At 57.6% G+C, this 211214-nt stretch carries 198 protein-coding genes, 11 tRNA genes, 2 pseudogenes and 1 riboswitch; of the genes and pseudogenes, 102 read left to right on the plus strand and 109 right to left on the minus strand.

Annotation, left to right across the window (positions count from 1 at the left end):
• The first annotated feature begins 326 nt into the window (after positions 1–326).
• On the plus strand, positions 327–2432 hold the full coding sequence (cstA, locus tag EV102420_RS11815; RefSeq protein WP_042391977.1) for a pyruvate/proton symporter CstA: 2106 nt from the start codon (positions 327–329) through the stop codon (positions 2430–2432).
• Between the two features lie 48 nt (positions 2433–2480).
• The gene (locus tag EV102420_RS11820; protein WP_042391979.1) at positions 2481–2678 is read left to right on the plus strand and encodes a YbdD/YjiX family protein; all 198 of its coding nucleotides are present in this window, start codon (positions 2481–2483) and stop codon (positions 2676–2678) included.
• Between the two features lies 1 nt (position 2679).
• On the opposite strand, the gene EV102420_RS11825 is transcribed toward EV102420_RS11820, so the two are convergent.
• Entirely contained in the window at positions 2680–3768 is a 1089-nt protein-coding gene (locus tag EV102420_RS11825) for an oxidoreductase (protein ID WP_042391981.1), read from the minus strand.
• A gap of 161 nt (positions 3769–3929) precedes the next feature.
• On the opposite strand from EV102420_RS11825, the gene EV102420_RS11830 reads away from it, so the two are divergent.
• Genes EV102420_RS11830 through EV102420_RS11845 form a run of 4 tightly spaced genes read left to right on the plus strand, consistent with a single transcriptional unit; the run spans position 3930 to position 8753 of the window.
• The gene (locus tag EV102420_RS11830) at positions 3930–5432 is read left to right on the plus strand and encodes a sugar ABC transporter ATP-binding protein (RefSeq protein ID WP_042391983.1); all 1503 of its coding nucleotides are present in this window, start codon (positions 3930–3932) and stop codon (positions 5430–5432) included.
• Positions 5429–6424, plus strand: coding sequence for an ABC transporter permease (locus EV102420_RS11835; RefSeq protein WP_042391985.1), 996 nt, complete (start codon positions 5429–5431; stop codon positions 6422–6424). The genes EV102420_RS11830 and EV102420_RS11835 overlap by 4 nt, the downstream gene beginning before the upstream one ends.
• Before the next feature lie 26 nt (positions 6425–6450).
• Positions 6451–7515 (plus strand): sugar ABC transporter substrate-binding protein, encoded by a 1065-nt coding sequence (locus EV102420_RS11840; RefSeq protein ID WP_042391988.1) that lies wholly within the window; start codon positions 6451–6453, stop codon positions 7513–7515.
• Positions 7512–8753, plus strand: a complete 1242-nt coding sequence (locus EV102420_RS11845) for an LVIVD repeat-containing protein (RefSeq protein ID WP_042391990.1) — start codon at positions 7512–7514, stop codon at positions 8751–8753. Before EV102420_RS11840 ends, EV102420_RS11845 begins: the two co-directional genes overlap by 4 nt.
• 84 nt (positions 8754–8837) lie before the next feature.
• Here EV102420_RS11845 and mtnK read toward each other — a convergent pair whose 3' ends face one another.
• Complete coding sequence (gene mtnK, locus EV102420_RS11850; protein ID WP_042391991.1) at positions 8838–10037, minus strand: S-methyl-5-thioribose kinase; 1200 nt, start codon at positions 10035–10037, stop codon at positions 8838–8840.
• A 105-nt stretch (positions 10038–10142) separates the two neighbouring features.
• Between mtnK and mtnA the strand changes: the two genes are divergently transcribed.
• Positions 10143–11162 (plus strand): S-methyl-5-thioribose-1-phosphate isomerase, encoded by a 1020-nt coding sequence (mtnA, locus tag EV102420_RS11855; protein WP_042391994.1) that lies wholly within the window; start codon positions 10143–10145, stop codon positions 11160–11162.
• Positions 11163–11206: 44 nt separating this feature from the next.
• Here the strand turns inward: mtnA and EV102420_RS11860 are convergent, their stop codons facing one another.
• From EV102420_RS11860 to EV102420_RS11870, 3 genes are read right to left on the minus strand one after another with little or no spacing between them, the layout of a single operon-like run.
• On the minus strand, positions 11207–11749 hold the full coding sequence (locus EV102420_RS11860; protein WP_042391996.1) for a 1,2-dihydroxy-3-keto-5-methylthiopentene dioxygenase: 543 nt from the start codon (positions 11747–11749) through the stop codon (positions 11207–11209).
• Positions 11746–12435, minus strand: a complete 690-nt coding sequence (gene mtnC, locus EV102420_RS11865; RefSeq protein WP_042391998.1) for an acireductone synthase — start codon at positions 12433–12435, stop codon at positions 11746–11748. Before mtnC ends, EV102420_RS11860 begins: the two co-directional genes overlap by 4 nt.
• The gene (locus tag EV102420_RS11870; RefSeq protein ID WP_042392001.1) at positions 12432–13046 is read right to left on the minus strand and encodes a methylthioribulose 1-phosphate dehydratase; all 615 of its coding nucleotides are present in this window, start codon (positions 13044–13046) and stop codon (positions 12432–12434) included. The genes mtnC and EV102420_RS11870 overlap by 4 nt, the downstream gene beginning before the upstream one ends.
• A gap of 126 nt (positions 13047–13172) precedes the next feature.
• Here EV102420_RS11870 and EV102420_RS11875 point away from each other — a divergent pair, with 126 nt between their 5' ends.
• Positions 13173–14333, plus strand: a complete 1161-nt coding sequence (locus EV102420_RS11875; protein WP_042392002.1) for a pyridoxal phosphate-dependent aminotransferase — start codon at positions 13173–13175, stop codon at positions 14331–14333.
• Between the two features lie 13 nt (positions 14334–14346).
• Here EV102420_RS11875 and citR read toward each other — a convergent pair whose 3' ends face one another.
• A complete protein-coding gene (gene citR, locus EV102420_RS11880) occupies positions 14347–15252 on the minus strand; it encodes a DNA-binding transcriptional repressor CitR (protein ID WP_042392004.1) in 906 nt (301 codons plus the stop codon).
• A gap of 303 nt (positions 15253–15555) precedes the next feature.
• Here citR and ahpC point away from each other — a divergent pair, with 303 nt between their 5' ends.
• The 3 genes from ahpC to EV102420_RS11895 all read left to right on the plus strand — a co-directional run bounded on the left by ahpC (position 15556) and on the right by EV102420_RS11895 (position 19284).
• On the plus strand, positions 15556–16119 hold the full coding sequence (gene ahpC / locus EV102420_RS11885) for an alkyl hydroperoxide reductase subunit C (protein WP_042392008.1): 564 nt from the start codon (positions 15556–15558) through the stop codon (positions 16117–16119).
• Positions 16120–16274: 155 nt separating this feature from the next.
• Entirely contained in the window at positions 16275–17837 is a 1563-nt protein-coding gene (gene ahpF, locus EV102420_RS11890) for an alkyl hydroperoxide reductase subunit F (protein WP_042392009.1), read from the plus strand.
• Between the two features lie 205 nt (positions 17838–18042).
• A complete protein-coding gene (locus EV102420_RS11895) occupies positions 18043–19284 on the plus strand; it encodes a zinc-dependent alcohol dehydrogenase (protein ID WP_042392011.1) in 1242 nt (413 codons plus the stop codon).
• 49 nt (positions 19285–19333) lie between these two features.
• On the opposite strand, the gene rna is transcribed toward EV102420_RS11895, so the two are convergent.
• Together rna and dcuC are read right to left on the minus strand one after the other, a co-directional pair.
• Complete coding sequence (rna, locus tag EV102420_RS11900; RefSeq protein ID WP_042392012.1) at positions 19334–20143, minus strand: ribonuclease I; 810 nt, start codon at positions 20141–20143, stop codon at positions 19334–19336.
• Between the two features lie 88 nt (positions 20144–20231).
• The gene (gene dcuC / locus EV102420_RS11905) at positions 20232–21605 is read right to left on the minus strand and encodes an anaerobic C4-dicarboxylate transporter DcuC (protein WP_042392013.1); all 1374 of its coding nucleotides are present in this window, start codon (positions 21603–21605) and stop codon (positions 20232–20234) included.
• Positions 21606–21921: 316 nt separating this feature from the next.
• Here dcuC and cspE point away from each other — a divergent pair, with 316 nt between their 5' ends.
• On the plus strand, positions 21922–22131 hold the full coding sequence (gene cspE, locus EV102420_RS11910; RefSeq protein WP_004100146.1) for a transcription antiterminator/RNA stability regulator CspE: 210 nt from the start codon (positions 21922–21924) through the stop codon (positions 22129–22131).
• 119 nt (positions 22132–22250) lie between these two features.
• On the opposite strand, the gene crcB is transcribed toward cspE, so the two are convergent.
• A complete protein-coding gene (crcB, locus tag EV102420_RS11915; RefSeq protein ID WP_042392014.1) occupies positions 22251–22634 on the minus strand; it encodes a fluoride efflux transporter CrcB in 384 nt (127 codons plus the stop codon).
• Positions 22635–22700: 66 nt separating this feature from the next.
• On the opposite strand from crcB, the gene EV102420_RS11920 reads away from it, so the two are divergent.
• Together EV102420_RS11920 and tatE are read left to right on the plus strand one after the other, a co-directional pair.
• Positions 22701–23489 carry a deaminated glutathione amidase gene (locus tag EV102420_RS11920; RefSeq protein ID WP_042392015.1) on the plus strand — a complete coding sequence of 263 codons (789 nt, stop codon included), beginning with the start codon at positions 22701–22703 and terminating at the stop codon, positions 23487–23489.
• Between the two features lie 128 nt (positions 23490–23617).
• On the plus strand, positions 23618–23821 hold the full coding sequence (gene tatE, locus EV102420_RS11925; RefSeq protein ID WP_042392018.1) for a twin-arginine translocase subunit TatE: 204 nt from the start codon (positions 23618–23620) through the stop codon (positions 23819–23821).
• An 85-nt stretch (positions 23822–23906) separates the two neighbouring features.
• Here tatE and lipA read toward each other — a convergent pair whose 3' ends face one another.
• From lipA to leuS, 14 genes are all read right to left on the minus strand, one after another.
• The gene (lipA, locus tag EV102420_RS11930) at positions 23907–24872 is read right to left on the minus strand and encodes a lipoyl synthase (protein WP_042392020.1); all 966 of its coding nucleotides are present in this window, start codon (positions 24870–24872) and stop codon (positions 23907–23909) included.
• Positions 24873–25073: 201 nt separating this feature from the next.
• Positions 25074–26036 carry a YbeF family transcriptional regulator gene (locus tag EV102420_RS11935; RefSeq protein WP_042392022.1) on the minus strand — a complete coding sequence of 321 codons (963 nt, stop codon included), beginning with the start codon at positions 26034–26036 and terminating at the stop codon, positions 25074–25076.
• 296 nt (positions 26037–26332) lie between these two features.
• Entirely contained in the window at positions 26333–26974 is a 642-nt protein-coding gene (gene lipB, locus EV102420_RS11940) for a lipoyl(octanoyl) transferase LipB (RefSeq protein WP_042392024.1), read from the minus strand.
• 103 nt (positions 26975–27077) lie between these two features.
• On the minus strand, positions 27078–27341 hold the full coding sequence (gene ybeD / locus EV102420_RS11945) for a DUF493 family protein YbeD (RefSeq protein ID WP_042392026.1): 264 nt from the start codon (positions 27339–27341) through the stop codon (positions 27078–27080).
• Positions 27342–27458: 117 nt separating this feature from the next.
• A complete protein-coding gene (dacA, locus tag EV102420_RS11950) occupies positions 27459–28670 on the minus strand; it encodes a D-alanyl-D-alanine carboxypeptidase DacA (protein WP_042392028.1) in 1212 nt (403 codons plus the stop codon).
• Positions 28671–28812: 142 nt separating this feature from the next.
• Positions 28813–29979, minus strand: coding sequence for an endolytic peptidoglycan transglycosylase RlpA (gene rlpA / locus EV102420_RS11955; protein WP_042392030.1), 1167 nt, complete (start codon positions 29977–29979; stop codon positions 28813–28815).
• Between the two features lie 10 nt (positions 29980–29989).
• Positions 29990–31102, minus strand: a complete 1113-nt coding sequence (mrdB, locus tag EV102420_RS11960) for a peptidoglycan glycosyltransferase MrdB (protein ID WP_042392031.1) — start codon at positions 31100–31102, stop codon at positions 29990–29992.
• A 2-nt stretch (positions 31103–31104) separates the two neighbouring features.
• Entirely contained in the window at positions 31105–33006 is a 1902-nt protein-coding gene (mrdA, locus tag EV102420_RS11965; RefSeq protein WP_042392033.1) for a peptidoglycan DD-transpeptidase MrdA, read from the minus strand.
• A gap of 29 nt (positions 33007–33035) precedes the next feature.
• Positions 33036–33503 (minus strand): 23S rRNA (pseudouridine(1915)-N(3))-methyltransferase RlmH, encoded by a 468-nt coding sequence (gene rlmH / locus EV102420_RS11970; RefSeq protein ID WP_042392035.1) that lies wholly within the window; start codon positions 33501–33503, stop codon positions 33036–33038.
• Positions 33504–33506: 3 nt separating this feature from the next.
• A complete protein-coding gene (gene rsfS, locus EV102420_RS11975; protein ID WP_042392036.1) occupies positions 33507–33824 on the minus strand; it encodes a ribosome silencing factor in 318 nt (105 codons plus the stop codon).
• Between the two features lie 252 nt (positions 33825–34076).
• Positions 34077–34727 (minus strand): nicotinate-nucleotide adenylyltransferase, encoded by a 651-nt coding sequence (nadD, locus tag EV102420_RS11980; protein WP_042392038.1) that lies wholly within the window; start codon positions 34725–34727, stop codon positions 34077–34079.
• Complete coding sequence (gene holA, locus EV102420_RS11985) at positions 34720–35751, minus strand: DNA polymerase III subunit delta (RefSeq protein WP_042392040.1); 1032 nt, start codon at positions 35749–35751, stop codon at positions 34720–34722. The genes nadD and holA overlap by 8 nt, the downstream gene beginning before the upstream one ends.
• A complete protein-coding gene (lptE, locus tag EV102420_RS11990; RefSeq protein WP_042392042.1) occupies positions 35751–36332 on the minus strand; it encodes an LPS assembly lipoprotein LptE in 582 nt (193 codons plus the stop codon). The genes holA and lptE overlap by 1 nt, the downstream gene beginning before the upstream one ends.
• Positions 36333–36346: 14 nt before the next feature.
• The gene (gene leuS, locus EV102420_RS11995) at positions 36347–38929 is read right to left on the minus strand and encodes a leucine--tRNA ligase (protein ID WP_147282686.1); all 2583 of its coding nucleotides are present in this window, start codon (positions 38927–38929) and stop codon (positions 36347–36349) included.
• Positions 38930–39165: 236 nt separating this feature from the next.
• On the opposite strand from leuS, the gene EV102420_RS12000 reads away from it, so the two are divergent.
• Complete coding sequence (locus EV102420_RS12000; RefSeq protein ID WP_042392046.1) at positions 39166–39648, plus strand: zinc ribbon-containing protein; 483 nt, start codon at positions 39166–39168, stop codon at positions 39646–39648.
• Positions 39649–39699: 51 nt separating this feature from the next.
• Here EV102420_RS12000 and EV102420_RS12005 read toward each other — a convergent pair whose 3' ends face one another.
• From EV102420_RS12005 to miaB, 9 genes are all read right to left on the minus strand, one after another.
• A complete protein-coding gene (locus tag EV102420_RS12005; protein ID WP_042392048.1) occupies positions 39700–40425 on the minus strand; it encodes an amino acid ABC transporter ATP-binding protein in 726 nt (241 codons plus the stop codon).
• Positions 40425–41099, minus strand: coding sequence for a glutamate/aspartate ABC transporter permease GltK (gene gltK, locus EV102420_RS12010; RefSeq protein WP_042392050.1), 675 nt, complete (start codon positions 41097–41099; stop codon positions 40425–40427). The genes EV102420_RS12005 and gltK overlap by 1 nt, the downstream gene beginning before the upstream one ends.
• A 2-nt stretch (positions 41100–41101) precedes the next feature.
• The gene (gltJ, locus tag EV102420_RS12015; protein ID WP_042392053.1) at positions 41102–41842 is read right to left on the minus strand and encodes a glutamate/aspartate ABC transporter permease GltJ; all 741 of its coding nucleotides are present in this window, start codon (positions 41840–41842) and stop codon (positions 41102–41104) included.
• A 175-nt stretch (positions 41843–42017) separates the two neighbouring features.
• Complete coding sequence (locus tag EV102420_RS12020; RefSeq protein ID WP_042392054.1) at positions 42018–42929, minus strand: amino acid ABC transporter substrate-binding protein; 912 nt, start codon at positions 42927–42929, stop codon at positions 42018–42020.
• Positions 42930–43300: 371 nt separating this feature from the next.
• Complete coding sequence (lnt, locus tag EV102420_RS12025) at positions 43301–44842, minus strand: apolipoprotein N-acyltransferase (protein ID WP_042392056.1); 1542 nt, start codon at positions 44840–44842, stop codon at positions 43301–43303.
• Between the two features lie 22 nt (positions 44843–44864).
• Complete coding sequence (gene corC / locus EV102420_RS12030) at positions 44865–45746, minus strand: CNNM family magnesium/cobalt transport protein CorC (RefSeq protein WP_042392057.1); 882 nt, start codon at positions 45744–45746, stop codon at positions 44865–44867.
• 80 nt (positions 45747–45826) lie between these two features.
• Positions 45827–46294: an rRNA maturation RNase YbeY gene (gene ybeY, locus EV102420_RS12035; protein WP_042392058.1), complete on the minus strand. Its 468-nt coding sequence runs from the start codon at positions 46292–46294 to the stop codon at positions 45827–45829.
• Entirely contained in the window at positions 46291–47343 is a 1053-nt protein-coding gene (locus EV102420_RS12040) for a PhoH family protein (protein ID WP_042392059.1), read from the minus strand. The genes ybeY and EV102420_RS12040 overlap by 4 nt, the downstream gene beginning before the upstream one ends.
• Before the next feature lie 95 nt (positions 47344–47438).
• Positions 47439–48863, minus strand: coding sequence for a tRNA (N6-isopentenyl adenosine(37)-C2)-methylthiotransferase MiaB (gene miaB / locus EV102420_RS12045; protein WP_042392060.1), 1425 nt, complete (start codon positions 48861–48863; stop codon positions 47439–47441).
• 140 nt (positions 48864–49003) lie between these two features.
• Between miaB and ubiF the strand changes: the two genes are divergently transcribed.
• Complete coding sequence (gene ubiF / locus EV102420_RS12050) at positions 49004–50179, plus strand: 3-demethoxyubiquinol 3-hydroxylase (RefSeq protein WP_042392061.1); 1176 nt, start codon at positions 49004–49006, stop codon at positions 50177–50179.
• An 86-nt stretch (positions 50180–50265) separates the two neighbouring features.
• Here ubiF and EV102420_RS12055 read toward each other — a convergent pair.
• The 10 genes from EV102420_RS12055 to nagB all read right to left on the minus strand — a co-directional run bounded on the left by EV102420_RS12055 (position 50266) and on the right by nagB (position 56319).
• Positions 50266–50340 (minus strand) — tRNA-Gln (locus EV102420_RS12055).
• Positions 50341–50377: 37 nt separating this feature from the next.
• Positions 50378–50452 (minus strand) — tRNA-Gln (locus tag EV102420_RS12060).
• 51 nt (positions 50453–50503) lie between these two features.
• A tRNA-Met gene (locus EV102420_RS12065) sits at positions 50504–50577 on the minus strand.
• Between the two features lie 55 nt (positions 50578–50632).
• Positions 50633–50707: transfer RNA gene (locus EV102420_RS12070), tRNA-Gln, on the minus strand.
• Between the two features lie 22 nt (positions 50708–50729).
• Positions 50730–50814, minus strand: a tRNA-Leu gene (locus EV102420_RS12075).
• Positions 50815–50823: 9 nt separating this feature from the next.
• Positions 50824–50900: transfer RNA gene (locus tag EV102420_RS12080), tRNA-Met, on the minus strand.
• A 241-nt stretch (positions 50901–51141) separates the two neighbouring features.
• Positions 51142–52803 (minus strand): asparagine synthase B, encoded by a 1662-nt coding sequence (gene asnB, locus EV102420_RS12085; protein WP_042392063.1) that lies wholly within the window; start codon positions 52801–52803, stop codon positions 51142–51144.
• Positions 52804–53119: 316 nt separating this feature from the next.
• Positions 53120–54340, minus strand: coding sequence for a DNA-binding transcriptional regulator NagC (gene nagC, locus EV102420_RS12090; protein ID WP_042392065.1), 1221 nt, complete (start codon positions 54338–54340; stop codon positions 53120–53122).
• An 8-nt stretch (positions 54341–54348) separates the two neighbouring features.
• On the minus strand, positions 54349–55497 hold the full coding sequence (gene nagA, locus EV102420_RS12095; protein WP_042392067.1) for an N-acetylglucosamine-6-phosphate deacetylase: 1149 nt from the start codon (positions 55495–55497) through the stop codon (positions 54349–54351).
• Positions 55498–55518: 21 nt separating this feature from the next.
• Complete coding sequence (gene nagB, locus EV102420_RS12100) at positions 55519–56319, minus strand: glucosamine-6-phosphate deaminase (protein ID WP_042392070.1); 801 nt, start codon at positions 56317–56319, stop codon at positions 55519–55521.
• 327 nt (positions 56320–56646) lie between these two features.
• Here nagB and nagE point away from each other — a divergent pair, with 327 nt between their 5' ends.
• Together nagE and glnS are read left to right on the plus strand one after the other, a co-directional pair.
• Entirely contained in the window at positions 56647–58599 is a 1953-nt protein-coding gene (gene nagE / locus EV102420_RS12105; protein ID WP_042392072.1) for a PTS N-acetyl glucosamine transporter subunit IIABC, read from the plus strand.
• A 170-nt stretch (positions 58600–58769) separates the two neighbouring features.
• Positions 58770–60437, plus strand: coding sequence for a glutamine--tRNA ligase (gene glnS / locus EV102420_RS12110; protein WP_042392073.1), 1668 nt, complete (start codon positions 58770–58772; stop codon positions 60435–60437).
• Between the two features lie 65 nt (positions 60438–60502).
• On the opposite strand, the gene EV102420_RS12115 is transcribed toward glnS, so the two are convergent.
• The 6 genes from EV102420_RS12115 to EV102420_RS12140 form a co-directional block, all read right to left on the minus strand.
• A complete protein-coding gene (locus tag EV102420_RS12115; protein ID WP_042392075.1) occupies positions 60503–61552 on the minus strand; it encodes an ABC transporter permease in 1050 nt (349 codons plus the stop codon).
• An 18-nt stretch (positions 61553–61570) separates the two neighbouring features.
• The gene (locus EV102420_RS12120) at positions 61571–63100 is read right to left on the minus strand and encodes a sugar ABC transporter ATP-binding protein (protein WP_042392078.1); all 1530 of its coding nucleotides are present in this window, start codon (positions 63098–63100) and stop codon (positions 61571–61573) included.
• Between the two features lie 10 nt (positions 63101–63110).
• Positions 63111–63722, minus strand: a complete 612-nt coding sequence (locus EV102420_RS12125) for a DUF2291 family protein (RefSeq protein WP_042392080.1) — start codon at positions 63720–63722, stop codon at positions 63111–63113.
• Between the two features lie 45 nt (positions 63723–63767).
• Positions 63768–64703 carry a D-ribose ABC transporter substrate-binding protein gene (locus EV102420_RS12130; protein ID WP_042392082.1) on the minus strand — a complete coding sequence of 312 codons (936 nt, stop codon included), beginning with the start codon at positions 64701–64703 and terminating at the stop codon, positions 63768–63770.
• A gap of 77 nt (positions 64704–64780) precedes the next feature.
• On the minus strand, positions 64781–65722 hold the full coding sequence (locus EV102420_RS12135) for a transketolase family protein (RefSeq protein WP_042392084.1): 942 nt from the start codon (positions 65720–65722) through the stop codon (positions 64781–64783).
• Positions 65715–66569: a transketolase gene (locus tag EV102420_RS12140; protein WP_042392086.1), complete on the minus strand. Its 855-nt coding sequence runs from the start codon at positions 66567–66569 to the stop codon at positions 65715–65717. Before EV102420_RS12140 ends, EV102420_RS12135 begins: the two co-directional genes overlap by 8 nt.
• Before the next feature lie 327 nt (positions 66570–66896).
• On the opposite strand from EV102420_RS12140, the gene EV102420_RS12145 reads away from it, so the two are divergent.
• The 3 genes from EV102420_RS12145 to EV102420_RS12155 are packed head-to-tail and all read left to right on the plus strand — an operon-like array spanning position 66897 to position 70022.
• Positions 66897–68402, plus strand: a complete 1506-nt coding sequence (locus EV102420_RS12145; protein ID WP_042392088.1) for an FGGY family carbohydrate kinase — start codon at positions 66897–66899, stop codon at positions 68400–68402.
• Between the two features lie 21 nt (positions 68403–68423).
• Complete coding sequence (locus EV102420_RS12150; RefSeq protein WP_042392090.1) at positions 68424–69221, plus strand: SDR family oxidoreductase; 798 nt, start codon at positions 68424–68426, stop codon at positions 69219–69221.
• 18 nt (positions 69222–69239) lie between these two features.
• On the plus strand, positions 69240–70022 hold the full coding sequence (locus tag EV102420_RS12155) for an SDR family oxidoreductase (RefSeq protein ID WP_042392092.1): 783 nt from the start codon (positions 69240–69242) through the stop codon (positions 70020–70022).
• Between the two features lie 186 nt (positions 70023–70208).
• On the opposite strand, the gene fur is transcribed toward EV102420_RS12155, so the two are convergent.
• From fur to ybfF, 4 genes are all read right to left on the minus strand, one after another.
• Positions 70209–70667 (minus strand): ferric iron uptake transcriptional regulator, encoded by a 459-nt coding sequence (fur, locus tag EV102420_RS12160; protein ID WP_042392094.1) that lies wholly within the window; start codon positions 70665–70667, stop codon positions 70209–70211.
• A gap of 290 nt (positions 70668–70957) precedes the next feature.
• Positions 70958–71488 (minus strand): flavodoxin FldA, encoded by a 531-nt coding sequence (gene fldA, locus EV102420_RS12165; protein ID WP_042392096.1) that lies wholly within the window; start codon positions 71486–71488, stop codon positions 70958–70960.
• A 149-nt stretch (positions 71489–71637) separates the two neighbouring features.
• Positions 71638–71931, minus strand: a complete 294-nt coding sequence (gene ybfE / locus EV102420_RS12170) for a LexA regulated protein (protein ID WP_042392097.1) — start codon at positions 71929–71931, stop codon at positions 71638–71640.
• A gap of 130 nt (positions 71932–72061) precedes the next feature.
• Positions 72062–72835 carry an esterase gene (gene ybfF / locus EV102420_RS12175; protein ID WP_042392100.1) on the minus strand — a complete coding sequence of 258 codons (774 nt, stop codon included), beginning with the start codon at positions 72833–72835 and terminating at the stop codon, positions 72062–72064.
• A 170-nt stretch (positions 72836–73005) separates the two neighbouring features.
• Between ybfF and seqA the strand changes: the two genes are divergently transcribed.
• The gene (gene seqA, locus EV102420_RS12180; protein ID WP_042392101.1) at positions 73006–73551 is read left to right on the plus strand and encodes a replication initiation negative regulator SeqA; all 546 of its coding nucleotides are present in this window, start codon (positions 73006–73008) and stop codon (positions 73549–73551) included.
• A 24-nt stretch (positions 73552–73575) separates the two neighbouring features.
• On the plus strand, positions 73576–75216 hold the full coding sequence (pgm, locus tag EV102420_RS12185) for a phosphoglucomutase (alpha-D-glucose-1,6-bisphosphate-dependent) (RefSeq protein ID WP_042392104.1): 1641 nt from the start codon (positions 73576–73578) through the stop codon (positions 75214–75216).
• A gap of 57 nt (positions 75217–75273) precedes the next feature.
• Here the strand turns inward: pgm and speF are convergent, their stop codons facing one another.
• The 7 genes from speF to kdpF form a co-directional block, all read right to left on the minus strand.
• Positions 75274–77433, minus strand: a complete 2160-nt coding sequence (gene speF, locus EV102420_RS12190; protein ID WP_042392106.1) for an ornithine decarboxylase SpeF — start codon at positions 77431–77433, stop codon at positions 75274–75276.
• 255 nt (positions 77434–77688) lie between these two features.
• Positions 77689–78366, minus strand: coding sequence for a two-component system response regulator KdpE (gene kdpE / locus EV102420_RS12195; RefSeq protein ID WP_042392108.1), 678 nt, complete (start codon positions 78364–78366; stop codon positions 77689–77691).
• Positions 78363–81050: a two-component system sensor histidine kinase KdpD gene (kdpD, locus tag EV102420_RS12200; protein ID WP_042392110.1), complete on the minus strand. Its 2688-nt coding sequence runs from the start codon at positions 81048–81050 to the stop codon at positions 78363–78365. Before kdpD ends, kdpE begins: the two co-directional genes overlap by 4 nt.
• The gene (gene kdpC, locus EV102420_RS12205; RefSeq protein ID WP_042392111.1) at positions 81047–81628 is read right to left on the minus strand and encodes a potassium-transporting ATPase subunit KdpC; all 582 of its coding nucleotides are present in this window, start codon (positions 81626–81628) and stop codon (positions 81047–81049) included. Before kdpC ends, kdpD begins: the two co-directional genes overlap by 4 nt.
• 12 nt (positions 81629–81640) lie before the next feature.
• Entirely contained in the window at positions 81641–83689 is a 2049-nt protein-coding gene (gene kdpB, locus EV102420_RS12210; RefSeq protein ID WP_042392112.1) for a potassium-transporting ATPase subunit KdpB, read from the minus strand.
• Positions 83690–83706: 17 nt separating this feature from the next.
• On the minus strand, positions 83707–85386 hold the full coding sequence (gene kdpA / locus EV102420_RS12215) for a potassium-transporting ATPase subunit KdpA (RefSeq protein ID WP_042392114.1): 1680 nt from the start codon (positions 85384–85386) through the stop codon (positions 83707–83709).
• Positions 85386–85475 carry a K(+)-transporting ATPase subunit F gene (gene kdpF, locus EV102420_RS12220; protein WP_042392117.1) on the minus strand — a complete coding sequence of 30 codons (90 nt, stop codon included), beginning with the start codon at positions 85473–85475 and terminating at the stop codon, positions 85386–85388. Before kdpF ends, kdpA begins: the two co-directional genes overlap by 1 nt.
• Positions 85476–85809: 334 nt before the next feature.
• Here kdpF and EV102420_RS12225 point away from each other — a divergent pair, with 334 nt between their 5' ends.
• The 9 genes from EV102420_RS12225 to nei all read left to right on the plus strand — a co-directional run bounded on the left by EV102420_RS12225 (position 85810) and on the right by nei (position 93434).
• Positions 85810–86016 (plus strand): DUF2517 family protein, encoded by a 207-nt coding sequence (locus tag EV102420_RS12225; RefSeq protein ID WP_042392118.1) that lies wholly within the window; start codon positions 85810–85812, stop codon positions 86014–86016.
• A gap of 269 nt (positions 86017–86285) precedes the next feature.
• Positions 86286–87101 (plus strand): CAAX protease, encoded by an 816-nt coding sequence (locus EV102420_RS12230; RefSeq protein WP_255211680.1) that lies wholly within the window; start codon positions 86286–86288, stop codon positions 87099–87101.
• A gap of 58 nt (positions 87102–87159) precedes the next feature.
• Positions 87160–88116 carry a YbgA family protein gene (locus tag EV102420_RS12235; RefSeq protein WP_042392121.1) on the plus strand — a complete coding sequence of 319 codons (957 nt, stop codon included), beginning with the start codon at positions 87160–87162 and terminating at the stop codon, positions 88114–88116.
• A 12-nt stretch (positions 88117–88128) separates the two neighbouring features.
• Positions 88129–89547 carry a deoxyribodipyrimidine photo-lyase gene (gene phrB / locus EV102420_RS12240; RefSeq protein ID WP_042392124.1) on the plus strand — a complete coding sequence of 473 codons (1419 nt, stop codon included), beginning with the start codon at positions 88129–88131 and terminating at the stop codon, positions 89545–89547.
• A 9-nt stretch (positions 89548–89556) separates the two neighbouring features.
• A complete protein-coding gene (locus EV102420_RS12245) occupies positions 89557–90300 on the plus strand; it encodes a type 2 GTP cyclohydrolase I (RefSeq protein ID WP_042392324.1) in 744 nt (247 codons plus the stop codon).
• Between the two features lie 15 nt (positions 90301–90315).
• Positions 90316–90972 (plus strand): 5-oxoprolinase subunit PxpB, encoded by a 657-nt coding sequence (gene pxpB / locus EV102420_RS12250; protein ID WP_042392126.1) that lies wholly within the window; start codon positions 90316–90318, stop codon positions 90970–90972.
• Positions 90966–91898, plus strand: coding sequence for a 5-oxoprolinase subunit PxpC (pxpC, locus tag EV102420_RS12255; protein ID WP_042392127.1), 933 nt, complete (start codon positions 90966–90968; stop codon positions 91896–91898). Before pxpB ends, pxpC begins: the two co-directional genes overlap by 7 nt.
• Positions 91888–92625 (plus strand): 5-oxoprolinase subunit PxpA, encoded by a 738-nt coding sequence (gene pxpA / locus EV102420_RS12260; RefSeq protein ID WP_042392326.1) that lies wholly within the window; start codon positions 91888–91890, stop codon positions 92623–92625. Before pxpC ends, pxpA begins: the two co-directional genes overlap by 11 nt.
• Before the next feature lie 17 nt (positions 92626–92642).
• On the plus strand, positions 92643–93434 hold the full coding sequence (gene nei / locus EV102420_RS12265; RefSeq protein WP_042392129.1) for an endonuclease VIII: 792 nt from the start codon (positions 92643–92645) through the stop codon (positions 93432–93434).
• Between the two features lie 45 nt (positions 93435–93479).
• Here nei and EV102420_RS12270 read toward each other — a convergent pair whose 3' ends face one another.
• Positions 93480–94766, minus strand: coding sequence for a citrate synthase (locus EV102420_RS12270; RefSeq protein ID WP_042392130.1), 1287 nt, complete (start codon positions 94764–94766; stop codon positions 93480–93482).
• A gap of 638 nt (positions 94767–95404) precedes the next feature.
• Here EV102420_RS12270 and sdhC point away from each other — a divergent pair.
• The 9 genes from sdhC (at position 95405) to EV102420_RS12315 (ending at position 106193) form a co-directional block, all read left to right on the plus strand.
• Complete coding sequence (sdhC, locus tag EV102420_RS12275) at positions 95405–95809, plus strand: succinate dehydrogenase cytochrome b556 subunit (protein ID WP_042392132.1); 405 nt, start codon at positions 95405–95407, stop codon at positions 95807–95809.
• A complete protein-coding gene (sdhD, locus tag EV102420_RS12280) occupies positions 95803–96150 on the plus strand; it encodes a succinate dehydrogenase membrane anchor subunit (protein WP_042392134.1) in 348 nt (115 codons plus the stop codon). The genes sdhC and sdhD overlap by 7 nt, the downstream gene beginning before the upstream one ends.
• Entirely contained in the window at positions 96150–97916 is a 1767-nt protein-coding gene (sdhA, locus tag EV102420_RS12285; RefSeq protein ID WP_042392136.1) for a succinate dehydrogenase flavoprotein subunit, read from the plus strand. The genes sdhD and sdhA overlap by 1 nt, the downstream gene beginning before the upstream one ends.
• Before the next feature lie 14 nt (positions 97917–97930).
• On the plus strand, positions 97931–98647 hold the full coding sequence (gene sdhB, locus EV102420_RS12290; RefSeq protein WP_042392139.1) for a succinate dehydrogenase iron-sulfur subunit SdhB: 717 nt from the start codon (positions 97931–97933) through the stop codon (positions 98645–98647).
• 243 nt (positions 98648–98890) lie between these two features.
• The gene (gene sucA / locus EV102420_RS12295) at positions 98891–101698 is read left to right on the plus strand and encodes a 2-oxoglutarate dehydrogenase E1 component (protein WP_042392141.1); all 2808 of its coding nucleotides are present in this window, start codon (positions 98891–98893) and stop codon (positions 101696–101698) included.
• Between the two features lie 14 nt (positions 101699–101712).
• The gene (gene odhB, locus EV102420_RS12300; protein ID WP_042392142.1) at positions 101713–102948 is read left to right on the plus strand and encodes a 2-oxoglutarate dehydrogenase complex dihydrolipoyllysine-residue succinyltransferase; all 1236 of its coding nucleotides are present in this window, start codon (positions 101713–101715) and stop codon (positions 102946–102948) included.
• Positions 102949–103033: 85 nt separating this feature from the next.
• Complete coding sequence (gene sucC / locus EV102420_RS12305; protein WP_042392144.1) at positions 103034–104200, plus strand: ADP-forming succinate--CoA ligase subunit beta; 1167 nt, start codon at positions 103034–103036, stop codon at positions 104198–104200.
• Positions 104200–105069, plus strand: a complete 870-nt coding sequence (gene sucD, locus EV102420_RS12310) for a succinate--CoA ligase subunit alpha (protein WP_042392146.1) — start codon at positions 104200–104202, stop codon at positions 105067–105069. Before sucC ends, sucD begins: the two co-directional genes overlap by 1 nt.
• A gap of 203 nt (positions 105070–105272) precedes the next feature.
• Positions 105273–106193, plus strand: coding sequence for a LysR substrate-binding domain-containing protein (locus EV102420_RS12315; RefSeq protein WP_042392149.1), 921 nt, complete (start codon positions 105273–105275; stop codon positions 106191–106193).
• Here the strand turns inward: EV102420_RS12315 and EV102420_RS12320 are convergent.
• The 8 genes from EV102420_RS12320 to glmS form a co-directional block, all read right to left on the minus strand.
• Complete coding sequence (locus tag EV102420_RS12320) at positions 106176–107834, minus strand: FumA C-terminus/TtdB family hydratase beta subunit (protein WP_042392152.1); 1659 nt, start codon at positions 107832–107834, stop codon at positions 106176–106178. The genes EV102420_RS12315 and EV102420_RS12320 overlap by 18 nt on opposite strands.
• Positions 107835–107858: 24 nt before the next feature.
• On the minus strand, positions 107859–109124 hold the full coding sequence (locus EV102420_RS12325) for a dicarboxylate/amino acid:cation symporter (RefSeq protein WP_042392153.1): 1266 nt from the start codon (positions 109122–109124) through the stop codon (positions 107859–107861).
• 127 nt (positions 109125–109251) lie between these two features.
• On the minus strand, positions 109252–109569 hold the full coding sequence (locus EV102420_RS12330) for a DUF4387 domain-containing protein (protein WP_042392154.1): 318 nt from the start codon (positions 109567–109569) through the stop codon (positions 109252–109254).
• Complete coding sequence (locus EV102420_RS12335) at positions 109566–110936, minus strand: acyclic terpene utilization AtuA family protein (protein WP_042392156.1); 1371 nt, start codon at positions 110934–110936, stop codon at positions 109566–109568. Before EV102420_RS12335 ends, EV102420_RS12330 begins: the two co-directional genes overlap by 4 nt.
• A gap of 3 nt (positions 110937–110939) precedes the next feature.
• Positions 110940–112181, minus strand: a complete 1242-nt coding sequence (locus tag EV102420_RS12340) for a methylaspartate ammonia-lyase (RefSeq protein WP_042392159.1) — start codon at positions 112179–112181, stop codon at positions 110940–110942.
• Positions 112178–113626 carry a methylaspartate mutase subunit E gene (locus EV102420_RS12345; RefSeq protein WP_042392161.1) on the minus strand — a complete coding sequence of 483 codons (1449 nt, stop codon included), beginning with the start codon at positions 113624–113626 and terminating at the stop codon, positions 112178–112180. Before EV102420_RS12345 ends, EV102420_RS12340 begins: the two co-directional genes overlap by 4 nt.
• A gap of 6 nt (positions 113627–113632) precedes the next feature.
• Positions 113633–115033, minus strand: coding sequence for a methylaspartate mutase accessory protein GlmL (gene glmL, locus EV102420_RS12350; RefSeq protein ID WP_042392162.1), 1401 nt, complete (start codon positions 115031–115033; stop codon positions 113633–113635).
• Positions 115033–115482, minus strand: a complete 450-nt coding sequence (gene glmS / locus EV102420_RS12355; RefSeq protein ID WP_042392164.1) for a methylaspartate mutase subunit S — start codon at positions 115480–115482, stop codon at positions 115033–115035. Before glmS ends, glmL begins: the two co-directional genes overlap by 1 nt.
• A gap of 848 nt (positions 115483–116330) precedes the next feature.
• On the opposite strand from glmS, the gene cydA reads away from it, so the two are divergent.
• From cydA to pnuC, 18 genes are all read left to right on the plus strand, one after another.
• Positions 116331–117932, plus strand: a complete 1602-nt coding sequence (gene cydA / locus EV102420_RS12360; RefSeq protein ID WP_042392166.1) for a cytochrome ubiquinol oxidase subunit I — start codon at positions 116331–116333, stop codon at positions 117930–117932.
• A 15-nt stretch (positions 117933–117947) separates the two neighbouring features.
• A complete protein-coding gene (gene cydB / locus EV102420_RS12365) occupies positions 117948–119087 on the plus strand; it encodes a cytochrome d ubiquinol oxidase subunit II (RefSeq protein ID WP_042392168.1) in 1140 nt (379 codons plus the stop codon).
• 14 nt (positions 119088–119101) lie between these two features.
• On the plus strand, positions 119102–119215 hold the full coding sequence (gene cydX, locus EV102420_RS21405; protein ID WP_072015250.1) for a cytochrome bd-I oxidase subunit CydX: 114 nt from the start codon (positions 119102–119104) through the stop codon (positions 119213–119215).
• Complete coding sequence (ybgE, locus tag EV102420_RS12370) at positions 119215–119508, plus strand: cyd operon protein YbgE (protein ID WP_042392169.1); 294 nt, start codon at positions 119215–119217, stop codon at positions 119506–119508. The genes cydX and ybgE overlap by 1 nt, the downstream gene beginning before the upstream one ends.
• A gap of 147 nt (positions 119509–119655) precedes the next feature.
• On the plus strand, positions 119656–120060 hold the full coding sequence (gene ybgC / locus EV102420_RS12375; RefSeq protein ID WP_042392171.1) for a tol-pal system-associated acyl-CoA thioesterase: 405 nt from the start codon (positions 119656–119658) through the stop codon (positions 120058–120060).
• Positions 120057–120749: a Tol-Pal system protein TolQ gene (gene tolQ, locus EV102420_RS12380; RefSeq protein ID WP_072015251.1), complete on the plus strand. Its 693-nt coding sequence runs from the start codon at positions 120057–120059 to the stop codon at positions 120747–120749. Before ybgC ends, tolQ begins: the two co-directional genes overlap by 4 nt.
• 3 nt (positions 120750–120752) lie before the next feature.
• Entirely contained in the window at positions 120753–121181 is a 429-nt protein-coding gene (gene tolR, locus EV102420_RS12385; RefSeq protein ID WP_042392174.1) for a colicin uptake protein TolR, read from the plus strand.
• A 39-nt stretch (positions 121182–121220) separates the two neighbouring features.
• Positions 121221–122507, plus strand: a complete 1287-nt coding sequence (gene tolA, locus EV102420_RS12390) for a cell envelope integrity protein TolA (RefSeq protein WP_042392176.1) — start codon at positions 121221–121223, stop codon at positions 122505–122507.
• Positions 122508–122637: 130 nt separating this feature from the next.
• The gene (gene tolB, locus EV102420_RS12395; protein WP_042392177.1) at positions 122638–123930 is read left to right on the plus strand and encodes a Tol-Pal system beta propeller repeat protein TolB; all 1293 of its coding nucleotides are present in this window, start codon (positions 122638–122640) and stop codon (positions 123928–123930) included.
• Between the two features lie 34 nt (positions 123931–123964).
• Complete coding sequence (gene pal, locus EV102420_RS12400; RefSeq protein ID WP_042392179.1) at positions 123965–124486, plus strand: peptidoglycan-associated lipoprotein Pal; 522 nt, start codon at positions 123965–123967, stop codon at positions 124484–124486.
• A 9-nt stretch (positions 124487–124495) separates the two neighbouring features.
• Positions 124496–125290 carry a cell division protein CpoB gene (cpoB, locus tag EV102420_RS12405; RefSeq protein WP_042392181.1) on the plus strand — a complete coding sequence of 265 codons (795 nt, stop codon included), beginning with the start codon at positions 124496–124498 and terminating at the stop codon, positions 125288–125290.
• Between the two features lie 175 nt (positions 125291–125465).
• A tRNA-Lys gene (locus tag EV102420_RS12410) sits at positions 125466–125541 on the plus strand.
• A gap of 34 nt (positions 125542–125575) precedes the next feature.
• Positions 125576–125651, plus strand: a tRNA-Val gene (locus tag EV102420_RS12415).
• 3 nt (positions 125652–125654) lie between these two features.
• Positions 125655–125730, plus strand: a tRNA-Lys gene (locus EV102420_RS12420).
• A 48-nt stretch (positions 125731–125778) separates the two neighbouring features.
• A tRNA-Lys gene (locus EV102420_RS12425) sits at positions 125779–125854 on the plus strand.
• Positions 125855–125877: 23 nt separating this feature from the next.
• Positions 125878–125953, plus strand: a tRNA-Lys gene (locus tag EV102420_RS12430).
• Positions 125954–126471: 518 nt separating this feature from the next.
• Entirely contained in the window at positions 126472–127512 is a 1041-nt protein-coding gene (gene nadA, locus EV102420_RS12435; RefSeq protein ID WP_042392182.1) for a quinolinate synthase NadA, read from the plus strand.
• A gap of 66 nt (positions 127513–127578) precedes the next feature.
• Positions 127579–128298 carry a nicotinamide riboside transporter PnuC gene (gene pnuC, locus EV102420_RS12440; RefSeq protein ID WP_042392184.1) on the plus strand — a complete coding sequence of 240 codons (720 nt, stop codon included), beginning with the start codon at positions 127579–127581 and terminating at the stop codon, positions 128296–128298.
• Here the strand turns inward: pnuC and zitB are convergent.
• Entirely contained in the window at positions 128295–129239 is a 945-nt protein-coding gene (gene zitB / locus EV102420_RS12445; RefSeq protein WP_042392186.1) for a CDF family zinc transporter ZitB, read from the minus strand. The genes pnuC and zitB overlap by 4 nt on opposite strands.
• 114 nt (positions 129240–129353) lie before the next feature.
• The gene (locus EV102420_RS12450; protein ID WP_042392188.1) at positions 129354–129791 is read right to left on the minus strand and encodes a protein YbgS; all 438 of its coding nucleotides are present in this window, start codon (positions 129789–129791) and stop codon (positions 129354–129356) included.
• A gap of 320 nt (positions 129792–130111) precedes the next feature.
• On the opposite strand from EV102420_RS12450, the gene aroG reads away from it, so the two are divergent.
• The gene (gene aroG, locus EV102420_RS12455; protein ID WP_042392190.1) at positions 130112–131164 is read left to right on the plus strand and encodes a 3-deoxy-7-phosphoheptulonate synthase AroG; all 1053 of its coding nucleotides are present in this window, start codon (positions 130112–130114) and stop codon (positions 131162–131164) included.
• 41 nt (positions 131165–131205) lie between these two features.
• Here aroG and gpmA read toward each other — a convergent pair whose 3' ends face one another.
• The 7 genes from gpmA to modE all read right to left on the minus strand — a co-directional run bounded on the left by gpmA (position 131206) and on the right by modE (position 138949).
• Entirely contained in the window at positions 131206–131958 is a 753-nt protein-coding gene (gpmA, locus tag EV102420_RS12460) for a 2,3-diphosphoglycerate-dependent phosphoglycerate mutase (protein WP_042392192.1), read from the minus strand.
• A gap of 207 nt (positions 131959–132165) precedes the next feature.
• The gene (gene galM / locus EV102420_RS12465) at positions 132166–133206 is read right to left on the minus strand and encodes a galactose-1-epimerase (RefSeq protein WP_042392193.1); all 1041 of its coding nucleotides are present in this window, start codon (positions 133204–133206) and stop codon (positions 132166–132168) included.
• Complete coding sequence (gene galK / locus EV102420_RS12470) at positions 133200–134348, minus strand: galactokinase (RefSeq protein ID WP_042392196.1); 1149 nt, start codon at positions 134346–134348, stop codon at positions 133200–133202. The genes galM and galK overlap by 7 nt, the downstream gene beginning before the upstream one ends.
• A gap of 2 nt (positions 134349–134350) precedes the next feature.
• Positions 134351–135397, minus strand: coding sequence for a galactose-1-phosphate uridylyltransferase (galT, locus tag EV102420_RS12475; protein ID WP_042392198.1), 1047 nt, complete (start codon positions 135395–135397; stop codon positions 134351–134353).
• A 10-nt stretch (positions 135398–135407) separates the two neighbouring features.
• The gene (gene galE, locus EV102420_RS12480) at positions 135408–136424 is read right to left on the minus strand and encodes a UDP-glucose 4-epimerase GalE (protein WP_042392200.1); all 1017 of its coding nucleotides are present in this window, start codon (positions 136422–136424) and stop codon (positions 135408–135410) included.
• Positions 136425–136615: 191 nt separating this feature from the next.
• Entirely contained in the window at positions 136616–138088 is a 1473-nt protein-coding gene (gene modF, locus EV102420_RS12485; RefSeq protein WP_042392202.1) for a molybdate ABC transporter ATP-binding protein ModF, read from the minus strand.
• Between the two features lie 72 nt (positions 138089–138160).
• Positions 138161–138949 (minus strand): molybdenum-dependent transcriptional regulator, encoded by a 789-nt coding sequence (gene modE / locus EV102420_RS12490; RefSeq protein ID WP_042392205.1) that lies wholly within the window; start codon positions 138947–138949, stop codon positions 138161–138163.
• Positions 138950–139076: 127 nt separating this feature from the next.
• Between modE and EV102420_RS21410 the strand changes: the two genes are divergently transcribed.
• From EV102420_RS21410 to EV102420_RS12515, 6 genes and pseudogenes are all read left to right on the plus strand, one after another.
• Entirely contained in the window at positions 139077–139226 is a 150-nt protein-coding gene (locus EV102420_RS21410) for an AcrZ family multidrug efflux pump-associated protein (protein WP_042392206.1), read from the plus strand.
• Positions 139227–139398: 172 nt separating this feature from the next.
• On the plus strand, positions 139399–140175 hold the full coding sequence (gene modA / locus EV102420_RS12500; RefSeq protein ID WP_042392208.1) for a molybdate ABC transporter substrate-binding protein: 777 nt from the start codon (positions 139399–139401) through the stop codon (positions 140173–140175).
• On the plus strand, positions 140172–140861 hold the full coding sequence (gene modB / locus EV102420_RS12505) for a molybdate ABC transporter permease subunit (RefSeq protein WP_042392210.1): 690 nt from the start codon (positions 140172–140174) through the stop codon (positions 140859–140861). Before modA ends, modB begins: the two co-directional genes overlap by 4 nt.
• A gap of 3 nt (positions 140862–140864) precedes the next feature.
• Positions 140865–141923: a molybdenum ABC transporter ATP-binding protein ModC gene (gene modC, locus EV102420_RS12510; RefSeq protein WP_042392211.1), complete on the plus strand. Its 1059-nt coding sequence runs from the start codon at positions 140865–140867 to the stop codon at positions 141921–141923.
• 171 nt (positions 141924–142094) lie between these two features.
• Positions 142095–142555, plus strand: a pseudogene (locus tag EV102420_RS22900) (STM2901 family protein).
• Positions 142540–142869 carry a DUF1493 family protein gene (locus EV102420_RS12515; RefSeq protein WP_106403929.1) on the plus strand — a complete coding sequence of 110 codons (330 nt, stop codon included), beginning with the start codon at positions 142540–142542 and terminating at the stop codon, positions 142867–142869. Before EV102420_RS22900 ends, EV102420_RS12515 begins: the two are co-directional and overlap by 16 nt.
• Before the next feature lie 322 nt (positions 142870–143191).
• Here EV102420_RS12515 and EV102420_RS12520 read toward each other — a convergent pair whose 3' ends face one another.
• Positions 143192–143869: a hypothetical protein gene (locus EV102420_RS12520; protein ID WP_131406014.1), complete on the minus strand. Its 678-nt coding sequence runs from the start codon at positions 143867–143869 to the stop codon at positions 143192–143194.
• A gap of 67 nt (positions 143870–143936) precedes the next feature.
• The gene (locus EV102420_RS22095) at positions 143937–144323 is read right to left on the minus strand and encodes a colicin E1 family microcin immunity protein (protein WP_106403930.1); all 387 of its coding nucleotides are present in this window, start codon (positions 144321–144323) and stop codon (positions 143937–143939) included.
• Between the two features lie 226 nt (positions 144324–144549).
• Here EV102420_RS22095 and EV102420_RS22905 point away from each other — a divergent pair.
• Positions 144550–144624: pseudogene (locus tag EV102420_RS22905) on the plus strand (hypothetical protein); the annotation flags it as partial.
• Here EV102420_RS22905 and EV102420_RS12525 read toward each other — a convergent pair.
• Complete coding sequence (locus EV102420_RS12525) at positions 144625–145443, minus strand: pyridoxal phosphatase (protein ID WP_042392218.1); 819 nt, start codon at positions 145441–145443, stop codon at positions 144625–144627.
• 152 nt (positions 145444–145595) lie between these two features.
• On the opposite strand from EV102420_RS12525, the gene pgl reads away from it, so the two are divergent.
• From pgl to EV102420_RS12540, 3 genes are all read left to right on the plus strand, one after another.
• A complete protein-coding gene (pgl, locus tag EV102420_RS12530) occupies positions 145596–146591 on the plus strand; it encodes a 6-phosphogluconolactonase (protein WP_042392220.1) in 996 nt (331 codons plus the stop codon).
• A 178-nt stretch (positions 146592–146769) separates the two neighbouring features.
• Positions 146770–147183 (plus strand): hypothetical protein, encoded by a 414-nt coding sequence (locus tag EV102420_RS12535; RefSeq protein ID WP_042392222.1) that lies wholly within the window; start codon positions 146770–146772, stop codon positions 147181–147183.
• Positions 147168–147959 (plus strand): hypothetical protein, encoded by a 792-nt coding sequence (locus tag EV102420_RS12540; RefSeq protein WP_042392224.1) that lies wholly within the window; start codon positions 147168–147170, stop codon positions 147957–147959. Before EV102420_RS12535 ends, EV102420_RS12540 begins: the two co-directional genes overlap by 16 nt.
• Positions 147960–148044: 85 nt before the next feature.
• Here EV102420_RS12540 and EV102420_RS12545 read toward each other — a convergent pair whose 3' ends face one another.
• The 3 genes from EV102420_RS12545 to bioA all read right to left on the minus strand — a co-directional run bounded on the left by EV102420_RS12545 (position 148045) and on the right by bioA (position 151276).
• Entirely contained in the window at positions 148045–149328 is a 1284-nt protein-coding gene (locus EV102420_RS12545) for a putative acyl-CoA thioester hydrolase (RefSeq protein ID WP_042392226.1), read from the minus strand.
• A 111-nt stretch (positions 149329–149439) separates the two neighbouring features.
• A complete protein-coding gene (locus tag EV102420_RS12550) occupies positions 149440–149916 on the minus strand; it encodes a kinase inhibitor (RefSeq protein ID WP_042392228.1) in 477 nt (158 codons plus the stop codon).
• Positions 149917–149968: 52 nt separating this feature from the next.
• Positions 149969–151276: an adenosylmethionine--8-amino-7-oxononanoate transaminase gene (gene bioA, locus EV102420_RS12555; RefSeq protein ID WP_042392328.1), complete on the minus strand. Its 1308-nt coding sequence runs from the start codon at positions 151274–151276 to the stop codon at positions 149969–149971.
• 67 nt (positions 151277–151343) lie between these two features.
• On the opposite strand from bioA, the gene bioB reads away from it, so the two are divergent.
• From bioB to bioD, 4 genes are read left to right on the plus strand one after another with little or no spacing between them, the layout of a single operon-like run.
• Complete coding sequence (gene bioB / locus EV102420_RS12560; protein ID WP_042392229.1) at positions 151344–152384, plus strand: biotin synthase BioB; 1041 nt, start codon at positions 151344–151346, stop codon at positions 152382–152384.
• The gene (bioF, locus tag EV102420_RS12565) at positions 152381–153538 is read left to right on the plus strand and encodes an 8-amino-7-oxononanoate synthase (RefSeq protein ID WP_042392232.1); all 1158 of its coding nucleotides are present in this window, start codon (positions 152381–152383) and stop codon (positions 153536–153538) included. The genes bioB and bioF overlap by 4 nt, the downstream gene beginning before the upstream one ends.
• A complete protein-coding gene (bioC, locus tag EV102420_RS12570) occupies positions 153522–154277 on the plus strand; it encodes a malonyl-ACP O-methyltransferase BioC (protein WP_042392234.1) in 756 nt (251 codons plus the stop codon). The genes bioF and bioC overlap by 17 nt, the downstream gene beginning before the upstream one ends.
• The gene (bioD, locus tag EV102420_RS12575; protein WP_042392330.1) at positions 154270–154992 is read left to right on the plus strand and encodes a dethiobiotin synthase; all 723 of its coding nucleotides are present in this window, start codon (positions 154270–154272) and stop codon (positions 154990–154992) included. Before bioC ends, bioD begins: the two co-directional genes overlap by 8 nt.
• Here bioD and EV102420_RS12580 read toward each other — a convergent pair.
• Entirely contained in the window at positions 154934–155656 is a 723-nt protein-coding gene (locus tag EV102420_RS12580) for an ABC transporter ATP-binding protein (RefSeq protein ID WP_042392236.1), read from the minus strand. The genes bioD and EV102420_RS12580 overlap by 59 nt on opposite strands.
• Before the next feature lie 712 nt (positions 155657–156368).
• Here EV102420_RS12580 and uvrB point away from each other — a divergent pair.
• Positions 156369–158390, plus strand: a complete 2022-nt coding sequence (gene uvrB, locus EV102420_RS12585) for an excinuclease ABC subunit UvrB (RefSeq protein ID WP_042392239.1) — start codon at positions 156369–156371, stop codon at positions 158388–158390.
• Positions 158391–158408: 18 nt separating this feature from the next.
• On the opposite strand, the gene pmrB is transcribed toward uvrB, so the two are convergent.
• The 4 genes from pmrB to yvcK all read right to left on the minus strand — a co-directional run bounded on the left by pmrB (position 158409) and on the right by yvcK (position 162822).
• Positions 158409–159503 (minus strand): two-component system sensor histidine kinase PmrB, encoded by a 1095-nt coding sequence (gene pmrB / locus EV102420_RS12590; protein ID WP_042392240.1) that lies wholly within the window; start codon positions 159501–159503, stop codon positions 158409–158411.
• Between the two features lie 4 nt (positions 159504–159507).
• Positions 159508–160179, minus strand: coding sequence for a two-component system response regulator PmrA (gene pmrA / locus EV102420_RS12595; protein WP_042392242.1), 672 nt, complete (start codon positions 160177–160179; stop codon positions 159508–159510).
• 3 nt (positions 160180–160182) lie between these two features.
• The gene (gene eptA / locus EV102420_RS12600; protein WP_042392244.1) at positions 160183–161820 is read right to left on the minus strand and encodes a phosphoethanolamine transferase EptA; all 1638 of its coding nucleotides are present in this window, start codon (positions 161818–161820) and stop codon (positions 160183–160185) included.
• Positions 161821–161913: 93 nt separating this feature from the next.
• Complete coding sequence (yvcK, locus tag EV102420_RS12605) at positions 161914–162822, minus strand: uridine diphosphate-N-acetylglucosamine-binding protein YvcK (RefSeq protein WP_042392246.1); 909 nt, start codon at positions 162820–162822, stop codon at positions 161914–161916.
• 218 nt (positions 162823–163040) lie between these two features.
• Positions 163041–163173: riboswitch (molybdenum cofactor riboswitch) on the plus strand.
• Between yvcK and moaA the strand changes: the two genes are divergently transcribed.
• From moaA to EV102420_RS12635, 6 genes are all read left to right on the plus strand, one after another.
• Positions 163161–164150: a GTP 3',8-cyclase MoaA gene (gene moaA / locus EV102420_RS12610; RefSeq protein ID WP_072015252.1), complete on the plus strand. Its 990-nt coding sequence runs from the start codon at positions 163161–163163 to the stop codon at positions 164148–164150. Its footprint overlaps the riboswitch before it by 13 nt.
• Positions 164151–164170: 20 nt before the next feature.
• A complete protein-coding gene (gene moaB, locus EV102420_RS12615) occupies positions 164171–164683 on the plus strand; it encodes a molybdenum cofactor biosynthesis protein B (RefSeq protein WP_042392250.1) in 513 nt (170 codons plus the stop codon).
• A gap of 3 nt (positions 164684–164686) precedes the next feature.
• Entirely contained in the window at positions 164687–165172 is a 486-nt protein-coding gene (gene moaC / locus EV102420_RS12620) for a cyclic pyranopterin monophosphate synthase MoaC (protein ID WP_042392252.1), read from the plus strand.
• Positions 165165–165410, plus strand: a complete 246-nt coding sequence (moaD, locus tag EV102420_RS12625) for a molybdopterin synthase sulfur carrier subunit (protein ID WP_042392254.1) — start codon at positions 165165–165167, stop codon at positions 165408–165410. The genes moaC and moaD overlap by 8 nt, the downstream gene beginning before the upstream one ends.
• 1 nt (position 165411) lies before the next feature.
• Positions 165412–165864 carry a molybdopterin synthase catalytic subunit MoaE gene (gene moaE / locus EV102420_RS12630; protein ID WP_042392256.1) on the plus strand — a complete coding sequence of 151 codons (453 nt, stop codon included), beginning with the start codon at positions 165412–165414 and terminating at the stop codon, positions 165862–165864.
• A 58-nt stretch (positions 165865–165922) separates the two neighbouring features.
• Entirely contained in the window at positions 165923–166627 is a 705-nt protein-coding gene (locus EV102420_RS12635; RefSeq protein ID WP_042392258.1) for a Bax inhibitor-1/YccA family protein, read from the plus strand.
• Positions 166628–166689: 62 nt separating this feature from the next.
• Here the strand turns inward: EV102420_RS12635 and EV102420_RS12640 are convergent, their stop codons facing one another.
• The 3 genes from EV102420_RS12640 to EV102420_RS12650 are packed head-to-tail and all read right to left on the minus strand — an operon-like array spanning position 166690 to position 169657.
• Complete coding sequence (locus EV102420_RS12640; protein WP_042392260.1) at positions 166690–167652, minus strand: lysylphosphatidylglycerol synthase domain-containing protein; 963 nt, start codon at positions 167650–167652, stop codon at positions 166690–166692.
• Complete coding sequence (clsB, locus tag EV102420_RS12645) at positions 167652–168899, minus strand: cardiolipin synthase ClsB (RefSeq protein ID WP_042392261.1); 1248 nt, start codon at positions 168897–168899, stop codon at positions 167652–167654. Before clsB ends, EV102420_RS12640 begins: the two co-directional genes overlap by 1 nt.
• Positions 168896–169657 (minus strand): endonuclease/exonuclease/phosphatase family protein, encoded by a 762-nt coding sequence (locus EV102420_RS12650; protein ID WP_042392263.1) that lies wholly within the window; start codon positions 169655–169657, stop codon positions 168896–168898. The genes clsB and EV102420_RS12650 overlap by 4 nt, the downstream gene beginning before the upstream one ends.
• Positions 169658–169790: 133 nt before the next feature.
• Between EV102420_RS12650 and EV102420_RS12655 the strand changes: the two genes are divergently transcribed.
• On the plus strand, positions 169791–170201 hold the full coding sequence (locus EV102420_RS12655) for a YbhQ family protein (protein WP_042392266.1): 411 nt from the start codon (positions 169791–169793) through the stop codon (positions 170199–170201).
• Here the strand turns inward: EV102420_RS12655 and EV102420_RS12660 are convergent.
• The 5 genes from EV102420_RS12660 to cecR all read right to left on the minus strand — a co-directional run bounded on the left by EV102420_RS12660 (position 170163) and on the right by cecR (position 176132).
• Positions 170163–171269: an ABC transporter permease gene (locus EV102420_RS12660; protein ID WP_042392268.1), complete on the minus strand. Its 1107-nt coding sequence runs from the start codon at positions 171267–171269 to the stop codon at positions 170163–170165. The two genes, EV102420_RS12655 and EV102420_RS12660, sit on opposite strands and share 39 nt — an antisense overlap.
• 338 nt (positions 171270–171607) lie before the next feature.
• The gene (locus EV102420_RS12665) at positions 171608–172741 is read right to left on the minus strand and encodes an ABC transporter permease (RefSeq protein WP_042392269.1); all 1134 of its coding nucleotides are present in this window, start codon (positions 172739–172741) and stop codon (positions 171608–171610) included.
• Entirely contained in the window at positions 172731–174470 is a 1740-nt protein-coding gene (locus tag EV102420_RS12670) for an ATP-binding cassette domain-containing protein (RefSeq protein ID WP_042392271.1), read from the minus strand. Before EV102420_RS12670 ends, EV102420_RS12665 begins: the two co-directional genes overlap by 11 nt.
• Complete coding sequence (gene hlyD / locus EV102420_RS12675) at positions 174463–175458, minus strand: secretion protein HlyD (protein WP_042392272.1); 996 nt, start codon at positions 175456–175458, stop codon at positions 174463–174465. The genes EV102420_RS12670 and hlyD overlap by 8 nt, the downstream gene beginning before the upstream one ends.
• Positions 175455–176132 carry a transcriptional regulator CecR gene (cecR, locus tag EV102420_RS12680; RefSeq protein WP_042392273.1) on the minus strand — a complete coding sequence of 226 codons (678 nt, stop codon included), beginning with the start codon at positions 176130–176132 and terminating at the stop codon, positions 175455–175457. Before cecR ends, hlyD begins: the two co-directional genes overlap by 4 nt.
• A gap of 232 nt (positions 176133–176364) precedes the next feature.
• On the opposite strand from cecR, the gene rhlE reads away from it, so the two are divergent.
• From rhlE to ybiB, 3 genes are all read left to right on the plus strand, one after another.
• Positions 176365–177732: an ATP-dependent RNA helicase RhlE gene (gene rhlE, locus EV102420_RS12685; protein ID WP_042392274.1), complete on the plus strand. Its 1368-nt coding sequence runs from the start codon at positions 176365–176367 to the stop codon at positions 177730–177732.
• A gap of 99 nt (positions 177733–177831) precedes the next feature.
• Complete coding sequence (dinG, locus tag EV102420_RS12690; RefSeq protein WP_042392275.1) at positions 177832–179976, plus strand: ATP-dependent DNA helicase DinG; 2145 nt, start codon at positions 177832–177834, stop codon at positions 179974–179976.
• Between the two features lie 28 nt (positions 179977–180004).
• Complete coding sequence (gene ybiB, locus EV102420_RS12695) at positions 180005–180970, plus strand: DNA-binding protein YbiB (RefSeq protein ID WP_042392276.1); 966 nt, start codon at positions 180005–180007, stop codon at positions 180968–180970.
• A gap of 135 nt (positions 180971–181105) precedes the next feature.
• On the opposite strand, the gene ybiJ is transcribed toward ybiB, so the two are convergent.
• From ybiJ to EV102420_RS12710, 3 genes are all read right to left on the minus strand, one after another.
• Positions 181106–181366, minus strand: a complete 261-nt coding sequence (gene ybiJ / locus EV102420_RS12700) for a DUF1471 family protein YbiJ (RefSeq protein WP_042392277.1) — start codon at positions 181364–181366, stop codon at positions 181106–181108.
• A gap of 285 nt (positions 181367–181651) precedes the next feature.
• Positions 181652–181918: a DksA/TraR family C4-type zinc finger protein gene (locus tag EV102420_RS12705; RefSeq protein ID WP_042392278.1), complete on the minus strand. Its 267-nt coding sequence runs from the start codon at positions 181916–181918 to the stop codon at positions 181652–181654.
• A 38-nt stretch (positions 181919–181956) separates the two neighbouring features.
• Positions 181957–182865 (minus strand): LysR substrate-binding domain-containing protein, encoded by a 909-nt coding sequence (locus tag EV102420_RS12710; RefSeq protein ID WP_042392279.1) that lies wholly within the window; start codon positions 182863–182865, stop codon positions 181957–181959.
• Positions 182866–183034: 169 nt separating this feature from the next.
• Between EV102420_RS12710 and EV102420_RS12715 the strand changes: the two genes are divergently transcribed.
• The 7 genes from EV102420_RS12715 to EV102420_RS12745 are packed head-to-tail and all read left to right on the plus strand — an operon-like array spanning position 183035 to position 189495.
• The gene (locus EV102420_RS12715; RefSeq protein ID WP_042392280.1) at positions 183035–183985 is read left to right on the plus strand and encodes a branched-chain amino acid ABC transporter permease; all 951 of its coding nucleotides are present in this window, start codon (positions 183035–183037) and stop codon (positions 183983–183985) included.
• A 7-nt stretch (positions 183986–183992) separates the two neighbouring features.
• A complete protein-coding gene (locus tag EV102420_RS12720; protein WP_042392281.1) occupies positions 183993–185093 on the plus strand; it encodes an ABC transporter permease subunit in 1101 nt (366 codons plus the stop codon).
• Positions 185090–185857 (plus strand): ABC transporter ATP-binding protein, encoded by a 768-nt coding sequence (locus EV102420_RS12725; protein WP_042392282.1) that lies wholly within the window; start codon positions 185090–185092, stop codon positions 185855–185857. Before EV102420_RS12720 ends, EV102420_RS12725 begins: the two co-directional genes overlap by 4 nt.
• Positions 185850–186572: an ABC transporter ATP-binding protein gene (locus EV102420_RS12730; protein WP_042392284.1), complete on the plus strand. Its 723-nt coding sequence runs from the start codon at positions 185850–185852 to the stop codon at positions 186570–186572. Before EV102420_RS12725 ends, EV102420_RS12730 begins: the two co-directional genes overlap by 8 nt.
• A 27-nt stretch (positions 186573–186599) precedes the next feature.
• Positions 186600–187757 (plus strand): branched-chain amino acid ABC transporter substrate-binding protein, encoded by a 1158-nt coding sequence (locus EV102420_RS12735; RefSeq protein ID WP_042392285.1) that lies wholly within the window; start codon positions 186600–186602, stop codon positions 187755–187757.
• A gap of 14 nt (positions 187758–187771) precedes the next feature.
• Positions 187772–188260, plus strand: a complete 489-nt coding sequence (locus EV102420_RS12740; protein ID WP_042392287.1) for an L-2-amino-thiazoline-4-carboxylic acid hydrolase — start codon at positions 187772–187774, stop codon at positions 188258–188260.
• Positions 188260–189495 (plus strand): Zn-dependent hydrolase, encoded by a 1236-nt coding sequence (locus EV102420_RS12745; RefSeq protein ID WP_042392288.1) that lies wholly within the window; start codon positions 188260–188262, stop codon positions 189493–189495. The genes EV102420_RS12740 and EV102420_RS12745 overlap by 1 nt, the downstream gene beginning before the upstream one ends.
• 62 nt (positions 189496–189557) lie before the next feature.
• Here EV102420_RS12745 and mcbA read toward each other — a convergent pair whose 3' ends face one another.
• On the minus strand, positions 189558–189821 hold the full coding sequence (gene mcbA, locus EV102420_RS12750; protein WP_042392290.1) for a DUF1471 family periplasmic protein McbA: 264 nt from the start codon (positions 189819–189821) through the stop codon (positions 189558–189560).
• A 162-nt stretch (positions 189822–189983) separates the two neighbouring features.
• Between mcbA and rlmF the strand changes: the two genes are divergently transcribed.
• Entirely contained in the window at positions 189984–190922 is a 939-nt protein-coding gene (gene rlmF / locus EV102420_RS12755; RefSeq protein ID WP_042392292.1) for a 23S rRNA (adenine(1618)-N(6))-methyltransferase RlmF, read from the plus strand.
• Here rlmF and ybiO read toward each other — a convergent pair.
• From ybiO to rhtA, 6 genes are all read right to left on the minus strand, one after another.
• Positions 190912–193167 carry a mechanosensitive channel protein gene (ybiO, locus tag EV102420_RS12760; RefSeq protein WP_042392294.1) on the minus strand — a complete coding sequence of 752 codons (2256 nt, stop codon included), beginning with the start codon at positions 193165–193167 and terminating at the stop codon, positions 190912–190914. The genes rlmF and ybiO overlap by 11 nt on opposite strands.
• Before the next feature lie 122 nt (positions 193168–193289).
• Positions 193290–194012: a glutamine ABC transporter ATP-binding protein GlnQ gene (glnQ, locus tag EV102420_RS12765; protein ID WP_042392295.1), complete on the minus strand. Its 723-nt coding sequence runs from the start codon at positions 194010–194012 to the stop codon at positions 193290–193292.
• Positions 194009–194668: a glutamine ABC transporter permease GlnP gene (gene glnP / locus EV102420_RS12770; protein ID WP_042392296.1), complete on the minus strand. Its 660-nt coding sequence runs from the start codon at positions 194666–194668 to the stop codon at positions 194009–194011. The genes glnQ and glnP overlap by 4 nt, the downstream gene beginning before the upstream one ends.
• A 92-nt stretch (positions 194669–194760) precedes the next feature.
• The gene (gene glnH, locus EV102420_RS12775) at positions 194761–195501 is read right to left on the minus strand and encodes a glutamine ABC transporter substrate-binding protein GlnH (RefSeq protein WP_042392298.1); all 741 of its coding nucleotides are present in this window, start codon (positions 195499–195501) and stop codon (positions 194761–194763) included.
• 374 nt (positions 195502–195875) lie between these two features.
• Positions 195876–196379, minus strand: coding sequence for a DNA starvation/stationary phase protection protein Dps (gene dps / locus EV102420_RS12780; protein WP_042392299.1), 504 nt, complete (start codon positions 196377–196379; stop codon positions 195876–195878).
• A 273-nt stretch (positions 196380–196652) separates the two neighbouring features.
• Entirely contained in the window at positions 196653–197540 is an 888-nt protein-coding gene (rhtA, locus tag EV102420_RS12785; protein ID WP_042392301.1) for a threonine/homoserine exporter RhtA, read from the minus strand.
• 353 nt (positions 197541–197893) lie between these two features.
• On the opposite strand from rhtA, the gene ompX reads away from it, so the two are divergent.
• Together ompX and EV102420_RS12795 are read left to right on the plus strand one after the other, a co-directional pair.
• Positions 197894–198403 (plus strand): outer membrane protein OmpX, encoded by a 510-nt coding sequence (ompX, locus tag EV102420_RS12790; RefSeq protein WP_042392303.1) that lies wholly within the window; start codon positions 197894–197896, stop codon positions 198401–198403.
• A gap of 255 nt (positions 198404–198658) precedes the next feature.
• Positions 198659–198856 (plus strand): type II toxin -antitoxin system TacA 1-like antitoxin, encoded by a 198-nt coding sequence (locus EV102420_RS12795; protein ID WP_052512364.1) that lies wholly within the window; start codon positions 198659–198661, stop codon positions 198854–198856.
• 73 nt (positions 198857–198929) lie between these two features.
• On the opposite strand, the gene EV102420_RS12800 is transcribed toward EV102420_RS12795, so the two are convergent.
• Positions 198930–200513 (minus strand): phosphoethanolamine transferase, encoded by a 1584-nt coding sequence (locus tag EV102420_RS12800; protein WP_042392335.1) that lies wholly within the window; start codon positions 200511–200513, stop codon positions 198930–198932.
• 278 nt (positions 200514–200791) lie between these two features.
• On the minus strand, positions 200792–200920 hold the full coding sequence (gene mntS, locus EV102420_RS12805; RefSeq protein ID WP_042392305.1) for a manganase accumulation protein MntS: 129 nt from the start codon (positions 200918–200920) through the stop codon (positions 200792–200794).
• 191 nt (positions 200921–201111) lie between these two features.
• Between mntS and mntR the strand changes: the two genes are divergently transcribed.
• The 6 genes from mntR (at position 201112) to EV102420_RS12835 (ending at position 208181) form a co-directional block, all read left to right on the plus strand.
• Complete coding sequence (gene mntR, locus EV102420_RS12810; protein ID WP_042392308.1) at positions 201112–201585, plus strand: manganese-binding transcriptional regulator MntR; 474 nt, start codon at positions 201112–201114, stop codon at positions 201583–201585.
• Positions 201582–202691, plus strand: a complete 1110-nt coding sequence (locus tag EV102420_RS12815) for an SLC13 family permease (protein ID WP_042392309.1) — start codon at positions 201582–201584, stop codon at positions 202689–202691. The genes mntR and EV102420_RS12815 overlap by 4 nt, the downstream gene beginning before the upstream one ends.
• 101 nt (positions 202692–202792) lie before the next feature.
• Complete coding sequence (locus tag EV102420_RS12820; protein ID WP_042392311.1) at positions 202793–203947, plus strand: HlyD family secretion protein; 1155 nt, start codon at positions 202793–202795, stop codon at positions 203945–203947.
• Positions 203944–205515 (plus strand): DHA2 family efflux MFS transporter permease subunit, encoded by a 1572-nt coding sequence (locus EV102420_RS12825; protein WP_042392313.1) that lies wholly within the window; start codon positions 203944–203946, stop codon positions 205513–205515. Before EV102420_RS12820 ends, EV102420_RS12825 begins: the two co-directional genes overlap by 4 nt.
• A gap of 1 nt (position 205516) precedes the next feature.
• Complete coding sequence (locus EV102420_RS12830) at positions 205517–207043, plus strand: efflux transporter outer membrane subunit (RefSeq protein WP_042392315.1); 1527 nt, start codon at positions 205517–205519, stop codon at positions 207041–207043.
• 103 nt (positions 207044–207146) lie between these two features.
• On the plus strand, positions 207147–208181 hold the full coding sequence (locus tag EV102420_RS12835; protein ID WP_042392317.1) for an aldo/keto reductase: 1035 nt from the start codon (positions 207147–207149) through the stop codon (positions 208179–208181).
• A 163-nt stretch (positions 208182–208344) separates the two neighbouring features.
• Here EV102420_RS12835 and ldtB read toward each other — a convergent pair whose 3' ends face one another.
• Entirely contained in the window at positions 208345–209265 is a 921-nt protein-coding gene (ldtB, locus tag EV102420_RS12840) for a L,D-transpeptidase (protein WP_042392319.1), read from the minus strand.
• 216 nt (positions 209266–209481) lie between these two features.
• On the opposite strand from ldtB, the gene EV102420_RS12845 reads away from it, so the two are divergent.
• A complete protein-coding gene (locus EV102420_RS12845; protein ID WP_042392320.1) occupies positions 209482–211074 on the plus strand; it encodes an ABC-F family ATPase in 1593 nt (530 codons plus the stop codon).
• Positions 211075–211214 lie beyond the last annotated feature (140 nt).

Below are 211214 nucleotides of genomic sequence, written 5' to 3' on the forward strand. Positions count from 1 at the left end.
ATGACTGTGCTGATGCTGCATTGCCGGGCGGCACTGCGTTTGCCCGACCTACGTCAGGTACGGTGCAGGTTTGTAGGCCCGGTAAGCGTAGCGCCACCGGGCGTGACTGTGCTGTGTTGCATTGCCGGGCGGCACTGCGTTTGCCCGGCCTACATCGTCCTCGGCGTTTCCCCCACGTTTCACCCCGCATAAGTGATCTCCATTACAGAGTGTTGTAAATAACCGGTTACCCCTCTGCTTTCTGACGTAACAACATTGTTAAAACCCGCCGCCTGATCTAGAAACAAAATGTAACATCTTTCTGCCTCAGCCAACGGAAAACGACTATGCAAAACTCAGGGAAATACCTTATTTGGGCATTGCTCGCGGTAATAGGAGCTTTTGCCCTCGGCTATATCGCACTTAATCGGGGTGAACAGATTAATGCCTTATGGATTGTGGTGGCAGCCGTCTGTATCTATCTGATCGCCTATCGCTTTTATGGGCAGTACATCGCCCGCAACGTGCTGGCGGTGGATCCGACCCGCATGACGCCCGCCGTACGCCATAACGACGGGCTGGACTACGTTCCCACGGATAAGAAGGTGCTGTTTGGTCACCACTTTGCGGCGATTGCCGGGGCGGGGCCGCTGGTGGGACCGGTGCTGGCGGCGCAGATGGGCTATCTGCCGGGGATGATTTGGATCCTCGCCGGGGTGGTGCTCGCTGGGGCAGTGCAGGACTTTATGGTGCTCTTTGTCTCTACCCGCCGCGACGGCCGTTCGCTGGGTGAGCTGGTGAAAGAGGAGATGGGGCCAACGGCAGGGGTGATCGCCCTCGTGGCCTGCTTTATGATCATGGTGATCATCCTGGCGGTGCTGGCGATGATTGTGGTCAAAGCCCTGACCCACAGCCCGTGGGGCACCTATACCGTGGCCTTCACCATTCCGCTGGCGATCTTTATGGGGATCTACATTCGCTACCTGCGTCCGGGCCGCATTGGTGAAGTCTCGGTGATCGGCCTCGTGCTGCTGATTTTCGCTATCATCTCTGGCGGCTGGGTGGCAGAAAGCCCGACCTGGGCTCCAATGTTCGACTTTACCGGCGTGCAGCTGACCTGGATGCTGGTGGGCTACGGCTTTATCGCGGCGGTACTGCCGGTGTGGCTGCTGCTGGCCCCGCGCGACTACCTCTCTACCTTCCTGAAAATCGGCACCATCATTGGTCTGGCGATCGGGATTTTGATCATGCGCCCGACGCTGACCATGCCCGCCCTGACCAAGTTTGTTGACGGCACCGGCCCGGTGTGGACCGGTAACCTCTTCCCGTTCCTGTTTATCACTATTGCCTGCGGGGCGGTGTCGGGCTTCCATGCCCTGATCTCCTCCGGCACCACGCCGAAGATGCTGGCCAACGAGGGGCAGGCCTGTTTGATTGGCTACGGCGGGATGCTGATGGAGTCCTTCGTGGCGATCATGGCTCTGGTCTCGGCCTGCATTATCGATCCGGGCGTCTACTTCGCGATGAACAGCCCGATGGCGGTGCTGGCTCCTGCCGGTACGGCGGACGTGGTCGCCTCGGCGGCACAGGTGGTGAGCGGCTGGGGCTTTAGTATTACGCCGGATACCCTCAACCAGATCGCCAACGAGGTGGGCGAGCAGACCATTATCTCCCGTGCGGGCGGAGCACCCACCCTGGCGGTAGGGATGGCCTATATTCTTCACGGCGCGCTGGGTGGGCTGATGGACGTCTCATTCTGGTACCACTTTGCCATTCTGTTTGAGGCGCTGTTTATCCTCACGGCGGTGGATGCGGGGACCCGTGCGGCGCGCTTTATGCTCCAGGATCTGCTGGGGGTCATCAGCCCAGGGCTGAAGCGTACCGACTCGCTGCCCGCGAACCTGCTGGCGACGGCGCTCTGCGTGCTGGCGTGGGGCTACTTCCTCCATCAGGGGGTAGTGGATCCGCTTGGCGGGATCAATACCCTCTGGCCGCTGTTTGGTATCGCTAACCAGATGCTGGCCGGAATGGCGCTGATGCTCTGCGCGGTGGTCCTGTTCAAGATGAAGCGCCAGCGCTTCGCGTGGGTGGCCCTCGTGCCTACCGCGTGGCTGCTGATCTGTACCCTGACCGCAGGCTGGCAGAAAGCCTTTAGCCCAGACGTAAAAGTCGGTTTCCTGGCGATCGCTAATCGCTTCCAGGGAATGATCGACAGCGGCACTATTCCGGCCCAGTACACCGAATCGCAGCTAAATCAGCTGGTGTTTAACAACCGTCTGGACGCCGGGCTGACCATCTTCTTTATGGTGGTCGTGGTGGTGCTGGCGGTCTACTCGCTGAAGACCGCGCTGGCGGCGCTAAAAGAGTCCCGGCCAACGGCGAAAGAGACCCCGTACGAGCCGATGCCGGCCAACGCTGAGCAGGTAGTGGCCCAGGCAAAACGGGCGCACTGAGTTTAATCATGCCCCTCTCCGAATATGGGGAGGGGCAAGGAGCCTACGATGTTTGATACTCTTGTCAAGGCCGGAAAGTATTTAGGCCAGGCCGCGAAAATGATGGTCGGCGTGCCGGACTACGACAACTACGTTGCCCATATGCAGCTTAACCATCCGGACCAGACCCCCATGACCTACGAAGACTTTTTCCGCGATCGCCAGGATGCGCGCTACGGCGGTAAAGGCGGAGCGCGCTGCTGCTAATTTAGGGGTTAAACGCCTCTACCTTCTCGAACGCCGCGCGCAGCGTCTCCGGCGTTAACGTCACCGGCAGGTAGTGAATCGACTCCACCGGGCGCAGGGTGTGGGCGATGACCCGATCCAGCTCGTCACGGTTGTGAATATCCACCTCCAGCGCCGCCAGGGTGGTCGGCAGGTTGAAGCGCTGGAAGGCGTTGACCAGCTGGGTTAATACTTCGTCCTGGCCGAGCAGGGCGCTCTGCACCAGAATGCCGTAGGCCACCTTCGTGCCGTGCAGGAATTTGTCGGTCTGCGGCAGCACCGTCAGGCCGTTATGCACCGCGTGGGCAGCGGCAACGCGGGTGTAGCGCTCGCCGAGTCCGCCCACCATTCCGCCTCCGGCAATAATTGCATCTACCACGTCACGGAAAGCCTGAGTCAGCTCCCCGCGCTGCTGGTCCGCCAGCGCGGTTTCACTGCTCTCCAGCAGCACGTCACGGATCGCCAGCGCGCCGTTGATCCCCAGCCGCACGGTCAGCGGCAGGCTGGCCGGATCCGGGGCCAGCACCACCGCCTCATACCACTTCGCCAGCGTATCGCCGATGCCCGCCAGCAGATACTCCACCGGCGCGTCGAGAATAATCTGCGGCTCCACCAGCACCAGGAAGTTGGCGTCGTCGAAAATTTCAAAGTGCAGCGCCTGACCGGCGTCGTTATACCAGACCGAGAGCGGCGTCCAGGCCGCGCAGGTGGCGGCAATGGTCGGGATCGCCACCACCGGCAACCCTAAGCGGCGCGCCACGGCCTTCGCGGTATCCAGCAGCGCACCGCCGCCGATGCCAATCACCACGCTGCGGTCGCTGCCCGCGTCATTTACCAGCGCGCTAACGTCATGCTCGCTGCAGTGGCCCTTAAACAGCAGATGCTTCACTCCTGGGGCGTCAACGCTCTCCGGCAGATAAGGGCGGGCGGCAGCGATGGCGCGTTCGCCATAGATCAAGACCGCGCGGGAGAGCTGCTCGGGCGTATAAAAATCGTTCAGGCGCGCCAGGCTGCCGCTGTGGGAGTAGTAGTTGGCCGGGCCGGGTACAACGCGGATATCGGTGTTGCTCATGACTGTGTCCTTATGCGGAATCGCTAACCCGATGTTATGTCTGGACATCCGGATGGCTAATAATATTTCGCTTTATCTTATGCCTTTTCTGCTGTTGCCAGTCAAGCGCGGCTATGAAAAATTCGCTAAATCAATCTATTAATCCCAGGAAAGCCTCACAGATGCGCGTTACCCATCTCGAGATGCGTGCGATAAGCCTCGCCTTTGCCGGTGTTAATGCCCTGACGCAGGTGAATTTCAGCCTGCGCGGCGGATCGGTGCATGCCCTGACGGGGGCCAACGGCGCGGGGAAATCCACGCTGATGGCGGTGCTGTGCGGCACCTGGGCAGGCTATGAAGGCGAGATCGTCATTGATGACCAGCCGGTCACCATTCGCTCTCCGCTGGATGCCAAACGTCTCGGCATCCATCTGGTTCAGCAGGAGGTCGACGTGGCGCTAGTCCCCGGTCTTAGCATTGCGGAAAACATCATGCTCGATAAGCTCGCCGAGCCGGGCTACGCCTGGCGCTGGTCGACCGTTCGTCAGCATGCGCGGGATGCGCTGGCCCAGCTTGATGTCACTCTTGACGTCAGACGCGCCATCGACACCTGCACCCTCGCGGAGAAGCAGCAGATCCTGCTGGCCCGTGCGCTCTCCCATCGCTGCCGCTTTTTGATCCTCGATGAGCCTACCGCGCCGCTGGATCAGCACGAGAGCGAGCGCCTGTTTACCGTGGTAAGACGGCTACAGCAGCAGGGCATTGGCGTGGTCTTTATCTCCCATCGCATTCACGAGCTGAAGGCTATCTGCGACACACTGACGGTGCTGCGCGACGGCAGGCTGGTGGAGTCCGGCCCGATGGCCGCCCTGAGCGGGGAGGCGATTGTGGAGAAGATGCTCGGCCACCAACTGAATGATATCTATCCCCCGCGCCGTCCGCCGCACGGGGAAGAGACCCTGCTGCGCGTGGAGGGGCTCCATGACGAGAAGCTGCTGAAGGATATCTCCCTGCACCTGCGCAGGGGCGAAATCCTCGGCATCGCGGGCCTGGCGGGCGCGGGCAAAACCGAGCTCTGCAAGGCGCTGTTTGGCGCGGAAAAGAGCCGCGTCGCTCACGGGGAGCTGAACGGCCAGCTGTGGCGGCCTCGGGATCCGGCGGATTCCGTTATACGTGGTATGGCCCTGATCCCCGAGGAGCGGCGCAAAGAGGGCATCTTTATTGACGAGCCGATTGCCATGAACCTGGCGGTCAGCGCGGATAACAGCTTCTCCCGCTGGAGCCTGTTCGGCCACCGTAAAGCCTGGCGCTGGGCACAGACGGTGATTGAGCGCGTCGGTGTGCGTACCACCGGCCCGGGGCAGATCCTGCGCCGCCTCTCTGGTGGTAACCAGCAGAAGGTGGCGATAGGCAAATGGCTGCGCGGCAACGCCAGCGTGGTGATCTTCGACGAGCCTACCAAGGGCGTCGACGTGAAAGCCAAAACCGATCTCTTCCGCCTGATTGACGGCCTCGCCCGGGAGGGCAAGGGGATCGTCTACGCCTCCGGCGAGTTTGCCGAGCTGGTGGGGCTCTGCGATCGCATCTGCGTGCTGTGGGATGGCCGCATCGTGGCGGAGATAGCCGGGGCAGAGGCCCGGGAAGAGACACTACTTTACTATTCGACCGGAGGAGCGGCGGCGTGAGCAAAGCCCTTTCAGTAAAAGCAGCGGCGTCGGGCCGTCAGCAGTTTTTCGATTTTCTTTATAAGTGGGGCATGCTGCTGACCGTGGTGCTGCTGGTGGCTATCTTTGGCATCGCCTCGGATAACTTCCTCGACCCCTTTAACATCATCAACATTCTACGTTCGATTGCCATCGTGACGGTGATTGCCGTCGGCGTCTCGATTTCGCTGACCATCGGCGGGTTCGATCTCTCCGTGGGGTCGACGGCGTCGCTGGCCAACGCGCTGGTGATCTCGCTCTTCGTCTGGCACGGCTTCGGCACGACCGAAGCCATTCTGGTGACCCTGGCGCTCTGTACCCTGGTGGGTCTGTTTAACGCCTTCCTGATTGTCGTGTTGCGCATCCCTGACATGCTCGCCACCCTCGGCAGCCTGTTTGTCATTCAGGGCGTGGCGATGACCTACAGCTACGGCGGGTCGATCACCGAAAACATGCTGCTGCCGAGCGGCGAGATGGCGGAGGGGATGATCCCAGCGGGCTTTAGCCTGCTCGGCCAGGTGCCGATCATTGTGATTGTGATGCTGGTGGTCACGGTGGTGGCCCAGCTTGGCCTGTCGCTGACCACCCACGGGCGGCGAATGTACGCCATCGGCGGCAACCCGGAGGCGGCGCGCCTCTCCGGGATCCGCACCACCCGCTATAAGGTGGCGGCCTACGTTATTGCCTCCCTGCTGGCGGGACTCGGCGGCATTCTGCTGGCCTCGCGCATCGGCTCCTCGCAGGTGAACGCCGGAGGCGGCTACCTGATGGATGCGGTGGCGGCGGCATGGATCGGCTTCTCACTGGCCGGATCCGGCAAGCCCAATGCGCTTGGCACGTTGGTGGGGGCGGTGATCCTCGGGGTGCTGTCAAACGGGCTGGTGATGCTCTCCGTGCCCTACTACGCAATGGACATTATTAAGGGACTGGTGCTGGCCGGTGCTCTGGCGTTGACCTATTTCCAGCGTCGTTAATTTACTTTTATCAGGGGAAAACAGAGATGAATAAATTTGCACTTTCACTGCTGGCGCTGGGCCTGCTGAGTTCTGTCCCGGGCTACGCGGCGACGCCTGCACCGGTTCCGGCCGCACTGGCTAACCACAGCGGACCGGTGCGCATTGCGCTGATCCGTAACCTGGGCTCGGACGATAACACCACCCAGTTCGTCTCCGGCGCGCTGACGGAGGGCAAAAAGCTTGGCTTTAAGGTCAGCACCTTCCTCAGCAACGGCGACGATGCCAAATTTCAGGACTTTGTTAACCAGGCCATCAGCCAGAAGTACGATGGCATTATTCTCTCCCAGGGCCGGGATCCTTACTCAACCGAGCTGGTGAAAAAAGCGGTGGATGCGGGCATTGCCGTCTCGGTATTTGATACCGCCATCAACGGTGCCATCCCCGGCGTGACCGTGACCCAACAGGATGACGCCTCGCTGACCAATCTCTCCTTCGGCGAACTGGTGAAGGATTTCAACGGCAAGGCCAATATCATCAAACTGTGGGTGGCCGGCTTCCCGCCGATGGAGCGCCGTCAGGCCGCCTACCAGACGCTGCTGAAGCAGAACCCAGGCATTAAAGAGCTGGAGTCCATCGGGGCGGTCTCTTCCGACGTGCAGGGCGATACGGCGAATAAAGTTGGCGCGGTGCTGGCGAAGTATCCGAAAGGGCAGATCGATGCCATCTGGGGCACCTGGGACGCCTTCAGCCAGGGCGCTTACAAGGCGCTGAAAGAGAACGGCCGCACCGAGATCAAACTCTACAGCATTGACGTCTCCAACCAGGATCTGCAGCTGATGCGCGAGTCCAACAGTCCGTGGAAGGTGAGCGTGGCGGTGGATCCGAAACTGATTGGCGCGACCAACGTGCGTCTGATCGCCAACAAGCTCGCCGGAGAGCAGACGCCAGCCACCTATGACTTCAAGGCCGCTGCAATCCCGCAGGCGCTGCTGGCTGCCCAGCCGGGCGCGGTAAACGTCGCCACCCTGGGTAAAATCATTCCGGGCTGGGGCCAGACCGAAGATTTTATCGCCCCGTGGTTCGCCACTCTGCAAGCGAAAAACAAATGAGTGCGCTGCCTACGCCTGACTACAGCCGCAATATGCGGCTGATTGGTCACTCGGACCAGGGCGGGCGGCCCGACGGTGTGCAGCTGATGGTGCACCGTGGCTTCGCCTATATCGGCCATATGGTTTCCCAGGGCTTCTCGATTGTTGACGTGCGCGATCCGAAAAACCCGCGCCCGGCAGGCTACGTGCCCGCGCCGCCGGGAACCTGGAACGTCCACTTGCAGGCCCATGACGATCTGCTGCTGGTGATCAACGCCCGGGATCTCTTTGCCGATGCCCGTTTCGCTGACGAGAAGGTCTACTACACCCGCTCGGTAGGGGAGACGGTGAGCGACGTCCAGGACAAAGGCTGGAGCGCCGGACTGCGCGTGTTTGATATCTCCACGCCGGACCAGCCGAAAGAGATTGGCTTTCTGGGGCTGGACGGCATCGGCATTCACCGCATCTGGTACGTGGGGGGCCGCTGGGCCTATGTCTCTGCATTAATCGACGGCTTTAGCGACTACATCTTCCTGACCATCGACCTTGCCGATCCGCGCAAGCCTGAGGTGGCGGGGCGCTGGTGGCTGCCGGGGATGAACCAGGCGGCGGGGGAGACCACGACGTGGCCGGAGGGCAAGCGTTACGCTCTGCACCACGCCATTATTGCCGGGGATACCGCCTACGGCAGCTGGCGCGACGGCGGTCTGACGCTGCTGGATGTGAAAGATCGCAGCGCGCCGAAGCTCATCAGCCACCGCAACTGGAGCCCGCCGTTTGGTGGTGGAACCCATACCGCGCTGCCGCTGCCGGACCGGGATCTGCTGGTGGTGCTGGACGAGGCGGTGCTGGATAATCAGGAGGATGGCGAGAAGCTGATCTGGCTGTTTGATATTCGTGAGCCTGCTAATCCGGTGAGCATCTCTACCTTCCCGCAGCCGGATGAGATCGACTATGTGGCGAAAGGGGCGCACTTCGGGCCGCACAACCTGCACGAGAACCGGCCGGGAAGCTTTATCAGCTCGACGCTGATCTTTGCCACCTATCAGAACGCCGGGGTAAGGGCCTACGATATCTCTAATCCGTATCGCCCGGTAGAGACCGGCGCGCTGGTGCCCGCTGCGCCAGCGAAGATGATGGATACCCGCCCTGGCCGTCCGCAGGTGATCCAGTCCTGCGACGTGTTTGTCGACGCGCAGGGGATTATCTATAGCACCGACTATAACGGCGGATTGTCGATTATTGAGTATCTGGGATAAAGGTATTGCCCGGCGGCGCTGTGCTTGCCGGGCCTACGGGTTGAGTAGGCCGGGTCAGGCGAAGCCGCCACCCGGCGAAAGAGGCTAGCTGTACTGCCGAACGCGGGCAATCAGTTCATCAACGTTGTGAATGCGGTCGGCAATGACGATCAGCGCCTTGCCTAAATGGATGGCGTGGCGCAGGCATGCGTGGCGCATCTCTTCGTCGGCGATAGTGTCGATATCCGCCACGTGAGAGAGGCCAACGCTGCGGCGGATCAGCTCTGTGCCGCAGAAGCCTATTGCATCGTGCCACACCTTCTGCAGGAACTGAGCGGCATAGCCCGGCTGGGCCAGCGCCACGTCGCGGGTTTTCTCTGCGGCCAGGGCAAGGAAGGTCTCTGCGAAGGTGTTCCATAGCTCCTGAATATCGTTCAGGCGTTGCTCGCGGGCGGCAGCGGCATCGCGAATGCCCAGATGTCCCGGCAGGCCGCAGTAGTTAAGCAGCAGGTTGCCAATAGCCGTGCCAAGGTCAAAGCCAATCGGCCCCACGTAGCCAAATTCGGCGTCAATCGCCTTCAGGCTGCCTTCGGCAACAAATAGTGAGCCGCTGTGGATATCGCCGTGCAGGAGCGCTTCGGCATGGGAGAGAAAGCGCTGTTTAAGCCCGGCCACCGCCAGCAGCAGGGCGGTATCGTCACGCAGGGCAACCACGTCAGCTTCAATCGCCGCCGGGTAGCTGTTGCGCTCGTGAACGCGGTATGGGTCGTCAAAGAAGAGGTCTTCGGTAATGCCACACATCTCTGGGTTGATAAACTGCGCCACCTGGGCCTTTTTCTGCGCCGGGGTGAGATAGAAATCGCTAGTGTGGAACAGAGTCTGCGCCAGATACGCTGCCAGCTGGCGGGCGGCCTGCGGATAGTATGCGCCCTTGATCAGCTCTCCACGCCAGATGCGGTGGTCGGAGAGATCCTCCATCACCATTACCGACAGGTCAGGATCGAAGTGGTGGATCTTTACCGTATGCGCCGGACAGTGCCGATAGTGCGCCACCAGGGTCTGCGCCTCCAGCCGGGCGCGATCCAGCGTCAGCGGCCAGGATTCGCCCACGCAGCGCACATAGGGCAGGGCCTGCTTAACGACGATCCGGCTTACGCCCTCGGCGTCGAAAATTTTAAACACCAGATTCAGGTTACCGTCACCGACTTCATGCGCGCTAACCAGTTCGGATGCCTGCTCCAGACCAGCAAATTGCCGGGCATAGGCCACCGCATCGGCGGCGTTGAAAGTTCGGTATTGCGACATTGCCGGTATCCTCAATTTTCTGTTTATAAAGCCATTCAGACGTCTATACATCTGTAATTCATCCTGACACAATACGATACATCAACGCAACAGGGATTTAACGCTATGCAGCCACTCCAGACCACCAGTCTGCGCGTCACCGATAATCAGCTTTTTATTCTCGATCAGCAGGCGCTTCCGCAGGAGAAACGCTGGCTGCCCGCCGACAGGGTAGAGACGCTGGTGGGGCATATTCATGCCCTGCGGGTGCGCGGTGCGCCGCTAATTGGCCTCTCCGCCAGCCTGCTGCTGGCGCTGCTGGCCGAGCGGGGCGAGAGCCACTTCTCTCTGGCCCAGGCGCTGGAGACGCTGCGGGCGGCGCGCCCGACGGCGGTGAACCTGATGAACAACCTTGACCGCATGAAGCTGGCCCTGGCGGAGGTGGATTTTGTCCCGGCGCTGGTGGCCGAAGCCGAGCGGCTGGTTGCCGAGGATAAGCAGCTCTGCGCCCGGATCGCGGCAGCGGGCAGCGCGCTGGTGACGCCCGGCAGCCGCTTGCTGACGCACTGCAATACCGGTGGGCTGGCGACCGCGGGCGTAGGTACGGCGCTGGGGGTGATCTCCCAGGCCTTTACCGACGGCAAGGTGGTCAACGTCTGGGTAGGGGAGACGCGCCCGCTGTTACAGGGGGGCCGTTTGACGGCCTGGGAGCTGGCGGAGCTGGGCATTCCCTGCCAGCTGATCACCGATTCGATGGCGGCCAGTCTGATGGCGCAGGGCCAGGTCGATGCGGTGTGGGTCGGCGCGGACCGCATTGCGGCCAACGGCGACGTGGCGAATAAGATCGGCACCTACTCGCTGGCGGTGCTGGCCCGTTATCATGGCATTCCGTTTTACGTTGCTGCTCCGCAGACTACGCTGGATCCGCTCTGCCCGAACGGGGAGGCCATTCCTATTGAGCAGCGTGCGGCCAGCGAAGTCACCGGCGTAGCGGGCAGCTTCGGAGCGGTGCAGTGGGCACCCGAATCGACGCTGGTCTATAACCCGGCGTTTGACGTTACCCCTGCCGCGTTGATTAGCGGCTGGGTGCTGGATACCGGGGTGGTGACGCCTGACGAGGTAGCGGCCGGATGTTTTAAGTTGTAGCCCCGGTAAGCGAAGCGCCACCGGGGAGCGTATCGCGGTAAAATTTATGCCAGGCGCGGATAGCCGTCGGCAATGGCGTCGCCGGTGAACTGGGCGATCCACCCCTCGGGGTTGTCGAAGATACGAATGGCGGTAAAGTTCGGCTCGGATCCCATATCAAACCAGTGCGGTGTGCCAGCCGGAACCGAGATCAGATCGTTTTTCTCGCACAGCACCTGATAGACCTCATCCCCGATGTGCAGGCAGAACAGGCCTGCACCCTCGACAAAAAAGCGCACCTCGTCTTCGCCGTGGGTGTGCTCACTGAGAAACTTTTCCCGCAGCGCCTGCTTGTTGGGGTTATCGGCGCGCAGGCTGATCACATCCCAGCTCTGATAGCCTTTCTCGGCAACCAGCCGATCGATCGCGTGCTGATAGGCGTCGATCACCGCTTCTGGCGTAGGATCGGCACCGAGATCGTGGTCGGCCTGCCAGCGCTCAAAGCGCACGCCTTTGGCGTTCAGCTGCTGCTGGATCTCACCCGCGTCGGTGCTGTGCCACGTCGGCTGGCTGACGTCTTTATCAGAATAAATCGTTAACGCGCTCATGAGGGGATCTGCTCCGGGTTGATGTCGTTAAAACTGTGCACCTGATGATGCTGGCTGGCGGCGTCATCATCGCCACGAATCAGCTGCACGGTGCGCAAACCGGCCTCTGCGGCGGCATCCAGCTCCTGATGAATATCGGACAGGAAAAGGATCGACACCGGCGGCAGCGCCAGCTGCTCGGCAATGTTGCTATAGGCGTGCGCTTCACGCTTGGCACCGATGCGGGTATCAAAGTAGCCGCTGAACAGATGAGTAATATCACCTTCATCGCTGTAGCCAAATAACAGTTTCTGCGCAGCGACCGAGCCCGAGGAATAAACATAGAGATCAATCCCCTGCGCCTTCCATTTTTCCAGCGCGGGCAGCACGTCGGGGTAGAGATGGCCGGTGAAGTCGCCGTTGACGTAGCCGTCGTGCCAGATAATCCCCTGTAACGCCTTCAGCGCCGTCGACTTACGATCTTCATCCATAAAGCGGAACAGCGTCTCAACGAGATCGGCGGTGGTGGCATCCGACTGGGCGATCTCATCCCGCAGATTATCGAGAATGGATTTCACCGGCTCGGCATACTGCTGGGCGGTGACAAACGCCTCCAGCCTCTCGCGGGCGTAGGGAAACAGCACGTTATGCACGAAGCGGATATCGCTGGTCGTGCCCTCTATATCGGTAACGATGGCGCGGATCATGATCTCTCCAGCAGTCGACGCTGCATTTCACACTCAAATAAAAACTCCAGCCCCTCAAGGTGGCGACGGGCTTCCGCCACGCTGCGTCCCCAGCAGGTGAGACCGTGTCCACGCAGCAGGAAGCCGTAACTTAACGGCGTCTGGCGGGCGTATATCTCAATGCGCCGGGCGAGGGCGGGGATATCCTGGTCGTTATCAAACAGGGGAATAGAGACCGTGTCGAGGTGGCTGGTCTGTCCGCTAAGGGATTTCTGCATCTCGTAGCCCGTAAGCTTGAGCGTCGCCAGTTTCTCAACGCGTGACAGCACCGTGGCATTGACCGTATGCACATGCAGCACGGCGTTCGCCTCCGGGTAGAGGCGATAGATCAGCGTATGCAGCCCGGTCTCGGCGGAGGGCTTCCGCCCTGACGGGGCGCGATCGGTGGCGATCTCCACCTGCAAAAAATCATCCACCGTCAGGCTGCCCTTGTCTTTACCGGATTCGCTCAGCCAGCACCAGTCGGCGTTTTCCCGTACCGACATGTTGCCGCCGGTGGCCGGTGCCCAGCCTTTTGCGCCCAGCCAATGGCAGGCTTCAACCAGCACCGGGAGTTGCAGAGGGTATGTCATAACGCTCCTGAATAGTGTGAGCAGAGGAATAACATTATTGTTTAGACGTCTAAGCGTCTTGATTGCCAAATACTAGCATCGTGTTATAGTGGCAGCAACATCAGTATTACACGCAGGCACCCATTGATGAGCAATAACACACTGATTCCTGAGAGTAAACTTCCTAATCTTGGCACCACCATATTTACCCAGATGAGCGCGCTGGCGCAGGCGCACCAGGCGATTAATCTGTCGCAGGGGTTTCCTGACTATGATGGTCCGCGCTATCTGCAGGAGCGTTTGGCGTTTCACGTGGCTCAGGGGGCAAACCAGTATGCGCCGATGACCGGCGTACAGGCGCTGCGGGAGGCCATTGCTGAGAAAACTGCCGCTCTGTATGGCTACCAACCAGATGCTAACAGTGATGTCACCGTGACCGCGGGTGCCACCGAGGCGCTCTATGCCGCGATTACTGCTCTGGTGCGCAGCGGTGACGAGGTGATCTGCTTTGATCCAAGCTACGACAGCTACGCCCCGGCGGTTGAGCTGGCGGGGGGAGTAGTAAAACGCATTGCGCTGCAGCCGCCGCACTTTGGCGTCGACTGGCAGGCCTTTGCCGCGCTGCTGAGTGATAAGACCCGGCTGGTTATTCTTAATACGCCGCATAACCCGTCGGCCACGGTGTGGCAGCGTGCGGATTTTGCCGCGCTGTGGCAGGCGATTGCGGAGCGTGAAATCTACGTGCTGAGCGATGAGGTCTACGAGCACATCTGCTTTGCTCCCGAGGGGCATGCCAGCGTGCTGGCCCATCCCGAGCTGCGTCAGCGGGCGGTGGCCGTCTCATCCTTTGGCAAAACCTATCATATGACCGGCTGGAAGGTAGGCTACTGCGTTGCGCCAGCGGCTATCAGCGCTGAGCTGCGCAAGGTGCACCAGTACCTGACCTTTGCGGTCAATACCCCGGCGCAGCTGGCGCTGGCGGATATGCTGCGGGCAGAGCCAGAGCACTATCGTGAGCTGCCTGCTTTTTACCAGGCCAAACGCGATCTGCTGATTGATGCCCTGAGCCAGAGCCGGCTGAAGATCCTGCCCTGTGAAGGGACCTACTTCCTGTTGGCGGACTATAGCGCCATCTCCGATCTGGATGACGTTAGCTTCTGCCAGTGGCTAACCAAAGAGGTCGGTGTGGCGGCCATTCCGCTGTCGGTATTCTGCGCCGATGCCTTCCCGCACAAGCTTATTCGCCTCTGCTTTGCCAAGCAGGAAGCAACGCTACGGGCCGCCGCAGAGCGTCTCTGCACGCTCTGATCGTCGAGCCTTATCAGCGATCCGCCAGCTTGATCATCTCAATTACGCTGGCGAAGGCGCTGCCGTTTAGCGAGGCCCGGTTGTAAAGCATAAATATATCAAAGGTGGGCAGAGTGATATCGATGTCCACTATTTTTAAATTCATTATCTTTTTATAGTGATTAAAGGTAGACAGCGGCATTATTCCAATAAGCTCAGACTGGCTGATAATATTAATGATGGAAATATATGAGTCGCTGCTGAACACGACATTGCGCTGTGGTAAGACCGTTTCAATCTCTTCCTGTAATGCCAGCGCCCCTTTTTCCGGCGTGCTGTAGAAGGTAAACCCTTCTGCTAACACATCGCTAAGGGCTATTTTTCCGTTAAGGCGCGGATGGTGTTCGCTGCAAACCAGCACCAACGGCTCGCACGATAGCTTTTCGCAGACCACGGCAGGGTTAACAATGGGAAAAAGCGAGAGGATGAGATCGGCTTTGCGGTAGGTCAGCAGCTCTTCGGCCGACTGCGGGGTAATAAAAATATCATGATGCTCAATCGCGTAGCTGGCCTGCTGGCGTAGCGCCTTGACCAGCGCCGTGCTGCCTTCGCTCATCAGCAACTGCGGCGTGTAGAGAACAAACTTTTTACTCAGCTCGTTTCTGTTCATCATATTAATCGTCTGTTCGAGCTGGCTAAGATTCACCTCCAGATGCATATGCAGGTTAATTGCCACGGTTGTGGGCGCAACGCCTTTTCCGCTGCGAATGAAAAGTGGATCGTCAAGATGCGCGCGCAGCCGTTGTAGAGACTGGCTCACCGCAGAAGGGGTAATAAATAAGGCTTTAGCCGCTTTACTGATGCTTTGATGCTGATAAATACACTCAAAAATAAGCAGCAGATTAAGATCGAATTTTTTTAAATCGTATAGGTTAGTCATTTTTTATCTCAATATATTGCTGCACATAATCAGGTGCTTAGGCTTGCAGAAATATATCATAAACTGTCCGGCATTAAACGACGCTGCACACAGATTGCTTAAAACGGTCGAACCTATCGCAGTCATAGGCCACACCTTACAGCGTTACATTGCCCTTTGATTGGGGGAGTGATGTAATCCTCGACGCCATTACGGCTTTTACGTTGTTAGATATCGCTGATTGATTTGATAAAGCAAACGCATTAGCCGTTGCCATCAAAATTCGGTACCTTACATCTCATCGAAACCACGGAGGAAGTATAGATGTCCTTAATCAATACCAAGATCAAACCTTTCAAAAACCAGGCGTTCAAAAACGGTGAATTCATCGAAGTGACCGAGAAAGATACCGAAGGCCGCTGGAGCGTCTTCTTCTTCTATCCGGCTGACTTCACCTTCGTTTGCCCGACCGAGCTGGGCGACGTAGCCGATCACTACGATGAGTTGCAGAAACTGGGCGTGGACGTGTACTCCGTCTCCACCGACACCCATTTCACCCACAAAGCGTGGCATGGCAGCTCTGAAACCATCGCTAAAATCAAATATGCGATGATCGGTGACCCGACTGGCGCGCTGACCCGTAACTTCGAAAACATGCGTGAAGACGAAGGTCTGGCTGACCGTGCAACCTTCGTTGTTGACCCGCAGGGCATCATCCAGGCGATCGAAGTGACTGCAGAAGGCATTGGCCGTGACGCATCTGACCTGCTGCGCAAAATCAAAGCGGCTCAGTACGTTGCTGCCCACCCAGGCGAAGTGTGCCCGGCTAAATGGAAAGAGGGTGAAGCGACCCTGGCTCCATCTCTGGATCTCGTCGGTAAGATCTAAGTCTGACAAGCCCGGCGGCGCTGCGCTTGCACGGGCCTACCTATCACGGGTGCGTTATGCACCCGTTTTACCCTAACAACATGATTCAAGTTGCATCCAGGCAGCCCTAATGAGGCAGCTTGCATGATGATGTTTTTAACTCAGGAGTAACCCTAATGCTTGATACTACAATGAAAACCCAGCTTAAGGCTTATCTTGAGCGTCTGACCAAACCTGTTGAGCTGATTGCCACGCTGGATGACAGCGCTAAATCGGCAGAGATCAAGGAACTGCTGGCTGAAATCGCCGAGCTATCTGACAAAGTCTCCTTTAAAGAAGACAATCAGCTGCCGGTGCGTAAACCGTCATTCCTGATTACTAACCCAGGCTCAAATCAGGGCCCGCGCTTTGCTGGCTCTCCGCTGGGCCACGAATTTACCTCCCTGGTTCTGGCGCTGCTGTGGACCGGTGGACACCCTTCTAAAGAAGCGAAAGAGATGCTTGAGCAGATCGCCGCGCTGGAAGGGGATTTTGAGTTTGAAACCTACTACTCGCTCTCATGCCACAACTGCCCGGACGTGGTCCAGGCGTTGAACCTGATGTCCGTGCTCAACCCACGCATCAAGCATACGGCGATTGACGGCGGCGTGTTCCAGAACGAAATCACCGATCGCAACGTCATGGGCGTACCGGCGGTGTTCCTGAACGGCGTTGAGTTTGGTTCAGGCCGTATGACCCTGACCGAAATTGTCTCTAAAGTGGATACCGGCGCTGAAAAACGTGCGGCGGAAGAGCTGAACAAACGTGACGCTTACGACGTGCTGATCGTTGGTTCCGGCCCTGCCGGTGCGGCAGCGGCGGTCTACTCGGCGCGTAAAGGTATTCGTACCGGCCTGATGGGCGAACGTTTTGGTGGTCAGGTGCTGGACACCGTGGACATCGAAAACTACATCTCCGTGCCGAAAACCGAAGGCCAGAAGCTGGCTGGCGCCCTGAAAGCCCACGTTGATGATTATGATGTCGACGTTATCGACACCCAGAGCGCAACCCGACTGACCCCGGCGGCAGAAGAGGGTGGCCTGCATCAGATTGAAACCGCGTCTGGCGCGGTGCTGAAAGCGCGCAGCGTGATCATTGCCACCGGTGCCAAATGGCGCAACATGGGCGTACCGGGTGAAGAGCAGTACCGTACCCGCGGCGTAACCTACTGCCCGCACTGCGACGGCCCGCTGTTTAAGGGTAAACGCGTAGCGGTCATCGGCGGCGGTAACTCCGGCGTTGAAGCGGCTATCGACCTGGCCGGTATCGTTGAACACGTGACGCTGCTTGAGTTTGCGCCAGAGATGAAAGCCGACAAGGTTCTGCAGGATAAAGTGCGCAGCCTGAAAAACGTCGACATCATTCTCAATGCCCAGACCACCGAAGTGAAAGGCGATGGCACCAAACTGACCGGCCTGGAGTACCGTGCCCGCGTCAGCGGCGATGTGCATCACATTGAGCTGGCCGGTATCTTCGTCCAGATCGGCCTGCTGCCGAACACCAACTGGCTGGAAGGCGCGGTTGAGCGTAATCGTATGGGTGAGATCATCATCGATGCCAAGTGCGAAACCAGCGTGAAAGGCGTGTTTGCGGCGGGCGACTGCACCACCGTACCGTACAAACAGATCATCATCGCCACTGGCGAAGGCGCGAAAGCCTCTCTGAGCGCCTTCGACCACCTGATCCGCACCACCGTATAATAAGCAAGTAAGACACCTGCACTGTGAGCAGCGAGGCTACCTTCGGGTAGCCTCTTTTTTTATCACGTCTTTTTCCCGCTAAGATTACTCTCAAAACCACTGTCGATTCGCCTGGTCGCGCAGATCGGTCTCTGGACTGACTAACCTTGATCCGTGCAAGCCCAATTTTCACTCTCCCGATCTCAGGGGAGTAGCGGAGGTCTGAATGAAAGCATTGACGTATCATGGTCCCCATAACGTTCGCGTCGAGAGCGTGCCGGATCCGATTATTGAACAGCAGGACGATATTATTCTGCGCATCACCGCGACCGCCATCTGCGGCTCCGACCTGCACCTCTACCACGGTAAAATCCCTAAAACAGAGCACGGGGATATTTTCGGCCATGAATTTATGGGCGAAGTGGTTGAAGTCGGGCGCGACGTAAAAAATATCCAGAAAGGCGAGCGGGTGGTGATCCCCTTCGTAATTGCCTGCGGCAGCTGTTTCTTCTGCCAGCAGCATCAGTACTCCGCCTGCGAAACCACCAACGCTGGCAGAGGCGCATCGCTGAATAAAAAACAGATCCCACCGCCGGCCGCGCTGTTTGGCTATAGCCACCTCTACGGTGGCGTACCGGGTGGCCAGGCAGAGTATGTTCGTGTACCTAAGGGTGACGTGAACCCCTTCAAGGTGCCGCAGCTGCTCTCTGACGATAAAGCGCTATTCCTCTCTGATATTCTGCCCACCGCCTGGCAGGCAGCAAAAAATGCCGAGGTGAAGAAAGGGTCGCGCATCGCCATCTACGGGGCGGGTCCGGTCGGTCTGCTGACCGCCGCCTGCGCCCGACTGCTGGGTGCTGAGCAGATCTTTATGGTTGACCACAACGACTATCGTCTGCGCTTCGCTGAAGAGCGTTACGGGGTGATCCCGATTAACTTTGATAAGCATGACGATCCGGCCGAGGTCATCATTGAAAACACCCCGGGCAATCGCGGCGTAGATGCCGTGATTGATGCCGTGGGCTTCGAGGCGAAAGGCAGTACCACCGAAACGGTGCTGACTAACCTTAAGCTAGAGGGCAGCAGCGGTAAGGTGCTGCGCCAGTCCATCGCCGCCGTACGCCGGGGCGGGATTGTCAGCGTGCCGGGGGTCTATGCGGGCTTTATCCACGGCTTCCTGTTCGGCGACGCCTTCGATAAAGGTATCTCGTTCCGTATGGGCCAGACCCACGTTCACGCCTGGCTGCCGGAGCTGCTGCCGCTGATCGAGCAGGGTCTGCTGAAGCCGGAAGAGATTGTTACCCACTATCTGCCGCTTGAAGACGCGGCCCGTGGCTATGAGATGTTTGATAAGCGTCAGGATGACTGCCGCAAAATCATTCTGGTGCCCGGCGCGCAAAGTCCGGAAGCGGCGAGAGCCAGCGTAACGGCACTGAGCAACGGCAATATCAACCTTCCGCCAGCGTAACGCTTTCTCTGTTCAGGCTACCTTCTCATTGAAGGTAGCCTGCTTCTCGTTAATACCCGACTTCATCCAGAACAAACTCTTTACCACAGTTGCCAGGGTGCGGCTGGGCAATAAACGAGGTGGCGGAGAGCGGCTGGTTAATCGCGCTCGCCTTCAGGGTGAGCTGCACTTCCGTGAGATAGGCCGGGTTGCCGTTGCAGGTCAACTTCATGGCTTTAACGCTATCGCTGCCGTATGTCCGGGCAAAGGCGGCGTCAAAATCACTGCGGCTGACGCGCTCTCCGTAGTTGGCCGCAATAAACTTACCGAGGGCGCTCTGCTTGATCTCGCTGGCCATACGCACCATCACGCCAAAGTAGGCATCCGGATCGAAGCCGAAGCAGACCCCGTGCTTGGCATACTCGTAGCGTTCGAGGCAGGAGTTTGCACCCGCGCCCGGCATCACGCTGTTAAGCTTCGCTGCGCTCTCCAGCGACAGGCCGGTCTCGGCGCTGGCGCACTTCTGCCCGACGCGGGCTTCCGGCATGTTGGGGATGGGCCGGGTGGCGCAGCCGTAACGCATCCAGCGGCGATCGTCGACTCCGCGTGCGGCAATTGATTTTGGCAGGCCGGGCCACAGGCCGTGAACGGTCAGAAAATCGTCTTTGTTATCGCTCTCTTTTTGCAGGCGACACTCGTCCGGCTCGCGCTGGCGGCGATCGTGCTGGCTCTGGCAGAACCCGGTCTGCCACGAGAGCGCCAGCACATAGCGATCGAAATCACCGTACTGGGTGGCGCTCAGCGGTGCGGCAGGCGCGGCGGCGGTCCAGAGCATGGCCGCTGCGGCGGCGAGCAGGGGTACGAACTCCTTTCTGAACATTTCAATTCCTGATGAATATATTTAAATAGTTCCAGAAAGTTATTAAAGCATAAAAAAAGCGCCGAACAGGCGCTTTTTCGTGTGGTGCTTAGCGGAGGGCCGTACCGGGAACCAGTATTTCCGTGGCCACAATCACCACGATTAAGCCCACCAGAACCGGCACCGAGGTGCGTTTTACCACTTCGAAGGGAGATATTTTTGCCATCCCGGCCACGGCAACCACCACGCCGGAGACCGGGGATATCGTGCGTCCGAGGTTAGAGGCCTGCAGCATGGGAATCGACAGGTAGGCCGGGTTGATGCCTGCCTCGCTGGCCAGCTTCGGGATCATCTCCACAAAGGCGTAGAACGGCGCATTGCCCGAGCCGGTGGTCATCGCTGCCAGCATGGTCAGCGTCACCAGCACCAGCATCAGGATGATGCTGGCCGAGCCAAAGGAGGTGGCGATGGAGATCAGGCTCTGGATAAAGCCGATGGTGCTCAGCCCTTGGGCAAAGACCCCGGCGGCAACCAGCAGGATCACTACCCCGGCAAAGGCGTCCGCCATCCCGCGATAGGCCACTTCCAGCCCGGAGAAGACCCGCTGGGTATTGAAGCCGCGCAGAAATTCCAGCACCGCCGACAGCAGCATGCAGATCACCAGAATGGTAATAATGTGCAGCTCTGGGCCCCATTTACCGTCAAAGATCAGCACGCCGACGATGGGCGTAAAGGGCAGGATGGCGTAGAACGACGGTGCGCTGGTGGTGATATCACTCACGTCCAGCATCTCCTGGGAGATATTCTCTTTTTTGTCCAGCCAGCGCTGCCAGAAGAAGTGGGCGATCGCCATCGCGATAATCGCGGCGATAGAGATGGGCAGCGTGGTTTTAAAGGCGAAGTCGATCAGCGGCATCTCTGCGGCCTTGGCCGCCAGCACTACGTCCCCAGAGGTAGGGGAGAGAATAATGGCCGCCGGTGAGGCACAGATGGCCGCCGCCGCGCCACGGCTGATGCCAACGTTGACCATGACCGGAAAGAGGGTTGCCATCAGCAGCACGCCCAGCCCGGTTGCCGAGGAGACCGCCAGCGACATCAGGCAGGCCACGAAGTAGGCCGCAATCATCAGGATATAGGGCGAGTTGATATAGCGCAGCGGTTTTGAGGCCAGCTTGACCACCATATCATTTGCGCCGATATGGGTCATATAGGCGGCGAACCCGCACAACATCATGATCATCATGCCAAGATCGCCGCCGCGGCTCATCAGCAGGATCTTGATATATTCAACAATATCGGTAGCGCTGTAGCCGGTGCTGGTGGCGCTCGACGGCAGAATCTTATGCCCCATCAGCGCGCTGGCAATCAGCAGCACCAGGCCGCCGACAAAGAGCACGCCCGTCGCCGAGTAGCCTTTGATGATATAGCGCGCAACGCCAACAATCACTACCACGCCCAGCAGGAGTTCAATAAACGTTAACATGGTTCCCTCGCATCATTAAGGCATGCAATGTGCCCAACAGGAGCGAGCCGGTAGCTGACTAAAATCAATAAATAGCGAAGTAGCGCGGATTATCTGGCGAATTAGTTAACCAGGTAGATATTTTGTCGCCCCGGCGCGCTGTTTCTTAATCCATCGCACTTCCGCGTTGAAAAAACAGCAAATATTGCAGCTGGATAAAAAAAGATAGCGACATTTATCACTTTTTAACGAATATCGACTGGACAAAAGTCATGACAATTGTTGTACTGATACCCGACACAGCATTTGTGTCGTTTTTCATGTAAAGGTAATTTTGATGTCTAAGATTAAAGGTAACGTTAAGTGGTTTAATGAGTCCAAAGGATTCGGTTTCATTACTCCGGAAGATGGCAGCAAAGACGTGTTCGTACACTTCTCTGCAATCCAGAGCAATGGTTTCAAAACTCTGGCTGAAGGTCAGCGCGTAGAGTTTGAAATCACTAACGGTGCCAAAGGCCCTTCTGCTGCTAACGTAATGCCTATCTAAGTTAGCGATAAGACAGAACTCTAAAACCCGCTGAAAAGCGGGTTTTTTTTCGCCTGAATTCACTGGGTCGGATAGTTTCGTAGGTCGGGTAAGCGCAGCGCCACCCGACGTATTTGCCATCACTGCGCGTGCGTGGCTGAGACCAGCCAAAAGGCCAGCGCCGTCATAGCAAACGAGCCCAGCAGGTTCACCGTGACGTTCAGCAACGCCCAGCCCGCACGCCCGTCCTGCAACAGGAACACCACCTCAGCGGAAAAGGTGGAGAAGGTGGTCAGTCCGCCGCAAAAGCCGGTAGTAATGAGCAGCTTCCACAGCGGATCGATATGCGTCATTCGGTTAAACCACGCCAGCCCCATCCCAATAATAAACGCCCCGGCCAGGTTAGCCGTCAGCGTGCCGATAGGGATCGCATGATGTAACGGATTGAGCCTCATGCCGAGAAACCAGCGCAGCACGCTGCCGGTCCCGCCGCCGATAAAAACCGCAAAAAACAGTTGTATCACCGCCAATTCCTGCTATTTGATGTGTCAGGTCGTTAAGTTTAACGCAACGGACAGAGGGGCGAGAAGATGATTGTGGCAGCGGGACAGTTTGTAGTAACGCCGGAGTGGGAGAACAATGCCCGTACCTGTGTCGCGCTGATGGCGCAGGCGGCAAGGCAGGGGGCCGCGCTGCTGGTGCTGCCTGAAGCGCTGCTGGCCCGCAGCGACAGCGATCCGGGCCTCTCGGTAGCGTCGGCCCAGCCGTTGGACGGGGGCTTCTTGACGCAGCTGCGGGCAGAGAGCCGGAAGAACGCCATGACCACGGTGCTGACTATCCATGTGCCGTCTACCGAGGGCAGGGCGGTAAATACCCTGGTCGTGCTGCGGGCAGGACATATTATTGCTCGCTATGCCAAGCTGCATCTCTACGATGCCTTCAGCATCCTTGAGTCGAGCCGGGTGGATGCGGGCAGCGCGATCCCTCCGCTGATTGAGGTAGCAGGCATGAAGGTTGGGCTGATGACCTGTTACGATCTGCGCTTTCCTGAGCTGGCGTTAAGTCTGGCCTTACAGGGTGCCGATCTGCTGGTGCTCCCCGCTGCATGGGTGCGTGGGCCGCTGAAGGAGCATCACTGGACGACGCTGCTGGCGGCGCGGGCGCTGGACACCACCTGCTATCTGGTGGCCGCCGGCGAGTGCGGTAATAAAAACATTGGCCAGAGCCGCATTGTCGATCCCCAGGGCGTCACCGTCGCGGCGGCGGCCCAGGAGGCGCAGCTGATTTTCGCCGAGGTGAGCGCCACACGCGTGCAGGAGACGCGGGAAAAATTGCCCATTCTGCGCCATCGCCGCTTTGCGCCCCCGCAGTTATTGTGATGTTTTTTTAAACAACACTTGATTCACCTTGTTACAGATTGCTATTGTGTGCGCGCGCCGAATGTCCGTTAATAGCGTCAGGTTTCAACGGCGCATTTCGCAGCCTGTTTTCAGTAAAGAAGGTATTTATGGGTGAGATTAGTATTACTAAGCTGCTGGTAGTTGCCGCACTGGTTGTTTTGCTGTTTGGGACGAAGAAATTGCGTACCCTCGGCGGTGACCTTGGCGCAGCCATTAAAGGCTTTAAGAAAGCGATGAATGACGATGACACCAGCGCGAAAAAGAGCGCCGACGGTGACATCGCGGCAGAAAAGCTCTCTCACAAAGAGTAATGGCAATGCCAGATGGCTTGCGATAAAAAAAACCGGCGCACAGGCCGGTTTTTTTATCGCGATAGTGTAAGCAGTTATTGCTGAACTATTTTACTTCGATCCCTTTTGCCTGCAAATCAGCATGGTAAGAGGAGCGAACAAACGGGCCGCAGGCCGCATGGGTGAAGCCCATCGCCAGCGCTTCGGCTTTCATCTCATCAAACTCTTCCGGACTGACGTAGCGCTGTACCGGCAGATGGTGACGGCTTGGCTGCAGATACTGGCCGAGGGTCAGCATGGTCACACCGTGGCGGCGCAGGTCGCGCATCACATCAACGATCTCTTCATTGGTCTCGCCCAGGCCAACCATCAGGCCGGATTTGGTCGGGATATCCGGATGCGCCTCTTTAAAGCGCTCCAGCAGCTTCAGGGACCAGTTGTAGTCCGCGCCTGGACGTACCTTGCGGTAGATACGCGGCACGTTCTCCAGGTTGTGGTTAAAGACGTCCGGCGGCGTGGCGGAGAGGATATCCAGCGCACGATCCATACGGCCTCGGAAGTCAGGAACCAGGGTCTCGATGCGGATGCTCGGGTTTTTCTCGCGAATCGCGCTGATGCAGTCGGCAAAGTGCTGAGCACCGCCGTCGCGCAGATCGTCGCGGTCAACGGAGGTGATCACCACATAGCGCAGCGCCATGTCGGCAATCGTCTGCGCCAGCTTCAGCGGCTCATTGGCATCGGGCGCGACCGGGCGACCGTGGGCAACGTCGCAGAAGGGGCAGCGGCGGGTACAGATGGCACCCAGGATCATGAAGGTCGCCGTACCGTGATTGAAACACTCCGCCAGGTTAGGGCAGGACGCCTCTTCACAGACAGAATGCAGGCCGTTTTTACGCATGGCCGCTTTAATACCCTGGATGCGGGAGGAGTCTGCCGGCAGTTTGATCTTCATCCACTCCGGTTTTCTTAACAGGGCTTCACGCTCTGTTACCACGTTTTTAACCGGGATAAGGGCCATTTTATCGGCATCGCGGTATTTAACACCGCGTTCCATCACAATGGGTTTACTCATAGCGTGCGTGTTCCAGTTGCGAATAACGAAGGGAGTGTTTCAATTCAAGGGAATGTTGTACTTCTCAACTATTTTTGAATCAGCTGGGCGGCAGTATATCATCTCTGGAGGCGATAAAGCAGCCTGCCGGCCCGGCAAATTGTAAAATAGTTGTTGTTTTGTGCTCTATGTCCAGCCATCGTCGGGCATCAGCCCTGGCGGCTATTCTTTCTCGAAGGCATTCCGAATCACGCTAATCACGTTCTCCAGCACCGGATCGCGCAGGCTTAACTTGTTGTAATAGAGGGAAACCTCTACCGTGGCGTTGTGCAATGGCGGGAAATCGATTTCCGTCAGAGGCCAACAGGAGTTAAAGAAGCTGAACAGGCGTGACGGCATCAAACCCAGCATATCGCTGTGGCTAATAAGTGCCGCGATTGTAAACATATTGTAACTGCTAAAGCTCACCGGCTGCTCCGGGAACAGCTCCCGTACCTTCTGCCGCATGGTGCTCATGCTCTGCCCCTCTAGCATAAGCAGCGTATGTTCATACTGGCTCAGCGTCTCTTCCGTCAGCGGCTGCTGGAGGCAGGGGTGGTCTTTGCGACAGATCAGGATCAGCTGGTCGTGATATAAAACGTGGTGGTTAAGCGTCCGGGTGCCCGTGACATGCGTATCGATGATCAGATCCGTCTGGAACTGGCCGAGCTGATTCTCCGCGTCCAGAATGGGGATATTACGGATCAGCAGGTGCGGATGCGCCGCTTTTATCGCCTTGTAAATGGGTGGGATCAGCAGGGTACCCAGCGAGGGCGGCGTCCCGATAGTAATGGTCCGCTGTTTATCATAGCTGCCGGTAAGATCCAGTGCGCCAAGGATCGACTCCAGTCCAAGGCTAACGTATTCATGCAAATGCGTCGCATAGGCCGTAGGCGTGACCCCCTGACCTTTACGGATAAACAGCGGATCGGGAAAGATGGCGCGTAGTTTCTGGATCGACTGGCTAATCGCTGAGGGCGTCAGGTTAAGTACCTTCGCCGCGTTGACGATACCCTTATGAACATATACGGCTTCAAAGATCGTCAATAAATTGAGATCGATATTGCGCAGCGTACGGAAGATTTGGGGTTTATCCTCTTCGCGACGCTCGGCTATTCGTTTATCCGACAGACCGTTATCATCCACGCTCAAACTCCATATTCATTCACATTATGAATGATAGTTGAAATTATATTCTTGTGTCATCTCTGTACCCACATACCGCGTGGATACGCGCATTCCATTGTATTTCAACAATTTAATAATTAGGCAGGTTGTATAGTGAGCTGCCAAAAGGTCACCTAACAAAGCAGCATGTCCGATGTAACCTTAATTACCCTTTAGTAACAGGGGCATCAAATGACAGGATCGGTGTTTTTATTCGGAGGGTCAATGAGATTTTTAGACCGCCGATAAAAAATTATCAGCGGATATAGGATATATTATTCGCTAATATATTGATGTGGGGGATTATTTAGCAGCGTGAGTAAGTTTGCGATAAGTCGCGGGGCAAGCGTGGCGGGGGTTGCCGCGTTAATCCACTCGCTGACCTGGGCCATCTCCATGCCCGCATAGCCGCAGGGGTTGATCCGGCGGAACGGCGCAAGATCCATGGCGATGTTGAGTGCCAGTCCGTGAAACGAACAGCCTTTGCGGATCCGCAGGCCCAGCGAGCAGATCTTCTTCTCACCAACGTACACCCCAGGCGCATCTGCACGCGGATGGGCATCAATATCCAGCTCGGCCAGCGTGTTCACCACGGTCTGCTCAAGCACGGTCACCAGCTCGCGCACGCCCAGCTTGCGGCGTTTAAGATCCAGCAGCACATACATCACCTGCTGGCCGGGGCCGTGATAGGTCACCTGACCACCGCGATCGCTCTGAATAACGGGAATATCACCGGGCATCAGCAGATGTTCCGCTTTACCGGCCTGCCCCTGAGTGAACACCGGCTCGTGCTCGACCAGCCACACTTCATCGGGGGTGTTGGCATCACGGTTATCGGTAAAGGTGTGCATCGCCTCGGAAACAGGCGCGTAAGGTTGCAAGCCCAGATGGCGGATAAGGATCGTATCCTGAAGCAAAACAGCATCTCCGAAGGAGAACAAAAGGTAGGGCGAGTATATCACAGGGAGGGTGTTCCCCGGCCAGCGCCGGGCAACACGTCAGCAGATTGGCGCAGGACGATTACAGCACCATACGAACGATTTCGATATTGCCGAGCTCTTCGTACAGCGTTTCAACCTGCTCAATGTGCGTAGCGGTAATGGTGATAGAGACCGAGTGGTAGTTGCCTTTGCTGCTCGGTTTTACCTGCGGAGAGTAATCACCTGGCGCATGGCGCTGCACCACTTCCACCACCTGATCAACCAGCTCAGGTTTCGCCAGACCCATCACTTTGTAGGTAAAGGGGGTTGGGAATTCAAGCAGTTCGTTAAGTTTGGTTTTCATGTCAGCTCCGGCGTAATAAAAGAACAACTCCCGCCAGAGGGCGGGAGTGTCGACTATGCATATTTAATGAATGCATAGTATATGGGGATAGAAATCACACTTTCAAGTGTCTATTTTTTAACCAAACCAGTGGTGGAACATCAATTTGATGTAATCAATGATTTTGCCGAAGAAATTCCCCTCTGGGATCTCCTGTAGAACGACCAGCGGACGCTGCTCAATGGTTTTCCCATCAAGCTGGAAGTTGATGGTGCCGACAACCTGATTTTTTGCCAGCGGCGCGTGCAGCTCGCTGTTGCTCAGCACGTAGCTGGCCTTCAGATCCTTCATGCGGCCGCGCGGAATGGTCAGGTAGACGTCTTTATCGACACCCAGCGAGGCGCGATCGCTGTCGCCAAACCAGGCTGGCTCAGAGGCAAACTCTTTGCCTGCTTTGATTGGGTTAACGGTTTCAAAGAAACGGAAGCCCCAGGTCAGCAGCTTTTTACTTTCGGCTTCACGGCCTTTAAAGGTGCGGCCACCCATCACGGCGGAGATCAGGCGCATCTGGCCTTCGGTTGCCGACGCCACCAGGTTGTAGCCCGCCTTGTCAGTATGACCGGTTTTGATTCCGTCAACGTTCAGGCTGTTATCCCACAGCAGGCCGTTGCGGTTGGTCTGGCGGATCCCGTTAAAGGTGAACTCTTTCTCTTTGTAGATGGTGTACTCGTTCGGTACATCGCGGATCAGCGCCTGGCCAATCAGCGCCATGTCGCGCGCGGAGCTGAACTGACCATCAGCGTCGAGACCGTGCACCGTCTGGAAGTGGGAGTTTTTCAGTCCCAGCGCGGTCACGTAGCTGTTCATCAGGCCAACGAAGGCGTCCTGGCTACCGGCGACATAGTCAGCCATTGCCACACAGGCGTCGTTGCCGGACTGCAGGTTGATACCACGGATCAGCTGGGAGACCGGCACCTGCATGCCAGGCTTCAGGAACATCAGCGATGAGCCTTTAAAGACCGGGTTGCCGGTGGCCCAGGCATCGTTGCCGATGGTGACCAGGTCCGTCTCTTTGAATTTACCCGCCTTCATCGCCTGACCGATGACGTAGCTGGTCATCATTTTGGTCAGGCTGGCCGGATCGCGGCGCGCGTCGGCGTTCTGTTCCGCCAGCACTTTGCCAGAGTTGTAGTCGATCAGAATATACGACTCTGCGTCAATTTGCGGAACGCCCGGGATCATGGTTTTGATGTTCAGATCATCAGCATGGGCAGCGGAGAGCGTGGCGGCGGCCAGCGCGGTGGTGAGCGCCAGGCGCTTCACGAGACGAACGGAAAAAGTGGTCTTCATGGTCAGAACAACGACATCCGTGATGAAATTAAAAAAAGTGCCTTACTATAGCAAAAGCTATACCGGCAGGCATCTGACTTTCCGCATGACTTTGTGACTGAAACTGACACAAGTTGACAAAGTCAGATGCCCCATGAAGCGCTTATTGGGCGCTGGTAATAAATGATTGCAGCTGCGCTTCACTCTGCAAACGCTGCTGAAGCGCGCTGGCATCGGCTTTGCTGCTGAACGGGCCGAGCTGGATACGCCAGACCGCACCGTTCTGCGTCACGCGTCCCGGCACGTCAAACTGCTGGACCAGACGCTGCTGGTACTGCTCGGCGCGTGCTTTGTCGCTGACGGCACCCACCTGCACAACGTAACCACCGGCGGTGGCCGCAGGTGCTGGGGCAGGGGCCGCTGCGGGTGCGCTACCCTGAACGGAGCCAGGAGCCGTCACCGGTGCCGCTGCCGCAGGTGCAGCAGCAACAGGGGCGGCCGCGGGGGCCGGAGCAGCGACGGACGGCTGCGGCTGTACTGGCGCAGCGGGTTCGTTGCCCTCCAGCACGCCGGACGCCAGCGTGGTCGGTGCGCCGAGGAAGCCGCTGCCGCCAACCGGTGCGCCAGCTGCGCCATCGCTTTGCAGCGTATCGTTACTGATAGGGCGGACATCTGCCGCAGGCTGGGCGGGCTGCGGCGCGGAAGAGGCGCTGCCCATGCCGCCGCTCAGATCGGGACGATCGGGCAGGGCATAGGTCTGCTGGGCGATAGTGGTACACACCGTGCCCGGACCTGAGAACGAACCATCCTGAGAGACGATAATTGGATCGATCCGCACTTTAGTATTGTTGGAGTTGTTCAGCCGGTCGGCAGCGGCGCGGGAGAGGGAGATCACCCGGTCGTTGCCATAGGGGCCGCGATCGTTGATGCGCACCACCACCATCCGGCCGTTAGAGAGGTTGGTAATACGCGCGTAGCTGGGGATCGGCAGCGTCGGATGGGCCGCCGTCAGCTGCATCGGGTCGAAAGCTTCGCCGGAGGCGGTCAGGTTGCTGCCTGGCTCCGCATCGTAGATAGCGGCGAGACCGGCCTGGGTAAAGCGCGAGGTGTCCTGCACAATCTTGTAGGATTTTCCATCGCGCTCGTAGTCCTGATTCGCCGAGGGGTTCAGCGGCTCGTAGCGTGGTTCAGCCCCGCCGATCTCCACCGTCGGGCCGTTACAGACCGCAGGCTGCGGCGCAGCGGCTGTGGGCTGCTGGCTCTCGTCGTTACTTGAACACGCTGTGAGTAATCCTGCTGCTACGCAAACTGCAAGGCAAAGCTTCCGCATTGCGAACCTCTTATACGCTTTTCGACAACATTTTTCTGTGGGTATGGATCGACATTACGATACCAAACCCGGCCATAAGCACTATCAGGGCTGAGCCCCCGTAGCTTACCAACGGTAAGGGCACCCCTACCACCGGTAAAATACCGCTCACCATACCAATATTAACAAACACATAAACGAATAAAATCAGCATTAAGCCCCCGGCCATCACGCGGCCAAAGGTGGTCTGCGCATGGGCGGCGATCCACAGGCCGCGCATAATCAGCAGCAGGTAAAGCGCCAGCAGGATCAGGATCCCCACCAGACCCAGCTCCTCGCCCAGTACGGCGAAGATAAAGTCGGTATGGCGCTCAGGCAGAAACTCAAGCTGCGACTGGGTGCCGTGCAGCCAGCCTTTGCCGCGCAGGCCGCCGGAGCCAATAGCAATTTTAGACTGAATAATATGATAGCCTGCGCCCAGCGGATCGGTTTCTGGATCGAGCAGCATCATAACGCGCTGGCGCTGATAGTCGTGCATCAGGAAGAACCAGAGGATCGGGATAAATGCCGCTAGCAGCAGGGCGGCAATGCCAATCAGCCGCCAGCTCAGGCCCGACAGGAAGAGCACAAACAGGCCCGACAGGGCGATCAGAATCGAGGTCCCGAGGTCCGGCTGCGCGGCAACCAGCAGGGTAGGCATGAAGATCAGCACCAGCGCAATGCCGGTATTTTTCAGCGAGGGCGGGCAGACGTCGCGGTTGATAAAGCGCGCCACCATCAGCGGGACGGCGATTTTTGCAATCTCCGAGGGCTGAAAGCGCACGATGCCTAAATCGAGCCAGCGCTGCGCCCCTTTCGAGATGGCACCAAAGGCGTCAACCGCCACCAGCAGGATCACGCAAAAGATGTAGAGATAGGGGGCCCATCCCTCATAGACGCGGGGCGGGATCTGCGCCATCACCACCATTACCACCAGGCCCATGGCGATCTGGCCCACTTTGCGCTCGGTCATGCCGACATCCTGGCCGCTGGCGCTCCAGATTACGATGGCGCTGTAGAACAGCAGCGCAAGAACGATCAGCAGCAGCGCCGGATCGATGTGGATTTTATCCCAGAACGATTTTTTGTTCGGATTATCCGTCATGGTTATTGGTCCTCAGCCGCCGTGGCCGCTGGATTCTCGGCGGGCAGGTCGGTGTTGTTATCGCCCAGCATAATGTGGTCGAGGATCTGGCGCATGATGGTCCCGACTGCCGGGCCTGCACCGCCGTTTTCCAGAATGATCGCCACCGCGACCTGGGGATGGTCATAGGGGGCAAACGCCGTCATCAACTTATGGTCGCGCAGGCGTTCGGCAATTTTATGGGCGTTATAGGTTTCGTTGGCCTTCAGGCCAAACACCTGTGCCGTACCGGATTTCGCCGCCACTTTATAAGGCGCATTAGCAAAATATTTGTGCGCCGTGCCGTTGGCACGGTTGGCCACGCCGTACATACCGTCTTTGGCAATCTCCCAGTAGCCAGAGTGGATATCGCCCACCGGCGGCTGCTCAGGCTGCTTCCAGGGCACCTGCTGGCCGTTCTGCGCCGTGCTCATCAACAGATGCGGGACTTTGACGATGCCATCGTTAATCAGGATCATCATTGCCTTGCTCATCTGGATCGGCGTCGCCGTCCAGTAGCCCTGGCCGATGCCCACTGGAATGGTGTCGCCCTGGTACCATGGCTTCTTAAAGCGTTTTAGCTTCCACTCGCGGGTCGGCATGTTCCCGGAGCGCTCCTCTGAGAGATCGATGCCGGTATAGTGGCCGTAGCCAAATTTACTCATCCACTCCCCGAGGCGATCGATCCCCATGTCGTAGGCGACCTGGTAGAAGAAGGTATCGGCGGACTCTTCCAGCGATTTGGTGACGTTCAGGTGGCCGTGGCCCCACTTTTTCCAGTCGCGATAGCGCTTCTCAGAGCCGGGGAGCTGCCACCAGCCGGGGTCAAACAGGCTGGTATTGCGGTTAATCACGCCCGCGCTCAGCGCCGACACCGCGACATAAGGCTTAACGGTGGACGCCGGGGGATAGACGCCCTGGGTAGCACGGTTAATCAGCGGCGTGTTGGGATCGTGCAGCAGGCCGTTGTAATCCTTGCTGGAGATCCCGTCAACAAACAGGTTTGGGTTGTAGCTTGGCATGGAAACCAGCGCCAGAATGCCGCCGGTGCGCGGATCGGTGACCACGACCGCCGCACGGCTCCCCTCAAGCAGGGTTTCAATATAGGTTTGCAGCTTGAGATCCAGCGTCAGGTAGATGTCATGCCCGGCCTGGGGCGGCACCTCTTTCAGCTGGCGGATCACGCGGCCACGGTTGTTAACCTCAACCTCTTCATAGCCGGTCTGGCCGTGAAGGACGTTCTCGTAGTAGCGCTCAATGCCCAGCTTGCCGATATCGTGCGTGGCCGCATAGTTGGCGAGGATCCCCTCTTTATCGAGGCGTTCCACGTCTTTATCGTTGATTTTCGATACGTAGCCGATAACGTGGGTCAGGGCAGAGCCGTAGGGATAGAAGCGACGCTTGTAGCCTTTCACTTCTACGCCGGGGAAGCGGTACTGGTTAACTGCAAAGCGCGCCACCTGGACTTCCGTCAGGTTAGACTTCACCGGAATAGAGGTGAAACGGTGCGAGCGGGCGCGCTCTTTTTTGAAATTGGCGATGTCATCATCGTTGAGATCGACTACGTCACGCAGCGCATCCAGCGTCTGCTGCACGTTATCCACCTTCTCAGGCATCATCTCAACCTGGTAGATGGTGCGGTTGAGCGCCAGCGGGGTACCGTTGCGGTCATAGATAATGCCGCGGCTCGGGGCAATCGGCACCAGCTTGATACGGTTTTCGTTGGAGCGCGTCTGGTAGTCGGTGTGACGGACGATCTGCAGATTATAGAGGTTGGCGACGAGTACGCCGCTGAGCAGCAGGATCCCTGTAAAGGCGACAATCGCCCTGCGCACAAACAGCGCGGACTCAGCCGTATAGTCGCGAAAAGAGTTCTGTAATTTCATCCGCTGCTTAATCTACCTAAGGCTCTTCGTTACTCACGGTGATAGGGATGGTTGGTCGTAATGCTCCATGCGCGATAGAGGCTTTCAGCCACCAGAACCCGGACCAGCGGGTGGGGGAGCGTTAACGCAGAGAGTGACCAACTTTGTTCTGCTGCCGCTTTGCAGGCGGGGGATAACCCTTCCGGACCGCCGATCAGCAGGCTGACGTCGCGTCCGTCCTGCTTCCAGCGCTCCAGCTCGATGGCCAGCTGCGGCGTATCCCAGGGCTTGCCTGGAATATCGAGGGTGACGATGCGGTTTTTTCCAGCCGCAGCGAGCATAAGCTCACCCTCTTTATCAAGGATACGTTTGATGTCGGCATTTTTGCCGCGCTTGCCGGCAGGGATCTCTACCAGCTCAAACGGCATATCTTTCGGAAATCGACGCAGATATTCAGTAAAGCCGGTTTGTACCCAGTCGGGCATTTTCGTGCCGACGGCGACCAGTTGCAGCTTCACCCATTAACCCCAGAGCTTTTCCAGCTCATAGAGCTGACGGCTCTCTTCCTGCATAACGTGGACAATGACATCACCCAGATCGACCACGACCCAGTCGGCAACGTTTTCGCCTTCTACGCCAAACGGGATCAGGCCAGCAGCGCGGGATTCCTGAACCACATGGTTAGCGATAGAGACAACGTGACGCGTCGAGGTACCGGTGCAGATGATCATGCAGTCGGTGATGCTTGATTTACCTTTAACGTCTAAGGTGACGATGTCCTGACCTTTCAGGTCATCAATTTTGTCGATAACAAAATCCTGGAGTGCTTTACCCTGCAAGTGTTCCCCCTGGGTGGATGCAAATAACGATATTCAATAGATAGTCAGCCAGTATACCTGAAGCCCGGCCTTTTCGGGACAAGAGTTGCCCATATGTGTCTGAAAGTGGGCTATCATCCCACCCTCCGCACAAGATTGCATCGCCATTTTTGTAAAACAATTTCTATGGAACTGCTGCGGAGGGAAAAGTCTGGCAGCGGAGAATAGCAGTCTTGACGATCGTGTCAATCTTCTAATGAATTAATCCCAGGCTTAGCGATACAGACCCTGCTGCACAATGTAGTCGAGCACGGCGGGTGGGAGCAGATCGTCACAGGGCTGGTTCTGCTGTAGCCGCTGACGGATTTGCGTGGCAGAGATGTCGAACCACGGGGTTTGCGCGAGAAAAATTTTTCCGGCGGGCAGGGTATGCAGCTCGCGGGCATCGGTAGTGAGATGCTGCTCTAGCCAACTCTGGTGCGTTGCATCGTGCATCTCCAGCGCATAGCCGGGACGGCGGCAGACAATCAGATGGCAGTAGCTAAGAATGCTGTCGTAGCGGTACCAGGTCGGGAAGCTGAGCAGCGAATCCTGGCCGATAATAAACGCCAGCGGGCGGGCGGGGCCGCTCTCCTGACGCCATAGCGCCAGCGTTTCCGCCGTGTAAGACGGCGTGTCGCGCTGCAGTTCCCGCTCGTCGAGGGTGAACAGCGGACGATCGTTGATAGCCAGCGCCAGCATGGTCTTACGCTGCTGGCTGGTGGCCTCCGGCTGCGGGCGGTGGGGCGGCACGTTATTGGGCATAATGATAACCCGTTCGAGATTAATCGCCTCTGCCAGCGCCTCTACCGGTAAAAGGTGGCCGTAGTGGACGGGATCGAAGGTCCCGCCAAACAGCGCCTGCAGCTGATTCATATCATCCATCGATAAAAACGTCCGCCAGTGTCTTATGACAGAGTAGCAGAGAGAGCCCTTCCAGCTCGGCCCAAACCGACTGGCCGTAGTCCTGCTTTACGGTGAGTTCGGTGCGGCTCAGGAGATGCACTGCCTGGCGAAGCTGGGTATGGCTCAGGCGGTTTAGCGCCTCGGTGGTGACGGCGCGGTGGTTCTGCCACACCCGGTGTTTGTCAAAGAGGGTGCGCAGCGGAGTCTGCGCCATCTGGCGCTTTAAGGTCACCAGCTGCAGCAGTTCACGCTGCAAGGTACGCAGGAGGATCACCGGCTCGCTGGCCTCAAGCTTCAGCTGCTGCAAAATATGCAGGGCGCGTTTGCTCTTGCCCGCCAGCAGGGCATCCACCCAGTGGAAGGGGGTAAAGTGCGCGGCATCGTTCACCGCCTGCTCAACGCGGGGCAGGGTGAGCTTGCCGTCGGGCCAGAGTAGAGAGAGACGATCCAGCGCCTGCGCCAGCGCCAGCAGATTACCCTCATAGCAGTAGCAGAGCAGCTGGTTGGCGGCGTCATCAAGCTGGAGATGGTTCTGTTTTGCGCGATTGGCGACCCAGCGCGGCAGCTGAGCCTGCTCCGGCGTCTGGCAGGTGACCAGCACGGCGCGGTTAGCCAGGGCGGTAAACCAGGCGGCATTCTCCTGCGCCTTGGTGAGCTTATTGCCCCGCACGATCAGCAGCAGATCGTCATGCAGCAGTCCTGTCAGGGTGGCGAGCTGTTCATTGATGGCCGCATTGGGCCCGTTGTCCGGCAGTTGGAGTAGCAGCGTCTGGCGGCTGGCGAACAGGCTCATAGCCTGGCAGAGGGAGAAAAGCGCGGTCCAGTCGGTGCTGGCATCCAGGGTAACGGTGTGGTGCTCATCAAAGCCCTGGGCGGCGGCAACCTGACGCACCGCATCCTGGCTCTCCTGCAGCAGCAACGGATCGTTGCCAAGCAGCAGATACGCCGCGCGCAGCCCTTCATTGAGCTGCGCGCGGAGCTGTTCAGGGTACAGCTTTAACATCAGTTACCCAGCGTGGTTGAGACGCGGGAAGAGGTGTCGGTCGCTTTGGCTTCTGCTTTGGCTTCCGCAATCTTCTCCTGCTTCTCAGCCGTTTGCACGCTTGGCAGCTGACGGATCAGCTGCTGAGCGGCTTTATCGTACATTTCGTTGACGATCATCTCCTGCTCGGCATCTTTCGCCAGCGCGGTCTGCGGATTATCGAAGAATGAACGATAAACGGTGGTGCTCAACGGATAGATACCCTGACCTGGGATCAGTACCGAAGCCTGGACCCTCATCACCATCTGGTATTCAGCCGTACGGCCGTCACGGAAGATGGAGGCGGTGTCCTGACTCACCGATGACGAACCCAGACGCAGGGAGGGCACATCCTGGCGCACGGAGCTCTTCTCTACCAGCGTCACGCCGTTCAGGCGCAGCTGCGCACGTACCGCGCGGCTGAGCGGGCCGTTAGGATCCCCTGAGTCGAAAATCATCGTTTTCATCTCAGCAGGAATGGCTGAGCTGTTACGCAGGTGCCAACCACATCCGGCGGTGGCCAGCACCGCCAATGACAACAAGAGTGTTGTTAGAAATCGCACGCTTCCTCCCGCGCTTAGCCAACGACCAGATTAAGCAGTTTACCTGGAACGTAAATCACTTTACGTACGGTAACGCCATCAAGATATTTTGCTACCAGCGGCTCCTGACCTGCGCGCTCGCGCACCTGCTCTTCGCTGGCGTCGACCGGCACGGTGATTTTACCGCGTACTTTACCGTTTACCTGTACGACGACCAGGGTGGTGTTCTCGACCATCGCCTGCTCATCCGCTACCGGCCACGGCGCGTTGTCGATATCGCCTTCGCCTTTCAGCTCCTGCCACAGGGTGAAGCTGGCGTGCGGAGTGAACGGGTTCAGCATACGCACTACGGCCAGCAGCGCCTCCTGCATCAGGGCGCGATCCTGCTCGCCTTCCAGCGGCGCTTTCGCCAGCTTGTTCATCAGCTCCATGATCGCCGCAATGGCGGTGTTGAAGGTCTGACGGCGACCGATATCATCGGTCACTTTGGCAATAGTTTTATGCACGTCACGACGCAGCGCCTGCTGATCTTCGCTCAGTGCAGTAACGTCCAGCGCCGGGGCGTCGCCCTGCGAAGTGTGCTCGTAGACCAGTTTCCAGACGCGCTTCAGGAAGCGATTTGCCCCCTCTACGCCGGACTCCTGCCACTCAAGCGTCATATCCGCCGGGGAGGCGAACATCATAAACAGACGCACGGTATCCGCGCCGTAGCGCTCTACCATCTCCTGCGGGTCGATGCCGTTGTTTTTCGACTTGGACATCTTGCTCATGCCGGTATAGACCAGCTCATGACCCGCCGCGTCCTGCGCTTTCACGATGCGGCCTTTCTCATCGCGCTCAACGATCGCCTCTTTCGGGGAGACCCAGTTACGCTCGCCGTTTACGCCTACGTAGTAGAAGGCGTCTGCCAGCACCATGCCCTGGCAGAGCAGCTGCTTCGCTGGCTCATCAGAGTTCACCATGCCTGCATCGCGCATCAGCTTGTGGAAGAAGCGGAAGTAGAGCAGGTGCATAATGGCGTGTTCAATCCCGCCGATGTAGATATCCACCGGCAGCCAGTAGTTGGCGGCGTTCGGATCCAGCATACCCTCGTTGTACTGCGGGCAGGTGTAGCGCGCATAGTACCAGGAGGACTCCATAAAGGTGTCGAAGGTGTCGGTTTCACGCAGCGCTGGCTGGCCGTTGACGGTGGTTTTCGCCCACTCCGGATCGGCTTTGATCGGGCTGGTAATGCCGTCCATCACCACGTCTTCCGGCAGAATAACCGGCAGCTGATCTTCCGGGGTCGGCAGCACGGTGCCATCCTCCAGGGTGACCATCGGGATGGGTGCGCCCCAGTAGCGCTGACGGGAGACGCCCCAGTCGCGCAGACGGAAGTTAACCTTACGCTCGCCGACGCCGTTAGCCGCCAGCTTGTCGGCAATGGCGTTAAACGCGGCTTCAAAGCCCAGACCGTCAAACTCGCCGGAGTTAAACAGCACGCCTTTTTCGGTCAGCGCCTGCGCGCTGAGATCCGGCGGCGTGCCGTCAGCGGCCAGGATAACCGGCTTGATCTCTAAGCCATATTTGGTGGCAAACTCGTAGTCGCGCTGATCGTGGCCCGGAACGGCCATCACTGCGCCGGTGCCGTACTCCATCAGCACGAAGTTCGCTGCCCAGACCGGGATCGCTTCGCCGGTCAGCGGGTGAATAGCGCGCACGCCGGTGTCGACGCCTTTTTTCTCCATGGTCGCCATATCTGCTTCGGCAACCTTGGTGTTGCGGCATTCGGCAATGAAGTCGCCCAGCGCCGGGTTATAGGCCGCCGCCTGGGTGCTCAGCGGGTGGCCCGCGGCAACCGCCAGGTAGGTGACGCCCATAAAGGTGTCTGGACGGGTGGTGTAGACGGTCAGCTTGTCGTCGCTGTTCTCGACGTCAAAGGTGATCTCAACGCCTTCCGAGCGGCCGATCCAGTTGCGCTGCATGGTTTTAACGGTGTCCGGCCACTGGTCCATATGGTCCAGGTCGTTCAGCAGCTCGTCAGCGTAGGCGGTGATTTTGATAAACCACTGCGGGATCTCTTTACGCTCAACCTTGGTGTCGCAGCGCCAGCAGCAGCCGTCGATCACCTGCTCGTTAGCCAGCACGGTCTGGTCGTTCGGGCACCAGTTCACCGCTGAGGTCTTCTTGTAGACCAGGCCTTTTTTATACAACTCGGTGAAGAACTTCTGCTCCCAGCGGTAGTATTCCGGGGTGCAGGTCGCCAGCTCGCGGCTCCAGTCGTAGCCAAAGCCCAGCATCTTGAGCTGGTTTTTCATGTAGTTGATATTGTCGTAGGTCCACGGCGCGGGCGCGGTGTTGTTCTTCACTGCGGCACCTTCCGCTGGCAGGCCGAACGCATCCCAGCCGATGGGCTGCAGAACGTTTTTGCCCAGCATGCGCTGATAGCGGGAGATCACGTCGCCAATGGTGTAGTTACGCACGTGGCCCATGTGTAGCCGGCCAGAAGGATAGGGAAGCATAGAGAGGCAGTAATACTTCTCTTTGCTCTCATCTTCAGTGACTTCAAATGTGCGCTTCTCTTCCCAGTGAAGCTGGACTTTGGATTCTATCTCTTCCGGGCGGTATTGCTCTTGCATGGCAGCCAGTGGTCCTGTTTTCAATACAGCTACAAGCGTAGCATTAAGATGTGTTGTTCAAGATCCGCATAGCATAGCCCAAACGCCAGTTTCAAAACAGCCTTTCGCGCTGACGGCGATGAAAAGGGCTGACGGGCATCCTTGCACGAATTTACACAGGCTGTGGTAAAGGGGGCAAAGCGGCGGAAAAATAAGGTCTATTATTAGAAGACGTTACCCAGCCCGGAGGCGAAAGGATGAACAAGGTTGCTCAGTATTATCGTGAACAGGTTACGACGCTGACCGAGCGTTTGCGCAGTGGCGATCGGGATATCGATGCGCTGGTGGAACAGGCGCGGCTACGCGTCACCCAGACGGGCGAGTTAACGCCAACCGAGGTCGAGGAGCTGACGCGTGCCCTGCGTCGCGATCTCGAAGAGTTTGCCCGCAGCTATAACGAGAGCCAGGGGGAGGTCACCGACAGCGTCTTTATGCGGGTGATTAAAGAGAGCCTGTGGCAGGAGCTGGCGGACATTACCGATAAAACCCAGCTGGAGTGGCGCGAGGTGTTCCAGGATCTGAACCACCATGGGGTCTATCACAGCGGTGAGGTGGTGGGGTTAGGGAATTTAGTGTGTGAGAAGTGCCACTATCACCTGGCAGTCTACATCCCGGATGCGCTGCCGCTCTGTCCGAAGTGTGGCCACGACCAGTTCCAGCGTCGACCGTTTGAGCCGTAATGGAGGATGGGTAGGCCGGGCAAACGCAGTGCCGCCCGGCGATTACCCGAATTAGTGCAGGATTTTGGCGAGGAAATCTTTTGCCCGCTCGGATTTTGGATTAGCGAAGAAATCCTCCTTGGCGGAGTCCTCGACGATTTTCCCCTCGTCCATAAAGATCACCCGGGTCGCAACCTTACGCGCAAAGCCCATCTCGTGGGTAACCACCATCATGGTCATTCCCTCCTGCGCCAGCTCCACCATGACGTCCAGCACCTCGTTGATCATCTCGGGATCGAGCGCAGAGGTCGGTTCGTCAAACAGCATCGCCACCGGATCCATGCACAGAGCACGGGCAATGGCCACGCGCTGCTGCTGGCCGCCTGACAGCTGGGCCGGGAACTTATCGGCGTGGGCAGAGAGACCGACGCGCTCCAGCAGCTTGAGACCTTTCTCGCGTGCCGCCGCCTTGTTGCGCTTCAGGACCTTCACCTGGGCGAGGGTGAGGTTTTCGATAATCGACAGGTGCGGGAACAGCTCAAAGTGCTGGAACACCATCCCAACGTGGGAGCGTAGCTCGGCAAGATTGGTTTTCTTGTCGGTGACCTTGGTGCCGTTGACCAGGATCTCACCCTGCTGTACCGGCTCCAGGCCGTTGACGGTTTTAATCAGCGTTGACTTACCGGAGCCGGACGGCCCGCAAACCACTACCACTTCACCCTTTTTCACTTCCGTGGAGCAGTCGGTTAGCACCTGAAAGTGACCATACCATTTTGAAACGTTTTTCAGGGAAATCATTAAACTGTCCTTTTCTTCAGATAGCTGACCAACAGTGAAGCACTGAGACTAATTGCAAAATAGACCACGCCGGCAAAGAGGATCATCTCTACCTGAGTACCATCACGCTCACCGATGGTGGACGCGGTACGGAAGAAGTCCGCCAGGCTGAGCACGTACACCAGCGAGGTATCCTGGAACAGAACGATCCCCTGGGTGAGCAGCAGCGGCACCATGGCGCGGAAGGCCTGCGGCAGGATGATAAGCTTCATCGACTGCCAGTGGGTCATGCCAAGCGCCAGCGCGGCGCTGGACTGCCCGCGTGAGATACTTTGAATACCGGCGCGGATAATCTCCGAGTAGTAGGCCGCTTCAAACATCGAGAAGGCGACCATCGCCGAGATCAGACGGATATCGGTGGTTGGCGACAGCCCGAGCACGTTTTGCAGCAGCCCCGGTACAATCAGATAGAACCACAGCAGCACCATCACCAGCGGGATAGAGCGGAACACGTTGACGTAGGCGGTAGCAAACCAGGCGAGCGGCTTAAAGCTCGACAGGCGCAGCACCGCCAGAATGGTGCCCCAGACGATGCCGACCAGCACCGCGGTAATGGTAATTTTCAGGGTAATGACCAGCCCGTCCAGCAGGTAGGGCATCGCCGGGAGAATAGAACTCCAGTCAAATTCATACATGGTTATTTGCTCCCCATATTGCCCGGCAGGCGAACTTTACGTTCCACCAGATTCATTACCAGCATAATGAAGGCGTTAATGAGCACGTAGGCGAGGGTGATCGCGGTAAAGGATTCCCAGGCGTGGGCGGAGTAGTCCAGCAGCTTGCCCGCCTGCGCGGCCATATCCACCAGCCCGATGGTCGAGGCGATGGCGGAGTTTTTCACCAGGTTCATCATCTCGGAGGTCATCGGCGGCACAATCACGCGGTAGGCGTTAGGCAGCAGCACATAGCGGTAGGTCTGCGGCAGCGTAAGCCCCATCGCCAGCCCGGCGTTCTTTTGCCCGCGCGGCAGCGACTGAATCGCGGCCCGCACCTGCTCGCAGACGCGCGCGGCGGTGAACAGCCCCAGACAGATCATCGACGAGAGGAAGAACTGAATATTCGGGTCGAGCTCTGACTTGAACCACATGCCGAGATCTTCCGGCAGCAGCTCAGGCACAACAAGGTACCAGGTGAAGAACTGTACGATCAGCGGAACGTTACGGAATAGCTCAACGTAGAGCGTACCGAGCCCGGAGAGGAAACGGTTGGGCACGGTGCGGAGAATACCGAACAGCGAGCCGACAAGAAATGCGATGATCCAGGCGGTAATCGACAGCGCGACCGTGACCTGAAAACCGCTCCACAGCCAGCCTAAATAGGTGGTGTTGCCGAACGGGGCCTGTTGCAGAAAAATACCCCAGTTCCAGTCTATTGACATACATGTACCTCAGAAAAAAAAGGGTAGCAGCGCTACCCTCGAAGATTGGTGAGAAGCTTTACGCACCTTTTTATGCGTAAGCGTCGCGCCGGATGGGGGAACGACCCTCCAGCGTCTAGTCTGTCCGTGCTTCCCGTCAATCGAGAGGGCAGGAAAACCCGCCCTGTGTTTCTAGTTAGTTAAGTGCTTTGTCATTTGGCGTTTTGAACAGGGTCTGCATCTCGTTAGAGAGCTCGAAGTTCATGTTCAGGTTTTTCGGCGGAATCGGGTTCTTGAACCACTTATCAAACCACTTCGCCGCTTCGCCGGAGGTCTGCGCCTGGGCGATGGTGTCATCCATCAGCTTTTTGAACTGCGGATCATCTTTACGCAGCATGCAGCCGTAGGCTTCTTCAGACTGCGGCTTGCCGACGATCTCCCAGTTGTCTGGCTTCTTCGCCTTCGCGCGTTCGCCAGCCAGCAGGGCATCATCCATCATAAAGGCCACCGCGCGGCCACTCTCCAGGGTACGGAAGGAGTCGCCGTGATCTTTCGCGCTGATGATGCGCATATCCATTTTCTGCTCGTCGTTGAGCTTGTGCAGCAGCACTTCAGAGGTGGTACCGGAAGTCACTACTACCGCTTTGCCTTTCAGATCCGGGAAGTCCTTGATGGCACCGCCTTTTTTCGCCAGCAGGCGGGTGCCGACCACGAAAATGGTGTTAGAGAAGGCGGCCTGCTTCTGACGTTCAAGGTTGTTAGTGGTGGAGCCACACTCAAAATCAAAGGTGCCGTTCTGCAGCAGCGGAATACGGTTCTGGGAGGTGATCGGGATCAGCTTGACCTGCAAATCGGGTTTGTTCAGCTGTTTTTTAACCGCTTCAACGATCGCGTTGGAGTAGTCCTGTGAGTAGCCAACCACTTTCTGCTGGTTGTCATAGTAAGAGAACGGGACGGAAGACTCACGGTGGCCGACCACAATCACACCGTTCTTGGCAATTTTATCCAGCGTGCTGCCAGCAGCTGGCGCGGCGGCGTCTTCGGCATGTGCCAGACCGGCGCTCATTCCCACTAACAGCATTGCCGCGGTCAGTTTACGTAATTGCATATCCAACTCCTTCATCATCAGCGCCAGAGACGCATTGATACCCAGTGTGTGTGTTTGTGTTGTTATATCCTGCAGCACAAGCATGCAGTGTTATGCGTGTTTGTTAACATTTAGTGTGGCTTGGTGTAAACATTTTGCTGCTTTATTGTTTCGTTTTGCGAAGCGCACCGCACCATTTCGAGGCAGAAAACATCGATTGCACCTTTTTAGTGCTTCAGGTGTTCACTGCTGGTGCACCGTTACGGCGCATCGGCAACGATCCGCAGCTGCCTGATAATATTAAGCAATTGCTGTGCCAGGTCGAAATATGCAGAAGGGGTTATGAAGGGGTAGGCCCGGCAAGCGAAGTGCCGCCGGGCAATGCGAAAGGATTATTTAACGCGGCGTTGACGCAGGCTCATAATTACCGCGCCAAAGCCGAACAGCGCAGTGAGGATCCACACCGGCCAGTTGCCCATACGGGCATACGGCGTCAGGCCGGTGGTCGGCGTAACCTTAGCGGTCAGCACCTGACGAGTGAACTGCGGCAGCATGGCCTGAATTTCACCCTGCGGGCCAATCACGGCGGTGATGCCGTTGTTGGTGCTGCGCAGCAGCGGACGCGCCAGCTCCAGAGAGCGCATCCGCGCCATCTGGAAATGCTGCCACGGACCGATGGACTTACCGAACCAGGCATCGTTAGAGATGGTCAGCAGGAAGTCGGTATTCGGCCGGAAGTTGTCCCGCACCTGCTCGCCGAGGATGATCTCATAGCAGATGGCCGGGGTCAGCTCGAAGCCATGGGCTGAGAGCTGCGGCTGCACGTAGGGACCGCGGCTGAACGAGGACATCGGCAGATCGAAGAACGGGGCCAGCGGACGCAGAATAGACTCCAGCGGCACAAACTCGCCAAACGGCACCAGATGGTTTTTGTTGTAGCGATTCGTGGAGTTGTAGTTATACGCGCTCTCTTTGCCCAGCGTAATAATGGTGTTATAGGTGTCGTAGCGGTTCTGCTTGTTCAGGCGCGCGTCGACGATGCCGGTAATCAGCGTCGTGTCCTTCGCCCGCAGCAGATCGTCCATCGTGCTTAAGAAGCGCTGCTGGTTGATCTCCAGATCCGGAATGGCCGACTCCGGCCAGATAATCAGCTGCGACTTGCCCATCTCCCGCTCGGTAGCGTCGAGATAGATATTCAGCGTATTCTCCAGCTGACCCTCATCCCACTTTAGGGACTGCGGAATATTGCCCTGCACCAGAGAGACCTGGGTGGTGCGCTCCGTTACCGGGGTAAACCACTGGATATAGCGCAGCGGGAAGGGCAGAGCAAAGAGCACCACCGCCACCGCCAGGGTGCGCCAGCTGCGGTGAGCCGCCGCCAGCACCAGCAGGCCGCTCACGACCATCAGCAGGAAGTTGATCGACTCGACGCCCATCACCGGGGCCAGCCCCTTTAGCGGGCCGTCAATCTGGCTGTAGCCAAACTGCAGCCACGGGAAGCCGGTTAACACCCAGCCGCGCAGGAACTCAGTGAGCTGCCAGACCACCGGCGCAGCGATGGCTACGCGGATGGCGCTGGTACGCGGCCACAGGCGGGAGAGGATCCCGGCGAACAGACCGGTATAGAGCGACAGATAGGCCGCCAGCAGCACCACGAGAAAGACGTTGACCGGCCCCGGCATGCCGCCAAACTGGGCGATGCTGACGTAGACCCAGTTAATTCCGGTGCCAAAGAGACCAAACCCCCACGCATAGCCAATCGCTGCCGCCTGTAGCGGGCGACGATTTAGCGTCAGCCCTTGCAGGCCGATAAGGGAGATAAGCGCGGCGGGCCAGAAGTCATAAGGAGAAAAAGCCAGCGTTCCGCTGGCTCCTAATAACAGCGCCAGCAGCAAACGCATGCGCTGACGCTCAAACAGTGAGGCAAATACCATTTACATTACTCGTCCAGGTGGATTACTCGTCCAGTTTAGGCTGCGCTGCGTCTTCTGGCATTTTTACGTGAACCTGAATAATACGACGGCTGTCGGCCATGGCGACTTTAAACTGGTAACCATCGATGTCGATAGACTCGCCTCGCGCTGGCAGATGGCCAAAGGCCTGCATCACCAGCCCGCCGATGGTGTCCACCTCTTCATCGCTAAAGTGGGTACCAAAGGACTCATTGAAATCTTCAATAGAGGCCAGGGCGCGCACCGTCCAGGTGTGACGGCTCAGCTGACGGAAGTCGATATCTTCCTCTTCGTCGTACTCATCTTCAATTTCGCCGACGATCAGCTCAAGAATATCTTCGATGGTCACGAGGCCCGAGACGCCACCAAACTCATCAATAACGATAGCCATATGATAGCGCTGTGAGCGGAACTCTTTCAGCATCCGGTCAACCCGTTTGCTCTCCGGGACGACAACCGCCGGACGTAGCACTTTCTCCATGCTGAAGGCTTCGGCATCGCTGCGCATAAAGGGCAGCAGATCCTTGGCCATCAAAATCCCTTCGATGTGGTCCTTATCTTCGCTGATCACCGGGAAGCGGGAGTGGGCAGACTCGATAATGACATCGAGGCACTCATCCAGCGTCTGGTTACGTTTCAGGGTGATCATCTGCGAGCGGGGGATCATGATGTCGCGAACGCGCTGGTCGGCAATATCCATTACCCCTTCAAGCATGTCGCGCGTATCTTCGTCGATAAGCTCGTTCTGCCCGGAGTCACGGATCAGCGCCAGAAGTTCGTCACGGTTTTTCGGTTCGCCGTGAAAGAGCTGGCTCAGTAAGAGGGAGAAGAATCCCTTTTTGCTGCTGTTAAGTGGGTCGCTACTGTGTGAATTGTCGTCGCTCATGGCGTCGTATGGGTTCTCATGTTAATAAATGTGTTGTCCGGCGCGCAAACTCAGCGCCAGACGGCTCAGAAGTAGCCAAGCTACTCCTTCTCGGCAATGTACGGATCCTCATAGCCCAGAGCAAGCATTATCTCTGTTTCCAGGCTCTCCATCTCTTCGGCCTCGTCATCTTCAATATGATCGTAGCCCAGCAGGTGCAGACTGCCATGCACCACCATGTGCGCCCAGTGCGCCTCCAGCGGCTTTTCCTGCTCGCGGGCCTCCTGCTCTACCACCTGACGGCAGATGATCAGGTCGCCGAGCAGCGGCAGCTCGATGCCCGGCGGTGCCTCAAACGGGAACGAGAGCACGTTGGTGGGCTTGTCCTTGCCGCGGTAGGTCAGGTTCAGCTCGTGGCTCTCCGCCTCGTCCACGAGGCGGATCGTCACTTCGGACTCCTCCTGAAACTGCGGGATAACCGCGTTCAGCCAGCCCTGAAACTGTGCTTCGTCTGGCAGGCCGCTCGCGTCATCACACGCCAGCTGTAAATCGAGGATTACCGAACTCATTTTTGCTCATGCTCCTGGTGCTGGGCTTCACGCTTACGCTCGGCAGCCAGCTCGGCTTTACGTTTCTGCTCTGTCTCTTCCCACGCCTCATAGGCGGTCACGATGCGGGCAACCACCGGATGGCGCACCACGTCTTCGCTGTGGAAGAAGTTAAAGCTAATCTCATCCACCTCTGCCAGCACTTCAATAGCGTGGCGCAGGCCGGATTTGGTGCTGCGCGGCAGGTCAACCTGGGTGATATCCCCGGTGATCACCGCTTTCGAGTTAAAGCCAATACGCGTCAGGAACATCTTCATCTGTTCGATGGTGGTGTTCTGACTCTCATCGAGGATGATAAACGCATCGTTCAGCGTGCGGCCGCGCATGTAGGCCAGCGGCGCAACTTCAATCACGTTACGCTCCATCAGCTTCTCGACTTTCTCAAAGCCCAGCATCTCAAACAGCGCGTCGTACAGCGGACGCAGATACGGGTCAACCTTCTGGCTCAGATCCCCTGGCAGGAAGCCAAGCTTTTCACCGGCTTCTACCGCCGGACGGGTCAGCAGAATACGGCGAACGTCCTGACGCTCCAGGGCATCTACTGCGGCGGCAACGGCGAGATAGGTTTTCCCTGTCCCTGCCGGCCCCACGCCAAAGGTGATGTCATGGTCGAGGATATTGGCAATATACTGCGCCTGGTTTGGCGTACGCGGTTTGATCACGCCGCGCTTGGTTTTGATATTGACCGCTTTACCATACTCCGGCACGCTCTCGGCGCTCTGCTCAAGCACGCGGGCCTCTTTGATGGCGAGATGGATCTGCTCAGGTTCAATATCCTGAGTTTGGCCGCGCATCGGGGCGGTATCAACGTAGAGGCTGCGCAGGATATCTGCTGCGGCGTTCACGCTAATGGTGCGTCCGGTGAGCTTAAAGTGGTTATCGCGGCGGTTAATTTCGATGCCCAGTCGACGTTCAAGCTGTTTGATATTGTCGTCAAACGGGCCGCATAAACTCAGCAGACGGGCATTGTCAGCTGGTTCGAGATTGATTTCACGGGTTTCAGTATTCAATCGATTCCTCTTTTACCTGACGGGCCGGATGGAGTAAGGATATGGGGGCGATGGGCGGAAAAAACAAGGCCCGCCGGAGGGGCAGGCCGAGGGGATTAGGGCTGGTAGAGACCGACGCCCAGTTCGTTCTCTTTACGGGTGCGGGCAATGACCGATTCCGGCGTTTCGGTTACGCGCAGGCCCATCTCCGCTTCGGTGCGCACAACGTTACCGCGCAATGAATTAGTATAGACATCGGTGATCTCAACGTCCACGAACTTGCCGATCATGTCCGGCGTACCCTCAAAGTTAACCACGCGGTTGTTCTCAGTACGGCCCGACAGCTCCATAATGCTCTTGCGGGAGGTGCCCTCCACCAGGATACGCTGGGTGGTGCCGATCATTTTGCGGCTCCAGGCCATCGCCTGCTGGTTGATACGCTCCTGCAGAATGTAGAGACGCTGCTTCTTATCCGCTTCCGGCACATCATCGACCATATCGGCGGCTGGCGTACCCGGACGGGCAGAGAAGATAAAGCTGAAGCTCACGTCAAAGTTCACCTCGGCAATCAGCTTCATGGTCTGCTCGAAGTCCTGGGTGGTCTCTCCCGGGAAGCCGACGATAAAGTCGGAGCTGATCTGGATATCCGGACGCGCCGCGCGCAGCTTACGGATAATCGCCTTATACTCCAGCGCGGTATGGGTCCGGCCCATTAGGTTAAGGACGCGATCCGCGCCGCTCTGTACCGGCAGGTGCAGGAAGCTCACCAGCTCCGGCGTATCGCGGTAGACCTCAATGATATCGTCGGTGAACTCAATCGGGTGGCTGGTGGTAAAGCGGATGCGGTCGATACCGTCGATAGCGGCCACCAGACGCAGCAGCTCGGCGAAGGTGCCGGTGGTGCCGTCGTAGTTCTCGCCGCGCCAGGCGTTCACGTTCTGGCCCAGCAGGTTAACTTCACGCACACCCTGCGCCGCCAGCTGGGCGATCTCAAACAGGATGTCGTCGCAGGGGCGGCTCACCTCTTCACCGCGGGTGTAGGGCACCACGCAGTAGGTGCAGTATTTATTGCAGCCTTCCATAATAGAGACGAAGGCGGTCGGACCGTCGGCACGCGGCTCCGGCAGGCGGTCAAATTTTTCGATTTCCGGGAAGCTGATATCGACGATCGGGCTGCGGTTGCCGCGCACGGAGTTGATCATCTCCGGCAGGCGGTGCAGGGTCTGTGGCCCAAACACGATGTCGACACAGCGAGCGCGCTGGCGAATAAGGTCGCCCTCCTGAGAGGCCACGCAACCGCCGACGCCAATAATCAGATCCGGATTCTTCTCTTTCAGGAGCTTCCAGCGCCCGAGCAGATGGAACACTTTCTCCTGAGCCTTCTCGCGGATAGAGCAGGTGTTAAGCAGCAGTAAATCCGCCTCTTCCGCCACGTCCGTCAACTGATAGCCGTGAGTAGCATCCAGCAGATCGGCCATCTTCGATGAATCGTACTCGTTCATCTGACAGCCCCAGGTTTTAATATGGAGTTTTTTGGTCATCGACTTGCTCTATTAAACGCGAGGATTTCAGGCCGCGTATTGTAATGCTTTGGTCGGGCGCTGACCATAGTTCATCTCCCGACCCCATAAAATCGAAAATCCTGTAAACTTAAGGGAATTACAAACAAGGACAATTGACCATGGTAAATCAACCAACTGAAGTTGCCGTAGTTGGCGGCGGGATGGTCGGCGGCGCACTGGCCCTTGGCCTGGCGCAGCAGGGTTTTGCGGTCACGGTGATTGAGCAGGCCGCACCGCCCGCGTTTGACGCCAGTATAGCGCCGGACGTGCGCATTTCTGCGATAAGCACCGCATCTGTGGCACTGCTGCGCGGGCTGGGCGTCTGGGATAGCGTACTGGCGATGCGCTGCCATCCCTGGCGTCGGCTGGAGACCTGGGAGTGGGAGAACGCCCACGTGGTCTTTGACGCCAGCGATCTTAAGCTGCCGCACCTCGGCTATATGGTTGAGAACAGTGTGTTACAGCGCGCGCTGTGGGAGGCGCTGGAGGTCCATCCGCAGGTCACGCTGCGGGCTCCTGCGATGCTCAAGGCGATGCACACCCATGGTCATCAGCATGAGCTGGTGTTTGACAATGACGAGACGCTGCTGGCAAGGCTGGTGATTGGCGCAGACGGCGCAAACTCGCAGGTGCGGCAGTGGGCGGGGATTGGCGTTCACGCCTGGCAGTATCAGCAGTCCTGTATGCTGATCACCGTGGAGTGTGAAAACGCGCCCGGCGACAGCACCTGGCAGCAGTTTACCCCGCACGGGCCGCACGCCTTCCTGCCGCTGTTCGACCGCTGGGCGTCGCTGGTGTGGTACGACACGCCAGCGCGCATTCGCCAGCTTCGCACCTTGACCATGCCACAGCTGCAACGGGAGATTGAAACCTTCTTCCCGGCCCGGCTGGGCAAGGTGACGCCGGTCGCGGCGGGTGCCTTCCCGCTGACTCGCCGCCATGCCCTACAGTATGTGAAGCCGGGACTGGCGCTGGTAGGCGATGCCGCCCACACGATCCATCCCCTGGCGGGGCAGGGGGTAAACCTTGGCTATCGCGACGTGGATGCGCTGCTGGAGGTATTGATTAATGCCCGTAGCCAGGGCGAGGAGTGGGCCAGCCAGCGCGTGCTTAAGCGCTACCAGACGCGACGGATGATGGACAACTACATTATGCAGAGCGGTATGGATCTCTTCTACGCTGGATTCAGCAACAATCTTGGTCCGCTGCGGGTGCTGCGCAACATGGGGCTGATGGCCGCCCAGCGTGCTGGGGTGCTAAAAACCCAGGCGCTGAAGTATGCGCTAGGGCTGTAACGCCGGTGCCGGGGCTGCCCGGCACGCTAAGTTGATAGAAGTACAAAAACAAAAAAGCCCGCCGAAGCGAGCTTTTTTGTTTTATGTGGCTGGGGTACGAGGATTCGAACCTCGGAATGCTGGAATCAGAATCCAGTGCCTTACCGCTTGGCGATACCCCAACAGGGTGCGTTCGCGTGAGCAAACGTCTTTTTAAATTGGCTGGGGTACGAGGATTCGAACCTCGGAATGCTGGAATCAGAATCCAGTGCCTTACCGCTTGGCGATACCCCAACAATTTTTTACGTCATAAGCATCTTATGCAAGATACTCATCAGAATATAGTGGCTACTACGGGAATCGAACCTGTGACCCCATCATTATGAGTGATGTGCTCTAACCAGCTGAGCTAAGTAGCCAAATTGTACTGCTAGTTACTCAAGACAAACGTGATAACACGAGAGTCGAAAAAAATGGCTGGGGTACCTGGATTCGAACCAGGGAATGCCGGTATCAAAAACCGGTGCCTTACCGCTTGGCGATACCCCATCCGTGCAACGCTTACTGGGAATGGTGCGGGAGGCGAGACTTGAACTCGCACACCTTGCGGCGCCAGAACCTAAATCTGGTGCGTCTACCAATTTCGCCACTCCCGCAAAAAAAGATGGTGGCTACGACGGGATTTGAACCTGTGACCCCATCATTATGAGTGATGTGCTCTAACCAGCTGAGCTACGTAGCCATCTTTTTTTCGCGATACCTTATCGGCGTTGCGGGGCGCATTATGCGTATTGGGCCTTTCAGCGTCAACACCTTTTTCATCGAAAATTGCCGGAATGTGACTGTTTGGTTAGGTTGCGAACAGCCTGACGTATTATTCGGCAATTATTGGTTATATCTTGATTTTAATTGAGAGATAACAAGAGCAAAACCAACAGAAACGGGCCCCGCAGGACCCGTTATCATCATACAGATTTTATCTGTTAATAGGCGGACTGGTGAACGCCTACCGCACGGCCTGATGGATCGTTCATGGTTTTGAACGCTTCATCCCACTCAATGGCTTTTGCGGAGGAGCAGGCGACGGACGGACCGCCCGGCACGCACTCGGCTGCGCTGGCAACCGGGAACAGCTCCTCAAACACTTCACGGTACAGGTACGCCTCTTTAGAGGTCGGCGTGTTGTACGGGAAGCGGTAGCTGGCAGTCTCCAACTGCTGGTCGCTTACCTGCTGCGCCGCCACCTCTTTCAGGGTGTCGATCCAGCTGTAGCCTACGCCATCAGAGAACTGCTCTTTCTGACGCCATGCTACGCTTGCCGGCAGGTAGGACTCGAAGCACTCACGCAGCACGTGTTTTTCCATTTTGCCGTTGCCGCACATCTTGTCCTGCGGGTTGATACGCATCGCCACGTCGAGGAAGTTTTTATCCAGGAAGGGCACACGTGCCTCCACACCCCAGGCTGACATCGCTTTGTTGGCACGGGCGCAGTCAAACATATGCAGCGCCTGCAGCTTACGTACGGTCTCTTCATGCAGCTCTTTGGCATCCGGCGCTTTGTGGAAGTAGAGGTAGCCGCCAAACACTTCGTCAGAGCCTTCGCCCGAAAGCACCATCTTGATGCCCATCGCTTTGATCTTACGTGACATCAGGTACATCGGCGTTGAGGCGCGGATGGTGGTCACGTCATAGGTCTCAATGTGGTAGATCACATCGCGGATAGCATCCAGACCTTCCTGCACGGTGAAGTGGATCTCGTGGTGCACGGTACCCAGATGCTCAGCAACGGCCTGGGCGGCTTTCAGATCCGGTGCCCCTTCCAGGCCCACGGCAAAGGAGTGCAGCTGTGGCCACCAGGCCTCTGATTGCTCCTGATCTTCCACACGGCGTGCAGCAAACTTTTTAGTGATAGCGGAAATGATGGAGGAATCCAGGCCGCCGGAGAGCAGCACGCCGTACGGCACGTCTGACATCAGGTGGCTCTTCACTGCATCTTCCAGCGCCTGACGCAGCTTGGCTTTGTCAGTCACGTTATCTTTTACCGCGTCGTACTCAAACCAGTCGCGCTGATAGTAGCTGCGGATCTCGCCGTCCTGGCTCCACAGGTAGCTACCCGCCGGGAACTCTTTGATGGTACGGCAGACCGGTACCAGGGCTTTCATTTCAGATGCCACGTACATGTTGCCGTGCTCGTCGTAGCCCATGTACAGCGGGATGATACCGATATGGTCGCGACCAATCAGGTAGGCATCTTTTTCGCTATCGTAGAGTACGAAGGCAAACATACCCTGCAGCTCGTCGAGGAACGCCGGGCCTTTCTCCTGATACAGCGCCAGGATCACTTCGCAGTCGGAGCCGGTCTGGAAATCGTAGCGATCGCCGTACTCGGCGCGCAGCGCCTGATGGTTATAGATTTCACCGTTAACGGCCAGGGCATGGGTTTTTTGGGCGTTGTAGAGCGGCTGTGCGCCAGCGTTGACGTCAACAATAGAGAGACGTTCGTGGGACAGAATCGCTTTATCGCTTGCGTATACGCCGGACCAGTCAGGACCGCGATGGCGCATCAGGCGGGAGAGCTCCAGCGCTTTCTTACGCAGTTCACCTGCATCCGTTTTAATATCCAGTACGCCAAAAATTGAACACATAACCTTCTCCATTAACCCTGTTAGTTTGCCGACGTTGCGTCATCGCGTTGTCTTATTGCTTGATTAAGAAAATGCCGCAAAGCAGGGGCGGGCGCAAGGGTTTTAGCGAGGTGAAGTTAAAAAGTGCAATCGTGATTGCCGAATAGTGAAAAAAGCACAGAGTTTGACGCCAGTTATTGATGATTATGCATTTTTAAGCTGCTTTTTTTGATGTTGGTTATCTTATGAATAGGTAAAAATGAAAAAACCACGTCAAGAGACGTGGTTCGATCTGGTAGGCCCGCGCAAGCGGAGCGCCGCCGGGCAATGAGCAGGGTTACTCCTCGAGCAGATGCTGCAGCAGCGAGCCGTTGAGCATGGCGCGCTTCACCAGCGCAAAGGCACCGATGGCCGAGCGGTGATCCAGCGTAGAGCGCACCACCGGCAGGTTTTTGCGAAACGCCTTCAGCGCCTGGGTATTGATGCAGCCCTCGATGGCAGGCAGCAGCACCTTCTCCGCCTCGACAATCTCACCGGCAATCACAATTTTCTGCGGGTTAAACAGGTTAATGGCGATAGCAATGGTTTTGCCGAGGTGGCGGCCGACGTGCTCGATGACCTCGCAGGCTAGCGCGTCACCTTTGTTGGCCGCTTTGCAAATGGCTTTAATCGAGCAGTCGTCCAGCGTGATGCGGCTCTGGTAACCCTGCTCCAGCAGGTAGCGCACCCGCTGTTCAATCGCGGCATTGGCCGCCACGGTCTCCAGACAGCCAAAATTACCGCAGTGGCAGCGCTCTCCCAGCGGCTCGACCTGAATATGGCCGATCTCGCCAACGTTACCGTTGCGGCCAATAAAAATGCGTCCGTTAGAGATAATGCCCGCACCCGTACCGCGATGGACGCGCACCAGAATAGAGTCCTCGCAATCCTGGCTTGCACCAAAATAGTGCTCGGCCAGCGCCAGGCTGCGGATATCGTGCCCAACAAAACAGGTCACCTTGAAGCGTTTCTCCAGCGCGCTCACCAGGCCCCAGTTCTCCACCTGAATATGCGGCATATAGCGGATCACGCCGCTCTCCGGATCCACCAGCCCCGGCAAGATCACTGAGATGGCAATCAGCTCGCGGGTTTTACGCTGGCAGGTATCAATAAAGGTGGCGATGGTATTCAGTAGGGCGTGCTCTAACGTCTCCTGGGTGCGCTCCGGCAGGGGATAGTGCTCTTCCGCCAGCACCTTGCTGCTCAAATCGTAGAGCGTCAGGGTCGTATCGTGACGACCCAGGCGCACGCCAATGGCATTGAAATTACGCGTCTCGGTAATAATAGAGATGGCGCGGCGACCACCGGTCGAGGCCTGCTGATCGACCTCTTTAATTAAACCGCGCTCAATAAGCTGTCGCGTGATTTTCGTCACGCTGGCGGGGGCAAGCTGGCTCTGCTCGGCAATTTGGATCCGCGAGATAGGCCCAAGCTGGTCGATCAGGCGGTAAACAGCCGCGCTATTAAGTTGTTTTACGAGGTCAACGTTACCAATTTGAGCTTGTCCGCCTGATGTCATACTTTTACTTACTCAGTCATGACCTCGTTACCATTAACGATGGTCTTAATTACTTTAAAGTCGTGGGTAAACGCGGTCAGGTTCGCCACCATGCCGGGTGCGATGCTGCCTAACTGTTTATCAACGCCGATGGCGCGGGCCGGGTAGAGCGTTGCCATACGCAGCGCTTCGTCCAGCGCAACGCCGACGTGCTCGACAAGATTAGCCACCCCTTCGATCATGGTTAATGCCGAACCGCTCAGGGTACCGTTCTCGTCTACACAGAGTCCATTACGGTAGTATATTGTTTTACCAGCAAAAATGAATTCGTCAATGACTGCACCCGCCGCCGCAGTTGCGTCGGTAACCAGGCAGAGCTTATCGCCCTTCAGGCGCTTCGCCATCCGAACGTTAGTGAAATCAACGTGTAAGCCATCAACGATAATGCCGCAGTAGACGTCAGCATCGTCAAGGATCGCGCCGATGAGACCGGGTTCGCGCCCGGTGATATAGGGCATGGCGTTGAAAAGGTGGGTGGCAAAGGTGATACCCGCGCGGAAACCGGCTTTCGCCTCGGCGAGGGTCGAGTTAGAGTGACCCGCTGAAACCACAATCCCGGCCGTGGCCAGCTTGCGGATCACGGCAGGATCAACCATCTCCGGTGCCAGGGTCAGCTTGGTAATCACATCGGCATTGGCACAGAGGAAATCCACCAGATCGCTGTCCGGGCGGCGCACAAAGTCAGGATCGTGGGTGCCTTTTTTCACCACGTTGAGCCACGGCCCTTCAAGATGCAGACCCAGCGCCTGGTGCGGATACTTCGCCAGATAGTCGCGCATCACCTGCACGCCCTGTTTCATCAGGTCGTCGCTAGTGGTGATGAGGGTCGGTAAAAAGCTGGTGCAGCCCGACCGTTCGTTGGCGCGCTGCATGATCTCCAGCGTCTCTACGCTGACGGCGTCGGCAGTGTCGTTAAACTGTACGCCGCCGCAGCCGTTCAGCTGGAGGTCGATAAAACCGGGGGCCAGATAAGCGCCGTTGAGCGAGCGCTGCTCGATCGTTGGCGGCAGGTCTGCCTGCGGGCAGAGGCGGTCGATAAGACCATCAACGACGATCAGCGCGTGATCGTCCAAAACTTCATGGCCGGTAAAAATACGGCACTGGGTTAAAGCATACATAACAACCCCCGGGTAAAAATGTTACAGACCTTTGATATTTTCCGCTTCTAGCTCAGTGAAGTATTTGAGCGTCTTCACCTTTAGCTCCATGGTTGACGGTTCGTCGCACACGACTACCGCTTTCGGATGCAGCTGCAGACAGCTAATCGTCCACATGTGGTTAACGTTGCCTTCCACCGCCGCCTGCAGGGCCTGCGCTTTCACATTGCCCAGCACGAGGATCATCACCTCTTCGGCATCCAGCAGGGTGCCCACGCCAACGGTCAGCGCATATTTCGGCACCTGATCGACGTCGCCGTCAAAAAAGCGGGAGTTTGCCACGCGGGTGTCATGGGTCAAGGTTTTAATGCGGGTGCGGGACGCCAGCGAAGAGGCCGGTTCGTTAAACGCGATGTGCCCGTCGTTGCCTACGCCACCCATGAACAGGTGAATTTTGCCGTAGGCGCGAATTTTTTCTTCATAACGGCGGCATTCTGCGTCAATATCCGGCGCGTTACCATTGAGCAGGTTGATGTTTTCTGCGGGAATATCAACGTGATCGAAAAAGTTGCGGTGCATAAAGCTGTAATAGCTCTCTGGGTGCTCTTTTGCCAGGCCGACATATTCGTCCATGTTAAAGGTCACGACGTTCTGAAAGCTAACCTGGCCCGCTTTGTGCATTTCTACCAGCGCTTTATAGGCAGTAAGCGGGGTGCCGCCGGTGGGCAGGCCCAGAACAAACGGACGATCCGCAGTCGGTTTAAATGCGTTGATGCGGTTAACGATATGGCGGGCAGCCCATTTACCGACCTGTTCGGCACTCGTCAGGGGGATCAGTCTCATTGTTTACCTCTACAAAGGGTGAAATTAAGATTGGCGAACGGCAGCCTGTACGCTGTTAAGCGTAACTCAGATTGCGCCATAAGCGGCGGCAGTCCGCCTTGATTTTTTGAATCATAAAATAAGTTTTCGTTCTTAGCCAGTAACAAGGAGTGCAAATAACGATATTTGGTGATTGTAATCACAAAAAATGCGCGTTTAATTTGCGAGGCGAATTAAATTTCCACACACTTGAACAGTCTGCGTAAAACGACCGCGTTACAGGGTTAGTTTAACTATAAAAAATGGTTAGTGATGAGGCTCAGCGGAGTTTCATAGGGGGGTATAAAAATGAATATTCTTGGTTTCTTCCAGCGACTGGGGCGGGCATTACAGCTTCCTATCGCTGTGCTGCCCGTCGCGGCGCTGCTGCTGCGATTCGGCCAGCCCGATCTGCTTAACGTCCCGTTTATCGCCCAGGCGGGCGGGGCAATTTTTGACAACCTTGCCCTGATCTTCGCTATCGGTGTGGCCTCGTCGTGGTCGAAAGACAGCGCGGGTGCGGCGGCGCTGGCGGGTGCGGTAGGCTACTTTGTGATGACCAAAGCGATGGTCACCATCAACCCGGCTATCAACATGGGCGTGCTCTCCGGTATCATCACCGGTCTGGTGGGCGGCGCGGTCTACAACCGCTGGTCCAACATCAAGCTGCCTGAGTTCCTGAGCTTCTTCGGCGGCAAACGCTTTGTGCCGATTGCCACCGGCTTCTTCTGCCTGATCCTGGCAGCGATTTTTGGCTATGTCTGGCCGCCGGTACAGAACGCTATTCACGCGGGCGGGGAGTGGATCGTCTCCATGGGTGCGGTGGGTTCCGGCATCTTCGGCTTCGTTAACCGTCTGCTGATCCCGACCGGCCTGCATCAGGTGCTGAACACCATCGCCTGGTTCCAGATTGGCGAATTCACCAATGCCGCAGGCACTGTCTTCCACGGCGATATCAACCGCTTCTACGCGGGTGACGGCACCGCAGGCATGTTCATGTCCGGCTTCTTCCCGATCATGATGTTCGGTCTACCTGGTGCAGCGCTGGCAATGTACTTCGCCGCCCCGAAAGCGCGTCGTCCAATGATTGGCGGCATGCTGCTCTCCGTGGCTATCACCGCGTTCCTGACCGGGGTCACCGAGCCGCTGGAATTCCTGTTCATGTTCCTGGCTCCGCTGCTGTATCTCCTGCACGCCGTGCTGACGGGTATTAGCCTGTTTGTGGCGACCGCGCTGGGGATCCATGCTGGCTTCTCCTTCTCTGCGGGTGCCATCGACTATGCGCTGATGTATAACCTGCCTGCCGCCAGCCGTAACGTCTGGATGCTGGTGGTGATGGGCCTGATCTTCTTCGCCATCTACTTCGTGGTCTTTACCTTCGTTATCCGCGCGTTCAACCTGAAAACGCCGGGCCGTGAAGAGAGCGATGATGCCGTGGTCACCTCTGAGGCCAACAGCAATACCGACGAAGGTCTCGATCAGCTGGCAACCAACTACATCGCCGCCATCGGCGGTACTGACAACCTGAAAGCCATCGACGCCTGTATCACCCGTCTGCGTCTGACGGTGGTGGACTCCGCGCGCGTTAACGACGTGCAGTGTAAGCGTCTGGGCGCATCCGGCGTGGTGAAGCTGAACAAGCAGAGCATTCAGGTGATTGTGGGTGCAAAAGCGGAATCCGTAGGCGATGCGATGAAGCGTGTGGTCGCCCGTGGCCCGGTGGCCGCAGCCGCCAGCGTCCAGCCTGCCGCTAACGCCCCGGCCGCTGCGGTTAAACCGCAGGCTGTTCCGAACGCTGTGACCGTTGCCGCGCTGGTGTCGCCGGTGACCGGTGAGGTTGTTCCGCTGGAGCAGGTACCTGATGAAGCCTTTGCCAGCAAAGCGGTTGGCGACGGCGTAGCGGTGAAACCGACGGGTAAAACCGTGGTCTCCCCGGCTGCTGGCACCATCGTGAAAATCTTCAACACTAACCACGCCTTCTGTCTGGAAACCGAAAAAGGCGCGGAGATCGTGGTCCACATGGGCATCGACACCGTTGCGCTGAACGGCCAGGGCTTTACCCGCCTGGTAGAAGAGGGCGCGGAGGTGGTCGCGGGCCAGCCGGTGCTGGAGATGGATCTCGACTATCTCAATGCCAACGCCCGCTCGATGATTAGCCCGGTCGTGTGCAGCAACATCGACGATTTCAGCGGTCTGGTCTTCCAGGCACAGGGGCAGGTCGTTGCTGGCCAAACCCCGCTGTTTGAGGTGAAGGGTAAATAGCCGTAAACTGCGGTTAATTCGCGGCGGAGCCTGTCTCCGCCGCTTTTTTTTGTCCTCCGTACGCCAATCCCCTCGCCATTCACGCTTTTTGTTGATCTAAGGGTTGTCTCCGCGTCCCGCTTATAAGATCATACTCCGTTATACGTTGTTTACGCTTTGAGGAACCCGCGATGAGTGAGGCAGAAGCCCGCCCGACTAACTTTATTCGCCAGATTATTGATGAGGATCTGGCCAGTGGTAAGCACAGCACGGTTTGCACCCGTTTTCCGCCGGAGCCGAACGGCTACCTGCATATCGGCCATGCAAAATCTATCTGCCTGAACTTCGGTATCGCTCAGGACTATCAGGGGCAGTGCAACCTGCGCTTTGACGACACCAACCCGGTTAAAGAAGATATCGAATACGTTGATTCGATCAAAAACGACGTCCAGTGGCTGGGCTTCCACTGGTCGGGTGACGTGCGCTACTCCTCTGACTATTTCGACCAGCTGCATAGCTATGCCGTTGAGCTGATCAACAAAGGCCTGGCCTACGTTGATGAGCTGTCGCCGGAGCAGATCCGCGAATACCGTGGCACCCTGACCGCACCGGGTAAAAACAGCCCGTTCCGCGATCGTAGCGTGGAAGAGAACCTGGCGCTGTTTGAAAAAATGCGTGCCGGTGGCTTCGAAGAGGGCACCGCCTGCCTGCGTGCCAAAATCGATATGGCGTCGCCGTTTATCGTGATGCGCGATCCGGTTCTGTACCGCATTAAGTTTGCCGAGCACCACCAGACCGGCAACAAGTGGTGCATCTACCCGATGTACGATTTCACCCACTGCATCAGCGATGCGCTGGAAGGCATTACCCATTCACTCTGTACGCTGGAGTTCCAGGACAACCGTCGTCTCTACGACTGGGTGCTGGATAACATCACCATTCCGGTTCACCCGCGCCAGTACGAGTTCTCGCGCCTGAATCTGGAATATGCCGTGATGTCCAAGCGTAAGCTGAACCTGCTGGTGACGGATAAAATCGTCGAGGGCTGGGACGATCCGCGTATGCCGACCATCTCTGGTCTGCGCCGTCGCGGCTACACCGCGGCCTCCATCCGCGAGTTCTGCAAACGCATCGGCGTGACCAAGCAGGACAACACCATCGAGATGGCGTCGCTGGAGTCCTGCATTCGTGAAGATCTTAACGAGAACGCCCCGCGTGCGATGGCGGTTATCGATCCGGTTAAGCTGGTGATCGAGAACTACCCGCAGGGTGAGAGCGAAGTGGTGACCATGCCGAATCATCCGAACAAGCCGGAGATGGGCAGCCGCGACGTGCCGTTTAGCGCCGAGATCTGGATCGATCGTGCCGACTTCCGTGAAGAAGCGAATAAGCAGTATAAGCGTCTGGTGCTGGGTAAAGAGGTGCGCCTGCGCAACGCCTATGTGATCAAAGCCGAGCGCGTAGAGAAAGACGCGGAAGGCAACATCACCACCATCTTCTGCTCCTATGATGCCGAGACCCTGAGCAAGGATCCGGCCGATGGTCGCAAGGTGAAGGGGGTGATCCACTGGGTGAGCGCCGCCCATGCGCTGCCGGTTGAGATCCGTCTCTACGATCGCCTGTTCAGCGTGGCGAACCCGGGCGCAGCGGAGGATTTCCTCGCCACCATCAACCCAGAGTCGCTGGTGATCAAGCAGGGTTACGCCGAGCCGTCCCTGAACGCTGCCGAAGCCGGTAAGGCCTACCAGTTCGAGCGCGAAGGCTACTTCTGCCTCGACAGCCGCTACTCCTCAACGGAAAAGCTGGTGTTCAACCGTACCGTTGGTCTGCGCGATACCTGGACTAAGATCGGCGAGTAAGTTACTCCCGCTCGGAAAAGAAAAACGCCGCTCATGCGGCGTTTTTTATTAGTGACGTCAGCGTATTACGTTGCCTCGGCCTGTAATTTTTTATCGTGACGGCGCAGCAGCACGACTTTGCTTTGCAGACGCTGCTGGAACTGATCGATCACCACCGCCGTGACAATCACCAGGCCCTTAATCACCATCTGCCAGAAGTCGCTGACGCCCATCATCACCATGCCGTCCGCGAGGAAGACGATGACGAAGGCACCAATGATAGAGCCGGAGACCCTGCCTCGTCCGCCTGCCAGCGCGGTTCCGCCCAGTACGGTTGCGCCGATAGCGTCCATCTCAAACATATTCCCGGTCATCGGGTGGGCGGTTTGCAGCTGGGATGCCACAATCAGCCCCACCAGCGCCGCGCACAGGCCCGAGAAGGCGTAGACGAACACTTTAACCTTGATGATAGGGACGCCTGCCAGCCGCGCAGCGGACTCATTCCCGCCGATGGCGTAAATGTAGCGTCCCAGCGGGGTTTTGCGGGTCATGTAGAGGCCCAGCAGCAGGAAGCTCACCATCAGCCAGATCGGGATATAGATGCCGAGGATCGTACCGGAGCCTAAAATCGCGAAACCGGTATTGCCTAACTCAGGCATACCCACCAGGTTGGCATAGGTGCTGCCGTCGTTGAACAGCAGCGCCGCGCCGCGGGCAACGTACATCATGCCGAGGGTACAGATAAAGGGCGCAACGCCCAGGCGCGTGATCACCGCCCCGTTAATCAGGCCTAACAGAATACCGAATCCCGCCACCAGCAAAATCACTTCTGGCACGTTGAAGAAGATAATCTGCGAGCCCCAGATCGGCATGCCGTTGGTTAACAGCGCCCCGGCAACCATGCCGCACATGCCCGCCACTGCACCCACGGAGAGATCGATCCCGCCGGTGAGGATCACAAGGGTCATGCCAATCGCCAGCAGGCCGGTAATCGCCACGTGCTGGGTCATGATCAGCAGGTTCGACATGGTCAAAAAGTTAGGCACCATCACGCTGAAGAAGCCCATGACGATCAGCAGGGCGATGAAGGTGCGCGCTTTGAGCAAATACATGTAGATCATATACTTTTTGTTCATTTCTCTCTCCAGCAGACATCAGTCCTGCGGTGTAGAAGCGCTGATTAATTTTTCCCGCGTCACGGAAGCGCGCGGCAAATCTGCGGTGATACGTCCATCGGCCATAACCAAAACCCGGTCAGCCAGCGCCATGACCTCATCCAGCTCGGAGGAGGAGAACATAACCGCCAGCCCCTGATGCGCCATTTTGCCAATCAGGTGATAAACATCGGTTTTCGCACCCACGTCGATGCCGCGCGTCGGCTCATCCAGCAGGACCACTTTGGGCCCGGTCATCAACGCCTTACCCAGAACCACCTTTTGCTGGTTGCCGCCGCTTAGCGAGGTAATGGGCAGCTCCGTATCACCGGCCTTAATCGCCAGCTGCTCTACCATGTGATTGACCTGCTTCTCTTCTTTAACTGGGCTGAGCAGGCGCAGGGCGCGGCGAAAGCCGAGCAGGCTCAGGTCGGTCAGCGTCATATTGCTTTTGATCGACATAAGCTGCACCACGCCTTCACCCTGACGATCCTCCGGCACAAGGGTAATGCCGCGCTTGAGCCGCTGCTGGAACGAGCGCTTGTCCAGGCTCTCCCCATCCAGACTGATGGTGCCCGACTGGCAGCCCATCATCCCCACCAGGCCTTTAAACAGCTCGGTACGTCCCGCTCCAAGCAGGCCATAGATGCCAATCACTTCCCCCTTGCGCAGGTCAAACGTGACGTCGTTCAATTTATACCCGCCGTTCTGGTGCAGGGCGGTCAGGCCGTTCACCTTCAGGATGGTCTCGCCGTGTGCGGCAGGGCTGTAGTCAAAGTGCTTTTTCTTATCCCCAACCATCTGCTCAATGATCCAGGGCACGCTGGCCTGCTGAACGGGACGCTCGCTGATAAAGCGGCCATCGCGGAAGATGGTGATGTGATCGCCAATCTCCATCAGCTCTTCCAGCCGGTGAGAGATGTAGATAATGGTGACGCCACGGCGCTTAAGCTGGGCGATAACGTTAAACAGCACCCGTACTTCCGACTGGCTCAGCGCGCTGGTGGGCTCGTCCATAATCAGCACCCGGGTGTCTTTGGAGAGCGCACGGGCGATCTCGACCAGCTGCTGATGACCAATTCCCAATTCGCCTAACGAGGCGTAGGGATCAACGTTCAGCTCCAGCCGCTCAAGCAGGGATTTCGCCAGCTCGTACTGGTATTTTTCGTTAATCACGCCGCGCTGGAAGAACTCGTTGCCAATGAAGATGTTGTCCATCACGTTCATATTGGGGAAGAGGTTCAGCTCCTGGAAAATAATGCTGATGCCGTGCTTTTCCGCCTGGTGAGTGGAGCCGAGCGTGACCCGCTGCCCGTCCAGCAAGATTTCGCCGGAGGAGGGCGTCTCAACGCCGGCCAGCATTTTCATCATCGTCGATTTACCCGCGCCGTTCTCGCCAATCAGCACGTTGACCTGATTACGGTATACGCGGTAGTTAACGCGATCGAGCGCCACTACCCCAGGGTAGATGCGGGAGAGGTCGCGCGTTTCAATAATGACCTCATCCGGCTGGGTCTGTTGCTCATTCATAGCCCTCTCCTCACTGCCGTACGATGTGTGCCGCGGTAACATCCGGGATGGTTTGTGGAATATCCCAGGCGGCAAAGACCCCGGAAACCGTGACCTTATCCCCGACGACAGGCTTGAAGTTGATGATCATCTCCGACGCTTGCTGATTAATCGCTTTGCCATAATCGCCATACAGCACCTGATCGTTAAAGTCCTGGTAGCTGGCGCCTTTATACCCGTCTCGCAGGCTGGTGCCGCGAATGATCGGGCCCATCTGCACTACGATGTCGCCGCCTTGCTCATCGCGCACCGTCATCTTCCCGCTGCGGGATTTGGTATTCACCTTGATCACTTCCCCGGTAATGCGCACGCTAAAGACGCAGGGGTTTTCGCTCTGGCTGCGGTAGCCGTCTTTGCTACAGGCCTCATCAAAGCTCTTTTCGCCCTGCAAGGTTTTCAGTAATTCAGCGACGGGCTTCGCCTCACGCACATACTGCGGCACAATCTTTTGCTGCCAGGTTTGCTGAATGTTGGCCATTTGTGGATTGGGGGGATTTTTAAGATCGGCCAACTCTTTCTGCGATACGATGCGGCAACCGCCAAGCGCTAAAACGATCGCCACCAGCGCAAGTTTTCTGTGCATTATGTCCTCCTTTGCGCCCGCCGAAGCGGGCGCTGCAACGTGTCATCAGGATTTGAAATTGAAGTCTTGCACTCCGGAGGCGTTGTCAGGGGTGATCAAAATGCCGCGGAACATCACGCGCTGTTTCTCAGGCTTGGTGCCTTTTTGGATGAAATTATCCAGATCGGTAACGCCTTGGGCGGCAATGGCCTGGGCCTGGAGCATCACCGTGGCTTTCAGGGTGCCCGCTTTAACGGCTTCGCGCTCGTCGTTGCTGCCGTCGATGCCGACGACAATCACATCGTCACGGCCAGCGGATTTCAGCGCGGCAATCGCGCCCAGCGCGACAGGGCCGTTGCCGCAGATAACGCCTTTCACGTCCGGGTGCGCCTGCAGGATGCTGTCCATAATGCGCTTGCCGTCAATCAGGGTGCCTTTCGCATCCTGTCTCGCGACGCTTTGCATATCCGGGTACTGATCCAGCACCTGGTGGAAGGATTTTGAGCGCGTAACGCAGTTGTTGTCGGCCAGGTTACAGGTCAGCTCGGCATATTTGCCTGCCTCCTCCATTTTTTCGACAAAGACGTTAGCCACGTCAGAGCCGGCCTGGAAGTTGTTATGGGTGATCTGTTCGAGCGCGATGTTATCAACCGGAATTTCACGGTTGATTAACACCACCGGAATGCCCGCGTTTTTGGCTTTTTGAATGGCCGCTACGCTGGCGGTTGAGTCGGCGTTATCCAGAATAATGCCCTGAACTTTTTTACCGATAGCCGCGTCGATAAGCTCGCTCTGCTTTTTAACATCTTCGCCGTGGGACAGCACGCTGGTGGTGTAGCCCAGCTCTTTCGCCTTCTGATCGGCCCCTTTCGCTTCCGCCGCGTAGTAAGGGTTATCCAGCGAGTTGACCATAATCATGATCGTGCCTTTTTCAGCGGCAAACGCATTTGCCGAAAATGCACAGGCTGCTGCCACACTTAAAAACAGGAATGTAGTTTTCATAAGATGTTCTCTCAAAATGTAATGTATGGCGGTTCGACAGTTGTAGGGTTGTCGTTAATGTCGTACTGTTGTTAAAGCTATCTATTAATAAGCGCCAGGGTCTGATTAACGATCCCGGCTACATCAAGACCATGATATGCCCGCATATCTTTGCGATCGGCGGCAATCGCATAATCACCGTCAGGAATACCCAAACGTTTAAGCACCGCACCATGGCCGTTCTCTGCCAGAACCTCCGCCACAAGGCTGCCCACGCCGCCATTCACGTTGTGCTCTTCAACGCTGATGATATGTTTGACGCTTTGTAACGCGGCAAACAGCGCGTCGCGATCTAAGGGGCGAATGGAGGGGACATTGATGACCCGTGCGGAAATACCCTGTTCTGCCAGCTGTTCGGCGGCATCGACGGCTTCGTGAACGGTAGAGCCCATGGCGACCAGCGCGATGTCATTGCCTTCGCGCAGCACATCTATCGCACCGGGTACAAAGGTGTAATTTTCATCGTGCAGCTCGGGTAGCGCTTTACCGTCCATGCGGATATAGACCGGGCCGACATGCTCAAGGGCGTACTCAATAATCTGGCGGCACTCCAGCGGGGAGGAGGGGGCAAAGATCTGGATATTACCGAAGCCGCGCATCACCGAGATATCATCAATGGCGTGGTGGGTACTGGCCAGCGGCCCATAGCTGGCCCCGGCGTTGAGGCCAAACAGCTTCACGTTGGTGTTGTTGTAGCAGATATCCACTTTAACCTGCTCGTTGGCACGCGAAACCAGAAACGGCGCGGCGTTACAGGTTACGGCGATTTTTCCGCCCAGCGCCAGCCCGGCGGCAGCGCCCACCAGGGTCTGCTCGGCGATCCCGACGTTGACGATCCGATCCGGATACTGTTTTACGAAGGGCGAGATCTTGGCGGTTGAGGTCGAGTCGGCCACAACGGGAACCAGATCGACGCCTCTCTCAACCGCATCAATAAAAGCTTCAACCATCACGTTTGCAAGATGTTCTGAATTACTCACTTTTCATGCCCTCTTCGATCAGATCGTTCAGTTCGCTCATCGCCAGCCCGATTTCGTCACCCTTCGGAACGCGGTGGTGCCATTCCGGCTTGCCGGCAATAAAGGAGACGCCTGCGCCCTTGGTGGTGTGGGCGATAATGACGTTCGGTTTGCCCGTCTGGGGCAGGTTCTCCAGCGCATTGACCACGGAGGCCATATCGTTGCCCTCGCACTCGGTCACTTCCATGCCAAAGGCACGCCATTTTTCGTCCAGCGGATCGGTACACATAATGTCTTTGGTAGCTCCCGCCAGCTGCAGGCCATTTTTGTCGTTGATAATGACCAGGTTATCCAGCTTGTAATGGGCCGCTACCATGGCCGCTTCCCAGTTGCTGCCTTCAGCCAGTTCACCATCGCCGGTGATCAGGAAAATACGGCGTTTGCTGTTGCTGCGCTTAGCAGCCAGTGCCAGACCCACGGCCACCGGGAAACCATGCCCCAGCGCACCGGTATTCAGCTCAATCCCCGGCGTCTTCTGCTTAACCGGATGCCCCGGCAGATGGGAGTTAGCGTGCTGGTAGGTTGCGAGCCACTCCACTGGAAAATAGCCCGCCTCGGCGAGAACGCAGTAGTAGCAGCCTACGGCGTGGCCTTTGGACTGGATGTAGATATCACGCTCCTCATCATCCTGGCGGTTAGCAGCGCAGTCGAGTACGCGAAAATAGAGTGCCGTTAACAGCTCCACCTGAGAGAGATCGGCCCCGGTATGGCCGCCAGCGGGGCTGTTGGCATTCAGGGAGATAATATGGCGGCGCACCGCGCGGGCTTTGTTTTCAAGTTCGGGTACAGAAAGTAAGAACGGATTCATCGAACTCCTCCGAATTAATATGCGACACTGAATATATATTCAGGTTGGTTCAAAAAAATGGACGCCTGGCTGTTGATCCAAGTTTCCCTGACCCTGAGTGAATAGGCTTTCTGAGGTCTTCAGAATATATATTCACGCATGACTTTATATTCAATAATATTAGCGTCTCTGCTGTTGAGTTGTCCAGCGTGATTGAGTGATTTGTGATGACCTACGCATTTGTGATGTTTGCCTGTAGATGCGCAAAGCAATCCTCGCTATCGTTTACAAAATAAATAATCAGTGTTGAATATATATTCATGGAAGGTCTCACTTCCGGAGAAACCTATGTCTTCGCACAAAAATATTATTATTGCTCTCGATGAGGGGACGACCAATGCCAAGGCCGTGGCCCTGGACGCCGCCGGTAAGGTGATCGTTAAATTCAACCAGCCGCTCTCTATCCAGACGCCTCGCGAGGGGTGGGTCGAACAGTCAGGCATGGCGCTGGTGGAGGCCTCGGTGAAGGTCATCGCGCAAGCGATTGAGGCGGTCGGCGCTGAAAACGTGGCGGCGCTGGCCATCAGCAACCAGCGCGAGACGGCGATAGGCTGGTATCGCAGCAACGGCACGCCGCTGCATGCGGCGATCAGCTGGCAATGCTCGCGCACGGCGGATTTTTGCGATGCGCTGCGTCGTGATAATAAAGAGCAGGCGATTAAAGCCGTCACCGGTCTGCCGGTCGCGCCGCTCTTCTCCGGCTCCAAGATGCGCTGGCTCATCGAGTCGACGCCAAACGGCCAGGCGCTGGCGGCCAACGGTGATATTTGCCTCGGAACCATCGACAGCTGGCTGCTCTGGAATTTGACCGCTGGCGAAAGCTTCTACTGCGACTACTCAAACGCCGCCCGTACTCAGCTCCTCGATCTGCAAAGCGGACGCTGGAGCCCAGAGATGCTGGATATCTTCCAGATCCCGGCTGCCGCGCTGCCGGAGATCAAACCCTCCAGCGGCCTTTTTGGCTACACCAAAAACGTGGTGGGCATTCCAGACGGCATTCCGATCATGTCTATGGTCGGTGACTCGCACGCCGCGCTGTTCGGCCATGCGCTGGGGGAGGCGGGCTGCGTCAAGGCCACCTACGGCACGGGGTCATCGGTTATGGCACCGGTTACCTCTGCGCAGTGCAACATCCACTCTCTGGCAACCACGCTGGCCTGGCATGATGGCGAGCAGCTGATCTACGGCCTGGAGGGGAACATCCCCCATACCGGAGACGGCGTCGCGTGGATGGCTGACAGCACGGGCCTGAGCGAACTCCCTGAAGCCGAGCTGGCAGCAGAGCTGAATTCACTCCCGGCCTCGGTGGAGTCAACGCTTGGCGTCTACTTTGTTCCGGCGCTGACGGGGTTAGGTGCGCCCTGGTGGGATGAAAATGCCCGCGGGGTGATCTGCGGCCTGAGCCGAGGTGTAAAACGCGCGCACCTGATCCGGGCTGCGCTGGAGGCCATTACCTACCAGATCGCCGATGTGGTCACGGCGATGCGGCAGCACAACGATTTTTCGCTAACCGCGTTAATGGTCGATGGTGGGCCAACCAAAAATGACTGGCTGATGCAGTATCAGTCAGACCTGCTGGGTTGCCCGGTTATGCGCAGCGACGTGCCTGAACTCTCTGCAATCGGTGCGGCACTCTTAGCGCGCAAGGCCGTGGGGCAACTCTCACTCGATGAGCTGAAACAGTACCTTTACCCGCACAGTGAATTTCGCCCCAACATGGAGCGTCATGGCCGTTTACAAAAACGCTGGCGGGAGTGGCAACAAGCCGTCGAAAGAACCCTACACAAATTTTGAATAGCGGGTGAGGAGAGAAGTATGGGCTATGTATTCGAAAATAAAACGGTCGTCATTACCGGGGCTGCCAAAGGTATTGGCGAGGGCATCGCCAGGAAATTTGCCGATGCGGGCGCGAACCTGGTGCTGTCGGATTACTCGGCAGAGGTCATAGAGACCGCCGAGCGACTGAGAGAGGAGTACCATGAAAATATTATCTCCTTCGTCGCCGACGTCACCAACGAAGAGCAGGTTACTGAGCTCTACAGCCTCGCGCATCGTACCTTTGGCAGTATCGATGTCTCTATCCAAAACGCCGGCATTATCACTATCGATCGCTTCGATAAAATGACGCGGCAGGAGTTCGATAACGTACTCAGCGTGAACACCACCGGCGTATGGCTATGTTGCCGCGAGGCCGCAAAGTATATGGTTAAACAGCAGGGTGGACGTCTGATCAACACCTCCTCCGGCCAGGGCCGCGTTGGCTTTATCTACACTCCGCACTACGCGGCCAGCAAGATGGGCGTGATCGGCATTACCCAAAGCCTCGCGCTTGAGCTGGCCCAGCACAACATTACGGTCAACGCGTTCTGCCCAGGGATCATCGAGACCAATATGTGGGACTACAACGACCGCGTCTGGGGCGAGATCCTGAGCACGCCAGAGAAGCAGTATAAAAAAGGCGAGCTTATGGATGAATGGGTGCAGGGGATCCCCCTCAAGCGGGCAGGCAAACCTGCCGACGTTGCCGGGCTGGTGGCGTTTCTGGCGTCCGAAGATGCGGCCTACATTACGGGGCAAACCATCAACGTTGATGGCGGCTTGATTATGTCGTAACACATTTGGAGTGAAACCATGGATAAACACTTTTCCCAAAGACTGTTTGATTTAAGCGATCGCGTCGCATTTGTCACCGGGGCAGGCAGCGGTATTGGTCAAATGATTGCTTACGGCTTTGCCAGCGCGGGGGCAAAGGTGGCCTGCTTCGATCTGCGCGAGGATGGCGGTCTGCTGGAAACCGTAAGCACGATTCAGGAGATGGGCGGCAACGCCTTTGCCTATACCGGCGACGTACGCGACATTGCTCATCTGCGCGCTGCCATTGCCGAGGTGAAGGCGCAGTTCGGCCGTCTTGATGTGGCGCTCAACGCCGCCGGGATTGCCAACGCCAATCCGGCGCTGGAGATGGAGCACGACCAGTGGCAGCGGGTTATCGATATCAACCTGACCGGCGTCTGGAACAGCTGTAAAGCTGAGGCTGAGCTGATGCTGGAGAGCGGTGGCGGCTCGATCATCAATATCGCCTCTATGTCCGGCGTGATTGTAAACCGCGGGCTGGAGCAGGCCCATTACAACTGCTCCAAGGCGGGGGTGATCCACTTAAGCAAAAGCCTGGCGATGGAGTGGGCGGAGAAAAATATCCGCGTTAACACGATTAGCCCAGGCTACACGGCGACGCCGATGAACACCCGTCCAGAGATGGTGCACCAGACAAAATCGTTTGAGAGCCAGACGCCTATGCAGCGTATGGCAAAGGTTGAAGAGATGGCGGGTCCGGCTATTTTCCTTGCCGCGGATGCCTCATCGTTCTGCACCGGCGTGGATCTGCTGGTCGATGGTGGGTTTGTTTGCTGGTAACGGGAGATGCTTTTTCGCCCGTTGAGCACAGTGTGGGTTTGTAGGCCCGCGTAAGCGAAGCGCCACCGGGCATTATTATGTTGACGTTGCAATGCCGGGCGGCACTGCGTTTGCCCGGCCTACGGCCTCGCTCTTCCCATAAAAAAAGGGTCACTCTTAAGTGACCCTTTTTCGTTACCATTTCAATTACAGCTTACGCGGCGTGGTCTCATGCGCGTGTTCATTTTCACGGCAGTCGCCTTCAGCGCAATGACCGTAGAGATAGAGGCTGTGGTTCGTCAGGCGGATGCCGTGCTTGGTGGCGATTTCACGCTGGCGAGCTTCAATAGAGTCATCGCTGAACTCGATCACTTTGCCACAGTCGAGGCAGATCAGATGATCGTGGTGATGCTGCTGGGTCAGTTCGAAAACGGATTTGCCGCCTTCAAAGTTATGACGGGTGACAATCCCGGCATCATCAAACTGGTTAAGCACACGATACACGGTAGCCAGACCAATTTCCTCGCCCATGTCGATCAGTCGCTTGTATAAGTCTTCCGCACTGACATGATGGTTATCCGGTCCCTGAAGCACTTCCAGAATTTTCAAACGAGGAAGCGTGACTTTCAAGCCGGCCTTCTTTAATGCGGTGTTATTGTCAGTCATGCGGAGTCTGTCCTGTTGCTAATCGATTCACTTCCGAGGCGGAAGTTAATGAGAATGACCTTGAGTAAATGCGTCTCATTATAGAATTGCCACTTCTTAATGAAAACTACAAGTCCTCAAGTAAAGTATGCGTATAAAACGTGGCCTCGCCAACAAACAATCGTTGCCCGACCCGTTTGACCAGGGGATATTGTACAGGTATGTACACGAAAGTTAAAAATTTGTAGCAATTATTTCTATTGCTTTTATCTATCAATAGCAGCGCAGCACTAAGGCTGCGCCGTCTACAATCAGGCGTTAACGATCTCGTCCAGGTGCAGCTCTTCAGAGATCTGCTTGACCCACTTCTCAACGCGCTCGGCGGTCAGTTCCGGCTGGCGATCTTCGTCAATGGCCAGGCCCACGAAGTGATCGTCATCGGCCAGGCCTTTAGACGCTTCGAAGTGGTAACCGGCGGTTGGCCAGTGGCCGACGATGGTGGCACCGTTAGGTTCAATAATATCACGAATGGTGCCGAGGGCATCACAGAAGTACTCTGCGTAGTCTTCCTGGTCGCCACAGCCGAACAGCGCTACCAGCTTACCGTTGAAGTCTACCTCTTCCAGCGTCGGGAAGAAGTCATCCCAGTCGCACTGCGCTTCACCATAGTACCAGGTTGGAATGCCCAGCAGCAGGATATCATAGCCTTCCAGATCTTCTTTGCTGCTCTTGGCAATGTCATGCACGTCAGCAACGTCTGGACCAAGCTGCTTTTGGATCATCTTTGCGATATTTTCGGTGTTACCGGTGTCACTACCGAAAAAAATACCTGTAATTGCCATGAGTAAAATAACCTCTTGAAACTTAATGATATGGTGGTGGAGCACGGCCCACGGATAAGGGCAATAATAGCAGAACAGCGGCGTACGCGAAATTCGTAATCGCCCAGACTGCACTCTGTGCTACATGAAAGTGTGATTTGAAGTGATTTTCAGACGTCGCCCTGGCGGTGCAGGGCCTTGAGCTGGGTAAGCAACAGCTCTTCGATCAGCTCGCTACGGCTCATCTGCCGGGCATCGGCCAGCGCGTTGAGCGCCTCAACGGCGTCGGCGTTCATCTTCAGCTCGACGCGCTTAAGCCCACGAACTTTATCGCGTTTAAGCTGGTTGCGCTTGTTGATGCGTAGCTGCTCGTCACGCGAAAGCGGATTCGTTTTCGGTCGTCCCGGGCGACGCTCGTTCGCGAACAGATCTAGTGTCGTACGGTCCGTTTGTTCTTTTGCCATGATTTTGGGTGACGTCGAGGGAAAACAGGCTGCCAGGGTATCCCTGCGCGATTAGCGCGCCATCATACATCAGCAGAGCAGGGACGCCAACGACCGTAAGCCTTGCCGCGTCCGGTCGCCGGGTTTTTAATCAGCCCGCATCGTTCGCCAGATAGCGGCGGATCGCCCGCAGCACCGCCTCAGGCTTTTCAGCGTGCACCCAGTGGCCCGCCCCGGCAATCACGTGCGCCCGCGCCTGCGGGAACTGGGCGAGCAGCGCATCGCGATGGGCCTCGGTGACGTAGGGCGACTGGCCGCCGCGGACAAACAGCGCCGGGCGATCCCAGGCCGGCACGGTCTGCCAGCCAATAATCTCTTCGTAGCAATCCCACAGCGTCGGCACGTTGAAGCGCCACTCGCCGTCGATAAAGGATTTCAGAAGAAACTGAATAACGCCCTCTTCGTGCAGCGTCTGGCGCATCAGAGCGGCGGCCTGCTGGCGGCTAGTGGCCCCGGCAGCCGTCACCGCCTTGATAGCGGCAAAAATCTCGTCGTGGCGGCGTACCTGATAGGCAACCGGTGCAATATCAATGGCAACCAGCTGGTCAATCCGTTCAGGGGCGAGCGCGGTAAGTGCCATGACCGCCTTGCCGCCCATGGAGTGGCCGATAAACGTCGCCTTCTCCAGACCCTGCGCATCAAGGGTGTCCAGCAGATCCTGCGCCATGGCCGGGTAGGTCATCTCCGGCGAGCGGGGGGAGAGACCATGGTTGCGCATATCAACCTGAATGATATCGTGATCGTTTACCAGATCGCGTGCCAGCACGCCGAGGTTGTCCAGGCTGCCAAACAGACCGTGGACAAGGACAATGGGAGAATTGTTGTGCGGATGTTGTGCAGATTGCGCTCGGGTATTCAATTTCATGGCAAAGTTCTTTTTTTCGCTCTGTCGGGTTAGGGTATTATGTTGACCATTCTACCGCCTGGCTGCAAGGGGTCGACGCGAACCGACTTTTGCCTGACGTTAACCGTTGTTGAGATTTCGCCTATAATCCCAACAGCTTGTATTCAGATAAGATACTCCACTGGATTAAAATGAAAACGATCGAAGTTGATGATGAGCTTTACAGCTATATTGCTAGCCACACCAAACACATCGGCGAGAGCGCATCCGAGATTTTACGCCGGATGCTGAAGTTTACCGCCAACGGCAGCAGGCCAGCGGCCACCGCCCCGAAAGAGGCCGCCATTGTCAACATCCCGGCCGAAGCGAAGCCGGTTAATCCTGTGAAAGACAAAGTCCGTGCCATGCGCGAGCTGCTGCTGTCTGATGAATATGCAGAACAGAGAAAAGCGGTTAACCGCTTCATGCTGGTGCTGTCTACACTCTATTCATTGGATGAGAAAGCGTTTGCCGAGGCGACGGAGTCCCTGCATGGCCGTACCCGCGTCTACTTTGCGGGCGATCAGCAGACGCTGCTGCAAAACGGGGCACAGACCAAACCTAAGCACCTGGCAAATACGCCATACTGGGTGATCACAAATACGAATACGGACCGTAAACGTAGCATGGTGGAGCATATCATGCAGTCGATGCAGTTCCCGGTGGAGCTGATTGACAAGGTTTGCGGCACAATCTAACCCTTGCATAAGAAGGATCAGGCAATGGCAAATCATGAACGCGCAGGACAGCCTGCACAACAGAGCGATCTGATTAACGTCGCTCAGCTTACCGCGCAGTACTACGTGCTGAAGCCGGAAGTAGGCAATAGCGAACATGCGGTAAAATTTGGCACCTCCGGCCATCGCGGCAGTTCGGTACGCCATAGCTTCAACGAGCCGCATATTCTGGCCATTGCACAGGCGATTGCCGAAGAGCGCGCTAAAAACGGTATCACCGGGCCGTGCTATGTCGGTAAGGATACCCACGCGCTCTCCGAGCCGGCGTTTATCTCCGTGCTGGAAGTGCTGGCTGCCAACGGCGTCGATATCATCGTGCAGGAGAACAACGGCTATACGCCAACGCCTGCGGTATCGAATGCTATCCTCGAGCACAACAAGCAGGGCGGCGTACAGGCTGACGGCATCGTCATTACCCCTTCGCACAACCCGCCGGAAGATGGCGGCATCAAATATAACCCGCCTAACGGTGGCCCGGCCGATACCAACGTCACCAAGGTCGTCGAAGATCGCGCCAACGCCCTGTTAGCCGCCGGTCTGGAAGGGGTTAAGCGCATCTCCCTTGATGAAGCCATGACCTCTGGCCGCGTGACCGAAAAAGATCTGGTTCAGCCGTTTATCGAAGGTCTGGCCGAGATCGTCGACATGGCCGCGATCCAGAAAGCTGGCCTGAAGCTGGGCGTCGATCCGCTGGGCGGCTCCGGTATCGAGTACTGGAAACGCATTGCCGACTTCTACAAGCTGGATCTGACCATCGTTAACGATCAGGTCGATCAGACCTTCCGCTTTATGCATCTCGACAAAGATGGTGCGATCCGTATGGACTGCTCCTCCGAGTGTGCGATGGCGGGCCTGCTGGCGCTGCGCGATAAGTTCGATCTGGCCTTTGCCAACGATCCCGACTATGACCGTCACGGCATCGTCACCCCGGCAGGGTTGATGAACCCGAACCACTACCTGGCGGTAGCGATCAACTACCTGTTCCAGCACCGTCCGCAGTGGGGCAAAGAGGTAGCGGTTGGCAAAACGCTGGTCTCCTCCGCGATGATTGACCGCGTAGTCAACGATCTGGGCCGCAAGCTGGTAGAAGTGCCGGTTGGCTTCAAGTGGTTTGTTGACGGTCTGCACGACGGCAGCTTCGGTTTCGGCGGCGAAGAGAGCGCCGGGGCCTCGTTCCTGCGCTTTGACGGCACGCCGTGGTCCACCGATAAAGACGGTATCATCATGTGCCTGCTGGCCGCGGAAATCACCGCCGTCACCGGCAAAAATCCGCAGCAGCACTACGATGAACTGGCCGAGCGCTTTGGCGCGCCGAGCTATAACCGCTTGCAGGCCGGAGCGACCTCCGCTCAGAAAGCGGCGCTGTCGAAGCTGTCGCCAGAGATGGTTAGCGCCAGCCAGCTGGCAGGGGATCCGATCACCGCGCGTCTGACGGCGGCTCCGGGTAACGGTGCCTCTATCGGTGGGCTGAAGGTGATGACCGACAACGGCTGGTTTGCTGCACGTCCGTCCGGCACGGAAGATGCCTACAAGATTTACTGCGAAAGCTTCCTCGGTGAAGAGCACCGTAAGCTGATTGAGAAAGAAGCGGTAGAGATTGTTAGCGAAGTGCTGAAAAACGCCTGATGCTGTTAAACGCCCGGCGGCATCGCGCTGCCGGGCGTTATTTTTTCCGGGTAATGTTTACTGTTTGATCACGTTACACCACACCGCCTTACGCCCCTGATGCTCCTGAATGTAGACCCCCTGTAGCTCCGGCGCGAAGCCTGGCAGCAGATTGATCCCCTCCTCAAGCGCGGTAAAGTAGCGTAGGACGGATCCGCCCCAAACCTCACCCGGCACGACGCACAGTACGCCCGGCGGGTAGGGAAGTGCGCCCTCAGCGGCAATACGTCCCTCGGCCTCGCTCAGCAGCACCAGCTCGCTCTCGCCGCGAATAAAGGCGTAGTTGGCCTCCTGAGGCGACATGCGCACCGGCGGTAAGCAGGCTTTACGGAACATCTCTTTCTGCAGCTGTTTAACGTTGTTACGCGCATAGAGATCGTGCATCTCCTGACAGAGCTGACGCAGGGTGTAACCGGCGTAGCGCGCCGGGTGCTGATGGTAGATCGACGGCAGCACCTCCTGCAGCGGCGCATCGCTGGCCAGCAGCGTCTCAAACTGCGCCAGCCGGGCCACCAGCTGCTGGAGCTTGCCCATATCTTCCGCAGGCGTAAGCAGGAAGAGGATGGAGTTAAGATCGCACTTCTCCGGCACCACGCCGTTTTCACGCAGATAGTTGGCAAGAATGGTCGCCGGGACGCCAAACTCCTCATACTCGCCGGTCGCCGCATCGATGCCCGGCGTGGTCAGCAGCAGCTTGCAGGGATCGATAAAGTACTGGTGCGGCGCATAGCCCTCGAATGCGTGCCAGTTCTCGCCGGGTACGAAGTGGAAGAAGCGCAGATCGCGGGCGATCTCGGCAGTTTTGTAAGAGTCCCACGGACGATTGTCTACGGTTGTGGGCACAAAAGGACGGATAAACCGGCACTGATCGAGGATCATCTTACGGGCCTCGATGCCTTGTTCAACGCAGCGCATCCACATCCGTTTCCCGCTCTCACCCTCGTGCATCCGAGCGTTAACGTCCAGCGCGGCAAAGAGCGGGTAGAAGGGGCTGGTGGAGGCGTGCATCATAAAGGCGTTGTTCAAACGCTTGTGGGGAACGTAGCGCGGCTGCCCCTTGATGTGGCTATCCTTTTTGTGGATCTGCGAGGTCTGGGAGAAGCCCGCCTGCTGCTTGTGCACCGACTGGGTAACCAGAATGCCGGGATCGTTCTCGTTGAGATCCAGCAGCAGCGGCGAGCAGTCGGCCATCATCGGGATAAACTGCTCGTAGCCCACCCAGGCAGAGTCGAACAGGATGTAGTCGCAGAGGTGGCCAATGGTGTCCACAACCTGACGGGCGTTGTAAATGGTGCCGTCATAGGTGCCAAGCTGGATCACCGCCAGACGGAACGGGCGCTGGCGCTGGGTATGTTCAGGGGAGACCTCCGCCACCAGTTCGCGCAGGTAGGGCTCTTCAAAGCAGTGGGCGTCGATGCCGCCGATAAAGCCGTAAGGATTACGCGCCGTCTCCAGATAGACCGGGGTGGCTCCGGCCTGTAGCAGCGCGCCGTGATGGTTAGATTTGTGGTTGTTGCGATCGAACAGCACCAGATCGCCCGGTGCCAGCAGGGCGTTAAGCACCACCTTGTTTGCCGACGAGGTGCCATTGAGAACGAAGTAGGTCTTATCGGCGTTAAACACCTTTGCCGCATGCTGCTGGGCCAGGCAGGGAGCACCCTCGTGGATCAGCAGATCGCCCATCGCCACGTCGGCATTGCAGAGATCGGCCCGGAACAGCGCTTCGCCAAAGAAATCCACAAACTGGCTGCCGGTAGGATGGCGGCGGAAAAATTGTCCGCCCTGGTGGCCCGGGCAGTCAAAGGCGCTGTTGCCCTGCTTAACATAGTCCACGAGAGCGCTGAAAAAGGGCGGACGCAGCCCGCGCTCATATTTCAGCGCGGCGGCCTCAAGCTGACGGCTATAATATTCACGGTTGGCGTTACCGTATTGAAAGACGCCGTAGATGTCGGGAAGGTAGGTTGCCGGAACAAATTCTGCCTCGTGGGTCATCACGAAAACAGGAATATTAAATCCGGTCTCCTCAATTTTCTCCACCATCCCTTTATGGATATCGTTAATAGAGAGCACGGCGGCGGCAACGTCAATAAAGTCGCTGTCGTGCAGATCGATAACGTCACGGCGAGTAGAAATAGAGTCGTGACAGGCCCGGCTGGCCGCTATTTTCAAGCGTTGCATAGTACGTCCTTATTTTAGGTAAAAGCCATCCCTCAACTCTTATAAGGAATTGATTTTACAGGTTGGGATATAGCGCGAAGCTAACTGATGTCGGGGGCCATTCTATCGGTGTATTTATTTTTCACCGTGAGGCTGATCAATAAAAATAGCGCGTAGAGGGGATATTTAAATTTAATTTTGCGTTATTACGCCGTTATTTAAGAGGTTAGGATTAACCTGTGGAATTAAATTTCAGCGTAAAATTAAAATACATATTTACAGCATGAAGCGGTAACCAATTCCGGTTTCGGTAATAAAGTGACGCGGACGGGCCGGATCGTTTTCCAGCTTTTGGCGCAGGTGGCCCATATAGATACGCAAATAGTGGCTGTGTTCAACCGCATTAGGGCCCCACACCTCGCGCAGCAGCTGTCGCTGGGTGAGCACCTTACCGTGGTGGCCTATCAGCACAGCCAGCAGGCGAAACTCGATGGGCGTCAGGTGGATCTCCTCTTCGCCGCGCTGAATGCGCCTGGCGGCCAGGTCAACGCGCACATCAGAGAAGGTTATCAGCGGATCGCTCTGACTGGCGTTACCGTGGCGGCGAAGCGCGACCCGCAGGCGCGCCTGTAGCTCCCCAATGCCAAACGGCTTGCTGAGATAGTCATCCGCCCCGGCGTCGAGGGCGGCGATTTTATCCTGCTCCTCGACGCGGGCAGAGAGCACGATGATCGGCGTCTGGCTCCACTGGCGCAGATCGCGAATAAAATCGAGGCCGTCGCCGTCGGGCAGGCCAAGATCGAGGATAATCGCATCGGGTTTACGCGTTGCCGCTTCCAGCAGGCCGCGCTGCAGGGTCTGCGCCTCGTGTACCCGCAGGCCATCCGCCTCCAGCGCGGCGCGCACAAAGCGAACGATAGCCTGCTCATCCTCTACGATTAAAATGTTGATCACGCTTCTCCGGTTAACTCGTCAAGCGCTGGCGGCGCGGTTTGCGGGAGTGTAACACGAAAGCTGGCGCCCCCCTCAGGTCGGTTGACAACGGCGATCGTGCCGCCGTGAACCTCGACAATGGCTTCGCAGATAGCCAGCCCCAGCCCCACGCCTGGAATAGCAGACTCTTTGTTACCCCGGGCGAATTTAGCAAAAATGGCCTGCTCTTGCCCCGCCGGGATCCCCGGCCCGCTGTCCCACACCTCCAGCCGGAGCTGGTTCTCCTCCCGCCAGGCGTTAATGCCGATCGTCGCCGCAGGCCCGGCATATTTCATGGCGTTCTCCAGCAGGTTAACCAGCACGCGCTCAAACAGCGGGCCGTCGACGCGTACCAGCATCAACGGGTCGGGCAGGGCCAACTGAACCGGCCGGCCGCCGCTGATAGCATCCAGCGCCTGCAGGGCGCTACCGACGATCTCCTCCAGCGTTAGCCACTCCAGCTTCAGGCTAAAACCGCCGGACTGGATGCGCGCCATATCAAGCAGGTTATTCACCAGCCGGGTCATGCTCAGCACCTGCTGGCGGATCTCACTGGCCTGCGGAGCATGTTTTGAACCGTCGCTGGCCAGATCGAGGGTTAAAATCTCCGCCTGACCAAACAGCACGGTGAGCGGAGTACGCAGATCGTGAGAGAGCGCCGCCAGCAGCGAGTGGCGAATGCTCTCCCGCTCGCTGGTAAGCCTGGCGTGCTGTTCGCTGGTGGTTAATGCCAGCCGCTCCAGCGCGCTGGTCACCAGCAGGGCGAAAGTTTCCAGCAGCCGCTGCTGCTCGGGGATCATCAGCTGACGCAGGCTGGTTGGCTCGACGATCGCCACCCCCCAGGTTTTATCCCCGTTTTTCAGGGGCAGAATAAGGTAGGGCACGCCGGGCAGGGTATCGGTGCCAGCGCCAGCGGGCAGGCCTTTGCTCAGGCTCCATTGGGCGATGGCTTCATCCCACGGGGTCATGCTCTGCGCAGGCGTTACCGCCCGCAGCTTACCGTTCTCGTCCGGGAGCAGGATCTGGCTGCGGGCATGAAAGGTCGACTGGATAAACTTTTCGCCGGTGAGGGCGATATCCTGCTCGCTGCGACCCACCGCCAGCGCTTTCGACATCTCATACAGGTGGCGGGTCCGCTGTTCGCGGTAGCGGGCGATGCGGGCCTGATAGCGAACCCCTGCGGTCAGGTTACCGATCACCAGCCCCACCGTCAGCATCACGCCAAAGGTCAGCAGGTACTGGACGTCGGAGACCGCCAGCGTGCCGCGCGGGGCGATAAAAAAGAGATCGAAACTGATGACATTAATGACGGTCGCCAGCACCGACGGCCAACGCCCGTAGAGCAGGGCCACGATCACCACCCCTAGCAGATAGAGCATCACCAGGTTGGCGGCGTCGAAAGCGATCAACCACTGGCTGGCAATAAAGGTGATCAGGGCGCAAAGCGCAATCGCCACCAGTCCGCCGGTGATCTGTACCCGCCACTTCTCCATCAGCGGACGGGCGTCGACGTGGCGCGACGAATAAGAAGAGGCGCTCTCTTCAACGGCAACGACCAGCAGATCGAGATCGGGCGCGTGGCGGGCAAGACGCTCGGCGAAAGAGGGGGGATGCCACCAACGGCGCTGGCCCTGGCGGCCAATGACGATTTTGCCCAGATTATGCTCCCGGGCGTAGCGCAGCACGGCCCGCTCCTCTGCCGGATCGGCAAGGGTGGCGGTCTCCGCCCCCAGCGACTGCGCCAGCCGCAGGGCGCTTAAAATGGCCCGCCGCTGCTGGGCGGGCAGCTTGTGCAGGGTGGGCGTCTCAACGTAGACCGCATGCCAGACGCTGCCCAGCTTCGCCGCCAGCCGCGCGGCGGTACGCACCAGCTTCTCATTGCCCTGACCGTGACCGATGCAGAGCAGAATGGCGTCGCGGGTATGCCAGACCTTCTCCAGGCCCTCGTTGTCGCGCCAGGCACGCATCTGGGAATCAACGCGGTCAGCGGTGCGCCGCAGGGCCAGCTCGCGCAGGGCGATCAGGTTGCCCTTGCGGAAAAAGTGCTCAATAGCGCGCTCGGCCTGGCCGCCCATATAGACCTTGCCCTCGTGCAGGCGCTGGCGGAGATCGTCCGGGGGCAGGTCAACCAGCACCACGTCGTCAGCGGCGTCAAAAAAGGGATCCGGCACGGTCTCCCGCACCTGGATCCCAGTGACGCCGCTCACCACATCGTTCAGGCTCTCCAGATGCTGTACGTTGAGGGTGGTGAAGACGTCAATGCCCGCCTCCAGCAGCTCGTCGACATCCTGCCAGCGCTTCGGATGGCGGGAGCCGGGAGCGTTGGTGTGGGCCAGCTCGTCCATCAGGATCAGCGCCGGACGCCGGGCCAGCGCCCCGTCGAGGTCGAACTCTGCCAGACGCCGCCCCCGATGGTTAATGGCGTTGAGTGGCAGGATCGCCAGGTTTTCCAGCATCGCCGCTGTCTCCTGACGGCCATGGGTCTCAACCACACCCGCCACGATATCCAGCCCCTGCGCCCGCAGCCGTTGCGCTTCGGCGAGCATGGCGAAGGTTTTGCCCACCCCCGCACAGGCCCCGAAAAAGATCTTCAGCTTGCCGCGATGCGTGCTGCTGGCCTGCTCCAGCAGGCGATCGGGATCGGGACGCAACGGCTCGTCTGTCATTTAGGTGTGTCCTTATACGCATCAAGGGCGAGATTTAGCTCCACAATATTCACTCCCGGCTCGCCGGTAAAGCTCAGCAGCGGTTTGTGAGTATGTTTGGCGACCAACTCTGCAACCTGCGCAGCCGACAGGTTACGCGCCGCCGCCACACGCGGGATCTGCCAGGCCGCAGCCTGCGGCGACAGGCCGTAATCCAGTCCGCTGGCGGAGGCGGTGACCAGCTCAACCGGCACGCGCGGGTTAGCCTGGGGGTTGGCGGCGCGTAACGCCGCGATGCGGGCGGTGAACGCCTCATCAAGTGCCGGATTGCTGCCCGCCAGGTTGCTGCCTCCCGACGCCTGCGGATTGTAAGGCGCATCAGCGGTAGCGGAAGGGCGGCCGTGGAAGTAGCCCGGCGCGCTAAACTCCTGGCCGATCAGGCGCGACCCACGGACCTGGTTATCCTCCAGGATCAGCGAGCCGTTGGCCTGCGCCGGAAACAGTCCCTGACCGAGCAGGGTAGTGACCAGCGGGTAGAGTCCGCCAACGATCAGCGTTAACAGCAGCAGGAGAAGAAATGCGGAACGAAGTGACGTCATGGTGTGATCCTCTTAAACCAGGCCGAAAAGCGTTAACAGCAGATCGATCGCTTTGATACCGATAAAGGGCACGATCAGCCCACCCAGGCCGTAGATCCACAGATTACGGCGCAGCATCGCCTGAGCCGAGAGCGGCGTATAGCTCACCCCTTTTAAGGCCAGCGGGATCAGGACAATAATAATCAGCGCATTGAAGATCACCGCGCTGAGGATCGCCGAGCTGGGGGAATGAAGATGCATAATATTCAGGGCGTTCAGCGGCGGATAGGTCACCGCAAACGCAGCAGGAATAATGGCAAAGTACTTCGCCACGTCGTTGGCGATGCTGAAGGTCGTCAGCGAGCCACGGGTCATCAGCATCTGTTTGCCAATATGCACCACCTCGATCAGCTTGGTGGGGTTGGAGTCGAGATCCACCATGTTACCCGCCTCCTTGGCCGCCTGAGTCCCGGAGTTCATCGCCACCGCTACGTCGGCCTGGGCCAGCGCTGGGGCATCATTGGTGCCGTCACCGGTCATCGCCACCAGCCGACCTTCGGCCTGGTACTGGCGGATCAGCGCCAGCTTGGCTTCCGGCGTCGCCTCGGCCAGAAAATCATCCACCCCCGCCTCGGCGGCAATGGCGGCGGCGGTCAGGCGGTTATCCCCCGTGATCATCACCGTTTTGATACCCATCTTGCGCAGCTGGGCAAAGCGCGCCTTGATCCCGCCTTTGACCACATCCTTCAAGGGGATCACCCCCAGCACCCGGTTGCCCTCGGCAACGACCAGCGGCGTTGCGCCCCGGCTCGCCACCTGTTCAACCAGGGCGTCGACCTCGGCGGGAAACTCGCCGCCGTTGGCGGCAATGTGACGGCGCAGGGCATCGACCGAGCCCTTGCGGATCTGCCGATCCTGAATGTTGATGCCGCTCATTCGCGTCTGGGCGGTGAAGGGGACAAAGGTGGCGTTCAGGCTCTGGACGTCGCGCTCGCGCAGATTAAAGCGCTGCTTCGCCAGCACCACGATGCTGCGCCCCTCCGGGGTCTCATCCGCCAGTGAGGCCAGCTGGGCCGCATCGGCCAGGGTTTGCTCGTCCACGCCCTTAGCCGGTAAAAATTCGGCGGCCTGGCGGTTGCCAAGGGTGATGGTGCCGGTTTTATCCAGCAGCAGCACGTCGATATCCCCCGCCGCCTCTACCGCCCGGCCGCTGGTGGCGATGACGTTCGCCCCGAGCATCCGGCTCATCCCGGCGACGCCGATGGCCGAGAGCAGGCCGCCGATAGTGGTCGGGATCAGACACACCAGCAGGGCGACCAGCACAGTGACGCTCACCGCGGTTCCACCCCAGGCAGAGAAGGGCCAGAGGGTAGCGGTGGCCAGCAGGAAGACAATCGTCAGGGCCACCAGCAGAATGGTCAGCGCGATCTCGTTGGGCGTTTTCCGCCGCTGCGCACCCTCAACCATGGCAATCATCCGGTCGAGGAAGGTCTCGCCGGGGTTGACGCTGCAGCGGATCACCAGCCAGTCAGAAAGGATGCGCGTGCCGCCGGTGACCGAGGCAAAATCACCCCCGGATTCACGGATCACCGGCGCGGACTCGCCGGTAATGGCGCTCTCATCCACCGATGCGCCGCCCTCAATGGCCTCGCCGTCGCAGGGGATGGTATCGCCCGCTTCCACCAGCACCACGTCGCCCCGGCGCAGGTCAGCCGCAGGGATGCGATCGGAGGGTGCCCCATACTGCGGGGAGCGCAGTTTGCGGGCGAAGGCGGTTTTGTTGACGCCTTTCAGGCTGCTGGCCTGGGCTTTGCTGCGCCCCTCGGCCAGCGCTTCGGCGACGTTGGCAAACAGCACGGTAAACCACAGCCAGAGGCTAATCGCGCCGGTAAAGGCCGCGCTGCCGCTGAGATAGCCTGCGGCCATAGCAATCGCCAGCAGGGTAGTGAGCAGGCTGCCGATCCAGACGATAAACATCACTGGGTTACCCCACTGCACCCGTGGGTTGAGTTTTACAAAAGAGGCGATTAGTGCCTCGCGAACCAGTGCGGGTTCAAACAGGGCAAGTTGCTTACGACTCATAAAGGCTCCCGCCAGGCTTAGCGTAAGGAAAGGTGTTCCGCGATTGGACCTAAGGCCAGCGCGGGGATAAAGGTCAGCGCGCCCACGAGCAGCACGGTGCCGATCAGCAGGCCAACAAACAGCGCGCCGTGGGTAGGCAGCGTACCGGGGCTGACGGGCTGGCTCTTTTTCATCACCAACGATCCGGCGATGGCCATGACCGGGACGATCACGCCGAAGCGGCCGAAAAACATGCAGAACGCCAGCAGACAGTTCCAGAACGGGGTATTGGCGCTGAGACCGGCAAAGGCGCTGCCGTTGTTATTGGCTGCGGACGAGACGGCGTAGAGCACCTCGCTAAAGCCATGTGCCCCAGGGTTAAGCATGCCCGCGCGTCCGGCGTCGGTCATCATTGCCAGCGCCGTACCGAGCAGCACCAGCGCAGGGGTGACGAGGATCGCCAGCGCGGTCATCTTCATCTCCCGTACGTCGATCTTTTTCCCCAGATACTCCGGCGTGCGGCCGATCATCAGCCCGGCGATAAATACCGCCAGCAGCACAAAGAGCAGCATGCCGTAGAGGCCCGATCCGACCCCGCCGAAGACCACCTCGCCAATCTGCATCAGCCACAGCGGCACCATGCCTCCCAGCGCGGTAAAGGAGTCGTGCATCGCATTGACCGCGCCGCAGGAGGCCGCGGTGGTCACTACCGCAAAGAGGCTGCTGGCGAGGATGCCAAAGCGGCTCTCTTTCCCCTCCATATTGGCGGTGCCGTCCGCCCCCAGCGTCAGCAGATGCGGGTTGCCGTTCAGCTCGGCCCACATCACCAGCCCGGCGCAGATGACAAAAATAATCGACATCGCCCAGAGAATGGCGTGGCCCTGACGACGGTCGCCTACCGCATCACCGAAGGCGAAGCACAGTGCCGTAGGGATCAGGAAAATGGCCAGCATCTGCAGGAAGTTAGTCAGCGCCGTTGGGTTCTCAAACGGATGTGCGGAGTTGGCATTGAAGAAGCCCCCGCCGTTGGTCCCCAGCATCTTGATCGCCTCCTGGGAAGCGACCGGCCCCATTGGCAGCAGACCCTTGACGCCCTCCAGCGAGGTGTAGGGTTGATACGCGTTGAGGTTTTGCAGCGCCCCCTGCTGGATAAAAATCAGCGCCAGCAGCAGGGCGAGGGGCAGCAGTACCCACAGGGTGATACGGGTGATATCTATCCAGGCGTTACCCAGCGTACTGACGCTTTTGCGGGAAAAGGCGCGGATCAGGGCGAAGATCACCGCCATCCCGCTGGCAGCAGAGAGAAAGTTCTGCACCGTCAGGCCAACCATTTGGCTGAAGTAGCTCAGCGTGCTCTCGCCGCTATAGGATTGCCAGTTGGTGTTCGCCACAAAGCTCACGGCGGTATTCAGTGCCAGATGCCACGACAGCCCAGGCAGCTGCTGTGGGTTAAACGGCAGCTGCGCCTGAAACGTCAGGATCAAAAACAGCACCAGCACGCCGAGCAGGTTGATGGCGAGGATCGCCAGTAAATAGTGACGCCACGTCATCTCCTTCGGCTGGATGCCGGTGATGCGCCAGATGCCACGCTCAATTGTCGCGGTGCCGGGCAACGATCTATCCGCAATCAGCCTCGCCAGCAGCGTCCCCAGCGGACGCGCCAGCAGAAACAGCACCAGTAAAAAGCTGGCAATCAGTAAAAACGCCTGTGCCGCCATCAGAAGGCCTCCGCGTTAATCAGGGCATAAACCAGATAGCCCAACAACAGGAAAACCAGTACCACACCGGTTATCACGCCTGCACTCACACTCCACCTCCGTGGTGTTCTTAGGATGTGCAGTGAAGGTAGGATTTTCGGCGCAAAGATTTTGCAAAAATTGGCGAGGCGGGTGTAAAAAAAGTATAAAAATCAGAAAGGCACAATTTAACTAATGTTTAGTATTAATTTAACTATTCTGTAACTTTCCTACGCGACAAGGGTAAATATTTCGGCAACGATGAAAAAATAGTGGTCGGATGAGTAGTAAAATTACAGACAAAGCGGTACTATTTTAACCAGTGAAGTAAATTGATTATTTCGGTGAACATTACCGGCACGCCAGCCCCGTGAAGGATAGCGGGGTAAAAAGGGGGAAAAACGTATGTCTCTATATCATGATTATCCAGTGCATGTGATCGTAGCCCGGCGCGTTTTTGCCGTGGTGGCAGGCGTAGCGGCGCTGCCGTTTATGCTGTTCTGGAAAGATCGCGCTCGTTTCTACAGCTATCTGCACCGCGTCTGGGCGAAAACCAGCGATAAGCCGGTATGGATGGATCAGGCCGAAAAAGTGGCCTGCGATTTCTATTAAATAAAAGGGCAAAGCCCACACAGCAGCTAAGCAAACCGCCCTTCGGGGCGGTTTTTTTATGCGTGGAATGTGAAAAACCCCAGCAGAGCCGGGGTTTTCAAAACTTTTGCCTGATATGCTTTCACTAGAACCCATGCAGCATGGGGGATGATTCGGCATTGGCTAACGTTATGAGGTCAGATTAGCGCAGAGCGATAAGCCGGTCAACAGTGAGGTTATTTGGAGTTAGGTCTAAAAAAACACAACCACCATCAGGAGCAGGAGCGACTATGCCAGGAAGCATACCGGATTACGCACCCATTCTCTCGTTATTATCCCCAGCCCGGCTGGCTACCATTGAACGAACCTTTACTATTCAATCCCCAGTAGAAATATATGGCTTTACTATCTGGTTACAGAATGCAGCAGCTTCGCTTTATCCCTTTGTGCAACAGCTGGAGTTAATTTTACGTAATTCAATCGACAAGGCGGCGAAAGAGCGATTTGGCGAATATTGGTGGAATACTGTTCGCTATGATGATTCGAAAGATAATCATACTAAATTTATTAAGGGTATTCGGAGCGCAGAGCTGACATTAAGAAAGAGAGGCAAAAACAAACAGGCGGCATGCTTGGGATCCAATAGCCCATCTGAGGCAGCTTCCTCAGCCTCTGGGTTTGGGCATGATGATATTATTGCTGCTACCACGTTTAGCACATGGGAAGCGGTACTGCTTGAGGCGTGGCATACCGATCTTAATGCAGATAAACACCTCTACCTCTGGCCATTGTCACTGACTAAAGCGTTCAGAAGGCTTAGCGTGATTGATCACCGTCCAACAGAAGCGCGTCGCAAAGTGCTTAATCTTTTAAAAGAGATTAGGGATTATAGAAACAGGCTTTTTCATCATGATTGTATCTGGATAAAATCTAAAAGCGTTGATGCGCAAACTGCAATTGAATCGATACGCGAAAAAATAAACTCGACAAACTTCTTCAACAGACCGGGTGTGGAAAGTTTTCAGTACCGCTTATGTTTAAAAAGCAGGCATGTGTATTTTATCAGCTCCGATAAGCCACATTTATTTATTGGCATCTTGTTATAACCATCGCGAATTCCTTGTCACTCCGGCTACACTTACGGAGAGTCTATAAGGAGCCGCTATGAGTGAAAAAATCCCTGTTGGCATCAGTGCCTGTCTGTTAGGGGAAACCGTGCGTTTTGACGGCGGGCACAAGCGACTGGCCTTTGCCGTTGAGGAGCTGTCGCCGTTAGTCCGTTTTGAGCCGGTCTGCCCGGAGATGGCCATTGGCCTGCCGGTTCCCCGTCCGGCACTGCGGCTGGTTAAAACGCCTGAAGGCGATCCGGCGCTGCGCTTTAGCGACGGACGCGAGGGCGATCTGACTCAGTCAATGCAGAGCTATGCGCATAAGCGTATCAGCCAGTTTGATCACCTCTGCGGCTATATCGTCTGCGCAAAATCACCCAGCTGCGGCATGGAGCGGGTGCGCGTCTACGATGCCGACGGCAAAAATAACCGCAAGGCCGGGCGCGGGATCTATACCGAAATATTAATGCAAACCTATCCCTGGCTGCCCGTAGAAGAGGATGGTCGTCTGCACGATCCGCTGATCCGCGAAAACTTTGTCGAGCGTATCTACGCCCTGCACGAGCTTAACGGCGTACGCGAGCGTGGGCTAACGCGCGGGGAGCTGATCGCTTACCACAGTCGCTACAAGCTGCTGCTGCTGGCCCACTCTCAGCCCAAGTACCGCGAGCTGGGGCGCTTTGTGGCAGCCATTCACGAGTGGGAATCGCTCGATGAGTGGTTTGTTGAGTATCGCCAGCGGCTGATGGATCTGCTCTCTCATCAGGCCACCAGGCGCAACCACACCAACGTGCTGATGCATGTTCAGGGCTATTTCCGTAAGCAGCTTAATACCCGTCAGCGCGAGGAGCTGTCGTCGCTCATCGAGCGCTATCGGCAGGGGACTCAGCCGCTGCTTGCCCCGGTGACGTTGCTCAAGCACTACATGGCCGAATTCCCCGATGCGTATCTCGCCGGGCAGCGCTACTTTGACCCGTGGCCAGAGACCCTGCGCCTTCGTTACGGACATTAATTCAGGAGCTGTATGACCACCCATCTGGTCTGGTTTCGCGCGGATCTTCGCGTGAAGGATAACCTTGCCCTCGCCGCCGCCTGCCGGGATCGCCACGCCAGGGTGCTGGCACTCTTTATCTCGACCCCCAGGCAGTGGGAAAAGCATGACATGGCGGCGCGGCAGGCGGCGTTTATGCAGTCCCATCTTCACAGCCTTCAGCATGAACTGGCGGAAAAAGGGATCCCGCTGCTGTTCGTTGAGGTTGATGATTTCAACGCCAGCGTAGGGGCAGTAAAAGAGATCTGTGAAGAGCACGACGTTACGCATCTTTTCTACAACTATCAGTACGAGATCAACGAGCGTCAGCGCGATGCCGCCGTTGAGCGGGCGCTGCCGGAGGTCACCTGCCAGGGGCTGGATGACAGCGTCATGCTTGCCCCCGGCAGCGTGATGACCGGCGATCGGCAGATGTATAAAGTCTTCACCCCGTATAAAAACGCCTTTCTGCGCAGGCTGAGAGAGGATCTGCCCGAGTGCGTGGCTGCGCCCGCCGTGCGCGAGGGTGGGGCGCTAAGCGACACCCTCAAGCCGCTCACTCTCACCTACCCGCAGCAGGATTTCGACCCCAGCCTCTTTCCAGCAACGGAGCAGGCGGCCGTTGAACGGCTGCGCGCGTTTTGCCGCAATGAGGTCGGGGAGTATGAGGCTCGACGCGATTTTCCCGCGCTCGATGCCACCAGCCGGCTCTCGCCCTGTCTGGCGCTCGGCGTCATCTCTCCGCGCCAGTGCCTGCACCGGCTGCTGGCGGAGCAGCCCGATGCCCTGGACGGCGGTGCGGGCGCGGTTTGGTTGAATGAGCTTATCTGGCGCGACTTCTATCGTCATCTGATGACCTGGTATCCCGATCTCTGCAAGCATCGGCCCTTTATCCCCTGGACCGAACGCGTGCAGTGGCAGAGTCAGCCTGAGCATTTGCAAGCCTGGCAGGCGGGACGCACCGGCTACCCCATTGTCGATGCGGCGATGCGTCAGATGAATAACACCGGCTGGATGCATAATCGCCTGCGCATGATTACCGCCAGCTTCCTGGTAAAAGACTTACTGATCGACTGGCGCATCGGAGAGCGCTATTTTATCTCTCAGCTTATCGATGGCGATCTGGCGGCTAACAACGGCGGCTGGCAGTGGGCGGCGTCAACGGGTACCGATGCCGCACCCTATTTTCGCATCTTTAACCCCACCACCCAGGGCGAAAAATTTGATAAGCACGGCGAGTTTATTCGCCAGTGGCTGCCCGAGCTGGCGAAGGTGCCAGCGGCCTCGCTGCACGATCCCTGGGGATGGGCGGATAAGCAGGGTGTGTCGCTGGACTATCCCCGCCCGGTGGTCGATCATAAACAGGCCCGCGCGGCCACGCTGGCCGCATATGAAACCGCAAGAAAATCGTAGAGAGAGATGATGAACAACAGCGAACTGGAACGCCTGATTAACGATAAGCTTAACAGCGCGACCTTCAGTGACTATGCGCCCAACGGCCTACAGGTCGAGGGCCGTGATGAAGTCCAAAAAATTATTACCGGCGTGACCGCCAGCCAGGCGCTGATCGATGAGGCCATACGCCAGCAGGCCGATGCCATCATCGTCCACCATGGCTACTTCTGGAAAGGCGAATCCCCAACGATCCGCGGCATGAAGCGCAATCGTCTTAAGGCCCTGCTCGCCAACGATATCAATCTGTATGGCTGGCACCTGCCGCTGGACGCTCACCCGGAGCTGGGAAATAACGTTCAGCTGGCGGCGCTGCTGGGCATTACCGTGAAAGGCGAAATTGAGCCGCTGGTTCCCTGGGGCGAGCTGGCGATGCCGGTCCCTGGCCTGGAGCTGGCGTCGTGGATTGAAGCCCGGCTTGGCCGTCGACCGCTGTGGAGCGGCGATAACGGCCCGGATAGGATCCAGCGCGTGGCATGGTGCACCGGCGGCGGGCAGGGCTTTATCGACAGCGCCGCGCGTTTCGGGGTCGATGCCTTTATCACCGGCGAAGTCTCCGAGCAGACCATTCACAGTGCCCGGGAGCAGGGGTTGCACTTCTACGCGGCGGGGCATCACGCAACCGAGCGCGGTGGCATTCGCGCCCTCAGCGAGTGGCTGACCGAAAATACAGATTTAGACGTCACATTTATCGATATTCCCAATCCAGCATGATGCAAGGGGGACTAAGTGCAGCGAGCACGTTGTTATCTGTTAGGTGAGACCGCCGTGGTACTGGAGCTTGAGCCTCCGGTGACCCTGGCGAGCCAGAAACGTATCTGGCGACTGGCTCAGCGGGTGGTTGAATTGCCCAATGTTGTCGATGTGATCCCCGGTATGAACAACGTAACCGTTGTGCTGGCGGATCCGCAGGAGAAAGCGCTGGATGCCATTGAGCGGCTACAGCGCTGGTGGGAGGAGAGCGAGGCCCTGGAGCCAGAGTCGCGCTTTATTGAGATCCCGGTGGTGTACGGCGGCGCGGCGGGGCCGGATCTGGCCGTGGTGGCAGAGCACAGTAACCTCAGCGAAAAGCAGGTGGTTGAACTGCATGCCTCCGTCGACTATGTGGTTTGGTTCCTCGGCTTCCAGCCGGGCTTTCCCTATCTGGGCGGGCTGCCGGAACCCTTGCATACCCCGCGTCGCGCGGAGCCACGTCTCTCGGTGCCTGCCGGATCGGTAGGCATCGGCGGAGAGCAGACCGGGATCTACCCGCTGGCGACGCCGGGCGGCTGGCAGCTTATCGGCCATACGTCGCTGGCGCTGTTCAACCCTGATAACAACGATCCTGTGCTTTTGCGCCCCGGCGACCGGGTGCGCTTTGTCCCGCAGAAGGAGGGCGTATGCTGACGGTAATTCGCGCCGGGATGTACACCTCGGTACAGGGTGGCAAACGCAAGGGGCTGCGCCAGTCCGGCATCAGCTACTGCGGCGCGCTGGATGCCCCGGCGTTGGAGATTGCCAACGCGCTGGTGGGCAATGCGCCTGACGATGCGGCGCTGGAGATGGCGCTCGGCCAGTGCGAATTTGAGTTTGCCCACGACGTCTGGTTTGCCCTTACCGGGGCAGGCTGCGACGCGACGCTGGACGGCAAGGCGGTGTGGACCGGCTGGCGGCATCAGGCCCGCGCCGGACAGCGGCTGGTGCTTAAGCGTCCCCGGCATGGGATGCGCAGCTACCTGGCGGTAGCTGGCGGTTTTGACGTGCCCGAGGTGATGGGATCCTACAGCACCGACCTGAAGGTCGGTATTGGCGGCTTTGCGGGACGGCTGTTGCAGGATGGCGATCGGCTGCCGATCCGCGCCTGCGAGCGCCGCTTCTCTGGCCCGCGGGGAGTGAAGCAGCTCCTGTGGGGCAACCGCATTCGTGCCCTGCCGGGGCCGGAGTACCAGTCGTTCGATACCGCTTCGCAGGAGGCGCTGTGGCGGCTGCCGTGGCAGCTTAGCCCGCAGAGTAACCGCATGGGCTACCGTCTTCAGGGGCCGCAGTTGAAGCGGCGTGAAGAGCGAGAGCTGCTCTCCCACGGGCTGGTTCCCGGCGTGATTCAGGTGCCGCATAACGGCCAGCCTATTGTGCTGATGAATGACGCCCAGACCACCGGCGGCTACCCGCGCATCGCCTGCATTATCGAGGCGGATATGTATCACCTGGGGCAGATTCGCCTTGGCGATCCTATCCACCTTGTCCCTTGCACCCTGGAAGATGCGCTCCGCGCCCGCCGCGAGCAGCGGCTGTTCCTCGACCAGCTAGCCCGGGGGTTGCGTGATCAAGATTGATCTCAACGCCGATCTCGGGGAGGGCAGTGCCAGCGACAGCGCCCTGTTACAGCTGGTCTCCTCGGCCAACATCGCCTGTGGCTTTCACGCGGGCGATGCGCAAACCATGCAGGCCTGCGTGCGTGAGGCGCTAAAAAACGGCGTGGCGGTGGGGGCGCACCCCAGCTTTCCCGATCGGCAGAACTTTGGCCGTACGGCGATGGATCTCCCTCCGGAGACCGTCTATGCGCAAACGCTCTATCAGGTAGGCGCGCTGGCGGCTATCGTTCACGCTGAAGGCGGCAGGATGCGGCACGTTAAGCCGCACGGCATGCTCTACAACCAGGCGGCGAAGGATCCGGCTCTCGCCGATGCGATTGCCCGGGCGGTGCACGCCTGCGATCCCGCGTTGATTCTGGTAGGGCTGGCGGGCAGCGAGCTGATCCGCGCCGGGGAGCGCCACGGTTTGCCCACCCGGGAAGAGGTCTTTGCCGACCGGGGGTATATGAGCGATGGCTCGCTGGTGCCACGCTCCCAGCCAGGGGCGCTGATCGACGACGAAGCGCAGGCCCTGACGCAAACCTTAGAGATGGTGCAGGGCGGACGGGTAAAAAGCATTCAGGGAGAGTGGACACGCGTTAACGCCCAGACGGTATGCCTGCACGGCGACGGCGAGCATGCCTTGATCTTTGCTCAACGCCTGCGCGAGGCCTTTGCCGCCAGCAATATTGCCGTCACCGCCAGTTAATTGAGTAAGGAGAAGCTATGCCGGAAGGCCCCGAGATCCGCCGGGCGGCAGACAGCCTTGAGAAAGCCATTCAGGGCAAGCCGCTCACCGAAGCCTGGTTTGCCTTTGAACACCTGAAGCCCTGGGAGGCGGAGCTTGCCGGGCAGCATGTCGATCGTATCGAAACGCGCGGTAAAGCGCTGCTAACCCACTTCTCCGGCGGCATGACCCTCTACAGCCATAACCAGCTCTACGGCGTCTGGCGAGTCGTGAAGGCCGGTCAGGAGCCGCAGACTAACCGTATCCTGCGGGTAAAGCTGGCCGCTGCCGATAAGGCTATTCTGCTCTACAGCGCCTCGGATATCGAGATGCTGACGCCGGAGCAGCTGACCGTTCATCCCTTCTTGCAGCGCGTCGGGCCAGACGTGCTCGATCCGAGTTTGGACGTCGAGACGGTGCGGGAGCGACTCATCTCTCCGCGCTTTCGCCGTCGTCAGTTTTCGGGGCTGCTGCTGGATCAGGCTTTTCTTGCCGGGCTGGGTAACTATCTACGGATCGAAATCCTGTGGGCTACCGAGCTTGCGCCCACCCATCGCGCTGCCGATCTCAGTGAGACGCAGCTGGATGCGCTGGCAGCCGCCCTGCTGGACGTGCCGCGTCTCTCTTACCGCACGCGCGGCAAGGTCAATGAGAAGCGCCACCATGGGGCACTGTTTCGCTTTAACGTGTTTCATCGGGCGGGGAAGGCGTGCAGTCGCTGCGGAGGAACGATCGAGAAGACAACCCTGTCGTCGCGGCCGTTTTATTGGTGTCCGGGATGCCAAAAATAAAAAGCCCGGCAAGCGTAGCGCCGCCGGGCTGAGCAGAAGAGCAGATTAGCGGTTCTGCAGATCGGATTTGAAATCGCGCTGTTCGTAGCCGGTATAGAGCTGACGCGGACGGGCGATTTTGATGCCGTCGTCGTGCATTTCGTTCCAGTGGGCGATCCAGCCCACGGTACGCGCCATCGCAAAGATAACGGTAAACATGGATGACGGAATACCCATCGCTTTCAGGATGATGCCGGAGTAGAAGTCCACGTTCGGGTAGAGTTTCTTCTCAATGAAGTACGGATCGTTGAGCGCAATGTGCTCAAGCTCCATCGCCACCTGCAGCAGGTCGTCTTTGGTGCCCAGCTCTTTCAGCACTTCATGGCAGGTTTCACGCATCACGGTCGCGCGCGGGTCATAGTTTTTATAAACACGATGACCAAAGCCCATCAGGCGGAAAGAGTCGTTTTTGTCTTTGGCACGACGCACGAATTCCGGAATGTGCTCAACGGTGCTGATCTCTTCCAGCATCTTCAGCGCCGCTTCGTTCGCGCCGCCGTGCGCCGGTCCCCACAGGGAGGCAATACCGGCCGCAATACAGGCAAACGGGTTAGCGCCCGAGGAGCCAGCGGTACGTACCGTAGAGGTAGAGGCGTTCTGCTCGTGATCGGCGTGCAGGATCAGGATGCGGTCCATGGCGCGTTCCAGCACCGGGTTGACCTCATACTTCTCACACGGCGTAGAGAACATCATGTTCAGGAAGTTGCCCGCGTAGGAGAGATCGTTGCGCGGATAAACAAAAGGCTGCCCGATTGAATATTTGTAACACATTGCCGCTACGGTTGGCATTTTGGACAGCAGACGGAACGCGGCGATCTCACGGTGGCGCGGATTATTAACGTCCAGCGAGTCGTGATAGAAGGCCGCCAGCGCACCGGTCACGCCGCACAGCACCGCCATCGGGTGAGAGTCGCGACGGAAGCCGTGGAACAGACGGGTGATCTGCTCGTGGATCATGGTGTGACGCGTAACGATGGTTTTGAACTCGTCAAACTCGTCCTGAGTTGGCTTCTCACCCTTCAGCAGGATGTAGCACACTTCCAGGTAGTTTGATTCAGTTGCCAGCTGGTCAATCGGAAAACCGCGATGGAGCAGAATGCCTTCGTCACCGTCGATAAAGGTGATTTTAGATTCGCAGGATGCGGTAGAGGTGAAACCCGGGTCAAAGGTAAAAACTCCTTTTGAGCCGAGCGTGCGGACATCAATGACGTCCTGACCGAGCGTGCCCTGTAGCACATCCAGTTCAATAGCATCGCCACCATTGTAGGTTAGGGTAGCTTTCTTATCAGCCATTTACGGTCTCCTTAGCGCCTTATGCTTAAGACTGTAGGGAAGAAGCCGGATTTGCATTCATACAGAAAATCAATGTTACCACTTTGTTATTTGGCGCGTGTCTCTGTTGAGCGGAGTAAGCAGGGTACAGAGCGATGAGCGCTAGCAGGCAAACATTAAAATACCGTGAAAAATCAGCAAATCAGGCTTTTTACAGTCCGAATTTGTCAAACCTGTATATCACTAATAACTGTCCTGATAACGTCGGTCAATCCTTCTCACTGTTACATAACTAATTCTCAGGTGAAAGAGAGACCCCATAACTTTTACGAATTATATGACTTTTCCGCTGACGTTTGTAACAATAATGTTTAAGTTTTGTCAAATCTCATGGTTAAAAATTAAAAATATGTTGGTATCGTGATGGAGGTCACTGTTCAGCATAAAACCCGACAAAGTGTATGTAGGTTAATTGTAATGATTTTGTGAACATCCTATACTGCCGCCAGGTCTCCGGAATACCCTGCCGTCCCGAGCCACCAGCGTTGTAATGCGTCGTTTAGCCTACGAAAGCATGAAATTTTGCATGACGAGCAGTTATACAAATGGACGCTGTCTGACCCGCCTGCAGACCGGAGGAAGGAAACTATAAGAACAGCATGTGGGCGTTATTCATGATAAAAAATGCTAAGAAACAAAGACCTGTCAATCTGGATCTCACAACGATCCGGTTCCCTGTTACGGCTATAGCGTCCATCCTCCACCGCGTGTCCGGCGTCATCACCTTCGTGGCGATCGGCATTCTGCTGTGGCTGCTGGGCCTGTCGCTCTCCTCACAAGAGGGCTTCCAGCACGCCGCTGCCATCATGGATAGCTTTTTCGTTAAGTTCATCATGTGGGGCATTCTCACCGCGCTGGCCTATCACGCCGTGGGCGGTATCCGCCACATGCTGATGGATGTCGGCTATCTGGAAGAAACCTTCGCAGCAGGTCAACGTTCTGCCTATATTGCTATTGCAATTACTGTCGTGCTTTCAATTCTCGCAGGAGTCCTCGTATGGTAAGCAACGCCTCCGCATTAGGACGCAACGGCGTACATGACTTCATTCTGGTCCGCGCTACCGCTATCGTTCTGACGCTGTACATCATCTATATGGTGGGTTTTTTCGCCATCACCGGTGATGTCACCTATGAAGCCTGGACGGGCTTTTTCTCCTCCGCCTTTACCAAAGTGTTCACCTTGCTGGCGCTCGTTTCCACGTTGATCCACACCTGGATTGGCATGTGGCAGGTGTTTACTGACTACGTTAAATCCACGGCGCTGCGCCTTGGGTTACAGCTGCTCACCGTTGTGGCGCTGCTGGTATACGTTATTTATGGATTCGTTGTGGTGTGGGGTGTGTAATGAAACTGCCAGTCAGAGAATTTGATGCGGTTGTAATTGGTGCCGGTGGCGCAGGTATGCGCGCGGCGCTGCAGATTTCCCAAAGTGGCCAGAGCTGTGCGCTGCTGTCTAAAGTTTTCCCAACCCGTTCCCATACGGTCTCTGCGCAGGGTGGTATCACCGTAGCGCTGGGCAATACCCATGAAGACAACTGGGAATGGCACATGTATGACACGGTGAAAGGTTCCGACTATATCGGTGACCAGGACGCCATTGAATATATGTGTAAGACCGGCCCGGAAGCGATTCTGGAGCTGGATCACATGGGCCTGCCGTTCTCCCGTCTGGAGAATGGCACCATCTATCAACGTCCGTTTGGCGGCCAGTCGAAAGATTTCGGCGGCGAGCAGGCGGCACGTACCGCGGCGGCGGCGGACCGTACCGGTCATGCCCTGCTGCATACCCTTTATCAGCAGAACCTGAAAAACAAGACCACCATTTTCTCTGAGTGGTATGCGCTGGATCTGGTGAAAAACGCAGATGGCGCAGTGGTCGGCTGTACCGCCCTGTGCATCGAAACCGGAGAAGTGGTTTACTTCAAAGCGCGTGCAACGGTGCTGGCCACCGGCGGTGCAGGCCGTATCTACCAGTCCACCACCAACGCCCACATCAACACCGGTGACGGTGTCGGTATGGCGCTCCGCGCAGGCGTGCCGGTGCAGGATATGGAGATGTGGCAGTTCCACCCAACCGGTATCGCCGGTGCGGGCGTTCTGGTTACCGAAGGCTGCCGTGGTGAAGGCGGCTATCTGCTGAACAAGCACGGCGAACGCTTTATGGAGCGTTACGCGCCGAACGCCAAAGACCTGGCAGGCCGCGACGTGGTTGCGCGCTCTATCATGATCGAGATCCGCGAAGGCCGCGGCTGCGACGGTCCGTGGGGCCCGCACGCCAAGCTGAAGCTTGACCACCTCGGTAAAGAGGTTCTTGAATCCCGCCTGCCGGGCATCCTTGAGCTCTCCCGTACCTTTGCCCATGTCGATCCGGTGAAAGAGCCGATCCCGGTAATCCCGACCTGCCACTATATGATGGGCGGTATCCCAACCAAAGTGACTGGCCAGGCGCTGACCGTCAACGCCCAGGGCGAAGACGTGGTGATCCCGGGTCTGTTTGCCGTGGGTGAGATCGCCTGCGTATCGGTACACGGTGCCAACCGCCTCGGTGGTAACTCGCTGCTGGACCTGGTGGTCTTTGGTCGTGCGGTAGGTCTGCATCTGCAGGAGTCAATCGCCGAGCAGGGCGCGCTGCGTGATGCCACCGACGACGAAATTGACGCCTCGCTGGCACGCCTGAACCGTTGGAACAATAACCGCGATGGTGAAGATCCGGTGGCGATCCGTAAAGCATTGCAGGAGTGCATGCAGCATAACTTCTCGGTATTCCGCGAAGGTGATGCGATGGCGAAGGGTCTGGAGCAGCTGAAGGCCATCCGCGAGCGCCTGAAAAACGCCCGCCTGGACGATACCTCTAGCGAGTTCAACACCCAGCGCGTTGAGTGCCTGGAGCTGGATAACCTGATGGAGACCGCCTTTGCGACGGCGGTATCGGCCAACTTCCGTACCGAGAGCCGTGGGGCACATAGCCGCTTCGACTTCCCGGATCGTGACGATGAGAACTGGCTCTGCCACTCTCTGTATCTCCCTGAATCGGAATCCATGACGCGCCGCAGCGTGAACATGGAGCCTAAACTGCGTCCGGCGTTCCCGCCGAAGATTCGTACCTACTAAGCGGAGACCGGAAAATGAGAATCGAATTTTCAATCTATCGTTATAACCCGGATGTCGACGACGCGCCGCGTATGCAGGACTACACCCTGGAAGGGGAAGAAGGTCGGGATATGATGCTGCTGGATGCGTTAATCCAGCTGAAAGAGAAGGATCCGACCCTGGCGTTCCGCCGCTCCTGTCGTGAAGGGGTTTGCGGCTCCGACGGCCTGAACATGAACGGCAAAAACGGCCTGGCCTGCATCACGCCAATCTCGGCGCTGGGCAACGGCACCAAGAAAATTGTTATCCGTCCTCTGCCTGGATTGCCGGTTGTTCGCGATCTGGTGGTAGACATGGGGCAATTCTATGCACAATATGAGAAGATTAAGCCTTACTTATTGAATAATGGGCAAAATCCCCCCGCTCGCGAGCACCTACAGGCTCCCGAGCAGCGTGAGAAGCTCGATGGGCTCTATGAGTGCATTCTTTGTGCCTGCTGTTCCACCTCCTGTCCGTCATTCTGGTGGAACCCGGACAAGTTCATCGGCCCGGCTGGCCTGCTGGCCGCGTATCGCTTCCTGATCGACAGCCGCGATACCGAAACCGAGAGCCGTCTCGACGGGCTGAGCGATGCTTTCAGCGTATTCCGCTGTCATAGCATCATGAACTGCGTCAGCGTGTGTCCTAAGGGACTGAACCCGACACGCGCCATCGGCCATATTAAGTCGATGCTTTTGCAGCGCAGCGCATAAGCAGTAACGCCGGATGGCGCTGTGCTTATCCGGCCTACGCAACATGTAGGCCCGGTAAGCGTCGCGCCACCGGGCTAACAGAGTGACAGATTGCAGAGATCTTTAAAAACTGCCTGACAGACAGTTTTTAAAGGTTCCTTCGCGGGCCAAAGAGCTCGCTTGTGAACCCCGGTACGTGCGCTATACGGTGTACGTTGTAGTTATCCACGGCGAAGTAAGCATACAAATGCTTAAGGGATCACGATGCAGAACGGCGCAATGAAAGCCTGGCTGGACTCTTCTTACCTCTCTGGGTCTAACCAGAGCTGGATAGAACAGCTCTATGAAGACTTCTTAACCGATCCTGATTCGGTAGACGCAAACTGGCGTTCCATGTTCCAGGAGCTGCCTGGCACCGGCGTTAAACCGGATCAATTTCATTCCAAAACACGTGATTATTTTCGTCGTCTGGCGAAGGATGCCTCACGTTATACCTCCTCACTGTCCGACCCTGACACCAACGTTAAGCAGGTAAAAGTCCTGCAGCTCATCAACGCCTACCGCTTCCGCGGTCACCAGCAGGCGAACCTCGATCCGCTGGGCCTGTGGAAACAGGAGCGCGTTGCCGATCTCGACCCGGCCTATCACGACCTGACCGAAGCGGATCTGCAGCAGAGCTTTAACATCGGCTCCTTTGCCTTTGGCAAAGACACGATGCCGCTGGGCGAACTGATCGACGCCCTGAAGCAGACCTACTGCGGCTCTATCGGCGCTGAGTATATGCACATCACCAGCACCGAAGAGAAGCGTTGGATCCAGCAGCGGATTGAGTCCGTAGCGGGCCGCGCGGCCTTTAGCGCCGAAGAGAAAAAACGTTTTCTCAGCGAGCTGACCGCAGCCGAGGGGATGGAGCGCTATCTGGGGGCTAAATTCCCAGGGGCGAAACGCTTCTCGCTGGAGGGCGGCGATGCGCTGGTCCCGATGCTGAAAGAGATGATCCGTCACGCCGGTAAGAGCGGCACCCGCGAAGTGGTGCTGGGGATGGCACACCGCGGTCGTCTCAACGTGCTGATCAACGTGCTGGGTAAAAAGACTCAGGATCTGTTCGATGAGTTTGCGGGCAAGCATAAAGAGCACCTTGGCACCGGCGACGTGAAGTACCACATGGGCTTCTCGTCCGATATCGAAACCGAGGGCGGTTTAGTTCACCTGGCGCTGGCGTTTAACCCGTCGCACCTGGAGATCGTCAGCCCGGTGGTGATGGGCTCGGTGCGTGCGCGTCTCGATCGCCTCGATGAGCCGAGCAGCAACAAAGTTCTGCCGATCACCATTCACGGTGATGCGGCGGTAACCGGACAGGGCGTGGTGCAGGAAACGCTGAACATGTCCAAAGCCCGCGGCTACGAAGTGGGCGGCACGGTGCGTATCGTCATCAACAACCAGGTGGGCTTCACCACCTCTAACCCGCTTGATGCACGCTCTACGCCGTACTGCACCGATATCGGTAAAATGGTGCAGGCACCGATTTTCCACGTTAACGCTGACGATCCGGAAGCGGTGGCATTCGTCACCCGCCTCGCGCTCGATTTCCGTAACACCTTTAAGCGCGACGTCTTTATTGACCTGGTGTGCTACCGCCGTCACGGCCACAACGAAGCCGACGAGCCAAGCGCAACCCAGCCGCTGATGTACCAGAAGATCAAGAAGCACCCGACGCCGCGTAAAATCTACGCTGACCGTCTGGAGCAAGAGAAGGTCGCCTCTCTGGAAGATGCCACCGAGATGGTGAACCTCTACCGCGACATGCTTGACGCCGGTGAGTGCGTGGTAAAAGAGTGGCGTCCAATGAATATGCACTCCTTTACCTGGTCTCCTTACCTGAACCACGAGTGGGACGAGAGCTACCCGAACAAGGTAGAGATGAAGCGCGTTCAGGAGCTGGCGAAGCGTATCAGTACCGTACCCGACGCTATCGAAATGCAGTCGCGCGTGGCGAAAATCTACGGTGACCGTCAGGCGATGGCCGCAGGTGAGAAGCTCTTTGACTGGGGCGGCGCGGAAAACCTGGCCTACGCTACGCTGGTAGACGAAGGCATTGCGGTGCGTCTGTCTGGGGAAGACAGCGGCCGTGGTACGTTCTTCCACCGTCACGCGGTGATCCATAACCAGGCTAACGGCTCTACCTACACGCCGCTGCACCACGTCCACAATTCGCAGGGCACCTTCCGCGTCTGGGACTCCGTGCTCTCTGAAGAGGCCGTGCTGGCGTTCGAGTATGGCTATGCGACCGCCGAGCCGCGCACCCTGACCATCTGGGAAGCACAGTTTGGTGACTTCGCTAACGGTGCGCAGGTGGTGATCGACCAGTTCATCTCCTCCGGTGAGCAGAAGTGGGGCCGTATGTGCGGTCTGGTGATGCTGCTGCCGCACGGCTACGAAGGCCAGGGCCCGGAGCACTCCTCCGCCCGTCTGGAGCGCTATCTGCAACTCTGCGCCGAGCAGAACATGCAGGTTTGCGTGCCGTCTACCCCGGCGCAGGTTTACCACATGATCCGCCGTCAGGCGCTGCGCGGTATGCGCCGTCCGCTGGTGGTGATGTCGCCGAAGTCCCTGCTGCGCCATCCGCTGGCAGTATCGACGCTCGACGAGCTGGCAAACGGCACTTTCATGCCGGCCATCGGTGAGGTTGACGATCTTGATCCGCAAGGCGTTAAGCGCGTTGTCCTCTGTTCTGGTAAGGTTTATTACGACCTGCTTGAGCAGCGCCGTAAGAACGACCAGAAAGACGTCGCCATTGTGCGTATTGAACAGCTGTATCCGTTCCCGCATCAGTCGGTGCAGGAAGCGTTAAAACCTTATGCCCACGTACATGATTTTGTCTGGTGCCAGGAAGAGCCGCTGAACCAGGGCGCATGGTACTGTAGCCAGCATCATTTCCGTGAAGTGATTCCGTTTGGGTCCGCTCTGCGTTATGCAGGTCGCCCGGCCTCTGCCTCGCCGGCGGTAGGCTATATGTCCGTTCACCAGAAGCAGCAGCAAGATCTGGTTAACGACGCGCTGAACGTCGATTAATTAAAGGATAAATAATGAGTAGCGTAGATATTCTTGTTCCTGACCTGCCTGAGTCCGTAGCCGATGCGACCGTGGCCACCTGGCATAAAAAACCGGGCGATAGCGTCCAACGTGATGAAGTTCTGGTAGAGATCGAAACTGATAAAGTGGTACTGGAAGTACCGGCGTCAGCGGACGGCATCCTGGATGCCGTGTTGGAAGAGGAGGGCACCACCGTGACCTCTCGCCAGATCCTTGGCCGCCTGCGTGAAGGCAACAGCAACGGTAAAGAGAGCAGCGCGAAATCTGAAAGCAAAGAGTCGACTCCGGCTCAGCGTCAGCAGGCGTCCCTCGAAGAGCAGAACAACGAGGCGTTAAGCCCGGCGATCCGTCGTCTGTTGGCAGAGCACACCCTCGATGCCAACGCCATAAAAGGCACCGGTGTCGGCGGCCGCCTGACCCGCGAAGACGTTGAGAAGCACCTGGCGAAATCGTCAACGGCAACAGCAACCGAAGAGAAAGCACCGGCTGCTGCCGCTGCCGCGCCTTCTGTTACGCCAGTGGCGGGCAACCGTTCCGAGAAACGCGTGCCGATGACCCGTCTGCGCAAGCGCGTGGCCGAGCGTCTGCTGGAGGCAAAAAACTCCACCGCGATGCTGACCACCTTCAACGAAGTGAACATGAAGCCAATCATGGATCTGCGCAAGCAGTACGGCGACGCTTTCGAGAAGCGTCACGGTATCCGTCTGGGCTTTATGTCTTTCTATGTGAAAGCCGTGGTTGAAGCGCTGAAGCGCTATCCGGAAGTGAACGCCTCTATCGATGGCGAAGATGTGGTCTACCACAACTACTTCGACGTCAGCATGGCGGTCTCTACGCCGCGTGGCCTGGTGACCCCGGTGCTGCGTGACGTCGACGCGCTGGGCATGGCCGACATCGAGAAGCGAATCAAAGAGCTGGCGCTTAAAGGCCGTGACGGCAAGCTGACCGTTGAAGATCTGACCGGCGGTAACTTCACCATCACCAACGGCGGCGTCTTCGGTTCCCTGATGTCTACGCCGATCATCAACCCGCCGCAGAGCGCCATTTTGGGCATGCACGCAATCAAAGATCGCCCGATGGCGGTGGATGGCAAAGTAGAGATCCTGCCGATGATGTACCTGGCGCTCTCCTACGATCACCGTCTGATTGATGGCCGTGAATCGGTAGGCTTCCTCGTGGCCATCAAAGAGCTGCTGGAAGATCCGACCCGTCTGCTGCTGGACGTGTAGTTTTCGCACGCTTGCCCGGCGGCGCGTTGTTCGCCGGGCCGATAAAATCATGACCTGACGATTACCTGAAAAATGGACGGAACAGATGAACTTACATGAATACCAGGCAAAACAGCTGTTTGCCCGCTACGGTTTACCCGCGCCGGTAGGCTATGCCTGCAATACGCCACGCGAAGCAGAAGAAGCCGCCTCAAAAATCGGCAGCGGCCCGTGGGTAGTCAAGTGCCAGGTACACGCCGGTGGCCGCGGTAAAGCGGGCGGCGTTAAAGTCGTTCACAGCAAAGAAGAGATCCGTGCGTTTGCCGAGCACTGGCTGGGCAAGCGTCTGGTGACCTACCAAACGGATGCCAACGGCCAGCCGGTTAACCAGATCCTGGTAGAAGCGGCGACCGATATTGATAAAGAACTCTACCTGGGCGCAGTTGTTGACCGCAGCTCTCGTCGCGTAGTGTTCATGGCCTCTACCGAAGGCGGCGTGGAAATTGAAAAAGTGGCGGAAGAGACGCCGCACCTGATCCACAAAGTCGCGCTCGATCCGCTGGCCGGCCCAATGCCGTACCAGGGACGCGAGCTGGCATTTAAACTGGGCCTGGAAGGTAAGCAGGTTCAGCAGTTCACCAAAATCTTTATGGGCCTGGCGACCATCTTCCTTGAGCGCGACCTGGCGCTAATCGAGATCAACCCGCTGGTGATCACCAAGCAGGGCGACCTGATCTGCCTCGACGGCAAGCTGGGCGCTGACGGCAACGCGCTGTTCCGCCAGCCGGATCTGCGCCAGATGCGCGACCACTCTCAGGAAGACGCCCGTGAATCACAGGCGGCACAGTGGGAGCTGAACTACGTTGCCCTCGACGGCAACATCGGCTGCATGGTTAACGGTGCGGGCCTGGCAATGGGCACCATGGACATCGTTAAGCTGCACGGCGGCGAACCGGCTAACTTCCTTGACGTGGGCGGCGGCGCAACCAAAGAGCGCGTAACCGAAGCGTTCAAAATCATTCTCTCCGACGATAAAGTGAAAGCCGTACTGGTTAACATTTTCGGCGGTATCGTGCGCTGCGACCTGATTGCCGACGGCATCATTGGTGCGGTGGAAGAAGTAGGTGTTAACGTTCCGGTTGTAGTTCGTCTGGAAGGGAACAATGCCGAACTGGGCGCACAAAAACTGGCTGACAGCGGCCTGAACATTATCGCAGCGAAAAGTCTGACGGACGCAGCACAGCAGGTTGTTGCCGCAGTGGAGGGGAAATAATGTCCATTCTGATCGACAAAAATACGAAGGTAATTTGCCAGGGCTTCACCGGTAGCCAGGGGACCTTCCACTCAGAGCAGGCCATCGCCTATGGTACGCAGATGGTTGGCGGCGTGACCCCAGGCAAAGGCGGCACCACACACCTCGGCCTGCCGGTGTTCAACACCGTGCGTGAAGCCGTTGAAGCGACTGGCGCAACCGCCACCGTGATCTACGTTCCGGCGCCGTTCTGTAAAGACTCGATTCTGGAAGCCATCGACGCAGGCATTAAGCTTATCATCACCATTACCGAAGGTATCCCGACGCTGGATATGCTGACGGTAAAAGTGAAGCTGGACGAAGCGGGCGTGCGGATGATCGGTCCAAACTGCCCGGGTGTGATCACCCCAGGCGAATGCAAAATCGGCATCATGCCGGGCCACATCCACCAGCCGGGTAAAGTGGGCATCGTTTCCCGCTCCGGTACGCTGACCTATGAAGCGGTTAAGCAGACTACCGACTACGGCTTCGGCCAGTCTACCTGCGTCGGTATCGGCGGTGACCCGATCCCTGGCTCTAACTTTATCGATATTCTGAAGCTGTTCGAATCCGACCCGCAGACCGAAGCGATCGTCATGATCGGTGAGATCGGCGGTAGCGCGGAAGAAGAAGCGGCTGCTTACATCAAAGATCATGTGACCAAACCGGTTGTCGGCTACATTGCTGGCGTGACCGCGCCAAAAGGCAAGCGTATGGGTCACGCAGGGGCGATCATCGCCGGTGGTAAAGGCACTGCAGACGAGAAGTTTGCCGCGCTGGAAGCCGCAGGGGTGAAAACCGTGCGTAGCCTGGCAGACATTGGCGAAGCGCTGAAATCTATTATTAAGTAAATAAAAAATCTCGACATGGTTGGCCACCGCAAGGTGGCCTTTTTTATTGTCTGTACAAATACTTCTCTAAATTACATATTCCTCTTAAATAATTATCAGGAAATAGTCGATAGCGATCACGATATAGTGAATATTCTCGCTGAGAGTGCGGGTGGAGTAATAAGGAGTGATAGGATATCGCCCAAAAGTACCAGGGAGGCAGTATGCGAGGGAAGTTACCTAAAACAGAACTACTCATCACCTTTGAGGCCGTGGCACGCCATGAGAGCTATACCCGTGCCGCAGAGGAGTTGGCCTTGACCCAAAGTGCGGTGTTCCGCCAGATGTCGGCGCTGGAAGATTTTCTGAATACCGAGCTGTTCAGCCATGCTAAAAAACGTATTTTCCTCAACGACGCCGGGAAATATTATCTCGACATGGTAAAGGATACATTAAATAAATTTGAGCGTGATACCCATGCTATTATGACCTGGCAGCCAACGTCACGCGTTGTTGAGCTGGCCGTTAACCCCACGCTGAGCACCCACTGGCTTATTCCCAAGCTTGGCGAGTTTACGCAATGCTATCCCGATATCGTGGTGAATATTAACTCATTGGCAAGCGTCGGGGATTTTCTTAATCGCGGCTACGATGCGGCTATCATGCGGGAAGATTTCTGCGCCCCCCTGGCTCGGGTCGACTCCCTGTTTGAAGAGGAGCTGCTGCCGGTGTGCAGCAGGACATTGCCAGGCTACGTCGGGAAGAAGATAAAGGTGGAGCGGCTGCTGGATAACTTTACGCTGCTGCATCAGAGCACGCGTATTGAGGGCTGGGCCGAATGGTTCTCCCTCTCTGGTATCAGCAGCCCGAAGGTGAAGCTTGGTCCGCGTTTCGACCTTATCTCGATGCTGATTGCGGCCGTGCGTTCGAAGCTGGGCGTCGCGCTGCTGCCGCGCTTTTCCGTCCAGCACGACCTTGATAACGGCAGCATGGTCATTCCTTGTGACGTGCCCATGCGTACCGGCAATCGCTTTATACTGACGTGGCGGGACGACGGCGTGGCGTCGGGTGGAATGCTGCTCTTCCGCGACTGGCTGTTAAAAAAGTCAGCGGCCGAGCAGCACGCGCTATTTAAGACTCTGTGACGGGCAGAGATTACAGTCGTGACGCTGTTCAAACTGCTGGTAAAAGTTATTGCCTTTGTCATCCACCAGGATAAACGCAGGCATATCTTTTACCTCCATCATCCATACCGCCTCCATGCCCAGTTCGGCATACTCCAGGCAGCGCAGGCTGCGGACGTAGTCCTGGGCTAGCAGGGCCGCTGCGCCACCGATGCTGCCCAAATTAAACCCGCCGTGCCTGGCGCAGGCATCGGTCACCTGCTGGCTGCGGTTGCCTTTTGACAGCATCACCAGGCTGCCGCCCGCGGCTTGAAACGCATCTACATAACCGTCCATGCGGCCACCGGTCGTGGGGCCCAGCGATCCCGCAATGCCACCTTCCGGTGTTTTAGCCGGGCCAGCGTAGTAAACAATGTAGTTCTTCATGTAGTCAGGCAGAGCCACACCCGCATCAAGCCTGGCCTTGAGCTTGGCATGGGCGATATCCCGGGCAACAACCAGCGGGCCGCTCAACGAGAGGCGTGTTCCTACTGTATAGCGGGATAGCTCGTGCATCACCTCGCGTAACGGCCGGTTGAGATTGATTCTGACCCCCGTGCTGTCGCCAGGCATACGTAGCGTCTCAGGAATAAACCGTCCTGGGTCGCGCTCCAGCTTCTCTAGCCAGAGGCCGTGTCGATTGATTTTACCCTTGATGTTGCGGTCGGCAGAGCAGGAGAGGGCGAGGGCAATCGGGCAGGAGCCGCCGTGCCGCGGCAGGCGTATTACCCGGATGTCGTGAGCAAAATACTTACCGCCAAACTGCGCCCCGATGCCCAGCGTCCGGCTGGCGTTAAGCAGCGTTGCCTCAAGGTGCAGATCGCGAAACGCCTGACCATGCTCATTACCGCGCGTGGGCAACGTATCGTAGTACTTCGTCGATGCCAGCTTGGCTACCTTCATCGCATGCTCAGGGGAGGTTCCGCCAATAACGAAAGCAATATGGTAGGGCGGACAGGCGGCGGTGCCGAGCGCCTGCATTTTCGCTATTAAAAAGGGGACCAGCTTCTCTGGAGCAAGAATGGATTTAGTCTCCTGAAACAGCGCCGCCTTGTTAGCCGAGCCGCCACCTTTGTTGATAAACAGAAATTTGTATTCATCCCCCGGGATCGCCGCGATATCAATTTGTGCGGGTAGATTCGTGCCGGTGTTCACCTCAGTGTACATATCCAGCGGCGCGTTTTGTGAGTAGCGCAGGCTATGTTCCTGAAAGGTTTCGTAGATGCCCAGACTTAACGCCTCGGCATCGTTGCAGCCGGTCCAGATTGACTGCCCTTTTTCGGCTACGATGGTCGCAGTGCCGGTATCCTGGCAGTAGGGCAGAATACCCTTGGCCGAGACCTCGGCATTACGCAGCAGCTGCAGGGCAACGTAACGATCGTTTGCGCTGGCCTCGCGATCGTGAAGGATCGATGCAACCTGTTTAATATGAGCGGTGCGTAAGAAAAAGGAGGCCTCGTAAAAAGCCAGCTTTGCCAGCACCATTAATCCTTTTGGATCCACGGCAATCAGCGTTTTATTATCTGCTTCGATAATCGAGACATATTGGTCGCTCAGCAGATAATATTCAGTCAGGTCTTTATCATGCGGAAAAGGATCTTGCCAGATAAAAGGTTTATTCATAATAGTTTCTCGTTAATCTGTTTATTACAATCGCGCAAGCTGCGATGCTTTTCCGCGGCAGCCTTCACCAAAGTGTTCTCCCTCCCAGCGGCTAACCAGCGCTGCGCCCATAGCATTACTCATTACGTTCGTGGCGGAACGGCCCATATCGAGGAAGGGGTCAACGCCCATTAATAGAATCAGTCCGGCTTCAGGAATATTGAATTGGTTGAGAGTGGCAGCAATAACCACCAGCGAGGCGCGCGGCACCCCAGCCATGCCTTTGGAGGTCAGCATGAGAATAAGCAGCATAGTGATCTGCTCGCCCATACCAAGATGAATATTGCATGCCTGGGCGATAAAAAGGGTGGCGAAGGAGCAGTACGCCATTGAGCCAACAAGGTTAAACGAGTAGCCGATTGGCAAAACAAAGCTGGCGATTTTCGGCGAAACGCCAAACTTTTCCAGCGCCTTCAGCGTGCCGGGAAAGGCGGCTTCCGAGCTGGAGGTGGTAAACGCCAATAGCGCAGGCTCGGCGATCCCTTTGGTCAAGCGGAGAACACAGGGGCCAATCGTCGCCAAAGAGATACCAATTAAAATGACCCATAGCAGCCCAAGGGTCATATAAAACTCGCCCATAAAGATCCCGGCGCTGACCAACACGCCCAGCCCACGCTCGGCGATCATGGCCGAGATAGCGGCAAACACCGTGAAGGGGGCAAAGAGCATAACGTAGCCGGTAATTTTAAGCATCACCTCCACCAGCGAGTCCAGCACATGGACGATGGGCGCGCCTTTATCGCCGATGGCCGCCAGCCCGCAGCCTAAGAAGATAGAGAAGACGACAATCTGCAGAACCTCATTGCGGGCCATAGCGTCAACGATGCTGGTGGGAATAGCATGCGAAATAAACACCTTAAAAGTAAAAGGTTCTGCCTTTAACGCGGCGACGCTGGCGGCGTCGTGGGCAACAAAGTTGATTCCGGCACCGGGCTGGAAAATATTAACAATAACTAGGCCTAAGGCAATGGAGATCAGCGAGGCACAGATAAACAGCAGCAGGGTCTTGGAGAAAATGCGCCCCAGCGTTTTGGCATCGCCCATTTTTGCAATTCCAACGACCAATGTTGAAATAATTAACGGCGCGATGATCATTTTGATCAGCCGCAGAAATATCGCGGTTAAAATTGAGATGTCCTGCGAGTAGGCTTTTGCCGTTTCAACCGTGGCGACGGTATTAATAATAAATCCGGCAATGATACCCAGAACAAGGCCCGCGATAATCATCGTGGTTAAGCTTTTCGACTTCATTTTCACTCCATCGGATTGAGGCGCTGGTGGTGCAAAAGTTATGTTTTCAATTCTGTCTAATGACCAGCAAGTTTTAGAACAGGGGTACGCGATGGCGTACCCCGTAAAGGGTTAGGGTTATAGGGCGTTAAATATCAAACACGATGTCTAATAACGGCGCATGCTGCTGAGCGCCATACACGTCGTTGTCTCCTCTGTTACCTGAAACGATACCCCTCGGCAAAATGGCTTTAACGGCGTTAGCCGGGTCGAACCAGACGATGCGGGGAAGCTGTTTCTCGTCCAGGTTGTACAGGCGCGCAACTAGCTGGGCGGTAAACTGCCCGGAAGCTTTAACGGCCAGATAGTCGCTCTGCTGCTTAAACAGAATATCCAGCACCAGCTCATAGGGTCCGGCGTTTTTAGACCGGATCACCAGGGCCAACGAACGAATGGGCTGTTTCATGCCACTACTCCTTCTGGCGTGACCTGCTCAAGGACGAAGGGGAACTTCAGCGCCTCGCTGGCCTCAATAAGGTGGTAGACCGAGAACTCATAGACCGGGCCGCAAGGGACATCCGAAGGTGAAAAGGGGAATGCCAGGTTGCCCGCCGTAGCGATCCGGCCTTCGTAGCCATAGTGCAGTAGCGTCGAGCGCACCAGCGAGCAGACGCTGTTAGCAAGCGGCTGGTCCGGGGCCACCACGTCGAGAACGATCCCCAGCTCGTGTCCGGCCTGGGGTACAGGCTCATGTTCACCCATTACGCCGTTTTTGCCGTAGAGGTGGAAAGTAATGCGGATCTCTTCCGCGTTGAGGCTCAGATTGCTAATGACGCTGGACTTCACCTCTTCAAGGATGGTTTCAATACTGGCGATCATGATGGGATCGCGAACGCCAGCGATGGTCAGGCAGCGGTAGCCCACCAGCCGGGCACCCTCCAGCTTTAACCGATAGGGCGTGGTCTCGTGGCGGGAGCCGCTGACGTAGACCTCTCTCTCATTTACCGCTTTGAAGGTGCAGGCCTGCAAGTTGAGCACGCCGCCGGGACCCGGCAGAAAGTAGGGATCGGACTTTTCATACAGCGTATGGGCTGCCGCAGAGGTTTCGGTAAACTTCCGCTTGGGGTTAAACACCTTCAGGGTGAAACCATGTTCGTCGAGGATCCCCATAGCGCAATCCGATCCCGATCCCGGCGTGGCGGCGATGGCGGCACACTCAAGGATCTTCCCGCAGTGCAGCGCCAGCCCCTCGTCAAAGCCCTGCATGATAGGCAGGGCCGCAAAACAGGCGGGATCGTAAGCGCGTCCGCCTAAAACCACCTGCGCTCCGGCCGCCAGCGCGCGCTGAAAAGGCTCCACGCCCATCTGCGCGACGATGGAGGTGCTGTCATCAATATCCTGATGGGTTAACGGCGGCACAAAGTCGAGGGCGGTGATGTTGCCTGCATCCAGCGCCTGATGAACGATCTGCTTATCGACATTAGCGGGGATGGTTGCCAGCGTAAACGTGAGCTGCTCTTCACGGGCGATCTCCAGCACGATCTCACGACACCACGCGAGATGCGGAGCCGCACCCGAGCCGCCCGCCGTGCCGATAACCACCGGGATGCCCTGTTTAACCCCGGCTGAGATCATGTAGCGCAGGTCGCGCTTTACCCCGGCGCGATCGGTAAAGGGCTTTCCCGCGCCGAGATAGTGCGGGCCGGGATCGGACGAGCCTGCATCCACGGCGATCAGGTCCGGGGATTCAGCCAGCGCGCTTAAAAAGCTCTCCTCTGGAAAGCCGTAACCAAGGATGGCGGTCGGCGACAGGATCTTAAAGGTCTTTGCCATTGCTTAACTCCTTGCCTGCAGGAGTGCAAGGGTGCGCTGCATTTCGTTAAAGACAATATTAAGACCTTCGTCAAATCCCATGCCGGGTTTGACTAGCATACGCATGGGACGGGCGGCGAGGGCAACGTGTACGCAGGTTCTGGCGCTTACCTCTGTCTCATTACAGGTGCCGCCCTGGTAGGCTTCCATTCCATGCTTGTTGCAGTAGAGCACCGCATCAACAATGTTATGAATGCTGCCCAGATCGGGCGTTTTGATCTGCACCATGTGGCAGCTACCGGCGTCGGTAAAGTCGACAATATCCTGATAGGTGTTGCACCACTCGTCGGCAACAATTTTGACTCCGGACCCCAGCTTCGTCAGCTCGCGGGTGATCGCCGTCAGGAGACGGATCTGATCGGCTTTGTTACCGGCGTCAACCGGCCCCTCAATATAGAGCGGTAGACCCTGGGTCTCTTTTTCAAGACTGGCGATATAGTGAGCGCAGCGCTGCGGATCCTGATCAAAGATCAGGCCGATAGTGCCGTAGACGTCAATGTGCAGGGTAGGGTGGTAGCGTGGGCTGGTGCGTAGCGTCATTACGCGGTTTGCCAGCCAGCGCACATAGTCACGCAGCTTCTCACCGTCGTAGCCCAGCTTCTCTTCCACGTTGTTAATCAGCGCATGGGGTAGAACGTTAACGCCCTTGAGGATCATTTTATCCACGGCGATGTAGCGGTCGTCTCCGCTCTGGCCAAACAGCGGAATAGGCTCGGCAATCGTCGGCAGCTGCCATTCATCGGTGATAACCTCTGCTTTGAGTCGGCCCGTTGCCAGTGCGGCGGCATCCAGCAGCGCCTGTGAGAGGCCATAGCGGACGGCGGTGTGCAGCGGTTTACCCTCGATGCGCAGCGTGTCGAAAAAGCGGGTGTTGGGCAGGAAAGCCTGCACGTCGCGGCCCTCCAGTAGGGGCTTAATATGATCGTTGAGCCACGGAATAAAGGTTGCCGCCAGGAAGAGCGGGTCGCGCCCACCGGCCCCCGAGTACTGCACCGCCGCACAGTCACCCACGGCAACGGCACCGTTCTCCAGGATGAGCTGCACGCAAACGCACTCACCGGCCTGGCGCACCGAGGTAAAGCCCGGCGTGACCGCTTGACCGGTATAGATAAAGCCGTCATGGCCTGCACCGTTCTTAATGGCCTGCTGATCGTCAAAGTAGAAGGAGGAGTAACCTGCGGTAAAAAGCGCCTGTTTAATTTTCATTCTGGTCTTCCTATTAACTTGCTGTGGGATACGGCATTGATATCGTCAACAACCATCTGGAATGAGGCAGGGCGGCGTTCAACGCTGGCGCGGGCGGCAACAAAGTCGTGGTGCATCGCCAGAATGTCATCCGGGAGCGGGACGGCGCCAGGCTCCAGGATGCGGATAGCACCTGCGTTATCGCGCACCGGCGTCATCTTGCCTGCGTTACAGGCCGCCGGTGCAAAGGGGATATCCAGCACGCCAGCTTCAAAAGCCAATACCGTTCCGCGGGCGATATCGCCGTTGCCGAGCGCAAACACGCGATCCAGCACGGCACGCACTTCACGTTTAATGAGTTCAACTTCAAGATCGACCGCGCGACAGGCCGGGAAGGGCTGATCGCGAACCATGTTGAGCATCTGACGCGATGCCTTAAGTCCCTGGGCATTCGCGGCAGCGGTAGGAATGCCAAAGGCTTCATGGGGACTTTTGGTAATGACCTTGGTTGCGCCCGCCATGCCAGCGACGGCTGCGCCCCAGGCGATCACTGAAAATGCCTTTGCTTCATCCTCCGGGAAGCCGCCCATCCACTGATGGAAGACGGTGCTGAGCTCGTAGTCGTCGTAACCCTGCTGGTGAAAATAGTCATGGGAAAGTTCGCGCAGGGCTTTAACGGCGGCAACGTCCTGGGTCAGGCTGCCCACCTGGCCATAGCCCACGGTAATAGAGCGCACGCCCTGCTCCAGCGCCAGTAACCCTTCAATGATGGCAACCGCATGCGACATAAACGGTGGGATCAGTGTCCCGGTCAGGGGGCCGAAAGGCTCGCGGTTAATTCGGATGCCGTGCTCTTCATACAGGCCAATCAGGCGATCGCAGTACTGCCAGTCACGCAGGGATTTTTCGAGCGTGACGCGTTTTGCATAGGGAATGTTGTAGGAGATGCCGCCCCCCTCGTAGCTGGTAAAGCCGCTGGCGAGAGAGATCTCAGCCAGCAGCCGTGCGTCAGGCGTGCCGTGCCGGACCTGAAGTGGTTTTTGCAGGGATTCGGTCAGGTGGCGGCAGGCAGCCACGCCGTGGTTAACTACCGGTAATCCGTTAAGTTTTGAGGTCCCCGCCTCAAGGGATTTTTGAATGCCTACTGCGGCATCTTCGTAGCGGTTCAGACGGGTATAGGCGTCTATGGTGGTCGGCAGCAGATCGCACTCCTGCTCCAGCACCTTAAGCAGAGCAATATGCTCATCCAGCAGCGCTACGCCCGCACGGGGCTGGCTGAGGGTAATACCCTGTTCATCTGCAATACGCAGCGCTCGGGCGAAGTTTTTGTTCTCAGGGATGGTCTGCTGGTACTTTACGCCATCTTCGAAATGGGTAACGTCCTTCCCGGTCGGCCAGGTTTCCAGAACACCGTGCCGCTCAGACATGAAATCATCATGGGTTATCTTTTTATTACTGAGTTCCATTCGTTGCTACCTTGGGTTTGGGGTTAAACAGTGAATGCTGGCAAGCGCAGCCGCCTGGGGATAGAGCCTGGCGCTATTCGCCAGCAGGGGGATCAGGCCTTTTTCATCCCGGTAGTAGTCGAACTGCGTGGGCAGCAGGATCCGGTTACCGCGGGCATCGAGATCGCGGTATTTAAGCCAGCGATGAATATCAAACGTCGCTGCACGGGATAGCCAGCCGCCGGAGCCCACCACTTTGCGCACCGGGGTAAGGTCACGCCCAATCTGCAGATCGACCGTGCCTGCACTGGTCGCCACCGTTTTTTTTGTTCCCGCATGGCGTTCGCTGGCATAGGCCACGCATAGTCCGGCCAGCAGGGCGTCGAAACGGTGCTCTTCAGGGCTGGTGGGCAGGGAGTCGGGGCAGGAAGCGAGTTTGTTGAGGTAGCGGTAGAACGCGGCGTGCAATTCGGGCTGCATGGCAAAGAGCGAGTCAATAAGCGCCCGGGTGCTTTCGCCGACCACTGCCGCAGAGACGCGCATCCCTAAGTCGCCCTCAACGGTGCGTTTTACAAAGGGTTCAGGCAGGCCATGGAGAACGGTATCCGGAGAGAGGGTACTGGCGCAGGCGGAGTAGACGTCAGTGGTTGCGCCCCCCATATCAATCAGCATGAATGATTGCCAGGCATCGTCATGCTGGCTCATCAGCTTGACCAGCTCATAGACCGTCCATGGCGTAGGCATGGGCGTTTCACCCGTCTCATCCACGATGACGTCCAGCCCTTTCCCCTTCACGATGCGTGAGAGGAAGATGTCACAGATCGCCTGGCGAGCGGGTAGGGGGTTGGGTGAATCCAGCTCAGGGAGAATGTTATCCACTATGGTGAGCTGCTTATGGGCCAGCAGCTGCTGAACCTCGTGCTGAATGTCACGGTTTCCGGCGTAGACAATGGCACAATCCAGTTCGGACGTAGCAAGTAGCCGCGCGTTGTTCAGGCCATAGCGCGTCTCTCCGCCATCGGTTCCGCCAGCGAACAGCAGAATATCGGGCGGGGATGCCTCAAGCTGGCGAATATCCTGTGGCGTCAGCGTGTAGGCATAGTACTGGGCGATTTTTGCTCCTGCCGAATGTGCGGTAACCTTCGCTGCCTCAAGCGTAATAGAGGGTACTAAACCCATCGCGGCGACGGCCAGTCCACCTTTAGCGGAGGAGGAGTATTTCAGCGTAACGTCACCCCGTCTGAGCAGCGGTCTGGCATTCGCGACCTCTAGCAGGTGATGCAGGCAGGTAAAAAAACCTTCCGCAAGATGATGAGTGGTGGTTGGCGTGACCGCCTGGTTAAGAAGGCGCAGGTTATTATCACCTTCAATTTCAAAAAGCGCGGCCTTGGTCCAGGTTGAGCCAATATCGACGGATACCGTACGCATTACACAACCTCTTCCGGCTGCGGGCGGTAATTAGTTAATTTATTGTTAATATCGCTGGCGATTAATTCACAAACGTCCTCCAAATCGTGACTCGGAGAAAAAACGCGATCGAAGCCCATCTGTTTAAATTTGTGCTCAACGTCAACAAAATCGTGTTTGCCGACCACGAGGTTGCCTCCGACGTAAAGTAAAATCTCTCCGACCCCACGCTCAATGCAGCGCTCACGTAAGCCAAGACAGTCAATATCGCCGTGACCGTAAATAGAGGAGACCACAATAGCGTCGGCGCCGGTTTCGATAGCGGCGTCAATGTACTCATCCTGGCTGACCATGACCCCGAGGTTGATCACCTGAAAATCATGGGCGGTAAAAACGCGATCCAGCACTTTGTTGCCGACGGCATGGCAGTCGGCACCAATTACGCCAATAACGAGCGTTGGTTTTTTCATGAGGCATCCCCTATTCATTTTCACTAAGATGAGCATCTTTCAGGCTGAGAAGCACAAAGGCTATGGAATAGGGAAAAGTGTGCGGCGAGGGCAGATGAGAGGCAATTGATCTATTTTCAAAAGCTCTTTCGCTAAAAAATGATTTAATGCTGATCAATATTTAACTAATTGATATTCAATGGATATTTATGCTTATTGATGGCTATGCAGATAATAAGTTGAGAGTTTTATCTTTTAATAGTAACTGTCAATTGTGACTTATCTCTAAAAATACAATCTCAGCGTGCTATTTGAATAATAGATATTTATTAAAGTTCACCGCTAGTTATAATTAAAAAGATATGTATCGCAGAAAAAGCTTATTAAGCCGTGGTTATAAAAAGTGATCTTTGTCACCTCGACACCCTTTTTAACTATCAATCCTTTGTTGGAACATATTTTTAACATATCTTTCACCATAAGAACTACATCGATACATTGTTAACAATTGCGGTGAAAATTGATTTAGATCAATATTTAAAACATGGAAAAAATTTCTAAAAGTCGTTAAATTGTCGCTGATCAAAATGGTCAAAAAGTTGTAAACTGGCGATAAATTGATCCCCGTCGAAAAACGTAAAAAAGGTTTATTAAAAACCTATTTATTGTAAGGGATTTGCGGCGTAATATATCGCGAGATCAATTTGGGATTTTATTAACCTGTCTGTAACTTTTCGTTGCGGTTGGCTCTTTTTTTGTGTGACAGCAGCAGTGAAAAGCAATAGATAATTTTGTATTGGGGCATGTGTGTGAACCCTCTCTAACGGGGTTTGCTCTCGAAGTCTTCATGCGATGCGCAAGGAGTCATGATGTTAGATATAGTCGAACTGTCACGCTTGCAGTTTGCCTTAACCGCGATGTACCACTTCCTTTTTGTTCCGTTAACGCTCGGTATGGCGTTTTTACTGGCAATCATGGAAACGGTCTACGTTCTGTCCGGCAAACAAATCTATAAAGATATGACCAAGTTCTGGGGCAAGTTGTTTGGTATCAACTTTGCGCTGGGCGTGGCTACCGGCCTGACCATGGAGTTCCAGTTCGGGACTAACTGGTCCTATTACTCTCACTACGTAGGCGATATCTTTGGTGCACCGCTGGCCATCGAAGGCCTGATGGCGTTCTTCCTGGAATCCACCTTTGTTGGCCTGTTCTTCTTCGGCTGGGATCGCCTGGGCAAAGTGCAGCATATGGCGGTGACCTGGCTGGTTGCGCTGGGCTCTAACCTCTCTGCTCTGTGGATCCTCGTGGCAAACGGCTGGATGCAGAACCCTATCGCGTCGGATTTCAACTTTGAAACCATGCGTATGGAGATGGTGAGCTTCTCTGAACTGGTGCTAAACCCGGTTGCCCAGGTGAAGTTTGTTCACACCGTGGCAGCGGGCTACACCTGCGGCGCGATGTTTATCCTTGGCATCAGCTCCTACTATCTGCTGCGCGGCCGCGATATGGCGTTCGCCAAGCGCTCCTTTGCCATTGCTGCCAGCTTCGGCATGGCTGCCGTGCTCTCTGTGATTGTTCTGGGCGATGAGTCCGGCTATGAGATGGGCGACGTGCAGAAAACCAAACTGGCCGCTATTGAAGCCGAGTGGGAGACCCAACCGGCACCGGCGGCGTTTACCCTGTTTGGTATTCCGGATCAGGATAAGCAAGAGAACAATTTTGCTATCCAGATCCCGTATGCGTTGGGCATTATCGCCACGCGCTCCGTTGATACACCGGTTATCGGTCTGAAAGACCTGATGGTGCAGCATGAAGAGCGTATCCGTAACGGGATGAAGGCTTACCAGCTGCTGGAAGAGCTGCGTGCTGGCTCCACCGATCAAAACGTGCGCGACCAGTTCAACAGCATGAAGAAAGACCTCGGCTACGGCATGCTGCTGAAGCGCTACACGCCTAACGTCACCGATGCGACCGAAGATCAGATCAAGCAGGCTACGCAGGACTCTATTCCACGCGTTGCGCCGCTCTACTTTGCATTCCGTATCATGGTCGCCTGTGGCGTGCTGATGCTGCTGATCTTCGCTGTCTCCTTCTGGACCGTTTGCCGTAACCGTATCGGCAGCAAATCCTGGCTGCTGCGCGCCGCGCTGTACGGTATTCCGCTGCCGTGGATCGCTATCGAGACCGGCTGGTTTGTTGCAGAGTATGGCCGTCAGCCGTGGGCGATCGGTGAGGTACTGCCAACCGCCGTCGCTAACTCCTCGCTGACTGTAGGCGACCTGCTGTTCTCGATGATCCTTATCTGTGGCCTCTACACGCTGTTTATGGTGGCGGAAGTGTTCCTGATGTTTAAGTTTGCTCGCCTTGGGCCGAGCAGTCTGAAAACGGGTCGTTACCACTACGAGCAGGCTAACGTTGAGACCGATACCCAGTATGGGCAGTCCACCGTTGCTTCTCAGCCGGCACGCTAAGACAGGAGTCGTCAAATGATCGATTATGAAGTATTACGTTTTATCTGGTGGCTGCTGGTTGGCATTTTGCTGATTGGCTTTGCGGTCACCGACGGCTGGGACATGGGCGTGGGTATGTTAACCCGCTTCCTGGGTCGTAACGACACCGAACGCCGTATTATGATCAACTCCATTGCACCGCACTGGGACGGTAACCAGGTGTGGCTGATCACCGCTGGCGGCGCGCTGTTTGCTGCCTGGCCGATGGTCTACGCCGCTGCCTTCTCCGGCTTCTATGTGGCGATGATCCTGGTGCTGGCCTCGCTGTTCTTCCGTCCGGTGGGTTTCGACTACCGCTCGAAGATTGAGGATCCGCGCTGGCGCAACATGTGGGACTGGGGCATCTTTATCGGCAGCTTTGTGCCGCCGCTGGTGATTGGCGTGGCATTCGGTAACCTGCTGCAGGGCGTGCCTTTCCATATGGATGAGTACATGCGCCTCTTCTATACCGGTAACTTCTTCCAGCTGCTGAACCCGTTTGGTCTGCTGGCAGGCGTGGTGAGCGTGGCGATGATCCTGACGCAGGGTGCAACCTATCTGCAGATGCGTACGGCGGGCGAAGTATATGTCCGTTCACGGACCACGACGCAGGTGGCGGCGCTGGTGACCATGGTCTGCTTCGCGCTGGCAGGCGTTTGGGTGATGTTCGGTATCGACGGCTATGTGGTGACCACGGCTATCGATCATCACGCGGCGTCTAACCCGCTGACTAAGCAGGTGGCGCGTGAGGCCGGTGCCTGGCTGGTGAACTTCAACAACACGCCGATCCTGTGGTTGATCCCGGCGCTGGGCGTTGTGTTACCGCTGTTTACCTTTGTTGCGGGTCGTCTGAACAGATCGGCATGGGCGTTCTTCTTCTCGTCCCTGACGCTGGCCTGCATCATTCTGACCGCCGGTATTGCGATGTTCCCGTTCATCATGCCGTCCAGCACGGTGCTGAACGCCAGCCTGACCATGTGGGATGCCACATCGAGCCAGATGACGCTGAACCTGATGACCTGGGTTGCCGCGGTGTTTGTACCGATTATCCTGCTCTACTCCTCGTGGTGCTACTGGAAGATGTTCGGTCGCATTACCAAAGAGCATATTGAAAGCAACACGCACTCTCTGTACTAAGTAAGGAGCATACAATGTGGTATTTCGCATGGATTTTAGGAACGCTTCTTGCCTGTGCATTTGGCGTGATTACCGCCCTGGCGCTGGAGCACGTTGAAGCGAGCCAGGCAGGTAAAGAAAAAGCCTGATGGTAAGTCTTATCGCAAAACTGTATGCGGTAATGGATAAGGGCCCGCTCAGGGCCCTTTCTCTGGTGATGGCGCTGGTGCTGGCAGGCTGCATGTTCTGGGATCCCAGCCGCTTTGCGGCGAAGACCAGCGACTTGACCGTCTGGCATGGCCTACTGCTGATGTGGGCCGTCTGTGCAGGCGTGATCCACGGAGTCGGCTTTCGTCCGAAAGCCGTTCACTGGCAAGGGATCTTCTGCCCGCTCATCGCCGATATCGTCCTTGCCGCAGGGCTCATCTTTTTCTTCTTTTGAATAAGAAATGTCCGTTAACCATATGGGCTTGCATAAGCCCATAAATTTTTACGCTGCGTTTACTTCAACCCATTCCAAACCACCTTTCCCCCGCGTATAGTAGCAGCGTTTGAACGCTCTACTTATATTGCATTACCGGGATGTAAAGTGAATACAACGTTATTTAAGTGGCCGGTTCGCGTCTACTATGAAGACACCGATGCCGGTGGTGTGGTTTACCACGCCAGCTACGTCGCTTTTTACGAGAGAGCACGCACGGAGATGTTGCGACATCACCACTTTAGCCAGCAGGTTTTGTTGGCAGAGCGTGTAGCATTCGTAGTCCGTAAGATAACGCTGGAGTATTTTGCACCCGCCAGACTCGACGACATGCTCGAAGTCCAAACGGAAATTACATCAATGCGTGGAACCTCTCTGGTCTTCACGCAGCGGATCGTCAATGCAGAGAATAATGTGCTGAACGAAGCTGAGGTACTGATTGTCTGCGTTGATCCACTCTTAATGAAGCCTCGTGCGCTTCCCAAGTCTATTGTCGCGGAGTTTAAGCAGTGACTGACATGAACATCCTTGATTTGTTCCTGAAGGCAAGCCTTCTGGTCAAACTTATCATGTTGATTTTGATTGGTTTTTCTATCGCATCTTGGGCAATCATTATTCAGCGAACGCGTATTCTTAACGCTGCTACCCGTGAATCCGAAGGATTCGAGGACAAATTCTGGTCTGGCATCGAGCTTTCCCGCCTCTATCAGGAGAGTCAGGGCCGCCGTGAAAACCTGTCTGGCTCAGAGCAAATTTTCTACAGCGGATTTAAAGAGTTTGCCCGCCTGCACAGGGCGAACAGCCATGCGCCGGAAGCGATCGTGGAGGGGGCATCCCGTGCGATGCGTATCTCCATGAACCGCGAGCTGGAGACCCTGGAGACGCACATTCCATTCCTCGGCACCGTGGGGTCTATCAGCCCGTATATCGGTCTGTTCGGTACGGTGTGGGGGATTATGCACGCCTTTATCGCGCTGGGCGCGGTTAAGCAGGCGACCCTGCAGATGGTTGCGCCGGGGATCGCGGAAGCGCTGATCGCTACCGCTATCGGCCTGTTTGCCGCTATTCCTGCGGTTATGGCCTATAACCGTCTGAACCAGCGCGTTAACAAGCTTGAGCTGAACTACGACAACTTTATGGAAGAGTTCACCGCAATTCTGCATCGTCAGGCGTTTACCAGTACCGAGAGTAATAAGGGGTAAGCCATGGCCAGAACACGCGGTCGGGGTCGTCGTGAGCTAAAGTCCGAGATCAATATCGTACCGTTGCTCGACGTACTGCTGGTGCTGCTGCTGATCTTTATGGCGACGGCACCCATCATTACGCAGAGCGTAGAGGTTGATCTGCCGGATGCGACCGAGTCGCAAACCGTCAGCTCCAATGACGATCCGCCGGTTATCATTGAGGTTTCCGGCGTGGGTCAATACAGCGTGGTAGTGGAAAAAGATCGCATGGATCAGCTACCGCCGGAGCAGGTGGTTGCTGAAGCGCAACGCCGCCTGCAATCCAATCCGAAAACGGTCTTCTTAATCGGTGGCGCGAAAGAAGTGCCTTACGATGAAATAATTAAAGCGCTGAATCTGCTCCATAGCGCGGGCGTGAAGTCGGTTGGCTTAATGACCCAGCCTATCTAATCCGCTGCTGAGCAGGCAGACAGTTTTTGGGAACCGAGAGTGTCAAAGGCAACCGAACAAAACGACAAGCTTAAACGAGCCATCATTATTTCAGCGGTGCTGCACGTCATTCTGTTTGCAGCGCTGATCTGGAGCTCGTTTGATGAGCATATAGATGCCTCTGCAGGCGGCGGCGGTGGCTCGGCCATTGACGCCGTTATGGTCGATCCCGGCGCGGTAGTGCAGCAATATAATCGTCAGCAGCAACAGCAGGCGAGCGCGAAGCGTGCAGAAGAGCAGCGTGAAAAACAGGCGCAACAGCAGGCGGAAGAGCTGCGTGAAAAGCAGGCCGCCGAGCAGGAGCGTCTGAAGCAGCTGGAAAAAGAGCGTTTGCAGGCGCAGGAACAGGCCCGCGAGCAGGCCCAGCAGCAGAAACAGGCTGAAGAGGCGGCGAAGCAGGCACAAGAGAAACAGAAGCAGGCTGAAGAAGCTGCGGCGAAGGCAGCGGCTGACGCGAAAGCGCAGGCCGATGCTCAGGCGAAGGCAGCAGAAGAGGCGGCACAAAAAGCCGCAGCGGATGCGAAAGCCAAAGCCGTAGCCGAGGCAAAAGTCGCGGCCGACGCGGCGAAGAAAGCCGCAGCTGACGCCCAGAAGAAAGCCGAAGCTGAAGCGGCGAAGAAGGCGCAGCAGGACGCTGAGAAGAAAGCTGAAGCCGAGGCCGCTAAGCAGGCAGCGGAGAAAGCCGCTGCCGCCGAAAAAGCTGCCGCTGAGAAAAAGGCTGCTGCACAGAAGGCAGCGGAAGAGAAGGCTGCTGCTGCCGCAGAAAAAGCGGCTGCTGCGAAAGCCGCTGCGGCTGAAAAGGCCGCCGCCGGTAAGAAAGCTGCTGCTGATAAAGCTGCAGCAGCCAAAGCGGCTGCGGCGAAGAAAGCGGCCGCGGCAGAGAAAGCCGCTGCGTCAGACGTAGACGATCTGTTCGGTGACCTCAGTTCAGGTAAGAATGCGCCGAAAACCGGCGGTGGCGCGAAAGGAAATAACGCAGCCCCGGCAGGAAGTGGTAGTACTAAAAACAATGGCGCGTCGGGTGCGGATATCAGCAACTACGCCGGGATGATCAAATCAGCGATCGAGACTAAGTTTTATGACGCGTCGTCGTATGCAGGTAAAACCTGTACGCTGCGCATAAAACTGGCCCCGGATGGTTTGCTGTTGGATATTCAGTCCGAAGGTGGCGATCCTGCGCTCTGTCAGGCTGCTTTAGCCGCAGCACGTCAGGCGAAGATCCCGAAACCGCCGAGCCAGGCAGTTTACGAAGTGTTTAAAAATGCTCCACTGGACTTTAAACCTTAGGTTACACTTTCCCCACGTAAAGGTGGAAAGGGTACTACTGTTTCCACTGGGCTGTGGTCATTTTGGATATTTAGTTTGTTAACATTCTGCTAAATTATCGCGGGTTTACCGCCCGGATAAGGGAGATGAGATGAAGCAGGCATTACGTGTAGTGTTTGGTTTTTTAGTGCTGTGGGCGGCCGTGCTGCACGCGGAAGTGCGTATCGAGATTACCCAGGGCGTAGACTCTGCGCGCCCGATTGGCGTAGTACCTTTCCAGTGGGCGGGACCTGGCGCTGCGCCTGAAGATATCGGCGGCATCGTGGGTGCTGACCTGCGCAACAGCGGCAAGTTCAACCCGCTGGATCGCTCTCGTCTGCCGCAGCAGCCGGGCAGCGCTCAGGAAGTTCAGCCTGCAGCCTGGTCTGCGTTGGGTATTGATGCCGTGGTCGTTGGGCAGGTAACGCCTAACCCGGACGGTAGCTATAACGTGGCCTACCAGCTGGTTGACACCGGTGGTGCGCCGGGTACCGTGCTGGCTCAGAACTCCTATAAGGTGAACAAGCAGTGGCTGCGCTATGCGGGCCATACTGCCAGTGACGAAGTGTTCGAGAAGCTGACCGGTATTAAAGGTGCATTCCGTACGCGTATCGCTTACGTAGTTCAGACCAACGGCGGTCAGTTCCCGTACGAGCTGCGCGTCTCTGACTACGATGGCTACAACCAGTTCGTTGTACACCGTTCACCGCAGCCGCTGATGTCACCGGCATGGTCTCCGGACGGCAGCAAGCTGGCCTACGTCACCTTTGAGAGCGGTCGTTCTGCGCTGGTGATCCAGACGCTGGCTAACCGTTCCGTACGTCAGGTTGCCTCGTTCCCGCGTCACAACGGTGCACCGGCATTCTCTCCAGATGGTTCTAAACTGGCGTTCGCTCTCTCGAAAACCGGTAGTCTGAACCTCTACGTGATGGATATCGGCTCTGGCCAGATCCGTCAGGTTACCGACGGTCGTAGCAACAACACCGAACCGACCTGGTTCCCGGACAGCCAGAACCTGGCCTTTACCTCTGACCAGGCAGGCCGTCCGCAGGTTTATAAAGTCAACGTTAACGGCGGTGCTCCGCAGCGTATCTCCTGGGAAGGTTCTCAGAACCAGGATGCTGACGTCAGCAGCGACGGCAAATTTATGGTAATGGTAAGCTCCAACGGTGGGCAGCAGCACATTGCCAAACAAGATCTGGCAGCGGGTGGCGTACAAGTCTTGTCGTCAACGTTCCTGGATGAAACGCCAAGTCTGGCACCTAACGGCACTATGGTAATCTACAGCTCTTCTCAGGGGATGGGATCCGTGCTGAATCTGGTTTCTACAGATGGGCGTTTCAAAGCGCGTCTTCCGGCGACTGATGGACAGGTCAAATTCCCTGCCTGGTCTCCGTATCTGTAATAATAATTAATTGATTACTAAAGGAATCAAAGAAATGCAACTGAACAAAGTGCTGAAAGGGCTGATGCTGGCTCTGCCTGTTATGGCAATCGCAGCGTGTTCTTCTAACAAGAACGCAAGCAACGACCAGAGCGGCGAAGGCATGCTGGGTGCCGGCACTGGTATGGACGCAAACGGCAGCGGCAACGCCTCTTCCGAAGAGCAGGCACGCCTGCAGATGCAGCAGCTGCAGCAGAACAACATCGTTTACTTCGATCTGGACAAGTTCGATATCCGTTCTGACTTCGCTGCGATGCTGGATGCGCACGCTAACTTCCTGCGTAGCAACCCGTCCTACAAAGTCACCGTAGAAGGTCACGCTGACGAACGTGGTACCCCTGAGTACAACATCTCCCTGGGTGAGCGTCGTGCTAACGCCGTTAAAATGTACCTGCAGGGTAAAGGCGTTTCTGCTGACCAGATCTCCATCGTTTCTTACGGTAAAGAGAAACCTGCAGTACTGGGTCACGACGAATCAGCTTACGCTAAAAACCGTCGCGCAGTACTGGTTTACTAAGAGAATTGCATGAGCAGTAACTTCAGACATCATCTGATGAGTCTGTCGTTACTGGTTGGCATAGCGGCCCCCTGGGCCGCTTTTGCGCAAGCGCCAATCAGTAGTGTCGGCTCAGGCTCGGTTGAAGACCGAGTCACCCAACTTGAGCGCATCTCTAACGCTCACAGCCAGCTTTTAACTCAGCTTCAGCAGCAGCTCTCTGACAACCAGTCCGATATCGACTCTCTGCGCGGTCAGATTCAGGAGAGCCAGTATCAGCTGAATCAGGTTGTTGAACGCCAGAAACAGATCCTACTGCAGATTGACAGTCTGGGCAGCGGCGGTGCGGCAGCAGCGCAGCCAGCGGCAGGCGATCAGGGCGGGGCGGCTACCGCCACACCTGCTCCTGCAGCCGGAGCAGCAGCGGCCCCCAACGCGCCGGTACAGAGCGGTGACGCGAATACCGACTACAACGCAGCCATCGCCCTGGTGCAGGATAAATCCCGCCAGGACGATGCTATCGCCGCGTTTAGCAGCTTTGTGAAAAAGTACCCGGACTCCACTTATGTTCCTAATGCGAACTACTGGTTGGGTCAGTTGAACTACAACAAGGGTAAAAAAGACGATGCGGCATTCTATTTTGCCTCGGTCGTTAAAAACTATCCAAAATCTCCCAAGGCACCGGACGCGATGTTTAAGGTCGGGGTGATCATGCAGGAGAAAGGGGATACTGCCAAAGCCAAAGCGGTTTATCAGCAGGTTGTAAGCAAATATCCTGGCACCGACGGCGCGAAACAGGCGCAGAAAAAACTCAGTGCGATGTAATGAATGCGGCATGACCAGATATCGCTCTATTTCTGGTCTTGTCGGGTGAATCATAAGCAGTTAAGTGATCTCGCTCGAAATTTTAGTTGCGCCAACTTCATAAATCAGTAATATATGCCGCCGTTGCCACGGGATATCGCACCGCCCGAAAGCAGCGCAAAAGCGGTAAAACAGTGGGTCGTTAGCTCAGTTGGTAGAGCAGTTGACTTTTAATCAATTGGTCGCAGGTTCGAATCCTGCACGACCCACCACTAAATGATGGAAACATCACACCAGCAATACAGTGGGTGATTAGCTCAGTTGGTAGAGCATCTCCTTTACACGGAGGGGGTCGGCGGTTCGAGCCCGTCATCACCCACCACTCGGGTCGTTAGCTCAGTTGGTAGAGCAGTTGACTTTTAATCAATTGGTCGCAGGTTCGAATCCTGCACGACCCACCACTTTCTGGTGGTACCGAGTAAAATAATCTTCGAAGTCAGCACCCGAATGGGTCGTTAGCTCAGTTGGTAGAGCAGTTGACTTTTAATCAATTGGTCGCAGGTTCGAGCCCTGCACGACCCACCACTTCGAAGAGAGTTCCCCAAAAGGGGTCGTTAGCTCAGTTGGTAGAGCAGTTGACTTTTAATCAATTGGTCGCAGGTTCGAATCCTGCACGACCCACCAATTTCAACATACTAATGAATGTTGAACGTGAAGGATAACGTTGCGTAGCAACGGCCCGAAGGGCGAGGCAAAGCCGAGTCATCCTGCACGACCCACCAATGCAAAAAAGCGCCCTAAAGGCGCTTTTTTGCTATCTGCGATATGCCGTTTTCACAGTACTGCTTTTGTAGGTCGGGCAAGCGAAGCGCCGCCCGACGCAACGACATACTGCCGGGTGGCGCTGCGCTTACCCGGCCTACGACGTATCATCATTCTGCATCTGTTAGCGGCTCATTGTATGGGCTTTGCGATAGTTGTATGAAAACCTCTTCTGGCGACACGAACTTAGCAATTGTAACCACATTGCTGTTCTTATGGCTTCGCCAGCATTCCACCTCAACGTCACAGCCGCTTAATTGATGTGACTTTTTGTCTGCAATCCGCTATCTTGTTTAGTATATAAAACACAAATGCCGCATCCTCCGTTTTACCTCGCAGGTCTGGGCATTATTGTTAAGTCAGCAAAACGAGAAAGCATGATGAGCGTAATGTTCGATCCTGAAGCTACGATTTACCCCTTCCCGCCGAAGCCGCGTCCGTTGAGCCTCGACGAAAAAGCGTTTTACCGCGAAAAGATCAAAAGGCTACTGAAGGAGCGGGATGCGGTGATGGTGGCCCACTACTATACCGACCCAGAGATCCAGCAGCTTGCCGAGGAGACCGGCGGCTGTATCTCTGATTCGCTGGAGATGGCGCGCTTTGGAGCGAAGCATCCTGCTTCCACGCTGCTGGTAGCCGGGGTGCGCTTTATGGGCGAGACCGCTAAGATCCTCAGCCCGGAAAAAACCATTCTTATGCCGACGCTCGATGCCGAGTGCTCTCTCGATCTTGGCTGCCCCATTGAGCCGTTCAGCGCCTTTTGCGATGCGCATCCAGACCGTACCGTGGTGGTTTACGCCAATACCTCGGCCGCCGTTAAGGCGCGAGCGGACTGGGTCGTCACCTCCAGCATCGCCGTCGAGTTGATCGAGCATCTGGATAGCCTCGGGGAGAAGATCATCTGGGCGCCGGATCGTCATCTCGGCAGCTATGTGCAGAAGCAGACCGGGGCGGACATTCTCTGCTGGCAGGGAGCGTGCATCGTCCACGACGAGTTTAAAACCCAGGCGCTGGCGCGCATGAAAGCGCTCTATCCTGACGCGGCCGTTCTGGTTCACCCTGAGTCACCGCAGGCGGTAGTGGAGATGGCGGACGCCGTGGGCTCAACCAGCCAGCTGATCAACGCGGCGAAAACCCTGCCGCATCCGCAGCTTATTGTCGCCACCGATCGCGGGATCTTTTACAAGATGCAGCAGGCCGTACCGGGGAAAGAGCTGCTGGAAGCGCCTACCGCCGGTGAGGGCGCAACCTGTCGCAGCTGTGCACACTGCCCGTGGATGGCCATGAACGGCCTTCAGGCTATCGCTGAGGGGCTGGAGAAGGGCGGGGCGCTGCACGAGATCCATGTCGATGCGAAACTGCGTGAAGGGGCGCTGCTGCCGCTTAACCGGATGCTGGATTTTGCCGCAACGCTGCGTTAATTACGTACCGTGCGATAACGGCTATGATTGTTAAGACAATTTCACTTTTTGACAGGCGGGGCAGAAATGGATTTTTTTAGTACGCAGAATATTTTGGTTCACATACCGCTGGGGGCGGGCGGCTACGATCTCTCGTGGATCGAAGCGGTAGGCACTCTCGCCGGGCTGCTGTGCATCTGGCTCGCCAGCCTGGAGAAGATCAGCAACTACGCTTTTGGTTTGATCAACGTGACGCTGTTTGCGGTGATCTTTTTCCAGATCCAGCTCTACGCTAGCCTGCTGCTGCAGCTCTTCTTCTTCGCGGCTAACATCTATGGCTGGTATGCCTGGTCGCGGCAAACGACGCAGAACGAGGCCGTGCTGCAGATCCGCTGGCTGCCGCGCGGCAAGGCGATTGTCTGGCTGGTTATCTGCGCCCTGGCGATTGGCCTAATGACTCTGTTTATCGATCCGGTGTTCACTTTCCTGACCCGTATTGCGGTCTCTATTATGCAGGCGCTGGGTTTAAACGTGGCGATGCCTGAGCTACAGCCCGATGCCTTCCCGTTCTGGGACTCCTGTCTGATGGTGCTGTCGATTGTAGCCATGGTGCTGATGACCCGCAAATACGTTGAGAACTGGCTGCTATGGGTCGTAGTTAACGTCATTAGCGTGGTGATCTTTGCCCTGCAGGGCGTCTACGCCATGTCGCTGGAGTACCTGATCCTGACCTTTATTGCATTAAACGGCAGCCGGATGTGGATAAACAGCGCGCGGGAACGAGGCTCACGCGCGCTGGTTGGCTAGTGGTGATGATGATGGGCGTGACCGGAGGGCAGGGTATTGAGATCGCACTCCGGTCCGCTGCACGGACGGTACTCCATCTGGATCGTCACGTGTGAAATCTCATAGTGATGAATCAGAAAGTGCTGGATGCGCTCCAGGAGCGCATCATGATCGTGCGGAGGAATAACCTGCACGTGCAGGGTCATCACCGACTTCTCGCCCACCGTCCAGACGTGCACATGGTGTACGTCCCGCACCTCCGGGATATCCCGGCGCAGATGGCGACGCAGCGCCGCAATATCCAGCGATACCGGTGCGCCCTCCAGCAGTTCATTGACGCTCTCTTTAAGCAGCGTCCAGGCGCTGCGCAGCACCAGACAGGAGACCAGCACCGAAAGTATCGGGTCAACCGGCGTCCAGCCTGTCCACAGGATCACCAGCGCCGCAACAATTGCTCCCACGGAGCCGAGCAGATCGCCCAATACATGGAGCGCCGCGGCCCGCACGTTCAGGTTTTTCTCTTCGCTGCCGCGATGCAGGATCCAGAATGAGACGATGTTAGCGACGAGGCCCGCTATGGCAATGCCCAGCATAGTGACACCCGCCACCGGCTGCGGATGGTAGAAGCGCACAATGGCTTCCCAGACAATCATAAAGGTGATGGCGACCAGAGCGAGGGCGTTAACGAACGCCGCCAGGGTAGTGAGGCGCAGCCAGCCGAAGGTACGTTGGGCACTCGGCGGACGGCGGGCAAAGCGCACGGCCAGCAGCGCAAAGAGCAGGGCAGCGGCATCGGTAAGCATATGACCCGCATCTGCCAGCAGCGCCAGCGAGCCGGAGACAAGGCCGCCAATAACCTCGACCACCATAAACAGGGCGGTGACGCTAAAGGCCAACAGCAAACGACGGGCGTTGCCATCATGGTGTTCAGAAGGGGAAGCGTGTGAGTGGTGATGCGCCATGAGTTTTATTCCATTTTATATATTCTCAGCGACTTACATCATTGCAGATTTTTATTTCCTCGCCACAAAAAAATAAGGAGAGCCTTAGCTCTCCTCATCGTCACATCAGCGTAATTACTGTGAAGTGCCGTCAGTTTTGGTATCAACGTCGTTGTTCATACCGTCACCGGTTTCAACTTTTTTATTCACGTCCGGGCAGCGACCGTCTTTACACATGCTGTTTTTATGGATGTCGTCTTTATCCATATGCTGGCCGTCAGCGCTGGTTGAGGCCCCACCGTTAGAGTGCAGCATGCCGCCAGTGGAGGAGGTACCGGTGGTGCCGGTAGTATTCGTCCCGGTAGAGCCGGTTGCTGCGTTGGTGTTACCGGTATTGATATCGTTATTGTTTACGTTGTTAGGCTGCAGATTCTCTTTAGCGCCCGGTGCTACGGCCCCGGCGTCTGCGGCAGCGTTAGCTGCGCCGTTGCTGTTGGATGCTGCGAGTGCTGCGCCGCTAGCCAGAGTCAGGGTAGTCGTCAGTAAAATTGTGGCCAGTTTATTCATTTTCATAATCGTGCTCCTGTTCTCGTCATTACATTGGATAGCGATATCCAACAGTGCAGATGCGAAACGGAATATTCGCTCAGTAGTGAAAGATGCCAACTCTTCCTAAAAAGGTAGAATGGAATCTGGTTAAAAAATAAAAACAAAGTGGTTACAGGTAAAAAGTTTAGCCACGTTGCCAGCGTTCGCTAGCGGCTAACCCTTTTTTATCACTTTTCAGGAATATTCCGTACTGAGTGTAAAAGCCCGTTTACACTTCCTGACTGAGCCGTTAGATTGGAGGTATTGCACTCTCTGACATAAGTATGGCAAACGCTGGAACGAACATGAATTATCAGAATGACGACTTACGCATTAAAGAAATTAACGAACTGTTACCCCCTGTCGCGCTGCTGGAGAAATTCCCGGCGACGGAGACCGCAGCCAATACGGTTTCTCACGCCCGTAAGGCTATCCATAAGATCCTCAAAGGTAGCGACGACCGCCTGCTGGTGGTGATCGGGCCGTGCTCGATTCATGACCCGGCTGCGGCCAAAGAGTATGCCGCTCGACTGCTGACGCTGCGTGATGAGCTTAAGGGCGAGCTTGAAATCGTAATGCGCGTCTATTTTGAAAAGCCGCGTACCACCGTGGGCTGGAAAGGGCTGATTAACGATCCGCACATGGACAACAGCTTCCAGATCAATGACGGTCTGCGTATTGCCCGCAAGCTGCTGCTGGAGATTAATGACAGCGGCCTGCCAGCGGCGGGGGAGTTCCTCGATATGATCACCCCGCAGTACCTTGCCGATCTGATGAGCTGGGGCGCCATTGGCGCGCGCACTACCGAATCTCAGGTGCATCGCGAGCTGGCGTCCGGGTTATCTTGCCCGGTAGGCTTCAAAAACGGCACCGATGGCACCATCAAGGTGGCGATTGACGCCATCAACGCTGCTGGCGCACCGCACTGCTTCCTCTCCGTCACCAAGTGGGGCCATTCGGCGATTGTGAACACCAGCGGCAACGGCGACTGCCATATCATTCTGCGCGGCGGTAAAGAGCCAAACTACAGCGCGAAGCACGTTGCCGAGGTGAAGCATGGGCTGGAAAAAGCCGGGCTGGCACCGCAGGTGATGATCGACTTCAGCCACGCTAACTCCAGCAAGCAGTTCAAGAAACAGATGACCGTGGGTGAAGACGTTTGTCAGCAGATTGCTGGCGGCGAGAACGCGGTGATTGGCGTGATGATTGAGAGCCATCTGGTCGAGGGTAGCCAGAGCCTGGAGAGCGGTGAGCCGCTGGTCTATGGTAAGAGCGTGACGGATGCCTGTATCGGCTGGGAAGATACCGACGCTATTCTGCGTCAGCTGGCCAACGCGGTGAAAGCGCGTCGCGGTTGATAACCATGCCCGGCAGCGTTATGCCGCCGGGCACGTCTTCATTACTTCGCTTTACCCTGGTTTGCTACCGCCGCCGCTTTTGCAGCGATTTCGTCAGCGTTACCCAGATAGTAGTGTTTGATCGGCTTGAAGTTTTCGTCGAACTCATACACCAGCGGTACGCCGGTCGGGATGTTCAGCTCAAGGATCTCATCTTCACCCATGTCGTCCAGGTATTTCACCAGCGCACGCAGGGAGTTACCGTGAGCGGCAATGATCACACGCTCGCCGCTTTTCAGGCGCGGCAGAATGGTTTCATTCCAGTAAGGGATCACGCGGTCGATGGTCAGCGCCAGGCTCTCGGTCAGCGGCAGCTCCTGCTCGGTCAGAGATGCGTAACGCGGATCGTGACCCGGGAAGCGCTCGTCGTCTTTGGTCAGCGCTGGCGGAGTCACCGCGAAGCCGCGACGCCACTGCTTAACCTGCTCGTCACCGTACTTCTCAGCGGTTTCCGCTTTGTTCAGACCCTGCAGCGCACCGTAGTGACGCTCGTTCAGTTTCCAGGATTTCTCTACCGGCAGCCAGGCCTGATCGAGTTCATCAAGGACGTTCCACAGGGTGTGGATGGCGCGTTTCAGCACGGAAGTGTAGGCAAAATCAAAACTGAAGCCTTCTTCTTTCAGCAGTTTACCCGCTGATTTTGCTTCGCTCACGCCTTTCTCGGACAGGTCAACATCGTACCAGCCGGTGAAGCGGTTTTCGTTGTTCCACTGGCTTTCGCCATGACGAACCAGAACGAGCTTAGTAACAGCCATACTCTCTCCTTAATAAACCTGATTGAATGATAACAATTCTCATTATATTGCCGAGGCGACGCCAGCAGCAACGCATAACCATTACCATAGCGAAAATAGTGGCGCAGTGTAAGGTGCTTGTGAAATCGGGGTTAGGATTTTGTCGGCAAACGGTGCTTATTTCAGCAGGATGGACAAAAAAAGCCCCGTCAAAACGGGGCTGTACGGCTACTGCGGAATAAACTGATACTCGGTGACGCTCACGTACTCTGCACCGGGGCGCAGGGTGGCATCAGGCTGCGGATATTCCGGGTGGTTCGGGCTATCAGGCAGGAACTCACTCTCCAGAGCCAGCCCCTGATACGCGCTGTACTCGCCCTGCTCGCGGGCAGGCGTGCCTTCCAGATAGTTGCCGGAGTAGAACTGCAACGCTGGCGCGGTGGTATAGACGCTCATCTGCAGCTTCTTATCCGCCGACCAGAGGTGCGCCGCGGGCTGGCTGACGTCGCCCTTCGCCTGTAGCAGGAAAGCGTGATCGTAACCCTTCACTTTCCGCTGATCGTCGTCCTGTAAAAAATCATCCGCGATGGTTTTCGGCTGGCGGAAGTCGAAGCTGGTCCCTTCAACCGCCTTCAGATCCTGATAGGGAATGCCGGTTTCATCCACCGGCAGGTACGCATCGGCCAGCAGTTGCAGCTGGTGGTCGCGCACGTCCGACTGCACGCCGTTGAGGTTAAAGTAGGCATGATTGGTCAGGTTTACCGGGCAGGGCTTATCCACGGTAGCGCGGTACTCAATCAAGATGCGGTTATCCTCCGTCAGGCGGAAGAGGGCGCTGGCATTCAGGTTGCCAGGGTAACCCTGGTCACCGTCGGGGGAGGTCAGGCTCAACAGCGCTTCGCTGTCGTTCTTCCGCACGATGCGCCAGCGGCGCTTATCAAAGCCTTCCGGCCCGCCGTGAAGCTGGTTTTCGCCCTGGCTCGGCAGCAGCGAATAGCTCTGCCCGTCAAGGGTGAAGCGGCTTTTGGCGATGCGGTTGGCGTAGCGGCCTACCGATGCGCCCAGATAGGCGGTCTGTTCCACGTAGCGCTGGGGCGTATTGCAGCCCAGCAGCGTTTCACGTACCGACCCGTCCGGCATCGGCACGCGAGCAGAGAGCAGGGTCGCGCCCCAGTCCATCAGGGTCACCACCATCCCCGCGCCGTTGCGCAGGGTGATTAAACGGTATGCCAGCCCGTCCGGGGCCAGCGCTGGGGTTTCGTTTAGCACTGTCCGGCCCCCTCTGATGCTTTGCAGACGTAGAAGGTCTCTTTGATACCGGTTTTGGCTTCATACTGTGCCGCTACCGCGTCCTGAACCTGGGAAACCAGCGCTTCCGGCACCAGCGCCACGATGCAGCCGCCGAAGCCGCCGCCGGTCATACGCACGCCGCCTTTATCGCCGATGGTCTCTTTAACAATCTCCACCAGGGTATCGATCTGCGGCACGGTGATCTCGAAATCATCGCGCATGGAGGCGTGGGACGCTGCCATCAGCTCACCCATCCGTTGCAGATCGCCTTTTTCCAGCGCGTCGGCCGCTTCCAGGGTGCGCTGGTTTTCAGTCAGCACGTGGCGCACGCGTTTGGCAACGAGCGGATCCAGCTCGGCGGCCACGGCGTTGAACTGCTCCAGAGAGACATCGCGCAGGGCAGGCTGCTGGAAGAAGCGCGCTCCGGTTTCACACTGCTCGCGGCGGGTGTTGTACTCGCTGCCAACCAGGGTGCGTTTGAAGTTGCTGTTGATGATGATCACCGCCACGCCCTGCGGCATAGAGACCGCACGGGTGCCCAGGGTGCGACAGTCGAGCAGCAGAGCATGATCTTTTTTGCCGAGGGCAGAGATCAGCTGGTCCATGATGCCGCAGTTGCAGCCCACGAACTGGTTCTCCGCCTCCTGGCCGTTGAGGGCAATCTGTGCCCCGTCCAGCGGCAGGTGATAAAGCTGCTGGAAGACCGTACCTACAGCCACCTCCAGCGAGGCCGACGAGCTTAAGCCCGCGCCCTGCGGCACGTTGCCGCTGATCACCAGATCCGCGCCGCCAAAGCTCTTATCACGGTTGAGCAGGTGCTTCACTACGCCACGGACGTAGTTCGACCACTGCTGGCTGTCGTGGGCAAGGATCGGCGCATCGAGTGAGAACTCATCGGTCTGGTTGTCATAGTCGGCGGCGATAACGCGCACGGTGCGATCCGTCCGCGGCGCGGCGCTGATCACCGTCTGGTAGTCGATGGCGCACGGCAGCACGAAGCCGTCATTGTAGTCGGTATGCTCGCCGATCAGGTTGACACGGCCCGGAGCCTGAAACGTATGCGTGGCAGGGTAGCCGAATTTCTCAGCAAACAGAGATTGTGTTTTTTCTTTCAGACTCATGGTTAAACTCCTGATTCGCGAAAATGGATATCACTGACCGCTCGCAGGCGCTCGGCGGCCTGTTCCGCCGTCAGATCGCGCTGGGTCTCCGCCAGCATCTCGTAGCCGACCATAAATTTGCGCACCGTTGCGGAGCGCAGCAGCGGCGGATAGAAGTGGGCGTGCAGCTGCCAGTGTGAATTCTCTTCGCCGTTAAACGGTGCCCCGTGCCAGCCCATGGAGTAGGGGAAAGAGCACTGGAACAGGTTGTCATAGCGGCTGGTTAACTTTTTCAGGGCCAGGGCGAGGTCGCTGCGCTGGTCGTCGCTGAGATCGGTAATGCGCAGCACCGGGGCTTTCGGCAGCAGCAGCGTCTCAAACGGCCAGGCTGCCCAGTAGGGCACCACCGCCAGCCAGTGCTCGGTCTCGACCACGGTGCGGCTGCCGTCGGCCTGCTCGCGCTTCACGTAGTCCAGCAGCATCGGTGTGCCGTTGGCGGCAAAATAGTCCCGCTGCAGACGGTCTTCCCGTTCGATCTCGTTGGGCAGGAAGCTGTTGGCCCACACCTGACCGTGCGGATGTGGGTTAGAGCAGCCCATCGCCGCGCCTTTATTTTCGAACACCTGCACCCAGGGATAGGTCTCACCCAGCTCGGCGGTCTGCGCCTGCCAGGTCTGGACGACCTCCTCCAGCGCCGGGAGGCTGAGCTCCGGCAGGGTTTTGCTGTGGTCCGGCGAGAAGCAGATCACCCGGCTAACGCCGCGGGCGCTCTGGCAGCGCATCAGCGGATCGTCACTCTCAGGCGCATCCGGCGTATCGCTCATCAGGGCGGCAAAGTCGTTGGTAAACACGAAGGTGCCGGTGTAGTCCGGGTTTTTATCGCCGGTGACGCGGGTATTGCCGGGGCAAAGGAAGCAGTCCGGATCGTGCGCTGGCAGCGTCTGCTGAGACGGCGTCTCCTGCGCGCCCTGCCATGGACGCTTGGCGCGATGAGGTGAAACCAGGATCCACTGACCGGTCAGCGGATTGTAACGGCGATGGGGGTGATCGACCGGGTTAAACTGTGTCATAGGATCCTCCTTAATCCGCATAGCCCTGCGGGTGACGTGACTGCCAGCGCCAGGTGTCCTGCGCCATCTCATCGAGAGAGCGGGTGACGCGCCAGTTCAGCTCTTTATCGGCGCGGCTAGCGTCGGCCCAGTAGGCAGGCAGATCGCCTTCGCGGCGCGGAGCAAAGTGATAGGTAATCGGTTTGCCGCAGGCTTTGCTGAAGGCGTTAACCACGTCCAGCACGCTGCTGCCCACGCCTGCGCCCAGGTTATAGATATGCACCCCGGCTTTGCCAGCCAGCGTCTGCATGGCGGCTACGTGGCCATCGGCCAGATCCATTACGTGGATGTAGTCGCGTACGCCGGTGCCGTCTTCGGTCGGGTAGTCGTTGCCAAAGATAGCCAGCGACTCACGGCGGCCTACCGCCACCTGAGCGATGTAGGGCATCAGGTTGTTCGGGATACCCTGCGGATCTTCACCCATATCGCCCGACGGATGCGCGCCAACCGGGTTGAAGTAACGCAGCAGGGCAATGCTCCACTCCGGATCGGCTTTTTGCAGGTCGGTGAGGATCTGCTCTACCATCAGTTTGCTCTTGCCGTAGGGGCTTTGCGGCGTACCGGTGGGGAAGCTCTCCACGTAGGGGATCTTCGGCTGGTCGCCGTAGACCGTAGCCGATGAGCTAAAGATAAGGTTTTTGACGTTAGCCGCACGCATGGCAGCCACCAGGCGCAGGGTGCCGTTAACGTTGTTATCGTAGTACTCCAGCGGCTTCGCCACGGATTCGCCAACCGCCTTCAGGCCAGCAAAATGGATCACCGTATCGATAGCTTGCTCGCGGAGCACATCGGCCAGCAGCGCTTCGTTACGGATATCCCCCTCGATAAAGGTGGCTTCTTTACCGCCCAGACGGGCGATGACCGGCAGTACGCTTTGCTTACTGTTGCAGAGGTTGTCGAGAATAACGACGTCGTGACCGTTTTGTAACAGCTGTACGCAGGTATGACTGCCAATGTAACCGCTACCACCTGTAACCAGAACTCGCATATTTGGCTCCATTAACCCTATGTTATCTAATTACGATAGCATAACAGAGATGTAAAAAGTGTGACATGAACGAAAGTAGTGGAATCGCTTACACTCAAAAAGCGCAGCGGAAAAGGCGCTTTAAATGCTATGAAAAATCAAGCAATTAAAGCGCGCTTATGCGCCTGGTCTGAAAAATAGCAACGAAATGGCTAAGCCGGTTGATCGATCAGGTAGCGATAGCTATCCCCCTCAGGGATGAAATGCAGCCGGTGAGTAATACAGGCGGGAGCGTCCTGAGCGTGATGGGAAACGAACAGCAGCTGGGTTTCGCCCTGGCCTATCAGCACGTCAACAAAGCGGCGGATCAGCTGACGGTTGAGGGGATCGAGCCCCTGTAAAGGCTCATCGAGGATCAGCAGGGTAGGGTGCTTAACCAGCGCCCGGACGATCAGCGCCAGCCGCTGCTGCCCCCAGGAGAGGCTATGGAAAGGGGCATCGGCGGTGCGGGCATCGATACCTAAAATATCTAACCACCCCTGGACCAGCTTCTGCTGCTTATCCGACACCGCCTGGTAGATGCCAATCGAGTCAAAATAGCCGGAGAGGATCACGTTACGCACCGTAGTGCTGACCCGATACTCCAGATGCAGGCTGCTGCTGACGTAGCCGATATGCTTTTTGATATCCCAGATGGTCTCGCCGCTGCCACGACGTACGCCAAACAGGGTCAGGTCGTTGCTGTAACCCTGCGGGTGATCGCCCGTAATCAGGTTGAGCAGGGTCGATTTGCCCGCGCCGTTGGGGCCGATAATCTGCCAGTGCTCGCCGGGTTTCACGGTCCAGCTCAGATGGTTAATGATGGGCCGATCGTTGTAGGAGACCACGCCATCGTTAAGCACAATGCGCGGGCTATCCGCCGCCAGCAGGTGGTGGGCGGGGGGCGCATCCGGCGGCGGCAGAGCCATGCCCGCTAGCGTCTCGCTGTGCGCCAGCTGGGCAATCAGGGCCTGCTCCAGCAGAGCCTGCTTTGCGCCGGTTTCGCTCAGGGTGCAATCCACCAGTACTCCGGCGTTGGCGACAAAATCTGGGATCTCATCGAAGCGGTTAAGCACCAGCACGAGGGTGATACCCTGGGCATTGAGCTGACCCAGCAGATCCGCCAGCTGGCCGCGAGAGGCGACGTCCAGCCCGTCAAAAGGCTCGTCCAAAATCAATAGCTCGGGATCGGCCATCAGCGCCTGGCACAACAGGGTCTTGCGCGTTTCGCCGGTAGAGAGGTACTTAAAGCGGCGATCGAGCAGGGCGCTAATGCCGAAGCGGGCGGCCAGATCGGCGCAGCGTGTCGGATCCTGCACCTCATCCTGAATAATCTGCGCCGTGGTGCGGCCGGTATCCTCTTCCCCAGGGCTGAGCAGATCGGTGTTATTCCGCTGCCACTCGTCGCTGACCAGCTTCTGCAGCTGCTCAAAGGAGAGGCGGGTGACGCGGGTGAAGGTGCTCTCCCGCGTGCCTTTCAGCAGGGTAAGCTCACCGGCCAACGCTCTGGCGAGGGCCGATTTGCCGCTGCCGTTGGTGCCGACAAAGGCCCAGCTTTCTCCGGCACGCAGGGTGAGGTCGCTGATAGCGAGCGTGCGTGTATCGCTAAGACGAAACGTGCCTTGCGAAATATGCAATAACGACATGACGTATCCCATTTTTTGCAGCAGTAGTGGACAGAGATACGTGCTGTCGTCAGGATTGTCAATGCCAGCGGCTTAGCAAAGGGTGGCGACGATGACCCGGTCAGCACTGAAGTAGGCGATCGCTTCGCTCTCTATCCTCAGTCGGTCCGCCTGCTCCCGCGTGACGGTGGCGCACAGCGTCTGCCCGTCCGGGAGGGTCATCAGCACTTCACTCTGCGCCTCGCCGTGCTCAATATGGCTGATGCGTCCCGGCAGCTGGTTATCGGCCCCGTCGGCAGCGGCGCTATCCTGGGTAATATTGACCCACGGCGCTTTTAACAGCACCAGCACCTCTTTGCCCTCGTCTAAGCCGAGACGCTCACCGCTGCGGGCGGTCAGGGCGACCTTCAGCCGGGTCGTGCCGTCCGCGAGCAGCACGTCGACGTGCTGTTGAATCTGGGAATGCTCCCGGCCAGTGACCGTGCCGAACCACTGGTTGCGGGCGCTGGTCTGCAATGAGAAGCGGGAGATGGCCGCCAGCAGGCTGTTGAGGGGCAGGGCGTCGTCGTCGCTGAGCACGTCGAAGGCTTTCTGCTGGATCTGCGCCAGCAGCTCGTAGAGCTGGATCAGCCGCTGGCCGTAGCGCGTAAGCTGCGCGCCGCCGCCGCCTTTACCGCCGGTGGCGCGGTCTACCAGCGGCTGCTCGCTAAGCTGGTTCATCTCGTTAATGGCGTCCCAGGCGCTTTTATAGCTGATGCCGGCGTTCTTTGCGCCCTGGCTGATGGAGCCGGTCTGTTCTATCTGTTTGAGGAGAGTAATGCGTCGGGGATCGGCAAACAGCCGCTGCTGGAGCCGGAGGGTAAGGAGGATTTCAGCCTGCATAGTCAATCCTTGCAAAAGGGGTATTGTGCCGTAAATGCGCACCGGCGCAATGGGCATCGCACAAAAGGGACGTGTAATTCCGCGCCACCAGGTTAGAATGATAACTTCACTATATCTGGAGTAGACCATGTTAGAGTTATTGAAAAGTCTGGTATTCGCGGTGATCATGGTACCCGTGGTGATGGCCATCATTCTGGGGGCAATCTACGGCCTCGGCGAAGTGTTCAACATTTTTTCCGGCATCGGTCACAAAGACCGGTCCAGAGAGTCCCGCTAGTTTCTTAAAAACGCCCGCTGCTGCGGGCGTTTTGCTATTCAAGCTTTTTTATCCGTTGCCGATATCTGTTTTACACCGGGGTTACCGCTTAAGCGGTACAAATTAACCCTGTAAAAACCCGAGGGTTATCGTTATATTGTGAAGTATATAACGTTACTCACAGGAGTCAGATATGGCACGTTCGGGATTACGCTTGTTAGCAGGCGCAACGTTAACCCTCTCACTCGCGGGCCATGCCCTGGCGGACGAGGGGAAAGTCACGGTATTTGCTGCCGCGTCGCTGACGAATGCGATGCAGGATATCGCTACCGCCTATACGAAAGAGAAAAAAGTTAAGATTGTCTCGTCGTTTGCCTCCTCCTCAACGCTGGCACGTCAGATTGAGGCCGGTGCGCCTGCCGATCTCTTTATCTCTGCCGATCAGAAGTGGATGGACTACGCGGTAGAGAAGAAAGCGATTGATACTGCAAGCCGTGAAACGCTGCTTGGCAACAGCCTGGTGGTGGTTGCGCCAAAAGCGAGCGCCCAGGGCGAGATCGCGATTAACGATAAAACCAACTGGACCAGCCTGCTGAAGGGTGGCCGTCTGGCGGTAGGCGATCCGGAGCATGTCCCGGCAGGCATCTACGCCAAAGAGGCGTTACAGAAGCTGGGTGCCTGGGATACGCTGTCGCCGAAGCTTGCTCCGGCAGAGGACGTCCGTGGCGCGCTGGCGCTTGTAGAGCGCAACGAAGCCCCGCTGGGCATTGTCTACGGCTCTGATGCGGTCGCTAGCAAGGGCGTGAAGGTGGTCGGCACCTTCCCGGAAGATTCGCATAAAAAGGTGGAATACCCGCTGGCTATCATCGACGGGCATAAAGACGCCACGGTAAGCGCGTTTTATGACTATCTGAAGGGCCCGCAGGCTTCTGAAATCTTTAAACGTTACGGATTTACGACGCACGAATGATATTGACCGATCCCGAATGGCAGGCGGTATTGCTGAGCCTGAAAGTCTCCTCCCTGGCTGTTTTCTTCAGCTTGCCCTTTGGGATCTTCTTTGCCTGGCTGCTGGTGCGCTGTACGTTTCCAGGCAAAGCCCTGCTCGATAGCCTGCTGCACCTCCCGCTCGTGCTGCCTCCCGTGGTAGTAGGTTACCTGCTGCTGGTGGCGATGGGTCGCCGGGGCATCATCGGCGAGTGGCTCTACGACTGGTTTGGACTCACCTTTGCCTTTAGCTGGCGTGGCGCGGTGCTGGCGGCGGCGGTGATGTCGTTCCCGCTGATGGTGCGGGCCATTCGCCTGGCATTGGAAGGGGTTGACCTCAAGCTGGAGCAGGCGGCGCGTACCCTTGGGGCCGGACGCTGGCGGGTCTTTATGACCATCACGCTGCCGCTCACCCTGCCGGGCATTATCGTCGGGACGGTGCTGGCCTTTGCCCGCTCCCTTGGCGAGTTTGGTGCGACCATCACCTTTGTCTCTAACATCCCCGGCGAAACGCGCACCATTCCGTCGGCGATGTATACTCTGATCCAGACCCCCGGCGGCGAAAGCGCGGCGGCGCGGCTCTGCCTGATCTCCATCGTGCTGGCGCTGATTTCGCTACTGGTGTCCGAGTGGCTGGCGCGGCTTAGCCGCGAGCGGACGGGGAGATAGATCATGCTCGAACTCGATTTTACCCAGACGCTGGGCACGCACCGGCTGCGCGTCGAGGCGAATTTGCCCGCCAGCGGCATCACCGCCATCTTTGGCGTCTCCGGGGCCGGAAAAACCTCGCTGATTAACGCCGTCGGCGGCCTGACGCGCCCGCAGCAGGGGCGCATCGTGCTCAACGAGCGGGTGCTAAACGATACCGAGAAAAAAATCTGCCTGCCGCCGGAGAAGCGCCGGATTGGCTACGTCTTCCAGGACGCGCGCCTTTTTCCGCACTATAAGGTGCTTGGCAACCTGCGCTACGGCATGGCGAAAAGCATGGCCGGACAGTTTGACCGGCTGGTAGCCTTGCTGGGGATCGAGCCGCTGCTTGACCGGCTGCCGGGCAGCCTCTCCGGCGGGGAGAAACAGCGGGTGGCGATTGGCCGGGCGCTGCTTACCGCCCCAGAGCTGCTGCTGCTCGACGAGCCGCTAGCCTCATTGGACATCCCCCGCAAGCGCGAGCTGCTGCCTTACTTACAGCGGCTGGCGCGGGAGATCAATATCCCGATGCTCTACGTCAGCCACTCGCTGGATGAAATCCTGCATCTTGCTGATAAGGTGATGGTGCTGGAAGCCGGAGAGGTGAAAGCCTTTGGCAACCTGGAGGACATTTGGGGCAGCCGGGTGATGAATCCGTGGCTGCCGCCAGAGCAGCAGAGCAGCGTGCTGAAGGTCAGCGTGCTGGAGCACCATCCGCACTATGCCATGACCGCACTGGCGCTGGGCGATCAGCACCTGTGGGTCAACAAGCTCGATAGCCCGCTACAGACGGCGCTGCGCATCCGCATTCAGGCCTCGGACGTGTCGCTGGTATTGCAGCCGCCGGTCAACAGCAGCATCCGCAATATCCTGCGAGCGAAGGTGGCCCAGTGCTACGACGACCAGGGCCAGGTTGAAGTCCAGCTGGAGGTGGGTAGCCGCACACTCTGGGCGCGTATCAGCCCGTGGGCCAGGGATGAGCTGGGCATCAAGCCTGGCCTGTGGCTCTACGCGCAGATCAAGAGCGTCTCGATCACCACCTGATCAGAGCAGGTGGATGCCATTCAGTACTTTAGTCTATATGCCATTGACCAGTTTTGACTTTGCAATGGGTGAAGTGGTACGTAGACAACTGCGTCCTCATAAAAATCGGTAGTTAGAACGAAAGTATTGTGTGTTGTATCATTATTCGTCATGGTTAGAAGGAACGAGTAAATGGATACTACTGAAACACTGAATGGTACGTACTTCTACGGCGGGCTATCAAACCTAACACCACAACAGCTATGGTGGGCTATACCATCGCTGTTGTAAGCGATCATCTCGGGATCTCAGCGGTTGATGCTGCACTGGTTATATCAGGACAACCAATTTTAACTACGAGGGGTAAACCTCATGGAACAACTCCAGGAACATCAATTGCCTCCAAGTACATCAGCACATGGCTGAACTATAAACTGCCACGTGGGATCAGATTACCAACGTTGACAGGTAAAACCATCAGCTCGTTACATTTTAGCTCCACCAATAACTTGGGGCGTTTCGTCGGTCGTAATGTACCTTGGCTCGGTTGGGCTATGACGTTTACAACGATTTATAACATTCAAAGAGATGTTAGAGATACCTATAACCGTGTAGCGGCCCCTAAAGATCGCATTCAGTGGACGTACTTCTAATGAGAGATATCGAGAAAGAGATTATTAATTTCATCGATCAGGAATATAATCCTAAAAAGTATTTTATTTTTGGACCAAAGCGAACTATCACGCTTGATACGAGCATCAGGGATGATCTCAAACTCGTTTTCGAAGACAGCGAAGAGTTATTAAAAGAGTATTTCAAGCGTTGGAACGTAGATTCAGAAGGATTTGAAATACTTAATTATCTGAACCCAGAATATCTTGGAAGTAAAGAGCCAGATCCGCATAAACCACTAACAGTTGGTATGCTCGTTGAAAGCGCTAAAGCTGGACGTTGGTTATATAATTGAATAAATCATTAATATTCATTTTAGATGCCCAGTCGATGGGCGTTTTTTATTTTGATGTCAACACTATTCTGAATGGAAAATATAATTAGTAGTAAACATTCAATGTAATAATCGTGTTAGGGAGTAGAGCAATATCTATACTGCCACTGTCTGGCATGCTAAACCAATACATCACAATTTCAGTTAAAAAACGTCAGCGTGTCAATGGCTCATTGAAGCGTATCAGTACTGAATTCTATATGTCATTGACTGACTTCCACTTTAAAGAAAAATTTACTGTAAGAAGTACTCAATTGGTCAAGTTCTTCCCAACGTTAAGAAATTATCTTATGTTAAAATACTCTTCAATGTTTACATATAGCCTATGAAATTCAATATCTTTTACTTTGTATGCATCGTCAGCTACTGCAAGCTTTTCAATTAAAATGGGTATTGATTTTTGAAGTTCTGCCAAGCGAGATTCGGAAATATCATTATTTAAAGTCATTTTGATCTGAATCCAAGCTTTAACATGAGTTGTATGAACATCACGATATGATTTTTTGAGTTCATTCAATGCTTTCAATACATCAGGTTTAATATGCCAGCTCTTGTAAGTTAATTTTAAATGGGAATCTATAACCTCTATGAAAATATTTTTGTTTGCTGGTCTAAGCCCCCATAGTGCCATTCTTTCCATTTCTGTACGGACATTTATTATATTCCTTCGATAAATACTCTCGCGCTTTTCTATTTCTTGCCATTTTCGAGAGAAATCTTTTGCTTTACCTTGTAGTTCTGGATCTGTATTGATGATATTTTTCACATCAGCATGAAGATAAAATCCTTCTTGTTGCAGACAACAAAATTTATCAATAAGGTCATCTGCAAATTTAAATTTTTTGTCGTTAATTTTAGTAGATAACCAGTCTTTTGCATTTGCTGCGGCATAACTGGCTGCTCCTGCCATCACAGCATTACATCCGGTACTTATCCAGTCTGTCAAACTTCCAAGATTCATGAACCATCCTAATTACACTAACTATAGATTATTCATATAACATTTCTAAATGTTCACCAAATATCTATCATTTCTTTTTTATAAAGAAAAGATAAATTGCATATGGCAAACCAATTGGTATAGCTACTACATAACAGCACAAATAAAATAATGCCATAACACCAGTTTTACCCGGCGTATCTATCCATACTCCTCTACTCCATGACTCTGGTGAAGTAAATCTCAAAGCAAACGACTCGATTGCTTTCTTTGCAAAAGGGAAAAGAAATACATTGATTATTATTGGTATATAGAGTGGATGATCAGTTGATATCTTGTAATCATAGCTATTCCATGAATAAGTCATAAATATAAAAAATAATAATCCCCAAAAAATATTTTTTATGTAGTACCATAAAAAATCTCTGTCTTTCTTATGACTTTTCTTTAAGTTCACCATCGCAAATATTATCATCGCTAACTCGGTATGCTAATAATACTCAAACTAAAACACTTAAACAACTATCCTTATTCAGTCATGATAATACGCCGCATGTTAACGAGGATGATGCACTATCAGTTGAACTACTCAAAAGCATGGCCGGGCAGTTTGATCGGCTGGTGACCCTGCTGGGCATCAAGCTGCTGCTCGACGAGCCGCTGGCCTCGCTGGATATCTCCCGCAAGCGTGAGCTGCTGCGGCCAGGGATGAACTAGCCATCAAGCCTGGCCTGTGGCTCTACGCGCAGATCAAGAGCGTCTCGATCACCACCTGATCACAGCAGGTGGGTATAGATAAACTCGGCGATGGTATCGGTGGTATTGTCGCCAATCACCACGTTGGCGTGGGCTTTCACCTCGTCCGCCGCGTTACCCATCGCTACGCCAATGCCCGCCGCCTGCAGCATGCTGATATCATTAAAGTTATCGCCAAAGGCCACCACGTCCTGCATTGACAGCCCCTGGGAGGCTACCCACTGAGCCAGGCGCTTGCCTTTGCTATTGCCCTGGCGGGCAATATCGATCTGATCGTGCCATGAACGCTCGCACTCCAGGCCAAGCTGCTGTTCAACCTCAAGGGCGAAGGCATTAAGTTTGGCGCTGTCCTCATCGGTAAGGGCAAACTTCCAGACTGCGTTCACCTCGCGGGCGGTCTGCGCCAGCGAATCGACCTGGGTAAAGACCGGGCGCTGCTCTGGCGGCAGGGACTGCGCCCAGTTAAGGGTACGCAGCACGTGTCCGGTAGGCGTCTCGTACACCATGGCATCATCGACATACATCAGGGCGTGAACCTTATGCTCATTGAGCATATCAATAAGTTGCAGCGCCTGATCGACAGGGAGCGGATCGGCTTCAATGACCTTTTTTGCCTGATAATCATACAAATAGGTGCCGTTACAGCAAATTGCAGGTGTATCGAGCGCCAGTGCCTGATAAAAAGGATGAATGGCAACATGGTGCCGGCCGGTCACAATCATCGGCGTGAAGCCCGCTTCCCTGGCACGCGCCAGCGCCTGAAGCGAAGAGGGGAGCAGGGTCTTTGTGGGGGTCAGCAGCGTGCCGTCTAAATCCAGTGCAATAACTCGCGAGGTCATGTCGGGTTCCAGTAGAGAATGAAATTCAACTCGTTACGCATGGTACACCCGCATGATGGCCTGACAAAACGTCGGGCAGAAATAGAGCATTCGCCGCTAAAAAAGACTATCGTGGTTATCTATCTCACTGCTTTTGCGATCAAGGAGAATTTATGCAGCAAACCGTTTATACCGCCAGCCCCGAGAGCCAGCAGATCCACGTCTGGCGTCTGAACGACGAAGGTACGCTGACCCTGGTACAGGTCGTTGACGTGCCGGGCCAGGTGCAGCCGATGGTGGTGAGCCCAGACAAGCGTTTTCTCTACGTTGGTGTCCGTCCGGAGTTTCGCGTGCTGGCCTACCGGATCGCCCCGGAAGATGGTGCGCTAACCTTCACCGCAGAAGCGCCGCTATCCGGTAGCCCGACGCACATCTCCACCGATCGCCAGGGCCGCTTTCTCTTTACCGCCTCCTACAACGCGGGCAGCGTCAGCGTTACCCCGCTCAACGACGGCCTGCCGGGCGAGATTACTGCCCTGGTCGACGGTCTGGACGGGTGCCACTCGGCCAATATCTCTCCGGATAACGCCACCCTGTGGGTTCCGGCGCTGAAGCAGGATCGCATCTGCCTGTTTACCCTTGGCGATGACGGCCAGCTTACCGCGCAGACCCCGGCTGAAGTAACCACCGTTGAGGGTGCCGGCCCGCGCCATATGGCCTTCCACCCAAACCAGCAGTACGCCTACTGCGTCAACGAACTCAACGGATCGGTAGACGTGTGGCAGCTTAGCAATGCTCACGGCCAGATCGAGTGCGTGCAGACTCTGGATATGATGCCTGCCGACTTCGCCGATACCCGTTGGGCGGCGGATATTCACATTACCCCAGACGGGCGTCATCTCTACACCTGTGACCGTACCGCCAGCATCGTGACTATCTTTAGCGTTTCGGAAGATGGCAGCGTGCTGGCCGTGGAAGGCTACCAGCCGACCGAAACCCAGCCGCGCGGCTTCAACATCGACCACAGCGGTAAGTACCTGATTGCAGCAGGGCAGAAGTCGCACCATATCGCGCTGTATGCGATTCAGGGCGCGCAGGGCCTGCTGGAAGAGAAGGGGCGCTATGCCGTTGGGCAGGGGCCAATGTGGGTGGTGGTGCACGCGCATTAACCTGTATACACCTGCAGTGCCGGGCAGTAGCATTGCCATGCCCGGCCAGCTTGTGCAAAGATAGAACGTGTTATCTGTCAAGGCTCCCACTTATCTGCGCTTGATCATTTTTGAGGAGTGACGTAGATTTAGGCAATAAGTGGCGAAACCGCCGGTGGTTTTCAGCTAAGGTGGACATATGCACGACGCCCTCATTTCAGAACGCTCAGTATCGACTATCAAAAACAGTACCAGCATGATTGCAACGTTGCCGCTGCATCACAGCCCGGACTCGCTTGAAATTCGTCATTTGAATAGCGATGGCGAGCTTAAGCATCAGCTCTTTATCATCACGCTGAAAAGTGACATGGAGGCCGCTGAATACACCGTGAAGCCCTTTGCCGAGCTAATGGTATTCAATAAGCGTTTACGCTTCGTGGTACAACCTGAAAAACAGTATCCTGACGTCGCGATGGCGGAAGAGGAGATTTTTCCCGAGATCGAACGCAGTCTTGCCCTGTTTTTGCAGAAAAAATATAGCGTTGATGTTAGTCTGGTGCGCAATAAATCCTCAGTTAAAAAGCGCGTGGCTAACCAATGGCACCTTCGTTAATCGACAGCTATTCAAAAGAGCTCAGCAAACTTCCTGACTACACCTCTAAAACTCTCACCCGCCAGGGTTACCTTATTGCTCCTCGCACGCATGCGCTGATACGCCTGTCTGAATACCAGCTTACCGGTATCAACATTCCCCCTTATTGCCTCATCGTAACCGAAGTCGGATGTGGAACGGAGGGCTGGTATCAAGAATACGCATTAGAATGCTCTCTGGATGGACAAAGTGAGCAGGAAGTGATTGCAGAGCTTCTTGATTCCGGAATGGAAAAGGATGAGGACGATACGGTGATAGCCAGATTCACCTATCTGCCCTTCGGTTTTCAGGATAGCCAGGGCCCTCAGCAGGGGATGCAAATTACAGGTGCTTTTGTTAAGCCCGGCTACGATAAAAAGGGATTATCGAGCGCCGTTTATGGCTTTCTGTTGAACTGGTATGAGCATATTGTGTGTGACAATAAACAGACTGTTCCCGGTGCTAAAATTTGGGCTCGGGGAATGCTCACGGTGGGACGCGTTCAGATTTATAATGCCAGAATCCCAAAGTTTGTGGACGTGCTGGCGAAGGGGGGCATCGGCTGCGGCAATGTGAAACCCTGGGATGGTCTCAATCTCACCCAGGCTCAGCTGGCGGATTGGGGAGGTAATCATCTAAATCATGAGACCTGTATAAATGTTGTCAACATTATCTCAGCGCGGGATAAAAACGTGCAGATAGGGTTGTCCACTTTCCAGCCAGGAACAGGAAGACCAAGGATGATCGTTATTCGCTAAAAGAAAACCCGCAGAAGCGGGTTTTTTTATAACACACTGATGATGAACGCCCGGCAAGCGTTGCGCCGCCGGGCGTTAAGACGGGTTACTGCTTCGGTGCGTCGACGACCTGGCTGCCTATGCCGCGGTTGTTGAACTCCCACATGCGGTTAAAGCTGGCGTCGTTCAGGTTACGCGTAACGTTGCCTTTATCGTCCACCGCGCCGGTGTTGCCGGAGAACGGACGTTTAGACACGGCGGCATCGCCCCAGGGTTTAGCCATGTTGAAGCCTTCGTTGATTACGCTGTCGCGGATCACCACCTGGCCGTTGGTCGCCTGATCGACGTCCATTGAGCGGCCGAGCTGGGCTACGCCGTCACCGGCCGCGGTAAAGCGGCTGTTGGTGGCCAGGAAGCCGTAGAAGATATTGGAGAGCGTTGCCGGAGCGAAGACGTAAGCTTCCTGCTGGGTGCGGGAGTTCACCACGCGGAAGTCGGTGTTATCAAATACCACCGCGCCACGGCCAGCGACGATATCCACATCGCCCTCAACGTAGCTGTTGGTGACCAGGGTACGGGTCTGGCGATCGTTACGCAGGGTGTTATCCACGCCGCTGTTGGTCACGAAGAAGGTATTCTGGCGACCCAGAATGTTGACGTTGTTGATCTGGACCTTATCGCCATCGCTGCGCAGGGCCACGGCCTGGTGGTTACCCGCGTCAACGCTGTCGCCAAGGTTGTTTTCGATGGTCAGGTTCTGCAGCTGCAGACCGTTATTCTGCGACCAGAAGACCGCTGAACACATCACGCCCACACTGGCGCTGCCTTTACGCTGGCAGGCGTCAAACATATACCACGCAGGTTTACCCGGCATATATTTCCCGCCTGGGTTAACCAGTCGACGCCAGCTGTTGCTGTCCATTTCGGAATCCACGGCCAGGCCAATCTTCACCTCGGCGGCTTTGTCGCCCGTACCGTAAATCGTCAGGCTGCCCGGCGCGGCCGGAACAAATACGGTGCCTTCATACTCACCCGGCAGAACGGCAATGTACTGGCGATCGCTGGTGTGCTTGTTGATGGCTGCATCAACCGCCGCCTGGATAGAGGTGTGCGTCACGCCCGCTGTACCCGCCGGGCCAACAACGAAGGTTGGCTGTGCAGGCAGACGAATAGCGGACGGGCTCCACGGGGCCGCGTTCTGATCCATCGATGAGAAGTAGTGGGCAGGGACAAAGTTCTGCGCTTCGTTAGCGGACAGCACCGGACGCGCTGCGTTACCCGGGGCGGCCTGGGTGGAAGGACGCTGATCCGGCGGCGTTGAGCTGCAGGCAGTCAGCGTCACGCCAAAAGCCAGGGCCAGCGTCAGACGGGAAACCGAAAATGTGTTCAAGAGGTACTCCAGACGTAATAGTTAAATAAGTTGCTATCAAGCCTGCTTTTTTATACTAAGTTGGGCGAAACGGGAAGCCGATTGTGTGAATCGGCTTCAATATCGTGTTGATTAGCTATAGAGGGCGGTGATCGATGCACGATCGAGAGAGTGGAAGTGGATATTAAACCCTACCATTGCTCCGCTGGCATCGGCATCCACGTCCAGCTTCTCCACGTCCAGGGCGTGAACGGTAAAGATGTAGCGATGGGTTCTCCCCTTCGGCGGTGCCGCGCCGCCGTATCCGGCCTTACCGTAGTCGGTACGGGTCTCTAGCGCGCCCTCGGGCAGGGGGACCAGCGACGAGCCGGAACCCTGCGGCAGCACCCGGGTATCGGCGGGCAGGTTCACCACCACCCAGTGCCACCAGCCGGAGCCGGTAGGCGCATCGGGATCGTAGCAGGTGACGGCAAAGCTCTTGCAGCCCGCCGGCACCTCGTCCCACGCCAGATGCGGCGAAATATTGTCGCCTTCGTAGCCCATGCCGTTAAAAACATGGCGATTATGTAGCTTTTCGCCCTCGCGAATATCCTGGCTGATAAGTCTCATCGTTGCTCCTCTGTGAGTGGTCAACCCTAAGGCTAGAATAGCCCGTGCGTTCTCAGGGCGCAAAATGTGCGGGATGGGCCACCGCCGCCAGCACCGCGTCCGTTAGCTTACTGAGCTGTTCCGACGAGATGACGTAGGGCGGCATCAGGTAGATCAGCTTGCCAAAGGGGCGGATCCAGACGCCCTGGTCGACAAAGAAGCGCTGCAGGGCGGCCATGTTCACTGGCTGATGGGTTTCGATTACGCCGATAGCTCCCAGCACCCGCACGTCGGCCACCGTCTCTGCGGCTCTCGCCGGTGCCAGCTCGCGTTTCAGCTGCGCCTCAATGGCGGCAACCTGCACCTGCCACTCGCCGCGCTCCAGCAGCTCAAGGCTAGCGTTCGCCACTGCGCAGGCCAGCGGATTACCCATAAAGGTCGGGCCGTGCATAAAGCAGCCCGCTTCGCCGTTGCTGATGGTGTCAGCCACCTCACGGGTGGTGAGCGTTGCCGACAGGGTCATTGTCCCGCCGGTCAGCGCCTTGCCGAGGCAGAGAATATCCGGGGTAACGTCCGCATGCTCGCAGGCAAAAAGTTTGCCGGTGCGGCCAAAGCCGGTGGCAATCTCATCGGCAATCAGCAGGATCCCCTCCCGGTCGCACATTCGGCGGATGCGCTTAAGCACCTCTGGATGGTAGAGGCGCATCCCGCCAGCACCCTGCACAATCGGCTCCAGAATAACGGCGGCAATTTCATGGCGATGGGCGGCCATCAGGCGGGCAAAGCCCACGATGTCCCGCTCGTCCCACTCGCCGTCGAAACGGCTCTCCGGCGCGGGGGCAAAGAGGTTATCCGGCAGGTAGCCTGCCCACAGGCTGTGCATCGAGTTATCCGGATCGCAGGCCGACATCGCACCAAAGGTATCGCCATGATAGCCCCGGCGGAAGGTCAGGAAGCGACGGCGCGGCTCTCCCTTCGCCTGCCAGTATTGCAGGGCCATCTTCATTGAGACCTCTACCGCTACCGAACCGGAATCGGCCAGAAAGACGCACTCCAGCGCCTCGGGGGTCATGGCTACCAGCTTGCGGCAGAGCGCTACCGCCGGAGCATGGGTAATGCCGCCAAACATCACGTGCGACATCGCATCGATCTGCGTTTTCATCGCCGCGTTGAGGTGCGGATGGTTATAGCCGTGGATCGCCGCCCACCACGAAGACATGCCGTCGACCAGCTGCTCGCCGGAAGCAAGCTGAAGCTCGCAGCCCTGCGCAGACTGCACCGGATAAACCGGCAGCGGGGCGGTCATGGAGGTATAGGGGTGCCAGATATGGCGGCGGTCAAAGGCGAGATCGTCCTGGGTCATAATCGACTTGTAAACCAAATTAAAAAGATTTAGGTTTACGATCATAACCCAAACATGAACTCATTTCACCTTTTGGAGAAGCCCCATGGCTCACCACGCACGCTGGACACTGTCGCAAGTTACCGAGCTGTTCGAAAAACCGCTGCTCGACCTGCTGTTTGAAGCGCAGACCATTCATCGTCAGCACTTCGACCCTCGCCAGGTTCAGGTCAGCACCCTGCTGTCGATCAAAACCGGGGCCTGCCCGGAAGATTGCAAATACTGCCCGCAAAGCTCGCGCTACAAAACCGGGCTAGAGACGGAGCGCCTGATGGAGGTGGAGCAGGTGCTGGACTCGGCTCGCAAGGCTAAAAACGCCGGATCGACCCGCTTCTGCATGGGGGCGGCGTGGAAGAACCCGCACGAGCGCGATATGCCCTACCTGGAGCAGATGGTACAGGGCGTAAAAGCGATGGGCCTCGAAGCCTGCATGACCCTCGGCACCCTTGACGAAACCCAGGCCCAGCGTCTGGCGTCGGCGGGGCTGGACTACTACAACCACAACCTCGACACCTCCCCAGAGTTCTACGGCAACATCATCACCACCCGTACCTATCAGGAACGTCTCGACACCCTCGATAAGGTGCGCGACGCGGGCATTAAGGTCTGCTCGGGCGGCATCGTTGGCCTTGGCGAAACGGTCAAGGATCGCGCGGGCCTGCTGCTCCAGCTGGCAAACCTGCCGACGCCGCCGGAGAGTGTGCCGATCAACATGCTGGTGAAGGTGAAGGGCACCCCGTTGGCGGATAACGATGACGTCGACGCCTTCGATTTTATTCGCACCATCGCAGTGGCACGCATCATGATGCCGACCTCGTTCGTGCGCCTCTCTGCCGGGCGTGAGCAGATGAACGAGCAGACCCAGGCGATGTGCTTTATGGCGGGTGCCAACTCCATTTTCTACGGCTGCAAGCTGCTCACTACCCCGAACCCGGAAGAGGACAAAGACGTCCAGCTCTTCCGCAAGCTTGGGCTGAACCCGCAGCAGACCGACGTGATGAACGGCGATAACGAGCAGCAGCAGCACCTGGAGCAGCAGATCTTTAACGCCGACACCGACCAGTTCTACAACGCGGCGGCGCTATGAGCTGGCAGCAGCGCATCGATGCCGCGTTAGCGACCCGGCGGGCCGCCGACGCCCTGCGTACGCGCCGGGTGGTCGAGCAGGGCGCGGGGCGCTGGCTGACCCTGGGCGATAGCCGCTACTGCAACTTCTCCAGCAATGACTATCTCGGCTTAAGCCAGCATCCGGCTATCGTGCGTGCCTGGCAGCAGGGGGCTGAGCAGTACGGCGTGGGCAGCGGTGGCTCCGGGCACGTCAGCGGCTATACCCGGGCGCACCATGCGCTGGAGAGCGAGCTGGCCGACTGGCTGGGCTACCCTCGGGCGCTGCTGTTTATCTCTGGCTTTGCCGCCAACCAGGCGGTGATTGCCGCCCTGACCGGTAAAGAAGATCGCATCGTGGCGGATAAGCTCAGCCACGCCTCGCTGTTGGAAGCCGCCAGCCTGAGTCCGGCTCAGCTGCGGCGCTTTGCCCATAACGACGTCGGGCAGCTCGCCGCGCTGCTGGATAAACCCTGCGACGGCCAGCAGCTGGTGGTGACTGAAGGCATCTTCAGCATGGACGGCGACAGCGCACCGCTGGCCGCCATTGTGGAGCAGGCAAGCAGCGCCGGGGCCTGGCTGCTGGTGGATGATGCCCACGGCATCGCCGTCACCGGCAGCGAAGGGCGCGGCAGCTGTCAGCAGCAGGGTGTGAAACCCGAGCTGCTGGTGGTGACCTTTGGCAAAGGCTTCGGCGTCAGCGGCGCGGCGGTGCTGTGCAGCGAGGCGGTGGCCAGCTACTTCGAACAGTTTGCTCGCCACCTGATCTACAGCACCTCTATGCCTCCCGCTCAGGCCGTGGCCCTCAGCGCCGCGCTGAGCGTGATCCGGGGAGAGGAGGGCGACCTACGCCGGGCGGCACTCGCGGCGCTCATTCAGCGTTTTCGCCAGGGCGCAGCTGAGTTACCGGTGCGCATCACCGATTCCCAAAGCGCCATCCAGCCGCTGATCGTTGGCGATAACAGCCGGGCGCTGAGCCTGGCGGAACGCCTGCGACAGAAAGGGTGCTGGGTGACGGCTATTCGTCCTCCCACTGTCCCCGCAGGCACGGCACGTCTGCGTCTGACCCTGACGGCGGCCCATCAGCCGGAGGATATCGATCGTCTGCTGGAGGTCCTGCATGAGCCTGGTGAATAAGCGCGCGGTGGCGGCGGCCTTTGGCCGAGCGGCGCAGAGCTACGACAGCCATGCCCAGCTGCAACGCCAGAGCGCGGATCTGCTGCTGACTAAGCTGGGTGACCGTAGACCAGCAAGCGTGCTGGACGCGGGCTGCGGGCCGGGCAGCATGAGCCGCTACTGGCAGGACGCGGGGGCGGAAGTGACCGCCCTCGATCTCTCCCTGCCGATGCTCAGGCAGGCGCAAAGTCAGCAGGCCGCCCGGCACTACATTGCGGCGGATATTGAGGCGCTGCCTCTGGCCGACGCCCGGTTCGATCTCGCCTGGAGCAACCTTGCGGTGCAATGGTGCAACGATCTCGGCCAGGCGCTGGGGGAGCTGCATCGCGTCGTGCGCCCAGGCGGAGCGGTGGCCTTTACCACCCTGGCGGGCGGGTCGCTGCCGGAGCTGCACCAGGCCTGGCGGGCGATAGACAGCCGCCCCCACGCAAACCGATTTTTAACCGACGAGACGCTAGTGGACACCGTTAGCGCCTGGCGCGGCCGGTGTGGCGTGGAGCACATCACGCTGGACTTTGACGACGCCCTGGCGGCCATGCGCTCGCTGAAGGGCATCGGCGCGACGCACCTGCACGCAGGCAGGCATAACACGCCCCTGACTCGCGGCCAGCTTCAGCGTTTGCAGCTGGCGTGGCCACAGCAGCAGGGCAGATGCCTGCTGACCTATTCACTTTTTTGGGGAGTTATTGAACGTGACTGAACGCTATTTTGTCACCGGCACGGATACGGAAGTCGGAAAAACGGTGGCCAGCTGTGCGCTATTGCAGGCCGCTGCTCAGGCCGGATGGCAAACCGCAGGATACAAACCGGTCGCCTCCGGCAGTGAGATGACCCCAGAGGGGCTGCGTAACAGCGATGCGCTGGCGCTACAGCACAACAGTACCCTAGCCCTGCGCTACGAGGCCGTGAACCCATACACCTTTGCTGAGCCCACCTCGCCGCACATCGTCAGCGCCGCCCTCGGACAGCCTATCGAGGCCGAAACGCTCTCGGCAGGGCTGCGCACGCTGGAGGCGCAGGCGGAGTGGGTGCTGGTGGAGGGGGCCGGGGGCTGGTTTACGCCGCTCTCGGAAACCCTGACCTTTGCCGATTGGGCGACCCAGGAGCAGCTGCCGGTGATTTTAGTGGTGGGCATTAAGCTTGGCTGCATCAACCATGCGGTACTGACCGCCCAGGCGGTGCAGCAGGCGGGACTGCGGCTGGCGGGCTGGGTCGCTAATGACGTGGTACCGCCGGGAAACCGCCACGCTGAGTATCTGGCAACGCTTAAGCGCATGCTGCCCGCGCCGTTTCTCGGCGAGATCCCGTGGCTGGAGAACGCCACGCCGGAGAGTGACATCGGCCACTGGCTCGATCTCAGTGCGTTAGGTTCGGCGTCATCCACTGAGAAAGCAGCGGATCGTCCAGCTGCGTAACGCTTCCCTGGGCCACGTTGCGTCCCTGATGCAGGAGATAGAAGCGGTCAGCGACGCGGCGCACAAAGGTCAGATGCTGCTCCGCCAGCAGGATAGTCATACCGAACTCCTGGTTCAGGCGCACCAGCAGGTTACCCAGCTTATGGATAAAGGCCTGGCCCAGCCCGCGGGTCGGCTCATCAAGGATCAGCAGGCGCGGGCGGGTCACCAGCGCCCGGGCGAGCGCCAGCTGATGCTGGTTATCCTCTGACAGTCCGGCGCTCTTAACCTGGCGCAGGGCATACAGCTCGGGAAAGAGATCGTAGATATCCCGCGTCACCGCGCTGCCAGGCTCGCCTACCGCCAGCCAGGCAATCTGTAAATTCTCCTCTACCGTGAGCTGGGAAAAGATCCGCCTCTCCTGCGGTACGCAGGCGATGCCCATCGCCGGACGATCCTCCATTTTTACCTGCAACAGGTTGAGCGGGGCCGCCCCGGCATCCTGCCAGGTCATGCTGCCGCTCTCTACGGGCAGGTTGCCAGAGATGCAGTTGACCAGCGTGGTTTTCCCCATCCCCGGCAGCCCCATTACGCAGGTGCAGGTGCCAGGGATAAGATCGAGATCGACATTCCATAGCGTATGGCGATCGCCGTAATAGTGATTCACTGCACGTAAGCTCAACATCGGTTCATCTCCAGGACCTGGTCTGTAAAAGATATGTTGCAAAAGCCTTGCCAGAAGCGTGGTATGCTCTGTTTTTCGGAGCAGGATGACGAAAAAACGCTAAATTCCGCTTTTCCGCCGGTTTGCCTGATTGCATCTGCACGTTGTTAGTGCTAGACGCAGGCGGATCTGATTTTTGCTGGTGCAGTCGCGTCGGAATGCGATAAAAAATGGTGGGAAAATTTTTTTACCTGCGTGCCGTTTCGCAAAATGCGATTTTCGCTGAGTCGCAGGGGGTACGGGCTGGCGACAGTTATCCACTATTCCTGTGGATAACCTTGTGCATTAGAGTTAGAAAACACGTGCAAAGCGAGAGAACACGCGGCTTAGGCATGAATTGATGCGAAACGCGGCTTTTTCTATAACTAATATAAAATCAACAGGTTAAATAAAAGCAATGCGTGTAAGAAAAGTGTCACCCACTGACACAAAACTTTCACTACCCGACTTGACAAATGTTAAATCGCAAAAAGTTCTGGGGATAAGATATTTTTTTTAGTTTTTAATTCTGTGCCACGGGCAAATTTTCCTTATGGCACTTGAAATTGCTTTATCTAACACAGATATTCCCATCTGCTACTGGGTTTTCATCCAGTATAATTTATTGGCAAAATCCGCCGTCGCGAGTAAAATTACTCACCTGCCCGCTCATTCCTTCATCAGGTAGCCATTCATGAGTAAACCATTCAAACTGAATTCCGCTTTTCGTCCCTCTGGCGATCAGCCAGAAGCCATTCGCCGCCTGAAAGAGGGGCTGGAGGACGGACTGGCGCACCAGACCCTGCTCGGGGTAACCGGTTCAGGGAAGACGTTTACCGTTGCCAACGTGATCGCCGATCTGCAGCGGCCGACGATGGTGCTTGCGCCGAATAAAACCCTGGCGGCGCAGCTGTATGGCGAAATGAAGGAGTTTTTCCCGGACAACGCCGTGGAGTACTTCGTCTCCTACTACGACTACTACCAGCCCGAAGCCTACGTGCCGAGCTCTGACACCTTTATCGAAAAGGATGCCTCGGTAAACGAACACATCGAGCAGATGCGTCTCTCGGCAACCAAAGCGCTGCTGGAGCGCCGTGACGTTATAGTGGTCGCCTCGGTATCGGCCATCTACGGCCTCGGCGACCCCGATCTCTACCTCAAGATGATGCTGCACCTGACTATCGGGATGATCATCAACCAGCGCGATATTCTGCGCCGCCTGTCGGAGCTGCAATATACGCGTAACGATCAGGCCTTCCAGCGCGGCACCTTCCGCGTGCGCGGCGAGGTGATTGATATCTTCCCGGCGGAGTCGGATGACGTGGCGCTGCGCGTTGAGCTGTTTGACGAGGAGGTTGAGCGCCTGTCGCTGTTCGATCCGCTGACCGGGCACGTTGAATCCACTATTCAGCGCTACACCGTCTACCCGAAAACCCACTACGTTACCCCGCGCGAGCGCATCGTGCAGGCGATGGAAGACATCAAGGTCGAGCTGGCGGACCGGCGCAAGACGCTGCTGGCCAACAACAAGCTGCTGGAAGAGCAGCGGATTACCCAGCGTACCCAGTTCGATCTGGAGATGATGAACGAGCTGGGCTACTGCTCGGGCATCGAGAACTACTCCCGCTACCTCTCCGGGCGCGGGCCGGGCGAAGCGCCGCCGACGCTGTTTGACTACCTGCCTGCCGACGGCCTGCTGGTGATTGACGAGTCCCACGTGACTATTCCGCAGATTGGTGGCATGTACCGCGGCGACCGGGCGCGTAAAGAGACGCTGGTGGAGTATGGTTTCCGCCTGCCGTCGGCGCTGGACAACCGTCCGATGAAATTTGAAGAGTTTGAAGGGTTAGCCCCGCAGACCATCTACGTCTCGGCGACGCCGGGCAACTACGAGCTGGAGAAATCCGGGGAAGAGATTGTCGATCAGGTGGTGCGTCCCACCGGCCTGCTTGACCCGATTATCGAAGTCCGCCCGGTGGGCACGCAGGTGGACGATCTGCTGTCGGAGATCCGCAAGCGCGTTGCCATTAACGAGCGCGTGCTGGTCACCACGCTGACCAAGCGCATGGCCGAGGATCTCACCGAGTATCTGGAAGAGCACGGCGAGAAGGTGCGCTACCTGCACTCAGATATCGACACCGTTGAGCGTATGGAGATCATCCGCGACCTGCGTCTGGGCGAGTTCAACGTGCTGGTGGGCATCAACCTGCTGCGAGAGGGGCTGGACATGCCTGAGGTGTCGCTGGTGGCGATCCTCGATGCCGATAAAGAGGGCTTCCTGCGCTCGGAGCGCTCGCTGATCCAGACCATTGGCCGTGCGGCGCGTAACGTCAACGGCAAGGCGATCCTCTACGGGGATAAGATCACGCCGTCGATGGCAAGAGCCATCAGTGAAACCGAGCGGCGTCGGGCGAAGCAGCAGGAGTACAACGAAGAGCACGGCATTACGCCGCAGGGCCTGAATAAGAAGGTGGTCGATATTCTGGCGCTGGGCGAAAACATTGCCAAGACTAAAGCCAAAGGACGCGGTAAATCCCGGTCGCCGGTGGTGGTGGACGAGTCCGAGCTGGCGCTGACGCCGAAGGCGCTGCAACAGAAGATCCACGAACTGGAGGCGCAGATGCTACAGCACGCCCAGAACCTGGAGTTCGAAGAGGCGGCGCAGCTGCGCGATCGCCTCCATCAGCTTCGCGATCTCTTTATCGCGGCATCCTGATCTGCCTAAGCAATCCGCTTAAACAACAGGCGGAAACTGCACCCAGGCCCGCACGCCGGGTTTGGGTGCGCGGTTGTGCAGGTAGAACTGCGCATCGTGCAGCTGGGCGATGCGGCTAACGATGCTTAGCCCTAGCCCGATCCCGCCGTAACGGCTGTCCATTCGTACAAAAGCTTTGCTAAGCTCTTTGCTTTTCGCCTCGTCCACGCCGGGGCCTTCATCCTCCACCGCCAGCACCGGGGCAGGCGTCTGCTCAAGCTTGAGGGTTATCACGCTCCTCTCTGGGCTGTAGCGGTGCGCGTTCTCCACCAGGTTCCTGAGCAGCACCCGCAGCTGAACGGCGTCCCCGCGTACCGCCACGTCCTCCTGACCCTCGGGCAGCGCCAGCGTCTGCTGGCGCGTGCTCAGCATTGTCTGAAGCTCATCCTGGAGAGGCAGCATAACGTCACTGAGCAGCATCACCTGTTGGTAGCTGCCCGCCGAGAACGACTGCGCCATGCGCGCCAGCTGCAGCAGCTGGGAGACGCTCTCCGTCATCTGGTCAATACGTAAGATTAGGCGGCTGACGTCAACGGAAGGGTGGCTTTTTGCCAGCAGCTCCAGGTGCAGACGTAACCCCGCCAGCGGGGTGCGCAGCTCATGTGCCACGTCGGCAGTGAAGAGTCGCTCGCGGTCGAGCGTCAAATTCAGGCGCGCCACCAGCTGGTTAATGGCCGAGCTGACCGCCTCCACCTCTGCCGAGGGGTTATTGAGCACAATCGGCTGCAGGTTATCAGGGGTGCGGATCTCCAGCTCACGCTGCAGATCGCGCAGCGGACGGGTGATCAGCTTTACCGCCTGCATGCAGATGAGCAGCGCCATGCCGATAATAAACAGGCTCGGTACCAGCAGGCTAGCAACCGCCTCATGCACCTCGCGCTCAATATGCGCATGGTTGTTGTGCTTGTAGATCGCGCTCTCTACCAGTAACTGGATCTGCTCCTTGCTCTCATGCCATAGCCAGAAGACGCTGATAAGCTGAAACAGCACCAGGATCGAGCCAATGGTCAGCAGCAGGCGTCCGCGCAGGGTCCAGCGGACAGGGGATAGCCTCTTTTTTATCTTCTCTGGCATAGGCTTAGGTTGCCTGCTCCGTTTTAATCAGCTGATAGCCAAAACCACGCACCGTGCGGATGCGATCTTTACCAATCTTATCCCGCAGGTTGTGGATATGCACCTCAAGGGTATTGGTCGCTGGCTCATTATCCCAGTTATAGATGTCATTATAGAGAACCTCCCGATGTACCGGGCAGCCCGCCTTGAGCATCAGGCGTGACAGCAGGGCATACTCTTTTGGCGTCAGATCCATCGAGTGCCCACCCAGCCACACCTGGCGGGTATTGACGTTCAGGCGTAGATCGTCAACGACAACTTCACTGTCGCCCTGGTTGTTATGGCGACGCAGCAGCGCCCGGATGCGGGCGTTAAGCTCCTCCAGCGCAAACGGCTTAATTAGATAGTCATCTGCGCCAGCGTCCAGCCCGGAGATGCGATCCTCCACCGTATCGCGGGCGGTCAGGATCAGCACCGGCAGAGAGACCTTCTCCCGCCGCAGCCGCTGCAACAGATGCAGGCCATCTTCATCTGGCAGCCCGAGGTCGAGCACGATCAGGCTATAGTGCCCCGACGCCAGGCTGAGCATCGCCTCCCGGCTGGTGCTCACGCCATCGCAGGCGTAGCCCTCTGACTGCATAGCCAGCATCAGCCCCTGCAACAGCAGGGTATCATCCTCTACGATTAATATTTTCATTCACTATGACTCCCTGCACGCGGCCAAAATATCATCGGCTGGCTGGTAAACATGGGTCTGCACGCCCGTGATGCCCAGCATGGTTGAAAACAGATTGTCCTGCGAAAAAGTCTCGCTGGCAGCACGTTTTTGCAGACATGCCCCACTCACCCGGTAGCGCTGCTGGAAATCGGGCGAGAGCCAGATCAGCATCGGCACATGTTTCTGTGACTCCGGCGCAATGGCGTAAGGCAGGCCATGCAGATAGACGCCGTTTTCGCCTAAAGACTCGCCGTGATCGGAAAGATAAACCAGGCTAGTGGTAAATTTATCCTGCTGCGACTGCAACAATTTTATCGCTTTATCGACGACATAATCGACATACAGTACCGTATTATCATAGGTATTCTTTAGCTGCTCTTGCGAGCAGGTCTGAATTTCATTGGTGTCGCAGGTCGGGGTGAATTTCTTGAACTGCGGCGGATAGCGTTCGTAATAGGTCGGGCCATGGCTGCCGATGGTGTGCAGAACGATCAGCCCGTCGCCTTGCAGCTTATCGATATACTGCGCCAAGCCGTGGAACAGAATATCATCCCGGCACTCGCCGGCGGTGCAGTCATCCACCAGATTCAGGGCCGTGACGTCCTGATGGGGAACCCGATCGCAGGCCCCTTTACAGCCGCCGTCGTTTTCGTTCCACAGCACCTGAACACCCGCGCGCTGGATAATATCTAACAACCCTTCCCGGTGGTGAGCGAGCTGCTCATCGTAATTCTTGCGCGCCATCCCGGAGAACATGCAGGGAACGGAGACCGCCGTCACCGTGCCGCAGGAGCTGGTCTGGGGGAAGTAGACCACATTATCCTGCTTCAGCCGTGGATTGGTGTCACGCCCGTAGCCGGAGAGGGAAAAATCCTCCGCCCGTGAGGTTTCGCCCACCACCAGAATGGTTAAATTCTTCTTCGTTCCTTGGTGCATTTGCGGCACCAGCGCGGCATCTTCCCCGAGCTTCACCAGCGGCAGGTTATCCATGCGGTGGTGCTTATAGTAAGAGTAGACGGCGGTAATGCTGTTAGATGGCCCCAGGGTTTTCACCAGCTCGCGGTTATTACGAAACAGCGAGGCGTAGTCCTTATAGAAAAAGAGCGCGACCACCAGCAGGACGGCGACCGACACGAGAATATTCGCGCCGCGGATCAGCAGGCTACGCCAGCCGGAAGGTGATTTTTTGATCCGCAGCCAGCAGGCCAGCATGGCCATCAGCACCCCGGAGATCCCCACCGTCAACAGCAGCTGCGGCGTGATCAAGGCAAAGCTTTCGGCAGGGGTGGTATCGAGAATGTTGGCGATCATCGTACGGTCGATAATCACGCCGTAGGTCCAGATAAAGAACTGGGTTGCCGCGCAGAGCACAATGAACAGACAGACCAGTAGCCGATCCAGCCAGATAAACGAGGCCAGAGTGGTCAGGATATTGATCACGCAAAAGGTGACGATCGGCATCGATAAAAATACCGCCAGCGACCACGGCGAGTGCACCGTCAGCAGCGTCCAGGCCTGACGATAAAAGACAAGGTTCAGCGCAACGGCGATATAAAATGAGAACAGGATGGTAAAGGTCATGCGCCCTAAGGCTGGCCTGTAGAACGGGAACATACGCATACATAACTTCCTGAAAAGAGTATGCTGCGTATGCTCACAGAAGAGGGTTAAGGCAACCTTAAGATCTTCAGAAAAGTCTGGAAGGGTTAATCATTAGCCCAACCGCTGGACGGCCTGCTCCAGCGCGACGCGTAGCAGATGACGATCGTGATGATGGGGAACATCGATGGCCTCAAGTACCTCCTGCACCACAATGCGGTCGCTGAGCGCCGCCGTCTCCGCATCGGGCCCGACCACGACGCCATCCACAATCCGCTTGCCCACGCGCTGCTCCAGCAGGGCCAGCTTGGCGGGCAGATCCATTCGCGCCGCCTCGGCGCTCAGCTCTCTGCCCAGATTGTCGATATAGACTACCGGGGCAGGGGTGCGGCGCAGCGCCTGGGCCAGATCGCCAAGCAGTACCAGCGGCATCAGGCTGGTGTAAAAGCTGCCGGGGCCAATCAGGATCAGATCCGCTTCGGCAATCGCCTCTATCGCTTCGCGGGTGGCGGGCACGGAGGGGAAGAGCATCAGCTCCTGAATGGGGGTCGTCAGCCCGTCGACGTTTACCTCGCCGTAGACCGTGTGTCCCTCGCTGTCGATGGCCATCAGATCCACTGGCTGCTCTGACATGGGGATCAGAAACGCATCAACCTTAAGCAGGTTACGAATTAAATTGATCGCCTCCAGAGGCCGGACGCTAAGGTGATCCAGCGCCTTTAGCATCAGATTTCCGAGGTTATGCCCGGAAAGCTCGCCATTGCCGGTAAAACGGTACTCAAACATCGCCGAGGCGACGCTCTGCTCGGTAATTAACTGATTCAAACAGTTACGCATATCGCCCCAGGCGATACCGCCTTCGGCGCGACGAATACGCCCGGTTGATCCGCCGTTATCGGTGGTGGTGACGATCCCCGTCAGCCTTGAACCCAGCGATCCCAGCGAGGACATAACGCGCCCCAGACCGTGTCCGCCGCCAAGGGCAACGACCCGGTCAAGATCCGCAAGCGTACGACTACGCATAACTCTTCCTTAATGGCTAAAAAACTGCGCTACGTTAACCTAAATACCCCTTAAAGACGATGCCCCAAGCGGGTGAAAATGATGCATATCAAGGCAAGAGGCTGATTTTCACGTATTCTGTAACGAAAATGCACGATTAGGCCGCTATATAGTAATTTATATAGCGATAGGCGGGGATGGCGAAAGTCACATTATCGCGCTACTATCGCTACTTATAGCGTTACAACACACACTCTAGCCTCTGCGTCTACGTCCCTGGATATGATGCTTTGGCCGTGGCAATTGCCACCAGGGTGCAGGAAGAAATGACTGCATCTCCCGTATTTGGAAAGGTGTACATGGCCTCACAGCTTACCGATGCATTCGCGCGTAAGTTCTATTACCTGCGTCTGTCTATTACCGACGTGTGCAATTTTCGTTGCACCTACTGCCTGCCCGATGGCTACAAGCCGGGCGGGGTAACCAACAAAAGCTTTCTGACCCTCGATGAAATTCGGCGGGTGACCCGCGCCTTTTCCGCGCTCGGCACCGAGAAGGTGCGGCTGACGGGCGGGGAACCCTCGCTGCGCCGCGACTTTACCGACATCATCGCTGCGGTGCGGGAAAACGCTGCCATCCGCCAGCTGGCGGTGACCACTAATGGCTACCGCCTGGCGCGGGACGTGGCCAGCTGGCGTGACGCCGGGCTGACCGCGATCAACGTCAGCGTCGACAGCCTCGATGCCCGTCAGTTTCACGCCATCACCGGGCAGGATAAGTTCCACCAGGTGATGCAGGGTATCGATGCCGCTTTCGAGGCGGGCTTCGAGAAGGTCAAGGTCAATACCGTGCTGATGCGCGACGTTAACCACCATCAGCTTGATACCTTCCTGGCGTGGATCCAGTCCCGTCCCATCCAGCTACGCTTTATTGAGCTGATGGAGACCGGTGAGGGGAGCGACCTGTTCCGCAAGCACCACCTCTCCGGCATGGTGCTGCGCGATGAGCTGCTACGCCGCGGCTGGATCCAGAAGCTGCGCGGCCGCAGCGACGGCCCGGCGCAGGTCTTTTGCCACCCGGACTATACCGGGGAGATCGGCCTGATCATGCCCTACGAGAAAGACTTCTGCGCCAGCTGTAACCGCCTGCGCGTCTCGTCGGTGGGCAAGCTGCATCTCTGCCTGTTTGGCGACGGTGGCGTGAGCCTGCGCGATCTGCTGGCGGAAGATACCCAGCAGGCGGAGCTGGAGGCACGCATCGCCGCTGCGCTAACGCATAAGAAGCAGACCCACTTCCTGCATCAGGGCAATACCGGCATCACGCAAAACCTTTCCTACATCGGCGGATAAACCTTACAAGGAGACAGTTTATGAGTCAGGCCAGCGCAGAGTTTATCCCGGCAAGTATTGCCGTGTTGACCGTTTCCAGCCGTCGCGGCGAAGAGGAGGATACCTCCGGCCACTTCCTGCGCGACGCGGCCCATGAAGCCGGTCATCAGGTGGTGGCAAAAGCCATCGTCAAAGAGAACCGCTACGCCATTCGCGCCCAGGTTTCGACGTGGATCGCCAGCGACGAGGTGCAGGTTATTGTCATCAACGGCGGCACGGGCTTTACCGCCGGGGACCAGACCCCAGAGGCGCTGCTCCCGCTCTTCGATCGCGAAATCGAAGGGTTTGGCGAGGTGTTCCGCATGCTCTCCTTTGAAGAGATCGGCACCGCCACGCTGCAGTCCCGCGCGGTGGCTGGCATCGCCAACAACACGCTGATTTTTGCTATGCCCGGCTCGACCAAAGCCTGCCGTACCGCATGGGAGAATATCATCGCGCCGCAGCTCGATGCGCGCACCCGCCCGTGCAATTTCCATCCTCATTTAAAGAAATAAGCTATGTCTCAACTGACCCATATTAACGCCGCGGGCGAAGCGCACATGGTTGACGTCTCGGCAAAAGCAGAGACCGTGCGTGAAGCGCAGGCGGAAGCCTTTGTTACCATGCTCCCTGAGACGCTGGCGATGATTATCGACGGCAGTCACCACAAGGGCGACGTCTTTGCTACCGCACGTATTGCCGGTATCCAGGCGGCGAAGCGCACCTGGGAGCTGATCCCCCTCTGCCATCCGCTGATGCTCAGCAAGGTCGAGGTGAATCTTGAGGCGCAGCCGGAGCAGAGCCGGGTGCGTATTACGACCCTGTGCCGTCTGACCGGGAAAACCGGCGTCGAGATGGAAGCGCTGACGGCGGCCTCGGTGGCGGCGCTGACCATCTATGACATGTGTAAAGCGGTACAGAAAGATATGGTAATTGGCCCGGTTCGCCTGCTGGCGAAGAGCGGCGGCAAATCCGGTGATTTCAGGGCGGATAACGATGATTAAGGTTCTCTTTTTTGCCCAGGTACGGGAGCTGGTGGGCTGCGATAGCCTGACGCTGGAGAGCGAGTTTCAAAGCGTTGAAGCTCTTCGTCAGGCGCTGGCCGCCCGAGGCGACCGTTGGGCGCTGGCGCTGGAAGAGGGCCGTCTGCTGGCGGCAGTCAACCAGACCCTGGTGAGCTTTGACCATCCGGTGGTGAGCGGCGATGAAGTTGCGCTCTTCCCGCCGGTCACCGGAGGCTAAGATGAGCGAGACGCGCATTCGCGTAGGTCACGATCCCTTTAGCGTCGGCGAGGAGTACACCTGGCTGGCGGAACGCGATGAAGATGGGGCGGTGGTGACCTTCACCGGCAAGGTGCGTAACCACAATCTCGGCGACAGCGTGCGCGCCCTGACGCTGGAGCACTACCCAGGCATGACCGAAAAAACGCTGGCGGATATTGTTCAGCAGGCCCGCGATCGCTGGCCGCTGGGCCGCATCACGGTGGTCCACCGTATCGGCGAGCTGTGGCCGGGGGATGAGATTGTCTTCGTCGGCGTCACCAGCGTGCATCGCGGGAGTGCTTTTGCCGCCGGGGAGTATATTATGGACTACCTGAAGACCCGCGCCCCCTTCTGGAAGCGAGAGGCGACGGAGGAGGGCGATCGGTGGGTCGAGGCGCGGGAGAGCGACCAGCAGGCGGCGAAGCGCTGGTAAGCCGCTTTTCCCCGGATGTGTTACCCTTAGAAGCGTGTTCACTTAACAGGAGTTAATCATGGACCGATTCCCACGATCCGATTCAATTGTCCAGGCCCGCAGCGGGCTGCAAACCTACATGGCCCAGGTCTACGGCTGGATGACCTGCGGGCTGTTTCTGACGGCGTTTATCGCCTGGTTCGCAGCCAACACCCCCGCGGTGATGATGTTTGTCTTCTCCAGCAAAATCACCTTCTTTGGCCTGATTATCGCCCAGCTGGCGCTGGTGTTTGTCCTCTCCGGGCTGGTGCACAAGCTTAGCGCGGCGATGGCGACCACGCTGTTTATGCTCTATTCGGCGCTGACCGGCCTGACCCTCGCCAGTATCTTTGTGGTCTACACCTACTCATCCATCGCCAGCACCTTTGTGGTGACCGGCGGTATGTTCGGTGCCATGAGCCTCTACGGCTACACCACCAAGCGCGACCTGAGCGGCTTCGGCAATATGCTGTTTATGGCGCTGATTGGTATTGTGCTGGCCTCGCTGGTCAACTTCTGGCTGAAGAGCGAGACGCTGATGTGGATAGTGACCTATATCGGGGTGATTGTCTTCGTTGGCCTGACGGCCTATGACACGCAGAAGCTCAAGCGTATCGGCGAGCAGATCGACGTGAACGACAGCGGCAACCTGCGTAAATATGCCATCCTCGGTGCGCTGACGCTCTATCTGGACTTTATCAACCTGTTCCTGATGCTGCTGCGGATTTTCGGCAACCGTCGTTAACATCAGTTTGCATTAGCATTTGTAGCCCCGGTAAGCGTAACGCCACCGGGGTTTACGTTGCTCTATTTCTGCATTGCCTCTTCGTTCTTTGCCCGCAGCTTTTTCGCCCGACTCTCCAGCACCAGATAGCACACCAGCGCCAGCATCAGCGGCAGGAAGTAGTAGAGCATGCGATAGGCAAGCAGGGCGGCGATGATCTTGCCGTGAGAGACGTGCTCCCCGGCCAGCAGAGCGATAAACACCGCCTCCAGCACGCCAATCCCCGCCGGGATATGGATAATGACCCCGGCAATACTGCTCACCAGCAGCACGCCCAGCACGAAGAAGTAGTTCACCTCCTGGCCCAGCAGCAGCCAGATAATCGCCCCCATCGCCATCCAGTTAGCGCTGGAGATCACCATCTGCGCGACGGCAAATTTAAACGATGGCAGCACCAGCTTCTGGCCCTTCACGGTCATATGCCGACGTTTGGCAAAGGCGCAGAACCAGAGGTAGGCGGCGATCATCAGCAGTAGCACAACGCCAACGATACGCAGCGTGCCCTCGTCGATGTACCAGTGTGAGGGCAGCTCTACGATGCCGAAGGAGAAGATGATCCCGCCCAGCAGGATGTAGCCCAGCCAGTTGGTGGTAATGCTCAACGAGAAAATACGGGTGATAGTGCTGCTGGGCAGGCCGAGGCGCGAGTAGAGGCGATAGCGCATGCCAATCCCGCCCACCCAGGTGCTGAGGGTCAGGTTAAAGGCGTAGCAGACAAACGACACCAGCATCACCTGGCGCGCCGCCAGCTTGTGCCCGCAGTAGGCGCGGGCCAGCAGGTCATAGCAGCCGTAGAGCAGGTAGCTTACCACTACCAGCGCAACGGAGATCAGCAGCGGCGTGCGGTTGTAGTTGCGGATTACGTTCCACACGTCGCCCCAGTCCACCGTGCGGGCATACACCACCAGCAGCACCGTTACGGCAATAAAGAAGACCCAGGTCAGGATTTTTTTTGCCAGCCGCCAGCGCGGATGTGATTTGCTCATCAGGGATTAACCTCTCTGCTTTCCGTATCGACGCGATCCTGCGTCTCCATTTCCGGCTGAACCGGAGGCTTTACCAGTGAAAGCTTAGGCGTATGGGCAGGCAGCCAGCCCACCATGGCCGGGAATTTTCGCAGGAAGTGGAACACCACCACGCTTTTTGCCAGGTTCCACCAGGTGCGTTTTGGCACCATAGTTTCATCAACCCGCACGCAGTCGTTCTGCAAAATGCCGTTCAGGTTATCGCGCAGGGTCTGGTTAAAGGCACGGTCATGAATAATCAGGTTGGCCTCCAGATTAAGCGACAGGCTGAGGGGATCGAGGTTGCTGGAGCCGACGGTGGCCCAGTGATCGTCCATCACTGCCACCTTGCCGTGCAGCGGACGGCGACGGTACTCATACACCTGCACGCCGCCCTTCACCAGGTAGTTGTAGAGCAGGCGCGCACCCACGGTAACTATGGGCATGTCCGGCTCGCCCTGAACAATCAGTTTAACCGTTACGCCACGGCGGGCAGCATTGCGCATCGCATGCAGCAGGCGATAGCCGGGGAAGAAGTAGGCGTTGGCAATGATCACTTCGCGTTTAGCATTGGCCAGCATCTTGAGGTAGTGGCGCTCAATGTCATCCGCATGATCGTCATTATCGCGCCAGACAAACAGCGCCTGGGCCTCGCCGGGCTTGCGGTTATCCGGTGCCTGGTGACGACGGCGCTGCCGCCACCAGCGGCGGGTCTGGGCGTGCTCCGGCAGGTTCTCCAGTTCGAACTGAAGAATATCCTCAACCACCGGGCCTTCAACCCGCACGGCGTAGTCCTGCTTGGCCTCTGGGCCATAGTCGCTCATATGCTCGGCGGAGTAGTTAATACCGCCAACAAAGGCCACGGTACTGTCGATCACCACAATCTTACGGTGCATCCGGCGGAACACGTTGGTGCGCATCCCTAACAGCGGCGGGCGCGGATCGTAGTAGCGGAACACCACGCCAGCGGCGGTGAGCTGGCCGACGAACTCATCGCTGAGATCGGGCGAGCCGTAGCCATCCAGCAGCACCTCAATATTCACGCCGCGCTGGGCAGCACGCAGCAGCACCGCGTGCAGCTTGCGGCCCACGTCATCTTCGAACCAGATAAAGGTTTCCAGGATCACCTTACGCTGTGCATTATCGATTGCCTTGAACACAGCCGGGTAGTATTCATCACCGTTCTCCAGCAGCTGGATGCGGTTTCCTTCTCGCCATCCGCATTTCATAGATGTATCTCCGCGCTCAGTGGGGCATGATCGGACAAATGACGCCAGTTACGCAGCGGCAGCGCCGTAGGCGCGCTGGCGTTGGCGTTCTTAACGTAAATACGGTCAAGACGCAGCAGCGGCAGGCTGACCGGAAACGTACGCGCCGGTCGGCCCTTTGCCCGGGTAAAGATCTCTTCCAGGCCCGCCTGCTTTTTCAGCGGGTAGTTTGCTTTGACCCGCCAGTCGTTAAAGTCGCCCGCCACCAGCACCGGCTCCCCTTCTGGGAAGGAGTTAACCCACTCCGCCAGCATGGTGAGCTGGGCCTGGCGATGCGCCTCGCGTAAGCCCAGATGGACGCAGATAACGTGAATAGGGCGGTTAAGCTGCGGCGGCACAATACGACAGTAGAGCAGGCCGCGTTTTTCGCTGCCGTCGACAGAGACGTCGCGGTTCTCATAGTGCACTATCGGATAGCGAGAGAGCACCGCGTTGCCGTGATGCCCTTCAGGATAGACGGCGTTACGTCCGTAAGCGAAGTCGCTCCACATCGTATCGGCCAGAAATTCATAGTGGGTGGTATCGGGCCAGTTTTCCACATGCAGCGGATGGACCTCGTGCGCGCCCATCACCTCTTGCAGACAGACGATATCCGCGCCGACGGTACGAACCGCGTCGCGGAGCTCTGGTAAAATAAAGCGTTTGTTAAACGCGGTGAAACCCTTGTGCGTATTAATCGTAAGAACTTTTAAAGAGAATGGCCGATTCTGTTCTGTCATCTTGTATCCCGCCAGTGACGCTGTCCTGTTGGAAATAAAGTGTAGTATCTGTCACAAAAAGATGCGGCCTTACGGATTTTTCCGTAAAGTCCGGTACTCTCAATAACAGATAAAATTCTTCAGGAGAAAATCCATGAAGTGGCAACAGCGTATTCGTGTCGCAACCGGCCTCGGTTGCTGGCAGATTGTGTCGCATTTCATCGTCGTGGCGGCGCTGGTAATGGGCTGGATGAGTGGGGCGCTGGTGCGCGTCGGCTTGAGCCTGTGCGTAGTTTACGGCGTCACGGTGCTGCTGATGCTGGCTCTGCAACGTCATCATGACGGGCGCTGGCGTGAGGTAGGCGATTTTCTTGAGGAGCTGACCACCTCCTGGTATTTCGGTACCTCTATCATTGCCCTGTGGCTGCTCTCCCGCGTGCTGCACAACGATCTGCTGCTCGCGCCGGTAGGGGTGGCGATCCTTGCCGGGCCAGCGGTGCTCTCCCTGCTGACCAAAGATAAGACGCTACGCAACGTTCCGCCTGAACATCGCATAGGCCACTGATCCCGTCGTGGCCGCAATAACCAGCAGCGGCCACAGGCTTCCCCAGACAATATCCAGACTCGCGTCCTTGAGATAGATCTGCTTGGTGATATCGGTAAAGTGGCGAATCGGGTTAATCCACGTCAGATGCTGTAGCCAGACCGGCATATTCTCCACCGGCGATACGTAGCCGGAGAGCAGGATCGCCGGCATCATAAAGACAAACACGCCGATAAACGCCTGCTGCTGCGTAGCGCACAGCGCGGAGATCAGCAGGCCAAAGCCCACCAGCGACAGCCCGTAGATCAGCATGGTGAAATAGAAGAGCAGCAGCGATCCGGCGAAGGGGATCTGGTAGGCCCAAATACCTATCCCGAGCACGATGCTGGCCTGGAAGGTGGCGACAATCAGGGCCGGAACCGCCTTACCGACAAAAATCTGCCAGGTGGCGAGGGGCGAAACCAGCAGCTGATCCAGCGTACCCTGTTCCCGCTCGCGGGCCACCGACAGCGAGGTGACAATCATCACGCCGATGGTGGTGATCATGGCAATCAGCGACGGCACCACAAACCACTTATAGTCGAGATTGGGGTTATACCAGTTACGTACCACCAGCTCGCTGTTGTTGGGCTTCGCTTTTCCCGTCATCAGCTCCTGCTGATAGTCCTTTACTACCTGCTGAAGATAGTTGGCGGCAATCTGCGCGCTGTTGGAGTTACGCCCGTCGAGCAGCAGCTGCATCGGCGCGGGCTGGAAGGTATCGAGATTACGCGAGAAGTCCGCCGGGAAGCGCACCAGCAGCAGCGCCTTTTGCGTATCGAGGGTGGGCCGGATCTCCTGCGGGCTGTGTAGCAGCAGGACATGGGTAAAGGCTTTGGCGCGGGCAAAGCGCTGGGTCAGCTCCACCGAATGTCTACCGCTGTCTTCGCTATAGATGGCGATAGTGGCGTTGGTCACCTCCAGGGTGGCGGCAAAGGGAAACAGCAGCACCTGGATCAGCACCGGCACAATCAGGATTGCCCGCGTCTGCGGCTCCCGCAGCAGGGATTGCAGCTCTTTGCGAATCAGCGTCCATAAGCGGTGAAACATAGTGTTATCCTCTTTTTTCGCAGATGCATCCTGTAGGTCGGGCAAACGCAGTGCCGCCCGGCATGACGGAGTCAACAGATAAACGCCCGGTGGCGCTACGCTTACCGGGCCTACAACCGCACCATGCATCCTGTAGGTCGGGCAAACGCAGTGCCGCCCGGCATGACGGAGTCAACAGATACACGCCCGGTGGCGCTTCGCTTACCGGGCCTACAACCGCACCATGCATCCTGTAGGCCGGGCAAACGCAGTGCCGCCCGGCATGACGGAGTCAACAGATACACGCCCGGTGGCGCTACGCTTACCGGGCCTACAAGGTAACCACATCGGCATAAGCATCAATCCAATCGCCGTTTGGTTTTCAGCCACGTCAGGCCGATAAACATCACCGCTGACGCCAGCAAAAACAGCGTATTTACAATCAGCACCACCGGGATATTGCCCGCCAGAAACAGGCTTTGCAGGGTGCTAACGAAATAGCGGGCCGGAATAATCCACGTCACCGCGCGGATCACCGCCGGCATGCTGTCGATCTGAAAGATAAAGCCCGACAGCATAATCGACGGCAGAAACGCCGCATTGAGCGCCACCTGCGCGGCGTTAAACTGGTTGCGGGTCACGGTGGAGATAAGCAGCCCCATCCCCAGGGTGCTGAGCAAAAACAGGCTGCTGATAAAAAACAGCAGGATCAGCGAGCCGCGGTAGGGCACGCCGAGGATAAACACCGAGACCAGCATGCAGAGCAGCATCGCCAGCATGCCGAGGAAGTAGTAGGGGATCAGCTTGCAGAGCAGCAGCTCGACGCGGGTCACCTCTGTCGAGAGCAGGGCCTCCATGGTGCCGCGCTCCCACTCGCGAGCGATCACCAGCGAGGTCAGGATGGCCCCGATCACCGTCATGATGATGGTCACCGCGCCGGGGATAATAAAGTGCTGGCTGATGGCGGCAGGGTTAAACCAGTAGCGGGTCTGGACGTCGATCAGCGGCTCAAAGGTTTCGCCCCGATCCTCCGCCCGCTGCATCTGCCACAGCTGCCAGATCCCCTCCGCGTAGCCCTGTACGAAGTTAGCGGTGTTCGGCTCGCTGCCGTCGGTAATCACCTGAATGGGCGCATCAACGCCGGGGTGCGCCATGTTGGCGGCGAAATCCACCGGGATCACCACCATGCCGCGTATGCGTCCGGCCTGCATTTTGGCAATCAATTCCTGACGGCTGTCGCTGATGGTGGCATCGATATAGGGCGAACCGGTCATGGCGTGGGCGAAGTCCAGCGCCTCTTCGCTGCGCTGCTCCAGCAGGATCCCCACCCGCAGACGGCTGGAGTCGAGATTAATGCCGTAGCCAAAGATAAAAAGCAGCAGGAGAGGGATCAGCACGGCAATCAGCCAGCTGCTGGGGTCGCGTACGATCTGCCGCGTCTCTTTGATGCAGAGGGCGCGGACTCGCCGCCATGACACTGCGTTAGTGCTCATTGGCATGCTCCTTATCCCAGCTGTTGATCAGCCGAATAAACGCCTGCTCCATGGTCGGGTCCGCCTGTTCAGTGTCTGCGGCCTGGGCTTTCAGATCGTCCGGCGTGCCGTGGGCGATCAGCTTCCCGCGATAGACCAGCCCGATGCGGTCGCAATACTCCGCCTCATCCATAAAGTGGGTGGTGACCATCACGGTGACGCCTTTCTCTACCATGCTGTTGATATGCAGCCAGAACTCGCGGCGGGTGAGGGGATCGACGCCAGACGTTGGCTCGTCAAGAAACAGGATGTCCGGCTCGTGCATCAGCGAGCAGGCCAACGCCAGCCGCTGCTTGAAGCCCAGCGGCAGGGCGTCGGTGGCGTGGGAGGCGATGCTGGTCAGGCTGAAGGCCTCGCTCATGCGGGCGATCTTCTCGTTCTGCGCCCGCCCGCGCAGGCCGTAGACCCCGGAGAAGAAGCGCAGGTTCTGCTCCACGGTGAGGTTGCCGTAGAGAGAGAACTTCTGCGCCATATAGCCCAGCCGCTGGCGGGCTTTGCCAGAGCTGACCTTCAGATCCATGCCCAGCACCAGCGCCTTGCCAGCGGTGGGAACCAGCAGGCCGCACATCATCTTAAAGGTGGTAGATTTGCCTGCACCGTTTGGCCCCAGCAGGCCGAAGATCTCTCCGCGCTTCACGGCAAAGTCGACGTTATCGGTCGCCGCAAAGTCACCAAATTTTTTGGTCAGCGATTTTGCCTCAATCACCGTCTCCTCCGGCGATCCCTCCACGGTATGCAGGATCGCGCCGAGAGGCGACTCCTGCGTTCCTGCCCCGCCAAGCAGGTCGATAAACGCATCCTCAAAGCGCGGCGTGGTTTCGGCTATCTCAATCTCCGGCATCCCCTCCGCGCGGCGAATATCCTCTGCGCTGGCCTCTTTCTTGAGGATCAGGCGCACCGAGCGACCCTGGATCATGCCGTCGCTCACCTGGGGCAGCCGCAGCACCCGCCGCAGCAGCCTGCGGTTGGATTCCTGCGGGCTGTGCAGCAGAAAGCTGCGCCCGGCCATGCTCTGGGTCAGCGTCGTGGGCTGGCCCTGATACAGCAGCTCCCCTTCGTTGAGCAGCAGCACGTCGCGGCACTGCTCGGCTTCATCAAGATAGGAGGTGCTCCAGAGGATCAGCATCCCTTCGCCCGCCAGTTCGTGCACCATCTGCCACAGCTCGCGGCGGGAGATCGGATCGACGCCGACGCCGGGTTCATCCAATAACAGCACTTTCGGTTCGCCCACCAGGGTACAGGCCAGGCCCAGCTTCTGCTTCATCCCGCCGGAGAGCTTGCCCGCCAGCCGGTTGGTAAAGGGGCCGAGGGCGGTAAACTCCAGCAGCCGGGCGAAGGTTTTCTGCCGCGTGTCACCCACCACGCTGCGCAAATCGGCATACAGGGTCAGGTTCTCCATCACCGTCAGATCCTCGTACAGGCCAAACTTCTGCGGCATATAGCCCAGCGAGGCGTGCAGAGCGCGATCGTCTTTTATGGGATCGAGGCCCAGCACGCTGGCGGAGCCCGCGTCAGGCTTGAGCAGCCCGGCAAGCATGCGCATCAGCGTGGTTTTACCCGCCCCGTCAGGGCCGACCAGTCCGGTTACGTACCCGCTTTGGATGGTACAGGTGAGGGGCGCGACGGCGGGCTTGTCCATGTCGGCAAAGCGTTTTACCAGGCCATTAAGCCGGATCGCCGTGTCACTCATTATGCTGTCCATCGTTAAACCGGACGGTGATCGGCATCCCCTGGCGTAGGGCGTCATCGGCGTCAGTCACAATGATGCGCAGGCGATAGACCAGATCGGTACGCAGATCCGGCGTTTCGACGGTTTTCGGCGTGAACTCGGCGGTGGGGGAGACGAAGCCTACCTTGCCGTGATACGGCCTGTCTGGGCGACCATCGGTATAGAGCAGCAGTTCGCTGCCGGGTTTCGCCCGGCCCAGATTAGGTTCATCTATATAGGCACGCACCCATACCGGGCGGGTCAGCGACAGAGTCAGCACGGTGCTGCCCGCATTGAGCATGCTGCCTGGCTCTACGGCGCGGGTCATCAGCGTGCCGTCGGCGGGGGCGACCAGGGTCGTATCATGCAGATCCAGTTCGGCCTGGGCCAGCTGGGCCTGAGCCTGTTCGAGGCTGGCCTTCGCCTGGGCGATATCCTGCGGGCGATTGCCGGTGCGGTACTGGCTCAGCTTATCCTCGGCGGATTTCAGCGTCGCTCGGGCCTGATCCCGGGACGAGCGGGCGTTTTCCAGATCGTTGGCGGAAATGGTGCGGCTTTTCCACAGCCCCTGTTGGCGAGCGTAGAAGTTCTGCGCGTAGTCGTAAGCGGCTTTGGCCTGCCGTACCGCCGCCTCGGTCTGGGCGATCTCCTCGTCGCGATAGCCCGCCTGCATCAGGTCGTACTGCGCCTGGGCGACGGCGACGCTGGCGTTGGCCTGCATCAGCGCATTTTCATAGGGCGCTTTGTCCAGTGTTCCCAATACCTGACCGGCTTTAATCGCATCCCCCTCGTCAACGGCAAGGGAGGCCAGGCGACCGCCGACGCGAAAGCTCATATTGACCGTGCGGATATCGACGTTGCCGTAGAGGGTCAAGCCACGATCCTGCTGGCTCTGATACCACAGCCAGCCGCCGACGGCAGCAGCGATGACAACAACCACCGCCAGCAGGGCGATGACGGGTTTTTTCATGGCTTCAGGCTCCTTTGCGTTAGGCCAAGCAGGATCAGATCAAGATGGCAGGCGATAACCTCATTAATCTGCGCGACGCTATTCTCATCAAACTCTGTCCAGCCGGTGCGGAGCAAAATGGTCTCCCGGCCCAGACGGAAGGCCAGCACCTCGCCCAGCAGGGCATGGGTATGCAAAATAGTCTGCGTATCCGCGGGATCGCGGCCGGTATAGGCGGCGATAAGCTCGGTCAGGTGGGTATGCATTGGCGCGATGACCCGATCGTGAACGCGCTGATAGGCCGCGGTGGGGGAGAGCTGTTCCCGAGAGATAAATTTGCTCAGGCTCAGCGTATCGTCCTGGGTCAGGAGCTGGATCATATTGCCGCAGGCGTTAAGGATCAGCTGGCGGATGGCGTCCCGATCCGGCTCGGGGGCGCTAAGCAGCGCGGCGGCGGCCTCCACCAGCGGCTGAAACTGGCTACCGATAAAGTCGGCGATCCAGTCGGCGCAGGCGAGATAGAGATCCTCTTTCGATCCAAAGTAGTAGGGGATTGCCGCGATGTTCTGCCCAGCCTGCGCGGCGATATCGCGGGTCGTAGCGTGCAGGCCGTATTCACCAAACTGGGCCAGGGCGGCGGCAATCAGCTGACGCTTCGCGTTTTCACCTTTTGTTGTGGTCGGGATAGTATTCATAGCGTCGCAAAAAATTAATCAATCGATTGATTAATATTATGTCGGTTTTTTGAGCATGTCTACGCAGGCGGAGAATTATTTTGTTAATGAATGGACGCGGGATATTTTATGCGCCACATCACAAAAGCTGCTACACTGCGCCTCTTCATGACACTGTGGTTTTTGTCATCTGTTTCGTTACCTATCTCCCTGAAAACTACACCTGAAACGGTCGGGGCGGTTCGGAGTTGTTATGTCTTTTGAAGCACTGGGTTTAGACCCTGAGATCCTGCGCGCCGTTGCCGAGCAGGGCTACCGCGAACCTACCCCTATCCAGCAGCAGGCGATCCCCGCCGTGCTGCAGGGGCGCGACCTGATGGCCAGCGCCCAGACCGGTACCGGTAAAACCGCTGGCTTTACCCTGCCTCTGTTGCAGCGTCTTATTTCCAGCGAACCCCATGCCAAAGGCCGTCGCCCGGTGCGGGCGCTGATCCTCACCCCAACCCGCGAGCTGGCGGCCCAGGTGGGTGAGAACGTGCGGGAGTACAGTCAGTACCTCAACGTGCGTTCGCTGGTGGTTTTCGGTGGCGTGAGCATTAATCCACAGATGATGAAGCTGCGCGGCGGCGTTGACGTGCTGGTCGCTACCCCAGGCCGTCTGCTGGATCTGGAGCACCAGAACGCCGTTAAGCTCGACGGCATTGAGATCCTGGTGCTGGACGAAGCGGACCGCATGCTTGACATGGGCTTTATCCACGATATTCGCCGCGTGCTGGCGAAGCTGCCGGCCAAGCGTCAGAACCTGCTCTTCTCCGCGACCTTCTCGGATGAGATCAAAACCCTGGCGGAGAAGCTGCTGCATAATCCGCTGGAGATCGAAGTGGCGCGTCGCAACACCGCCTCCGAGCAGGTTACTCAGCATGTGCACTTCGTTGATAAGAAACGCAAGCGGGAGCTGCTGTCGCAGATGATCGGCGAGGGCAACTGGCAGCAGGTGCTGGTCTTTACCCGCACCAAGCACGGTGCCAACCACCTGGCAGAGCAGCTGAATAAAGACGGTATCCGCAGCGCCGCGATCCACGGTAACAAGAGCCAGGGCGCACGTACCCGGGCGCTGGACGATTTCAAATCCGGCGACATCCGCGTGCTGGTGGCGACCGATATTGCTGCCCGTGGCCTGGATATTGAAGAGCTGCCGCACGTCGTTAACTACGAGCTGCCGAACGTGCCGGAAGACTACGTGCACCGCATCGGTCGTACCGGTCGTGCCGCGGCTACCGGCGAAGCGCTGTCGCTGGTCTGTGTCGACGAGCACAAGCTGCTGCGCGACATTGAGCGCCTGCTGAAAAAAGAGATCCCACGCATTGCCCTGCCGGGCTATGAGCCGGACGCCTCTATCAAAGCTGAGCCGATCCAAAACGGTCGCCAGCAGCGTGGCGGCGGCGGCGGTGGTGGACGCGGGCAGGGCGGTGGTCGTGGCCAGCAGCAGCCGCGCCGTAGCGAAGGTCGCAGCGAAGGCGGCGCGCCGAAATCAAGCCAGCCGCGCCGCAGTGGCGATGCGAAACCCGCCGGGGAGCAGGCGCGCCGTCGCCGTCCGCGCAAGCCAGCGGCATCGCAGTAATAATCCTGAAGCCCGGCCGCAAAGCCGGGCTTTTCTTTTGCGGCATGCCGACGATCGTGAGACAATAGTGGCTGTTTATACAGTATTTCAGGTCTCCCGATGGCTCTTTCCGCCGCGCTGAAAGCGCAGATTGCCGCCTGGTATAAGGCGCTACAGCAACAGATCCCCGACTTTATTCCGCGCGCACCGCAGCGGCAGATGATCGCTGACGTCGCCAAAACCCTGGCTGGGGAAGAGGGGCGGCATCTGGCCATTGAGGCGCCCACCGGCGTCGGCAAGACCCTCTCCTATCTTATTCCCGGCATCGCCATCGCCCGCGAAGAGCAGAAGACGCTGGTGATCAGCACCGCCAACGTGGCGTTGCAGGATCAGATCTTCAGCAAAGATCTGCCTCTGCTGAAGAAGATCATCCCCGATCTGCGTTTTACCGCCGCCTTTGGCCGCGGGCGCTACGTCTGTCCGCGCAACCTGACGGCCCTTGCCAGCAGCGAGGCCACCCAGCAGGATCTGCTGGCCTTCCTCGACGACGAGCTGACGCCGAACAGCAAAGAGGAGCAGCAGCGCTGCGCCAAACTCAAGGCCGATCTCGACAGCTACCGCTGGGACGGCCTGCGCGATCATACCGATCAGAACATCGAGGATAACCTGTGGCGGCGGCTCAGCACCGATAAGGCCAGCTGCCTGAACCGTAACTGCCACTACTACCGCGAGTGCCCGTTTTTTGTCGCCCGCCGGGAGGTGCAGGAGGTCGAGGTGGTGGTGGCTAACCACGCCTTAGTCATGGCGGCAATGGAGTCCGAAGCGGTGCTGCCGGAGCCAAAGAACCTGCTGCTGGTGCTGGATGAGGGCCACCATCTGCCGGACGTCGCCCGCGACGCGCTGGAGATGAGCGCCGAGATCACCGCCCCCTGGTATCGACTCCAGCTCGATCTCTTTACCAAGCTGGTGGCGACCTGCATGGAGCAATTTCGTCCGAAGACCACGCCGCCGCTGGCGCTGCCGGAGCGGCTCAACGCCCACTGCGAGGAGCTGTATGAGCTTATCGCCTCGCTGAATGCCATTCTCGGGCTCTATATGCCCGCCGGTACCGAGGCAGAGCACCGCTTTGCCATGGGCGAGCTGCCTGACGAGGTGATGGAGATCTGCCTGCGGCTGGCGAAGCTGACCGAGATGCTGCGCGGGCTGGCTGAGCTGTTCCTAAACGATCTCAGTGAAAAGACCGGCCAGCACGATATCGTCCGCCTGCACCGGGTTATTTTGCAGATGAACCGCGCCCTGGGCATGTTCGAGAGCCAGAGCAAGCTGTGGCGGCTGGCCTCGATGGCCCAGGCGTCGGGCGCGCCGGTGACCAAGTGGGCCACCCGTGAGCTGGTTGAAGGGCAGATGCATCTCTTCTTCCACTGCGTTGGCATTCGCGTTAGCGATCAGCTGGAGAAGCTGCTGTGGCGCAGCGTGCCGCATATTGTCGTCACCTCGGCCACCTTACGCTCCCTGAACAGCTTCTCCCGTTTACAGGAGATGAGCGGCCTGAAGGAGAAAGCCGGGGATCGCTTCGTGTCCCTCGACTCGCCCTTTAACCACATTGAGCAGGGCAGGCTTGTGATCCCGCAGATGCGCTACGAGCCGCTGATGGAGCACGAAGAGAAGCACATCGCCGAGATGGCGGCCTACTTCCGCGAGCAGGTCGAGAAAAAAGAGCACCCCGGCATGCTGGTGCTGTTTGCCAGCAACCGCGCGATGCAGCTCTTTCTAACCTTTGTGACCGATCTGCGCCTGATGCTGCTGGTGCAGGGGGATCAGCCCCGCTACCGGCTTGTGGAGCTGCACCGCAAGCGCATCGACGAGGGCGGACGCAGCGTGCTGGTGGGGCTCCAGTCGTTTGCCGAGGGGCTGGATCTCAAAGGGGACTACCTGACCCAGGTGCACATCCACAAGATTGCGTTTCCGCCTATCGACAGCCCAGTGGTGATCACCGAAGGCGAGTGGCTTAAAAGCCTCAATCGCTACCCGTTTGAGGTGCAGAGCCTGCCGAGCGCCTCCTTTAACCTTATCCAGCAGGTGGGACGGCTGATCCGTAGCCACAGCTGCCGGGGTGAAGTGGTGATCTACGACCGACGGCTGCTCTCGAAAGGCTATGGAAAACGGCTGCTTGACGCCCTGCCTGTTTTTCCTATTTCCCAACCGGACGTGCCTGACGTTATAGTAAAAAGTAAACCAAAACAGAATCGTCGTCGGCGACGCTGACCATCACCTGTGACGCAAGGAGTTAGCTATGGATTTCCGCCAAATCATCAAAGAGGTTGGGCGCGGTAAAAATCACGCCCGCGATCTGGATTTTGATACCGCACGCGCGTTATACACCCACATGCTGAACGGCGAGGTCGCGGATCTGGAGATGGGCGGGATCCTGATCGCCCTGCGCATTAAAGGCGAGGGCGAGGCGGAGATGCTGGGCTTCTACGAGGCGATGCAGACCCAGACCATGCGTCTGACGCCGCCGGTGGCGAAGCCGATGCCCATCGTCATTCCCACCTATAACGGCGCGCGCAGGCAGGCGAACCTGACCCCGCTGCTGGCGATGCTGCTTCAGCGGCTGGGTTTCCCAGTGCTGGTGCACGGCGTGAGCGAAGATCGTGACCGCGTGATCTCGGAAACCATTTTTACCCTGCTTGGCATTGAGCCGACCCTGACCGCTGGTCAGGCGCAGGCCAAGCTGGAGGGGCGTAACCCGGTGTATGTGCCCGTTAGCGCGCTCTGCCCGCCGCTGGAGAAACAGCTGGATATGCGCTGGCGCATGGGGGTGCGTAACAGCGCCCACACCCTGGCCAAGCTGGCAACGCCCTTTGCGGAAGATGCCGCCCTGCGTCTCTCCAGCGTCTCCCATCCTGAATACGTTACGCGGGTCGCGAAGTTCTTTGGTGATATCGGCGGGCGCGGGCTGCTGATGCACGGTACGGAAGGGGAGGTGTATGCCAATCCCCAGCGCTGCCCGCAGCTCACGCTGATTGATGCCCAGGGCACGCGCGTCTTAAGCGAACGGCAGGACGAAACCGCGGCGCAGGCTGTGCTGCCCGCCAGCAAAGATCCCGAGGTCACCGCCCGCTGGACGGAGCGTTGCCTGGTCGGCAGCGAGCCGGTGCCGGAATCGCTGAAGCGTCAGATCGCCTGCTGCTTTGTGGCAACGGGGCAAGTGGAAACCCTGGAAGAGGGTCTGGCCCGGGTAGCGAGCTCTTTTTGATAAACAGCGGGCAAAAAAAAGCCCGTCCAAACCGGACGGGCAACAAGGGTAACAACAAACAGGGTTAATGCAGTAATAATGAGGGGTAATACAACCCGCCAGTGATGAGCCTGCGGGGTAGATACGGTAAGGTGATTACTGATAGATAACCGCAGTACCGCTCATTTTGTTGTAGGCGTTAGCAGAGGTGATGCTATAGCCTTTTGCGCCTGCGGCAGCGGCTTTCTCAGCCAGCTGGGCTTCCAGGCCATCCAGCGTCGTCGCGCCCTGCGCGGTCACAACGCCCATTTTGTGCATGCTCTGCGCCTGCTCAGCGGTTACCGGCTGGGCAGCGAATGCGCCGAAGGAGAGGGTAGTCAGTGCAAGAGCAGCAACAGCATATTTAATGGTTTTCATGGTTCGATTCTCGCAGTTTATTCTGTATGGGGGACGATGTTCCGTCGATGCGATAAGTATCACAGTATTTCGCGAGAGATTAAATCGAATAGAATTGACGACCTTCATCTAAAATTTTGAACGATCGTTAATATATTGAAAATGAATGATTTTTAACAAGAATTATTCAAGTGAAAGCGTACTGTGGTTGTGCCGCCGTGTTAGCGGCACAAAATGCCACTCTAATGCCCGCTTTTTGTGATGCAGATAGCAACCGCTTGCCCTGGGCTAACCCCCCTTCGGTGGTCAACGAAGCTGGCTGTCTTTCGAACCCCTACGGTTATATCCTGAAAACGAGGCGTTTTTCAAATCTTTCTTCTGCTGGCACGCTACGCACAGCCGTACGCCCGGGATCGCCTTGCGGCGCGCTTCGGGGATCGTTGCCCCACACTCATCACACTCGTGCAGGCTCTCACCCTTCGGTAGTTCGCGGCGCGCGCGGGCTACCGCATCGTCAATGGTGCTGTCGATCTGATCCTGAACGGCACCGTCGTTTGCCCAACCTGAAGCCATAGCGCTCTCCTAAGTGAGAAGTATGACTTAAGTTTAGACTATCTCCCGGCTTCCTCACGCAGCCACTGCTGGAGCAGCTTGCCTTCGTGGGTCATCTCCACGTCCTGGCGCACGCAGAGGTAGTAGTCACGCCCGTCGTCGATGGGCAAGTCGAAGATCTTCACCAGCTCGCCGGTTTGCAGATAGGGCAGGATCATCGGCTCGCGCATCAGGGCGCAGCCCAGCCCGGCCTGCACGGCGGCCAGGGTCAGGAGCCCATCCTCAAACATCGCTCCGTCCCGACGCACCCGCTTCACCTGCTGCTCGCTAAACCACTGCGTCCAGGTGGCGCGCTCTTCGTCATGCAGGAGTGGCATCTGCGCCAGCTGCGTGGGGGTCTCAATGTAGCCATGCAGGCGGATAAACTCCCGGCTGCATACCGGGATCATACGCCCGGAGATCAGCTTCTCGCTGCGATAGCCCACCCACTGCCCGTTACCAAAGCGGATCGACATATCCGAGGCGTCGCTCAGATAGTTGCGATGGTTGGCGTAGACCACGTTGATCTCCATCTGGGCGTGGGCCTGGAGGAAGCGCGGCAGGCGGGGAATAAACCAGCCCATCCCGAAGAGCGGGATCAGGCTGATTGTTACCTGACGTGAGCGACCCTGCTCAAACAGCTGGCCGGTGGCCTGGCGCAGCACGCTAAAGGCCGCGCGTATCGAGCGGTAATACTCGCGCCCCTCGCTGCTGAGCACCAGATGGCGTCCCTGACGGTGGGTCAGGGGAAGCTGTAGAAAGCTCTCCAGCACCTTAAGCTGGTGGCTAACCGCCGAGGGAGAGACGTTCAGCTCCGCGGCCGCGGCGGAGACGCTGCCCAGCCGGGCGATAGCCTCAAAGACCCGCACCGCGCGGAGGGGCGGATCGTCCGGCAGCCCGCTTTCGCCTAACTCTTCTGTTTTTTTCATATGTTGAAGCAAACCCTGCCTGATTCCCAAAAATCGTTTTTATTTTATAATTTAATATCAGTAGCTTAGTAAAATACGCTTTTATAATAAGAAAGAATATATCCGTATTTCAAAATTAAATTCAATTGTTGGATGCTTACGCTGAAAAAATTCTCAGCAGGCACGTATTGTGGACACACTTATTCAGCAATTGATCAACGGCATGATGCTGGGCAGCATCTACGGCCTGATTGCCCTCGGCTATACCATGGTGTATGGCATTCTGCGCATCATCAACTTTGCCCACGGTGACATCTTAATGGTCGGCGCGCTGACCACCCTTTCAGGGATCAATCTTCTCTCCCAGTGGTTCCCCGGCATGAATCTGCTGGTGCAGCTGACCCTTGCCCTGATGGCGGCGATGGTCGTCTGCGCGCTGCTGGCGATGGCGGTAGAGCGTTTTGCCTATCGGCGCCTGCGCAATGCGCCCCGGCTGGCTCCGCTGATCAGCGGGATCGGCATCTCGGTGCTGCTGCAAACCGTAGCCATGCTGATCTGGAGCCGTAACCCGCTGATGTTTCCCCAGATCCTGCCCATGGATCCCATTGAGATCACCGCGGGCAGCGCCGAGCATCCGCCCGCGATTATCACCGTGACCGGCATAGTAACCCTGGCCGTCACCTTCCTGGTGATGCTTGGCCTGTGGCTGCTGGTGGAGTACAGCCGTCTGGGGCGCGGGATGCGCGCCGTGGCGGAAAACCCGCAGGTTGCCAGCCTGATGGGCGTCTCACCTAACCGGATTATTATCCTGACCTTCGCTATCGGCGGTGCGTTTGCCGCCCTGGCGGGGGTAATGATGGCCAGCAACTACGGCAGCGCCAGCTTCTCGATGGGCTTCCTGCCGGGCATCAAAGCTTTTACCGCCGCCGTGCTGGGGGGCATCGGCAACATTCGCGGTGCCATGCTGGGCGGCATCCTGCTCGGGCTGATTGAGGCGCTGGGCGCTGGCTACCTGGGCGATCTCACCGGCGGCGCGTTCAGCAGTAACTATCAGGATATTCTGGCGTTTATCGTGCTGATCCTGGTGCTGGTTTTCCGTCCTGCTGGCCTGTTGGGCGAGCGTGTTGCACAGCGTGCCTGAGGATCCTATGACTATTTTAACCTCCGAACGCAGCGCACCGCGTCTTAACCTCGGCATCATTCTGCTGGTGGCCGGGCTGCTGCTCGCTCCGTGGCTGGCCTCTGCCGCTGGCGGCAACTACTGGGTGCGGGTGATCGACTTTACCCTGCTCTACATCATGCTCGCCCTGGGCCTTAACATTGTGGTCGGCTTTACCGGCCTGCTGGATATGGGCTTTATCGCTTTCTACGCTGTCGGGGCTTATCTTGCGGCGCTGCTGGCTTCCCCGCACCTGCTTGATGCCTTCCCGATATTGCAGGGCTACTTCAGCGACGGGCTGCACGTCTCTTATGGGGTGCTGATCCCGCTGGCAGCCCTAATTGCCGGGATCTGCGGCATCCTGCTGGGCGCGCCGACCCTGCGCCTGCGTGGGGACTATCTGGCGATTGTGACTCTCGGCTTCGGGGAGATTATCCGCATTCTGATGCGTAACCTCGACCGTCCGGTCAACATCACCAACGGTGCGAAGGGGATCTCGGGCATCGACTCCCTGAGCCTGTTTGGCCTGGAGTTCCGCGGCGTTTACCACCTGCTGGGGGTGAAAATTCCCGCGCTCTATCTCTGGTACTACCTCTTTGCCACGCTGATTGTAGCGATCGTCTTTATCTGTATCCGTCTGCAACGCTCCAGGGTGGGCCGGGCCTGGCACGCCATCCGCGAGGATGAGGACGTGGCCCGGGCGATGGGCATCAACGTACGTAACTTTAAGCTGCTGGCTTTCGCGATGGGCGCTTCCTTTGGCGGCGTCGCCGGGGTGATGTTTGCCTCGTTCCAGGGCTTCGTCTCCCCCGAATCCTTTACGTTGCAGGAGTCCATCGTGGTGCTGGCGATGGTGGTGCTTGGGGGCATTGGCCACGTGCCGGGGGTGATCCTCGGGGCGGTGATGCTCTCGGCGCTGCCGGAGCTGCTGCGCAGCCAGGCCGTGCCGGTGCAGGAGGCGCTGTTCGGCACCGTGCTGGTGGATCCGGAGATCCTGCGTCAGCTCTTCTACGGCCTGGCGCTGGTGCTGGTGATGATTTTCCGTCCGGGCGGCGTCTGGCCCGCTAAACACGCGGGGGCAAAAGCATGAGCCTGTTAACGATCCGTCATCTTAATAAACGCTTCGGCGGCCTGGTGGCGGTGAACGACGTCAGCCTGTCGGTCAAGGCGGGGGAGATTTACGGCCTGATTGGCCCCAACGGCGCAGGCAAAACGACCTGCTTCAACCTGATCACCGGCCTCTACACCGCTGACAGCGGCGAGTTTAGCCTGGCCGACAAACCTTACTCGCCAAAGGCGATTGAGAAAGTGACCCAGGCAGGCATCGCCCGCACCTTCCAGAACCTACGCCTGTTTAACGACATGAGCGTGCTGGAGAACGTGATGATCGGTCGTCACGTCCGCACCCGCAACGGTCTGTGGGCTGCCATCACCCGCCATAAGCGGGCGAGAGAGGAGGAGGCGGAGACCGAGCGCCAGGCCTGGTACTGGCTGGAGTACACCGGCATCGCCCAGTTTGCCCACTACCGCGCCAGCGATCTCGCCTACGGCCACCAGCGCCGTCTTGAGATTGCCCGCGCCCTGGCAACCGATCCTAAGCTGCTGGCCCTCGACGAGCCTGCGGCAGGCATGAACGCGGCGGAGAAAGTCGCCCTCGGCGAGCTGCTGCGCCGTATTCGTGACGATGGCAAAACCATTTTGATTATTGAGCATGACGTGAAGCTGATTATGAGCCTCTGCGACCGCATCAGCGTGCTGGACTACGGCAAGGTGATTGCCGAAGGAGAACCGGAGGCGGTACGTCGTCATCCGGATGTGATCCGCGCCTATCTGGGAGGAAACGCCCATGTCTGAACCTATTTTGCAGGTGCGCAACCTCTCCGTGCACTACGGCGGGATCAAGGCGGTACGCGGCATCGAATTCAGCCTTAACGAAGGTGAGCAGGGCACGCTGCTGGGAGCCAACGGCGCAGGCAAAAGCTCTACCGTACGGGCCATCGCCGGGCTGCAACCCTACGGCGGAGAGATCCTCTGGCGCGGAAAATCGATTCACCGCCGTGCCCCGCAGGATCTGCTGCGTGACGGTATTGTCCTTGTGCCCGAGGGGCGAGGCATCTTCACCCGCATGACGGTAGAAGAGAACCTGCTGATGGGTGCCTGGCAACGCAAGGGACGCCAGGCGGTGAAGCAGGAGATGGCTCAGCTGTATGAACGTTTTCCGCGCCTCGGTGAACGCAAAGATCAGCTGGCCGGGCTGCTCTCCGGCGGCGAACAGCAGCTGCTGGCTCTGGGCCGGGCGCTCCTCAGCCAGCCGCGCCTGCTGATCCTCGACGAGCCGTCGATGGGGCTGGCCCCGATCATGGTTGAAACCATTTTTAAAGAGATTGCCGCTCTGCGCGATGCGGGCGTCACGCTGCTGCTGATCGAGCAGAACGCCCGGCTGGCGCTGGAGGTCACCCATCGCGCGTGGGTGATGGACAGCGGATCTATCGCCCATCACGGCGACTCTGCCGCGCTGCTGGCCGACAACCGAATTCAGGAAATTTATTTAGGCGAAGTTGCCGTTTAAAACACCACCAACATCAGGGAAACAATAATGAAAACCATGAAACATAAAGTGCTGAGCGCCACGATCGCGCTCACCGCCCTCGGCGGAGCAGTTGTAAACCCGGCCCAGGCCGATGACACCGTGATTATCGGTCTGGCTGGCCCGCTGACCGGCCCGTCGGCGCGTATCGGTAAGGATCTGGAGAACGGCGCGCAGCTCGCCATCGATGACGTGAATAAAACCCACCCGACGATTGGCGGCAAGGCGGTGACCTTTAAGCTGCAATCCGAGGACGATCAGTCCGACCCGCGTACCGCCGTTGCCGTGGCCCAGCGCCTGGTGGACAGCGAAGTGGCAGGGGTGGTCGGTCACTGGAACACCGGGACCAGCATTCCGGCTGCGCGTATCTATCACGATGCGGGCATCGCCCAAGTTGCTCCGGTCGCCACCGGTCATGCCTATACCCAGCAGGGCTTTGACACCAGCTTCCGCGTCATGGGGCATGACGATGACGGCGGTGACTACGCGGCAAAATATGCCGTGCAGACGCTGAAGGCGAAGCGCATCGCGGTGATCGATGACCGTACCGCCTTTGGTCAGGGGCTGGCCGACGAGTTTATCAAGTCGCTGGAAGCGCAGGGCATCAAGCCGGTTGACCGCCAGTACGTTGATGAGAAGACCGTAGATTTCAACGCCGTGCTGACCGCCATCCGCAGCAAAAATGCCGATCTGGTCTTCTTCGGCGGCGTGGATAGCCAGGCGGCTCCGCTGGCGCGTCGTCTCAAGCAGCTGGGCATGAAGGCCACGCTGATGGGCGCGGGCGGCTTCGTGAGCCAGACCTTCCTGAGCCTGGCGCAGAAAGAGGGCGAGGGCGTGGTGGCCCTGGAGCCGGGTCTGCCGGTAGAGAAGATGCCGGGCGGGAAAGCGTTCGAGCAGGCCTACCAGTCTAAATACCATACCCATATCGAACTGCATGCGCCGTTTGCCTATGACGCCACCCGGGTGCTGATCGCCGCGATGCAGAAAGCCGACTCCGTTGACGCCGGTGACTATCTGCCTGCCCTGCGCGCCATCAGCTACACGGGCGTGACCGGCAATATTGCCTTTGACGAGCAGGGCAACCTGAAAAATCCATCCTTTACCGTCTACAAAGTGGTGAACGGTAAGTGGGAACCCCAGACCGTGCTGGGCGGAAGCGCGAAATAAGCTGTGAGGCAATAATGAGCTGTGAGCAAAAACAAGAGCTGGGCATTCTCGCCCGCCGTAAAATTGAAGCTGAAATAATTAAACCTATCTATGACATCCTGGTGCGCGAGGTGGGTAAAGCCCGCGCCCAGGCGGTGATTGGTGAAGCCATTGAGCAGGCGGCCATTCAGGCCGGGCAGAACTTTGCCGCCGCGGAGCCGAAAAAAGCGGATCTGCGCAGCTTCGTCGACCTGCAGTATCTCTGGGAGAAGGATAACGCCCTCGACGTGCGGGTGATCGAAGACGACGGCCAGCGCTACGACTATGACGTGACGCGCTGCCGCTACGCCGAGATGTACCACGAGATGGGCCTCGGCGAGATCGGCCATCTGCTCTCCTGCGCGAGGGATGACAAGTTCATCGTCGGCTATGCGCCGGACGTTGAGCTGACCCGCACCCAGACCATTATGTCCGGTGCGCCGTGCTGCGATTTCCGCTATCGCGTTAAAGACAAGGAGGCGTGATGGCCTCTCCTCTACAGGTGGATAGCGCGCGCCTGTGGCAGACGCTTAACGAGTTTGCCACGCTTGGCGCAACGGCGGGGGGCGGGGTGACCCGGCTGGCGCTGAGCGATGAGGATCGGCACGGACGCGACCTGCTCGCGACCTGGGCGCGTGAAGCGGGTTTTCGCTGTGAGGTTGATCGGCTGGGGAATATGTTTATTCGCCGGGCGGGCAGCAACCCGGATCTGGCTCCGGTACTCACCGGCTCGCACGGCGACTCCCAGCCGCTGGGCGGCAACTACGACGGCATCTATGGCGTGCTCGCCGGGCTGGAGGCGCTGCGCACCCTTAACGATCGCGGCATCACCACCGAGCGCGACCTCATTCTGGTGAACTGGACCAATGAAGAGGGGGCGCGTTTCGCCCCGGCGATGCTGGCCTCCGGCGTCTGGGCCGGGGTGTTCAGCGAAGCCTATGCTCTGGCGCGGGAGGATCGCGACGGCATTAGCGTCGGCCAGGCGCTGGCGGCTATCGGCTATCAGGGCGAGCATCCTGCGGCGGCTATCCCGCTGCACGCCTGCTACGAGCTGCATATCGAGCAGGGGCCGCTGCTTGAGGCAGAGGAGAGGGATATCGGCGTGGTTCATGCTGCTATGGGCCAGCGCTGGTATGAGATCAACCTGACCGGCTTTGCTGCCCACGCAGGCACCACGCCGATGGATCTGCGTCGTGACGCTCTGTGCGCCTTTGCCGAGCTGACCCTGGCGGTAGAGGCCATTGGCCGCCGCTTTGCGCCGGACGGGCGCGCCACCGTGGGCAGCGTGCAGGTGACGCCTAACTCACGCAACGTCGTACCGTCAGCGGTCTTCTGCACCGTCGAGTTCCGCCATCCAGAGACCGCTGCGCTGGTAGCGATGGAGGCGGCGCTGGCTGAGGCGTTGGACGGGCTGTCGGCCCGCCGCATCGACGTCGCCTGGGAGCGCATCTTTGACTACGCGCCGGTGGACTTTGATAAGGGCTGTATCGCACGCATCGAGCAGGCGACCCGCGAACTGGGCTACTCTCAGCGCCGGATGGTCTCCGGTGCCGGTCACGACGCCTGCTACGTTAATCGCGTAGCGCCCACGGCGATGATCTTTATCCCCTGCGAAAAGGGCATCAGCCATAACGAGGCGGAAAACATTACTCCTCAGTGGGCAGAGCGCGGGGCAAACGTGCTGCTCAACACCCTGCTGGCGGCGGCTAACGAACGCTGATAGCTGTTAAGCGCAACGCCCCGGAAAGTCATAGCGGCTTTTCGGGGCGAGGTGAAGATAACTCATTTGTAGATAGTGGCCGTGCCGTACATCTGGTTTTCACCGCCAGCGGCGTCAATTACAAACCCTTTTGCGCCTTGCTCGCGGGCTTTTTCTGCCAGCTCGTCCTGGAGATCGTCCAGGCTTAGCGCGCCGTGGGCAGAGACCGTGCCCGCTGGGCGCAGCGTCCCGGTGTCGTCTCTCATCAACTGCTGGGGTGCGGCAAAGGCGCTAACCGTCATGGCGGAGAACGCCAGCGCGGCAGCCATTGCCAGATATTTTTTCATCATGACATCCTCTTATAAAGAAACCGCAGCTTAAGTTTAGGCCCGGCGAAGAGCGGCTTACGGGCAAAAATTTCGGCAACATGCTGTGGTTTTTTGCATGAATGGCTGTTTACCGCGCTGGCTTCAGGGGGTATCTTACGCCGCTTATTACAGGAGAATGCCATGAATGCCCAGAAGCCGGGGTTACACCCGCGTAACCGTCACCGCAGCCGCTACGATCTCGACGCCCTTTGTATCGACGAACCCAACCTGCGCGATTTTATTATCGCGACGCCTGCCGGTGAGCCGACGGTGAATTTTGCCGATCCCGAGGCCGTCAAGGCGTTGAACAAAGCGCTGCTGGCACACTTCTATGGGGTGAAGCACTGGGATATTCCTGAAGGTTTTCTCTGCCCGCCGGTGCCGGGACGGGCGGACTATATCCACCATCTGGCGGATCTGCTGGCGGAAACCAGCGTCGACGGTACGATCCCGCGCCAGGCGAGCGTGCTGGATATCGGCACCGGCGCAAACTGCATCTATCCGCTGATTGGCCACCATGAATATGGCTGGCGCTTTACCGGCACCGAGATAGGTGATGCGGCTTTTGCCAGCGCCCAGGCGATTGTGACCGGTAATCCGGGCCTGACCCGCGCGGTGCGCCTGCGCCGCCAGAAAGATCCGGCCGCCATTCTCAACGGCATGATCCACAAGAACGAGCAGTACGATGCCACGCTGTGCAACCCACCGTTCCACGACTCGGCGGCAGCGGCGCAGGCGGGCAACGACCGCAAGCGGCGCAACCTTGGCCAGAGCGAGGCGAGCGGGCTTAACTTTGGTGGTCAGCAGCAGGAGCTGTGGTGCGAGGGTGGAGAAGTGGCGTTTATCAGCAAGATGATTGCCGAGAGCCAGGCCTTTGGCCGTCAGGTGCTGTGGTTCACCTCGCTGGTGTCACGCGGCGAGAACCTGCCTCCGCTCTATCGCGCCCTGACCGCTGCCGGGGCGGTGAAGGTCGTGAAAAAAGAGATGGCCCAGGGGCAGAAGCAGAGCCGCTTCATTGCCTGGACCTTCCTGGATGAGGCCCAGCGTCGCCGCTGGGCACAGACGCGGTTTAAAGCGTAGGTTGTGCAGGGGGCAAGGTCTGTCCGCCCCCTGGCTCTGCGGCCCCCGGCTGCCCGGCCGCTGGGTTAGCCAGCATCTGGTAGGTCTGCACCGGCGGGCGCACATCGGCAAGGTCAAAGTGCTTTTTCACCATGCTGTCGAGGGCAAAGCGCACCGTCCACTGCTTCAGCGGCTGGGTGGTAAAGGTCACCCGCAGCGTGAAGGCGGTGTTGGTCAGGCCCACAATGCCCACAAAGCTTGGCTCGCCAATGATCAGCTTGCGAATATCCTCCTGCTCCATCAGCTCACCCACCGCTGCCTTCAGCGCATTATTGGCTTTCTCCGCATCCTCATGGCGATCGACATCGTAGTTCGCCACTATCGACCCAATCCCGCGCACAAAGTTGGCAAAGGTGGTGATCGATGACCACGGAATGATGTGGTAGGCCCCGGTATCCTGGCGCACACCAACGGAGCGGATCGACATTCGCTCTACCGTGCCGGTTAGCGGCCCGATGGTGACCAGATCCCCGGTGTTCATCCCGTTCTCAAACTGGATAAAGATCCCGGTGATAATATCTTTTACCAGGGTTTGCGCCCCGAAGGAGATGGCCAGGCCCAGGGCCCCGGCACCGGCCAGCAGCGGAGCAATGTTCACCCCGATCTCTGAGAGCACAATCATCACCGTAATAGTGCTGATCACCACCGCCAATGCGTTGCGGAACAGGGTGAGCAGGGTGCGGGTACGGGCGCTGGGCAGCGGCCGACCGTGAATATCCGAGGAGAGCCGGTTTTCGATCAGGCTCGCTAGCACGGTCCAGCCCACCGCCGAGAAGAAGAGGATCAGCGCGATACGGATCAGAATATCGACGGCTTTCTCTCCCGCCCCGTAGTGCAGCCAGTTCCAGAAATCGAACAGGCCCCACGCGCTGAGCAGCAGCATGATGGCGACAATCACGGTGAGAAAACGCGCTACCTTCAGCGCCGTCGACAGCCAGCCGTTGACCCGCTTTTGCAGCTCAGGGTAGTTACGCTGCACCTGAGCGGAGAGGGTGATCCGTTTGGCAATCCAGCGCGACAGCATGCCGGAAACAAAGGCCGCAATGCCGATAATCGCCAGGCTGCGCACCGTCGCGCCCATCATAAATTTCAGGCTGTTACCCGGATCGAACAGCGAGAAGAAGAACAGCACCACGAAATAAGCGCTGGCGAGCCAGTGCCAGATCAGCGCAAAGGCGCGAATAAACAGGCTAAAGAAGGCCAGCGAGCGATCGGCAAGGTGGTGGAGATTCTCATAGACCGTGGTCTTGTTGTGAAAAATAAGATAGAGCGCCCAGGTAGTGATACAGAGCATGATCAGCACGTTCGCCAGCGCGCCAAACTGAACGTTAACCTGGTTAGAGATGATCGGCACGGCGACCAGCAGGCCATAGCCTATTAGGCTGCTCAGGGCACTCAGGCGCAGGTGCCAATACTTCGCCGCCTCGTTTTTTATCGAGAAAGGACGCAGATCGGGGAAGCGCGGGCAGAAAATCAGGCGCAGGATCGCCTTGAAGAACTCAATGAGTGCAAAGGCGTTGAGGAACAGGCTCTGCTGAAAGGCAATGGTACGGTTGCCGCCGTTGAGGTTATCGCTCAACAGCTGACCGACAAAGAGGGTGAGCGCCAGCAGCAGCAGGTCGATAATAAACGCTCCGACGATCATCGCAGGCAGCTGTAACCAGTTGGCCCTGTCATGATTCTTGCGGCGTCCCCATTTGCCCATCTTGCGGTAGAGCGGGAAGGCGCAGAGGCGCACCAGCCAGTAGAAGACACAGACCAGCCCGGCGAGCAGCAGGAAGTGACCGGCGGCGTTGATAAAGGTCTGTGGGTTAAAGGTCTTGTGCGGCGAGCCGGTAATATTGCGGTAGAGCTGGGCAAAGCGCGACGACAGCTCCTGACCGAAATGCTGGCTGACCTCCTGCACGTTCTCCAGCACCGTCTTCTCTTCGGCGACCTCTTCCGGCGGGGCGATGGTGGGCATCGGCTCCGGCGGCGGCGTGGCGGCAACCTTACGTAGTTGACCGATCAGCTCTTCCCGGGAGCTGGTGTTCTCCAACACGTCCGCTAGCGCGCCGTAGGCGGCTTTCTTCTGCTCCAGATCCGGCTCGGCGGCCGGTGCCGTCTCGTTGGTGGCAGGCGCTGCGGACGTGGAGGTGACGCCAGGAATGGTGGCCGCGTGAAGCGGCATAATGAATAGGCTAAGCAGCAGCAGTAACCATGGCACGGTCTCTCTCCTGAGAAAATAGTGCAAAAAGATAAGTATAGATGCTGCCAGCGCTGCGCCTGGAAATGGGAGGAATCCGGGGGGAAGAAAAAAACGCTCCCCGGAAGGAGAGCGTTAATAAATCAGGAGACGTGCTGGAGGAACTCTTGCAGACGCGGGCTGGGCGGGTTCTCAATAAGCTGCTGCGGATTGCCGTCTTCAGCAATGCGGCCCTTGTCGATAAAGATCAGCCGCGAGGCGACCTTCTCCGCAAAGCCGATCTCGTGGGTCACGATCACCATCGTCATGCCCTCTTCGGCCAGGTCCTGCATCACCTTCAGCACCTCGTGGCGCAGCTCAGGGTCAAGGGCCGAAGTCGGCTCATCAAACAGCATCATCTTCGGCTTCACCGCCAGCGCACGGGCAATCGCCACGCGCTGCTGCTGACCGCCGGAGAGTTCAGACGGATAGTGGTGAGCGCGCTCGGCCAGGCCGACCTTCGCCAGCAGCGCATTCGCCAGCGTCTCCGCCTCGCTTTTACTTGCCCCACGCACGCGCAGCGGGCCAAACATCACGTTCTCCAGCGCCGTCAGGTGCGGGAAGAGGTAGAACTGCTGGAACACCATGCCGGCTTCCTGACGGATCAGGCGCTCATCGACCTTCGGATCGTTGACCTTCAGACCATCGACGATCAGATCGCCGCTAGTGATCTCTTCCAGCTTGTTGATGCAGCGCAGCAGCGTCGACTTACCGGAGCCGGAAGGGCCAATGATGACCACCACTTCGCCCTGGGTAATGTTCAGGTCGATGTTATGCAGCACCTGGGTTTTACCAAAGTGCTTGGAGACGTTTTTAAATTCAATCACAGGATTTTCATCCTTCTTTCCAGACGACGCAAAATAAAGCTCAGCACCAGGGTGATGATGAGATAGAACACCGCCACGGCGCTCCAGATCTCCAGTGCACGGAAGTTACCGGCAATAATCTCCTGGCCCTGGCGAGTCAGTTCGGCCACGCCGATAACAATAAACAGCGAGGTATCTTTGATGCTGATGATCCACTGATTACCCAGCGGCGGCAGCATACGGCGCAGCGCCAGGGGCAGGATCACCCGGCGAATGGTCTCGCGCTTAGAGAGGCCCAGCGCCAGGCCCGCTTCGCTGAAGCCTTTATGGATCGAGAGCACCGCGCCGCGGGTAATTTCAGCGATGTAGGCCCCGGAGTTGATCATGATGGTGACAACGGCGGCGCTGAACGGGTCGATGCGCAGATCGTTGAAGGCCATCGGCAGGGCGAAGTAGATAAACATCACCTGCACGACGATAGGCGTCCCGCGAATGATCTCGATAAATACCAGTGCGATGTGGTTTGCTATCCAGCCGCCGAAGCTGCGGGCGAAACCGGCTGCAAGGCCGATAATCAAACCACCCGCCAGACCGAGGACCGAGATCCACAGGGTCATTTTGACGCCTTCAAACAAAATAGGAATGGCAGGCCAGATGGCACTCCAGTCAAACTGCATGATGAATTCCTGTATACCGTGGTGAAAAACTTAAAATGTAGGCCCGGTAAGCGCGAGCGCCACCGGGCGTTACAAGCCTGAATCAGGCAAATTTATTTAGGCTCGGTACCGAACCATTTTTTATAGATTTCGTTGTAGGTGCCGTTCTCTTTCAGGGTTTTCAGCGCGCCGTTCACTTTCTCGCGCAGATCGCTGCCTTTCGGGAAGGCGATACCGTACTGCTGCGCTTCCAGAGAGTCACCAACCGCTTTGAACTGGCCTTTGCCTGCGGTCTGAATGAAGTACAGAATGTTCGGCGTATCGTGCAGAACCGCGTCAGCGCGGTTAGTGCCCAGTTCCATATAGGCGTTGTCGATGTTCGGGAACTGGCGCAGATCTTTAGTTTTGATATTGGCTTTCGCATAGTCAACGGAGCCGGTACCGCTCTTCACCGCAACCACTTTACCGTCGAGATCTTTTACGCTTTTCACGTCGTTGTTATTGGCTTTAACCATCACCAGCAGGCCGCTTTTGTAGTAGCCGTCAGAGAAGTCGACCGCTTTTTTACGCTCGTCGGTAATGGTGATCCCAGCCAGCGCCAGGTCAACGTTTTTGGTTTGCAGTGCCGGGATAATGCCGCTGAAGTCCATCGGCTTAAGGGTGTAATCCAGCTTCAGCTCTTTCGCGACGGCAGCCCACAGGTCCACGTCAAAACCAACGTATTTATCGCCCTGTTTGAATTCGAACGGAACAAACGCGGTATCGGTGGCGACGACCAGTTTATCGGCAGCGTGAGAAGAGACCGCAAAAGCCAGGGTAAGTGCAGCAAGGGAAACTTTAAACACAGACTTCATAACATTTCCTTTTATATCCACGGGGCGATCCCCTGAGAGAACGTACGCAGTATGAAAAAATCGTGCCAGGTTTACAACCCATTGTTTTGTAAAGACGATATATTCAATCGCAGGTCAAAAATTATGCATCCATAACCGCCATGCACCATCCTGGGGCGCCATTCTGGTGCGCTGCTGGCTTGTTACACAATATGCTGCTATTAAGCGCAGAAAGCGGCCATAAAACAACCCTTGATTAACGATTGTGTGAGGTAATTATTACAAGTGATTTACTTTATTGCGGAGAGAGGAGAGCGGTATGACAGAGGGGTTGCACCAGAAAAGTGCAAAGCCCCCTCCCGGGCGGGGAGAGGGTCATAGATAAAACGTATGTTTTATTCGATGTTGGATTCGATGAACCACAGGAATTTATCCAGGTCGCGGGAGGCCGCAGTCAGGATATCAGCGGTATCTTCATCTTTCGCTTCTTCGATAGATTTACGCACGTCGTTAGCAACAATGGCATAGCGATCGGCCAGCTCTTTCAGGTGATCCTGAACGCTGTGGATATCCAGCGGGTAGCTTTTCAGCGGAGTCTTGCTGTTAACGACCTGAGTCGTACCCAGTGCAACACCACCTAACTGAACCGCACGCTCGGCGATGGTGTCCAGATGGTCGGTCAGGGTGGTACGGAAGCCGTCCAGCATTTCGTGCACGCCAATGAAGTTAGCGCCGCGCATATTCCAGTGGGCCTGTTTAGTGATCAGAGACAGGTCAATGAACTGGGTCACCTGGCGATTCAGCAGCTCAATAGTCGCTTTTTTATCGTTATCCGCTACATCGTTGCGAGTATAAAGCAGATCGGATGATTTCGTTTTTACCAGTTTAGCGGTACTCATAATCTCATATCCTCTTGATGTGTGTTCCCAGGTAATTACTGGAGCTAAGTATAGCACCGGTTTTGGTCTTTGCTATTTTGGCTGTTCCTATCGGTCCAATAGTAATAACGAGGGTGCAAAAGGCTATTTTTTACATATCAGTAACTTACGCATAACCAGGGAGACGATTCTTAATTTTATATAAGACGTTGAGAATGTTAATGAATATTATTCAAGGCGAGTGGCGAAGGCAGGGGGATATTTTGCACGGTGCGAGACCGTGCAGATAAATAATTAACCAATATCAACTTCTTTAATTGTCGTCTCGCGGCGCAGCGTGAGCGTAGAGCCAACGGAGGCGGCAATAATGGCCGACAGGGCCAGCCACTGCACAAGCGTCAGCGTTTCGCTCAGGAAGATCATCCCCGATACCGCTGCCATCGCTGGCTCCATACTCATAAGGGTACCGAAAGTGCGGGTGGGCAGGCGCGTCAGGGCCATCATCTCTAGCGAGTAGGGCAGGGCGGTAGAGAGAACGGCCACGCCCAGGCCCAGCGGCAGAATCGACCAGTGCCAGAGCGCATCCCCGGCCTGAATCGCACCCAGGGGCACAAACACCACGGCAGCGATCAGGGAGCCCAGCGCCACGGTGGCTGGGCCGTGATCCTCCCCGGCGCGCTGGCCGCAGAGAATATAGATGGCCCAACAGGCACCCGCGCCCAGCGCAAAGGCGGCACCGGTAAGATCGACGTGGGAGACATCCTGCCCCAGCGGCAGAAGGAACCATAGCCCCAGCACGGCCAGCACCACCCAAACAAAATCTACCGGACGCCGGGAGGAGAACAGCGCCACCGCCAGCGGGCCGGTAAACTCCAGCGCCACCGCAATACCCAGCGGCACCGTCTGGATAGAGAGATAGAAGAGATAGTTCATGGCACCCAGCGACAGGCCATAAAACAGCAGCGGCTTACGCTGCTCAGGCGTAAAACGCAGACGCCAGGGTCGAAAGACAATCACGAGGATAATGGTACCGAGCGCCAGACGTAGGGCGGTCACGCCGGGCGCGCCGACCAGCGGAAAGAGCGATTTTGCCAGCGAGGCACCGCTCTGAATCGACGCCATCGCCACAAGCAGTATTAATATAGGTAACCAGGTGGGCAACTTCCGGGGTAAAGCAGGCATCCTTTCTCCTGTCAATTTATGTCAAACCAAGTAAAGAGGGCAGTGTAATGGAAATAGATGTCAGCGGTTGAGACTCCGTTGAAAATAAATGTCAGGAAAGCGGTAGAATGGCGACAAGTTGCTGGATTAATCACCGTATCTTTAGGAATAATCTGGATGAATATGTCGCTTTTATGGCGGCATAATAGCGACATTAGCGGAAAAAAGGCTTTTTTTTTGAAAGAGATACGAGCAAGAGGAAACGTTCTGTTACATCAAAAGGCCCGTTAGACAGCGTGAAGCGCAAAGAGTTTCTCACTATTTTTTGTTATATTTAGTACTTAGGACTTACTTGAAGCACATTTGAGGTGGTTATGAAAAAAATTGCATGTCTTTCAGCACTGGCAGTTGTTCTGGCTGTATCCGCAGGTTCCGCTGTAGCGGCAACCTCTACTGTTACCGGCGGTTATGCTCAGAGCGACATGCAGGGCGTGGCGAACAAAGCTAACGGTTTCAACCTGAAGTATCGCTACGAAAACGACACTCCGCTGGGTTACATCGGTTCCTTTACCTACACTGAAAAAGATCGTACCGAAAGCAACGTGTACAACAAAGCCCAGTACTACGGCGTAACTGCTGGTCCGGCTTTCCGTCTGAACGACTGGGCAAGCATCTACGGTGTAGTGGGTGTTGGCTACGGTAAATTCCAGCAGGCTGAGAATGTTGTAAACCATTCTGACAGCAGCGACTACGGCTTCTCCTACGGTGCGGGCATGCAGTTCAACCCAATCGAAGACGTTGCTATCGACGTTTCCTACGAGCAGAGCCGTATCCGTAGCGTTGACGTTGGCACCTGGATCGCAGGCGTGGGTTACCGCTTCTAATCACCCCGGTGATAGTCTAGACACTAAAACGGCCCTCAGGGGCCGTTTTTTTTATGGGCGCCGTTTATTGGCCCAGGCAAATCCTGTAGGCCCGGCAAGCGTAGCGCCGCCGGGCGTGTCTAAAAACGCCGGGTGGCGCTGCGCTTACCCGGCCTACAAAAAAATGTCGGCGTAGGTTGCGGTGTATTTTTGGAGAATATTTACGCAAAAAATTTTGTATATTTACGGTTCATAAATATACAAAGGAATAGCATCATGCCGGTTGAAAACAGTGCTACTAAAGCTGTAGAAACGCTGTTAATCAAAAAGAGTATTATTGTCGGCCCCAAGGCGTATCTACTGTTTCTTAACCGTCTGGATCTGGCTCCAGCCCCCAATACTGCGCTGCAAAAAACTATGCAAATAGCTGCCTCATGGGAACATAAAGGTGATCTTCATAGCCGAGCATCTTGATGCCTGCATGATAGCCAAACCACTGCTCAAACGTAGGCCCGGCAAGCGTAGCGCCGCCGGGCGGGGATATCCCTTACCGCGAGCGGGTCTCAAACAGGTCGGTGCCCAGATGGTTGTAATCTACCTTTTGCAGCTTGAAGTTGGTCACCCAGGTTGGCCCGGCTTTGTCATTTGAGACAAAGCGGTAGCGGGTGGCGATCTCTTTGGCCGTGATGCCGGTCCACTGCGAAAAGAAGCTGAGGAAGTCGTTGGCCGAGCGGCGGGCTTTAATCAGCCGATGGCGGGTGTCGTCGCTGGAGATCACCATAAACGGCACCTGAAAGTTCTGCTGGAACTTATCGTCGTGGGCCAGATACTGCACCGCTTTGCCGCGCTCCTTGAAGGCCAGACCGTGATCGGAGAAGTAGACCATGGAGAAGGTGCTGCCGCTGTTGCGCAGCTGGTCGTAAAGCTTGCTGAGCAGGGTGTCGGTTTGCGTAATCGAGTAGAGGTAGCAGGAGGTCTCCTTCGACTGAACGAAGTCCGCGTACTTGCCGCCGGTGCGATCGCAGGCCTGCGGGTGAGAGCCCATCAGGTGCAGGACGATCAGCTGCGGCTGGCTGCGGGCGGTGCTCAACACCTGCTCGGTCATCTTCAGCAGCGCTTCATCGCGGGTGTTCTTATCGGCCTCAAAGTCGCCGCTCTTTAAGAACTGTACCTCGTCAGCGCGCTTGGCAATGCTGGCGATGGCGGTATCGTACTCGCCAATCTGCCCTTGATTAGAGAACCACCAGGTCTGGAAACCCGCCCGGTTGGCCAGCGTAACAAAGTTATCCTGATACTGAGGCTTGTTGTCCATCACCCGGTTCAGGGTCAGACCTAACGACTTCTGCGTCGAGCCACTGGCTGCCACGTAGTCAGTAAAAAAGCTGCCGTTAACGCTGCTGGCAAAGGGGGTGTTCTGCCAGTGGCCGCCAAATGCGCCCACCGCGTCGCGTCGCACGCTCTCACCGATCACCACCACATAGGTGTGATACTTCGGCTTAACGCCCATCACGTTCCAGCTGTCTTTCATCCCGGCCAGCTGCGCCATCCGGCTCTGCTCGTCCAGCACTTCCTGATTGTTAACTACCACGTCCTTCACAAAGCGAAACACCGGGTAGCCGGTATCTTTCAGATTAAAGACGCCGCCATAGACAAGGTTCTGCACCGGGGCGACAAAGACGGTAGCCAGACAGAAGGCGATGCCAAGATGATCCCATTTTCCCCAGGTGGCACGCTCGCTCTGCTTACGCCGGATGGCAATCACCCCAAGACCAAAGATAAACAGACCAATCACGTAGTTGTACCACGGGAAAATGGTCAGGATCTCCGTGGACTCCTCCATGTTAGTGGAGTGCAGCGCCAGCAGCGTATTGAAGTTGGGCGCGCCATAGGCCTGGCCAAACGGGTAGTAGGAGGCGGCGAGCAGGGAGAAGACCGCCACCAGCACCTTCTGCGCACGCGGGGCATGACGCCACAGCAGCAGTAGCAGGCAGGCGAACGCGGTGGTATAGAGCAGGCTAAAGGGGTAGCCAAGGGCGTAGTTGATCAGTAACGACTGAAGAAAATAGAAACCCGTCCACGGGCTAAGGGCCTGGCTACGGGCAGCAAGCGTTTCTTTTAGGGTTAAATTCATATAGCTGTATCGCGAAAACGCCATGTGCTCACCCTGGCGTAGAGGGTCAAAACCTGCCGGAGAGGGCGTGGAGTCGAGGGAGAGTTCCGCATCCGCGAGCCGCATTTGTGCAGGGCTGCGAGAAGATAGAGCGAGAGCAGACGAAGATCAACTGCTTACGGGGCAATCTTTTGCGAGGATGGTTGCAAAATCAACAAATAGTGAGTTTTTCTGTGGCAGAGGGAGAGTATGACGGGAGAATGTGACAGAAAAATGAAGCGGCGTACCGCGACGCCGCATTAATGGGATTTTTTATCGTCCTGCTGCGGTTTGCCGTTGAACATATCGCACAGCATGTTGAGCAACTGCAACCGGACCTGGAATGGCGAGTGAGTAAACACGGATAAGCACCTCTTGAGTTCGTTCATATCAACCTCCTCCTGCTGGATTTCGTGACGTTCAATCTACGAAGGTTGTCTGCATTACATACAGATATAGCACAGGCTATATTGTATAGCTACGGCTATTACCCAAATTTTTTGTGCTGGTCTACTTATGGTTTACACTGGGCGCAACCGTATATGATGCATTTATCGCGTTACCCCCATGAGGAAGTTCAATGAGCCGTCGCGCAGGCAAGACAACAACAAAAAAAGTGACGCAGCTGGTGAATGTCGAAGAGCACGTTGAGGGCTTTCGACAGGTGCGGGAAGCGCACCGGCGGGAGCTGATTGATGACTATGTCGAACTGATCTCCGATCTGATCCGCGAGGTGGGGGAGGCCCGTCAGGTGGATATGGCTGCCCGGCTAGGTGTCTCCCAGCCAACGGTGGCAAAGATGCTTAAGCGTCTGGCAACGGTAGGGCTGATTGAGCAGATCCCCTGGCGTGGTGTGTTTCTGACCCCGGAAGGAGAGAAGCTGGCTCAGGAGAGCCGCGAACGGCACCAGATCGTTGAGAGCTTTCTTCTCGTGCTGGGCGTAAGCCCGGAGACCGCCCGCCGTGATGCCGAAGGCATGGAGCACCACGTTAGCGAGGAGACGCTGGAGCGCTTTCGCCTCTTTACCCTTCAGCAGGAGCACCCTGCGGAATGACCCTGCCGTTCGTGCACGCGCTGGCGCGCGATCGCTTTTTCCAACTGCTGATCCTGATCGGCATTATCCTGAGCTTTTTCGTTCCCTTTAACCTGGCAGCGTGGCCCAGGGCGATCGACTGGCACACCATTCTGACGCTAAGTGGACTGATGATGCTCACCAAAGGGGTAGAGCAGAGCGGCTACTTTGACGTGGTGGGGCGCAGAATGGTCCGGCGCTTCGCCACCGAGCGGCGGCTGGCAATGTTTATGGCCCTGGCGGCAGCGCTGCTCTCCACCTTCCTGACCAACGACGTGGCGCTGTTTATTGTTGTGCCGCTCACGCTGACGCTCAGAAAACTGTGTGAAATCCCGGTTAACCGGCTGATCATCTTTGAAGCGCTGGCGGTAAACGCCGGGTCGCTGCTGACCCCTATCGGTAATCCACAAAATATTCTGCTGTGGGGGCGCTCTGGCCTCTCATTCGCCGCCTTTATCGGGCAGATGGCGCTGCTGGCGGTAGTGATGATGGCAAGCCTGCTGCTGCTCTGCTGGTTCTTTTTCCCTAATAAGGCTCTGAACTACCACAGCGGCAGCCAGGCGCCGTCATGGCAGCCGCGCCTGCTCTGGACCTGCCTGGCGCTGTACGTCGTGTTCCTCATCTCGCTGGAGCTGAAGCATGAGGGCTGGGGCGCGTTGATCGTCGCCGCAGGCTTTGCGGTGGTGGCTTTCAAAGTGCTGAAGAGCGTGGACTGGACGCTGCTGCTGGTGTTTATGGCGATGTTTATCGACGTCCACCTGCTGGTGCAGCTTCCTGCGTTACAGGGATCGCTCAACGGGGTAGAGCACCTCTCCCAGCCCGCCCTGTGGCTCACGGCTATCGGCCTGTCGCAGGTGATCAGCAACGTGCCGGCGACCATTCTGCTGCTGAACTACGTCCCAGCCAGCCCGCTGCTGGCCTGGGCGGTCAACGTCGGCGGTTTCGGCCTGCTGCCCGGCTCGCTGGCGAACCTGATCGCCCTGCGGATGGCCAACAACCGCCGCATCTGGTGGCGCTTCCATCTTTACTCTATTCCGCTGCTGATCTGGGCCGCGCTGGTGGGGTATGGGTTACTTATTATCAGTTAATGCGAATTTGTCAGTTTTTCCTGGCAAATGTATAGCAACCTCCTAACTTTAGATAACGGCGCACGTGTCGCGCCGTTCATCGACAGGACAGTTGCAACGCTATGGCTGATAACGAAAAGAATCCTGACGCAGCTCAGGAAGAGAACAATACCGCTCGGAAAGATCAAAACAACGATCAAAACACCGATCAAAACAAGACTCAAAACAACGAACGTAAGCGCCCCGGCAAGAAGCCGTTAATCATTCTGGGCGTAGTCGTTGTGGTGATGGTGATTGTGGCGCTGGTGTGGTGGTTGATGACCCGCAACCAGGAGACCACCGACGATGCCTTCACCGAAGGCGATGCGGTTACCATCGCGCCCAAGGTGGCGGGCTACGTGACCGAGCTGCGGGTGAAGGATAACCAGCGGGTAAAGAAGGGCGATCTGCTGGTGCTGATCGACCCTCGGGATGCCACCGCCCAGCGCGATCAGGCTCAGGCCCAGCTTGGGCTGGCTACCGCCCAGCTGCATCAGGCGCAGGCCCAGCTGGCGCTCTCAAAGGTGCAGTATCCCTCTCAGCGTGATGAAGCGCAGGCGCAGGTGCTCAAGGCCAAGGCTGACTTAGCCAACGCGGAAGCCGCCTATCGCCGCCAGCGCGGCGTCGACCCGCGCGCCACCACGCAACAAAACATCGACAGCGCCAACGCCCAGCTGCGTAGTGCTCAGGCCCAGCTGGCCAGCGCTAATGCCCAGCTTGAGGTCGCAAGCCAGATTAACCTGCAGATCCGTCAGCAGGAGACCAACGTCGAAGCCCGGGAGCAGCAGGTTCAGCAGGCCCGTGCCCAGCTGGCAAACGCGAACCTTAACCTCTCCTATACCGAAGTACGCGCCCCCTTTGATGGCTTCGTCACCAAGCGTAACGTGCAGACCGGGACTCTGGTGCAGGCGGGTACGGCGCTCTTCTCGCTGGTCTCGCCTGACATTTGGGTGGTGGCGAACTTTAAAGAGTCGCAGCTGGAGCGGATGCGCCCCGGTAATAAAGTCACTATCGGCGTGGATGCCTACCCGGACCTGGAGCTGGAAGGACATATCGACAGCATCCAGCAGGGGAGCGGCTCGCGCTTCTCCGCCTTCCCGTCAGAAAACGCTACGGGTAACTTCGTGAAGATCGTTCAGCGCGTGCCGGTGAAGATCGTCATCGATAAGGGCCTTGACGCTAACCAGCCGCCGCTGCCGCTGGGGCTGTCCGTGGAGCCGAAGGTGACCCTGGAATGACCGATCACAGCCATGAGAGCTGGCGTCCCGCCAGTAACCCGTGGGCGGTGGCTATTGTCGTCACCCTCGCGGTGTTTATGGAGATCCTTGATACCACCATCATCAACGTGGCGCTGCCCCACGTCGCCGGCTCGCTGTCGGCGAGCTACAGTGAATCCACCTGGGTGCTCACCAGCTACCTGGTGGCGAACGGCATCGTGCTGCCGATCTCGGCCTTTCTGAGCCGGGTCTTTGGCCGCAAGCGCTTCTTCCTCATCTGCATTGTGATGTTCACCGTCTGCTCGTTCCTGTGCGGGATCGCCACCGAGCTGTGGGAGATCATCCTGTTCCGTATCCTGCAGGGCTTCTTTGGCGGGGGGCTACAGCCGACCCAGCAGTCGGTGCTGCTCGACTACTTTAAGCCGGAGGATCGCGGCAAGGCCTTTGGCCTCTCGTCAATTGCGATCATCGTTGCCCCGGTGCTCGGTCCGACCCTCGGGGGCTGGATCACCGACAACTACTCCTGGCGCTGGGTCTTCTTTATCAACATCCCGGTGGGGATCGTCACCGTGCTGGCCATCTACCAGCTGCTGGAAGATCCGCCCTGGGAGCGCAAATCGGAAGAGAAGCTCACCATCGACTGGACCGGCATCGGCCTGATTGCGCTGGGGCTGGGCTGTTTGCAGGTGATGCTTGACCGTGGCGAAGACGACGACTGGTTCGCCTCGGGCTTTATCCGTACCTTTGCCGTGCTGACCCTGATTGGCATCATTGGGGCGATCTACTGGCTGATGTACGCCAAAAAGCCAGTGGTGGATCTGCACTGTATGAAGGATAAAAACTTTGCCGTCTCCAGCCTGCTGATGGCCGGGATGGCGATGATCCTCTACGGCAGCTCGGTGGTGATCCCCCAGCTGGCGCAGCAGGATCTCGGCTACACCGCGACCTGGTCCGGGCTGGTGCTCTCGCCGGGGGCGGTGTTAATCGTACTCACCATCCCGCTGGTGCTGAAGCTGATGCCGGTGGTGCAGACCCGGTGGATCATCGCCTTCGGCTTTACCTGTCTGGCGGTGGCCTTCTTCTGGTCGCGCAATCTGACGCCGGACGTTGATTTTGAAACGCTGGTGCTGTTCCGCAGCGCGCAGTCGATTGGTCTTGGCTTCCTGTTTGTGCCGCTTACTACCATCGCCTTTGTCACCATTCCGCGCCAGCTCAACGCCGACGCCGCCGCGCTGTTTACCATGTTCCGTAACGTCGCTGGATCGATCGGTATTTCGCTCTCAACCGCCGCCATTACCGAGCGCGCCCAGGTGCACAGTGCCTATTTAAGCGCCCATACCACGCCCTTTAGCGAGCAGTTCCAGCTGGCGGTGCGCGAGACGGCCGAGGCGATCCGCAACTTCACCACGCTGCCGGGGGATCCGCTCGGTCTGGCAACCGGGCAGATGTATCGAACCATGATCGAGCAGTCGCGCTTTCTCGCCTACGTTGACGTCTTTACCATTCTCAGCGCCGTGGCGTTTTTACTGATTCCGTTTTGTCTTCTGCTTTCGCCGATCAAGAGCGAAGGCAGCGCAGGAGCACATTAACATGCACAGGATACATACCCCGACGCTGTCGTTACTCACTCTGCTGCTGGCGGGCTGCGCCGTGGGGCCAGACTACCAGCAACCGGTGCCGCCTGCGGTGAGCCACTGGAACGACGCCGGGGATAAAACCGTGCCGTCGCAAACCTCCAGCCAGGCGGTGAATCCGCGCTGGTGGACGACCTTTAACTCGCCGCAGCTCAACAGCCTGATCGAGCGGGCGATCGCTGGGAACCTCTCCCTGCAGCAGACCGTGCTGCGCATTGCTGGTGCACGGGAACAGATCAACCAGGCGGGCGGGGCCTTCCTGCCGGCGGTAAATGGCAATCTTCAGGCCACCCGGCAGCAGCTGGGCCTGGAGGGGGAGCTGAAATCCCACAACGTTTACGGCCAGCTGCAGGACGTCGACCCAGAGATAAACAACGCCCTTGGGGTGCTCACCCAGCCGGTGAATCTCTACCAGGGCAGCTTCGACGCCCAGTGGGAGCTGGATCTGTGGGGCAAAGTACGCCGCCAGGTCGAGGCAGCCAATGCCCAGCAACAGGCGGCTATCGAGCAGCGCAACGACGCCCTGGTGTCACTGGAAGCGGAAGTGGCGCGCGCGTGGCTGCAGCTGCGCGGGGCGCAGAGCATCCTTGCCACCATGAATACCCAGATCGATACTGCAAAGGAGACGCTTAGCCTGACCGAGAGTCGCCAGCGCGGCGGTCTGTCGCCGCAGCTGGACGTCGAGAACGCTCGGGCACAGCTCGGCAACCTGGAAGCGCAGCTGCCGCAGTACCAGGCCCAGGAGCAGCAGGCGATGAATGCCCTGGCGATTCTGATCGGCAAGCCTCCCGGTGCGCTGAATGCGGAGCTACGGTCGGTGCAGCCCCTGCCGAAGCTGCCGGATATCATCCAGACCGGCATTCCCTCAACCCTGGCTCGCCGACGACCGGACGTGCGTGAAGCCGAGGCCAATCTGCACGCGGCCACCGCGCAGATCGGCGTCTCGGTGGCGCAGCTCTTCCCGAGCCTGACCCTGAGCGGTCAGTTTGGCCTGCGCAACAGCGAAACCGACTGGCTGACCGACTGGAGCAGCCACTTCTACAGCTTCGGGCCGCAGGTGTCGATTCCCATCTTCCAGGGCGGACGGCTGGTCTCCAGCGTCAAGCTGGCACGCGCGCAGCAGAGCGCAGCGGCGCTCAACTATCGCCAGACGGTGCTGAGCGCGCTGGGTGACGTAGAGAACGCGCTGGTCAGCTACCGCACCGATCAGCAGCGCGAAGCCGGGCTGAGCAAAACCATTGAGGCGTTGCAGAGCGCATTCGATCTCGCCAGCGACAGCTACCGCCAGGGGATCGCCACCTTTATCGACGTGCTTGATGCCCAGCGTCAGCTGGCCCAGGCCGAGCAGCAGCGCGCTCAGGCACGAGTGCAGAGCAGCCTCGACCTGGTGGCGCTCTACAAGGCGCTGGGAGGCGGCTGGGAGCCGTACCAGACCGTACAGCTGCCGGACTACCCGGTCTTTGGCGAGGCGACGCGCGGATAAAGTTCAGAGGATTGGGCAAGAAACGCGCAGGATCCTCACATTCGCGATCCGGCGCGTCGGAGTATAACTACTGAACACTCACTGACATCCTAAGGAGCGTTCTATGCGTTATCAAAAACTTGGCAATACCGGTCTCTTTGTCTCCGAGCTGTGCCTGGGCACCATGACCTTCGGCGGTGAAGGCGGCATGTGGGGCAAGATTGGTCAGCTGCGGCAGAACGACGCTGAGAGGCTGGTGAGCGACGCCCTCGCGGCGGGCATCAACTTTATCGATACCGCCAACGTCTACTCGGAAGGGCGCTCGGAAGAGATCACCGGCCAGGCGCTGAAAAACCTCAAGATCCCCCGCGAAGACGTGGTGGTAGCCACCAAGGTGTTCGGCGAAACCGGCACCGCTGGGGTCAACTCGCGCGGCAGCTCCCGCTACCATATTATTGGCAGCGTCAAGGAGAGCCTGCGCCGGCTCCAGCTGGATCATATCGACCTCTACCAGCTGCACGGCTTCGATCCGGCAACGCCTATCGAAGAGACGCTCTACGCCCTGGATAATTTGGTTCAGCACGGTCACGTCCGCTATATCGGCGTGTCCAACTGGGCGGCGTGGCAGATTATGAAGGCGCTGGGCATCTCCGAGCGGCTGGGGCTGGCCCGCTTCGCCTCGCTACAGGCTTACTACACCATCGCCGGGCGCGACCTTGAGCGTGAGCTGGTGCCGATGCTGCAAAGCGAAGGGGTGGGGCTGATGGTTTGGAGCCCGCTGGCGGGCGGTCTGCTGAGCGGCAAGTATGACCGCAGCGGCAGTGGGGAAGAGGGCGGTCGCCGACTGGCGTTTGACTTCCCACCGGTAGAGAAAGAGCGCGCCTTCGACTGTGTAGACGTCATGCGTAACATTGCCGACAGCAAAGGTGTGTCGGTGGCGCAGATCGCTCTGGCGTGGCTGCTGCATCAGCCGGTAGTAAGCAGCGTGATTATCGGCGCTAAACGCCCGGATCAGCTGGCGGATAACATTGCCGCGACGGAGATCAGCCTGAGCGAAGAGGAATTGAAACAGCTTGATGCGGTCAGCGCCCTGCCGCGTGAGTATCCAGGTTGGATGCTGGAGCGGCAGGGAGAATATCGCCGTAACCAGCTGGCATAAATATGCCCGGTGGCGCTTCGCTTACGCGGGCCTACAAACCCACACCGTGCCTACCGTAGGCCGGGCAAACGCAGTGCCGCCCGGCATTTGCAGCTGGCACAGCAGTAAAGTGGCAATAAAAAAGCCCGGCGATTGCCGGGCTTTTTACTGACTGCTGAAAAGCTTAGTTCAGACGAACCGGCATACCGGAACGGTTCTGAATCGCCTGCTCAACGACGCTCTGGTCGGCGTCCGGCTGGCTGGTGATGCTCTGCACGCTCTTGGTCAGCGCGATCGGCACAATCTCTTTGCCGTCAAACTGCGCTTCGGTAGTAGAGAGCGGGTTGTGAACCTCAATGTAGCGGCTACCGTCTGGCTCTGTGGTAGCTTTTACCGGCTCATCGATAAACTGTACGCGAGTACCGACCGGTACGTTCTGGAACAGGAACTTAATGTCGTCGTTACGCAGACGCACGCAGCCGTGGCTCACGCGCAGGCCGACGCCGAAGTTAGCGTTGGTGCCGTGAATAGCATACAGGCGGCCAATGTACAGGGCGTAAAGACCCATCGGGTTATCCGGACCGGCAGGCACTACCGCAGGCAGTGGGTTACCGGCGGCGATGTACTCCTGGTGCATCTTCGCAGTAGGCGTCCAGGTCGGGCCCGCTTTCTTACGCTCAACCTTGGTGGTCCAGTTAATCGGGGTATCTTTACCCAGCTGGCCGATACCGATCGGCAGCACGATCACGGTGTTGGTGCCTTTCGGATAGTAGTAGAGGCGCATCTCGGCGCTGTTGATCACAATCCCTTCATGCACGGTATCCGGCAAGATCAGCTGCTGAGGGATGTTCATCACGCTACCGCCCTTCGGCAGATAGGGGTCGATACCTGGGTTAGCTTCCATCAGGTTAGACAGCCCCATCTGGTACTGGGCCGCGTAGTACTCCAGCGGCTGGCTGTTGTTCTCTGGCAGGGTGATGACCTGGTTCTGGCCAATCAGACGGCTACCATCGGTCGGCAGCGGATAGGTTACAGCAGACGCGGATTTGCAAAACCCTACTACAGCGAAAGCCGCCGCTAAAATTGTTGTTAATTTCATATTCATGGTATGCGAGGTTTCTGTGCCACAGGCCGTTTAGTTAAGAATGCTCAAAAGGATGGGAGCGCATTATATGTGCATTCCCACGCGCATGGAATTGAGATGTGTACGAAATCACATTTTTTTCTCTCACCCTAGTGTAGCAACTGTTCACACCTGCGCGATTTCAATTCGGAATTGTGGCATAATGCAGAGTTTGTCACACATTTTCAGGATAACACCGTGTTAGTTACCAGCAACGTCACCATGCAGTTTGGCAGTAAGCCGCTGTTTGAAAATATTTCCGTCAAGTTTGGCGGCGGCAATCGTTACGGCCTGATTGGGGCGAACGGTAGCGGAAAATCCACCTTTATGAAGATCCTCGGCGGCGACCTTGAGCCGACGCTGGGCAACGTCTCCCTCGATCCGAACGAGCGTATCGGTAAGCTGCGTCAGGATCAGTTCGCCTTTGAAGAGTTCAGCGTGCTCGACACGGTGATCATGGGTCACGGCGAGCTGTGGGAAGTGAAGCAGGAGCGCGATCGCATCTACGGCCTGGCCGAGATGAGCGAAGAGGACGGCTATAAAGTGGCCGATCTCGAAGTGCTGTACGGCGAGATGGACGGCTATTCCGCCGAGTCCCGTGCGGGCGAGCTGCTGCTCGGCGTCGGTATTCCGGTAGAGCAGCACTACGGCCCGATGAGCGAAGTGGCTCCCGGCTGGAAGCTGCGTGTGCTGCTGGCTCAGGCCCTGTTCTCTAATCCAGATATCCTGCTGCTCGATGAACCGACCAACAACCTGGACATCGACACCATTCGCTGGCTGGAGCAAGTGCTGAACGAGCGTAACAGCACCATGATCATCATCTCGCATGACCGTCACTTCCTGAACATGGTCTGCACCCACATGGCGGATCTGGACTACGGTGAGCTGCGCGTGTATGCGGGCAACTACGACGAGTACATGACCGCGGCGACCCAGGCGCGTGAACGCCTGCTGGCCGACAACGCCAAGAAGAAAGCGCAGATCGCTGACCTGCAATCCTTCGTCAGCCGCTTTAGCGCCAACGCCTCGAAGTCCCGTCAGGCAACCTCTCGCGCCCGCCAGATCGATAAGATCAAGCTAGACGAGGTGAAAGCCTCCAGCCGTCAGAACCCGTTCATTCGTTTTGAGCAGGATAAGAAGCTGTTCCGTAACGCGCTGGAAGTGGAAGCCCTCACCAAAGGCTTCGATAACGGCCCGCTGTTTAAGAACTTCAACCTGCTGCTGGAAGTGGGTGAGAAGATTGCCATTCTGGGTGCCAACGGCGTGGGTAAAACCACTCTGCTGAAAACCCTGGTGGGCGATCTGGCGCCGGATAGCGGCACCGTGAAGTGGTCAGAAAACGCCAAGATTGGCTACTACGCGCAGGATCACGCCGCCGACTTTGATAACGATCTGACCGTCTTCGACTGGATGAGCCAGTGGAAGCAGGAGGGGGATGATGAGCAGGTGGTGCGCAGCTTCCTGGGTCGTCTGCTCTTCAGCCAGGACGATATCAAAAAGCCAGCGAAGGTGCTCTCCGGGGGCGAGAAGGGCCGTATGCTCTTCGGCAAGCTGATGATGCAGAAGCCGAACATCCTGATTATGGATGAACCGACTAACCACCTGGACATGGAATCTATCGAGTCGCTGAACATGGCGCTGGAGATGTATCCGGGCACGCTGGTCTTCGTCTCCCACGACCGTGAGTTTGTAAGCTCTCTGGCGACCCGCGTGATTGAGATCACCCCTGAGCGCGTCGTTGACTTCAGCGGGAACTATGAAGACTACCTGCGCAGCAAAGGTATCGAATAATTTCCCGTCGTCTTTCGCGCTACAGGTGTGTTGGCTGCACCTGCTCACCCCAGTCACTTACCTGTGTAAGCTCCTGGGGATTTACAGGTTTGCCGCCTTCCTGTAACGCGAAATAATTAGGGAAATTGGGCTATGAGAAT

The organism is Pseudescherichia vulneris NBRC 102420 (assembly GCF_000759795.1).
In the GTDB taxonomy this organism is placed as follows: Bacteria; Pseudomonadota; Gammaproteobacteria; order Enterobacterales; family Enterobacteriaceae; genus Pseudescherichia; species Pseudescherichia vulneris.

Bases quoted from the DNA above. Each gene is read 5' to 3' on its own strand.
- cstA (WP_042391977.1), top strand. From the start codon at position 327: ATGCAAAACTCAGGGAAATACCTTATTTGGGCATTGCTCGCGGTAATA.
- EV102420_RS11820 (WP_042391979.1), top strand. From the start codon at position 2,481: ATGTTTGATACTCTTGTCAAGGCCGGAAAGTATTTAGGCCAGGCCGCG.
- EV102420_RS11825 (WP_042391981.1), bottom strand. From the start codon at position 3,768: ATGAGCAACACCGATATCCGCGTTGTACCCGGCCCGGCCAACTACTAC.
- EV102420_RS11830 (WP_042391983.1), top strand. From the start codon at position 3,930: ATGCGCGTTACCCATCTCGAGATGCGTGCGATAAGCCTCGCCTTTGCC.
- EV102420_RS11840 (WP_042391988.1), top strand. From the start codon at position 6,451: ATGAATAAATTTGCACTTTCACTGCTGGCGCTGGGCCTGCTGAGTTCT.
- EV102420_RS11845 (WP_042391990.1), top strand. From the start codon at position 7,512: ATGAGTGCGCTGCCTACGCCTGACTACAGCCGCAATATGCGGCTGATT.
- mtnK (WP_042391991.1), bottom strand. From the start codon at position 10,037: ATGTCGCAATACCGAACTTTCAACGCCGCCGATGCGGTGGCCTATGCC.
- mtnA (WP_042391994.1), top strand. From the start codon at position 10,143: ATGCAGCCACTCCAGACCACCAGTCTGCGCGTCACCGATAATCAGCTT.
- EV102420_RS11860 (WP_042391996.1), bottom strand. From the start codon at position 11,749: ATGAGCGCGTTAACGATTTATTCTGATAAAGACGTCAGCCAGCCGACG.
- mtnC (WP_042391998.1), bottom strand. From the start codon at position 12,435: ATGATCCGCGCCATCGTTACCGATATAGAGGGCACGACCAGCGATATC.
- EV102420_RS11870 (WP_042392001.1), bottom strand. From the start codon at position 13,046: ATGACATACCCTCTGCAACTCCCGGTGCTGGTTGAAGCCTGCCATTGG.
- EV102420_RS11875 (WP_042392002.1), top strand. From the start codon at position 13,173: ATGAGCAATAACACACTGATTCCTGAGAGTAAACTTCCTAATCTTGGC.
- citR (WP_042392004.1), bottom strand. From the start codon at position 15,252: ATGACTAACCTATACGATTTAAAAAAATTCGATCTTAATCTGCTGCTT.
- ahpC (WP_042392008.1), top strand. From the start codon at position 15,556: ATGTCCTTAATCAATACCAAGATCAAACCTTTCAAAAACCAGGCGTTC.
- ahpF (WP_042392009.1), top strand. From the start codon at position 16,275: ATGCTTGATACTACAATGAAAACCCAGCTTAAGGCTTATCTTGAGCGT.
- EV102420_RS11895 (WP_042392011.1), top strand. From the start codon at position 18,043: ATGAAAGCATTGACGTATCATGGTCCCCATAACGTTCGCGTCGAGAGC.
- rna (WP_042392012.1), bottom strand. From the start codon at position 20,143: ATGTTCAGAAAGGAGTTCGTACCCCTGCTCGCCGCCGCAGCGGCCATG.
- dcuC (WP_042392013.1), bottom strand. From the start codon at position 21,605: ATGTTAACGTTTATTGAACTCCTGCTGGGCGTGGTAGTGATTGTTGGC.
- cspE (WP_004100146.1), top strand. From the start codon at position 21,922: ATGTCTAAGATTAAAGGTAACGTTAAGTGGTTTAATGAGTCCAAAGGA.
- EV102420_RS11920 (WP_042392015.1), top strand. From the start codon at position 22,701: ATGATTGTGGCAGCGGGACAGTTTGTAGTAACGCCGGAGTGGGAGAAC.
- tatE (WP_042392018.1), top strand. From the start codon at position 23,618: ATGGGTGAGATTAGTATTACTAAGCTGCTGGTAGTTGCCGCACTGGTT.
- lipA (WP_042392020.1), bottom strand. From the start codon at position 24,872: ATGAGTAAACCCATTGTGATGGAACGCGGTGTTAAATACCGCGATGCC.
- ybeD (WP_042392026.1), bottom strand. From the start codon at position 27,341: ATGAAAACCAAACTTAACGAACTGCTTGAATTCCCAACCCCCTTTACC.
- dacA (WP_042392028.1), bottom strand. From the start codon at position 28,670: ATGAAGACCACTTTTTCCGTTCGTCTCGTGAAGCGCCTGGCGCTCACC.
- rlpA (WP_042392030.1), bottom strand. From the start codon at position 29,979: ATGCGGAAGCTTTGCCTTGCAGTTTGCGTAGCAGCAGGATTACTCACA.
- mrdB (WP_042392031.1), bottom strand. From the start codon at position 31,102: ATGACGGATAATCCGAACAAAAAATCGTTCTGGGATAAAATCCACATC.
- mrdA (WP_042392033.1), bottom strand. From the start codon at position 33,006: ATGAAATTACAGAACTCTTTTCGCGACTATACGGCTGAGTCCGCGCTG.
- nadD (WP_042392038.1), bottom strand. From the start codon at position 34,727: ATGGATGATATGAATCAGCTGCAGGCGCTGTTTGGCGGGACCTTCGAT.
- holA (WP_042392040.1), bottom strand. From the start codon at position 35,751: ATGTTAAAGCTGTACCCTGAACAGCTCCGCGCGCAGCTCAATGAAGGG.
- leuS (WP_147282686.1), bottom strand. From the start codon at position 38,929: ATGCAAGAGCAATACCGCCCGGAAGAGATAGAATCCAAAGTCCAGCTT.
- EV102420_RS12000 (WP_042392046.1), top strand. From the start codon at position 39,166: ATGAACAAGGTTGCTCAGTATTATCGTGAACAGGTTACGACGCTGACC.
- EV102420_RS12005 (WP_042392048.1), bottom strand. From the start codon at position 40,425: ATGATTTCCCTGAAAAACGTTTCAAAATGGTATGGTCACTTTCAGGTG.
- gltK (WP_042392050.1), bottom strand. From the start codon at position 41,099: ATGTATGAATTTGACTGGAGTTCTATTCTCCCGGCGATGCCCTACCTG.
- gltJ (WP_042392053.1), bottom strand. From the start codon at position 41,842: ATGTCAATAGACTGGAACTGGGGTATTTTTCTGCAACAGGCCCCGTTC.
- EV102420_RS12020 (WP_042392054.1), bottom strand. From the start codon at position 42,929: ATGCAATTACGTAAACTGACCGCGGCAATGCTGTTAGTGGGAATGAGC.
- lnt (WP_042392056.1), bottom strand. From the start codon at position 44,842: ATGGTATTTGCCTCACTGTTTGAGCGTCAGCGCATGCGTTTGCTGCTG.
- corC (WP_042392057.1), bottom strand. From the start codon at position 45,746: ATGAGCGACGACAATTCACACAGTAGCGACCCACTTAACAGCAGCAAA.
- ybeY (WP_042392058.1), bottom strand. From the start codon at position 46,294: ATGAGTTCGGTAATCCTCGATTTACAGCTGGCGTGTGATGACGCGAGC.
- miaB (WP_042392060.1), bottom strand. From the start codon at position 48,863: ATGACCAAAAAACTCCATATTAAAACCTGGGGCTGTCAGATGAACGAG.
- ubiF (WP_042392061.1), top strand. From the start codon at position 49,004: ATGGTAAATCAACCAACTGAAGTTGCCGTAGTTGGCGGCGGGATGGTC.
- asnB (WP_042392063.1), bottom strand. From the start codon at position 52,803: ATGTGTTCAATTTTTGGCGTACTGGATATTAAAACGGATGCAGGTGAA.
- nagC (WP_042392065.1), bottom strand. From the start codon at position 54,340: ATGACATCAGGCGGACAAGCTCAAATTGGTAACGTTGACCTCGTAAAA.
- nagA (WP_042392067.1), bottom strand. From the start codon at position 55,497: ATGTATGCTTTAACCCAGTGCCGTATTTTTACCGGCCATGAAGTTTTG.
- nagB (WP_042392070.1), bottom strand. From the start codon at position 56,319: ATGAGACTGATCCCCCTGACGAGTGCCGAACAGGTCGGTAAATGGGCT.
- nagE (WP_042392072.1), top strand. From the start codon at position 56,647: ATGAATATTCTTGGTTTCTTCCAGCGACTGGGGCGGGCATTACAGCTT.
- glnS (WP_042392073.1), top strand. From the start codon at position 58,770: ATGAGTGAGGCAGAAGCCCGCCCGACTAACTTTATTCGCCAGATTATT.
- EV102420_RS12115 (WP_042392075.1), bottom strand. From the start codon at position 61,552: ATGAACAAAAAGTATATGATCTACATGTATTTGCTCAAAGCGCGCACC.
- EV102420_RS12120 (WP_042392078.1), bottom strand. From the start codon at position 63,100: ATGAATGAGCAACAGACCCAGCCGGATGAGGTCATTATTGAAACGCGC.
- EV102420_RS12125 (WP_042392080.1), bottom strand. From the start codon at position 63,722: ATGCACAGAAAACTTGCGCTGGTGGCGATCGTTTTAGCGCTTGGCGGT.
- EV102420_RS12130 (WP_042392082.1), bottom strand. From the start codon at position 64,703: ATGAAAACTACATTCCTGTTTTTAAGTGTGGCAGCAGCCTGTGCATTT.
- EV102420_RS12140 (WP_042392086.1), bottom strand. From the start codon at position 66,569: ATGAATCCGTTCTTACTTTCTGTACCCGAACTTGAAAACAAAGCCCGC.
- EV102420_RS12145 (WP_042392088.1), top strand. From the start codon at position 66,897: ATGTCTTCGCACAAAAATATTATTATTGCTCTCGATGAGGGGACGACC.
- EV102420_RS12150 (WP_042392090.1), top strand. From the start codon at position 68,424: ATGGGCTATGTATTCGAAAATAAAACGGTCGTCATTACCGGGGCTGCC.
- EV102420_RS12155 (WP_042392092.1), top strand. From the start codon at position 69,240: ATGGATAAACACTTTTCCCAAAGACTGTTTGATTTAAGCGATCGCGTC.
- fur (WP_042392094.1), bottom strand. From the start codon at position 70,667: ATGACTGACAATAACACCGCATTAAAGAAGGCCGGCTTGAAAGTCACG.
- fldA (WP_042392096.1), bottom strand. From the start codon at position 71,488: ATGGCAATTACAGGTATTTTTTTCGGTAGTGACACCGGTAACACCGAA.
- ybfE (WP_042392097.1), bottom strand. From the start codon at position 71,931: ATGGCAAAAGAACAAACGGACCGTACGACACTAGATCTGTTCGCGAAC.
- ybfF (WP_042392100.1), bottom strand. From the start codon at position 72,835: ATGAAATTGAATACCCGAGCGCAATCTGCACAACATCCGCACAACAAT.
- seqA (WP_042392101.1), top strand. From the start codon at position 73,006: ATGAAAACGATCGAAGTTGATGATGAGCTTTACAGCTATATTGCTAGC.
- pgm (WP_042392104.1), top strand. From the start codon at position 73,576: ATGGCAAATCATGAACGCGCAGGACAGCCTGCACAACAGAGCGATCTG.
- speF (WP_042392106.1), bottom strand. From the start codon at position 77,433: ATGCAACGCTTGAAAATAGCGGCCAGCCGGGCCTGTCACGACTCTATT.
- kdpD (WP_042392110.1), bottom strand. From the start codon at position 81,050: ATGACAGACGAGCCGTTGCGTCCCGATCCCGATCGCCTGCTGGAGCAG.
- kdpC (WP_042392111.1), bottom strand. From the start codon at position 81,628: ATGACGTCACTTCGTTCCGCATTTCTTCTCCTGCTGCTGTTAACGCTG.
- kdpB (WP_042392112.1), bottom strand. From the start codon at position 83,689: ATGAGTCGTAAGCAACTTGCCCTGTTTGAACCCGCACTGGTTCGCGAG.
- kdpA (WP_042392114.1), bottom strand. From the start codon at position 85,386: ATGGCGGCACAGGCGTTTTTACTGATTGCCAGCTTTTTACTGGTGCTG.
- EV102420_RS12225 (WP_042392118.1), top strand. From the start codon at position 85,810: ATGTCTCTATATCATGATTATCCAGTGCATGTGATCGTAGCCCGGCGC.
- EV102420_RS12230 (WP_255211680.1), top strand. From the start codon at position 86,286: ATGCCAGGAAGCATACCGGATTACGCACCCATTCTCTCGTTATTATCC.
- EV102420_RS12235 (WP_042392121.1), top strand. From the start codon at position 87,160: ATGAGTGAAAAAATCCCTGTTGGCATCAGTGCCTGTCTGTTAGGGGAA.
- phrB (WP_042392124.1), top strand. From the start codon at position 88,129: ATGACCACCCATCTGGTCTGGTTTCGCGCGGATCTTCGCGTGAAGGAT.
- EV102420_RS12245 (WP_042392324.1), top strand. From the start codon at position 89,557: ATGAACAACAGCGAACTGGAACGCCTGATTAACGATAAGCTTAACAGC.
- pxpC (WP_042392127.1), top strand. From the start codon at position 90,966: ATGCTGACGGTAATTCGCGCCGGGATGTACACCTCGGTACAGGGTGGC.
- nei (WP_042392129.1), top strand. From the start codon at position 92,643: ATGCCGGAAGGCCCCGAGATCCGCCGGGCGGCAGACAGCCTTGAGAAA.
- EV102420_RS12270 (WP_042392130.1), bottom strand. From the start codon at position 94,766: ATGGCTGATAAGAAAGCTACCCTAACCTACAATGGTGGCGATGCTATT.
- sdhC (WP_042392132.1), top strand. From the start codon at position 95,405: ATGTGGGCGTTATTCATGATAAAAAATGCTAAGAAACAAAGACCTGTC.
- sdhD (WP_042392134.1), top strand. From the start codon at position 95,803: ATGGTAAGCAACGCCTCCGCATTAGGACGCAACGGCGTACATGACTTC.
- sdhA (WP_042392136.1), top strand. From the start codon at position 96,150: ATGAAACTGCCAGTCAGAGAATTTGATGCGGTTGTAATTGGTGCCGGT.
- sdhB (WP_042392139.1), top strand. From the start codon at position 97,931: ATGAGAATCGAATTTTCAATCTATCGTTATAACCCGGATGTCGACGAC.
- sucA (WP_042392141.1), top strand. From the start codon at position 98,891: ATGCAGAACGGCGCAATGAAAGCCTGGCTGGACTCTTCTTACCTCTCT.
- odhB (WP_042392142.1), top strand. From the start codon at position 101,713: ATGAGTAGCGTAGATATTCTTGTTCCTGACCTGCCTGAGTCCGTAGCC.
- sucC (WP_042392144.1), top strand. From the start codon at position 103,034: ATGAACTTACATGAATACCAGGCAAAACAGCTGTTTGCCCGCTACGGT.
- sucD (WP_042392146.1), top strand. From the start codon at position 104,200: ATGTCCATTCTGATCGACAAAAATACGAAGGTAATTTGCCAGGGCTTC.
- EV102420_RS12315 (WP_042392149.1), top strand. From the start codon at position 105,273: ATGCGAGGGAAGTTACCTAAAACAGAACTACTCATCACCTTTGAGGCC.
- EV102420_RS12320 (WP_042392152.1), bottom strand. From the start codon at position 107,834: ATGAATAAACCTTTTATCTGGCAAGATCCTTTTCCGCATGATAAAGAC.
- EV102420_RS12325 (WP_042392153.1), bottom strand. From the start codon at position 109,124: ATGAAGTCGAAAAGCTTAACCACGATGATTATCGCGGGCCTTGTTCTG.
- EV102420_RS12330 (WP_042392154.1), bottom strand. From the start codon at position 109,569: ATGAAACAGCCCATTCGTTCGTTGGCCCTGGTGATCCGGTCTAAAAAC.
- EV102420_RS12335 (WP_042392156.1), bottom strand. From the start codon at position 110,936: ATGGCAAAGACCTTTAAGATCCTGTCGCCGACCGCCATCCTTGGTTAC.
- EV102420_RS12340 (WP_042392159.1), bottom strand. From the start codon at position 112,181: ATGAAAATTAAACAGGCGCTTTTTACCGCAGGTTACTCCTCCTTCTAC.
- EV102420_RS12345 (WP_042392161.1), bottom strand. From the start codon at position 113,626: ATGGAACTCAGTAATAAAAAGATAACCCATGATGATTTCATGTCTGAG.
- glmL (WP_042392162.1), bottom strand. From the start codon at position 115,033: ATGCGTACGGTATCCGTCGATATTGGCTCAACCTGGACCAAGGCCGCG.
- glmS (WP_042392164.1), bottom strand. From the start codon at position 115,482: ATGAAAAAACCAACGCTCGTTATTGGCGTAATTGGTGCCGACTGCCAT.
- cydA (WP_042392166.1), top strand. From the start codon at position 116,331: ATGTTAGATATAGTCGAACTGTCACGCTTGCAGTTTGCCTTAACCGCG.
- cydB (WP_042392168.1), top strand. From the start codon at position 117,948: ATGATCGATTATGAAGTATTACGTTTTATCTGGTGGCTGCTGGTTGGC.
- cydX (WP_072015250.1), top strand. From the start codon at position 119,102: ATGTGGTATTTCGCATGGATTTTAGGAACGCTTCTTGCCTGTGCATTT.
- ybgE (WP_042392169.1), top strand. From the start codon at position 119,215: ATGGTAAGTCTTATCGCAAAACTGTATGCGGTAATGGATAAGGGCCCG.
- tolR (WP_042392174.1), top strand. From the start codon at position 120,753: ATGGCCAGAACACGCGGTCGGGGTCGTCGTGAGCTAAAGTCCGAGATC.
- tolB (WP_042392177.1), top strand. From the start codon at position 122,638: ATGAAGCAGGCATTACGTGTAGTGTTTGGTTTTTTAGTGCTGTGGGCG.
- pal (WP_042392179.1), top strand. From the start codon at position 123,965: ATGCAACTGAACAAAGTGCTGAAAGGGCTGATGCTGGCTCTGCCTGTT.
- cpoB (WP_042392181.1), top strand. From the start codon at position 124,496: ATGAGCAGTAACTTCAGACATCATCTGATGAGTCTGTCGTTACTGGTT.
- nadA (WP_042392182.1), top strand. From the start codon at position 126,472: ATGAGCGTAATGTTCGATCCTGAAGCTACGATTTACCCCTTCCCGCCG.
- pnuC (WP_042392184.1), top strand. From the start codon at position 127,579: ATGGATTTTTTTAGTACGCAGAATATTTTGGTTCACATACCGCTGGGG.
- zitB (WP_042392186.1), bottom strand. From the start codon at position 129,239: ATGGCGCATCACCACTCACACGCTTCCCCTTCTGAACACCATGATGGC.
- EV102420_RS12450 (WP_042392188.1), bottom strand. From the start codon at position 129,791: ATGAAAATGAATAAACTGGCCACAATTTTACTGACGACTACCCTGACT.
- aroG (WP_042392190.1), top strand. From the start codon at position 130,112: ATGAATTATCAGAATGACGACTTACGCATTAAAGAAATTAACGAACTG.
- gpmA (WP_042392192.1), bottom strand. From the start codon at position 131,958: ATGGCTGTTACTAAGCTCGTTCTGGTTCGTCATGGCGAAAGCCAGTGG.
- galK (WP_042392196.1), bottom strand. From the start codon at position 134,348: ATGAGTCTGAAAGAAAAAACACAATCTCTGTTTGCTGAGAAATTCGGC.
- galT (WP_042392198.1), bottom strand. From the start codon at position 135,397: ATGACACAGTTTAACCCGGTCGATCACCCCCATCGCCGTTACAATCCG.
- galE (WP_042392200.1), bottom strand. From the start codon at position 136,424: ATGCGAGTTCTGGTTACAGGTGGTAGCGGTTACATTGGCAGTCATACC.
- modF (WP_042392202.1), bottom strand. From the start codon at position 138,088: ATGTCGTTATTGCATATTTCGCAAGGCACGTTTCGTCTTAGCGATACA.
- modE (WP_042392205.1), bottom strand. From the start codon at position 138,949: ATGCAGGCTGAAATCCTCCTTACCCTCCGGCTCCAGCAGCGGCTGTTT.
- EV102420_RS21410 (WP_042392206.1), top strand. From the start codon at position 139,077: ATGTTAGAGTTATTGAAAAGTCTGGTATTCGCGGTGATCATGGTACCC.
- modA (WP_042392208.1), top strand. From the start codon at position 139,399: ATGGCACGTTCGGGATTACGCTTGTTAGCAGGCGCAACGTTAACCCTC.
- modB (WP_042392210.1), top strand. From the start codon at position 140,172: ATGATATTGACCGATCCCGAATGGCAGGCGGTATTGCTGAGCCTGAAA.
- modC (WP_042392211.1), top strand. From the start codon at position 140,865: ATGCTCGAACTCGATTTTACCCAGACGCTGGGCACGCACCGGCTGCGC.
- EV102420_RS12520 (WP_131406014.1), bottom strand. From the start codon at position 143,869: ATGAATCTTGGAAGTTTGACAGACTGGATAAGTACCGGATGTAATGCT.
- EV102420_RS22095 (WP_106403930.1), bottom strand. From the start codon at position 144,323: ATGATAATATTTGCGATGGTGAACTTAAAGAAAAGTCATAAGAAAGAC.
- EV102420_RS12525 (WP_042392218.1), bottom strand. From the start codon at position 145,443: ATGACCTCGCGAGTTATTGCACTGGATTTAGACGGCACGCTGCTGACC.
- pgl (WP_042392220.1), top strand. From the start codon at position 145,596: ATGCAGCAAACCGTTTATACCGCCAGCCCCGAGAGCCAGCAGATCCAC.
- EV102420_RS12535 (WP_042392222.1), top strand. From the start codon at position 146,770: ATGCACGACGCCCTCATTTCAGAACGCTCAGTATCGACTATCAAAAAC.
- EV102420_RS12540 (WP_042392224.1), top strand. From the start codon at position 147,168: ATGGCACCTTCGTTAATCGACAGCTATTCAAAAGAGCTCAGCAAACTT.
- EV102420_RS12550 (WP_042392228.1), bottom strand. From the start codon at position 149,916: ATGAGACTTATCAGCCAGGATATTCGCGAGGGCGAAAAGCTACATAAT.
- bioB (WP_042392229.1), top strand. From the start codon at position 151,344: ATGGCTCACCACGCACGCTGGACACTGTCGCAAGTTACCGAGCTGTTC.
- bioF (WP_042392232.1), top strand. From the start codon at position 152,381: ATGAGCTGGCAGCAGCGCATCGATGCCGCGTTAGCGACCCGGCGGGCC.
- bioC (WP_042392234.1), top strand. From the start codon at position 153,522: ATGAGCCTGGTGAATAAGCGCGCGGTGGCGGCGGCCTTTGGCCGAGCG.
- EV102420_RS12580 (WP_042392236.1), bottom strand. From the start codon at position 155,656: ATGTTGAGCTTACGTGCAGTGAATCACTATTACGGCGATCGCCATACG.
- uvrB (WP_042392239.1), top strand. From the start codon at position 156,369: ATGAGTAAACCATTCAAACTGAATTCCGCTTTTCGTCCCTCTGGCGAT.
- pmrB (WP_042392240.1), bottom strand. From the start codon at position 159,503: ATGCCAGAGAAGATAAAAAAGAGGCTATCCCCTGTCCGCTGGACCCTG.
- pmrA (WP_042392242.1), bottom strand. From the start codon at position 160,179: ATGAAAATATTAATCGTAGAGGATGATACCCTGCTGTTGCAGGGGCTG.
- eptA (WP_042392244.1), bottom strand. From the start codon at position 161,820: ATGCGTATGTTCCCGTTCTACAGGCCAGCCTTAGGGCGCATGACCTTT.
- yvcK (WP_042392246.1), bottom strand. From the start codon at position 162,822: ATGCGTAGTCGTACGCTTGCGGATCTTGACCGGGTCGTTGCCCTTGGC.
- moaA (WP_072015252.1), top strand. From the start codon at position 163,161: ATGGCCTCACAGCTTACCGATGCATTCGCGCGTAAGTTCTATTACCTG.
- moaB (WP_042392250.1), top strand. From the start codon at position 164,171: ATGAGTCAGGCCAGCGCAGAGTTTATCCCGGCAAGTATTGCCGTGTTG.
- moaC (WP_042392252.1), top strand. From the start codon at position 164,687: ATGTCTCAACTGACCCATATTAACGCCGCGGGCGAAGCGCACATGGTT.
- moaD (WP_042392254.1), top strand. From the start codon at position 165,165: ATGATTAAGGTTCTCTTTTTTGCCCAGGTACGGGAGCTGGTGGGCTGC.
- moaE (WP_042392256.1), top strand. From the start codon at position 165,412: ATGAGCGAGACGCGCATTCGCGTAGGTCACGATCCCTTTAGCGTCGGC.
- EV102420_RS12635 (WP_042392258.1), top strand. From the start codon at position 165,923: ATGGACCGATTCCCACGATCCGATTCAATTGTCCAGGCCCGCAGCGGG.
- EV102420_RS12640 (WP_042392260.1), bottom strand. From the start codon at position 167,652: ATGAGCAAATCACATCCGCGCTGGCGGCTGGCAAAAAAAATCCTGACC.
- clsB (WP_042392261.1), bottom strand. From the start codon at position 168,899: ATGAAATGCGGATGGCGAGAAGGAAACCGCATCCAGCTGCTGGAGAAC.
- EV102420_RS12650 (WP_042392263.1), bottom strand. From the start codon at position 169,657: ATGACAGAACAGAATCGGCCATTCTCTTTAAAAGTTCTTACGATTAAT.
- EV102420_RS12655 (WP_042392266.1), top strand. From the start codon at position 169,791: ATGAAGTGGCAACAGCGTATTCGTGTCGCAACCGGCCTCGGTTGCTGG.
- EV102420_RS12660 (WP_042392268.1), bottom strand. From the start codon at position 171,269: ATGTTTCACCGCTTATGGACGCTGATTCGCAAAGAGCTGCAATCCCTG.
- EV102420_RS12665 (WP_042392269.1), bottom strand. From the start codon at position 172,741: ATGAGCACTAACGCAGTGTCATGGCGGCGAGTCCGCGCCCTCTGCATC.
- EV102420_RS12670 (WP_042392271.1), bottom strand. From the start codon at position 174,470: ATGAGTGACACGGCGATCCGGCTTAATGGCCTGGTAAAACGCTTTGCC.
- hlyD (WP_042392272.1), bottom strand. From the start codon at position 175,458: ATGAAAAAACCCGTCATCGCCCTGCTGGCGGTGGTTGTTGTCATCGCT.
- cecR (WP_042392273.1), bottom strand. From the start codon at position 176,132: ATGAATACTATCCCGACCACAACAAAAGGTGAAAACGCGAAGCGTCAG.
- rhlE (WP_042392274.1), top strand. From the start codon at position 176,365: ATGTCTTTTGAAGCACTGGGTTTAGACCCTGAGATCCTGCGCGCCGTT.
- dinG (WP_042392275.1), top strand. From the start codon at position 177,832: ATGGCTCTTTCCGCCGCGCTGAAAGCGCAGATTGCCGCCTGGTATAAG.
- ybiB (WP_042392276.1), top strand. From the start codon at position 180,005: ATGGATTTCCGCCAAATCATCAAAGAGGTTGGGCGCGGTAAAAATCAC.
- ybiJ (WP_042392277.1), bottom strand. From the start codon at position 181,366: ATGAAAACCATTAAATATGCTGTTGCTGCTCTTGCACTGACTACCCTC.
- EV102420_RS12705 (WP_042392278.1), bottom strand. From the start codon at position 181,918: ATGGCTTCAGGTTGGGCAAACGACGGTGCCGTTCAGGATCAGATCGAC.
- EV102420_RS12710 (WP_042392279.1), bottom strand. From the start codon at position 182,865: ATGAAAAAAACAGAAGAGTTAGGCGAAAGCGGGCTGCCGGACGATCCG.
- EV102420_RS12720 (WP_042392281.1), top strand. From the start codon at position 183,993: ATGACTATTTTAACCTCCGAACGCAGCGCACCGCGTCTTAACCTCGGC.
- EV102420_RS12725 (WP_042392282.1), top strand. From the start codon at position 185,090: ATGAGCCTGTTAACGATCCGTCATCTTAATAAACGCTTCGGCGGCCTG.
- EV102420_RS12730 (WP_042392284.1), top strand. From the start codon at position 185,850: ATGTCTGAACCTATTTTGCAGGTGCGCAACCTCTCCGTGCACTACGGC.
- EV102420_RS12735 (WP_042392285.1), top strand. From the start codon at position 186,600: ATGAAAACCATGAAACATAAAGTGCTGAGCGCCACGATCGCGCTCACC.
- EV102420_RS12740 (WP_042392287.1), top strand. From the start codon at position 187,772: ATGAGCTGTGAGCAAAAACAAGAGCTGGGCATTCTCGCCCGCCGTAAA.
- EV102420_RS12745 (WP_042392288.1), top strand. From the start codon at position 188,260: ATGGCCTCTCCTCTACAGGTGGATAGCGCGCGCCTGTGGCAGACGCTT.
- mcbA (WP_042392290.1), bottom strand. From the start codon at position 189,821: ATGAAAAAATATCTGGCAATGGCTGCCGCGCTGGCGTTCTCCGCCATG.
- rlmF (WP_042392292.1), top strand. From the start codon at position 189,984: ATGAATGCCCAGAAGCCGGGGTTACACCCGCGTAACCGTCACCGCAGC.
- glnP (WP_042392296.1), bottom strand. From the start codon at position 194,668: ATGCAGTTTGACTGGAGTGCCATCTGGCCTGCCATTCCTATTTTGTTT.
- glnH (WP_042392298.1), bottom strand. From the start codon at position 195,501: ATGAAGTCTGTGTTTAAAGTTTCCCTTGCTGCACTTACCCTGGCTTTT.
- dps (WP_042392299.1), bottom strand. From the start codon at position 196,379: ATGAGTACCGCTAAACTGGTAAAAACGAAATCATCCGATCTGCTTTAT.
- rhtA (WP_042392301.1), bottom strand. From the start codon at position 197,540: ATGCCTGCTTTACCCCGGAAGTTGCCCACCTGGTTACCTATATTAATA.
- ompX (WP_042392303.1), top strand. From the start codon at position 197,894: ATGAAAAAAATTGCATGTCTTTCAGCACTGGCAGTTGTTCTGGCTGTA.
- EV102420_RS12795 (WP_052512364.1), top strand. From the start codon at position 198,659: ATGCCGGTTGAAAACAGTGCTACTAAAGCTGTAGAAACGCTGTTAATC.
- EV102420_RS12800 (WP_042392335.1), bottom strand. From the start codon at position 200,513: ATGAATTTAACCCTAAAAGAAACGCTTGCTGCCCGTAGCCAGGCCCTT.
- mntS (WP_042392305.1), bottom strand. From the start codon at position 200,920: ATGAACGAACTCAAGAGGTGCTTATCCGTGTTTACTCACTCGCCATTC.
- mntR (WP_042392308.1), top strand. From the start codon at position 201,112: ATGAGCCGTCGCGCAGGCAAGACAACAACAAAAAAAGTGACGCAGCTG.
- EV102420_RS12815 (WP_042392309.1), top strand. From the start codon at position 201,582: ATGACCCTGCCGTTCGTGCACGCGCTGGCGCGCGATCGCTTTTTCCAA.
- EV102420_RS12820 (WP_042392311.1), top strand. From the start codon at position 202,793: ATGGCTGATAACGAAAAGAATCCTGACGCAGCTCAGGAAGAGAACAAT.
- EV102420_RS12825 (WP_042392313.1), top strand. From the start codon at position 203,944: ATGACCGATCACAGCCATGAGAGCTGGCGTCCCGCCAGTAACCCGTGG.
- EV102420_RS12830 (WP_042392315.1), top strand. From the start codon at position 205,517: ATGCACAGGATACATACCCCGACGCTGTCGTTACTCACTCTGCTGCTG.
- EV102420_RS12835 (WP_042392317.1), top strand. From the start codon at position 207,147: ATGCGTTATCAAAAACTTGGCAATACCGGTCTCTTTGTCTCCGAGCTG.
- ldtB (WP_042392319.1), bottom strand. From the start codon at position 209,265: ATGAATATGAAATTAACAACAATTTTAGCGGCGGCTTTCGCTGTAGTA.